Source organism: Streptomyces sp. TRD_SC_5, assembly GCF_056836825.1.
In genome coordinates, this window is the sequence record NZ_JBWZZS010000001.1 from 6195048 (window position 1) to 6425733 (window position 230686).

196 protein-coding genes, 1 tRNA gene and 5 pseudogenes (2 of these 202 only partly in view) are annotated in these 230686 nt (G+C 70.7%); 121 read left to right on the forward strand and 81 right to left on the reverse strand.

Annotated features, from left to right (window positions below; translation table 11 throughout):
- The 11 genes from ligD (AC1P0E_RS28380) to AC1P0E_RS28430 all read left to right on the forward strand — a co-directional run.
- A protein-coding gene (gene ligD, locus AC1P0E_RS28380) for a non-homologous end-joining DNA ligase (protein ID WP_482744948.1) crosses the window boundary here: on the forward strand, window positions 1–528 show its 3' portion. The gene continues 387 nt to the left of window position 1, outside the view; only the last 528 of its 915 coding nucleotides appear in the window; its start codon lies off the left edge, out of view; it ends in the stop codon at window positions 526–528.
- Between the two features lie 153 nt (window positions 529–681).
- Window positions 682–1041 (forward strand): gas vesicle protein GvpO, encoded by a 360-nt coding sequence (locus AC1P0E_RS28385; RefSeq protein ID WP_482744949.1) that lies wholly within the window; start codon window positions 682–684, stop codon window positions 1039–1041.
- A 28-nt stretch (window positions 1042–1069) separates the two neighbouring features.
- The gene (locus AC1P0E_RS28390; RefSeq protein ID WP_482744950.1) at window positions 1070–1501 is read left to right on the forward strand and encodes a gas vesicle structural protein GvpA; all 432 of its coding nucleotides are present in this window, start codon (window positions 1070–1072) and stop codon (window positions 1499–1501) included.
- Window positions 1498–2214, forward strand: coding sequence for a GvpL/GvpF family gas vesicle protein (locus tag AC1P0E_RS28395; protein ID WP_482744951.1), 717 nt, complete (start codon window positions 1498–1500; stop codon window positions 2212–2214). Before AC1P0E_RS28390 ends, AC1P0E_RS28395 begins: the two co-directional genes overlap by 4 nt.
- Before the next feature lie 7 nt (window positions 2215–2221).
- Window positions 2222–2458, forward strand: a complete 237-nt coding sequence (locus AC1P0E_RS28400; RefSeq protein WP_482744952.1) for a gas vesicle protein GvpG — start codon at window positions 2222–2224, stop codon at window positions 2456–2458.
- Entirely contained in the window at window positions 2455–3033 is a 579-nt protein-coding gene (locus AC1P0E_RS28405; RefSeq protein ID WP_482744953.1) for a DNA primase, read from the forward strand. The genes AC1P0E_RS28400 and AC1P0E_RS28405 overlap by 4 nt, the downstream gene beginning before the upstream one ends.
- 79 nt (window positions 3034–3112) lie before the next feature.
- Complete coding sequence (locus AC1P0E_RS28410; RefSeq protein ID WP_482745934.1) at window positions 3113–4057, forward strand: SRPBCC family protein; 945 nt, start codon at window positions 3113–3115, stop codon at window positions 4055–4057.
- Window positions 4057–4395 carry a gas vesicle protein gene (locus AC1P0E_RS28415; RefSeq protein ID WP_482744954.1) on the forward strand — a complete coding sequence of 113 codons (339 nt, stop codon included), beginning with the start codon at window positions 4057–4059 and terminating at the stop codon, window positions 4393–4395. The genes AC1P0E_RS28410 and AC1P0E_RS28415 overlap by 1 nt, the downstream gene beginning before the upstream one ends.
- A complete protein-coding gene (locus AC1P0E_RS28420; RefSeq protein ID WP_482744955.1) occupies window positions 4392–5234 on the forward strand; it encodes a GvpL/GvpF family gas vesicle protein in 843 nt (280 codons plus the stop codon). The genes AC1P0E_RS28415 and AC1P0E_RS28420 overlap by 4 nt, the downstream gene beginning before the upstream one ends.
- Window positions 5231–5452 carry a gas vesicle protein gene (locus AC1P0E_RS28425; RefSeq protein ID WP_482744956.1) on the forward strand — a complete coding sequence of 74 codons (222 nt, stop codon included), beginning with the start codon at window positions 5231–5233 and terminating at the stop codon, window positions 5450–5452. The genes AC1P0E_RS28420 and AC1P0E_RS28425 overlap by 4 nt, the downstream gene beginning before the upstream one ends.
- On the forward strand, window positions 5449–5748 hold the full coding sequence (locus tag AC1P0E_RS28430; RefSeq protein ID WP_482744957.1) for a gas vesicle protein K: 300 nt from the start codon (window positions 5449–5451) through the stop codon (window positions 5746–5748). The genes AC1P0E_RS28425 and AC1P0E_RS28430 overlap by 4 nt, the downstream gene beginning before the upstream one ends.
- Before the next feature lie 72 nt (window positions 5749–5820).
- On the opposite strand, the gene AC1P0E_RS28435 is transcribed toward AC1P0E_RS28430, so the two are convergent.
- Complete coding sequence (locus tag AC1P0E_RS28435; RefSeq protein ID WP_482744958.1) at window positions 5821–5991, reverse strand: hydrophobic protein; 171 nt, start codon at window positions 5989–5991, stop codon at window positions 5821–5823.
- A 67-nt stretch (window positions 5992–6058) separates the two neighbouring features.
- Here AC1P0E_RS28435 and AC1P0E_RS28440 point away from each other — a divergent pair, with 67 nt between their 5' ends.
- Entirely contained in the window at window positions 6059–7006 is a 948-nt protein-coding gene (locus AC1P0E_RS28440; protein WP_482744959.1) for a cation diffusion facilitator family transporter, read from the forward strand.
- Here the strand turns inward: AC1P0E_RS28440 and AC1P0E_RS28445 are convergent.
- The 3 genes from AC1P0E_RS28445 to AC1P0E_RS28455 all read right to left on the reverse strand — a co-directional run bounded on the left by AC1P0E_RS28445 (window position 6978) and on the right by AC1P0E_RS28455 (window position 9365).
- Window positions 6978–8498: a phosphatase PAP2 family protein gene (locus AC1P0E_RS28445; RefSeq protein ID WP_482744960.1), complete on the reverse strand. Its 1521-nt coding sequence runs from the start codon at window positions 8496–8498 to the stop codon at window positions 6978–6980. The two genes, AC1P0E_RS28440 and AC1P0E_RS28445, sit on opposite strands and share 29 nt — an antisense overlap.
- A gap of 175 nt (window positions 8499–8673) precedes the next feature.
- On the reverse strand, window positions 8674–9231 hold the full coding sequence (locus AC1P0E_RS28450; RefSeq protein WP_482745935.1) for a baeRF2 domain-containing protein: 558 nt from the start codon (window positions 9229–9231) through the stop codon (window positions 8674–8676).
- Window positions 9165–9365 carry a hypothetical protein gene (locus tag AC1P0E_RS28455; protein WP_482744961.1) on the reverse strand — a complete coding sequence of 67 codons (201 nt, stop codon included), beginning with the start codon at window positions 9363–9365 and terminating at the stop codon, window positions 9165–9167. The genes AC1P0E_RS28450 and AC1P0E_RS28455 overlap by 67 nt, the downstream gene beginning before the upstream one ends.
- A gap of 55 nt (window positions 9366–9420) precedes the next feature.
- Between AC1P0E_RS28455 and AC1P0E_RS28460 the strand changes: the two genes are divergently transcribed.
- A complete protein-coding gene (locus tag AC1P0E_RS28460; protein WP_482744962.1) occupies window positions 9421–10026 on the forward strand; it encodes a TIGR03086 family metal-binding protein in 606 nt (201 codons plus the stop codon).
- Here the strand turns inward: AC1P0E_RS28460 and AC1P0E_RS28465 are convergent.
- Window positions 10023–10571, reverse strand: coding sequence for a type 1 glutamine amidotransferase domain-containing protein (locus AC1P0E_RS28465; RefSeq protein ID WP_482744963.1), 549 nt, complete (start codon window positions 10569–10571; stop codon window positions 10023–10025). The genes AC1P0E_RS28460 and AC1P0E_RS28465 overlap by 4 nt on opposite strands.
- Window positions 10572–10615: 44 nt before the next feature.
- Window positions 10616–11053, reverse strand: a complete 438-nt coding sequence (locus AC1P0E_RS28470) for a CBS domain-containing protein (protein WP_482744964.1) — start codon at window positions 11051–11053, stop codon at window positions 10616–10618.
- A gap of 292 nt (window positions 11054–11345) precedes the next feature.
- On the opposite strand from AC1P0E_RS28470, the gene AC1P0E_RS28475 reads away from it, so the two are divergent.
- A complete protein-coding gene (locus AC1P0E_RS28475) occupies window positions 11346–11531 on the forward strand; it encodes a hypothetical protein (protein WP_482744965.1) in 186 nt (61 codons plus the stop codon).
- 26 nt (window positions 11532–11557) lie between these two features.
- Here AC1P0E_RS28475 and AC1P0E_RS28480 read toward each other — a convergent pair whose 3' ends face one another.
- Entirely contained in the window at window positions 11558–13363 is a 1806-nt protein-coding gene (locus AC1P0E_RS28480; RefSeq protein ID WP_482744966.1) for a thiamine pyrophosphate-requiring protein, read from the reverse strand.
- Between the two features lie 290 nt (window positions 13364–13653).
- Between AC1P0E_RS28480 and AC1P0E_RS28485 the strand changes: the two genes are divergently transcribed.
- Entirely contained in the window at window positions 13654–14463 is an 810-nt protein-coding gene (locus AC1P0E_RS28485; RefSeq protein WP_482744967.1) for an RNA polymerase sigma factor SigF, read from the forward strand.
- Here the strand turns inward: AC1P0E_RS28485 and AC1P0E_RS28490 are convergent.
- Window positions 14396–15637 (reverse strand): PAS domain-containing protein, encoded by a 1242-nt coding sequence (locus tag AC1P0E_RS28490; RefSeq protein WP_482744968.1) that lies wholly within the window; start codon window positions 15635–15637, stop codon window positions 14396–14398. The genes AC1P0E_RS28485 and AC1P0E_RS28490 overlap by 68 nt on opposite strands.
- A 75-nt stretch (window positions 15638–15712) precedes the next feature.
- Between AC1P0E_RS28490 and AC1P0E_RS28495 the strand changes: the two genes are divergently transcribed.
- The 4 genes from AC1P0E_RS28495 (at window position 15713) to AC1P0E_RS28510 (ending at window position 20596) form a co-directional block, all read left to right on the forward strand.
- The gene (locus AC1P0E_RS28495; protein ID WP_482744969.1) at window positions 15713–16420 is read left to right on the forward strand and encodes an ANTAR domain-containing response regulator; all 708 of its coding nucleotides are present in this window, start codon (window positions 15713–15715) and stop codon (window positions 16418–16420) included.
- Window positions 16421–16460: 40 nt separating this feature from the next.
- A complete protein-coding gene (locus AC1P0E_RS28500) occupies window positions 16461–17711 on the forward strand; it encodes a sulfite oxidase (protein ID WP_482744970.1) in 1251 nt (416 codons plus the stop codon).
- Between the two features lie 582 nt (window positions 17712–18293).
- A complete protein-coding gene (locus AC1P0E_RS28505; RefSeq protein ID WP_482744971.1) occupies window positions 18294–19511 on the forward strand; it encodes an aminotransferase class I/II-fold pyridoxal phosphate-dependent enzyme in 1218 nt (405 codons plus the stop codon).
- A gap of 38 nt (window positions 19512–19549) precedes the next feature.
- A complete protein-coding gene (locus AC1P0E_RS28510) occupies window positions 19550–20596 on the forward strand; it encodes an MBL fold metallo-hydrolase (RefSeq protein ID WP_482744972.1) in 1047 nt (348 codons plus the stop codon).
- A gap of 54 nt (window positions 20597–20650) precedes the next feature.
- Here AC1P0E_RS28510 and AC1P0E_RS28515 read toward each other — a convergent pair whose 3' ends face one another.
- Window positions 20651–21247 carry a DedA family protein gene (locus tag AC1P0E_RS28515; RefSeq protein WP_482745936.1) on the reverse strand — a complete coding sequence of 199 codons (597 nt, stop codon included), beginning with the start codon at window positions 21245–21247 and terminating at the stop codon, window positions 20651–20653.
- Between the two features lie 80 nt (window positions 21248–21327).
- Window positions 21328–22107: an MBL fold metallo-hydrolase gene (locus AC1P0E_RS28520; RefSeq protein ID WP_482744973.1), complete on the reverse strand. Its 780-nt coding sequence runs from the start codon at window positions 22105–22107 to the stop codon at window positions 21328–21330.
- Between the two features lie 195 nt (window positions 22108–22302).
- Here AC1P0E_RS28520 and AC1P0E_RS28525 point away from each other — a divergent pair, with 195 nt between their 5' ends.
- From AC1P0E_RS28525 to AC1P0E_RS28540, 4 genes are all read left to right on the forward strand, one after another.
- On the forward strand, window positions 22303–22707 hold the full coding sequence (locus AC1P0E_RS28525) for a hypothetical protein (RefSeq protein WP_482744974.1): 405 nt from the start codon (window positions 22303–22305) through the stop codon (window positions 22705–22707).
- 124 nt (window positions 22708–22831) lie between these two features.
- Window positions 22832–24964, forward strand: a complete 2133-nt coding sequence (locus AC1P0E_RS28530) for an alkaline phosphatase family protein (RefSeq protein WP_482744975.1) — start codon at window positions 22832–22834, stop codon at window positions 24962–24964.
- A 68-nt stretch (window positions 24965–25032) separates the two neighbouring features.
- Window positions 25033–26430 (forward strand): amino acid permease, encoded by a 1398-nt coding sequence (locus tag AC1P0E_RS28535; protein ID WP_482744976.1) that lies wholly within the window; start codon window positions 25033–25035, stop codon window positions 26428–26430.
- 56 nt (window positions 26431–26486) lie between these two features.
- Window positions 26487–26960: a nucleotide triphosphate diphosphatase NUDT15 gene (locus AC1P0E_RS28540; protein ID WP_482745937.1), complete on the forward strand. Its 474-nt coding sequence runs from the start codon at window positions 26487–26489 to the stop codon at window positions 26958–26960.
- Between the two features lie 34 nt (window positions 26961–26994).
- Here AC1P0E_RS28540 and AC1P0E_RS28545 read toward each other — a convergent pair whose 3' ends face one another.
- The 8 genes from AC1P0E_RS28545 to AC1P0E_RS28580 all read right to left on the reverse strand — a co-directional run bounded on the left by AC1P0E_RS28545 (window position 26995) and on the right by AC1P0E_RS28580 (window position 33159).
- A complete protein-coding gene (locus AC1P0E_RS28545; protein WP_482744977.1) occupies window positions 26995–27786 on the reverse strand; it encodes an amino acid ABC transporter ATP-binding protein in 792 nt (263 codons plus the stop codon).
- A gap of 11 nt (window positions 27787–27797) precedes the next feature.
- The gene (locus AC1P0E_RS28550) at window positions 27798–28628 is read right to left on the reverse strand and encodes an amino acid ABC transporter permease (RefSeq protein WP_482744978.1); all 831 of its coding nucleotides are present in this window, start codon (window positions 28626–28628) and stop codon (window positions 27798–27800) included.
- The gene (locus AC1P0E_RS28555) at window positions 28595–29434 is read right to left on the reverse strand and encodes an ABC transporter substrate-binding protein (protein ID WP_482744979.1); all 840 of its coding nucleotides are present in this window, start codon (window positions 29432–29434) and stop codon (window positions 28595–28597) included. The genes AC1P0E_RS28550 and AC1P0E_RS28555 overlap by 34 nt, the downstream gene beginning before the upstream one ends.
- 141 nt (window positions 29435–29575) lie before the next feature.
- The gene (locus AC1P0E_RS28560) at window positions 29576–29869 is read right to left on the reverse strand and encodes a hypothetical protein (protein ID WP_482744980.1); all 294 of its coding nucleotides are present in this window, start codon (window positions 29867–29869) and stop codon (window positions 29576–29578) included.
- A gap of 45 nt (window positions 29870–29914) precedes the next feature.
- Window positions 29915–31195, reverse strand: a complete 1281-nt coding sequence (locus AC1P0E_RS28565; protein ID WP_482744981.1) for an RNA polymerase sigma factor — start codon at window positions 31193–31195, stop codon at window positions 29915–29917.
- 42 nt (window positions 31196–31237) lie between these two features.
- Window positions 31238–31594, reverse strand: a complete 357-nt coding sequence (locus tag AC1P0E_RS28570) for a YciI family protein (protein ID WP_482744982.1) — start codon at window positions 31592–31594, stop codon at window positions 31238–31240.
- A 139-nt stretch (window positions 31595–31733) separates the two neighbouring features.
- Entirely contained in the window at window positions 31734–32018 is a 285-nt protein-coding gene (locus tag AC1P0E_RS28575) for a hypothetical protein (protein WP_482744983.1), read from the reverse strand.
- Between the two features lie 331 nt (window positions 32019–32349).
- Window positions 32350–33159 carry a helix-turn-helix domain-containing protein gene (locus AC1P0E_RS28580; protein ID WP_482744984.1) on the reverse strand — a complete coding sequence of 270 codons (810 nt, stop codon included), beginning with the start codon at window positions 33157–33159 and terminating at the stop codon, window positions 32350–32352.
- A 137-nt stretch (window positions 33160–33296) separates the two neighbouring features.
- On the opposite strand from AC1P0E_RS28580, the gene AC1P0E_RS28585 reads away from it, so the two are divergent.
- A complete protein-coding gene (locus AC1P0E_RS28585; RefSeq protein WP_482744985.1) occupies window positions 33297–33602 on the forward strand; it encodes a 4a-hydroxytetrahydrobiopterin dehydratase in 306 nt (101 codons plus the stop codon).
- A gap of 84 nt (window positions 33603–33686) precedes the next feature.
- On the opposite strand, the gene AC1P0E_RS28590 is transcribed toward AC1P0E_RS28585, so the two are convergent.
- Complete coding sequence (locus AC1P0E_RS28590) at window positions 33687–34532, reverse strand: Rossmann-fold NAD(P)-binding domain-containing protein (RefSeq protein ID WP_482744986.1); 846 nt, start codon at window positions 34530–34532, stop codon at window positions 33687–33689.
- A gap of 101 nt (window positions 34533–34633) precedes the next feature.
- On the opposite strand from AC1P0E_RS28590, the gene AC1P0E_RS28595 reads away from it, so the two are divergent.
- From AC1P0E_RS28595 to AC1P0E_RS28610, 4 genes are all read left to right on the forward strand, one after another.
- Window positions 34634–35626 (forward strand): AraC family transcriptional regulator, encoded by a 993-nt coding sequence (locus AC1P0E_RS28595; protein WP_482744987.1) that lies wholly within the window; start codon window positions 34634–34636, stop codon window positions 35624–35626.
- The gene (locus tag AC1P0E_RS28600) at window positions 35623–36531 is read left to right on the forward strand and encodes a class I SAM-dependent methyltransferase (protein ID WP_482744988.1); all 909 of its coding nucleotides are present in this window, start codon (window positions 35623–35625) and stop codon (window positions 36529–36531) included. Before AC1P0E_RS28595 ends, AC1P0E_RS28600 begins: the two co-directional genes overlap by 4 nt.
- Before the next feature lie 151 nt (window positions 36532–36682).
- Entirely contained in the window at window positions 36683–37408 is a 726-nt protein-coding gene (locus AC1P0E_RS28605) for an SDR family NAD(P)-dependent oxidoreductase (RefSeq protein ID WP_482744989.1), read from the forward strand.
- Window positions 37312–37530, forward strand: a complete 219-nt coding sequence (locus tag AC1P0E_RS28610; protein ID WP_482745984.1) for a hypothetical protein — start codon at window positions 37312–37314, stop codon at window positions 37528–37530. Before AC1P0E_RS28605 ends, AC1P0E_RS28610 begins: the two co-directional genes overlap by 97 nt.
- Window positions 37531–37591: 61 nt before the next feature.
- On the opposite strand, the gene AC1P0E_RS28615 is transcribed toward AC1P0E_RS28610, so the two are convergent.
- From AC1P0E_RS28615 to AC1P0E_RS28640, 6 genes are all read right to left on the reverse strand, one after another.
- Window positions 37592–38428, reverse strand: a complete 837-nt coding sequence (locus AC1P0E_RS28615) for an aldo/keto reductase (protein ID WP_482744990.1) — start codon at window positions 38426–38428, stop codon at window positions 37592–37594.
- Between the two features lie 47 nt (window positions 38429–38475).
- The gene (locus AC1P0E_RS28620) at window positions 38476–39282 is read right to left on the reverse strand and encodes an ABC transporter ATP-binding protein (RefSeq protein ID WP_482744991.1); all 807 of its coding nucleotides are present in this window, start codon (window positions 39280–39282) and stop codon (window positions 38476–38478) included.
- Window positions 39279–42215 carry an ABC transporter permease subunit gene (locus AC1P0E_RS28625; RefSeq protein WP_482744992.1) on the reverse strand — a complete coding sequence of 979 codons (2937 nt, stop codon included), beginning with the start codon at window positions 42213–42215 and terminating at the stop codon, window positions 39279–39281. Before AC1P0E_RS28625 ends, AC1P0E_RS28620 begins: the two co-directional genes overlap by 4 nt.
- A gap of 15 nt (window positions 42216–42230) precedes the next feature.
- The gene (locus AC1P0E_RS28630; RefSeq protein WP_482744993.1) at window positions 42231–43508 is read right to left on the reverse strand and encodes an ABC transporter substrate-binding protein; all 1278 of its coding nucleotides are present in this window, start codon (window positions 43506–43508) and stop codon (window positions 42231–42233) included.
- Window positions 43509–43619: 111 nt separating this feature from the next.
- On the reverse strand, window positions 43620–45419 hold the full coding sequence (locus AC1P0E_RS28635; RefSeq protein ID WP_482744994.1) for an AMP-dependent synthetase/ligase: 1800 nt from the start codon (window positions 45417–45419) through the stop codon (window positions 43620–43622).
- A 257-nt stretch (window positions 45420–45676) separates the two neighbouring features.
- Window positions 45677–46555, reverse strand: a complete 879-nt coding sequence (locus AC1P0E_RS28640) for a LysR substrate-binding domain-containing protein (protein ID WP_482744995.1) — start codon at window positions 46553–46555, stop codon at window positions 45677–45679.
- 130 nt (window positions 46556–46685) lie between these two features.
- Here AC1P0E_RS28640 and AC1P0E_RS28645 point away from each other — a divergent pair, with 130 nt between their 5' ends.
- Both AC1P0E_RS28645 and AC1P0E_RS28650 read left to right on the forward strand, forming a co-directional pair.
- The gene (locus AC1P0E_RS28645) at window positions 46686–47765 is read left to right on the forward strand and encodes a bile acid:sodium symporter family protein (protein WP_482744996.1); all 1080 of its coding nucleotides are present in this window, start codon (window positions 46686–46688) and stop codon (window positions 47763–47765) included.
- Window positions 47762–48175, forward strand: coding sequence for a (2Fe-2S) ferredoxin domain-containing protein (locus tag AC1P0E_RS28650; RefSeq protein ID WP_482744997.1), 414 nt, complete (start codon window positions 47762–47764; stop codon window positions 48173–48175). The genes AC1P0E_RS28645 and AC1P0E_RS28650 overlap by 4 nt, the downstream gene beginning before the upstream one ends.
- A gap of 85 nt (window positions 48176–48260) precedes the next feature.
- Here the strand turns inward: AC1P0E_RS28650 and fdhD are convergent, their stop codons facing one another.
- From fdhD to AC1P0E_RS28675, 5 genes are read right to left on the reverse strand one after another with little or no spacing between them, the layout of a single operon-like run.
- Window positions 48261–49100, reverse strand: a complete 840-nt coding sequence (gene fdhD / locus AC1P0E_RS28655) for a formate dehydrogenase accessory sulfurtransferase FdhD (protein ID WP_482744998.1) — start codon at window positions 49098–49100, stop codon at window positions 48261–48263.
- 5 nt (window positions 49101–49105) lie between these two features.
- Complete coding sequence (locus AC1P0E_RS28660) at window positions 49106–49966, reverse strand: 2Fe-2S iron-sulfur cluster-binding protein (protein WP_482744999.1); 861 nt, start codon at window positions 49964–49966, stop codon at window positions 49106–49108.
- Window positions 49963–52194, reverse strand: coding sequence for an NAD(P)H-dependent oxidoreductase subunit E (locus AC1P0E_RS28665; protein WP_482745000.1), 2232 nt, complete (start codon window positions 52192–52194; stop codon window positions 49963–49965). The genes AC1P0E_RS28660 and AC1P0E_RS28665 overlap by 4 nt, the downstream gene beginning before the upstream one ends.
- Window positions 52185–54137, reverse strand: coding sequence for a molybdopterin oxidoreductase family protein (locus tag AC1P0E_RS28670; RefSeq protein WP_482745001.1), 1953 nt, complete (start codon window positions 54135–54137; stop codon window positions 52185–52187). The genes AC1P0E_RS28665 and AC1P0E_RS28670 overlap by 10 nt, the downstream gene beginning before the upstream one ends.
- A complete protein-coding gene (locus AC1P0E_RS28675; protein ID WP_482745002.1) occupies window positions 54134–55219 on the reverse strand; it encodes a 2-dehydropantoate 2-reductase in 1086 nt (361 codons plus the stop codon). Before AC1P0E_RS28675 ends, AC1P0E_RS28670 begins: the two co-directional genes overlap by 4 nt.
- A gap of 128 nt (window positions 55220–55347) precedes the next feature.
- On the opposite strand from AC1P0E_RS28675, the gene AC1P0E_RS28680 reads away from it, so the two are divergent.
- The 17 genes from AC1P0E_RS28680 (at window position 55348) to AC1P0E_RS28760 (ending at window position 77344) form a co-directional block, all read left to right on the forward strand.
- The gene (locus tag AC1P0E_RS28680) at window positions 55348–56295 is read left to right on the forward strand and encodes a beta-ketoacyl-ACP synthase III (RefSeq protein WP_482745003.1); all 948 of its coding nucleotides are present in this window, start codon (window positions 55348–55350) and stop codon (window positions 56293–56295) included.
- A 175-nt stretch (window positions 56296–56470) separates the two neighbouring features.
- Entirely contained in the window at window positions 56471–57145 is a 675-nt protein-coding gene (locus AC1P0E_RS28685; protein ID WP_482745004.1) for a GntR family transcriptional regulator, read from the forward strand.
- A gap of 219 nt (window positions 57146–57364) precedes the next feature.
- A complete protein-coding gene (locus tag AC1P0E_RS28690; protein WP_482745938.1) occupies window positions 57365–58546 on the forward strand; it encodes an ROK family transcriptional regulator in 1182 nt (393 codons plus the stop codon).
- A gap of 126 nt (window positions 58547–58672) precedes the next feature.
- The gene (locus AC1P0E_RS28695) at window positions 58673–60220 is read left to right on the forward strand and encodes a sugar ABC transporter ATP-binding protein (protein ID WP_482745005.1); all 1548 of its coding nucleotides are present in this window, start codon (window positions 58673–58675) and stop codon (window positions 60218–60220) included.
- Window positions 60217–61263, forward strand: coding sequence for an ABC transporter permease (locus tag AC1P0E_RS28700; protein WP_482745006.1), 1047 nt, complete (start codon window positions 60217–60219; stop codon window positions 61261–61263). The genes AC1P0E_RS28695 and AC1P0E_RS28700 overlap by 4 nt, the downstream gene beginning before the upstream one ends.
- 59 nt (window positions 61264–61322) lie before the next feature.
- Window positions 61323–62363: a substrate-binding domain-containing protein gene (locus AC1P0E_RS28705; RefSeq protein WP_482745007.1), complete on the forward strand. Its 1041-nt coding sequence runs from the start codon at window positions 61323–61325 to the stop codon at window positions 62361–62363.
- 58 nt (window positions 62364–62421) lie between these two features.
- Window positions 62422–63675 carry a Gfo/Idh/MocA family protein gene (locus tag AC1P0E_RS28710; RefSeq protein ID WP_482745008.1) on the forward strand — a complete coding sequence of 418 codons (1254 nt, stop codon included), beginning with the start codon at window positions 62422–62424 and terminating at the stop codon, window positions 63673–63675.
- A gap of 14 nt (window positions 63676–63689) precedes the next feature.
- Window positions 63690–64694 carry a sugar phosphate isomerase/epimerase family protein gene (locus AC1P0E_RS28715; RefSeq protein ID WP_482745009.1) on the forward strand — a complete coding sequence of 335 codons (1005 nt, stop codon included), beginning with the start codon at window positions 63690–63692 and terminating at the stop codon, window positions 64692–64694.
- A gap of 328 nt (window positions 64695–65022) precedes the next feature.
- The gene (locus tag AC1P0E_RS28720) at window positions 65023–68748 is read left to right on the forward strand and encodes a ThuA domain-containing protein (RefSeq protein ID WP_482745010.1); all 3726 of its coding nucleotides are present in this window, start codon (window positions 65023–65025) and stop codon (window positions 68746–68748) included.
- A gap of 128 nt (window positions 68749–68876) precedes the next feature.
- A complete protein-coding gene (locus tag AC1P0E_RS28725; RefSeq protein ID WP_482745011.1) occupies window positions 68877–70016 on the forward strand; it encodes an inositol-3-phosphate synthase in 1140 nt (379 codons plus the stop codon).
- Window positions 70013–71209 carry an SCO3242 family prenyltransferase gene (locus tag AC1P0E_RS28730; protein ID WP_482745012.1) on the forward strand — a complete coding sequence of 399 codons (1197 nt, stop codon included), beginning with the start codon at window positions 70013–70015 and terminating at the stop codon, window positions 71207–71209. The genes AC1P0E_RS28725 and AC1P0E_RS28730 overlap by 4 nt, the downstream gene beginning before the upstream one ends.
- Window positions 71206–72123, forward strand: a complete 918-nt coding sequence (locus AC1P0E_RS28735) for a sugar phosphate isomerase/epimerase family protein (protein ID WP_482745013.1) — start codon at window positions 71206–71208, stop codon at window positions 72121–72123. The genes AC1P0E_RS28730 and AC1P0E_RS28735 overlap by 4 nt, the downstream gene beginning before the upstream one ends.
- On the forward strand, window positions 72117–72857 hold the full coding sequence (locus AC1P0E_RS28740) for an EboA domain-containing protein (protein WP_482745014.1): 741 nt from the start codon (window positions 72117–72119) through the stop codon (window positions 72855–72857). The genes AC1P0E_RS28735 and AC1P0E_RS28740 overlap by 7 nt, the downstream gene beginning before the upstream one ends.
- Before the next feature lie 6 nt (window positions 72858–72863).
- Complete coding sequence (locus tag AC1P0E_RS28745; protein ID WP_482745015.1) at window positions 72864–73715, forward strand: TatD family hydrolase; 852 nt, start codon at window positions 72864–72866, stop codon at window positions 73713–73715.
- Between the two features lie 17 nt (window positions 73716–73732).
- Window positions 73733–74902, forward strand: a complete 1170-nt coding sequence (gene eboE / locus AC1P0E_RS28750; RefSeq protein WP_482745016.1) for a metabolite traffic protein EboE — start codon at window positions 73733–73735, stop codon at window positions 74900–74902.
- Window positions 74899–76290, forward strand: coding sequence for an alkaline phosphatase family protein (locus tag AC1P0E_RS28755; protein WP_482745017.1), 1392 nt, complete (start codon window positions 74899–74901; stop codon window positions 76288–76290). Before eboE ends, AC1P0E_RS28755 begins: the two co-directional genes overlap by 4 nt.
- A 16-nt stretch (window positions 76291–76306) precedes the next feature.
- Complete coding sequence (locus AC1P0E_RS28760) at window positions 76307–77344, forward strand: sugar phosphate isomerase/epimerase family protein (protein WP_482745018.1); 1038 nt, start codon at window positions 76307–76309, stop codon at window positions 77342–77344.
- 20 nt (window positions 77345–77364) lie between these two features.
- On the opposite strand, the gene AC1P0E_RS28765 is transcribed toward AC1P0E_RS28760, so the two are convergent.
- The 4 genes from AC1P0E_RS28765 to AC1P0E_RS28780 all read right to left on the reverse strand — a co-directional run bounded on the left by AC1P0E_RS28765 (window position 77365) and on the right by AC1P0E_RS28780 (window position 83944).
- Complete coding sequence (locus tag AC1P0E_RS28765; RefSeq protein WP_482745019.1) at window positions 77365–78753, reverse strand: OFA family MFS transporter; 1389 nt, start codon at window positions 78751–78753, stop codon at window positions 77365–77367.
- A gap of 119 nt (window positions 78754–78872) precedes the next feature.
- Window positions 78873–81020 carry an acetate--CoA ligase family protein gene (locus AC1P0E_RS28770; protein ID WP_482745020.1) on the reverse strand — a complete coding sequence of 716 codons (2148 nt, stop codon included), beginning with the start codon at window positions 81018–81020 and terminating at the stop codon, window positions 78873–78875.
- A complete protein-coding gene (frc, locus tag AC1P0E_RS28775) occupies window positions 81020–82249 on the reverse strand; it encodes a formyl-CoA transferase (RefSeq protein WP_482745021.1) in 1230 nt (409 codons plus the stop codon). Before frc ends, AC1P0E_RS28770 begins: the two co-directional genes overlap by 1 nt.
- 12 nt (window positions 82250–82261) lie before the next feature.
- Window positions 82262–83944 carry a thiamine pyrophosphate-binding protein gene (locus tag AC1P0E_RS28780; protein WP_482745022.1) on the reverse strand — a complete coding sequence of 561 codons (1683 nt, stop codon included), beginning with the start codon at window positions 83942–83944 and terminating at the stop codon, window positions 82262–82264.
- Between the two features lie 154 nt (window positions 83945–84098).
- Between AC1P0E_RS28780 and sucC the strand changes: the two genes are divergently transcribed.
- The 3 genes from sucC (at window position 84099) to AC1P0E_RS28795 (ending at window position 88052) form a co-directional block, all read left to right on the forward strand.
- On the forward strand, window positions 84099–85232 hold the full coding sequence (gene sucC, locus AC1P0E_RS28785) for an ADP-forming succinate--CoA ligase subunit beta (protein WP_482745023.1): 1134 nt from the start codon (window positions 84099–84101) through the stop codon (window positions 85230–85232).
- A 17-nt stretch (window positions 85233–85249) separates the two neighbouring features.
- Complete coding sequence (gene sucD / locus AC1P0E_RS28790) at window positions 85250–86128, forward strand: succinate--CoA ligase subunit alpha (RefSeq protein WP_482745024.1); 879 nt, start codon at window positions 85250–85252, stop codon at window positions 86126–86128.
- 379 nt (window positions 86129–86507) lie between these two features.
- Entirely contained in the window at window positions 86508–88052 is a 1545-nt protein-coding gene (locus AC1P0E_RS28795) for an aldehyde dehydrogenase family protein (protein WP_482745025.1), read from the forward strand.
- A gap of 10 nt (window positions 88053–88062) precedes the next feature.
- On the opposite strand, the gene AC1P0E_RS28800 is transcribed toward AC1P0E_RS28795, so the two are convergent.
- On the reverse strand, window positions 88063–89385 hold the full coding sequence (locus tag AC1P0E_RS28800; protein WP_482745939.1) for a DUF2254 domain-containing protein: 1323 nt from the start codon (window positions 89383–89385) through the stop codon (window positions 88063–88065).
- 181 nt (window positions 89386–89566) lie between these two features.
- Between AC1P0E_RS28800 and AC1P0E_RS28805 the strand changes: the two genes are divergently transcribed.
- The 3 genes from AC1P0E_RS28805 (at window position 89567) to AC1P0E_RS28815 (ending at window position 93101) form a co-directional block, all read left to right on the forward strand.
- Window positions 89567–89651: transfer RNA gene (locus tag AC1P0E_RS28805), tRNA-Leu, on the forward strand.
- A 275-nt stretch (window positions 89652–89926) separates the two neighbouring features.
- Window positions 89927–92221: a transthyretin-like family protein gene (locus AC1P0E_RS28810; protein ID WP_482745026.1), complete on the forward strand. Its 2295-nt coding sequence runs from the start codon at window positions 89927–89929 to the stop codon at window positions 92219–92221.
- Window positions 92222–92252: 31 nt separating this feature from the next.
- Complete coding sequence (locus AC1P0E_RS28815) at window positions 92253–93101, forward strand: hypothetical protein (protein ID WP_482745027.1); 849 nt, start codon at window positions 92253–92255, stop codon at window positions 93099–93101.
- Between the two features lie 60 nt (window positions 93102–93161).
- Here the strand turns inward: AC1P0E_RS28815 and AC1P0E_RS28820 are convergent, their stop codons facing one another.
- The 3 genes from AC1P0E_RS28820 to AC1P0E_RS28830 form a co-directional block, all read right to left on the reverse strand.
- Entirely contained in the window at window positions 93162–94526 is a 1365-nt protein-coding gene (locus tag AC1P0E_RS28820) for a pyridoxal phosphate-dependent decarboxylase family protein (RefSeq protein ID WP_482745028.1), read from the reverse strand.
- Window positions 94527–94678: 152 nt separating this feature from the next.
- The gene (locus AC1P0E_RS28825; RefSeq protein ID WP_482745029.1) at window positions 94679–95470 is read right to left on the reverse strand and encodes a FadR/GntR family transcriptional regulator; all 792 of its coding nucleotides are present in this window, start codon (window positions 95468–95470) and stop codon (window positions 94679–94681) included.
- 127 nt (window positions 95471–95597) lie between these two features.
- Window positions 95598–97028 carry an aminopeptidase P family protein gene (locus AC1P0E_RS28830; protein WP_482745030.1) on the reverse strand — a complete coding sequence of 477 codons (1431 nt, stop codon included), beginning with the start codon at window positions 97026–97028 and terminating at the stop codon, window positions 95598–95600.
- A gap of 100 nt (window positions 97029–97128) precedes the next feature.
- Between AC1P0E_RS28830 and AC1P0E_RS28835 the strand changes: the two genes are divergently transcribed.
- From AC1P0E_RS28835 to rbsD, 11 genes are all read left to right on the forward strand, one after another.
- Window positions 97129–98337, forward strand: a complete 1209-nt coding sequence (locus AC1P0E_RS28835; protein WP_482745031.1) for an NAD(P)/FAD-dependent oxidoreductase — start codon at window positions 97129–97131, stop codon at window positions 98335–98337.
- Window positions 98334–98663, forward strand: a complete 330-nt coding sequence (locus AC1P0E_RS28840; protein WP_482745032.1) for a (2Fe-2S)-binding protein — start codon at window positions 98334–98336, stop codon at window positions 98661–98663. Before AC1P0E_RS28835 ends, AC1P0E_RS28840 begins: the two co-directional genes overlap by 4 nt.
- Window positions 98638–100086, forward strand: coding sequence for an FAD/NAD(P)-dependent oxidoreductase (locus tag AC1P0E_RS28845; protein WP_482745033.1), 1449 nt, complete (start codon window positions 98638–98640; stop codon window positions 100084–100086). The genes AC1P0E_RS28840 and AC1P0E_RS28845 overlap by 26 nt, the downstream gene beginning before the upstream one ends.
- A 191-nt stretch (window positions 100087–100277) precedes the next feature.
- The gene (locus AC1P0E_RS28850; protein WP_482745034.1) at window positions 100278–101180 is read left to right on the forward strand and encodes a dihydrodipicolinate synthase family protein; all 903 of its coding nucleotides are present in this window, start codon (window positions 100278–100280) and stop codon (window positions 101178–101180) included.
- A complete protein-coding gene (locus AC1P0E_RS28855; RefSeq protein WP_482745035.1) occupies window positions 101173–102171 on the forward strand; it encodes a proline racemase family protein in 999 nt (332 codons plus the stop codon). The genes AC1P0E_RS28850 and AC1P0E_RS28855 overlap by 8 nt, the downstream gene beginning before the upstream one ends.
- Before the next feature lie 68 nt (window positions 102172–102239).
- Window positions 102240–102929 (forward strand): GntR family transcriptional regulator, encoded by a 690-nt coding sequence (locus AC1P0E_RS28860; protein WP_482745036.1) that lies wholly within the window; start codon window positions 102240–102242, stop codon window positions 102927–102929.
- 136 nt (window positions 102930–103065) lie between these two features.
- Window positions 103066–104082 carry a LacI family DNA-binding transcriptional regulator gene (locus tag AC1P0E_RS28865; RefSeq protein WP_482745037.1) on the forward strand — a complete coding sequence of 339 codons (1017 nt, stop codon included), beginning with the start codon at window positions 103066–103068 and terminating at the stop codon, window positions 104080–104082.
- Window positions 104079–105617, forward strand: a complete 1539-nt coding sequence (locus tag AC1P0E_RS28870; protein WP_482745038.1) for a sugar ABC transporter ATP-binding protein — start codon at window positions 104079–104081, stop codon at window positions 105615–105617. Before AC1P0E_RS28865 ends, AC1P0E_RS28870 begins: the two co-directional genes overlap by 4 nt.
- On the forward strand, window positions 105607–107562 hold the full coding sequence (locus AC1P0E_RS28875) for an ABC transporter permease/substrate-binding protein (RefSeq protein WP_482745039.1): 1956 nt from the start codon (window positions 105607–105609) through the stop codon (window positions 107560–107562). The genes AC1P0E_RS28870 and AC1P0E_RS28875 overlap by 11 nt, the downstream gene beginning before the upstream one ends.
- Window positions 107563–107588: 26 nt before the next feature.
- Window positions 107589–108509, forward strand: a complete 921-nt coding sequence (locus AC1P0E_RS28880; protein ID WP_482745940.1) for a ribokinase — start codon at window positions 107589–107591, stop codon at window positions 108507–108509.
- Window positions 108506–108895: a D-ribose pyranase gene (gene rbsD / locus AC1P0E_RS28885; RefSeq protein ID WP_482745040.1), complete on the forward strand. Its 390-nt coding sequence runs from the start codon at window positions 108506–108508 to the stop codon at window positions 108893–108895. The genes AC1P0E_RS28880 and rbsD overlap by 4 nt, the downstream gene beginning before the upstream one ends.
- Window positions 108896–108961: 66 nt before the next feature.
- On the opposite strand, the gene AC1P0E_RS28890 is transcribed toward rbsD, so the two are convergent.
- The gene (locus tag AC1P0E_RS28890; protein WP_482745041.1) at window positions 108962–109471 is read right to left on the reverse strand and encodes a CHRD domain-containing protein; all 510 of its coding nucleotides are present in this window, start codon (window positions 109469–109471) and stop codon (window positions 108962–108964) included.
- Window positions 109472–109775: 304 nt separating this feature from the next.
- Here AC1P0E_RS28890 and AC1P0E_RS28895 point away from each other — a divergent pair, with 304 nt between their 5' ends.
- The 7 genes from AC1P0E_RS28895 (at window position 109776) to AC1P0E_RS28925 (ending at window position 118405) form a co-directional block, all read left to right on the forward strand.
- On the forward strand, window positions 109776–110561 hold the full coding sequence (locus tag AC1P0E_RS28895) for a peptidoglycan recognition protein family protein (RefSeq protein ID WP_482745042.1): 786 nt from the start codon (window positions 109776–109778) through the stop codon (window positions 110559–110561).
- A 114-nt stretch (window positions 110562–110675) separates the two neighbouring features.
- Window positions 110676–111464, forward strand: a complete 789-nt coding sequence (locus AC1P0E_RS28900; protein WP_482745043.1) for an SAM-dependent methyltransferase — start codon at window positions 110676–110678, stop codon at window positions 111462–111464.
- A gap of 71 nt (window positions 111465–111535) precedes the next feature.
- Window positions 111536–112441 (forward strand): LysR family transcriptional regulator, encoded by a 906-nt coding sequence (locus AC1P0E_RS28905; protein ID WP_482745044.1) that lies wholly within the window; start codon window positions 111536–111538, stop codon window positions 112439–112441.
- Between the two features lie 99 nt (window positions 112442–112540).
- A complete protein-coding gene (locus AC1P0E_RS28910) occupies window positions 112541–113113 on the forward strand; it encodes a cysteine dioxygenase family protein (RefSeq protein WP_482745045.1) in 573 nt (190 codons plus the stop codon).
- A gap of 144 nt (window positions 113114–113257) precedes the next feature.
- A complete protein-coding gene (locus AC1P0E_RS28915; RefSeq protein ID WP_482745046.1) occupies window positions 113258–114583 on the forward strand; it encodes an MFS transporter in 1326 nt (441 codons plus the stop codon).
- A 91-nt stretch (window positions 114584–114674) separates the two neighbouring features.
- A complete protein-coding gene (locus AC1P0E_RS28920; RefSeq protein ID WP_482745047.1) occupies window positions 114675–115427 on the forward strand; it encodes a 4'-phosphopantetheinyl transferase family protein in 753 nt (250 codons plus the stop codon).
- Window positions 115428–115777: 350 nt separating this feature from the next.
- The gene (locus tag AC1P0E_RS28925; protein WP_482745048.1) at window positions 115778–118405 is read left to right on the forward strand and encodes an ATP-binding protein; all 2628 of its coding nucleotides are present in this window, start codon (window positions 115778–115780) and stop codon (window positions 118403–118405) included.
- Window positions 118406–118498: 93 nt separating this feature from the next.
- On the opposite strand, the gene AC1P0E_RS28930 is transcribed toward AC1P0E_RS28925, so the two are convergent.
- The 3 genes from AC1P0E_RS28930 to AC1P0E_RS28940 form a co-directional block, all read right to left on the reverse strand.
- Window positions 118499–119752: an SGNH/GDSL hydrolase family protein gene (locus AC1P0E_RS28930; protein ID WP_482745049.1), complete on the reverse strand. Its 1254-nt coding sequence runs from the start codon at window positions 119750–119752 to the stop codon at window positions 118499–118501.
- A 120-nt stretch (window positions 119753–119872) separates the two neighbouring features.
- On the reverse strand, window positions 119873–120355 hold the full coding sequence (locus AC1P0E_RS28935) for a hypothetical protein (protein WP_482745050.1): 483 nt from the start codon (window positions 120353–120355) through the stop codon (window positions 119873–119875).
- Window positions 120356–120363: 8 nt separating this feature from the next.
- Window positions 120364–120804: an ATP-binding protein gene (locus AC1P0E_RS28940; RefSeq protein ID WP_482745051.1), complete on the reverse strand. Its 441-nt coding sequence runs from the start codon at window positions 120802–120804 to the stop codon at window positions 120364–120366.
- 207 nt (window positions 120805–121011) lie between these two features.
- Here AC1P0E_RS28940 and AC1P0E_RS28945 point away from each other — a divergent pair, with 207 nt between their 5' ends.
- From AC1P0E_RS28945 to AC1P0E_RS28955, 3 genes are all read left to right on the forward strand, one after another.
- Window positions 121012–121881, forward strand: a complete 870-nt coding sequence (locus AC1P0E_RS28945) for a helix-turn-helix domain-containing protein (protein ID WP_482745052.1) — start codon at window positions 121012–121014, stop codon at window positions 121879–121881.
- Between the two features lies 1 nt (window position 121882).
- Window positions 121883–122119, forward strand: coding sequence for a DUF397 domain-containing protein (locus AC1P0E_RS28950; RefSeq protein WP_028815506.1), 237 nt, complete (start codon window positions 121883–121885; stop codon window positions 122117–122119).
- A gap of 91 nt (window positions 122120–122210) precedes the next feature.
- Entirely contained in the window at window positions 122211–123023 is an 813-nt protein-coding gene (locus AC1P0E_RS28955) for an SAM-dependent methyltransferase (RefSeq protein WP_482745053.1), read from the forward strand.
- Window positions 123024–123096: 73 nt separating this feature from the next.
- Here the strand turns inward: AC1P0E_RS28955 and xylB are convergent, their stop codons facing one another.
- Window positions 123097–124575, reverse strand: a complete 1479-nt coding sequence (gene xylB, locus AC1P0E_RS28960) for a xylulokinase (protein ID WP_482745054.1) — start codon at window positions 124573–124575, stop codon at window positions 123097–123099.
- 88 nt (window positions 124576–124663) lie between these two features.
- Here xylB and xylA point away from each other — a divergent pair, with 88 nt between their 5' ends.
- From xylA to helR, 5 genes and pseudogenes are all read left to right on the forward strand, one after another.
- Window positions 124664–125836, forward strand: coding sequence for a xylose isomerase (xylA, locus tag AC1P0E_RS28965; RefSeq protein ID WP_482745055.1), 1173 nt, complete (start codon window positions 124664–124666; stop codon window positions 125834–125836).
- 164 nt (window positions 125837–126000) lie between these two features.
- Window positions 126001–126618 carry a flavodoxin family protein gene (locus AC1P0E_RS28970; protein ID WP_482745056.1) on the forward strand — a complete coding sequence of 206 codons (618 nt, stop codon included), beginning with the start codon at window positions 126001–126003 and terminating at the stop codon, window positions 126616–126618.
- A gap of 201 nt (window positions 126619–126819) precedes the next feature.
- Window positions 126820–126951, forward strand: a pseudogene (locus tag AC1P0E_RS28975) (glycosyltransferase); the annotation flags it as partial.
- A 2-nt stretch (window positions 126952–126953) separates the two neighbouring features.
- Window positions 126954–127169, forward strand: a pseudogene (locus AC1P0E_RS28980) (glycosyltransferase); the annotation flags it as partial.
- 134 nt (window positions 127170–127303) lie between these two features.
- On the forward strand, window positions 127304–129511 hold the full coding sequence (helR, locus tag AC1P0E_RS28985) for an RNA polymerase recycling motor ATPase HelR (protein ID WP_482745057.1): 2208 nt from the start codon (window positions 127304–127306) through the stop codon (window positions 129509–129511).
- A 38-nt stretch (window positions 129512–129549) separates the two neighbouring features.
- On the opposite strand, the gene AC1P0E_RS28990 is transcribed toward helR, so the two are convergent.
- Complete coding sequence (locus AC1P0E_RS28990) at window positions 129550–130773, reverse strand: ROK family transcriptional regulator (RefSeq protein WP_482745058.1); 1224 nt, start codon at window positions 130771–130773, stop codon at window positions 129550–129552.
- A 413-nt stretch (window positions 130774–131186) separates the two neighbouring features.
- Here AC1P0E_RS28990 and AC1P0E_RS28995 point away from each other — a divergent pair, with 413 nt between their 5' ends.
- Window positions 131187–132575: a nucleobase:cation symporter-2 family protein gene (locus AC1P0E_RS28995; RefSeq protein ID WP_482745059.1), complete on the forward strand. Its 1389-nt coding sequence runs from the start codon at window positions 131187–131189 to the stop codon at window positions 132573–132575.
- Window positions 132576–132630: 55 nt separating this feature from the next.
- Here AC1P0E_RS28995 and AC1P0E_RS29000 read toward each other — a convergent pair whose 3' ends face one another.
- Entirely contained in the window at window positions 132631–133353 is a 723-nt protein-coding gene (locus AC1P0E_RS29000) for a transcriptional regulator (RefSeq protein ID WP_482745060.1), read from the reverse strand.
- A 191-nt stretch (window positions 133354–133544) separates the two neighbouring features.
- Between AC1P0E_RS29000 and ligA the strand changes: the two genes are divergently transcribed.
- A complete protein-coding gene (gene ligA, locus AC1P0E_RS29005; RefSeq protein WP_482745061.1) occupies window positions 133545–135623 on the forward strand; it encodes an NAD-dependent DNA ligase LigA in 2079 nt (692 codons plus the stop codon).
- 231 nt (window positions 135624–135854) lie between these two features.
- Here the strand turns inward: ligA and AC1P0E_RS29010 are convergent, their stop codons facing one another.
- The 6 genes from AC1P0E_RS29010 to AC1P0E_RS29035 all read right to left on the reverse strand — a co-directional run bounded on the left by AC1P0E_RS29010 (window position 135855) and on the right by AC1P0E_RS29035 (window position 142886).
- On the reverse strand, window positions 135855–137768 hold the full coding sequence (locus AC1P0E_RS29010) for a M64 family metallopeptidase (protein ID WP_482745062.1): 1914 nt from the start codon (window positions 137766–137768) through the stop codon (window positions 135855–135857).
- A 67-nt stretch (window positions 137769–137835) separates the two neighbouring features.
- Window positions 137836–139071, reverse strand: a complete 1236-nt coding sequence (locus AC1P0E_RS29015) for an anhydro-N-acetylmuramic acid kinase (RefSeq protein WP_482745063.1) — start codon at window positions 139069–139071, stop codon at window positions 137836–137838.
- Window positions 139068–140384, reverse strand: coding sequence for an MFS transporter (locus AC1P0E_RS29020; RefSeq protein ID WP_482745064.1), 1317 nt, complete (start codon window positions 140382–140384; stop codon window positions 139068–139070). Before AC1P0E_RS29020 ends, AC1P0E_RS29015 begins: the two co-directional genes overlap by 4 nt.
- 136 nt (window positions 140385–140520) lie before the next feature.
- Entirely contained in the window at window positions 140521–141318 is a 798-nt protein-coding gene (locus tag AC1P0E_RS29025; RefSeq protein ID WP_482745941.1) for a hypothetical protein, read from the reverse strand.
- A gap of 5 nt (window positions 141319–141323) precedes the next feature.
- Window positions 141324–142616 carry a VWA domain-containing protein gene (locus tag AC1P0E_RS29030; protein WP_482745065.1) on the reverse strand — a complete coding sequence of 431 codons (1293 nt, stop codon included), beginning with the start codon at window positions 142614–142616 and terminating at the stop codon, window positions 141324–141326.
- A 9-nt stretch (window positions 142617–142625) separates the two neighbouring features.
- Complete coding sequence (locus tag AC1P0E_RS29035) at window positions 142626–142886, reverse strand: transposase (protein WP_482745942.1); 261 nt, start codon at window positions 142884–142886, stop codon at window positions 142626–142628.
- 68 nt (window positions 142887–142954) lie between these two features.
- Between AC1P0E_RS29035 and AC1P0E_RS29040 the strand changes: the two are divergent.
- Window positions 142955–143761 (forward strand): annotated as a pseudogene (locus tag AC1P0E_RS29040) (MerR family transcriptional regulator); the annotation flags it as partial.
- A 178-nt stretch (window positions 143762–143939) separates the two neighbouring features.
- Complete coding sequence (locus AC1P0E_RS29045; RefSeq protein WP_482745066.1) at window positions 143940–147278, forward strand: NACHT domain-containing protein; 3339 nt, start codon at window positions 143940–143942, stop codon at window positions 147276–147278.
- Window positions 147279–147281: 3 nt separating this feature from the next.
- Here the strand turns inward: AC1P0E_RS29045 and AC1P0E_RS29050 are convergent, their stop codons facing one another.
- Window positions 147282–149057 carry a hydroxysqualene dehydroxylase gene (locus tag AC1P0E_RS29050; RefSeq protein WP_482745067.1) on the reverse strand — a complete coding sequence of 592 codons (1776 nt, stop codon included), beginning with the start codon at window positions 149055–149057 and terminating at the stop codon, window positions 147282–147284.
- A gap of 195 nt (window positions 149058–149252) precedes the next feature.
- On the opposite strand from AC1P0E_RS29050, the gene AC1P0E_RS29055 reads away from it, so the two are divergent.
- A complete protein-coding gene (locus AC1P0E_RS29055; protein WP_482745068.1) occupies window positions 149253–149705 on the forward strand; it encodes a YchJ family protein in 453 nt (150 codons plus the stop codon).
- On the opposite strand, the gene AC1P0E_RS29060 is transcribed toward AC1P0E_RS29055, so the two are convergent.
- On the reverse strand, window positions 149695–150126 hold the full coding sequence (locus tag AC1P0E_RS29060) for an NAD-dependent epimerase/dehydratase family protein (protein WP_482745069.1): 432 nt from the start codon (window positions 150124–150126) through the stop codon (window positions 149695–149697). The two genes, AC1P0E_RS29055 and AC1P0E_RS29060, sit on opposite strands and share 11 nt — an antisense overlap.
- A 223-nt stretch (window positions 150127–150349) precedes the next feature.
- Between AC1P0E_RS29060 and AC1P0E_RS29065 the strand changes: the two genes are divergently transcribed.
- The 3 genes from AC1P0E_RS29065 to AC1P0E_RS29075 all read left to right on the forward strand — a co-directional run bounded on the left by AC1P0E_RS29065 (window position 150350) and on the right by AC1P0E_RS29075 (window position 153226).
- The gene (locus AC1P0E_RS29065; RefSeq protein WP_482745070.1) at window positions 150350–151408 is read left to right on the forward strand and encodes a PucR family transcriptional regulator; all 1059 of its coding nucleotides are present in this window, start codon (window positions 150350–150352) and stop codon (window positions 151406–151408) included.
- 76 nt (window positions 151409–151484) lie between these two features.
- Window positions 151485–152111, forward strand: a complete 627-nt coding sequence (locus AC1P0E_RS29070) for a DUF5819 family protein (protein WP_482745071.1) — start codon at window positions 151485–151487, stop codon at window positions 152109–152111.
- Complete coding sequence (locus AC1P0E_RS29075; RefSeq protein ID WP_482745072.1) at window positions 152108–153226, forward strand: HTTM domain-containing protein; 1119 nt, start codon at window positions 152108–152110, stop codon at window positions 153224–153226. The genes AC1P0E_RS29070 and AC1P0E_RS29075 overlap by 4 nt, the downstream gene beginning before the upstream one ends.
- Window positions 153227–153243: 17 nt before the next feature.
- Here the strand turns inward: AC1P0E_RS29075 and AC1P0E_RS29080 are convergent, their stop codons facing one another.
- The gene (locus tag AC1P0E_RS29080) at window positions 153244–155334 is read right to left on the reverse strand and encodes an MDR family MFS transporter (protein ID WP_482745073.1); all 2091 of its coding nucleotides are present in this window, start codon (window positions 155332–155334) and stop codon (window positions 153244–153246) included.
- 382 nt (window positions 155335–155716) lie between these two features.
- Between AC1P0E_RS29080 and AC1P0E_RS29085 the strand changes: the two genes are divergently transcribed.
- A complete protein-coding gene (locus AC1P0E_RS29085) occupies window positions 155717–157159 on the forward strand; it encodes an FAD-dependent oxidoreductase (protein ID WP_482745074.1) in 1443 nt (480 codons plus the stop codon).
- Between the two features lie 12 nt (window positions 157160–157171).
- Here the strand turns inward: AC1P0E_RS29085 and AC1P0E_RS29090 are convergent, their stop codons facing one another.
- Window positions 157172–158248: an ATP-dependent DNA ligase gene (locus tag AC1P0E_RS29090; RefSeq protein WP_482745075.1), complete on the reverse strand. Its 1077-nt coding sequence runs from the start codon at window positions 158246–158248 to the stop codon at window positions 157172–157174.
- Window positions 158249–158342: 94 nt separating this feature from the next.
- On the opposite strand from AC1P0E_RS29090, the gene ligD (AC1P0E_RS29095) reads away from it, so the two are divergent.
- Window positions 158343–159356 carry a non-homologous end-joining DNA ligase gene (gene ligD, locus AC1P0E_RS29095; protein ID WP_482745076.1) on the forward strand — a complete coding sequence of 338 codons (1014 nt, stop codon included), beginning with the start codon at window positions 158343–158345 and terminating at the stop codon, window positions 159354–159356.
- 7 nt (window positions 159357–159363) lie between these two features.
- Window positions 159364–160470: an ABC-2 transporter permease gene (locus AC1P0E_RS29100; protein WP_482745077.1), complete on the forward strand. Its 1107-nt coding sequence runs from the start codon at window positions 159364–159366 to the stop codon at window positions 160468–160470.
- 7 nt (window positions 160471–160477) lie between these two features.
- Here the strand turns inward: AC1P0E_RS29100 and AC1P0E_RS29105 are convergent, their stop codons facing one another.
- Together AC1P0E_RS29105 and AC1P0E_RS29110 are read right to left on the reverse strand one after the other, a co-directional pair.
- Entirely contained in the window at window positions 160478–162637 is a 2160-nt protein-coding gene (locus AC1P0E_RS29105) for an OmpL47-type beta-barrel domain-containing protein (protein ID WP_482745943.1), read from the reverse strand.
- Between the two features lie 60 nt (window positions 162638–162697).
- Window positions 162698–165184 carry a ThuA domain-containing protein gene (locus AC1P0E_RS29110; RefSeq protein ID WP_482745078.1) on the reverse strand — a complete coding sequence of 829 codons (2487 nt, stop codon included), beginning with the start codon at window positions 165182–165184 and terminating at the stop codon, window positions 162698–162700.
- 175 nt (window positions 165185–165359) lie between these two features.
- Between AC1P0E_RS29110 and AC1P0E_RS29115 the strand changes: the two genes are divergently transcribed.
- From AC1P0E_RS29115 to AC1P0E_RS29125, 3 genes are all read left to right on the forward strand, one after another.
- Window positions 165360–166334, forward strand: a complete 975-nt coding sequence (locus tag AC1P0E_RS29115; RefSeq protein ID WP_482745079.1) for a multicopper oxidase domain-containing protein — start codon at window positions 165360–165362, stop codon at window positions 166332–166334.
- A 132-nt stretch (window positions 166335–166466) separates the two neighbouring features.
- Window positions 166467–166706 (forward strand): WhiB family transcriptional regulator, encoded by a 240-nt coding sequence (locus AC1P0E_RS29120; protein WP_482745080.1) that lies wholly within the window; start codon window positions 166467–166469, stop codon window positions 166704–166706.
- Between the two features lie 84 nt (window positions 166707–166790).
- Complete coding sequence (locus AC1P0E_RS29125) at window positions 166791–168380, forward strand: GMC family oxidoreductase (RefSeq protein ID WP_482745081.1); 1590 nt, start codon at window positions 166791–166793, stop codon at window positions 168378–168380.
- 96 nt (window positions 168381–168476) lie between these two features.
- On the opposite strand, the gene AC1P0E_RS29130 is transcribed toward AC1P0E_RS29125, so the two are convergent.
- The 3 genes from AC1P0E_RS29130 to ssgD all read right to left on the reverse strand — a co-directional run bounded on the left by AC1P0E_RS29130 (window position 168477) and on the right by ssgD (window position 172014).
- Entirely contained in the window at window positions 168477–169451 is a 975-nt protein-coding gene (locus AC1P0E_RS29130; RefSeq protein WP_482745082.1) for an acyl-ACP desaturase, read from the reverse strand.
- Between the two features lie 184 nt (window positions 169452–169635).
- Window positions 169636–171261, reverse strand: coding sequence for an ABC-F family ATP-binding cassette domain-containing protein (locus AC1P0E_RS29135; protein ID WP_482745083.1), 1626 nt, complete (start codon window positions 171259–171261; stop codon window positions 169636–169638).
- A 336-nt stretch (window positions 171262–171597) separates the two neighbouring features.
- On the reverse strand, window positions 171598–172014 hold the full coding sequence (ssgD, locus tag AC1P0E_RS29140) for a spore wall synthesis regulator SsgD (protein ID WP_482745084.1): 417 nt from the start codon (window positions 172012–172014) through the stop codon (window positions 171598–171600).
- A 208-nt stretch (window positions 172015–172222) separates the two neighbouring features.
- On the opposite strand from ssgD, the gene AC1P0E_RS29145 reads away from it, so the two are divergent.
- A complete protein-coding gene (locus AC1P0E_RS29145; protein ID WP_482745944.1) occupies window positions 172223–173287 on the forward strand; it encodes a WD40/YVTN/BNR-like repeat-containing protein in 1065 nt (354 codons plus the stop codon).
- Between the two features lie 620 nt (window positions 173288–173907).
- On the opposite strand, the gene AC1P0E_RS29150 is transcribed toward AC1P0E_RS29145, so the two are convergent.
- Window positions 173908–174207 carry a YciI family protein gene (locus AC1P0E_RS29150; protein ID WP_482745085.1) on the reverse strand — a complete coding sequence of 100 codons (300 nt, stop codon included), beginning with the start codon at window positions 174205–174207 and terminating at the stop codon, window positions 173908–173910.
- Between the two features lie 33 nt (window positions 174208–174240).
- Between AC1P0E_RS29150 and AC1P0E_RS29155 the strand changes: the two genes are divergently transcribed.
- On the forward strand, window positions 174241–174942 hold the full coding sequence (locus tag AC1P0E_RS29155; protein WP_482745086.1) for an endonuclease V: 702 nt from the start codon (window positions 174241–174243) through the stop codon (window positions 174940–174942).
- Between the two features lie 51 nt (window positions 174943–174993).
- A complete protein-coding gene (mmpA, locus tag AC1P0E_RS29160; protein WP_482745087.1) occupies window positions 174994–175179 on the forward strand; it encodes a morphogenic membrane protein MmpA in 186 nt (61 codons plus the stop codon).
- A gap of 40 nt (window positions 175180–175219) precedes the next feature.
- Here mmpA and AC1P0E_RS29165 read toward each other — a convergent pair whose 3' ends face one another.
- Entirely contained in the window at window positions 175220–176413 is a 1194-nt protein-coding gene (locus tag AC1P0E_RS29165; RefSeq protein ID WP_482745088.1) for a saccharopine dehydrogenase family protein, read from the reverse strand.
- Window positions 176414–176499: 86 nt separating this feature from the next.
- Between AC1P0E_RS29165 and AC1P0E_RS29170 the strand changes: the two genes are divergently transcribed.
- From AC1P0E_RS29170 to AC1P0E_RS29190, 5 genes are all read left to right on the forward strand, one after another.
- A complete protein-coding gene (locus AC1P0E_RS29170) occupies window positions 176500–176883 on the forward strand; it encodes an MmcQ/YjbR family DNA-binding protein (protein ID WP_482745089.1) in 384 nt (127 codons plus the stop codon).
- Window positions 176884–176981: 98 nt separating this feature from the next.
- The gene (locus AC1P0E_RS29175; protein ID WP_482745090.1) at window positions 176982–178115 is read left to right on the forward strand and encodes a CaiB/BaiF CoA transferase family protein; all 1134 of its coding nucleotides are present in this window, start codon (window positions 176982–176984) and stop codon (window positions 178113–178115) included.
- A complete protein-coding gene (locus AC1P0E_RS29180) occupies window positions 178112–179254 on the forward strand; it encodes an acyl-CoA dehydrogenase family protein (protein WP_482745091.1) in 1143 nt (380 codons plus the stop codon). The genes AC1P0E_RS29175 and AC1P0E_RS29180 overlap by 4 nt, the downstream gene beginning before the upstream one ends.
- Before the next feature lie 55 nt (window positions 179255–179309).
- Entirely contained in the window at window positions 179310–180524 is a 1215-nt protein-coding gene (locus tag AC1P0E_RS29185; protein WP_482745092.1) for an acetyl-CoA C-acetyltransferase, read from the forward strand.
- A gap of 34 nt (window positions 180525–180558) precedes the next feature.
- Window positions 180559–182733 (forward strand): 3-hydroxyacyl-CoA dehydrogenase NAD-binding domain-containing protein, encoded by a 2175-nt coding sequence (locus tag AC1P0E_RS29190; protein WP_482745093.1) that lies wholly within the window; start codon window positions 180559–180561, stop codon window positions 182731–182733.
- 126 nt (window positions 182734–182859) lie between these two features.
- On the opposite strand, the gene AC1P0E_RS29195 is transcribed toward AC1P0E_RS29190, so the two are convergent.
- Entirely contained in the window at window positions 182860–183591 is a 732-nt protein-coding gene (locus tag AC1P0E_RS29195) for a MerR family transcriptional regulator (RefSeq protein WP_482745094.1), read from the reverse strand.
- A 131-nt stretch (window positions 183592–183722) separates the two neighbouring features.
- Here AC1P0E_RS29195 and AC1P0E_RS29200 point away from each other — a divergent pair, with 131 nt between their 5' ends.
- The gene (locus tag AC1P0E_RS29200; protein WP_482745095.1) at window positions 183723–185549 is read left to right on the forward strand and encodes an AMP-dependent synthetase/ligase; all 1827 of its coding nucleotides are present in this window, start codon (window positions 183723–183725) and stop codon (window positions 185547–185549) included.
- Window positions 185550–185661: 112 nt separating this feature from the next.
- Here AC1P0E_RS29200 and AC1P0E_RS29205 read toward each other — a convergent pair whose 3' ends face one another.
- From AC1P0E_RS29205 to sph, 5 genes are all read right to left on the reverse strand, one after another.
- Window positions 185662–186549, reverse strand: coding sequence for an MBL fold metallo-hydrolase (locus tag AC1P0E_RS29205; protein ID WP_482745096.1), 888 nt, complete (start codon window positions 186547–186549; stop codon window positions 185662–185664).
- A gap of 277 nt (window positions 186550–186826) precedes the next feature.
- Window positions 186827–188491, reverse strand: a complete 1665-nt coding sequence (locus tag AC1P0E_RS29210; protein ID WP_482745097.1) for an FAD-binding oxidoreductase — start codon at window positions 188489–188491, stop codon at window positions 186827–186829.
- Between the two features lie 128 nt (window positions 188492–188619).
- On the reverse strand, window positions 188620–189630 hold the full coding sequence (locus AC1P0E_RS29215) for a cation diffusion facilitator family transporter (protein WP_482745098.1): 1011 nt from the start codon (window positions 189628–189630) through the stop codon (window positions 188620–188622).
- A 77-nt stretch (window positions 189631–189707) separates the two neighbouring features.
- Window positions 189708–190922: an NAD(P)-binding protein gene (locus AC1P0E_RS29220; protein WP_482745099.1), complete on the reverse strand. Its 1215-nt coding sequence runs from the start codon at window positions 190920–190922 to the stop codon at window positions 189708–189710.
- 119 nt (window positions 190923–191041) lie between these two features.
- Window positions 191042–192046 (reverse strand): sphingomyelin phosphodiesterase, encoded by a 1005-nt coding sequence (gene sph, locus AC1P0E_RS29225; RefSeq protein ID WP_482745100.1) that lies wholly within the window; start codon window positions 192044–192046, stop codon window positions 191042–191044.
- A gap of 170 nt (window positions 192047–192216) precedes the next feature.
- On the opposite strand from sph, the gene AC1P0E_RS29230 reads away from it, so the two are divergent.
- The 3 genes from AC1P0E_RS29230 to AC1P0E_RS29240 all read left to right on the forward strand — a co-directional run bounded on the left by AC1P0E_RS29230 (window position 192217) and on the right by AC1P0E_RS29240 (window position 196613).
- Window positions 192217–192723, forward strand: a complete 507-nt coding sequence (locus tag AC1P0E_RS29230) for a F0F1 ATP synthase subunit B family protein (RefSeq protein ID WP_482745101.1) — start codon at window positions 192217–192219, stop codon at window positions 192721–192723.
- A 40-nt stretch (window positions 192724–192763) separates the two neighbouring features.
- On the forward strand, window positions 192764–193615 hold the full coding sequence (locus AC1P0E_RS29235) for an oxygenase MpaB family protein (protein WP_482745102.1): 852 nt from the start codon (window positions 192764–192766) through the stop codon (window positions 193613–193615).
- Window positions 193616–193829: 214 nt separating this feature from the next.
- On the forward strand, window positions 193830–196613 hold the full coding sequence (locus tag AC1P0E_RS29240; protein ID WP_482745103.1) for a glycosyl hydrolase: 2784 nt from the start codon (window positions 193830–193832) through the stop codon (window positions 196611–196613).
- A gap of 36 nt (window positions 196614–196649) precedes the next feature.
- Here the strand turns inward: AC1P0E_RS29240 and AC1P0E_RS29245 are convergent, their stop codons facing one another.
- Both AC1P0E_RS29245 and AC1P0E_RS29250 read right to left on the reverse strand, forming a co-directional pair.
- Window positions 196650–197678, reverse strand: a complete 1029-nt coding sequence (locus tag AC1P0E_RS29245) for a LacI family DNA-binding transcriptional regulator (protein ID WP_482745104.1) — start codon at window positions 197676–197678, stop codon at window positions 196650–196652.
- A 149-nt stretch (window positions 197679–197827) separates the two neighbouring features.
- Entirely contained in the window at window positions 197828–199339 is a 1512-nt protein-coding gene (locus tag AC1P0E_RS29250) for a M1 family metallopeptidase (protein ID WP_482745105.1), read from the reverse strand.
- Between the two features lie 166 nt (window positions 199340–199505).
- Here AC1P0E_RS29250 and AC1P0E_RS29255 point away from each other — a divergent pair, with 166 nt between their 5' ends.
- The 5 genes from AC1P0E_RS29255 to AC1P0E_RS29275 all read left to right on the forward strand — a co-directional run bounded on the left by AC1P0E_RS29255 (window position 199506) and on the right by AC1P0E_RS29275 (window position 207559).
- The gene (locus AC1P0E_RS29255) at window positions 199506–201476 is read left to right on the forward strand and encodes a Xaa-Pro dipeptidyl-peptidase (RefSeq protein WP_482745106.1); all 1971 of its coding nucleotides are present in this window, start codon (window positions 199506–199508) and stop codon (window positions 201474–201476) included.
- Window positions 201476–202762 (forward strand): M14 family metallopeptidase, encoded by a 1287-nt coding sequence (locus tag AC1P0E_RS29260; protein ID WP_482745107.1) that lies wholly within the window; start codon window positions 201476–201478, stop codon window positions 202760–202762. Before AC1P0E_RS29255 ends, AC1P0E_RS29260 begins: the two co-directional genes overlap by 1 nt.
- A 122-nt stretch (window positions 202763–202884) precedes the next feature.
- A complete protein-coding gene (locus AC1P0E_RS29265) occupies window positions 202885–204576 on the forward strand; it encodes a BCCT family transporter (protein WP_482745945.1) in 1692 nt (563 codons plus the stop codon).
- Window positions 204577–204824: 248 nt separating this feature from the next.
- Window positions 204825–205853, forward strand: coding sequence for an oxidoreductase (locus AC1P0E_RS29270; RefSeq protein ID WP_482745108.1), 1029 nt, complete (start codon window positions 204825–204827; stop codon window positions 205851–205853).
- Between the two features lie 68 nt (window positions 205854–205921).
- Window positions 205922–207559: an ABC-F family ATP-binding cassette domain-containing protein gene (locus tag AC1P0E_RS29275; protein ID WP_482745109.1), complete on the forward strand. Its 1638-nt coding sequence runs from the start codon at window positions 205922–205924 to the stop codon at window positions 207557–207559.
- On the opposite strand, the gene AC1P0E_RS29280 is transcribed toward AC1P0E_RS29275, so the two are convergent.
- Together AC1P0E_RS29280 and AC1P0E_RS29285 are read right to left on the reverse strand one after the other, a co-directional pair.
- Window positions 207531–208496, reverse strand: coding sequence for a serine integrase family protein (locus AC1P0E_RS29280; RefSeq protein WP_482745110.1), 966 nt, complete (start codon window positions 208494–208496; stop codon window positions 207531–207533). The genes AC1P0E_RS29275 and AC1P0E_RS29280 overlap by 29 nt on opposite strands.
- 5 nt (window positions 208497–208501) lie before the next feature.
- Window positions 208502–208663: a hypothetical protein gene (locus tag AC1P0E_RS29285; protein WP_482745111.1), complete on the reverse strand. Its 162-nt coding sequence runs from the start codon at window positions 208661–208663 to the stop codon at window positions 208502–208504.
- Between the two features lie 720 nt (window positions 208664–209383).
- Here AC1P0E_RS29285 and AC1P0E_RS29290 point away from each other — a divergent pair.
- From AC1P0E_RS29290 to AC1P0E_RS29305, 4 genes and pseudogenes are all read left to right on the forward strand, one after another.
- Complete coding sequence (locus AC1P0E_RS29290) at window positions 209384–210475, forward strand: DUF4241 domain-containing protein (RefSeq protein ID WP_482745112.1); 1092 nt, start codon at window positions 209384–209386, stop codon at window positions 210473–210475.
- 56 nt (window positions 210476–210531) lie between these two features.
- Window positions 210532–211134, forward strand: coding sequence for a Tn3 family transposase (locus tag AC1P0E_RS29295; protein ID WP_482745946.1), 603 nt, complete (start codon window positions 210532–210534; stop codon window positions 211132–211134).
- A gap of 244 nt (window positions 211135–211378) precedes the next feature.
- Window positions 211379–212116, forward strand: coding sequence for a dienelactone hydrolase family protein (locus tag AC1P0E_RS29300; protein WP_482745113.1), 738 nt, complete (start codon window positions 211379–211381; stop codon window positions 212114–212116).
- Between the two features lie 149 nt (window positions 212117–212265).
- Window positions 212266–213481 (forward strand): annotated as a pseudogene (locus AC1P0E_RS29305) (DUF4158 domain-containing protein); the annotation flags it as partial.
- Window positions 213482–213622: 141 nt separating this feature from the next.
- Here the strand turns inward: AC1P0E_RS29305 and AC1P0E_RS29310 are convergent.
- Window positions 213623–215023, reverse strand: coding sequence for an MFS transporter (locus AC1P0E_RS29310; RefSeq protein WP_482745114.1), 1401 nt, complete (start codon window positions 215021–215023; stop codon window positions 213623–213625).
- A gap of 597 nt (window positions 215024–215620) precedes the next feature.
- Here AC1P0E_RS29310 and AC1P0E_RS29315 point away from each other — a divergent pair.
- Entirely contained in the window at window positions 215621–216598 is a 978-nt protein-coding gene (locus AC1P0E_RS29315) for a recombinase family protein (RefSeq protein WP_482745115.1), read from the forward strand.
- A gap of 224 nt (window positions 216599–216822) precedes the next feature.
- Here AC1P0E_RS29315 and AC1P0E_RS29320 read toward each other — a convergent pair whose 3' ends face one another.
- The 3 genes from AC1P0E_RS29320 to AC1P0E_RS29330 all read right to left on the reverse strand — a co-directional run bounded on the left by AC1P0E_RS29320 (window position 216823) and on the right by AC1P0E_RS29330 (window position 220445).
- The gene (locus AC1P0E_RS29320) at window positions 216823–219240 is read right to left on the reverse strand and encodes a Tex family protein (RefSeq protein ID WP_482745116.1); all 2418 of its coding nucleotides are present in this window, start codon (window positions 219238–219240) and stop codon (window positions 216823–216825) included.
- A gap of 94 nt (window positions 219241–219334) precedes the next feature.
- A complete protein-coding gene (locus AC1P0E_RS29325) occupies window positions 219335–219481 on the reverse strand; it encodes an LPFR motif small protein (RefSeq protein ID WP_482745117.1) in 147 nt (48 codons plus the stop codon).
- A gap of 103 nt (window positions 219482–219584) precedes the next feature.
- Window positions 219585–220445: an SCO6745 family protein gene (locus AC1P0E_RS29330; protein ID WP_482745118.1), complete on the reverse strand. Its 861-nt coding sequence runs from the start codon at window positions 220443–220445 to the stop codon at window positions 219585–219587.
- A gap of 110 nt (window positions 220446–220555) precedes the next feature.
- Between AC1P0E_RS29330 and AC1P0E_RS29335 the strand changes: the two genes are divergently transcribed.
- The gene (locus tag AC1P0E_RS29335; protein WP_482745119.1) at window positions 220556–221545 is read left to right on the forward strand and encodes a GlxA family transcriptional regulator; all 990 of its coding nucleotides are present in this window, start codon (window positions 220556–220558) and stop codon (window positions 221543–221545) included.
- A 16-nt stretch (window positions 221546–221561) separates the two neighbouring features.
- The gene (locus AC1P0E_RS29340; RefSeq protein ID WP_482745120.1) at window positions 221562–222194 is read left to right on the forward strand and encodes a DJ-1/PfpI family protein; all 633 of its coding nucleotides are present in this window, start codon (window positions 221562–221564) and stop codon (window positions 222192–222194) included.
- A 1-nt stretch (window position 222195) separates the two neighbouring features.
- On the opposite strand, the gene AC1P0E_RS29345 is transcribed toward AC1P0E_RS29340, so the two are convergent.
- Window positions 222196–222948: an enoyl-CoA hydratase/isomerase family protein gene (locus AC1P0E_RS29345; protein WP_482745121.1), complete on the reverse strand. Its 753-nt coding sequence runs from the start codon at window positions 222946–222948 to the stop codon at window positions 222196–222198.
- A 224-nt stretch (window positions 222949–223172) separates the two neighbouring features.
- Here AC1P0E_RS29345 and AC1P0E_RS29350 point away from each other — a divergent pair, with 224 nt between their 5' ends.
- Window positions 223173–223652 carry an ATP-binding protein gene (locus AC1P0E_RS29350; RefSeq protein ID WP_482745122.1) on the forward strand — a complete coding sequence of 160 codons (480 nt, stop codon included), beginning with the start codon at window positions 223173–223175 and terminating at the stop codon, window positions 223650–223652.
- Here AC1P0E_RS29350 and idi read toward each other — a convergent pair.
- From idi to galE, 4 genes and pseudogenes are all read right to left on the reverse strand, one after another.
- Window positions 223618–224223, reverse strand: a complete 606-nt coding sequence (gene idi, locus AC1P0E_RS29355) for an isopentenyl-diphosphate Delta-isomerase (RefSeq protein WP_482745123.1) — start codon at window positions 224221–224223, stop codon at window positions 223618–223620. The genes AC1P0E_RS29350 and idi overlap by 35 nt on opposite strands.
- 140 nt (window positions 224224–224363) lie before the next feature.
- Window positions 224364–225071: pseudogene (locus AC1P0E_RS29360) on the reverse strand (class I SAM-dependent methyltransferase); the annotation flags it as partial.
- Between the two features lie 162 nt (window positions 225072–225233).
- A complete protein-coding gene (locus AC1P0E_RS29365) occupies window positions 225234–226175 on the reverse strand; it encodes a cation diffusion facilitator family transporter (RefSeq protein ID WP_482745124.1) in 942 nt (313 codons plus the stop codon).
- Between the two features lie 145 nt (window positions 226176–226320).
- Window positions 226321–227304, reverse strand: coding sequence for a UDP-glucose 4-epimerase GalE (gene galE, locus AC1P0E_RS29370; protein ID WP_482745125.1), 984 nt, complete (start codon window positions 227302–227304; stop codon window positions 226321–226323).
- Window positions 227305–227563: 259 nt separating this feature from the next.
- On the opposite strand from galE, the gene AC1P0E_RS29375 reads away from it, so the two are divergent.
- The 3 genes in view from AC1P0E_RS29375 to AC1P0E_RS29385 are tightly spaced (each overlapping or abutting the next) and all read left to right on the forward strand, a layout consistent with a single transcriptional unit that may run on beyond the window.
- Window positions 227564–229336: a DUF5941 domain-containing protein gene (locus AC1P0E_RS29375; RefSeq protein ID WP_482745947.1), complete on the forward strand. Its 1773-nt coding sequence runs from the start codon at window positions 227564–227566 to the stop codon at window positions 229334–229336.
- Window positions 229333–230070, forward strand: coding sequence for a phosphocholine cytidylyltransferase family protein (locus AC1P0E_RS29380; RefSeq protein WP_482745126.1), 738 nt, complete (start codon window positions 229333–229335; stop codon window positions 230068–230070). Before AC1P0E_RS29375 ends, AC1P0E_RS29380 begins: the two co-directional genes overlap by 4 nt.
- Window positions 230058–230686, forward strand: partial view of an iron-containing alcohol dehydrogenase family protein gene (locus AC1P0E_RS29385; RefSeq protein ID WP_482745127.1) — the 5' portion only. 433 nt of this gene lie beyond the right edge of the window; the window shows 629 of its 1062 coding nt (coding positions 1–629); its start codon is at window positions 230058–230060; its stop codon lies beyond the right edge, outside the window. Before AC1P0E_RS29380 ends, AC1P0E_RS29385 begins: the two co-directional genes overlap by 13 nt.

Genomic DNA, 230686 nt, shown 5'->3' on the forward strand with positions numbered 1-230686 from the left:
CGGCTGGTGTTCGACCTGGACCCGCCCGGGGACGACTTCCCGGCCGTACGGGAGGCGGCGTACCGGCTCGGCGAACTTCTCGACCAGCTGCGGCTGCCGTCCACGCTCATGACCACGGGCTCCAAGGGCCTCCATGTGATCGTGCCCCTCGACGGGAAAACCACGTTCGACGACTCCCGCGCCTTCGCCGGGGAGGTCGCGGAGATCCTCGCCGGGCGCCACCCGGACGAGCTGACGACGGCCGTACGCAAGCAGGCCCGCGGCGACCGGCTCTTCCTGGACATCGGGCGCAACGCCTACGCCCAGACGGCTGTCGCCCCCTGGTCGGTGCGCCCGAAGGAGGGCGCGCCGGTCGCCGCGCCGATCTCCTGGGAGCAGCTCGACGACAAGGAACTCACGGCGCGCTCTTGGTCGTTGACGGACACCGACGGCGTGCTGGAGCAGGCCCGCGCGAACCCCTGGTCGGGGGTGTCCTCCAGGGGCCGCGCACTGGGCCCGGCGCGCAGGCGCCTGCGCGCCCTGCGCTGACAGAACCCGGTCGAGCCTCGCCGGGATGTGGTGCGAATCACCCCTGTGTCTGTTGATCTCACCACAGGCGGGTACCCGCACAGGATCGAACAACGCTCAGGCGCCAGGGAGTTTGGAACCGGCGCCAGCGGTAACCCGATGTCGGAGGCTGCAATGGCAAATACATCCGGTACATCCGGAAAGTCTGATACGTCGGATGCGTCCGAGAACACACCGAAAAGCAAACAGAATTCACAGGCCAGAACGGAAAGCCTGCCGGGCCCGATGGATGTGCTGCGCGGAGCGAAGGCACAACTGGCGGAACTCACCGGTATGGAAGCCGAGTCGGTCTCTTCCTTCGAACGCACGGAGGACGACGGCTGGATGTTGCGGATCGAGGTCCTGGAACTGTCCAGGGTCCCCGACACCATGAGCCTTCTCGCGTCGTACGAAGTAACCCTCGACGCCTACGGAGCGCTCACCGGCTACCGGCGCGTACGCCGCTACGAGCGCGGCAGGGCAGACCGTTCATAGACACCCACACTAAGGAGGGCCGGTTCGCATGACCGTAGTCCCGGCACAGCAAGGTGGAGGCGGCGGCGGTACCAGCGGCCTCTACGACGTCCTGGAGCTCGTCCTCGACCGGGGGCTCGTCATCGACGCATTCATTCGTGTCTCCCTGGTCGGCATCGAGATCCTCAAGATCGACATCCGGGTCGTGGTCGCGAGCGTCGACACGTACCTGCGCTTCGCCGAGGCCTGTAACCGCCTCGACCTCGAAACCGGTGCCAACAAGAGCCCCGGACTGCCCGAGATCGTCGGTGAGGTCACCGAGTCCGGCGCCAAGGGCAAGTCGAAGGGCGCGCTGTCCGGCGCGGCCGAGACCATCTCGGACGCGTTCCAGCAGGCCCGCAGCGGTGGTGACGAGCAGTCCGAGCCGAAGCCGCGCGCCCGTCGCAGCACCACGTCCCGCCGGAAGGAGGAGCAGGAATGAGTACGTACGTCTACGGCATCGCACGCGGTAACCACCCCGTACTTCCCGAGCCGACGAACGGGGTCGGCGAACCGCCGATGCCCGTACGCGCCCTCAGGGCCGGCGAACTGACCGCGCTGGTGAGTGACGCGCCCGAGGACCTCAGGCCCAAGCGCCGGGACCTGCTGGCGCACCAGACCGTCCTCTCGGAGGCCGGCGCCGTGGGCGCCGTGCTGCCGATGCGCTTCGGGAGCCTGTCGGCCGACGACGAGTCGGTACGGACGGTGCTCGCCGAACGCGAGAAGCACTACCTGGAGCGGCTCGACGCGCTCGACAACCAGGTCGAGTACAACGTGAAGGCCACCCACGACGAGGAGGCCGTCCTCCACCAGGTGCTCGCGGACGACGCCGAACTGCGCACCCTCAACGAGGCCAACCGGGCGGCCGGCGGCGGCACCTACGAGCAGAAGCTGCGGCTCGGCGAACGCGTCGTGGCGGCCGTCCAGCAGCGCGAACAGCGCGACGGCGAACTGGTGCGCCAGGCCCTGGAGGGAGCGGCCGGAGCCGTCAGCCCCGGGCCGGAGAGCAGCGGCTGGCTGGCGAACGTCTCCTTCCTCGTCGACCGCGACCACACCGCGGACTTCGTGGAGACGGTGGACGCCCTGCGCAAGGAGCACCCCCATCTCGTGCTCCAGGTGAACGGTCCGCTGCCGCCCTACAGCTTCGTGGAGTGACGGGGCGATGGGCCTCCTGGGAGAGCTGTTTCTCCTTCCCCTGGCCCCTGTCCGCGGCACCTCATGGGTGCTGCGGCAGGTGGTCACGGAGGCGGAGCGGCAGTACTACGACCCGTCGGCCATCCAGCGCGAACTGTCAGCCCTGGAGCGTCAGCTCGAGGCCGGAGAGATCGACGAGGCCGAATTCGACCGCCGAGAGGACGAGCTCCTCGACCGGCTGGAGAAGAGGAACCCGACGACATGAACAACAGGCTGGCCATGGGCCTCGCGGTAGGCGCGGGATATCTGCTCGGGCGTACGAAGAAGGCGAAGCTCGCCTTCGGCATCGGCACGATGGTGATCGGCAAGAAGCTTCAGCTGAGCCCGCGCGCGCTCGCGGAGTTCGCCTCGTCGCAGTTGCAGAACAACCCGCAGTTCAAGGAGATCGGCGACCAGCTGCGCGAGGACATGCGGGGCGTCGGCAAGGCGGCGACGGGCGCGCTCGTGACGCGGCAGCTCAACGCGGTCGCAGACCGGCTGCACGACCGGACGCTGGGCGTGCAGGACCAGCTCTCGGGCGCGGTCCCCGACGACGTGTCTGACCGGCTGGACGACGAGCAGGACGCGCAGGACGAGCACGACGACGAGCAGGACGACGTGCGCGACGAAGAGCGCGACGACGAGCGGCGCGAACGCCGCAAGAAGACGGCGAGCGCCGCCAGGAAGACCGGCACGGGCGCCACGAAGAAGGCGCCGGCCAAGAAGACGGCTTCCGCGGCCAAGAAGACCGCCGCGAAGAAGACCGCCAGTGCCGCGAAGGGAGGCCGGAGCCGTGGCTGACACCAAGGGGCCCCAGAGCCTGCTGGGCGCGGACAACGAGGCCGCGCAGCGGCTGAAGGAAGAACTCCAGTCGTACCTCATGGCCCAGGCCGTACGGATGCTGACGGGCGCCGGTCGCAAGCTCGGCGAGAGCACCCTCAAGCTCAACGACATCGCGGAGGGCAAGAGCCCCGGATTCGCCAAACTGGCGAAGGAGGGCGGCCGCAAGCTCGCCGAGGGCAAGGGCCCGCTGCGGGGCGCGCTCGAAGTGGGCGCCTCCCACGTCAAGGACAATGTGATGGACGCGGTCAAGGGCCTGGGCGGCAAGGGCAAGAAGGGTGGCGGCGGCAGTAAGCCGGTCGTCATCATGGAGCACATCGACGTGGGCGTCCCGGTCCGTGAGGCGTACGACCAGTGGACCCAGTACCAGGACTTCTCCACCTTCGCGAAGGGCGTCAAGAGCGCCGGCGCCGCCGACGACACGACCTCCGACTGGAAACTCAAGGTCTTCTGGTCGAACCGCAGTTGGAAGGCGCACACCACCGAGCAGGTGCCTGACTCGAGGATCGCCTGGACGTCCGAGGGCGCCAAGGGCACCACGAAGGGCGTCGTCACCTTCCACGAGCTGGGCGAGAACCTCACACGGGTGCTGCTGGTCGTGGAGTACTACCCCAAGGGCCTGTTCGAGAAGACCGGCAACATCTGGCGCGCCCAGGGCCGCCGGACCCGCCTGGACCTGAAGCACTTCGCCCGGCACATCACGCTCAAGGGCGAGGCCGATGACGGCTGGCGAGGCGAGATACAGGACGGCGAGGTCGTGCGCAGCCACGAGGACGCGGTCGCGGAGGAGAGCGAAGAGCCGCAGGAAGAACCCGAGGGCGAGTACGAGGACGAGGAGTACGTCGACGAAGAGGGCGAGCCCGAATCCGAGCCCGAGGAAGACGAATACGTAGCGGAAGACGAAGAAGAGGGCGAAGAAGAGGAAGAGGACCCGGATGCACGCAAGCAGCGTGAATACGCGGACAGCGGAAGCCGGGACCGCTGATGACGACGCCGAACAGACTTCCCGATCCGTACGCCTCAAATGGAAGCGCGAATCTCGCCGACATTCTTGAGCGCGTACTGGACAAGGGAGTCGTCATCGCGGGAGATATCAAGATCAATCTCCTCGACATCGAACTTCTCACCATCAAGCTGCGTCTCATCGTCGCCTCCGTCGACAAGGCGAAGGAAATGGGCATCGACTGGTGGGAGGAGGACCCGTCCCTCTCCTCCGGCGCCCGTCGCCGTGAACTCGCCCAGGAGAACGAGCGGTTGCAGCGGCGCATCGCCGATCTGGAGGCGGCGCCCGCACTCGAAGAGCGCGAGGAAAACCAGGCATGAACGAACTGCGCTACGTCTACGCCGTCACCCGGCCCTTCGGCGGTGTCCTCCCCGAAGGCGTGAACGGCCTCGACGGTGAGCCGCCCCGGCTGCTGCACCACGGCGACCTCGTCGCCGTGGTCAGCCCGGTGCCGGCCGAGGACTTCGCCGAGGCGCCGCTCAAGGAGCACTTGGAGAACCTCGACTGGCTCACCGCCACGGCCCGCAACCACGAGGCCGTCGTCGGTGCCATGACCGCCGTCACCTGTCCCGTGCCGCTGCGCCTGGCCACCGTGTGCGTGGACGACAGCGGCGTACGCAGGCTGCTCGACGCGGGCCACGACCGCTTCGTACAGACACTGGAGCGGCTGGAAGGACGGGTCGAGTGGGGCGTAAAGGTGTACGCCGATCCCGAGCCGGACCCGGCCCCCGCCGCCGGGCCGGAACCGTCCGAGGCAACGCCCGCGCAAGCCGCCGCCCCCGCGACCGGGCGTGACTACTTGCGCCAACGCCTCAGCCGGCGGCAGGCGCGCGAGAGCGTCTGGGAGCGCGCCGACCTGCTGGCACGCGCGTTGCACGCGGAGCTCTGCGGGCGCGCGGAGGCCGCCGCCCTGCACCGCCCGCAGGATTCCCGGCTTTCCGAGGTGCCAGGGCAGAACGTCCTCAACGCGGCGTACCTGGTGTCGCGGGAGGACAGCGAGGATTTCGTGGCGGAGGTCGGCCGGCTCACGCCGGAGGACCGGGGCGTACGGGTGGAACTCACCGGGCCCTGGGCCCCGTACTCCTTCGCAGGGCAGTCGGAGCAGGCGGGGCAGCCAGGGCAGCCAGGGCAGTCAGGGCAAGCGGAGGCAGTCGGATGACGGCGCCGCCCGGCATCTCCGGCAACGGCCCCCTCGCCCAGCGCCAGCTCGCCCTCGTCGACCTGCTGGACCGGCTGCTGGCAGGCGGGGTCGTGATCACGGGCGATCTGACGCTCCGTATCGCGGATGTCGATCTCGTACGTGTCGACCTCAACGCCCTCATCAGCTCCGTCAACGTCAACGTGCCGTCCCCGTTCGAGGAGGAGGAGTTGCTGTGACCACCGAGGCCACCGAAGGACGCCGCCGTGTGGAACTCGACGCCGACACCGTCGAGCGCGATCTCGTCAAGCTCGTCCTGACGGTCGTGGAGCTGCTGCGTCAGCTGATGGAACGTCAGGCGCTGCGCCGGGTGGAGACCGGCGACCTCAGCGAGGAGCAGGAGGAGCGGATCGGTATGACGCTGATGCTCCTGGAGGACCGGATGGACGTGCTGCGCACCCGGTTCGGACTCGAACCCGAGGACCTCAATATCGACCTTGGCCCCTTGGGCCCGCTGCTGCCCAAAGGTGAGTAGAGGAAAAAGGAAACGGGAAAAAGAAAATGGGGCGGCGGCCCGAAGGCCGCCGCCCCTCTTATCTCGTCTTTTCTACCATCGGTACCAACGCGACCTGCCTCCCGAAGCCGAGGTGCTTCGCATCAGGAATCCCAGAAGCCAGATCACCAGCACCGCGATGGCGATCCACCAGAGGATCTTCACCGCGAATCCGGCGCCGAAGAGAATCAGGACGAGAAGAAGTACGAGCAGGATGGGAACCATTATTTATACCTCCTGACCTGCGAGTGCCCGAATTCCGTCCTCGTACACTGAATCACTGAGAGCTGATGTGACCCGAAAGTCCGACCGCAAAACCCGGAATACCGTCCTCGTGGCGCTCGCCGCCAACCTCGTCATCGCCGCCGCCAAGACAGTCGGCGGGCTCGCATCGGGTTCCCCCGCCCTGCTCTCCGAGGCCGCACACTCCGTCGCGGACAGCGTCAACGAAGTCTTCCTGCTCGCGTCCCTGAGCCGCAGCCGCCGCCCGGCGGACGGGAAGCACCCCTTCGGATACGGCAAGGAGCGCTACTTCTGGGCCCTGCTCGCCGCCGTCGGCATCTTCGTCATGGGCGGCTGCTTCTCCTTCTTCCAGGGTTTCGAAGCGCTCGGCGGAGCCAACGGCAAGGAGACGTACACCGGTTACGTCGCCGGGCTCGCCGTCCTGGGTGTCGCCCTCCTCGCCGAGGGCACCTCCCTGGCCCGTGCCCTCTTCCAGGCGCGCCGCCAGCCGGGCGCCGGACTGGGCCAGGACCCGGCCCTGCGCACGGTCGTCGCGGAGGACGGCACCGCAGTCGTCGGCGTGCTCCTCGCGGCGGCCGGCATGGGGCTCCACATGGTGACCGGCAACGGCGTCTACGAGGCCGTCGCGTCGTTCTCCATCGGCCTGCTGCTCGGGTACGTCGCCTACCGGCTCGGCCGGGACGCCAGGGCCCAGCTCATAGGAGAGGCCGCCGACCCCGGGCTGCGCGCGGACATCCGCGCGCTCATCGAGGCCCAGCCGGAGATCGACAACGTCGCCGAGCTGCTGACGATGCAGCTCGGGCTCGACTCGCTCCTGGTGGCGGCCCGCGTCGACCTGATGCCGGGGCTGGACAGCGAGGAGGTGGAACTCGTCTGCGTACGCATCAAAGGCTCCGTGAAAAAGACCTGGCCGCGAGCCGACCAGGTCTTTCTCGACGTCACCGAGGCCCCTTCGAAGGCCCCGGTCTCTACAGGGGAAGCGGACGGTAAACGGTGAGCGCTTCGTCCGCCTTGTCGATGACGAACTCCCTGGGGGCCTGGGCCACTTCGCCGTCGTACGCCAGCAGCGTTCCCGGCTCCAGCCCCGAGATCCACACCCGGCGCAGCCGTTGCGCCGCGTGCACGGGGGAGCGGCTCAGCGGACCCGCGAGAGCCGCTGCCAGAAGCCGCAGGCCGGGCAGCCGCCCGCCGTGCACCACGCGTACGTCGAGGAGCCCGTCGGCCAGGTTGTGACGCCGGCCGGGGGTCGGGCCGAAGCGCTGGTACATGCCGTTGCCCGCGAACAGCATCCACAGCGCGCGCCGACGCCCCTTGTGCTCCCCGATGTCGGCCTCCAGCGGCCGCTCGCCGCGCAGCACTTCCGCCGCCGCCAGCACACCGGCGGGCCAGCCGCCGATGCGCGGGGCCCAGTGTTCCCTGATCCGTACCAGCTCGGGATAGACGCCCAGGCTGAAGGTGTTGAGGAAATGGCCCGGCTCGCCACCGGGGCCCGGACCCGGTGTGAACCGGCCCAGGTCCACCTTGACCGCGTCGCCGGAGGTCAGCGCCCGGCAGGTGTCGGCGACTTCCTCGATGCCCAGGTCGTACGCGAAATGATTGAGCGTGCCGCCGGGGAACACGGCGAGCGGGACCTGATGGCGAGTGGCGACGACCGCGGCCTGGTTGACCGTGCCGTCGCCGCCGCAGATTCCGAGCGCCCGGCCCTGCTGCGCCGCCTTCTCCAGCTCGGCCGACAGTTCGTCGGGCTCGCACTCCACGACCTCGGCGCGCGGCAGCGCGTCCCGTACCAGCGCCACCTTGGCCGCGGCGGAACCCGACTGCTTGTTGACGACGACGATCAGGCCCTGGCCACCGGGCAGCGCCGGCGCTTCGGTGTACGGCCGCCCGGGCGCCGGGATCTGCGCCCGCGTCGGTACGAGCCCGCGCACAGCGAAGGCCGCGCCGACCCCCAGGGCCGCGCCGACCAGTACATCGCTCGGATAGTGCGCGCCCGTATAGATGCGGGAGAAGGCGACCGACGCGGCGACCGGCGCCACGACCGCGCCCCACCCCTTGGACTCCAGCGCCACACCCGTCGCGAAGGCCGCGGCGGAGGCGGAGTGCCCGGAGGGAAAGGAGGTCGTGATCGGCTGGCGCTTGAGCTGCCGGATCAGCGGTACCGCGTCCAGGACGGGCCTGACCCGGCGCACCGAACGCTTCCCCACGGTGTTGACGGCGAGGGAGGCCAGCGCGAGAGAGGCGACCCCGCGCACGGCGGCCCGGCGGGCGCGGGTGCTGCTGCCGAGGGCCGCTATTCCGGCGGCCGTACCGAACCACAGCACACCGTGGTTCGCGCCGTGGCTGAGGCGCGGCAGGACCCGGTCGCCGCCCGGCCAGTGGTGGGTCGCCACACCGTGGAAGAGCGCCCGGTCACGGGCGCTCAACCAGGCGGCGATCCGCCCCGGTGCGCGGGGCGGGACATGCGCATGCGGTGAAAACGCAGAAGACATGGCACGCGAGTACCCGGCGCGAGCCGTTCCGAATCCAGCGGCACGCCGGGACGGCCGCGTCAGGGAACCGGGGCTCCGCCCCGGGGACCCCGGTCCGCAAACGCCGGACGGGCCGGATCCGGGGGCGGCTCCAGGGACGGGACGGCCTGCCCAGACCCGGCCCTTGGACCCCGGGTTACGTTCCGTCCGGTCGTGCCCAGCGCAGCAGCGCGCCCGAGCCACCCGCAGGGCCCGTTCCCGGGGCGCTGTCGCCGTCCGCCGGGACCCGGATCGCCTCGGCGCCGGTCATGGCGGCCGAGCGCAGCAGTGCGTCGTCCGCGCGGGCGGTGCGCGGCTCCTGCTCGCCCGGATAACGCGCGTCCGTACGGCGTACCGCCAGCTGGTCGGGCTCCTCGCCCACCCACACCTCGCGGCCGGCGTCCGGCCCTTCGGGGTCCACCAGCAGTTCCGAGATCCGATGCTCGCGCGCCGCGTCCACGAGCGCCGGCACCCCTTCGGCCGCGGCGACGATCCCGCCGTCCGCCGACGGGTTGCGCGCCGCGCGGAAGCGTTCCAGCTCGGCGGCGGCCCGCCCGCGCGCGTGCTCCTGCCTGGCCCGTTCCACGTCCTCGTCCAGCAGGCGGGAGTCCGCCCCGGCCGACCGGCCGCCGTGGTCCGTCTCGACCGTCATCGGCCGAAGCCGCCGCGGAAGCGCGTCATGTACGGCGCGACGCTCGCGCTCGTCACCGGCCAGTCCTCACCGTGGACCTGTCCGGCGGGACGGCTGCCGAGGGTGGTGTGCAGCTCGAAGTCGGCGCCCTTGCGGTCGATGCCGGATGCCCACGCGCCGGGACGTTCGTACAGTGGGGTGAGGAATGAGAGGTCCATTGCTCCCTCCGGGATGTCTGGTAGGACGTGCACGGCGAGTACCCGAAGGTGAACCATGAACACCATCGACTCGAACCTGAACCCGCTCCTCACGCGCCACAGCGAAGCGCTCGCCCTCTTCGGCGGCCACGTGCACGCCGTACGCGCGAACCAGTGGCAGGCACCGACCCCCTGCACCGACTGGTCGGTGCGCGACCTCGTCAACCATCTGACGGTGGAACAGCTGTGGGTGCCCCCGCTGGTGACCGAGCGGCGCGCGACCGGGGACGGCGCCGACGGCGCCCTCGGCTTCGACCCCGAAGGCGACGTGCTCGGCGACGACCCGGTGGCGGTCTGGGACCGCTCGGCGGCGGCCGCACGTGAGGCGTTCACGGCGCCCGGGGCGCTGGAGCGGACGGTACAGCTGTCGTACGGGGAGACACCGTGCACGGCGTACTGCGCGCAGATGGTGGCCGACCTGGTGGTGCACGCGTGGGACCTGGCGCGGGCGATCGGCGCCGACGAACGGCTGCCCGACGACCTGGTGAACTTCGCGGTGCGTGAAGTGGGGCCGTACTCCGCCGAACTGGAGAAGAGCGGTCTGTTCGCCGCTCCGGTGGAACCGCCCGCCGGAGCCGACGTACAGACCAAGCTGCTCTCTCTGCTCGGGCGCCGCGTCTAGCGCTTGGAGGAGGCCCGCGCGAACTCCTCGGTGAAGGTCGCACAGAACGCCTTGAGGTCGTCCGGCTTGCGGCTGGTGATCAGCGTGGCCGGGGTCGCGTCACAGACCTTCACCTGTTCGTCGACCCAGGTGCCGCCGGCGTTGCGGATGTCCGTACGCAGACTGGGCCACGAGGTCAGGGTCCTGCCGCGCACGGCATCCGCCTCGATCAGCGTCCAGGGGCCGTGACAGATGGACGCGACCGGCTTGCCCGCGTCGAAGAAGGCGCGTACGAACGCCACGGCCTTCTCGTCCATCCGCAGGAAGTCGGGGTTGGCGACGCCGCCGGGGAGTACCAGGCCGCCGTACTCCTCGGCCGACGCGTCGCCGACCACCTGATCGACGGGGAAGGTGTCCGCCTTGTCGAGGTGGTTGAAGGCCTGGATTTCACCCGGCTTCGTGGAGATCAGCCGGGGCGTGTCACCCGTGTCGGTCACCGCCTGCCAGGGCTCGGTGAGTTCGACCTGCTCGACGCCCTCCGGCGCCACGAGAAACGCGATCCGCATTGTGCTCCTTCCCTCGAACTGCGTGTGGTGCTGTCGTGTCGATGTCAGGCGACGGTGCCCGGGCCCGCGCTGGGTGCCGCCCGGCTGATGTCGGCCAGCGCCGACTGCGGGTCCTGGAACTCCGCGAGGTCCCCGATGCTCACCACGCCGAGCGGGCGGCCGTCCTCGACGACCGGGAGCCGCCTGATCGCGTGCTGCCGCATCAGGGCGACCGCCGTCGACACCTCGTCGTCCGGACCGACGCACACCGGCGCCGGCGTGCACACGGACTGGGCGTTGACCGTGAGGGGGTCGACGCCGTCCGCGACCGCGCGCAACGCGATGTCCCGGTCGGTGAGTACACCGATCAGCTGGTTGTCCTGCGCGACCAGCACATCACCGATGTCCTGCGCGCGCATCAGCTGCGCCGCTTCCACGAGCGAGGCGTCGGGCCGTACGGCCGCGACGCCTGCCGTCATCACTTCCCTCACGAACTGGGCCATGGCTGTCCGTCTCATCTCTTACTCGCGCTGTCGGCTACCGGCGCGGGTACCCGTGGCGGGAGTGGCAAACATCAAACATCCGCCGGCCAGTGGCGTTTGGGTCCGGCCGGACGGGGGACCCGGTGCGTGGCTGAGCGGCCACTTGGGAAAAAGGGATGAGTCTCCGGGCGCGTTCCCGCACCGCTTCGAACGGCGGCGGCGCGGGACGCGCCCGGAGTGTTCGGTTTCGGGGGTTTGCGCACCGCCGTGCTGGTGACCCGGCCCACAGGCCGTCCCAAGGAAGGACAAGGCCATGGTGGGCTTAACCGTCCTGATCCCGGTACTCATTCCGGTTCTCATGCTGGGCGTGATCATCGCGCTCGGCCGCTACGAAGAATTCATACTGCCGACGCCGACGGAGGCGAAGGGCAGTCGCCCTCGCAACCGCCATCGCCGGACAGGCTCGCCGGGCTCGGTGGCGAGCCCGTCCGGCGACTGACCGCCCCGGCCAGGGGCGGCGGAGCCTCAGTCGTCCGCGCCCGGCCTGGGGCTGCCCGGCAGGAACTCCTGGAGCTTCGACTTCAGGCCCTGCTTCATCACCGCCGCCCCGTCCGCGTCGCCCTTCAGCAGCGCCGAGGCCATCGACTCGATCTGGTCCCACGTCGCGTGCGGCGGGATCGGCGGCACCGACGGATCGGTGACGAAGTCCAGTACGACAGGGCCATCCGCCGCGAGCGCGGCCCGCCACGCGCCCTCGACCTCCTCGGGCTTCTCCACCCGGATCCCGGTGAGGCCGATCGACTCGGCGAACGCCGCGTACGACACATCGGGAATCGACTGCGACGGCAGGAAGGACGGGGCGCCGCCCATCGCGCGCAGCTCCCAGGTCACCTGGTTCAGGTCCTGGTTGTTCCAGACGGCGACGACCAGCCGCGGGTCCTCCCACAGATGGCGGTACTTCGCGACCGAGATCAGCTCCGCCATGCCGTTCATCTGCATCGCCCCGTCACCGACGAGCGCGATCGCCGGACGGTTCGGGTGCGCGAACTTCGCCCCGATCGCGTACGGCACACCGCACCCCATCGTGGCCAGCGTCCCCGACAGCGACGCCCGCATGTCGCCGCGCAGCCGCACATGGCGCGCGAACCAGTTGGTCGCCGACCCCGAGTCGGCCGTCACCATCGCGTGGTCGGGCAGCAGTGGTGAGAGCTGCGCCGCCACGTACTCCGGGTTGACCGGGTCGGCGGACAGGGCGGCCCGCCGCTCCATGATCTCCGTCCACCGCTCGACGCCCGCACAGATCTCGTCGAACCAGTCCCGCGATTCCTGACGCCGCAGCAACGGGATCAGCTCGCGCAGCGTCGCCCGCGCGTCGCCGACCAGGTTCACCTCGTACGGGTAGCGCATCCCGATCATGTGCGGATCGATGTCGATCTGCACGGCCCGCGCCTTGCCGAACTCGGGCAGGAACTGGGCGTACGGGAAGCTGGAGCCGATCGTCAGGAGCGTGTCGCAGTCCCGCATCATCTCGTACGACGGACGGGTGCCCAGCAGCCCGATGGAGCCCGTGACGTACGGCAGCTCGTCGGACAGCACGTCCTTGCCGAGCAGCGCCTTCGCGACCCCGGCCCCCAGCAGCTCCGCGATCTCCGAGACCTCGGCGCGCGCCCCCGCCGCGCCCTGACCGGCCAGGATCGCCACCTTGTCACCGGCGTTGAGCACATCGGCCGCCCGCCGCAGCGCGTCCGGCGACGGCATCGCCGTCCAGCTGCTGCGGTCCAGGCTGGAGGGGATCATCTTGAAGGCGTGCGGCGGCGGTGTGTACTCCAGCTCCTGCACGTCCGCCGGCACGATGATCGCGGTGGGACAGCGCCGGGCGTACGCCGTACGGATCGCGCGGTCCAGTACGTTCGGCAGCTGCTCCGGCACGGTCACCGTCTCGACGAAGTCGGAGGCGACGTCCTTGAACAGCGAATGCAGATCGACTTCCTGCTGGTACGCGCCGCCCATCGCGCTGCGCGCGGTCTGCCCGACGATGGCCACCACCGGCACATGGTCGAGCTTGGCGTCGTACAGGCCGTTCAGGAGGTGGATCGCGCCGGGCCCGGAGGTCGCGACGCACACGCCGAGCCGGTTGCCGAACTTCGCGTACCCGACCGCCTCGAACGCGGACATCTCCTCGTGCCGGGACTGGATGAAGCGCGGCTGGTCGTCGGCGCGGCCCCAGGCCGCCAGCAGTCCGTTGATGCCGTCACCCGGATAGCCGAAGACGCACTCGACTCCCCACTCGCGCAGGCGCGACAGGATCCGGTCGGCGACGTCGGTGCTCATATGAGGGCCTCCTACAGGGGCGGTGCGTGCGGTGCGTGCGGTGCGTGCGGATGAAAAGCAGCACTCTGCCGAGTACCAGGGACGCGGTCACGGAAACCGGTCGCCCGCGAAACCTGACCCGTTTGCCGTGGACAAGCCGGGGCACGTGCACCATGTGCTTCGGACCGGAGGCACGTCCGTGGGAGCGGCAGTCTTGCGCTCCGGGCGTGTCGCGTCCGGAAGCCCCGGTAGCCCTCCCCGCGGTGACAACCGTCCGAAACGTCTGCACCGTTCAGGGAGTTGCAACGAAGATGCGTACCACCACAGTCCGCAGGACGCACCCGCACCATGACGCCCCCGACACCACCGAGGCCTTCCGCCGCCTGTGCGCCATGCCCGAGGGCGAAGAGCGGGACGCCGTACGTCAGGAGATCGTGAACGCCTGGCTGCCGATGGCCGACCGTCTCGCGGGCCGGTTCCGCAACCGCGGCGAGGCCATCGAGGACCTGCGCCAGGTGGCCGCGCTCGGCCTGGTCAAGGCGGTCGACCGGTACGACCCGGACCACGGCTCGGCCTTCGAGAGCTACGCGGTGCCGACCATCACCGGCGAGATCAAGCGCCACTTCCGCGACCACATGTGGACCCTCCACGTGCCGCGCCGCGTCCAGGACCTCCGTAACCGCGTCCGCGCCGCCAGTCAGGAGCTGTCAGCGACCGTGTCGGGCCCGGCCCCCACGGTCGCGGAGATCGCCGCGAAGGCGGGCATGACCGAGGAGGAGGCCCGCACCGGGCTTGAGGCGCTCGACTCCTTCACCGCGCTGTCTCTCGACGCCCAGCTGCCCGGTACGGGCGACGGATACTCACTCAGCGACGCCCTCGGCGGTCCCGACGGCGCACTCGACGTCGTCGTCGACCGCGAGTCCGTCAAGCCGGCCCTGAACAGGCTCCCCGACCGTGAGAAGAAGATCCTCTACATGCGCTTCTTCCGCGACATGACGCAGAGCAGCATCGCCGAGGACCTCGGTCTCTCGCAGATGCACGTCTCCCGGCTGATCAGCCGCTGCTGTACCCGCCTGCGGGACGAGGCCCTGCGCGACGAGGCACTGCGGGACGCCGCATAGCGAGCGCCGCATGGCGCGACATCAGGTCCATGGCCTGGCCCTCCGCCATGGAGAACGCCCGCCGGGTGCCCGTACGGAACAGGGTCAGCACCCCCTGTACGGGCCCGGTGGACCCGTCGTCGCCCGGCGCTGTCAGGGGCACGCACAGCAGTGAGGTGACATCCGCCCGTACGAGGAACGGATCGCCCGCCGCGTCGTGACCGAAGCCGTCCGTGTCCTCCGGCCGCACCTGGAGGGTCGCGGACCCGCCACGGGCCGCCTCCATCACCAGCGGGCAGTCGGCCGGGTCCTGCCCGGCGAGCGCCTGGACCAGCGCCTCGTCGCCCGTGCCGCCGGGCCCGAGCACCAGGGTGCGCTTGAGCGGCTTGCCGGCGACCGTGTCGGCGACCACCCAGTCGGCGAATCGTTCGTGCAGCACCCGCGCCGCGCCCACCAGGGCGGCCTCCTGGTCCCCGGGCGCGACGGACAGCAGCTCGGTCGTCATCGCGTCGACCAGGTCCAGGCGCTCCGTGTGCCGGGTCGTCTCGACAAGGTCCGGCAGCGCGGGGCGCCGCCGGCCGGCCGCGACGGCCCCCCCGGACCGCGGCTTTCCGTCCGGGGGAGCCGCGTCGGTGGAGACTCCGGGCTGGAAGACGACGAGCACCGCCGGATGCGGTTCGTCCGGCGGGCGCAGCGCGGTCAGGGTGGCCAGCAGCCGTTCGTCCGGCCGCTGCTGGAGGTGGACGGTCAAGCTCCGGTCGCCCTCGCCGCGTGCCACGGCCGCGGCCTGCGAGCGGAACCCGGCCCGGTCCCCGGGGCTCAGGAGCGCCGCCAGCGGGCGCCCCGTCGCATATCCGGCGCGTACGCCGGTGAGTCCCGTCGCGGCGAAGTTCATCCGCCGTACGACGGTCTCCCTGTCCACCAGGGCGACCGGCACCGGCAGCCGCTGGAACAGGGCCTTGAGTAGCTGCCGCTCCTGTCGCTCCTGCCGGTCGGGGGAGGAGGCGTGCGGAGCGGCTGCCTTCAGCTGCTCGTACTGGGGCCACAACGTGTCGGCCACGTGGCGGAGTTCGAAGAGAGCCGCGTCCAGGACGGCGAGGTGCTCGTCCGGCGGCAGCGCGCGCGCTGCTTTCAGCTCACCGACCCGTCTGACGAAATCCGCCAGTTCCGCGCCGAAGTCGTCCGTCTGCGTCATACGAGAAAGCTAACGGGTCCAGCGGTTTTGCGGACCGGGTGGCGGGAAGCCGCAAAAGGAAGGAAGGACGCCGCCATGTTGCCCGAGCAGGAAGTCCAGCGACTGGAGCCCGATTCCGCGGTGCGCAGGCTCTCCGAGCTGGCGCAGCAGTCCGCACGCTGCGCCCCCGCCAGCTGCGGCGCCGTGGCGACGATCGCCGACGGCGGCACGGAGCGGCGCACCACGGCGACCCATCCCGACCTGGCCGCGCTCGCCTCGGTCCAGCTCGCCATGGGGGACGGGCCGATCCCGGCCGCCCTGGACAGTGGCGAGCCCGTGGACGCGGAAGACCTGCTGAACGAGGAGCGATGGCCGCAGTACCGGGCTCTGGCGCTTGATTCCGGCGTACGGGCCAGCGTGACCATCCCGTTCTGCCGGACCGGCATCGAGGTCACCGTCAGCCTTTACAGTTTCCGCCCCGGCTCCCTGGAGCGCGCGGCGTACGGCCCGGTGGGCGTTCTCGGCGAGCAGGCGACGGCGGGCCTGGTCCGTGACCGGCGTTACCGCCAGGCCCTCGCCGAGGTCGACCAGCTGGAGACGGCGCTGCGCTCGCGCGCCGCCATTGACCAGGCCAGCGGCATCGTCATGCATGTGCTGGGCTGCGACAGCGGCGAGGCGTTCGCGGTGCTCCGGCAGATGTCGCAGCGGTCGAACCGCAAGCTGGCGGATGTCGCGGAGGCGGTCGTCGAGGGCAAGGGGAGTGGCCTGGAAAGCACTCTGGCCCGGCTCGCTGCGCACCCCTAGGATCCCCCTCCCTGTCTCCCGACGTGCGAGGAGTTCCGCGATGAGCGCTGCGACGACCTCTGGGCCCCACCGCTCAGGACCGGGCGGGGTGGTCCGCCGCGACCTGCTGAAACTGCTCGCGGCGGCGCCGGTCGGGGTGCAGTGGGCCGCCGCGTCGCCCGCCGCCGCGTCGCCCGGTGGAGCAGCACCCTCCGAGGTCCCTTCCGCTTCGGCTCCGGGCATCGTCAAGCCGCTGCCGCCCGAGTTCTTCGTCATCCGCGGCACCAACGCCGAGACCAACGTCGGCGCCTTCGCCGGGACCGGCCGGCTGACCCCCGCCGACCGTTTCTTCGTACGCAACCACACCTCCACCCCGCGGCTCGGCGAGTCGGCCTGGAGGCTGACCGTGTGGGGCAGCGGGCTGCGCGGCGGCCCGGTCGACTTCACGTACGGGCAACTGCGCTCCCTGCCCTCCGTGACCCGCACCGCCTTCCTCGAATGCGCGGGAAACGGCCGCGACTACTTCGCCACGCAGCAGGGCCGGCCCGTCACCGGCACCCCCTGGACCCTCGGCGCGATCGGTGTCGCGCGCTGGCGCGGGGTGCGGCTCGCCGACGTACTGCGGCGCGCCGGGATCGGTGACCGCGCGGTCGCCGTGATGCCGCGCGGCCTGGACGACGAGTTCGTCGCCGGGGGCGTCGGCCTCGGCAGGCCGCGCAGGCCCCTGCCGGTGGCCAAGGCGATGGACGACGTGATCCTCGCGTACGAGATGAACGGCGAGCCGCTGCCGTACGACCACGGTTTTCCGGTACGCGTCGTCGCGCCGTCCTGGGTCGGGATCGCGTCCATCAAGTGGCTCGGGGACATCGAAGTCAGCGATACGCCGCTGTCGTCGCCGTGGACCACGCAGTTCTACCGGCTGTTCGGCGAGGCGTACCCGCCGCAGGGCAGTGCTCCGCTCACCCGCCAGACGATCAAGAGCACCTTCGAGTTCCCGCCGGGCACCGACTTCGAGGCGGGCCGGACCCATCACCTGACCGGTCGCTCCTGGTCGGCTGCGGCGGCCGTGCGCAAGGTGGAGGTCAGTACGGACGGGGGCGCGCACTGGCGCCCGGCGAAGCTGCGTGACACCCCGCACCGGGACAGCTGGGTGCGCTGGTCGGCCGACTGGCGCCCGCGGCGCGTCGGCCCCGCCGAACTGCTGGCCCGCGCGACGGACACGGCGGGCAACACCCAGCCGGCCACCTCGGCGCACAACACGCAGGGCTACCTCTTCGACGCGGTCGTGCGGCACGGGGTCACCGTGCGGTGAGCGGAGCGGGCCGCGTCCGGCGCCGGGGCACCCTGCGCCTGGGCTGCGCCCCGGACCCTGCGCCCTGGGGCTGAGCCCCCGCGCCCTGCGGCTGCGCTCCTGGCCCCGGACGCCCTTCGGGCATGTCCTCAATCGCCGGACGGGCTGAGTTTTGCCGGCTTGCGCCGGATCTACGGTGCGGGCCGCCTCGGCCGAGACCGCGCCCGCTCGGGCGGAATAGAGCCTGCCCGGCGGTGGGGGACGGGGTGCGAGGCGGATGGTGGCAGGCCGGAGGTCGCTTGCCGGGTGTTGGTCGGGGCGGCGATGTGGGCTCGTCGCGGGTGAAAAGTGTGGCCGGCCGACGTTTGAGGACGGGGGCTGGGGCGGGGGCCCGGGCGGGTCGGCGTAGGGCGGAGGTTGGCTGGGGAGGCCGTTGGTCCCGGCGGCGGGTGTGGGCCTTGTCGTGGGCGGAAACGAGCCCGGCCGGTGATTGAGGGCCGGGGGCCGGGGCAGAGCTTCGGGCGGGGGCCGCCCCACAAGCGCCCCACTGGAACCACCCGTATAACCGTATACAGGGCGAGCGATCGGCGTGGAGGTGACCGCATGCAGCGGACGGTCGAGGAAGGGCGCGGACCCGTCCGGTACGGGCCGGCTGCCCCCGGTCCCGGCCTGCCCGTGCTGCCGGAGCTGACCGCCGTCCTCGCCGCGGCCGCAGGGCGCACCCATGCCGAGCCCCCCGGCGGGGGCCCCGCCCTGCGCGGGGCCGCCGCCGCGTACTGGTGGCGGCGCGGGCTGCAGGCCGAGGCGCGGTGCGTGGCGGTCGCCTCCGGCGCCCAGCCGCTGCTGTTCGCGCTGATGGCCGCCGTCGGCGGCGACGTCCTGCTGCCGCGGCCCTGCCCCGCCTGGTGGGTGCCGCAGGCCACGATGCTCGGCCGCGGCGCCTACCACGTGCCCACGCCGGCCGAGTGTGGGGGTGTGACCGATCCGTTCGCGCTGCTCGAGACCGTGCGACGGGTACGCGACGAGGGCGGCGACCCGCGCCTCCTGCTGCTCTGCGTCCCCGACGACCCGACCGCCACCGTCGCCCCGCCCGAACTCGTCCACGAGGTCTGCGAGGCGGCGGTCTCCGAGGGCCTGCACATCATCAGCGACGAGACCTGGGGCGACACACTCCACCGGCCGCAGGAGACGGTGTTCGTCAGCCCCGCCGAGATGTTCCCTGGCCAGGTGACCGTCCTCGCCGACCTGGCGGGGGCGTACACCCCCGCGAGCTGGCCCGCCGCCGTGGCCCGTTGCCCCCTCACCGCGCCCGGCGCCGCCCTGCACGCCAGGACCCTCGACCTGCTGACCGCGATCGGCGCCGTCGTCGCCGGGCCCGTCGCCGAGGCGGCGACGTACGCGCTCGGCGAGCCCGAGCCGGTCGCCGTCCGGCTCCGCACCGCCGCCGCGCTGCACGCGCGCGTGGCCGCCGCCGCGCACCGCGCGGTCCTCGCCTCCGGCGCGCTCGCCCGCCCGCCGCAGGCCGGCCGTCACCTGTACGCCGACCTCGGACCGCTGCGCGTCGGCCTCGCCGCCCGCGAGGTGACCGACTCCATGGACCTGGAGGAGTACCTGAGCGCACGGCTCGGCGCCCCCGCCCCCGGCGGACACCGGTTCGGCGACGAAATGGGCGCGCTGCGCGTACGGATCGCGACCGCCCCGCTGCTCGGGGCAACCCCGGAGCAGCGTCTGGAGTCCCTCACGTCAGCACAGCCCCTGGAATTGCCGCATGTGGCCCGAGCGTTGAGCACGCTCGCACTGGCCTTCGACGAACTTCGCTGACCCCAAGCCGGCTTACGCCCCCGAACGGAGCGCCCTCGATGACGGAGACGCAAGCGCAGACCGAGCAGCAGACCGAGCAGCAGGCGGAACTCTCCCTCGTCGGCCCCGGCACGCTCTCTCCGCCCCGCCCCCTGGGCGAAATCCGCACCTGGCCCCGGTCGTTCGTCGACCGTCTCACCACCCCGTTGCCCGGCCTCAAGGCTTTTGCCAGGCTTGCCCGCGAGGGCGCCCTGCGCCCGGGGCCCGAAGGGCTGCGGGACATCGCGCTGGTGCCGTACGAGCCGGGCCCGCTGCCCGCCGCCGACGTCTCCACTCTCGCCGTCACCTGGGCGGGCCACGCCAGTTGGGTCGTACGCATAGGCGGGCTCACCGTCCTCACCGACCCCGTCTGGTCGCAGAAGATCCTCGGTACGCCCGCCCGCGTCACGCCGGTCGGCGTCCGCTGGGAGGATCTGCCGCAGATCGACGCCGTGGTCATCAGCCACAACCACTACGACCACCTGGACGCCCCCACCCTCAAGCGGCTCCCACATGACACCCCGCTCTTCGTCCCGGCCGGCCTGGCCCGCTGGTGCCGGCGCCGGGGCTTCACCCGGGTCACCGAGCTCGACTGGTGGGAGGGCGCCGAACTGGGAGGTGTCCGCTTCGACTTCGTCCCCGCCCACCACTGGAGCAAGCGCTCCCTCACCGACACCTGCCGCTCGCTGTGGGGCGGTTGGGTGCTCAGCGACCAACAGGGCGAAGGACAGCGGTTGTACTTCGCGGGCGACACCGGTTACGGCCACTGGTTCAAGGAGATCGGCGCCCGCTTCCCCGGCATCGACCTCGCGCTGCTGCCCATCGGCGCGTACGATCCGCGCTGGTGGCTCAGCGACGTACACGCGGACCCGGAAGAGGCCGTGCAGGCGTGCGAGGACCTCGGCGCGGCGCGCATGGCGCCCATGCACTGGGGCACTTTCGTACTCTCCGCCGAGCCGGTCCTGGAGCCGTTGGCGCGGGTGCGGGAGGCCTGGCAGGCGGCGGGCCGGACACGCGAGCGGCTGTGGGACCTCCCGATCGGCGGCTCGCGCGTCCTGAGCCCGTAGCGGCGGGGCGGCATACCCTGCGGGGTTGCCGCCGCGCGGCGGAGCCGGGCAGCGCTAAGCGCCCCGCACCCGGCGCCACACCGCCGGCGCCCCGCTGATCACCAGCGTCAGCGCCACCGCCGCGACCACTCCCTGCCAGGGCTCGGGAAAGAGCGAGCCGCCGAGGATGCCGATGAGCTGGTACGCCGCCGCCCAGGCCAGACACGCGGGTACGTCGCCCCGGGCGAACCGGCGCATCGGCATCCGCGAGAGCAGGCACGCCAGCATCACCGGAATCCGGCCCGCCGGGACGAGCCGCGAAAGCACCAGGACCTGCGACCTGTGCTCGTGGAGTTTGCGCCGCGCCTGCTCGAGACGGTCCGGTGCTGCCCGGCCGCGCAGCGCCTCCAGCCAGCGCGAGCCGTTCTTCGAGCGGACCCCGCGCAGGCCGAGCCAGTACAGACCCAGGTCGCCCAGGAACGCGGCGGACGCCGCCAGCGCGAAGACGACCAGCAGCGCGAACGGGTCGCTGTGGTGGAAGGCCACCACGGCAGCCGTGCTCACCAGCGCTCCGGTCGGAACCACCGGCACCAGCGAGCCCAGCAGCACCAGCAGGAACAGCGCCGGATAGCCGACCGCCTGCTGGGTCGACTCCGGTGGCACCTGGCCCACCTGGCCCACCGGGCTCGCCTGGCCCACCGGGCCCAGCTGACCCACCACCACCTGCGCCGTCTCGATCAGGGCGGCCCGGATCACCGGCGCGCCTCCGGCCGGACACTCTCGCCGTGTCCGAGCCGGTGCACCACGACCTCCGGCGCGAGCCGCGCCGCGTGCCGTACGAACTCGTCGCCCGGCGAATGGAACTCGTGCGGCCTGATCCCGTCCATCCCGATCGGCCAGTACGTCCCGTAGTGCACCGGCACGGCCGCGCGTGGCGCGATCCGCGCGAGCGCCTGCGCCGCCCGGCGCGCGTCCAGATGCCCGTGCCCCAGGAAGGGCCCCCAGCCGCCGACCGGCAGCAGGGCCACGTCGACGAGCCCCACGACCTCGGCCATGTCGTCGAAGAGCCCGGTGTCCCCGGCGAAGTACGTACGCGCCTCACCGGTGACGACGTAGCCGAGCGCGGGGGCGTGGTGCGGCCCGAACGGCAGCCGCCGCCCGTCGTGCAGCGCCGGAACCGCCCGTACGACCAGATCCCGCACCCGTATCTCGTCGCCCGGCTCCACCTCGGTGACACGCAGCCCCTGCCCGGCGAGCCTGCGCAGGCCGGGCACGGCCCGCACGGCGCCGCGCGGCACGATCAGTACGGTGCCGGGCGCGAGGCGCTCCAGTGACGGCAGATGCAGATGGTCGCTGTGCAGGTGCGAGACCAGCACCGCGTCGGCTTCGGCGGCCTCGGGCGGCGGCAGCGCGCCGCGCCTGCGGCGCAGATGCGCGAGGCGCCGCGCGAAGAGGGGGTCGGTCAGCACCCGGGCCCCCGAGTCCGCGACGGTGCAGGTGGCATGACCCCACCAGGTGATCTCCACCGCCACGAATGGCCTCCTCGTCAGTCACCGCCGGCCCCCGCCAGGGATGTCTTTCCCTTACGAGCGTAGGCGCTACCGGCCCAGCCGATCGGAAATGCGCTTGTGCGTACGTGAAGAGACCGAGACTGCTCCCCCCTGATCCCCGTTACACGAGCGGAGTAGGGTCTGCGCCGACAGCCGGCGCTCGCGGGGGGACTGGTCATGGACGAGGTACGAGTGGCGGTCATCGCCAGCCTGACTCCGCTCGAGGAGCTCGACAGCGATCCGTTCCTGGTGGACACCCGCAGTCAGCAGGCGATGTGCGCGCGCTGGGCCGCCGACAAGGGTTACGTCGTCACACGGCAGTTGCTCTTCTACGGCATGCGCCCGGACCACCGCGCGCTGTGGGCGGACGTCGATGCGGGCACGGTGGACCTCTTCGTCGCGCCCAACGAGCGGGTGCTGGCGCGGGCCCTGACGTCCGTGCGGGAGTTCTCCGCCGAGTGCGAGCGCCGGGGCGTACGCCTGGAGACAGCAGGCCTCGACGAGCCCGCGTACAGCTCCGCGACGAAGGCCGGCGTGCACCGGAGACTGTCGATGCCGACGGCCGGCTATGACGGCTGCTGAGCGTTTCTGACCTTCGCTGTTCGCTGTCGATCATCCGTGCGCGCCGCCTGGGCACCTCGTCCCGCTGTGCCACGCTGGAAGGGAAGCGGGCCCCAGGTGGCCCGGGACGTGAGGTGGGGACGGCGTGGTCCGACGGCGATGGCGCAGCGCGGGCAGCGCCCTGCTGCGCGTGGTGACGGTATGGGCCGTGTCGACGCTCACGATGCTGGCGCTGGCGGGCATCCTGCCGGACTTCCAGCTCAAGGCCGACGACGGCGACAGCATCACCCGGGTCGCGCTCACCGCGGTCTGGGGCGCGGGCGCGTTCGGCCTGCTCGGCGCGTTGGTGTGGCCGTTGGCCGTACGGGCCTTGCTGCTCGTACCGGCACTGGTTCTCGGCGTGCTCGCCTTCTTCCTCAACGGCTCGCTGCTGCTCGTCGCGCTCAGCCTCATCCCCGACGGGCGGGGCGAGGCCGACCCCGAGACGGCGGTGGTGGTCGCCGCCGTCATGTCGGCGGTCGCCTCGGCGACCTCCGGAGCTCTCGCGGTACGCGACGACGATGCGTACCGGCGCAGGCTCTCCCGGCTCGCCCACCGCCGCACCAGGCGGGGCGGCGACGACGGGCGCAACGGGCTGCCCGGCACGCTCTTCCTGCAACTCGACGGCGTCGGCCACGACGTGCTGCTCCAGGCGGTCGCCGACGGGCTGATGCCGACCGTCGCCGACTGGCTGGAGGGTGACGAACCCACGCACCGGCTGACTCCGTGGCGTACCGACTGGTCCAGCCAGACCGGCGCCAGCCAGCTCGGCATACTGCACGGCTCCAACCACGACGTCCCCGCGTTCCGCTGGTACGAGAAGGAGACGCGGGAGGTCGTGGTCTCCAGCCGCCCGGCCAGCGCGGCCCTGATGCAGCGCCGCGCGATCGCCCGTACCGGCGACGGCGGACTGCTCACCTTCGACGGCGCGAGCCGCGGCAACCTCTTCAGCGGCGGCGCCGACCAGCTCGCCCTGGTCCTGTCGATCGCCGCCAGGCGCGGCAGGTCCAACCGGTCCCGGGCCGGCTACTTCGCGTACTTCTCCGACCCGGCCAACGCCGTACGTACCGCCATGTCCTTCGTCGCCGAGGTCGTCCGGGAGATCGGCCAGTCCACGCGCGCGCGGCTGCGGGGGAGCGGTCCGCGGGTGAAGCGGGGCGGGCTCTACCCCTTCATCCGGGCCTTCGCGACCGTCGTCCAGCGGGACATCGTGGTCGCCTCGGTCCTCGGCGACATGCTCGCCGGACGCACCGCCGTCTACGCCGACCTGGTCGCGTACGACGAAGTGGCGCACCACTCCGGGCCGCACAGCACGGACGCGCTGAAGGTCCTGGAGCGGCTCGACCGGTCGCTGGAGCTGATCGCGAAGGTCGCCGAGCACGCCCCGCGCGCGTACCGGATCGTGCTGCTGTCCGACCACGGGCAGAGCCCGGGGGAGACCTTCCAGGCGGCGTACGGACTGACTCTCGCGAACCTCGTCAGAGCCGGCTGCGGGCTGCCCGTCCCCCGCCGCGCGGCACGCACCACCAGCGCCTCGGAGGCGCGCGATGCCGTACGGACCGCTCTGCACCGGCCGGTGCCCGACGCTGAGGAGGAGCCGGACCACCCGGAGCCCGGGACCGATCCGGTCGTACTGGCCTCGGGCAATCTGGGGCTGATCTCCTTCCCCGACGCGGCGGGCCGGGCGACGCGCGAACAGATGGACCGCCACCATCCGGCGCTGCTGACGACGCTGGCGAACCACCCCGGGATCGGCTTCCTGCTCGTACGCAGCGAGGAGCACGGGGCGCTGGTGCTCGGGGCCGGCGGCGCGGAACTGCGGCTGGACGACGACCGTACGGGCGATACGGGGCCGCTCGCGGTGTTCGGCAAGGGCGCTGCCGACGCCGTCCGCCGGACGTCCGGCTTCCCGCACGTCGCCGACATCATGGTCAACTCCTGGCACGACCCGCAGACGGGCGGCGTGCACGCCTTCGAGGAGCAGATCGGCTCGCACGGGGGCCTCGGCGGCGAACAGGCCAGACCGTTCCTCATGTCGCCGTACACCCTCTCCGCACCCGTCACGGACGGGCAGGAGCTGGCCGGTGCCGAGCAGGTGCACCGGGTGCTGCGGCGGTGGCTGCGGGAGTGTCAGGGGCCGCAGGTGCCGCTGGTGGTGGCGGAGGATCCCCGGCCGGAACCGGAAGCGGAAGGACCTTTTCCGGTTGTTGAGGGTGCCGTACAGGATAAATCCGCCTGATTTGATGCCCCGTTCGCCGTACCAGAACATGGTCAGGTTTTGGTACGGAGAGAGGCGCACACCACCCCATGACCACCCTGACCACCCCACACCCCGAGCTCACGGCGGCGAGCGACGCCGACGCCCCTGCCGAGGCCGGCACCCCGAGCAAGCACGCCCGGCGCTTCGGCCTGCCCGTCGCGACGGCCCTGGTCATGGGCAACATCATCGGCGGCGGAATCTTCCTGCTGCCCGCCTCCGTCGCCCCCTTCGGCACCATCAGCCTGGTCGCGTTCGGCGTCCTGACCCTCGGTGCGATCGCGCTCGCGCTGGTCTTCGGCCGCCTCGCCGAGAAGCACCCGCAGACCGGCGGCCCGTACGTCTACGCCCGCGAGGCCTTCGGCGACTTCGCCGGCTTCCTCGCCGCCTGGAGCTACTGGATCACCGGCTGGGTGTCCAACGCGGCGCTCGCGGTGGCCGCCGTCGGCTACCTCGACGTCCTCATACCCGTCCAAGGATCGCTCGCCGCCACGATCACGGCCGCACTGGTGCTCCAGTGGCTGCCCGCGCTCGCGAACCTGGCCGGCACGCGCTATGTCGGCGCGGTCCAGCTGGTCGCGACGGTCCTGAAGTTCGCGCCGCTGCTGCTCGTCGCCGTCGGCGGTCTCTTCTTCTTCGACACGTCGAACCTCGGCCCGTTCCAGGCGAGCGACCAGGGCCCGCTCGGCGCGATCTCCGCCTCGGCCGCCATCCTGCTCTTCAGCTACCTCGGCGTGGAGTCCGCCGCCGTCAGCGCCGGCGAGGTCCGCGACCCACGGCGCAACGTCGGCCGCGCCACGATCCTCGGCACGCTCGGCGCCGCCTTCATCTACCTGCTGGGTACGCTCGCGGTCTTCGGCACCGTCGCCCACGACAAGCTGGTCGGCTCGACCGCGCCCTTCTCCGACGCCGTGAACGCGATGTTCGGCGGCTCGTGGGGCGGCACCGTTGTCGCCTGCGCCGCCCTGGTCTCGATAGTCGGCGCGCTGAACGGCTGGACGCTGCTGAGCGCGCAGACGCCGTACGCGGCGGCGAAGGACGGCCTCTTCCCCGCCGTGTTCGCCACCAAGCGGCGCGGTGTCCCGACGGCCGGTGTCCTCGTCACGGTCGTCCTCGCCTCGCTCCTGACGGTCTACAACTACACGGCGGGCTCCGAGGGCGTCTTCGAGATCCTCGTCCTGGTGACGACCTTCACGGCGACCGTCCCCTACCTTCTGTCGACCGCCGCCCAGATCTACTTCCTGGCCTCGGGCCGCTCCGACCGCGTCAACCGGTCCCGCCTGCTCCGCGACGCGGTACTCGCCGCGCTGGCCTTCGGCTTCTCGATGTGGCTGGTCGCGGGCTCGGGCTACGCGGCGGTGTACCAGGGCGTGCTGTTCCTGTTCGCGGGCGTGCTGGTGTACGCATGGATCGCGGCCCGCAGGGCCAGGGCCGGGGCGGCGGCCTGACAGCTCTCGTGGTCAACTCCTTCGGCGACACCGTTCGAGACCAGGAGGCAGACACCATGGCGGCCACGGCCGAGCGTCCCGAGCGGGCCTTCCCCACGCCGAACGGCCTGACCGGCGTAGGCGTCATCGTCGTCGGCCCCGGCGACCGCGTCCTGCTCGGGCTCGGGCACGACGGCCGCTGGGAGCTGCCCGGCGGCAAGGTCGACGCCGGCGAGAGCTTCGAGGAGGCCGCCGTGCGCGAGCTGGCGGAGGAGACGTCTCTGCGGGCCAATGCCACCGGCGTCCGTATCGTCGCCGTACTGATGGACGGCGCCCGCGGCGTCACCCGCGTCACAGCCGCGGCGGTGCTGGAGGGAGCCACGGGAACGCCCCGCGTCACCGAACCGCACAAGATCGTACGGTGGGAGTGGTTCGGGACGGGCGACGTACCCAAGGACCTCTTCGTACCGTCGGCGTCCGTCCTGCGCGCCTGGCGCCCGGACCTGGACCTTCCGGACGCCCCGGCGCACTGCTACCCGACGGCTCGCTGAACCGCTTCCGGACCCCCGGCCCCGCGCGCGGCGGTCAATCGGCCGCGGGCCGCCCGCCGGCTTCCGGGCCCGGCGCCTCGGCGGCGGACGGGTCCAGGATGCGGTTGAGGAAGTTCCTGGTCCGCTCGTGCCGGGGGTCGCCCACGACCTGCGCCGCCGGGCCCTCCTCGACGATCACCCCGCCGTCCATGAACACGACGCGGTCGGCGACCTCCCGGGCGAAACTCATCTCATGGGTGACGACCATCATCGTCATGCCCTCCGAGGCGAGCACCCGCATGACCGCCAGTACGTCGCCCACCAGCTCCGGGTCCAGCGCGGACGTCGGCTCGTCGAAGAGCATCACCTCGGGCCCCATGGACAGCGCCCGCGCGATGGCCACCCGCTGCTGCTGCCCGCCCGACAACTGCGCCGGGTAGGCGTCGGCCTTGTCGGCCAGCCCGACCCGCTCCAGGTTCTCCCGGGCGACCTTGGCGGCCTCGGCCTTGCCCCGGCGCAGCACGCGCCGCTGGGGGAGGATCAGGTTCTCGGTCACGGTGACGTGCGGGAAGAGGTTGAACTGCTGGAAGACCATGCCGATCCGGCGGCGTACCGCATCGATGTCGACCTCGATGTCGGTGACTTCCGTACCGCCGACGAAGACCTGGCCCGCGCTGGGCTCCTCCAGCAGGTTCACGCAGCGCAGCAGCGTCGACTTGCCGGACCCCGAGGGCCCGATGACGCACACGACATCGCCCCGGGCGACCTCCAGGTCGATGCCGCGCAGGACGTGGTTGTCCCCGAACGACTTGTGCAGGGAGCGGATCTCGATCTCGGGCTGTGGCATCTGGCTCGTCCTCACTTGGCCTTGTCGGCGCGGGCCTCGAGGCGGCGCACCACGAGGCTCAGCGGCACCGTCACGATCAGGTAGCAGAGCCCCGCGACCAGGATCGGGGTGGAGTTGGCGGTCTGGCTGGCCAGGTCCCTGCCGAACTTGGTCAGTTCCCGCTCCTCGAGCGTCACGCCGAGGAACAGCACCAGCGAGGAGTCCTTGAACAGCAGGACGAGTTCGTTCGTGAGCGGCGGGATGACGATGCGGAACGCCTGCGGGATGATCACGGACACCATCGCCCGCGCGTGCGAGAAGCCCAGCGAACGGGCCGCCTCCATCTGCCCCTTGGGCACGGCCTGGATGCCGGCCCTGATGGTCTCGGCCATGTAGGCGGCCGCGACCAGACCGAGCCCGAGGGCGACCTTGCCGTACGTACCGCCGGGAATCTCGGTCCCCGGGAACGCCAGCGGCACCGCCACGCCCACGAAGATGAAGATCAGCAGGGCGGGCAGACCACGGAAGAACTCGATGTAGACACTCGCGACCCACCGGTAGGGAGCCACGGACGACAGCCGCATCAGCGCGACGACCAGGCCCAGTACGAGCCCGAACGCGAAACCGGAGAGCGTGTACACCACCGTGTTGCGCAGGGCGGTGGTGATGATCTCCGGGAAGAGTTCGGCGGCGAGGTCCTTCTGCGCGAACTGGTTCTGCAGCCGGTCCCAGTCGGCCAGCAGACCGACCAGGACCAGGACCGCCACGAAGAGGGCGTACTGGATGCCCTGGGAAATCCGGCGCCGCTGCCGCCTGGAGAGGCGAGAGGTCACGACTGCGCCTTGGGCATCGGGCCGATCCACTCCTCGTAGAGCTTCTTGTACGTGCCGTCGGCCTTGGCGTCGGTGATGGCCTTGTCGATGGCGGCCTTCAGCTTGGTGTTGCCCTTCCTCACCGAGAACCCGTACTCCTCACCGGTCTCGATGTTCTGGCCGAGGACGAACGCGTCGGCGTTCGCCTTGTCCTTGAGCCACCCCTGAACGACGGGGTAGTCGATGACGACGGCGTCGACCTGACCGGTGCGCAGCCCGTTGAGTACGGCGTCGGAACTCTCGAACGCCACCGGGTCGAAGCCCTTGCCGGTGGCGTAGCTCTCGCCGGTCGTCTCCGCCTGCGCCCCGAGCTTCTTCTTGCCGGACTTGACCTCGTCCAGCGTGGTGACGCCGCTCTTCTTCGTCGCGAGCAGTGCCTGGGTGGCGTCGAAGTACGGGACGGAGAAGTCCACGTTCTTCTTGCGCTCGTCGGTGATGGTCATGCCGGCGGCGGCGAGGTCGCACTCACCGGAGTTGAGGAACGCGCCGGTCTTGAAGTTCTCGAACGGCGTGTCGAGCACCTTCTGCTCGACCTTGAGGTTCTTCGCCACCAGGTCGACGAGCGCCACGTCGAAGCCGACGATCTTGCCGTCCTGCTCCGACTGGAAGGGCGGGTACGGCAGGTGGGTGCAGGTGGTCAGCTTGCCCTTCTCGACCACGGGTACGCCGCCGGCTGCCTCGGCGGGTCCTTCGTCGCCCGAGGAACAGCCGGTGGCGAAGAACAGGCCGGCGGCTGCGGCACCGGCGGCGAGGGTACGGATGCGGCGGGCGCGAGGGCCCTTGGCCGTCCTGGACACGGTTGACCTCCATGGGGCGGGGGCGGACGTCGGCAGGGGAACCGAGCCGTCAGCGGTGATCGTAAGCCAGCGACCGCAGAACACAAGGCCCGCCCCGACGGATCGGGGCGGGCGAAGGTGAGCGTGGTGCGGACCGGCGGACTACATGTTGTTCTCGGCGTCGATGAGCTGCTTGATCCTCCGGTCGATCGCCGCGGCCTGGGCGCGGGCACGCTTGGCCGCCTCGCGCTCGCCGAGCCGGTCCAGCTGCTGGGCCTTGTTCTTCAGGTCGGCGGACTGCTGGCGCAGTTCGTTGATGTTCACGGTGAAGCCGCCACCGCGAGCGGCCATGGTCTGCTGGCCGGTGCTCGTGGCGGCGTGCGCCGGCAGAGCTGCGAGAAGAACGCCACCGGTCATCGCGGCGGTCACGGCGATCGTGGAAATACGTCGAAGCATAAAAGCTTCCCCCTGGTGCAGGTCGGTCATTACCTGCGAGTAACTCTACCCGAAGTGATCTTGTGCTCGGGGCTGCACACTCGCCGGGCCGGCGGCGGATGCCCGCCTCAGCAGCAGCTCCCGTTCACGCGCGTTGCGGGTCAGGGAAGCCGCCCGCTCGAACTCCGCGCGCGCCTCCTCTCCCCGCCCCAGGCGCTCCAGCAGGTCGCCCCGGACGCTCGGCAGCAAGTGGTAGCCCTTCAGCGCCGGTTCGTCCGCCAGGGGGTCCACCAGCGCCAGACCGGCTGCCGGTCCCTGCGCCATGGAGACGGCGACCGCGCGGTTCAGCTCCACCACCGGGGACGGAGTCAGTGCCATCAGCCGCCCGTACAGTGCGGCGATCGTCGCCCAGTCCGTGTCCTCGTAGCGGATCGCCTGCGCGTGGCACGCGGCGATCGCGGCCTGGACGGAGTACGGGCCGAGGCCGGCGCGTTGCAGGGCCTCGATGCCACGGCGGATCAGCATGCGGTTCCACCGCGACCGGCTCTGGTCGGCGAGCAGCACCGGCTCCCCGTCGGGGCCCGCACGGGCCGCGATGCGGGAGGCCTGGAACTCCAGGAGCGCCGCCAGACCATGGACTTCGGGCTCCTCGGGCATCAGCCCCGACAGGACGCGCGCCAGCCGCAGCGCGTCCTCGCACAGGGCGGGGCGGCACAGGTCGTCGCCGGCCGTCGCGGAGTACCCCTCGTTGAAGACGAGATAGATGACCTCCAGGACGGACTCGACGCGGGCCGCCCGTTCGGCGCCGTACGGAACCTCGAAGGGAACCCCGGCGTGCGCGAGCGCCCTCTTCGCGCGCACGATCCGCTGCGCCACCGTCGGCTCGGAGGCCAGGAACGCGCGGGCGATCTCCTGCGTCGTCAGCCCGCCCAGCAGCCGCAGCGTGAGCGCGACCCGGGCCTCCGTCGCCAGCACCGGATGGCACGCCGTGAAGATCAGCCGCAGCAGGTCGTCGTCGATGTCCTCGGCGTCCACGGGGTCGGGCGGTGGCACGTCCTCCAGTGTTCGCCCGACCTCCGCCAGCTTGCGCGCGTACGTCTCCTTGCGGCGTACGAGATCGATCGCGCGGTGTTTGGCCGTGGCCGTGAGCCAGGCGCCCGGCCTGTCCGGGACACCCGACTCCGGCCACTGCTCCAGCGCGGCGACCAGAGCGTCCTGCGCCAGTTCCTCGGCGATGCCGACGTCCCGCACGATGCGGGCGACACCGGCGATGATCCGCGCGGACTCGATCCTGAATACCGCTTCGACCGTCTCGGTCACTTCGCTCGCTGCTGCCGTCACGGCCACCCATCAGAGCAGTCGCGCCGGCGCGCGGCAAGCGCGGCCGGGTCAGCCCTCGGCGATCTCACGGACCTCGGCGGAGATGGTCCAGTACTCCTCGTGGGTCTGCAGGAAGCGCTTGGTCCACTCCAGGGCCTCGGACTTGTCCTTGGCCTGGATGATGGAGTAACCGCCGATGACTTCCTTGCTCTCGGTGAAGGGCCCGTCGGTGTAGCTGAGCCTGCCGCCGGACCAGGTGACCCTGGTGCCCTCGGAGGTCGGGGTGAGCCCGGCCGTGTCCAGCATGACCCCCGCCTTGGTGATCTCCTCCAGCAGCGTGCCCATGCGCTCCATGAGCTCGGGGCTGGGGCCCTCGGCGGGGGCGTTCTGCTCGTCGATGCGGATCATCGTCAGGAAGCGCGGCATGGTGACTCCTCGGTGCGGGAGGGCGGGGGCTTTCCCTGCCTCTCACCCATGCGTCGAACGGGAGGCACCCGGATCGACAACCCACCGGAAATTCTTCTGAAGATTTTCCGGGGCGGCCGCCGGAGTTCCCCCGACCGCGCTACACCCCGGGCACCCAGTAGTTGTGCACCTGCGAGGTCTTCGGCATGCCGCCCTGCGGGATGCCGACCTGCTGCGCGACCGGCATGACGATCTCGTTGAACCGCTGCATGGCCTGTTCGGACTCCCACAGGTCGAAGATCTGCAAACCGGAGCCGGTCGGGACGGCGACGTGCGCCAGACAGCCTTCGAAGGGGTTGCCGGAAAGCGACTGAAGCTTGGCATTCAGCTTGTCGTACTGCTCGGTCGTCACGCCTGTCAGTTCCGCCTGCATGAAAATCGCCATCGGGGGTGTCTCCTCCGTGTGAACAGGTCAGGTTCTCCCCCGCCGCCACGCCGACGGCCCGTCCCGGAACCAGCACACCACGCCCACCCCCCGGCGGCATTCCGCCCAGTGCCATACGGGGCAGGGCACCCCGGCATTACCTCCGGGGTAATCGACGCGCTCCCGAGGCCGCGGCATCGTAGCGGTCTCCGGGGCCCGGGCGGCGCACTCCGTCCGGCCCCCGGGTCCCTTCCAGTCCGTACGACCTCGACGGAGGCTGATTCGTCATGTCCGCGACCGTGCTCGCCAACCTCTCCCGGGGCTGTGTGCCCGGGGACGAGTGGGCGCCCGCTCAGCGGGCCGGCGACTGGAGGTACTTGACCGTCGCCGGGTCGGCCGGGAGGAACGTCTCGATGGCCAGCTCGGCGACCGTCACATCCATCGGCGTATTGAAGGTCGAGATCGACGAGACGAACGACAGCACACGGCCGTCGTGCTCGACCTGGAGCGGCAGGGCGAAGTGGGGGTACGGCGGATCCTCCGGGCGCCGCGCGTCGCCCGGCCCGGCCTCCGGCACCGGATAGGCCGACACCTCGTCGTACACCGCACGCAGCGCCTGGGACCTGTCCAGCGCGATCTGACGCTCCATCTGCTCCAGGAGGTGCCCGCGCCACTCCCGCAGATTGCGGATCCGCGGGGCGAGCCCCTCCGGGTGGAGGGTGATGCGCATCGCGTTCAGCGGGGGCGTGAGGAGGTGCTCGGGCAGGCCGTCGAGCAGCATCGTCATCCCGCGGTTCGCGGCGACCACGGTGTACGAACCGTCGACGACGATCGCGGGGTACGGCTCGTACCCCGTCAGCAGCCGCTCGATCCCCTCCCGCAGGGCGCCCAGCGCCGGGTCGTCGAGCGAGGTCTCGGCGTACTGAGGGGCGTAACCCGCCGCCAGCAACAGGGCGTTGCGCTCGCGCACGGGTACGTCGAGGTGTTCGGCCAGTCGCAGCACCATCTCCTGACTCGGGCGCGACCTGCCGGTCTCTATGAAGCTGATGTGCCGGGCGGAGGAATCGGCGCGCAACGCCAGCTCCAGCTGGCTCAGCCGGCGCTGCACACGCCACCCGCGCAGCAGCGCGCCCACACCTTTGTCGACTGCGACGGTTGTCATGGAGCAAGACGGTAACCGAAACGCCGATCACTGCCGAGGAGTAGCCGAGGAGTATTCGTGGCAGCGCCTGAGCGCCGATTGCGACCTGAAGGTGGCAGGCTGATCAGCCACACCATCGTTTTGGAGGGAGCTTCGCCATGGCCACTGAGCCGCTGTCGCAGAAGGAGATCGAGGACCGTCTGCGCGAACTCCCCGGCTGGTCGCTGGACGACAACCGGATCGCCCGTACGTTCCGGCTCGGCACGCACTTCGCCGCCGCCGCGCTGGTCGTGCACGTGGCAGGAATCCAGGACGAGTTGGATCACCACTCCGACCTGACGCTGGGTTACAACACCGTGGTGCTGACCGTGAACACGCACAGCGCGGGAGGTGCCGTCACCGACCTCGACTTCGAGCTCGCACGCCGGGTCGAGGACATCGCCCCGGGACACGGCGCGAGCTGACGGCGGCCGGTCGAGCCGCGCGACCGTCTGCGGGAGACGGCGCGCGAGCTCGGCGCGCTCCGGGGCACTGGCTCCCGCTTCCCCCTACGCCCCGTGGCCGTTCCACACGCCGGCCGCCGCCGCTTGGCGCACGAAGTCGGTGAAGTCCTTGGGGGCGCGGCCCAGGACACGCCGCACCCCGTCCGTGACCGACGCGTTGTGGCCGTCGAGCAGCATCGTGAACAGCCCGGAGAGCCACTCGGCCTCCGGCGCCGGCATCCCGTACTGCCGAAGGAGTTCGGCGTACTGCGGACCGGACACCGGGACGTACCGCACCTCGCGGTCCGTGACCTTCGAGATCTCGGCCGTCACCTCGGCGAACGTCAGCAGCCGGGGGCCGGTCAGCTCGTGCACCAGGCCGGCGTGCCCGTCCTGGGTGAGTGCCGTGACCACGACGTCGGCCAGATCGTCGAGGTGCACCCAAGGCTCCGCCGTCTCGCCTGCGGGGAAGGCGACTTGACCGGCGGCCACTCCCTCGGCCAGAGCGCCCTCGCTGAAGTTCTGCGCGAAGAAAGCGGCACGTATGACGGTCAGTTCGGCGCCCGACTCGCGCAGCGCCTCCTCGGCGACGACCGCCCCGGGCTCGCCGCGCCCCGACAGCAGGACCAGCCGCCGCACTCCGTTATCGCGAGCGATCCGCCCGAACGTCCTTACCACCTCCGCCGCGCCGGGAGCGGCCAGGTCCGGGTAATAGGCCACGTACCCGGCGTCCGCGTCCCGCAGTGCCGGGCCCCATGTCGACTCGTCCTCCCAGTCGAACCTCACCTCTCCCGCGCGCGACCCCGATCTGACGCTCACGCCAAGGGCGGTGAGCCGCTCGACGACCCGGCGGCCGGTCTTGCCCGTGCCGCTCGTCACCAACACCGTTTCCTGCTTCGTGTTTTCTGCCATGCCTCAAGGTTCGCGGCGCACGCCTGGACGGACCATGCTTCAGAGGCTCAACTCCATACGTCTGCGTCCAAGCCGACTTGCGGCCGTCTTACGCTGGCACCATGGACGTACTCGCAGGTCTGCTGGACGGGCCGCGCGCCCGGGGCGCCTTTCTCCTCCGGGCCGTACTGAACCCGCCCTGGGCGGTGCGGATCGAGGACCGGGCGCCGCTCTCGCTGATGTGCATGAGCCGCGGCAACGCCTGGGTGATGCCCGACGGCGGCGACCCGGTGCTGCTGCGCCCCGGTGACGTCGCCATCGCGCGCGGCCCCGGTCCGTACACCTGCGCCGACGATCCGGCGAGTCCGCCGCGCGCCGTGATCGGGCCCGGCGGGGTGTGCGGCACGCTGCGGGGCGAGCCACTGTCCGAGACGATGCATCTCGGTGTACGGACATGGGGCGACAGCCCGGACGGTGCTTCGGCGATGCTGATCGGCACGTACCGGATGGCGGGCGAGGTCAGCGGGCGTCTGCTCGACGCGCTGCCGCCGCTCGTGCATCTGCCCGCCGAGCTGTGGGACTGCCCGCTGATGCCGGTCCTGGACGACGAGATCAGCAGGGACGAGCCGGGCCAGAGCGTGATGCTGGACCGGCTGCTCGACGTGCTGCTGATCGCCACGCTGCGGGCGTGGTTCTCGCGCCCCGAGGCGGCGGCTCCCGCCTGGTACCTGGCGATGGGGGACCCGGTGGTCGGCCGGGCCCTGCGGCTGATGCAGAACGACCCGGCTCACCCCTGGACGGTCGCCGAGGTCGCCGCGAAGGCCGGGGTGTCGCGGGCCGGCCTCGCCCGGCGCTTCACCGAGCTGGTGGGGGAGCCGCCCATGGCGTACCTCACGGGGTGGCGGCTCGCGCTCGCGGCGGACCTGCTGAGGGAGACGGGAGCGACGGTGGGGGCGGTGGCGCGGCAGGTGGGCTACAGCGGGTCGTTCGCGCTGAGCGCGGCTTTCAAGCGGGTGCGCGGGGTGAGTCCGCAGGAGTACCGGAGGGGCGGTGGTTTGCCGGAACGGCAAGAAGGTTCGCCGAAAGAGCGGTCCGGGGAGAAGGTGGACGCATGACGCAGCCCCAGAGCCACAGCCAGGACCACAACCACAACCACAACCACAACCACGCCACCGAATTCGACTGGGAGGCGCTCGCCGCGCACCTGGAGCACGAAGGCGAGGTGAACCGTCCGGTGTACGAGCAGGCCGCGGCCTGGATCGCCGAGCGCTTCCGGGGGCCGCAGGGCGTACGCCGCGTGCTCGACATCGGCAGCGGCCCCGGACTCATCACCTGCATGCTCGCCGAGGCCTTCCCGGAGGCGGAGGTCGTGGCCGTCGACAGTACGCCGGCGCTCCTGGAGCGCGCCCGGGCGCGGGCGGAGCGCTCCGGCCTGGGGGAGCGGGTACGTACCGTCGTGGCCGAAGTCCCGGACGAGCTCGGCTCGTTGGGCGAGGCCGACCTGGTCTGGGCCGCCAACTCTCTGCACCACGTGGGCGACCAGCGCGCGGCCCTCACCGGCTTCGCCGGGCTCCTGCGCCCGGGCGGGGCCGTGGCCCTGTTCGAGGGCGGGCTGTCGCCGCGCCACCTGCCCCGCGACATCGGGATCGGCAGGCCGGGCCTGGAGGCGCGGCTGGAGGTCGCGTGGAGCGAGAGGTTCGCGCAGATGCGGGAGGAGCTGCCCGGTGCGAAGCCCGAGGTGGAGGACTGGAGCGCGCTGCTGGCCGCCGCCGGGCTGACTCCGGGCTCCAGCCGTTCCTTCCTGCTCGACCTGCCGGCGCCGCTGCCGGACGCGGCGCGCGAGCTGGTCGTCGAGACCTTCGCGCGGCAGCGGGAGGTGTTCGCGGACCGCCTGACGGCCGACGACGTCGCGACGCTGGAGCGGCTGCTGGACGCGCGGGACCCGGCCGGTCTGGCGCAGCGCCCCGACGTGTTCATGCTGCGGGCCCGCACGGTGCACATCGCCCACCGCGACGCCTGACGGCCCACGGACCCTAGCGGGGCGCCCCACGGGGCACGCCGCCCCCGGGCCGCCTGCCCGCGGGGCGCCCCGCCGCCGGGGCACCTGCCCATGGGGCACCTGCCCATGGGGCACGCCGCCCATGGGCCTGACGGGCGCGGGGTACCTGCCTATGGGGCACCTGCCACGTGTACGCCGCCCACGGAGCACCTGCCCATGGGGCGCGCTGCCTGCGGGGTACGCCGCCCACGGGCGGGCCAGGCCCCCTGCGCGCGGGGCACACTGCCCGCAGGGCGCCCGCCGACAGGCCACCCACCCACAGGCCAGCCGTCGACAGGCTGCCCACCCACAGGTCACCCGCCTACTGGGGGACGTTGCGACGTACTGCGTGCGCCGCACGCCGCCCCCCGTGAACGCTCCTGGAGGACCCCCGCATGCCCACCACCACCATCGCCGCCGCCGCCGGATCGGGCATCGGCCGGGGCATCGTCTCCGAACTGGTCAGGGCGGGGCGGGCCGTACCGTCTCCCTGCTCGACATCGACCCCTCGGTGGCCGACCTGGCCCGGCTCGTGGACGCGACCCTGGAGAGGTACGGCCGGATCGACTCCGTCGTCAACGGCGCGGGGCACGCCAGGAACGACGAGCTGCTCGCGGTGACGGACCAGGACTGGCACGACGGCCTCGACATGCTGCTGCTGAGCGTGGTCAGGACGGCCCGCCTGGTGACGTCGCACATGGAGGCGGCGGGCGGGGGCGCGTTCGTCAACCTGTCCTCATACACGGCCTTCGAGCCGAGCCGATGGGGTCCATCCCCGTCAACTCCAGCCTGCGGGCGGCCCTCACCAGCTTCCCCAAGCTGTACGCCGACCAGTACGCCGCCCGGGGCATCCGCATGAACAGCCTCATGCCGGGCTACGTCAACAGCTGGCCCGAGGGCCCCGACTTCCTCGCCAGGATCCCGGCGTACATCAACGGGGAGAGCATCCGCATCGACGGCGGGGCGGCGCGCTCGCTCTGACCCCGCACATGGCGAGACGGCGCCAACCGGACCGAACCGGTTGACGCCGTCTTCGTACTCGTCAGGCGCCGACGGCGAAGGTCACCGGGTCGGGGCCGAGTCGCTTGCCCTCGTCGAGCGCGGCGAATGCCGCCAGGTCGTCGGCGTCCAGCTCGAAGTCGAACACGTCGAGGTTCTCCTCGATCCGCGACGGCGTCACGGACTTCGGGATCACGACATTGCCGGTCTGGAGGTGCCAGCGCAGCACCGCCTGGGCAGGGGTCTTGCCATGCTTGCGGGCCACGGCGACGACCGTCGGGACCTCGAGCAGCCCCTTGCCCTGGCCGAGCGGCGACCAGGCCTCGGTCGCGATGCCGTGCTGCGCGTGGAAGGCGCGGGACGCCTCCTGCTGGAGCTGCGGGTGGAGCTCGATCTGGTTGACGACCGGGACGACCGAGGTCTCGCCGATCAGGCGCTCCAGGTGCTCGGGGAGGAAGTTGGAGACGCCGATCGACTTGGCGCGGCCGTCGGCGTAGATCTTCTCGAAGGCCTTGTACGTGTCGACGTACGCGTCCTTGGACGGGAGCGGCCAGTGGATCAGATACAGGTCGACGTAGTCCAGGCCGAGCTTCGCCAGCGAGTCGTCGAAGGCGCGCAGCGTCGAGTCGAAACCCTGCTCGGAATTCCAGAGCTTCGTCGTGACGAACAGCTCGTCGCGGGCGACACCGGAGTCGGCGATGGCCTTGCCCGTGCCGGTCTCGTTCTCGTAGATCGCGGCCGTGTCGATGGACCGGTACCCGGCCCGGATGGCGGTGCCGACGGCCTTCTCGGCCTCGTCGTCAGGCACCTGCCATACGCCGAAGCCGAGCTGGGGCATCTCGACGCCGTTGTTCAGGGTGAGGGAGGGGGCCTTGCTCACGAGCGATCGATCCTTACGTCGTCGGTTGGTACTCCCAGCGTCAACGATCACGGGGCTCCGCGCATTCCCGCCGCCGTGCCGAGATACGCGTCACGGACGGCTGGGTCCTGCCGCACCCGGGCGGCGCTGCCCTCGGCGAGGACCGAGCCGAGGTCGAGGACGACGACGCGGGCGCACAGTTCCATCACGAAGGCGACATTGTGCTCGACAAGCAGCACGGCGCACCTTTCCTGAACCGCCAAGTGCCGTATCACTACAACGAGTTGCTGCCGCTCCTGCGCCGACATGCCGGACGCGGGCTCGTCGAGCAGCAGCACGCGGGGCGGGTCGGCGACGGCGCGGGCCAGTTCGACCATGCGGGCCCGGCCGACGGGGAGCGCCCCGGCGTACGACTCGGCCAGCGCGTCGAGGCCGCACGAGCGCAGGACCGTGGCGGCGCGGTCGCGGCGCGCGGCCTCGCGGGTACGCCGGGTGGGCGCCGCCAGCAGATCGGCGACGAGGCCGCCCCCGCCGCCGCGCCACTCCTGGGCGACGACGAGGTTGTCGGCGACGGTCAGCGGGCCGAAGAGCTGCCGGCGCTGGAAGGTGCGGCGCATGCCGTGGCGGGCGCGCCAGACGGGGGTGCGGCGCGTGATGTCCGTACCGTCGAGAAGGACACGGCCCGTGTCGGGGCGGCGGATGCCGGACAGGACGTCGAACAGGGTCGTCTTTCCGGCTCCGTTGGGGCCGATGAGGCCGCAGACTTCACCGGGGCGGACGGCGATGTGCACGCCTTCCAGAGCGGTGATGCCGCCGAAGCGGACGCCGATCCCGGTCGCCTTCAGAACGTACTCGTCGCTGCTGGGCGCGCTCATGTGGGTGACACCTCCGAAGCGTTCCCGTTACCGTTCCCGATCCCCAAGTACGCCTCGGTGAGCCGGTCGGCGCGTACGTCCCCGCGCGGCCCGCACCAGGTGACGTGGCCCTGCGCGAGGTAGGCCACGGTGTCGGCGATGCCGAGCACCTCGGCGGCCTTCTCCTCCACCAGCAGCAGCGCGGTGCCCGCCTCGCGCAACTCCGTGAGCAGGCCGAACACCTCGTCCACCACACGCGGCGCGAGGCCGAGCGACGGCTCGTCGGCGACGAGTACGGCCGGCGGGAGCTGGAGCAGCGGTGCGAGCGCCAGCATCTGCTGCTCCCCGCCGGACAGCGAACCGGCGGGGACGCCGCGCCGCCGGGCCAGCGCGGGGAAGCGCTCGTACACCGCTTCACGGGCGGACCGGCTAGGGAGCCGGAGGGTGAGGTTCTCCTCGATGGTGAGGGAGGGGAAGATCCCGCGCCCCTCCGGGGCGAGGACGACCCCGGCGCGCGAACGCCGTACCGGGCCGTCGCGGGTGGCGTCGCGGCCGCTGACGAGGATGCTGCCGGCGGTGGGGGCGAGCCGCCCGGCGGCGACGTGACAAGTGGTGGACTTCCCGGCCCCGTTGGGCCCGAGCAAGGCGAGAATCTCCCCAGCCCGTACGGTCAGGTCGACCCCGTAAAGCACACCGGCTCCCCCATACCCGGCACACACGCCCCGCAGCGCGAGCGCGACGGGCCTCGTGTCCGCCGCCTCCACGGTGTTCGTGCCGGGGACCGCTCCCGCCCCGCAGGCCACGGTGCCGGGAGGGGACGTGTCGGGGCGCTCCCCGCAGGGCGTCGAACGCAACACGCCCGAAGAGCGCACCCCGCCGAACGTTCGGCGCCCGAGGAGACGCCCCGGCGCGGCACCGACCCCGAAGCCCCCGCCACCGGACCCCGCCACCGCACCCACCGCGCCCACCGCGCCCACCGCACCCGCCGCAGCTCCCGCACCCACCGCAGCCCCCGCCCCCCGCCCCGCATCAACCGCGCCCGCCCGCGCCGCCCGCCGCCGATACCTCCGCACCGGGATCGCCGCGCAGTAGCCGTCCGGGTCGTTGGCCAGGGCCAGGCCGGCCAGGCCGAAGAGGATGATGGGGAGTTGCGTCGACTCCGTGACGTACTCAGCGAGCAGGTGCGGGACGACCGCGAAGACCAGCCCCGCCACCACCGCGAACTGCGGCCGCCGCACACCCGCCGCGACTACCACCGCCAGCCAGATCAGCCCGGTCATCGCGGTGAAGTCGGTAGCCGTGATGCGGGTGTTGTACGACGCGTACATCACGCCCCCGAACCCCGCGATCCCCGCCGACAGCGTGAACAGCATCAGCTTCGTACGGATCACCGAGACACCCGAGGCCGACGCTGCCGCAGGAGCCGACCGTACCGCCAGCATCGCCCGCCCCGACGCCGAGTTCCGCAGCGCGCTCAGCGACGCCACCGCGCCCGCCACCAGCACGACCAGCGCCACCCCCATCGCCCGGTCGTCGGCCAGATCCACCGGACCGAACACCGGGCGCGGGATCTCCCACCCCGCGTCACCGTTCCTCAGCCACCCCGCCTGGAAAAGGACGTGGTCGGCCAGAAACGCAAGGGCAAGCGTCGCCAGCGCCAGCGAGCGGCCGCCCAGCCGCAGCGCCGGAAGGGCCACCAGCGCCCCCAGCACCGCCGCCACGCAGGTGCCCACCAGCGCCGCCCCGACGAACGGCCAGCCGTGACTCATCAGCAGCCCGGCGACCAGCGCCGCACCCGTCACGAACGTGGCCTGCGCGAGGCTGACCATGGCGCCGAGCCCCGTCACCACCGTGAAGGAGACGAACACCAGCGAAACCGCCAGCCCCTGCGCGAGCATCCCGCTCCAGAACGGCGTAGTGACCGTATAGAAACCCACAGCCATCAGCGCCGCGCCCGCCGCCCACGGCCCCCACTGACGCCCCCAAGACCGCCCGGCCAGATAGTCGACCGGTGGCGAGTCCTCGGCCTCCGTGCCCGCCGCGCGCCGCCGGCGCGTCATGACCAGCAGGCCCGCGAAGAGGATCAGAAAAGGAACGGCCGTACGGAATCCGGTGAGGTCGTCGGCGAACGACGCGTACCCCGCGGTCAGGTTCTGCAGTACACCCAGTCCCAGCCCACCCACGAACGCCAGCGGAATCGAGGCGAACCGCCCCAGCACCGCCGCCGTCGCCGACACGAACAAGAACAAGGTGTAGTCGTGTGCGGACAGGCCCAGCAGCGGCGTAGCCAGTACACCCGCGAGACCCGCCAGCCCCGACGACAGCATCCACGCGATCGACGACAGCCGGTCCGCGCTGATGCCGCGCAGCTCCACCAGCGTGCGGTTGTCGACGGCGGCCCGCAGCCGCAGCCCGAGCCGGGTGTGCCGCATCAGCACCCACAGCCCCACCGCCACCACGGCCGTCGCAAGCCACGTGATCAGCTGATCGGAGTCGACCCCGACACCGTCCGCAAGCTGCCAGGACACGGCCGGGCTCGGCCCGACCCCCGGCAGCCCGAACTGGTTCTCCGCCGGCAGCACCGACGCCCCCGCGTCCGCCAGCAGCTCCACCACCCACAGCCCCGCCGCCGGCAGTGCGACGAGCAGCCCGATCGTCGCCACGATCTGCGCCGTCTCGCCCACCCGCGCGAGCTTGCGGAACATCAGCCGGTCGAGCCCCCAACCGATCCCCGGCGCGACGACGAACACCAGTAGCGCAGCAGCCGGCACGGCGGGCCATCCGAAGCCCGAGTGCAGCTCGTAGAAGGCGAGCGCACACACATACGCCGTAGCGCCGTGCGCGAAGTTGAAAAGACCCGACGCGGAGTACGAGAGCACCAGACCCGTGGCCAGCAGGGCGTACAGCGCACCCGAGACCAGCCCGCTCAGCACAAAACCCAGCAGATCACCCATGACAGGGCAGCACTCCTATCCGAAGGGAATCGGCGGATAGCACTTGAACGGCGACGACACCTCGTACTTCCCGTCCTTCAACCGCACCAGCGCCCCGCAGCCGAAGCTCTCCCGCTGCCCCTTCGGCTCGCTGCGGTCGCCCACCAGCGTCCCGCTGTCCGAGAACGACCCCGCCGCCTTCTGGAAGGAGTCGACGGTCAGGTCCTTGCCCGCCTTCTCGGCGATGGCGAGGAAGAGATCGGCCGACATGTACCCGGTGACCATGTGCATGTTCAGCGGTACGTCCTTGCCGCCCGCCGCCTTCCTGATGTCCTCCTTGAACTGCCTCATCCCCGCACTGTCCGACTCGAACGGCTCGAACTGGACCAGCACATGCACCCCGTCCAGCGCCTGCTTCGTCGCGTCCTTGGCGAGCAGCCCGGGGTCGTAGTCCGTCGGGTCGGACAGCACGCCCTTGAAGCCGCCGCGCTTGAGCGTCGTGAACAGACCGATGTTGTACGGCGTCTGCATCACGGAGATCACCACGTCCGGCGCCTTCCCGCCGTCGCTGCGCATGATCTCCTTGGTGTACGCCGACCAGTCGCTCGGCACCGAAGTCGCCGGCACCACGGCCTTGGCGTACGAGACCTTGTACCCGGCCGCCCTGAAGCCCTGCGTGAAGGTACGGATGCCGAACTTGCCCGCGTCGTTGTCATTGGCGAGCAGCGCCACCGACTTGCCCTTGGTCCCTCCCAGCACCTTGCCCAGCCCCTCCGGCCAGGTCTGATTGAGTGTGCCGCCCGGCATGGGGACGAGGCACCCGTTGAAGCCGTAGATGTGCTGGGGCCCGCAGAACGAAGGCAGCGTGCCCCAGCCGAAAGTCGGCACCTTCTGCTGCTCCAGGAAGTCCGCGCCCGAGAAGGTGACCGAGCTCATCGGGGCGACGGCGAAGACCTTCTCCCGCTGGACGAGCTTTCGCGCCGCGGCGAGGTTCTTCGCGGGGTCCTGTCCGTCGTCCTCCGCGCCCAGGTAGTCGATCTTCCGGCCGTTGACGCCGCCCTCCGCGTTCGCCCGGTCGTAACGGGCCTTCGCGCCGAGGTCGGTGTCCTTCTTGGAGTACCCGCTCGCGGTGGTCATGGAGACGATGCCGCCGACCTTGACCGAGTCGGCGCTCACTCCGCGTACCGAGCCGCTGCCGCCCTTCCCCGCGCCGTCGTTGTCCGGGGCGCCGGTCGATGCGGAGTTGCAGGCGGTGACGGTGGCGAACAGCAGCACTGTGGCAGCTGCGGCGATGGTGCGGATCGGTCGCGACACAGTGGGGTCCCTCCCTTGGGATGCCCGCATTCTGTGGGGGACCTGATGAACCGTCAATAACTGACGCATCGGTAATTGATGACCCGTCAGGTAACCGGTGCGGATGAGGTCCTACCGGTACAGCGCGTCGACCTCCACCGCGTACGCCGCCTCGATCGCCCTGCGCTTGAGCTTGAGCGAGGGGGTCAGCAGTCCGTGCTCCTCGCTGAACTGGTGGGCCAGTATCCGGAACGTACGAATCGACTCGGCCGGCGATACGAGCGTGTTCGCGGCCACCACCGCACGCCGTACCTCCATCTCCAGCTCCGGGTCCCGCACCAGGTCGGCCGGGTTCAGCGGCGGCTTGTCCCGCATCTGGAGCCAGTGGTCCACGGCCTCCTGGTCGAGCGTGACGAGCGCCGCGATGTACGGCCTGTCGTTGCCGACGACGATGCACTGGGCGACCAGCGGATGCGACCGCACCCGCTCCTCCAGTCCGGTCGGCGACACGCTCTTGCCGCTGGAGGTCACCAGGATCTCCTTCTTCCGCCCGGTGATCGTCAGGTAGCCGTCCTCGTCCAGCACCCCGATGTCACCCGTGGCCAGCCAGCCGTCGTGCAGTACGGCGTCGGTGGACTTGGGATCGTTCAGGTACCCGGAGAAGATCTGGCCGCCGCGCAGCCAGATCTCACCGTCGTCGGCGATGTGTACGGTCGTGCCGGGCAGCGGCAGCCCCACCGTGCCGAAGCGGGTGCGCTCGGGCGGGTTGGCGGTCGCGGCCGCCGTCGACTCGGTCAGCCCGTATCCCTCGAAGATCGTCACTCCCGCGCCCGTGAAGAACAGGCCGAGCCGCCGCTCCATCGCCGAACCGCCGGACATCGCGTGCCGCACGCGCCCGCCCATGGCCTCGCGCACCTTCGCGTACACGGCCTTCTCGAAGAACTGGTGCTGTAGCCGCAGCGCGGCGGAAGGCCCGGGGCCGGTGCCGAAGGCGCGGTGCTCCTGGGCCTCGGCGTACCGCACCGCCACCTCGACGGCCTTGTCGAACGGGCCGGCCTTCCCGTCCGCGTCGGCCTTGCGCCGCGCGCCGCTGTAGACCTTCTCGAAGATGTACGGCACGGCCAGGATGAACGTGGGCCGGAAGGCCACCAGGTCCGGCATCAGCGCATGCGCCGCGAGCACGGGCTGGTGCCCGAGCTTGACCCGCCCGCGCACCGCCGCGACCTCGACCATCCGCCCGAAGACGTGCGCGAGCGGCAGGAACAGCAGCGTCGCCGCCTCGTCGCCCGGCTTGGAACGGAACACCGATTCCCAGCGGGCCAGCACGGTGTCGGTCTCGTACATGAAGTTGGCGTGCGTGATCACGCATCCCTTGGGCCGCCCCGTGGTCCCCGACGTATAGATCACGGTCGCCACCGAATCCGGCGTCACCGCACGCCGGTGGCGGTGCACCACGTCGTCGGCGAGGTGCGCGCCCGCCCGGACGAGCTCGGCCTCGGCCCCCGCGTCCAGCTGCCACAGGCGCCCCAGCATCGGCAGCCGGCCGACCACCGAGCCGATGGTCATCGCATGGTCCTCGTGCTCGACCATGCAGGCCGTCACCCCGGCGTCGTGCAGCGTCCAGTAGACCTGATCGGCGGAGGCGGTGGGATAGATCGGTACAGGCTGGGCGCCGACCGTCCACAACGCGAAGTCGAAGAGGGTCCACTCGTAGCGCGTACGCGACATGATCGCGACACGGTCGCCGAACCGCACGCCGTGCGCCAGCAGCCCCTTGGCGACGGCCAGCACCTCGTCACGGAACCGCTCCGCCGTCACGTCGTGCCAGCGCCCGTCGTCGCCCTTGCGTCCGAGTACGACGCGGTGCGGATCGTTCTCGGCGTGATCGAAGACGACGTCCGCCAGTCCGCCGACCTGAGGCGCCGTCGCCATGGGTGGGACAGTGAACTCGCGCAATGACCTGCTCCTTGTGGCGCTCCGCACAGCGCCGTGACGCTACCTCAAGGTTTTGGTACGCGGGAGGGGGTCGCGGAATCCGAATTACTGTGCATATGCACCGCTCAACAGGTGCAATACGGTCACAGGGGGAAGGCCCGGGCGCTCTCCTGACCTTGGAGTAAGTAGGCTGCGCGCGAATCTCCACGGAATCTGTACGCCCGCTTCCCATTCCGTCTTCCCGCCGGGCGGTGTCACGGCCGGCCGGCCGGCGGCCGGTGCAGCCGGTCGCCACCGGCGAGGATGGCCGCCGCCAGCGCGTCGGCGGCGTCCTGGGCGGCGGCCCTCCTGCGGCCGTGCAGCAGGACGAAGTCGACGCCGCCGAGTTCCGGCAGACCCGCCTTCGCCGGTACGGGGGCCAGGCCCGGCGGGATCAGGCCCCGGGTGTGGGGCATGACGCCGAGGCCCGCGTGGGCCGCCGCGACCAGCCCGCTGAGGCTGCCGCTCGTACAGGCGATGCGCCAGGGGCGGCCGTTGTCCTCCAGTACTTCCAGGGCGCGGGCGCGGGTGATTCCCGGTGGTGGGAAGACGATCAGGGGAACGGGGCGGTCGGGGTCGAGGCGCAGCGACGGCGCGCCGATCCAGGTCAGCGTCGACTGCCAGACCAGCTCGCCGTGCGTGTCGCCGGGCCGCCGTTTGGCGAGGACCAGATCGAGCCGGCCTGCTTCGAGCTGCTGGTGCAGGGTGCCGGAGAGCTCGACGGTCAGCTCCAGTTCGACCTCGGGGTGATCGCGGCGGAAGGACTCGAGGATCTCGGGCAGCCGGGTGAGTACGAAGTCCTCGGAGGCGCCGAAGCGCAGCCGCCCGCGCAGCCGGGTCCCCGCGAAGAAGGCCGCCGCCCGCTCATGTGCGCGCAGGATCGTACGGGCGAAACCGAGCATCGCCTCGCCGTCCTCGGTGAGTTCCACGCGGTGGGTGTCGCGCGTGAAAAGCCTGCGCCCGGTCGCTTCCTCCAGCCGGCGCACGTGCTGGCTCACCGTGGACTGACGCAGGCCGAGACGGCGCGCGGCCTGCGTGAAGCTCAGGGTCTGGGCGACGGCGAGGAAGGTGCGGAGCTGGGTGGGGTCGTACATGGGAGTGAGCGTAGCGGCGGTGATCGGAGATCGCGATAACAGTGAGTTCGGCGTACGGGATTCCCGATCGCCGGGATCACGTGGACCATGGAGAGGGCACGTACCGACCGAGAGCGAGCAAGTGGAGCAGATGAGCCGCCGCACGTCGCAGTTTCGGTTCCCGTCCTGGCTGCCGGTCGATCCGTACATCCTGATGCTGATCGGGACAGTCGTCCTCGCGACCCTGCTGCCGGCGTCCGGCGCGGCGGCCGAGGCCGTCGGCGGGCTCTCGACGGGGGCCGTGGCGCTGCTGTTCTTCCTGTACGGCGCGCGGCTCTCCACCCGCGAGGCGCTCGACGGGATGCGCCACTGGAGGCTGCACCTGACGGTCCTCGTCTGTACGTTCGCGATCTTCCCGCTGCTGGGGCTCGCGGCGAAAGGGCTGGTTCCGTACGTCCTCACGCCCGAGCTGTACGGCGGCCTCCTCTTCCTCTGCTTGGTCCCCTCGACCATCCAGTCCTCGATCGCCTTCACCTCGATCGCACGCGGCAACGTCCCGGCGGCGATCTGCGCGGGCTCCTTCTCCAGCCTCATCGGGATCGTCCTGACGCCGCTGCTCGCGGCGCTGCTGATCGGCGGGGGCGCGGGTGGCGCGGGCGGCTTCTCCGCGGACTCGCTGCCGAAGATCGCCCTCCAGCTGCTGGTCCCGTTCATGGCGGGCCAGCTGCTGCGCCGGTGGCTGGGCGGGTTCCTGGTGCGGCACAAGAAAGCGCTGGGTTACGTCGACCGCGGCTCGATCCTGCTCGTCGTCTACACGGCGTTCAGCCACGGCGTGACCGAGGGCATCTGGCACCGGGTGAGCCCCGGCCGGCTCGGGGCGCTGGTGGCGGTGGAGGCGGCGCTGCTCGCGGCGATGCTCACGGTGAGCTGGTACGGCGCGAAGCGGCTCGGTTTCGGCCGGGCGGACCGGATCGCGATCCAGTTCGCCGGGTCGAAGAAGTCGCTGGCGGCGGGGCTGCCGATGGCGAGCGTGCTGTTCGGGGCGGGAGCGGGGATGGCCGTGCTGCCGCTGATGCTGTTCCACCAGATGCAGCTGATGGTGTGCGCGGTGATCGCGAAACGGCGCTCGCTGGATGGGGGTAGGGGAGAGGACAGCGCCGCGGGCAACCCGCACCCCACCACACCCGCACCCGCACGGGAAGCCGTCACACCTGGCAAGATCGTCAAGTGACTTCCGTGATACGCCCCTTCGGGCCCCGCCCGTGCGCCCTCACCGTGTGCCGCGGCTGCTGCTGCGGTGACGCCGGCAAGAACCCCGGTACCGACCACGAAGGCCAGCTCCGCCGCCTGCGCGACGCCGCCGCCGCTTCCGGTGGGCGGCTCCTCGTGCGTACCAGTGACTGTCTCGGCCCGTGCGGACAGGCCAACGTCGTGGTCGTCCAGCCCTCCACCGAGGGGCGGAGGAGAGGCGGGCGCGCCGCCTGGGTCGGCTGGGCACTGGACGACGACTGTACGGACGACATCCTGACCTGGGTCGCGGCAGGCGGCCCCGGCATCGCGACACCACCCGCCACCCTTGAGCTCCAGTTCATCCCGCCCCCGGCGGAGGCCAGGCAGCGAGCCCGGCGCGGGCAGCGCTGAACGGAGGGGCCCGGCACGGAGAGGCCCGGCCGGCGCAGGGGGCGCTCCCCGCCGACCGGGCCCGTATCCCGTGCCGCGGGGCGCGTCAGACCCCGGAATGCAGGGCGATGCGCTCGTCGCCCGCGTACACGTTCATGTTGGGTCCGCGCAGAAAACCGACCAGCGTCAGACCCGTCTCGGCCGCGAGGTCCACCGCCAGGGAGGAAGGGGCCGAGACCGCCGCGAGGACCGGGATCCCGGCCATCACCGCCTTCTGCGCCAGCTCGAAGGACGCCCGCCCGGAGACCAGCAGCACCGCGCGCGACAGCGGCAGTCGCCCGTCCCGCAGGGCCCGCCCCACCAGCTTGTCGACCGCGTTGTGCCGGCCCACGTCCTCCCGTATGTCGAGCAGTTCGCCCGTCTCGGAGAAGAGGGCCGCCGCGTGCAGGCCCCCGGTCCTGTCGAACACCTGCTGCGCCGCCCGCAACCGGTCGGGGAGGCCGGCGAGCAGTTCCGGTGTCAGCCGGACCGGGGGAGTGTCGGCGATCGGGAAGCGGGCGGTGGTGCGTACGGCGTCGAGACTCGCCTTGCCGCACAGCCCGCACGACGACGTCGTATAGACGTTGCGCTCAAGGGTGATGTCGGGGACCGGGACGCCGGGCGCCAGCTTCACGTCCACCACGTTGTACGTGTTCGCGCCGTCCGCTGTCGCCCCCGCGCAGTACACGATCGACTGAACGTCGTCGGCGGCCCCCAGCACCCCCTCGCTCACCAGGAATCCGGCCGCGAGCGCGAAGTCGTCGCCCGGCGTCCGCATCGTGATCGCGAGCGGCTTGCCGTTCAGGCGGATCTCGAGTGGCTCCTCCGCGACCAGCGTGTCCGGCCGGGCGCTCACCACCCCGTCCCTGACGCGGATGACGCGGCGGCGCTCGGTGACCCGTCCCATGGTGATCAGTCCCGACTCTGTACGTGCTGGTAGCCGAAGCGGCCCTTGATGCAGAGGTTGCCGTGGGTCACCGGGTTGTCGTGCGGCGAGGTGACCTTGACGATCTCATTGTCCTGCACGTGCAGGGTGAGATTGCAGCCGACGCCGCAGTACGCGCACACCGTCGTCGTCTCCGTCTGGGACGGCTCGTCCCAGGTCCCGGCGGCGCGCATGTCGAACTCCGACTTGAAGCTGAGCGCGCCGGTCGGGCACACCTCGATGCAGTTTCCGCAGTACACGCACGCCGAGTCCGTCAGCGGGGCGTCCTGCTCGACCGAGATGCGGGCGTCGAAGCCGCGTCCGGCGACGGCGATGGCGAAGGTGTTCTGCCACTGCTCCCCGCACGCGTCGACGCACTTGTAGCAGAGGATGCACTTGTCGTAGTCGCGTACGTAGAGATCGTTGTCGATCTTGGGCTGCTCGTTCAGGCGGGCCGCGTCCGGGCCGAAGCGTTCCGGCTTCGCCTCGTACTCCTTGATCCACTCGGCGGCGCGCGGCGTCGTGGAGAGATCGGTGGAGGAGGCGAGCAGCTCCAGCACGATCTTCCGGCTGTGCCGGGCACGCTCGGTGTCCGTACGTACGATCATGTCGGGCTCGGCGCGGCGCGAGCAGGCCGGGGCGAGCGTACGGGCGCCCTCGACCTCTACGACGCACACGCGGCACGCGTTCTTGGGGGTGAGGGTGTCGCCCTCGCACAGGGTCGGGATGTCCTTGCCTGCGGCCCGGCAGGCGTCGAGGACGGTCGACCCCTCAGGGACGCGGGTCGCGGCGCCGTCCAGAGTGAACTCGACGAGCCTGCGCGGCGGTTGAAGCGGGATCGCGGTCATTCGAAGGCTCCCAGGCGGTCGATGGCGGACTCGACGGCGTTCCACGCGGTTTGTCCCAGACCGCAGATCGAGGCGTCCCGCATGGCCCCGCCGACCTCACGGAGCAGCGCGATGTCACCGGCGGCGGCAGCGCCCGTACGGTTCTTGATCCGGTGCAACGCCTCTTCCTGCCGTACGGTCCCGACGCGGCAGGGCACGCACTGCCCGCACGACTCGTCGCGGAAGAACTCGGCGATGCGCAGCAGGACGGCGGGAAGTTCGACGGTGTCGTCCAGGACCAGGACGACCCCGGAGCCGAGGGTGGCGCCGGCGGCGCGCGTGCCTTCGAAGGTGAGGGGGATGTCGAGTTCGTCGGGGCGTACGAAGCCGCCGGCCGCTCCGCCGAGGAGGATGGCGCGGAGGTTGGGGGGCGGGCCTCCGGCGAGTTCGAGGAGGTCGCGGAGGCGGGCGCCGAAGGGGAGCTCGTAGATTCCGGGCCGGTCGACCTGACCTGACACGCAGAAGAGTTTGGTCCCGGTGGACGACGCGGTGCCGGTACGGGCGTACGCCGCGGCCCCCTCGGTGAGGATCGGCAGGACGTTGACGAGCGTCTCGACGTTGTTGACGGCGGTCGGCTTTCCGAACAGGCCCTTCTCCACCGGGAAGGGGGGCTTGCTGCGGGGTTCGCCGCGCTGCCCCTCGATCGAGTTGAAGATCGCGGTCTCCTCGCCGCAGATGTACGCGCCGGCGCCGCGCCGGATCTCGATGTCGAAGGCGTAGCCGTGGCCGAGGACGTCGGGGCCGAGGAGGCCGCGCAGCCGGGCCCGGGCGATGGCGTGCGTGAGGCGTTCGTACGCGCGCGGGTACTCGCCCCGGAGGTAGAGGTAGCCCTGGTGGGCTCCGGTCGCGTACCCGGCGATGGTCATGGCCTCGACGAGGGCGTACGGATCGCCCTCCATCAGGACGCGGTCCTTGAAGGTGCCCGGTTCGCTCTCGTCGGCGTTGCAGACGAGGTAGTGGGGGTGGTCGGGCCGCTGGGCGGTGGCTTCCCACTTCCGCCCGGTGGGGAACGCGGCGCCGCCGCGCCCGACGAGCCCGGCGTCGAGTACCTCCCGGATGACGCCGGCGGGACCGAGGGCGAAGGCGCGGCGCAGCGCGGTGTAACCGCCGGCGGCGCGGTAGCTGTCGAGGCTGTACGGGTCCACGGTGCCGACCCGGCGCAGGAGTACCAGGCCGGGGTCGCCTGCCTGGGGCACGGCGGCCGCGACGCCGGGCTCCGGGCTCGCGTGCTCCGGGGCGGCGATGGCCGTGAGCACCGCTTCCACGGCGGCCGGCGCGACGACGACGGCGACACGGTGCCGGGCACCGGGGACAAGCGCCCCGACCGATGCCCCGACCACCTGCCCGCCTCTGCCCTCCCCGGCCACGCCGGTTGCGCCGGCGGTCCTGGCGGTACTGGCATCACCGGCGGTACCGGCCGCGCCGGATGTTCCGGCGCCCGCTGCCGGCGCCGGCGCGGAGCTGCCGGGCTTGGGGCCGGGGCCCCGCCCCGGAGCATCGCCCCGCTCCGGGGGTCCGGGGGCTTGCCCCCGGATTCGGGAAGGGGCGGGTATGGGGAAAGTCTCTCGCGCCTTCACCGGAGCCCCTTCCAATGGGGCGCCGCCGGCCAGGGGTCCGGGCCCAGCAGCCGCACCGGGGCCCGCAACAGGCGGCGTAGCCCCCGCCTGCAACAGCAGCGCCGCCGGAGCCCGTTCGCACAGTCCCAGGCACGGGCTCGGCTGCCACACCACACCCCCCGCAGCCGAGCCGTCCGCAGCCGCGCCGCGCGCAAGGCTCACCGCCCCCGCCGCCCCCAACCTCTCCTCCAGCCCCGCGCACACCGCCCCCGACCCCCGCGCCGCGCAGGCGAGGTCCGTGCAGACGTACAGGACCTTCGCCGGGCGTGGCTTCACCGAGAACATCGCGTAGAACGTCGCCACCCCGTACGCCTCCGCCGGCGGCACCGTCAACCGGCGGCAGATGTAGTCCAGCGCCCCCTCGCTCAGCCACCCCACCCGGTCGTTGACCGCGTGCAGTGCCGGGAGGAGGAGGTCGCGGCGCTCTCGTGCCGCTGCCCCGCCGCGCGCCCAGCGCAGGTCGGTTCGCGACCGGTCCGCGCCCTCCCAGCCCGATTCCGGCGGGCCCAACAGATCGTCCACCGCCGCCCGTTCGTCGTCCGACGGCTTCGCGTCCGTGTACCTCAGGTCCATGCCGGCACCAGCTTCTCCACGTTCTCCAGCTTCTCGATCCGTATCGCCGAGGCCTTGAACTCCGCCGTCCCGGCGATCGGACAGTTCGCCTCGATCGTCAGCTGGTTCGTGTCGACCTCGTCGGGGAAGTGCATCGTCATGAAGGCCAGTCCCGGCCGCAGCCCCGGATCGACCCACACCGGCGCGGTCACCGTGCCCCGCCGTGACGAGACCCGGACCTCCTCACCCACCTCGACGCCGTACGCCGCCGCGTCCTCCGGACACAGCTCGATGTACTCGCCGCGCCGCAGCGGGGAAGCGAAACTCCCGCTCTGCACACCGGTGTTGTACGAGTCGAGCCGCCGGCCCGTCGTCAGCCGCAGCGGGTACTCCTCGTCCGTGAGGTCGACGGGCGGGTCGTGTGCGACGAGGCCGAAGGGAGCCGCCGGGCCCCGCCGCTCCGGGTCCGTCTCCCACAAGCGCGCGTGCAGGAAGCTCGACGGAAGCCGGTCCGTGCTGGGGCACGGCCACTGCAGGCCCTGGTGCTCCGCCAGGCGGTCGTACGTCATGCCGTAGTGGTCGGGGGACAACGCCCGCAGTTCGTTCCAGACGGTCTCCGAGTCGGCGAACTTCCAGTCATGGCCCAGTCGTTGCGCCAGCGCGCAGATGATGTCGATGTCCTCCCGGGCCTCGCCGGGCGGCTTCACCGCCGCCCGCACCCGCTGCACCCGCCGCTCGCTGTTGGTCGTCGTCCCGTCCGTCTCCGCCCACGCCGCCGTGGCGGGCAGGACCACGTCCGCCATCTGCGCGGTCTTCGTCAGGAAGATGTCCTGCACCACCAGGTGGTCGAGCGCGGCCAGCCGCCGCATCGCCTGTTCGCTGTCGGCCTCCGACTGGGCCGGGTTCTCGCCGATGCAGTAGACCGCTCGCAGCTCGCGGCTCTCCATCGCCTCGAACATCTCCGTCAGCGTCATGCCGTACCGGGGCGGGATGACGGTCTCCCAGGTACGTTCGAACCTGCCCCGCGCCACCGGGTCGAGAATGTCCTGGAAGCCGGGCAGCCGGTTCGGGATGGCGCCCATGTCGCCGCCGCCCTGGACGTTGTTCTGGCCGCGCAGTGGCTGGACCCCGGCGCCGTACCGGCCGACGTGACCGGTCAGCAGCGACAGGTTGATGAGGGCGCGCACGTTGTCGGTGCCGTTGTGGTGTTCCGTGATGCCCAGCGTCCAGCACAGTTGCGCCCGTTCGGCCGTCGCGTACGCGTGCGCCAGCTCCCGGATCGCGGGCGCCGGGACGCCCGTCACCTTCTCCGCCGCCGAGAGGGTCCACGGCTCGACCAGGTCGGCGTACTCCGCGAAGCCCGTCGTGGCGCGGTCCACGAACGCCCGGTTCACCAGCCCCGCGTGGATGATCTCCCGGCCGATCGCGTGAGCCAGCGGGATGTCCGTCCCGACGTTCAGGCCCAGCCAGCCCTCCGCCCACTCGGCGGTCGAGGTGCGGCGCGGATCGACGGCGTACATCCGCGCGCCGTTCCTGATGCCCTTGAGGACGTGGTGGAAGAAGATCGGGTGGGCGAAGCGCGCGTTGGAGCCCCACATCAGGATCAGGTCGGTGTGTTCGACCTCCTCGTACGACGAGGTACCGCCGCCCGAACCGAAGGCCGCCGACAGACCGGCCACGCTCGGCGCGTGGCACGTCCGGTTGCACGAGTCGACATTGTTGGTGCCGATGACCACCCGGGTGAATTTCTGCGCGACGTAATTCATCTCGTTGGTCGCGCGGGCGCAGGACAGCATGGCGAAGGCGTCCGGGCCGCAGGTGTCCGTCGCCCGCCGGAAACCGGCCGCCGCCCGCTCCAGCGCTTCGTCCCAAGTCGCCTGCCGCAGTGTGCCGTTGGCGTCCCGTACGAGCGGATGAGTCAGCCTCGTGTACTGCTTCGGCTGCCTGTCCTTCTTCTTCTTCACTGTGCGCTCCCAGCTGAGGAGGAGTTGGTGGCCAGCAGGTCCGCCAGCGCGTGCACCGCGCGCAGCGTCGGTACGGACGTGTCCGTCAGGCGGGCCAGTTCGACGACGGCGGCGAGCAGCACGTCGAGTTCGAGCGGCTTGCCCTTCTCCAGGTCCTGGAGGGTGGACGTCTTGTGGTCGCCGACGCGCTCGGCGCCCGCGATGCGCCGCTCCACGGAGATCTCGGGGTGGCAGCCGACGGCGGCCGCGACCTCCAGCGTTTCGCGCATCATCGACTCGACGAGTGCGCGGGTGTCCGGATGGCGGCAGATCTGGCCCATGGTGGCTCTGGCCAGCGCGCTGATCGGGTTGAAGGAGATGTTGCCGAGCAGCTTGATCCAGATGTCGTTGCGCAGGTCGGGTTCGACGGGGCATTTCAGGCCGCCGGCCCGCATGGCCTCGCTGAAGTCCAGGCAGCGGCGCGAGACGTCACGCCCCGGCTCGCCGATCGAGAAGCGGGTGCCTTCCAGGTGGCGTACGACGCCGGGCGCCTCGAGCTCGGTCGCGGCGTACACGACGCACCCGATGGCGCGCGCCGGCGGCAGCGTCGCGCTGACCGCGCCCGCCGGGTCGACGCTCTCGATGCGGCGGCCCGCGTACGGTCCCGGCAGGCCGTGGAAGTACCACCAGGGGATGCCGTTCTGCGCGGCGATCACCGCCGTACGGTCGTGCAGGAGCGGGTGCACGAGAGGGCCCGAGCCCGCGTAGGAGTTGGCCTTGAGGCCGAGGAAGACGTAGTCGACCGGCCCGACCTCGGCCGGGTCGTCCGTCGCGGCGGGCCGCGCGGTGAAGTCGCCGCGCGGGCTGAGGACCCGTACGCCGCTTCGGCGCATGGCCGCGAGGTGCGGGCCCCGGGCGATCAGATGGACCTCGGCGCCCGCGCGGTGGAGCGCGGCCCCGACATACGCGCCGATGGCTCCGGCGCCGACAACTGCGACTTTCACGGGGCTCTCCGATCGGTTGAGGGACCGAGTAAGGGGGAGCGGGTAGGGTCTGGAAGAGTCGACAGAATATTGTCTACAGTATGCCTTTGGGGCGGTCAAGGGTCGCCGTCAGCAAGAAGCTCCAAAGAGTCGGGGGCGAATCCTGTCGGTTCACTTGCCGTCGTACTGGTGAGTCGCAAAGAAGACTGGACCGTTCCGACTGTCCGCAAAGAGGGGTGGAACCGCCAATGACCGGCTCACGAGTCGTCGCGCTCGGGCACTATCAGCCTGCCAAGGTGCTCACGAACGACGATCTGGCGGCCCTGGTCGACACCAGCGACGAGTGGATCACCAGCCGGGTCGGCATCAGGACCCGCCACGTCGCGGGTCCCGACGAGCCCGTCGACGAGCTGGCCGCGCACGCCGGTGCCAAGGCCCTCGCCTCCGCGGGCCTCACCCCCGCCGACATCGACCTCGTGCTGGTCGCCACTTCCACCGCGATCAACCGCTCCCCGAACATGGCCGCCCGCGTCGCCGCCCGCCTCGGCATGACCTCGCCGGCCGTGATGGACCTCAACGTCGTCTGCTCGGGCTTCACCCACGCCCTGGCGACGGCCGACCACGCCGTACGGGCCGGCTCCGCCACCCGCGCCCTGGTCATCGGCGCCGACAAGATGGCCGAGATCGCCGACTGGACCGACCGCACCACCTGCGTCCTGGTCGGTGACGGCGCGGGCGCCGCGGTCGTCGAGGCGTGCGCGGAGAGCGAGGAGCCGGGGATCGGCCCGGTGCTCTGGGGTTCGGTGCCGGAGATGGGCCACGCCGTACGCATCGAGGGCACGCCCCCGCGCTTCGCCCAGGAGGGCCAGTCCGTCTACCGCTGGGCCACCACCCAACTGCCGCCGATCGCGCGCAAGGTGTGCGAGCGGGCCGGTGTGACACCCGAGGAGCTGGCGGCGGTCGTCCTGCACCAGGCGAACCTGCGGATCATCGAGCCCGTCGCGCAGAAGATCGGCGCCGTGAACGCGGTGATCGCCCGCGACGTCGTCGACTCGGGCAACACGTCGGCGGCCAGCATCCCCATGGCCCTGTCCAAGCTGGTCGAGCGCGGCGAGATCGAGTCCGGCGCGCCCGTGCTGCTCTTCGGCTTCGGCGGCAATCTGTCGTACGCCGGGCAGGTCATCCGCTGCCCCTGACGCTCACCGTCCCGTGATTCCCGGGCCTCGGCGCTGTCGCGCCGGGGCCCGCGTCCGTGCCGGGGGCTCATGGTGACGAGGATCTCGGCATGGGAAGGATCGCGCTCGGTAGACTGTAGACGATAGCCAATCACCGTCAGCGCTCGCCGATGTTTGCCCGAAGGGGGACACCGCGATGTTGTCCGCAGGACTGCCGCAAGGGACCGTACCCAAGCTGGAGAGGCCGGGACCGCTCCGCGAGCGCGTGTACGAGGCGCTGCTCGAACTCATCACGACCCGGGCCCTGCGGCCCGGCCAGCACCTCGTCGAGAGCGAGCTCGCCGGGCACCTGGGCGTGTCCAGGCAGCCCGTGCGCGAGGCGTTGCAGCGGCTCAACACCGAGGGGTGGGTCGACCTGCGGCCCGCGCAGGGCGCGTTCGTGCACGAGCCCACCGAGGAGGAGGCCGATCAGCTGCTCTCCGTACGTACGCTCCTCGAGGCCGAGGCGGCCCGGCTCGCCGCCGCTACAGCGGGGTCGGCCGGTATCGACGTGCTCGAAGAGGTGTGCGCGAGGGGCGAGCAGGCCGTCGCGGACGACGACGTGGACCTCGCGGTGTCGCTGAACGCGCAGTTCCACGCCAAGGTCATGGAGCTGGCGGGCAACGTCGTCCTCACCGAACTGGCCGCGCAGGTCGGCCGGCGCGTGCGCTGGTACTACACGCCGGTAGCCCGGCAGCGCGGCAAGCAGTCCTGGATCGAGCACCGCGCGCTGATCGCCGCGATCGCGGACCGCGACGAGCAGCGCGCCACCGAGATCATGCGGGCCCACACGGAGCACACCCGCACGACGTACCACGAGCGCGTGGTTTAGCGGCCCGGTCGACGAAAGGCGTCGCCCCGTCGCCCCGTCGCCGGCCAACTTCCCGCACGCTGTGGTCATTTCGCCGGGGAACCGTCTTTGTCCTCGGTGTGGAGAAAGTTGGAGTGGATTCCTGCGCAACTTCTTCCCACTCCCGGCAGCCGCTGCTACGTTCCCCTCCAAAGCCCGACGGAGAACGGCCTATGAGGCAGGGAGGGGCACGTGAGACGGATGACGGCTCGACCCGCGAACGCGCATCAGGCGCGACTGCTCCGTCTGCTGCGTGACGGCGGACCCAACTCCCGGGCCCAGCTCGGCGATCAGATCGATCTCTCCCGGTCCAAACTCGCCGTCGAGGTCGACCGGCTGCTCGACACCGGTCTGGTCGTCGCCGACGGCCTCGCCGCCTCGCGCGGCGGCCGGCGCTCGCACAACATCCGGCTCGCGCCCGCCCTGCGCTTCCTCGGCATCGACATCGGCGCCACCTCGATCGACGTGGCCGTCACCAACGCGGAACTGGAGGTACTCGGCCACCTCAACCACCCCATGGACGTACGGGAAGGCCCGGTCGCGGTCTTCGAGCAGGCCCTCGCCCTGGCGGCCAAGCTCAAGGCCTCCGGTCTCGCCGAGGGCTTCGACGGGGCGGGCATAGGCGTGCCCGGCCCGGTCCGCTTCCCGGAGGGTGTGCCGGTCGCGCCGCCGATCATGCCGGGCTGGGACGGTTTTCCGGTACGCGAGGCACTCAGCCAGGAGCTTGGCTGCCCCGTCATGGTCGACAACGACGTGAACCTGATGGCGATGGGGGAGCAGCACGCGGGCGTCGCCCGCTCCGTGGGCGACTTCCTCTGCGTCAAGATCGGCACCGGCATCGGCTGCGGCATCGTCGTCGGCGGCGAGGTCTACCGAGGTACGACCGGCAGCGCCGGCGACATCGGCCACATCCAGGTCGAACCGGAAGGCCGCGCCTGCGCCTGCGGCAACAAGGGGTGCCTCGAAGCCCACTTCAGTGGCGCCGCGCTGGCCCGCGACGCCGAGGACGCGGCCCGCTCCGGCCGCTCACCTGAACTGGCCGCGCGTCTCGAAGCGGCGGGACGGCTCACCGCCGCCGACGTCGCCGCGGCGGCCGCCGCCGGCGACGCCACCTCGCTCGGCCTCATCCGCGAGGGCGGCAACCGCGTCGGCCAGGTCATCGCCGGACTCGTCAGCTTCTTCAACCCCGGGCTCGTGGTGATCGGCGGCGGGGTGACCGGCCTCGGTCACACCCTGCTCGCCAGCGTCCGCACCCAGGTCTACCGCCAGTCGCTGCCGCTCGCGACCGGCAACCTGCCCATCGTCCTGGGCGAGCTCGGGCCCGCCGCCGGCGTGATCGGCGCGGCCAGGCTCATCAGCGACCACCTGTTCTCGCCTGCCTGACCCCGGCCGGCGCACGCACGACCCGTACGCGACACAGCACCACAGCACCTGGCTCGGCCCTGCCCTGCCCACCTTCGCCCTGCCCTGCTCGCTCACCGGCCGCCGCACCAGCCGAGGGGAACCGTCATGGCACCACCGCAAGCAGCCCCAACCCCGGCCCCACCCCTACTCCTCACCATGTCCGGCATCACCAAGTCCTTCCCCGGCGTCCGCGCCCTCGACGGCGTGGACCTGGAGGTCCAGGCGGGCGAGGTCCACTGCCTGCTCGGCCAGAACGGCGCCGGCAAGTCCACCCTCATCAAGGTGCTCGCGGGCGTACACCAGCCCGACGGCGGCGAGATCACCTGGCAGGGCGGCACGGTCTCCCTCAAGTCGCCCATCGCCGCCATGCGCCTCGGCATCGCCACCATCTACCAGGAACTCGACCTGGTGGAAGGCCTGTCGGTCGCCGAGAACATCTTCCTCGGCCACGAGCCGACCACCGCCGGCTTTGTCGTACGCGCCAGGGAGGCCCGCGCGTCCGCGACCGCCCTGCTGAAGCGCCTCGGCCACACCGAGATCGACTCCGCCAGCCTGGTCGGCTCGCTGTCCGCCGCCCAGCAGCAGATCGTCTCCATGGCGCGGGCGCTCTCCCACGACGTACGCCTCATCGTGATGGACGAGCCCTCCGCCGCCCTCGACCCCGACGAGGTCGACAACCTCTTCCGCATCGTCGCCGGGCTCACCGCGGACGGCGTCGCCGTCGTCTACATCTCCCACCGGCTCGAAGAGATCCGGCGCATCGGCGACCGCGTGACCGTACTCAAGGACGGACGCGCGGTCGCGGTCGGACTGCCCGCCAAGAGCACCCCGACGCGTGACGTCGTGGCCCTGATGACCGGCCGCGATGTCGAGTACGTCTTCCCCCGGCGGCCCGCAGGCGACGACCCGGCGGTCGCCGGACCCGTCCTCAGGGTCGAAGGACTCGCCAGGGACGGGGAGTTCGCGGCGCTCGACCTCGACATCCGCCCCGGCGAGATCGTCGGCCTCGCCGGGCTCGTCGGCTCCGGGCGGTCCGAAGTACTGGAGACGATCTACGGCGCGCGCAAACCCACCGCGGGGCGCGTACTCGTCGACGGGAAGCTCCTGCGCCCCGGCAGCGTCCGCGCCGCCGTCCGGGCCGGCATCGGGCTCGCACCCGAAGAGCGCAAGGCCCAGGGCCTGCTGATGCTCGAATCCGTCACCCGCAACGTGTCCGTGTCGACCCTGTCCCGCTTCTCGCGCGGCGGCTGGCTCGACCGTACAGCCGAACGCGAAGCCGCCCAGGCCGCCACCCGGGAACTGTCCCTGCGGCCCGACAACCCCGACGCCCGCATCCGCACCCTCTCCGGCGGCAACCAGCAAAAGGCCGTACTCGCCCGCTGGTTGCTGCGCGGCTGCCGCGTCCTGCTGCTCGACGAACCGACGCGCGGCGTCGACGTCGGGGCGCGTGCCGAGCTGTACGCCGTGATCCGCAGGCTGGCCGACGAAGGCCTCGCCGTACTTCTCGTATCCAGCGAAGTCCCGGAAGTCCTGGGGCTCGCCGACCGGGTGCTGGTGCTCAGGGAGGGGCGCGTCGTCCACACGGCGCCCGCCCGGGAGCTCGACGAGCACCGCGTACTCGACCTCGTGATGGAAGGGAGCCCGACGCCATGACGCAGCCTGTCTCGCCGGCGCAGCAACAGCATCAGCAGGACGGTCCGGTCGTCAGCACCACCAAGTCGCCCCCGGAGCAGTCGGCTTGGCGCAAAATCGGGCTGCGCCTCGACGTACGCAATCTGTCGCTGCTCGGCGTACTCGCGGTCCTCGTCGCGGTCGGCGGCTTCACCAAGCCCGAGCAGTTCCTGGACTCCAGCAATCTCCAGCTCGTCCTCACCCAGGCGTCCGTCATCGGTGTCGTCACCGTCGGCATGACCTTCGTCATCACCAGCGGCGGCATCGACCTCTCGGTCGGCGCGATCGTGGCGCTCGCCTCGGTGTGGGCGACGACGCTCGCGACCCAGGAGTACGGCTTCGCGGGCATCCTCTTCACGGCGGTGATCGTCGGCCTCGCCTGCGGACTCGTCAACGGACTGCTCATCGCGTACGGCGGGATGGTGCCCTTCATCGCGACGCTCGCCATGCTGGCGTCGGCCCGCGGACTCGCCCTCCAGATCACCGACGGCAAGACGCAGATCGTCACCGTCGAGTCCGTACTCGACCTCGGCGTTCCGGACTCGTACGTGCTGGGCATACCGCCACTCGTCCTGGTCTTCGCGGTGGTCACCGTCGTCGGCTGGCTGCTGCTCAACCGCACCACCTTCGGGCGGCGTACGGTCGCGGTCGGCGGCAACGCGGAAGCGGCCAGGCTCGCCGGCATCGACGTACGCCGCCAGCGCCTCTACCTCTACCTGCTGTCCGGACTGTGCTGCGGAATCGCCGCCTTCCTGCTGATCATCCTGTCCGGCTCGGGACAGAACACCAACGGGAACCTGTACGAGCTCGACGCCATCGCGGCGGCGATCATCGGCGGGACACTGCTCAGCGGCGGCCGGGGCACCATCGTCGGTTCCGTCCTGGGTGTCCTGGTCTTCACCACGATCACCAACATCTTCGCGCTCAACAACCTGCAGAGCGACGTACAGCAGATCGCCAAGGGCGCGATCATCGTCGCCGCCGTACTGGTCCAGCGCCGCACGGCGCGCGATGGCGAGGCCTGACCTCGTACCGCTTCTCTCCCCTTTCTTCCGTAAGCCTGACCTGAAGGGTTGGAACCGTCATGCCAGAAACCAGTCGCAGAGGACTGCTCTTCGGCACCGCAGCCGTCTCCGCGGGCGCCCTGCTCACCGCGTGCACCAGCAACGAGCCCAAGCAGAAGGCGCCTGCCGCCAACAACGAGCCCGCCGGGCCCGACGACAAGCCCGGCAAGAAGGTCACCATCGGATTCGCGGGCCCGCAGGCCGACCACGGCTGGCTCAACGCAATCAACGAGAACGCCAAGTCGCGCGCCCAGAAGTACTCCGAGGTGACCCTGGAGATCACCGAGGGTTCGAACGACACCGCCGCGCAGATCGGCCAGGTCCAGACGCTGATCAACAAGAAGGTCGACGTACTGGTGATCCTGCCTGCCGACGGCAAGGCCCTCACCCAGGTCGGCCTCCAGGCGATGAAGGCGGGCATCCCCGTCGTCAACCTGGACCGGATCTTCGCCTCGCCGCAGGCCTACCGCTGCTGGATAGGCGGCGACAACTACGGCATGGGCCTCAACGCCGGCAACTACATCGGCGAGCAGCTCAAGGACAAGCCGAACGCCAAGGTGGTGGAGCTGGCGGGGCTCGACAACCTGGAGCTGACCAAGCAGCGCAGCCAGGGCTTCGCGGACGCCCTCAAGAACTACCCCAACGTCAAGCGCGTCGCCCGCCAGGCGGCCGACTTCACCGTCGAGTCCGGCCAGGCCAAGATGGCGCAACTGCTCCAGGCGCAGAAGCAGTTCGACGCGCTGTGGAACCACGACGACGACCAGGGCGTGGGCGCCCTGCGCGCCATCCAGCAGGCCGGGCGCGACGACTTCCTGATGGTCGGCGGGGCGGGCGCCAAGGCCGCGATGGACGCCATCAAGGCCGACAACAGCGTGCTGAAGGCCACCGTTCTCTACCCGCCGACCATGGCCGCGTCCGCCATCGACCTGGCGCGCGCACTCGGGCAGGGCAAGGGCGTCGGCGGGATGGCCGAGCTGGAGATCCCGGCCTCGATCACCCTCTATTCGGCCGTCGTCACCAAGGACAACGTCGACGAGTACCTGCCGACGGGCTTCAGCTGACCGGGCCGTCCGCCCGCCCCCACCGTGCGAGTGACGAGTTCGACGAGGAGGAATCCGTATGGCCCGCAGGGAAGAGTCGCAGACGGAGACAGACGCCGGGACAGGCGCGTCGGGCGGTGCGCCGGCCGGTGCGTCGCCGCCGACGCTCGGTGTCGGCATGGTCGGATACGCGTTCATGGGAGCCGCCCACTCACAGGGCTGGCGCACCGCGGGCCGTGTCTTCGACCTGCCGACGCGGCCGGTCCTCGCGGCCGTCTGCGGCCGCGACGCCGCGGCTGTGCGGGCCGCGGCCGACCAGCACGGATGGGCGGGCACGGAGACCGACTGGCGGGATCTCATCGCCCGTGACGACGTGCAGATCGTCGACATCTGCACGCCGGGGGACAGCCACGCGGAGATAGCCGTCGCCGCGCTCGAGGCGGGCAAGCACGTGCTGTGCGAGAAGCCGCTGGCCAACTCGGTCGCCGAGGCGGAGGCCATGACGGCCGCCGCCGAACGCGCCCGCGCGCGGGGCCAGGTGGCGATGGTCGGCTTCAACTACCGCCGGGTGCCGGCCATGACGTACGCCCGCCGGCTGATCGGGGAGGGGCGGCTCGGGGCGCTCAGGCACGTACGGGTCACCTATCTCCAGGACTGGCTCGTCGACCCGGAGTTCCCCCTGACCTGGCGGCTCCAGCGAGAGCACGCGGGCTCGGGCGCGCTCGGCGACCTGGGCGCGCACATCGTGGACCTCGCGCAGTATCTGGCGGGGGAGCCGGTGGTGGGGGTTTCCGCCATGACCGAGACGTTCGTACGGTCGAGGCCGCTGCCGGCGGGTGCGTCGGCGGGGCTTGCGGCAACCGGGGGGTCCGAACGCGGGGAGGTGACCGTCGACGACTCGGCGCTCTTCACCGGGCGGCTGGCTTCGGGGGCGCTCGCCTCCTTCGAGGCGACCCGGATGGCGGCGGGCCGCAAGAACGCGCTCAGCATCGAACTCAACGGTGAGCGCGGGTCACTGTCCTTCGACCTGGAGCGCCTGAACGAACTGTCCTTCCACGACCACACGGAGCCCGCCGTCTCCTCCGGCTTCCGGCGGATCCTGGTGACCGAGCCGGAGCATCCGTACCTGGAGGCGTGGTGGCCGCCGGGTCACGCCCTGGGCTACGAGCACACCTTCGTCCACCAGGCGCGCGACCTGCTGCACGCCATCGCGACCGGCACCGACCCGCAGCCGTCCTTCGCGGACGGGCTCCAGGTGCAGCGGGTGCTGGCGGCGGTGGAGGAGAGCGCCGAGAAGAACGCGATCTACACGCCCGTACTCCCCGCACTGTAGGAGGGCCGTCAGGCATGCCACGACCATTCACACTCTTCACCGGCCAGTGGGCCGACCTGCCGCTGGAGGAGGTCTGCCGGCTGGCCCGCGACTTCGGTTACGACGGGCTCGAACTCGCTTGCTGGGGGGACCACTTCGAGGTCGACAAGGCGCTGAACGACTCGGCCTACCTGGAGGGCCGACACCAGTTGCTCGACAAGTACGGCCTGAAGTGCTGGGCGATCTCCAACCACCTGGTCGGCCAGGCCGTCTGCGACGCCCCCATCGACGAACGGCACCAGGCGATCCTGCCGTCGCGGATCTGGGGCGACGGCGAGCCCGAGGGTGTACGGCAGCGGGCCGCGGCCGAGATGGCGGATACGGCCAGGGCTGCGGCGGCCTTCGGCGTCCGTACGGTCATCGGTTTCACCGGATCGTCGATCTGGCACCTGGTGGCGATGTTCCCGCCCGTACCGCCGCACATGATCGAGCGTGGTTACGAGGACTTCGCCGAGCGGTGGAACCCGATCCTGGACGTCTTCGACGCGCAGGGGGTGCGCTTCGCCCACGAAGTGCACCCGAGCGAGATCGCGTACGACTACTGGACCACGCAGCGGGCACTGGAGGCGGTCGGGCACCGGCCGGCCTTCGGGCTGAACTTCGACCCGAGCCACTTCGTGTGGCAGGACCTCGATCCGGTCGGCTTCCTCTACGACTTCCGGGACCGGATCTACCACGTGGACTGCAAGGAGGCGCGCAAGCGTCTCGACGGCCGCAACGGCCGGCTCGGCTCGCACCTGCCGTGGGGCGATCCGCGGCGCGGCTGGGACTTCGTGTCGGCGGGGCACGGTGACGTCCCGTGGGAGGACGTGTTCCGGATGCTGCGGTCGATCGAGTACGAGGGGCCGGTGTCGGTGGAGTGGGAGGACGCGGGGATGGACCGCCTGACGGGCGCCCCGGAGGCTCTTGCCACGCTGAAGCGGTACGACTTCGACCCGCCGAGCGCGTCGTTCGACGCGGCGTTCGGCGGCGCGGACTAGGCCGAAGCCGGGGCGCTGCCCCAGTTGCGGGAAGGGGCGGGCAGGGGAAAAAGCCCCGCAGGGCAGCCCGGCGGAACACACCGCCCCGCCGGGCCGGTCCGGGCTGCGCCCAAGCCGCTTTGTCCTGCGGCAGGAGAAAGTTCAACTTACCTGCCACGCAAGGGCTTTCCGTTCAGGACGAACGCGGCTACCGTCCCTGAGGTGTACAGGACATGAGCCGGTACCGGTGTGACGGCGCACTCCGGTTCCGCTTCCCGAAATCAGAGAGCTTCCCCGCCCGGCGTCGGTGCAGGACGAGCACCGCCCGGCCCACTACCGGAGGACACTCGTGCACAGGAAACGGCTCAGAGCCGGATCGGCCCGAAAGGCCCTCGCACTCCTCACCGGCAGCCTCCTGGCCGCCACTTCACTTGCCCTCACACCCGTCATCTCCACCGCCGCCGAGAAGCCCGCGTCGGGCGGCGGCGCCGACCAGGCCCTCGCCGCCGAGGACTTCCAGCAGGTCACCCTCGCCAAGGGCGAGCCCGAGACGGGCGAGCCCATGTCGCTCGCCGTGCTCCCCGACCGCAGCGTCCTGCACACCTCGCGCGACGGCGAGCTGCGGATGACCGACGCCGCCGGCAACACCCGTGTCGTCGGCACCATCCCGGTCTACTCGCACGACGAAGAGGGTCTCCAGGGCATCGGCATCGACCCGGAGTTCAGCGAGAACCGGCGGATCTACCTCTACTACGCACCCCCGATGGACACCCCGCCGGGCGACGCCCCCAACGAGGGCTCCGCGGCCGACTTCGCCAAGTTCGACGGCGTCAACCGGCTCTCGCGCTTCGTACTCAAGGCCGACGGCACCCTCGACAACGCCAGTGAGAAGAAGATCCTCGACGTACCCGCCACCCGTGGCATCTGCTGCCACGTCGGCGGCGACATCGACTTCGACGCGCAGGGCAACCTCTACCTGTCGACCGGCGACGACTCCAACCCCTTTGCCTCCGACGGATTCACCCCCATCGACGAACGTCCGGACCGCAACCCGGCGTACGACGCACGCCGCACCTCCGGCAACACGAACGACCTGCGCGGGAAGATCCTCCGTATCAAGGTGAACGAGGACGCGTCCTACACGGTTCCCGAAGGCAACCTCTTCGCCCCCGGCACCGACAAGACGCGCCCCGAGATCTACGCCATGGGCTTCCGCAACCCCTTCCGCTTCAGCGTCGACAAGCCCACCGGCGTGCTGTACGTCGGCGACTACGGCCCCGACGCCGGCGCCGCCGACCCCGAGCGCGGCCCGGCCGGACAGGTCGAGTTCGCCCGCGTCACCAAGCCCGGCAACTTCGGCTGGCCCTTCTGCACCGGCAAGAACGACGCGTACGTCGACTACGACTTCGCGACGAAGGAGTCCGGCGCCAAATTCGACTGCGCCGCGCCGAAGAACACGTCGCCGCACAACACCGGCCTCACCGACCTGCCGCCCTCCGAGGAGGCCTGGATCCCGTACGACGGCGGATCGCTCCCCGAGTTCGGCACCGGCTCCGAGTCCCCGATGGGCGGACCCGTCTACCGGTACGACAAGGACCTCGACTCCCCGGTGAAGTTCCCGGAGGCGTACGACGGCGACTTCTTCGCGGGCGAGTTCGGCCGGCGCTGGATCAAGCGCATCGAGCAGGACGCGAACGGCGCCGTGCAGTCCATCAACCCCGTGCCGTGGACCGGCACCCAGGTCATGGACTCGGCCTTCGGCCCCGACGGCGCGCTGTACGTCCTCGACTACGGCACCGCCTGGTTCGGAGGCAACGAGAACTCCGGTCTCTACCGCATCGAGAACGCCACCAGCGGCCACTCGCCCGTCGCGGAAGCCGCGGCCGACAAGACGTCCGGCCAGGCCCCACTGCGCGTGAAGTTCTCCTCCGCCGGGACGACCGACTCCGACGGCGACGCCCTGAAGTACTCCTGGACCTTCGGCGACGGTGGTACGTCGACGGCGGCCAACCCCACGTACACGTACAAGAAGAACGGCACGTACACCGCGACCGTCACCGCCAAGGACACCACCGGGCGGACCGGTTCGGCGAGCGTACAGATCGTCGTCGGCAACACCGCGCCCAAGGTGACACTCGAACTGCCCGGTGATGGCCAGCTGTTCAACTTCGGCGACGACGTGCCCTTCAAGGTGAAGGTCACCGACCCCGAGGACGGCACGATCGACTGCGCCAAGGTCAAGGTGACGTACATCCTCGGCCACGACAGCCACGGCCACCCGATCACCTCCGCCAACGGCTGCACCGGCACCATCAAGACCCCCGCCGACAGCAGCCACGACCCCAACGCCAACATCTTCGCGGTCTTCGACGCCGAGTACACGGACGGCGGAGGCGGCGGCCAGGAGCCGCTGACGACCCACGACCAGAAGGTGCTCCAGCCCAAGCAGCGCCAGGCCGAGCACTACTCCAGCCAGAGCGGCGTCGCCCCGCAGACCAAGCCCACCGCGCACGGCGGCAAGACCGTCGGTGACATCGGCAACGGTGACTGGATCGCCTTCAGGCCCTACCGGGTCGGCGACGCCACCTCCCTCACCGCACGCGTGTCGTCGGGCGGAGCGGGCGGCACCCTCGAAGTCCGTACCGGATCGCCCGACGGCAGGCTCATCGGCTCCACCGTCGTCCCCGTGACCGGCGGCTGGGACGTCTTCCAGGACGTCACCACCACCATCAAGCGGCCCCCGGCCGGGACCACCACCCTCTACCTCGTCTTCAAGGGCGGCGCCGGAGCCCTCTACGACATCGACGACTTCACCTTCTCCACGGCGAAGGGCGACGCCACCCCCAAGAAGCGGGTCCTGGTCTTCTCCAAGACCGCCGGCTTCCGCCACGACTCCATCGCGGCGGGCATCACGGCCCTCAAGGAACTCGGCGCGCAGCGCGGCCTCGCCGTCGACGCGACGGAGGAAGCGAAGCAGTTCACACCCGAGAACCTCGCCCGCTACGACGCGGTGGCTTTCCTCTCGACGACCGGTGACGTCCTGAACGCCAACCAGCAGACCGTCTTCGAGCAGTACGTCGCAGACGGCGGCGGCTACATGGGCATCCATGCCGCCGCCGACACCGAGTACGACTGGAAGTTCTACGGCGGACTCGTCGGCGCGTACTTCGACTCGCACCCGCAGATCCAGCCCGCCACCGTACGCGTCGAGGACCACGACCACCCCGCCACCGCGCACCTGGACTCCACCTGGCAGCGCACCGACGAGTGGTACAACTACCGCACCAACCCCCGTGAGCAGGCGCGTGTCCTGGCCACCCTCGACGAGACCAGCTACACCGGCGGGAACATGAAGGGCGACCACCCGATCGCCTGGTGCCAGCCGTACGAGGGCGGACGCTCCTTCTACACCGGCGGCGGCCACACCAAGGAGTCGTACGCCGAACCGGCCTTCCGTAAGCACCTGTTGGGCGGAATGCTGTACGCCACCGGGATCGCCAAGGCCGACTGCAAGCCCTCCAAGGGTTACCGGTCGATCTTCAACGGCGAGTCCCTGGACGGGTGGAAGCAGGCGGGCCCCGGCTCCTTCGAGGTCAAGGACCGCACGCTGAACTCCGTCGGCGGCATGGGACTCCTCTGGCACCAGGCCAAGGAGCTGCGGTCGTACTCCCTGAAGCTCGACTGGAAGATGTCCGGTGACGACAACTCCGGCATCTTCGTGGGCTTCCCTGCCTCGGACGACCCGTGGTCGGCCGTCAACAAGGGGTACGAGATCCAGATCGACGCGACGGACGCCCCCGACCGCACCACCGGGTCCGTGTACGGCTTCAAGGCGGCGAACATCGCCGCACGGGACGCCGCGCTCAACCCGCCGGGGGAGTGGAACTCGTACGAGATCCGGGTACAGGGGGAACGGCTCCGCGTCTTCCTCAACGGCGTGAAGATCAACGACTTCACCAACACCGATCCCGCACGCAGCCTGGCCCAGGGCCACATCGGCATCCAGAACCACGGCGCCGGCGACCAGGTCTCCTTCCGCAACATCAAGGTCAAGGAGCTGCCCGCAGGCTCCTGACGTCCCCCAGGACCGGCGGCGGGCGGGAGCACGCCGAGCCCCCGCCCGCCGCCTTCTGGCCGTCTCCAACTCCCATTTCTTCTTTTTTCTCCATCTCTTTCTCCATCTCTCTGGCAGGGAGGCAGCCCGTGACCACCCCATCCGAAGGCACAACGGCGCACACGGCACGGACCGGAGTGTGGTTCGTCGGAGCACGCGGTTCCGTGGCCACGACCGCCGTCGCGGGCTGCGCGGCGCTCAGCGCGGGGCTCCACGCGGCGGACGGCATGGTCACCGAGACCCCGCCGTTCGCCGGGAGCGGCCTGGCGCCGCTCGCCTCGCTCGTCTTCGGTGGGCACGACACCGTGAGCTGCCCCCTGCCCAAACGCGCCGAGGAGCTGGAGGCGGGCGGCGTGCTGCCGCACGGTCTGTCCTCGGCCGTACGCAGCGAACTCGCGGCGGCGGACGGGGAGATACGTACCGGAGGCCCTCTGCCCGGCGACACGCGCGGCGAGGAGGAACTCGTCGCCGCATTCGCCGCGCACCTGCTGGACTTCGCGCACCGGCAGCGTCTCGACCGGGTGGTGGTCGTGAACGTCGCCTCGACGGAACCGGCCCCCGCCGACTCCCAGTCCCCGCTCCCGCCCAGCTCCCTCTACGCGGCCGCCGCGCTGCGGGCCGGCTGCCCGTACGTCAACTTCACCCCCTCCACCGGGCTGCGCGCGCCGGCCCTCCAGGACGCCGTCGCGGCCAGCGGCCTTCCCCACGCGGGACGCGACGGCAAGACGGGCCAGACGCTGCTCCGTTCCGTACTCGCCCCGATGTTCGTGCAGCGCGCCCTGTCCGTACGGGCATGGTCCGGCACGAATCTGCTCGGCGGCGGGGACGGGGCAGCGCTGGCCGACCCGGCCGCGGCGGCTGCGAAGAACGCGGGCAAGAACCGCGTCCTGACCGACACGCTGGGCGCGCTGCCACAAGGCGACGTGCACATTGACGACGTACCGGCGCTGGGTGACTGGAAGACGGCCTGGGACCACATCGCCTTCGACGGTTTCCTCGGCTCGCGGATGACGCTCCAGACGACGTGGCAGGGCTGCGACTCCGCGCTCGCGGCGCCGCTGGTCCTCGATCTGGCCCGGCTGCTGGCCCGCGCCCACGAGGTGGGCATCTCGGGCCCGTTGCCGGAACTGGGCTTCTACTTCAAGGACCCGGACGGCGGCCCGGCGGCGCTGGCGGAACAGTACGAGGCACTGCTGGCTTTCGGGGCGCGGCTGAGGGAGGCCCGATGACGTCCGCCCGGCTCGGCGCCTGGGCGGAACTGCTGCGCATATCCGCGCTGTTCACCGTTCCGGGTGACGCGGTGGCGGGCGCGGCGTCCATCGGCGTACGCCCCGGCCGGGGCACGGCGCTGGCCGTCGGAGCCTCCCTGTGCCTGTACGAGGCGGGCATGGCCCTGAACGACTGGGCGGACCGCGCCGAGGACGCGGTGGACCGCCCGCACCGCCCGATCCCGTCGGGCCGCATCACTCCACGGGCGGCCCTGGCGGCGTCGGGCGCCCTGACGGCGGCGGGCCTCGCCCTTGCCGCCGGGGCGGGCCGCCCGGCGCTGGCGGTGGCCACGGGCCTGGCCGCCACGATCTGGGCGTACGACCTGCACCTGAAGCACACCCCGGCGGCCCCCGCGGCGATGGCCACGGCCCGGGCGCTGGACCTGCTTCTGGGCGCGACGGCGACGGTGGGCGGCTCCACCGCGTGCCCCGGCGCGGCTCGATGCGAGCCGCGCCGGGGAAACGAGCCGCACCTGGAGAAGCAACCGCTGTCAGGAAATCCAGCCCGCCCGCCGTTTGAGGACCGGAAAGAGCTCCGCAGGACACGCCCTGACGCCGGTGTACGGGACGCACTGGCCGCCGCAGCGATGCTCGGCGCGCATACCTACGCCGTCACAGCGGTCTCGCGCCGCGAAACCCAGGGCGGCTCAACGGCCGCGCCACTCGCGGCCCTGGCGGCGGCCGCCGTACTGGCAACCCTGGCCGCCCGCGAACGGACCAAGGGCCCCGGGACGGCAACTTCCCCCGTGTGGCGCAGCCGCAGGCGGCCGCACCCCGGTTCGTCCGCCGCCGGAGAGGGCGGCCTGGGAGGGCGCACCGACACGCCCCGCCACAGCAGCGACCGGTCCCTCCCCGCAGCCACTGGCGTGCCCGCGCCCACCCGCCACAAAGCGATCCGCGTCGCCACGCGCCTCGCGACCCCCGCCACCCTCGCGGCCGCCGCCTACTTCAGCACCGCCGCCAAGCCCCTCTTCCACGCCACGCTCAATCCCTCCCCGCCCCTCACCCAGCGCGCCGTCGGCGGCGGGATCCGAGCCATGATCCCGCTGCAGGCCGCGCTCGCCGCGCGCAGCGGCGCGGCCGGGGCCGGGGTGGCGCTCATCGGGCTCGTACCGATCGCCCGGAAGCTGTCGCGAAAGGTGAGCCCCACATGACCGACGCTCCTCCGCCCACCCGCACCGGCGCCCGCACCCCCATCCGCTTCGGCTACGGCACCAACGGCCTCACCGACCTCCGTCTGGACGACGCCCTCACCCTCCTCGCCGACCTCGGCTACGACGGCGTCGGCCTCACCCTCGACCACATGCACCTCGACCCCCTCGCGCCCGAGCTCGCCACCCGCACCCGCCAAGTCGGCCGCAGGCTGTCGCAGCTCGGCCTGGGGGTGACCATCGAGACCGGCGCACGGTACGTCCTCGACCCGCGCCGCAAGCACGGCCCGTCCTTGCTCGACCCGGACCCGGCAGCCCGTGCCGCCCGCGCCGAGCTGCTCGTCACAGCCGTACGCGTCGCCGCCGACCTCGGCGCCCACGCCGTGCACTGCTTCAGCGGCATCACCCCGGCCGGCACCCCGCCCGACACCGCCTGGCAACGGCTGACGGAGTCACTGGCCCCCGTCATCGACGCCGCCGCCGGCGCCGGCGTACCGCTCGCCGTCGAGCCCGAACCCGGTCACCTCCTCGCCACCCTCGCCGACTTCCACCACCTGCGCCGCGCCCTCGGCGACCCGTCCCCCCTCGGCCTCACCCTCGACATCGGCCACTGCCAGTGCCTGGAACCGTCCTCGCCCGCCGACTGCGTACGCGAGGCAGCCCCCTGGCTGCGGCACGTGCAGATCGAGGACATGCGTCGCGGTGTGCACGAGCATCTGCCGTTCGGTGACGGCGAGATCGACTTCCCGCCCGTCCTGGAGGCACTCGCAGCCACCGGCTACCAGGGCCTGACGGTCGTCGAACTACCCCGCCACTCGCACGCCGGCCCCGACCTGGCCGCACAGTCTCTCGACTTTCTCCGCAAGGCACTGCCCACTGAACCGCTCCTCCCGGCAGGAGGCGACGCACGATGCTGAGCGAGCTGACCAACGGCGCACCGCCCTCCGCCCTCCAAGCCGCACTCGAAGAACACCTGGCGGGCGCGGACCGCGCCTGGCTCCACGAGGCCCTGGCCGAGGCGGAAGCAGACGCGAAAGCAGAGGCGAAAGCGGGGACGGAAGCGGGTCCCAAGCCGCCGCAGGCTGTGGACCGCCCCCAGTGGACCCTGCCCCCCTGGGAAATCCGTTTCGCCGAAGCAGGACGCCACTGCCATCCGGCCCAAGGCACCCAGGCCGCCCAGACCACCCCGCACCCCCGGGACCTCGCCGACGCCGCCCGCGTCCTCCTCCTGCACGCGGTACGAGCCGGCCACGACACCGTCACCCGCCTCTACCACCACGGCACCGCCGCCGAACGCCGCGCGGTACTGCTCGCCCTGCCGCACCTCAGCGCCACGCCCGCCGGCTCCGCGCTCCCGCTCGTCGAAGACGCCCTGCGCACCAACGACACACGCCTCGTCGCCGCCGCGGTCGGTCCGTACGCCGCCGAGCACCTCGACCAGCAGGCCTGGCGGCACGCCGTGCTCAAGTGCCTGTTCACCGGCGTACCGGTCGACGCCGTCGACGGCCTGTCCGTTCGCGCCCGGGCCGACGCCGAACTCGCCCGGATGCTCCGCGACTACGCCGCCGAACGCACCGCCGCAGGCCGCCCCGTCCCCGACGATCTCCACCGCGTCCTAGCCCTCACGGCCGCCCCCACAGAGGAGTCCTGAGTTCTGATGCGCATCTTCGACCCCCACATCCACATGACCTCCCGCACCACGGACGACTACGAGGCGATGTACGCCGCCGGAGTGCGCGCCGTGGTCGAGCCCTCTTTCTGGCTGGGCCAGCCCCGCACCTCGCCCGCCAGCTTCTTCGACCACTTCGACGCCCTCCTCGGCTGGGAGCCCTTCCGCGCCTCCCAGTACGGCATCGCGCACCACTGCACGCTCGCCCTCAACCCCAAGGAGGCGAACGACCCCCGCTGCACCCCCGTTCTCGACGCGCTTCCCCGTTACCTCCTCAAGGACTCCGTCGTCGCCGTCGGCGAGATCGGCTACGACTCCATGACCCCCGCCGAGGACACCGCCCTCGCCGCACAGCTCCAGCTCGCCGCCGACCACGGGCTGCCCGCCCTCGTCCACACCCCGCACCGAGACAAGCTCGCCGGTCTCCACCGCACCGTCGACGTCATCCGCGAATCGAACCTCCCCCCGGAGCGCGTCCTCCTCGATCACCTCAATGAGACAACCGTAAAGGCCGCCACTGACAGTGGCTGCTGGCTCGGCTTCTCCATCTACCCCGACACCAAGATGGACGAGGACCGCATGGTCGCGGTCATCAAGGACCACGGCACGGAAAAGGTACTGGTCAACTCCGCCGCCGACTGGGGAAAGAGCGATCCGCTCAAGACCCGCAAGGTCGGCGACGCCCTGCTCGCCGCAGGGTTCACCGAGGACGACGTCGACCAGGTCCTGTGGCGCAACCCCGTCGCCTTCTACGGCCTCAGCGGCCGACTCCAGCTCGACCTGCCCGACGCCCCGGAGCCCCTCCACGAGGGCAACTCCATCCTCCGCGGCGGGGAATGAGGGGGAGGACAGCCACCATGCGCTTCCGCCACCCCGACGGCTCCACCGTCCACCTCGCGTACTGCACCAACGTCCACCCCGCCGAGACCCTCGACGGCGTACTCGCCCAGCTCCGCGACCACTGCGAGCCCGTGCGCAGACGCCTCGGCCGGGACCGCCTCGGCATCGGCCTGTGGCTCGCCAAGGACGCCGCGCACGCGCTCATCACCGACCCGGCGGCATTGCGCGGTCTGCGCGCCGAACTGGACCGGCGCGGCCTCGAAGTCGTCACCCTCAACGGCTTCCCCTACGAGGGGTTCGGCGCCGAAGAGGTCAAGTACCGCGTGTACCGCCCCGACTGGACCGAGGCCGCCCGTCTCGACCACACCACTGACCTCGCCCACCTCCTCGCGGCCCTCCTCCCCGACGACGTGGCCGAAGGCACCATCTCCACCCTCCCCATCGCCTGGCGCACCCCCTTCGACGCGGCCGGCGCCGAGGCCGCCCGCGCGGCCCTCGCCACGCTCGCCGAACGCCTGGACGTACTGGAGGAACTCACCGGCAAGTCCATCCGCATCGGCCTCGAACCCGAGCCGGGCTGCACCGTCGAAACCACCGCCGACGCCATCGGCCCCCTCACCGCCCTGGGCGCCCCGCGCATCGGCGTCTGCGTCGACACCTGCCACCTCGCCACCTCCTTCGAGGACCCGGCGACCGCCCTTGCCGCGCTCACCGCCGCCGGCGTCACCATCCCCAAGGCGCAGCTCTCCGCCGCCCTGCACGCCGAAGACCCGCACCTCCCCGAGGTACGCGAGGCCCTCGCCGCCTTCGCCGAACCCCGCTTCCTTCATCAGACCCGTACGAGAACCAGCGCGGGCCTGCGCGGCACCGACGACCTCGACGAGGCCCTCACCGGCGCGGTGCTCCCCGACGGTGCCCCCTGGCGCGCCCACTTCCACGTCCCCCTTCACGCCCCGCCCGCCGCGCCGCTCACCTCGACCCTCCCGGTACTCCAGGACGCCCTCGCCCGCCTCGTCGGCGGTCCGGCGCCGCTCACCCGCCACCTGGAGATCGAGACGTACACCTGGCAGGCGCTCCCACCCGAGCTGCGCCCTCGCAACCGCACCCAGCTCGCCCACGGAATCGCCGCCGAACTCACCCTCGCCCGCGACCTCCTGGTCGACCTCGGCCTCAAGGAGCTGCCGTGACCGAGTCAGCAACCCCTCCGGTTCCCCTCCTCGTTCTGGACGTCGTAGGACTCACCCCCCAGCTCCTCGCCCACATGCCGAACCTCGAGCGGCTCGCCCGGTCCGGCTCCCAGGCGCCCCTCGGCACCGTCCTGCCCGCCGTCACCTGCGCCGCCCAGTCGACCTTCCTCACCGGCACCACCCCCGCCGAGCACGGCATCGTCGGCAACGGCTGGTACTTCCGCGAGCTCGGCGAAGTCCTCCTCTGGCGCCAGCACAACGGCCTCGTCTCCGGCGACAAGATCTGGGACGCCGCCCGCCGCGCGCACCCCGGCTACACCGTCGCCAACATCTGCTGGTGGTACGCGATGGGCGCCGACACCGACTTCACCGTCACTCCCCGCCCCGTCTATTACGCCGACGGCCGCAAGGAACCCGACTGCTACACCCGGCCCCCGTCCCTCCACGACGAACTCACCGACAAATTCGGTACGTTCCCCCTCTTCCACTTCTGGGGACCGGGCGCCGACCTCGTGTCCTCCCAGTGGATCATCGACGCCACCCGCCACATCCTGCGCACGCGCCACCCCGACCTGGCCCTGTGCTATCTCCCGCACCTCGACTACGACCTCCAGCGCTACGGCCCCGACGACCCCCGCGCGCACCGCGCCGCCGCAGACCTCGACGCCGCCGTAGCGCCGCTGCTCGACGACGCTAGAGCCGAGGGACGTACCGTCGTCGCGCTCTCCGAGTACGGCATCACGCGGGTCTCGCGCGCCGTCGACATCAACCGGGCCCTGCGCCGCGCCGGCCTCGTCGAGGTACACACCCAGGACGGCATGGAGTACCTCGACCCCATGACCTCACGCGCGTTCGCCGTCGCCGACCACCAGCTCGCGCATGTCTACGTACGCCGTCCGGAGGACCTGGCAGCCACCCGCGCCGCGCTCGCGGATATCGAAGGCATCGCCGAGCTCCTCGACGACGAGGGCAAGAAGAGCCACGGCCTCGACCACCCCCGCTCCGGCGAACTGGTCGCCGTGGCCGAACCCGACGCCTGGTTCACCTACTACTACTGGCTGGACGACGCCAAGGCCCCCGACTTCGCCCAGCTCGTGGAGATCCACCGCAAGCCCGGCTACGACCCCGTCGAGCTCTTCATGGACCCCCTCGACCCGTACGTACGCGTCAAAGCCGCCAAGGCCCTCGCCCGCAAGAAGCTCGGCATGCGCTACCGCATGGCGGTCGTGCCTCTCGACCCGTCACCTGTTCGCGGCAGCCACGGCCGCCTCCCCGAGCGCGACGAAGAAGGTCCGCTCATCCTGTGCTCCACCCCCCGCGCTGTCGGCGGCCGTGTCGCGGCCACCGATGTGAAAGCCCTGCTCCTTCATCTTGCCGGACTGCACTGACAAAGGGAGTTCCCGCATGAGCCGCAAGGCCACCACCACCGACCCCGAGCTCACCCACAAGCTCTCCAGACGAGGCATGCTCGGCGTAGCCGCCGGCGCCACCGCGGCCGCCCTCCTCGGCGCCACGGCGCCCACTGCCACCGCGGCACAGACCGCTCCGGGCCGCGGCCGTCCCGTCCTGCCCCCCGGCCGCCTCGGCATCCAGCTCTATTCCCTGCGCGACAAGGTCTCGACCCTCGGCTTCGCCAAGGTCTTCGCCGAGCTGGAGCGCTTCGGTTACGACGAGGTCGAGTACGCCGGCTACACCCAGGGCTCCGCGGGCCCCATCACCCTCGCCCAGCTCCGGAAACTCACCCGTGACCACGGCCTGCGCGGCATAGGCAGCCACGTCAACTACTACGACGACAGGAACCCGGGCGCCTACAGCTTCGCCCAGAACCTCACCAAGGTCCTCGACGACGCCCAGGCCCTCGGCCTCAAGCACATCGGCACGGCGTCCGGCCCCTGGCGCTACGGCGCGACCGTCGACGGCTGGAAGCGCGCCGCGCAGGACTTCAACACCTACGGCGCGGCGGCCAAGGCGCGCGGCATGAAGTTCTACCAGCACAACCACGCCGAGGAGTTCTCCTTCGCGACCGACAAGCCCGACGTCCGCCTCTACGACGTGCTCCTCGCCGAGACCGACCCCGGCCTCGTCTATCTGGAGATGGACATCTACTGGGCGTACGCCGCCCAGTTCCGCTTCGGCAAGCGCGTCGACGGCACACCCGCCCCCTTCGAGCCCCTCGACTACGTACTGAAGCAGCCCGACCGTTACCCGCTCTTCCATGTCAAGGACGGCGAACACGACGCGTCCGCCCGCGACGGCTACCGGATGGCGGACGTCGGGGACGGAGACATCGACTACAAGCGGTTCATCTCGGCGGTCTCGAAGACCCGCGGCGGGCGTCGTGACCACCACTGGCAGGCGGAACACGACAACCCGGTCGAGTCGTTCGCCTTCGCCCGCAAGTCCAGCGCGCACCTGCACTCACTGCGCGAGAAGGACTGCTGACAGCCGGCAGCCAGTAACAGCTAGACCGCGTCGCGGCTGATCGGCTGCGGGTTCGGCTTGATGTGCCGGGCCCGCGGCCGACCCGGCGGGTGCAGGAAGATCGCTATGAAGCCGGCGAAGAGAGAGATCGACCCCGCCAGCACGAACGCCCCGCCGTAACCCCAGGCGCCCACTATCACGGCTCCCATGCCCGACCCGAGCAGCCCGGACACCAGCTTGGAGCTGTAGACGAGCCCGTAGTTGGAGGCGTTGTTGTTCTCCCCGAAGTAGTCCGCGGTCATCGCCGCGAACATCGGGAAGATCGCGCCGCCGCCGAACCCGGAGATGCTGGAGAACAGCAGGAACAGCGGCAGACTGCCGATGTTCCCCGAGAACAGAATCCCGTACTGGGAAAGCCCCAGCACCACGCAGACGAAGATCAGGCACTGCTTGCGGCCGTACCGGTCGGAGAGCCAGCCGATCACTCCGCGCCCGGTCCCGTTCACGATCGCCTTCAGGGACATCGCCGTGGCCACGATGCCGCCCGCGAACCCCGCCTCGTTACCGAACGGCACCTGGAAGGCGATGCCGAATATGTTCACACCCGACGTACACAGCAGGCAGAACCACATCAGACCCACGCGCCCCGTCTGCCACGCCTCCCTCGGTGTGTACTGCTTCACGGCCGGCGGGTTCTTCTCCAGCGCGCGCCGCGCCCGCGGGTCGTCCGGCTTGCGCAGCGGGTCGATCTCGGCGGGCCACCAGTTCTTCGGAGGGTCCTTGAAGAAGTACCCCGCGAAGGCCACCACACCGGCGAGGAAGACACCGACGGCGACCAGCACCCACCGGAAGTTCGTCAGGTCCATGTAGCCGGTGAAGATGAACACGAACGGCACGGACCCGTAGGCGAACCCGCCGTTGACGAAACCGGTCTTGCCGCCCTTGCGCTCCGGATACCACTTGCCGACCATGTTCACGCAGGTCGCGTAGACCATGCCGGCGCCCATACCACTGAACATGCCGAAGCCGACGTACGCCACGATCACGTGCGGCGCGAACGCCAGCGACAGATAGCCGAGCAGGGTGCCCACCGCGCCGAGCATCATCGCCCAGCGGGCCGGCAGCTTCCCGCTTTCCCGCAGTTTTCCGGCCGGGAAGGCGACCGCCGCCTGGAAGAACACCCACACGCCGAGCATCCAGAAGATGTGATGGCTGCCCCAGCCGTGGGCCGTGTGCAGGGTTTCCTCGGCGGACGCGAACGCGTACTCCGCCGAGCTGATGCCCATCATTCCCACCCAGGGCAGGATGACCATCCACTTGCGTGGCCGGCCCATGATGTCCACATCGGTTTCGCCCAGCCGGTACATCCGGCCGTTGGCGTCCGTCACCTCCCTGTACGGGACGGACGATGAGATGTCTGTTGTCGCCATGTCGATCGAACCCCTTGCGTCGAAGAAGCCTGGGCAGCGCCCCCTGTCCGTTCTCTTCGTGCCGGGGCCGCGCGGCGAGCGGACGCCGCCGGCCCCGGTGCTCCGAGCCGCTGCTCAGCTCATCGACCGCCTCCCAACAACCCCGCCGCGCGTGCCCACTTGTACTTCGCGCCGAGCACCTCCACCGGCCTCTCCGTCGTGTACGGATACGCGACGACGCCCCGCTCGTAGAGGTACGCGCAGGCCTCCTCGACCTCCACATCGCCGGCCAGCGACGCGACCACCGGCTTCTCGATGCCGCGCGCCCGGAACTCCTCCACGACCCGCGCCGTCAGCTCCGCGAAGACCATCGGCGGCGTGACGATCGTGTGCCAGTAGCCGAGCACCAGCGCGTGAATCCGCGGGTCCTCCATGCCCAGCCGGATGGTCGCCTCGTACGTCGAAGGGGGCTCGCCACCCGTGATGTCGATCGGGTTGCCGGCTGCCCCGAAGGGAGGGATGAAGGCCTTGAACGCCGCGTCCAGATCGTCCGGGATCTCCATCAGGGACATCCCGTTGTCGACGATCGCGTCCGACAGCAGCACACCGGAGCCACCCGCCCCCGTGATGATCACGACGTTGTCGCCCTGTGGCGTCGGCAGCACCGGCAAGGCCCGCGCGTACTCCAGCATCTCGTTCAGGCCCGGCGCCCTGATCACCCCCGCCTGCCGCAGGATGTCCTCGTACACCGCGTCGTCACCCGCGAGGGCCCCCGTGTGCGATCCGGCCGCCTTCGCGCCCGCGCTCGTACGGCCCGCCTTCAGCACCACGATCGGCTTCTTCCGTACGGTCGCCCGAGCCGCGTCGACGAAGGCCCGCCCGTCCTTCAGGTCCTCCAAGTGCATGGCGATGCACGTCGTGTTGGGGTCCTCACCGAACCAGGTCAGCAGGTCGTCCTCGTCGAGGTCCGACTTGTTGCCGAGCCCGACGATCGCCGAGACACCGGTCTTCGTCGTACGGGCGAACCCGAGGATCGCCATCCCGATGCCGCCGGACTGAGAGGTCAGCGCCACCCCGCCCTTGACGTCGTACGGCGTGCAGAAGGTCGCGCAGAGGTCCTGCCAGGTCGAGTAGTAGCCGTAGATGTTCGGCCCGAGCAGGCGTACGCCGTGCCGCTCGGCGATGGCCACGATCTCCGCCTGGAGCGCGTGCTCGCCCGTCTCCGCGAAGCCGGACGGAATGAGCACGGCATTGGGAATCCCCTTGCGCCCCACTTCCTCCAGTGCCGCCGCAACGAACTTGGCGGGGATCGCGAAGACCGCCACATCCACCTCACCCGGGACATCCGTCACACTCTTGTACGCCTTGCGGCCCAAGATGTCATCGGCCCGGGGGTTCACCGGATGGATCTCGCCGGGAAAGCCGCCGTCGACGAGGTTGCGCATCACCGAATTGCCGATTTTGCCCTGCTCGTTGGAGGCGCCGACGACCGCCACCGACCTCGGCTGCATCAGCCGCCGCATCGAGGTGAGGATCTCGTCCCGGCTGTACTGGCGACGGGGCGCGGGAGAGGGGCCGCCGAGCAGGACGCGTACGTCGGCCGCCATCACCCCGTCCGCCGTGGCGAACACGGGGTTGAGGTCGATCTCCGCGATCTCGGGAAAGTCCGCGGCCAGTTGCGACACCCGCACGATGAGGGCCGCCAGCGCCGTACGGTCAACGGTCGCCCCGCCTCGCACACCGCGCAGTATCTCGGCCGCCCGGATCGAGTCGAGCATGGAGAGCGCGTCGGCCTCGGAGGCCGGGGCGAGCCGGAAGGTGATGTCCTTCAGGACCTCCACCAGCACCCCGCCGAGCCCGAACGCCACGATCTTCCCGAAGGTCGGATCGGTGACGGCCCCGACGATGACCTCCTGCCCCGCCGGCACCATCTGCTGGACCTGGACACCCCGGATACGCGCCTTCGGATCGTACGCACGGGCATTGGCCACGATCTCCGTGAACGCCGTCCGCACCTCGCTCGGCGACTTCAGCCCGGTCCGCACCCCGCCCGCGTCCGTCTTGTGCACGATCTCGGGCGAGACGATCTTGAGCACTACGGGGAAACCGATCCGGGCGGCGAACGCGACGGCGTCGTCCACGGTCTCGGCCAGCGCCTCCGCCGGCACGGGTATGCCGTAGGCGTCTGCTATCAGCTTCGCCTCCGGGGCTGTCAGCGCCCGACGGCCCTCGCTGCTCGCCGCGTCCAGTACGGCCCGTACGGCTGAGGCATCGCGTCGCGCGGTCATCAGATCACCCCGTTCGTCTTGAGCAGGCGCAGCTCCTCGTCGCCGAGCCCGAGCTCGCCGACGTACACCTCCGCGTTGTGTTCACCGAGCAGCGGTGACGTGACCACCTCGAAGGGGGAGTCGGACAGCTTGATGGGGTTGCCGACGGTGGTGAAGGTGCCGCGTTCGGGATGCTCGACCTCGACGACCATCTCGTTCGCGGCGAGCGACGCGTCCTCGAAGATCTCCTTGGTGGAGAGGATCGGCCCGCAGGGGATGTTGTGTGCGTTGAGCTGCTCCAGCACCTGCCACTTGGGGAGGGTCGAGGACCACTCCTCGATCAGCTGGAACATCTTGCCGAGCTTGGGCAGCCGGTCCGCAGGAGTCGCCCACTCGGGGTCGTCGGCCAGCTCCGGCCGGCCGATCAGCCCGGACAGCGGCCGCCAGCCGACGGGCTGGACGATGACGTACACGTAGTCGTTGGGCCCGCCCGGCGCACACTTGACCGCCCAGCCCGGCTGCCCCCCGCCGCTCGCGTTGCCGCTGCGCGGCACCTCGTCGCCGAAGTCCTCGTTCGGATACTCGGCGAGCGGACCGTGGGTGAGGCGCTGCTGGTCGCGCAGCTTCACGCGGCACAGGTTCAGCACGGCGTGCTGCATGGCGACGTTGACGCGCTGGCCGCGCCCGGTGTTCTCGCGCTGGAAGAGCGCGGCGAGGATGCCGGCGACGGCATGGATTCCGGTCCCGGAGTCGCCGATCTGCGCCCCGGTGGCGAGCGGCGGGCCGTCCTCGAAGCCGGTGGTGGACATCGACCCGCCCATGGCCTGGGCGACGACTTCGTACGCCTTGAAGTTGGTGTACGGGCCGTCGCCGAAACCCTTGATCGAGGCGTAGATGATCCGCGGGTTGATCTCCTGGATGCGCTCCCAGGTGAAGCCCATCCGGTCGACGGCGCCGGGCCCGAAGTTCTCCACCATCACGTCGGAGCGCCTGATGAGCTCGGTCAGGATCTCCTTCCCGCGCTCGGTCTTGGTGTTGAGGGTGATGCTCCGCTTGTTGCAGTTGAGCATCGTGAAGTAGAGGGAGTCGACGTCCGGCAGGTCGCGCAGCTGCCCCCGGGTGATGTCGCCGCTCGGCGCCTCCAGCTTGACGACGTCGGCGCCGAGCCAGCCGAGGAGCTGGGTGGCGGAGGGGCCGGACTGTACGTGGGTCATGTCGAGGACGCGCACGCCCTCAAGAGCCTTGGTCATGGGAGCCCTCCCCTACTTGTACATGGTCTGGTTCATGGTTCCGGGGGCGTACACATCCGGGTCGAGCCACACATTGATGAGCGACGGCAGCCCCGACTCCCGGGCGCGGCGCAGGGCGGGCGCGATGTCGCCTGGGTCGCGGACCTCTTCGCCGTAACCGCCCAGCATCTGCGCGAACTTGTCGTAGTGGACGTCGCCGAGGGTGTTGCCGACCCGCTCGCGCTCGTCGCCGTACTTCGCCTTCTGGCCGTAACGAATCTGGTTCATCGAGGAGTTGTTGCCGACGATCCCGACGAAGGGCAGGTCGTAGCGGACGAGTGTCTCGAAGTCCCACCCGGTCAGGGAGAACGCGCCGTCCCCGAAGAGCGCCACGACCTCCTTGTCGGGCCGTGCCTGCTTCGCCGCGAGTACGAAGGGCACTCCGACGCCGAGCGTGCCGAGCGGTCCCGGGTCCATCCAGTGGCCGGGGGCCTTGGGCTGGACGACCTGCCCGGAGAAGGTGACGATGTCGCCGCCGTCCCCGATGTAGATCGAGTCCTCCGTCAGGAAGTCGTTGATCTCGTCGACCAGCCGGTACGGCTGGATGGGCGAGGCATCGGACTTCAGCTGCGGCAGGCGCTTCTCGATGGCCGTCTGCTCGGCGGTACGCAGTTCCTCCAGCCAGGCTTTCCGTTTGACGGAACCGCCGTTCAGCCGGCCCGACGCGGCTTCGGTCACGGACTTCAGGATCAGCCCGGCGTCGCCCACGATCCCCAGGCCGATGTCCCTGTTCTTCCCCACGGTCCGGTAGTCGAGGTCGATCTGCACGACGGTCGCGGTCGGCGAGAGCCGCTTTCCGTATCCCATCCGGAAGTCGAAGGGCGTACCGACGATGATGATGAGGTCGGCGTTGGCGAACGCGTAGCGCCGCGAGAGCTGGAAGTGGTGCGGGTCGCCGGGCGGCAGCGTTCCGCGCCCCGCGCCGTTCATGTACGCGGGCACGTTCAGCGTCCGTACGAGCTCGGTCGCCGCGTCCGTCGCGCGCGTCGTCCAGACCTGGCTGCCGAGCAGGATCGACGGCTTCTCGGCGTGTACGAGCAGATCGGCCAGCTTCTCGATCGCCTCGGGATCACCGGCGGCGCGTGTCGACGCGCGGTACTGCCCGGCCCGCGGCACGCGTGCCTTGTCGACGGGCACCTTGGCGTCGAGTACGTCGCGCGGGATCTCCAGGAAGGAAGGCCCGGGGGCGCCGTGGTAGCACTCGCGGAACGCCATGGACACCATGTCGGCGGCCCGCGCCGTGTCCGGCACGGTCGCGGCGAACTTGGTGATCGGCGTCATCATGTCGACGTGCGGCAGGTCCTGGAGGGACCCCATCTTGTGCTGGGTGTGCGCGCCCTGGCCGCCGATCAGCAGCATGGGCGACTCGGCGCGGAAGGCGTTGGCGACACCGGTGACGGCGTCGGTCGTACCGGGGCCGGCGGTGACGACGGCGCATCCCGGCTTTCCGGTGATGCGGGAGTAGCCGTCGGCGGCGTGGGCGGCGACCTGCTCGTGGCGTACGTCGATGACGTCGATGCCCTCGTCGACGCAGCCGTCGTAGATGTCGATGATGTGGCCGCCGCAGAGGGTGTAGATGCGGTCGACCCCTTCTGCTTTGAGCGCCTTGGCGACCAAATGCCCACCGGAGATGAGTTCCTGGCTGTCGTCGGGCATGGCGATGTCCGTTCCCTTCGTAGGGGTACTGGAGCGATGACGCGGTAGATTGCATACAGTCGACGAATACTGTATGAAGCTTGTTATCCCGCATCCGGTGGGTGGTGTCCAGGGGGCGTGCGGCACTTTCCGACGAGGATTGAGGAAGCCGGTTATGGACCTGTACGAGCACCAGGCAAGGGAACTCTTCGCGCGGTACGGCGTCTTGGTGCCGGCCGCCGAGGTGGCGCACACACCCCGCGAGGCACGGCGCGCCGCGGAGCGCCTCGGCGGCCGCGTCGTCGTCAAGGCGCAGGTGAAGACCGGGGGCCGCGGCAAGGCGGGCGGGGTGAAACTCGCAGCCGACCCGGCGGCGGCTGAACTGACCACACGTCAGATGCTCGGCATGGACATCAAGGGCCACACCGTCCGCGAGGTCATGCTTGCCCAACCGGTCGACATCGAAGAGGAGTTCTACGTCTCGTACGTCCTCGATCGCACCGCCGGCCGCTTCCTGGCCATCGCGTCGGCCGAGGGCGGCATGGACATCGAGGAGGTCGCGGCGACCCGCCCGGAGGCGGTGGCCCGCATCCCGGTCGACCCGGACGAGGGCGTCACCCCGTCCAAGGCCGCCGAAATCGCCGCGACGGCGGGGCTTTTGCCGCAGGTGGCGCCCGTACTCGAGCACCTGTGGCAGGTCCTGACCCAGGAGGACGCCCTCCTGGTGGAGGTCAACCCGCTCGTACGGACCACGGACGGACGGATCCTCGCCCTCGACGGAAAGGTGACGGTCGACGACAACGCCCGTTTCCGTCAGGCGCAGTGGGGGACGCAGTCCCACGACCCGCAGACGGACCCGCTCGAAGCGGCGGCGACGGCCAAGGGCCTCAACTACGTCAAGCTCGACGGCGAGGTCGGCATCATCGGCAACGGCGCAGGCCTCGTCATGTCGACCCTCGACGTGGTCGCCGGCTGCGGAGCCCGCCCCGCCAACTTCCTGGACATCGGGGGAGGGGCATCGGCCCAGGTCATGGCCGACGGCCTGTCCGTCATCCTCTCCGACCCGGCGGTGAAGTCGGTCCTCGTCAACGTCTTCGGCGGCATCACGGCGTGCGACACCGTCGCCGACGGCATCGTCCAGGCCCTGGAATCAGTCCGGTTGACCCGCCCCCTCGTCGTACGCCTCGACGGCAACGCCGCCGCCCGGGGCCGCGCCATCCTCGACGACCGCGCCCACCCGCTCGTCCGCCAGGCCACGACTATGGACGGCGCCGCCCGCCAAGCCGCTCAACTAGCCACCACCACCTGACCCGGGGAGAGACCGACATGGCGATCTACCTCACCAAGGAGAGCAAGGTCCTCGTCCAGGGCATGACCGGGGCCGAGGGCATGAAGCACACCCGCCGCATGCTCGCCGCGGGCACCGACGTCGTGGGCGGCGTCAACCCGCGCAAGGCGGGCCGCGTCGTCGACTTCGACCACCGTACGGTCCCGGTCTTCGCCGCGGTGTCCGAAGCGATGGCCGCCACAGCCGCCGACGTCACGGTCGTCTTCGTCCCCCCGCCCTTCGCCAAGGCGGCGGTCGTCGAGGCGGCGGACGCCGGCATCGGCCTGGCGGTTGTGATCACGGAAGGCATCCCCGTCCACGACGCCGTCGCCTTCCACGCGTACGCCAAGGCACGCGGCACCCGTGTCATCGGCCCCAACTGCCCCGGCCTGATCAGCCCCGGCCAGTCCAACGCCGGAATCATCCCGGCGGACATCGCCACCAAGCCCGGCCGCATCGGACTGGTGTCAAAGTCCGGCACGCTCACCTACCAGCTGATGTACGAACTGCGCGAGACGGGATTCACGACCGCCGTCGGCATCGGCGGCGACCCGGTGATCGGAACCACCCACATCGACTGCCTCGCCGCCTTCGAGGACGACCCGGACACCGAACTCATCATCCTGATAGGCGAGATCGGCGGCGACGCGGAAGAACGAGCGGCGGCGTACATCTCGTCCCACATCACCAAGCCCGTCATCGGCTACATCGCCGGATTCACCGCCCCGGAGGGCAGGACGATGGGCCACGCGGGCGCGATCGTCTCGGGCTCGTCGGGCACGGCGGAGGCGAAGAAACGTGCGCTGGAAGCAGCGGGTGTACGGGTCGGCGCGACCCCCTCCGAGACGGCGTCGCTTGCACTTTCCCAACTGGCGTGACATCGCGCACAGTTGAGCCGCCGGTGATACCTCGGGTCGGCTGACGTCGCTACGGTCCAAGCAGGACCGCCCTGAGGGCGTGCCGGCAGAGTGCCCTTTCCCCGACCCGCCCCTTCCCGCTGTGACAATGTGCGGCTCCGCCGCGTGGGGGTTGCCGCGTGCTGAGAGTCCAGCACGGCAACATCCAGCCCGTCCGGCGTTTGAGGACACGCCCGGAGGGCGTCCGGAGGTCTGGGGGCTTGCCCCCCACGCGGCGGAGCCGCAAAGTGTCGCAGCGGGAAGGGGCGGGGTGGGGAAACGCTCCGCCGGACACGTCCTGCCGCACCGACGCTCGCGCCACTCAGTCCCGCCCCGCCCCCTTCATGAGCGGAGAGAACAGATGGCACCCACCCTCACTCTCAAGCCCGGAACAGCCTGGTCCGACGCCTGGCAGCGCTGCCTCGCCGTTGCCCCCGAGGCCTTCCAGGACGACCGCGTACTCAATCACTGGGCCTCCGCCTGGAAGCCCGACGGCCGCGCCTTCGCCGCCACTTCGCCCGTCGACGGCAGCCCCATCGCCGGGCCGCCGCGCCTCGACTCCGCCACCGCCGCACAGGCGGTACGCGCGTCACTGGACCAGCACCGTGCCTGGCGCCACGTCCCGCTGCCCGAGCGCCGAGCCCGCGTAGCGGCAACGCTCGACGCCCTCACCGAACACCGCGAACTCCTCGCCCTCCTCCTCGTCTGGGAGATAGGCAAGCCGTGGCGCCTGGCCCAGGCCGACGTCGACCGCGCGATCGCCGGCGTGCGCTGGTACGTCGACGGCATCGAGCCCATGCTCGCCGACCGCACCCCACTCGCGGGCCCGGTCTCGAACATCGCCAGCTGGAACTACCCGATGTCCGTCCTGGTCCACGCCATGCTGGTGCAGGCCCTGGCCGGCAACGCCGTCATCGCCAAGGCCCCGACCGACGGCGGCGTGGCCTGTCTGACCCTCGCCTCGGCCCTGGCGGCCCGCGAAGGCATCCCCGTAACCCTCCTCAGCGGCAGCGGCAGCGAACTCTCCGAGTCCCTGGTCCGCTCACCGGAGATCGGCTGCGTCTCCTTCGTGGGAGGCCGCGACACGGGTGCCCGTATCGCCACCGCCGTGGCCGACCTCGGCAAGCGCCACATCCTCGAACAGGAGGGCTTGAACACCTGGGGCATCTGGAACTACTCGGACTGGCCCACCCTGACCTCCCTCATCCCCAAACTCTTCGACTACGGCAAGCAGCGCTGCACCGCCTACCCGCGCTTCGTCGTCCAGCGGACACTGTTCGACGAGTTCCTGGCGGCGTACCTCCCCGCCGTGCGCTCCATCCGCACCGGCCACCCCCTAGCCGTCGAGAACCCCGAAGACCCGCTCCCCACCCTGGACTTCGGCCCGCTCATCAACGCGGCCAAGGCAAAGGAACTGGCCGACCAGGTCACCGAGGCCATAGACCGAGGCGCGGTCCCGCTCCACCGCGGCTCACTCACCGACGCCCGCTTCGTCCCCGGCCAGGACACCAGCGCCTACCTGCCGCCCGTCACTCTCCTGAACCCGCCCCCATCGTCCCCCCTCCACCACGCGGAGCCGTTCGGCCCGGTGGACACGATCGTCCTGGTCGATACGGAGGCGGAACTCCTCGCCGCGATGAACGCCTCCAACGGAGCCTTGGTGGCGACGCTTTCCACCGACGACCCCTCGACGTACGAACGCCTGGCACCCCAGGTCCGTTCCTTCAAGGTCGGCCACGGAAAGCCCCGCTCGCGAGGCGACCGCGACGAGCTCTTCGGCGGCTTCGGCGCGTCGTGGCGAGGCGCGTTCGTGGGCGGGGAACTCCTCATCCGCTCAGTGACCGAGGGCCCGCGGCCCGACGAACGCCTCCCGGGCAACTTCCCCGACTACCACCTGATGCCCTGACCCGGAGGCTTTAGCCAATGCCCTGATGATCGGGGAGCAGGGCGAACGCCCGCTCGGCCGCCTCCGGCACCGTACGCTCCACGGCCTGGACGAGGAGCGTACGGTGCCGCAACAGCGGCTCCCGCCTCTCCTCCGGCGCCAGCAGCAACAGATCGTCGATCCCGGCGAGCAGCCGCCGTGACACCTGCGGACTGCCGACCGCGCACCCCCTGATCTCGGCGAACCCGAGATCCACCAGATCGGCCCACCCCGGCACGTCCTGCACCAACCGCACCGCGCCCCGGCCGTCCCGGTGATGCACGGCCCCGAGCGGCCGCTCCACCACCGCGGCGAGAAACTGAACAATCCGGTCCAGGCACTGCACGGCGGTGGTCGGGTCATTGACGGCCGACGAAAGCGCCCGCAGCGCGATGTCGGACAGCTGCCGCAGCCCGAACCCGAGATCCTGGTGCGACGTGCGATCGACCCCGACGGACACGGTGTACTGGAGCGACCGCCGCGACGGCGTGCCGTCACCGTGAACGGACAGCACCGGCGTCCCGGGCACGACGAAATCCCCGATCCGGGGAATGAGCCGCAAGACCACCCCCTCCCGCCTGGCGGCCCGTACCAGCCGCGCCACGTTCACATCCCGCAGCACACCGGCCCGCCCGCGATGCGCGACCCGCCCGCTCTCGGCCACAAGCGGCTCCGGCCCCGGTTCCCCGCCGGCCTGCCTGGCCAGCACGCGGAACGAATCCCGCGCGATACGTTCGACGACGGGCCCGACCTGCATCAGCCGCAGCGTGGCCGACACGTATGCGATGAACAACAACAAACTCAGCAAGACCATGAGCATCACCACGATGCTCTGCACGAGCGGCACGGTGGTCACCAGCCGCGGATCGGCCTTGCTGTCGTACTGGGTCAGCACCAGCAGCGAGAACAGGAACGTCGCAAGAAACACGGTCAGCGTGAGCTTGGTGATCCTGCTCCGTACGAAGATCCGCACGACCCGGGGCGTGAAACCCCCGCTCGCCATCTGCACCGCCACCAGCGAGATGCTGAAGACCACACCGATGAAGGTCATCATCGCCGAGCTGATCGTGGTGACGATCGTCTTGGCGTCGTCGGCGATCGAGATCAGATCGCTGACCGCGTCGTACGCCTTCTCGCCCTGCAGATACTCGACGATCTCCGCATCCAGCGCCGACGCCGCCCGCCACACCGCGAACGCGCACACCAGCCCCAAGCTCGGCGCGAACCAGAAGGTGTCCCGAAGATGCTCCCGCAACGGCGACAGCGCCCGCGGCCGACGGTAGCCACGTCGGCCGGATCCGTATCCGTAACTCACCGCGCGAACGCTACGCGTACACGGACGGCAACACACGGTGCACACGGCGGCGGAGCGGCGTCGAGATCGCGCCGAGCAACGCCGCCACAAGCCACTGACCACGGGATACGCAGGTGAAAGCCACCCCGAACCCCTGGTATTGTTTTCCATGTCGCCGCGGGAAACCGGGGCCGACCACCTGGTCCGGGTGGCGGAATGGCAGACGCGCTAGCTTGAGGTGCTAGTGCCCTTTATCGGGCGTGGGGGTTCAAGTCCCCCCTCGGACACTCTTTGTATATGCGTATTGAGAGGGTTGTGACTCAGTCACGATCCTCTTTTTCGTGTTGCCGCTCGGAGTCGGTCCGCGGGCCTCGTGCAGCGGGTGCCGGGGGGCGGAATCGGCCATTTCTGAGACCGACGAGCGTTTCTGGGTCAGGTGTGAACAGTCCTGCCATCATCGGATGCATGTCCGTCGGTTGACGGAGTACGTTCAAAGATGGGGGCTCTCTTGAAACGGAAGTTGCGCGCCGCGTTACTCACCGTGGCGCTCTTGGGTGGCGGAATGGCCGCTGTGCCGGCGTCGGCCGAGGAGATACCGGACGGTGCTGCCCGTACCGCTGCCTGTAAGGCCCAGCCCGACCGGGGTGTGCGCTGTGTGGGCGTCACCGCCAAGTTCAATCACAAGATCTCCCGGAGTCGTTCGGCCAACCTCTCGGTGAAGCTGGACCCCCGTATTGACATACGCGGCGTCCGTCTGGAGATCGACCTTCCCGCAGCCCTGCGCTTCGCCGGGCAGCCCGACGGCTTCGAGGTCGCGCGCCACGTCTCCGCGTTACCGGACAACGGCGGCTCGGTCACCACGGCCATACGCACCGTCGATCTGAAGGGGGGCCGCAAGGCGGCCTACTCCCTGCCGGTCGAGGCCGTGAATGTCGGTGAACTGGCTGTACGAGTAAAGGTATTGCCGCCCGCGGGGCATGGTGTGGCCATCGAGGAGCCCGTCCTCGCCACAGTCGGCGAGGACCAGGCGTCCTCCCGGCTCGGCCTCGGCAAGGGTCCGTTCGCGGCATCGGCCGTCCCCAAGGACGCCAAGCCCACCGCGCCCACCCAGCTGTCCGCCGAAGGACTCGGCAGCGAAGGCCTGGCCGAGCCGCACTCCGACGACCGTCCGGCCGAAGAACCGGGCACCGGCGCACCGGCCGCACTGGCACTGACCTGCGTACGCGGCTCCTTCGGCTACCAGGACGCCGGCGGCGCCTGGCGCACCTCTGCCAACCTCCAGGTCCAGGTCTGGGACGAGGACCCCGGCAACAGTGACGACCTGCTGACCGTCGGCCTCACCGACGACAACGGCGCCTACCGGCTGTGCTTCGACAACAGCACCGACGCACGTGGCGGCCAGGACGTCTACCTGGTGTTCGTCACCCAGAACGGCCAGTGGGGCGTCGAGCGTGACGACGACGACGAGTACAGGTTCCGCAGCGGACAGCGCGACAACCTCGGCGACGGCACCACAACCGACTTCGGCGTGCTGCGCCCCACCGACGCCCGGCTCCACGGCTCCCTGCGCGCGTACAGCTGGGCCAATGCCGCCTCGGCGTGGACGCCCGGCGACTGCTGGGACTCCAAGGACACCGACTGCCGGCGCATCGACATCAACTGGCACCCGGACGACGACCCGGGCGGCTCCTTCTACCGCCCTGGCGAGGACGAGATCTACCTGGTGCCGCAGGACGCCGACGACCGTAACGTGGTCGCCCATGAAATCGGCCACGCGGTGATGGACGACGTCTACGACGACAACAACTTCGACACCCAGTGCCCGTCCCCGCACCTCATCACCCGGACCTCCAGTCGGCCGTGCGCGTGGTCGGAAGGGTTCGGCGACTGGTACGGGGTGGCGGTCTTCAACGATCCGGTGTACGTCGACGGGGGCGCGGCGCCCTTCACCGTCGACTTCGACAACCACACCTGGGGAACGGCCGGCTGGGACAACGGCGACGCCGTGGAAGGACGGGTGGCCGGCGCCCTGTGGGACCTGGTCGACGGGGACGGCGAGGCGCCCTGGGACCAGTACGGGGAGGGCCTGACCAACGTCTGGAAGACCTTCCTCGATCACAGGGACACAAACTTCCAGGAGTACTGGAACCACCGGGCCGAGGACGGCTTCGAGGTGGGGGACGGGGCTCTCGGCAGCCTCTTCCAGAACACCATCGACTACGGCTTCCGCAACCCGCTCACCAACCAGGTCCCGCTGGAACGCCCCACTCCCGAACCGGCCCACAACTACCGCTTCGACACCGTGAAGCGCTTCTGGTCCGTCGTCGCGATGCGCCCGCCGGCCGCCGCGGACTACGACCTGTCGCTCTATGACGACCGTGCCCAGAGTCAGCTTCTGGGCTTCAGCGGCCAGTTGGCCGGGGTCACCGACTTCGTCGCGGTGAACTCCAACCGCCGCGAGGCGGGCGACTACTTCCCGCGGGTCAACGTCGTCAGCGGCAACGGTGACTACCGGATCGAGGCGGACGAGACCGAAGGCATCTTCAGCGGCTCCCCGTCCGTCACTCTCGGCGCGGGCCGCCTCGCAGCCGTCTGGGACATCTGCCTGACCGCCGGTGAGGAGGCGACGTACACCGTGACCCCGTCCGATCCGGGACAGGACGCGGAGCTCTTCGTCTTCGACGCGGACCGGGCCGGGGCCGACCATGTCGACTCCCGCGCCGGGGCGGCCGAGAGCGGCACGGCCAACGGGCCCGGCGGGCCGGAGTCGGTCACAGTCACCCTGCCGTCGGGTTGCCACGGTCTGGTGGTCGTCAACAAGGCCGGCAGCGGCACGTACACGCTGACCAAGTCCTGACTCCGTACTCCACCCAGGGAAGGCGCGGCACATGAAGAAGCGGACGGGCGTACGGAACCGGAAGGTCCCGTACGCCCGTCCCCTCCACATGCGTACCGTCCGGACCGCCCCGGCTCTGCTGATCACCTTCGTCACACTCGGCACATCCTGCGCCGCCCCCCAGGCCCCCGCTGCTCCGAAGCCGCCCTCTGCCGGTCCCACCGCGCTCCTGGTCGGTGTACGGGCGGTCCCGGGTACTCCGTCGCCGCAGATCCTGCGCACTCTGCCCCGGCTGTCGCTCTACGGAGACGGCCGGATGATCGCGCCGTCCGGCCGCACGGGCGCCCTGCAAACGGCCACGATCCGCCGCCTGTCCGACGCGCGGGCGCGCGAGCTGTACGGGGACGCGTACACGACGGCCCGTACTTCCGTCCCCTCGCCGGAGGTGGTGGACGGGGGCGTGCTCGCGCTCACGGTCGCGGAGGCGGGCCGCACCGGAGCCGACCTGCCCGCGCCGGTCGAACTGCCACTCCAAGCGGACGAGATCGCGGCTTTCTACAAGCGGTCGGACTCGGAGAAGTGGCCTGGCGAGGCGTTCCGGAGCGAACCGCGCTCCTACACACCGGCCCTGCTTGCCGTCTTCGCGACGCCGGCCGCGCCCGCCCGCACGGAGCCGGCCGCCTGGCCGTACGGCGACCCCGGCCGCACGGGGACGCCCACCCGCGAGGGCCAGTGCACGGTCCTCGCCGCGGAACCCGGCCGCGCCGCGCAACGCCTGGCTCGCGCCGCCACGCCGGTCACCGTCTGGCGCGTGCCGGGCGGCCGGACGTACCGCCTCGACTTCCGTCCGCTGCTGCCGCACGAACGCGGCTGTGGAGACTTGGGCGACCTGGGCGCCTGACTGCCCGGGGCGACTGGAGCAAGCCCTTCGAGGGTGGCGCGGAAGTCGCCTGCGGGTGGCTCAAGGACGGAGGGAAGCGAGGATTTCGCGGACCGTTTTCTCTGTGATGTCCGGGTGGAGGAAGGCGAGGCGGGCTACCGTTTCGCCCTCCCACACCGTTGGGGTGATGAAGGCCGTGCCCGCCGCCAGGAGCTTCTTCGACCAGGTGTAGTAGTCCGAGGGCAGCCAGCCCGTTCGGCGGATCAGGACCACCGTCAGTTCGGGCTCGCGGAGTAGTTCCAGGCCTTCCGTGTCGTCTACCAGGCGGGCCGTGCGGTGGGCCATCGCTGCTCCCTTGGCCACCGCGTCGCGGTAGGCGTCCGTGCCGTGTACGGCCAGGGAGAACCACAGCGGCAGGCCTCGCGGGCGGCGCGTCAGGTGGTACGCGTAGTCGCTCGGGTTCCACGGCTCGGTGGCGTCGTCGGCTCCGTGGATGGCGTCCAGGTACGAGGCGTCCTGCGTGTGTACGGCGCGGGCCAGCTTCGGGTCGCGGTAGAGGAGGGCGCCGCAGTCGAACGGCGCGAACATCCACTTGTGCGGGTCGACCACCAGCGAGTCCGCGTGCTCGATGCCGCGCAGGCGCTCCCGCAGCTCGGGGACGAAGAGCGCTCCGCCGCCGTACGCCGCGTCGATGTGCAGCCACAGGTCGCGGGCGCGGGTCTGGTCGGCCACACCCGCGAGGTCGTCGATGATGCCGGCGTTTGTGGTGCCCGCTGTTGCGACAGCGGCTACTACCGGTGCGCCGCCGTCCTGCTCCGAGGCGTCCAGGGCTGAGCGGAGGGCCTCGCCGGTGAGGCGGTGGTCCGTGGTCGGGACGACCAATGCCTCTACACCGAGGATGCGCAGCGTATTGCCGACCGAGGAATGGACCTGGTCGCTCACCGCGATCCGGACCGGGGCGCGCTCGTCCAGGCCCAGCCGGTGGCGGCCGGTGTCGCGCGCGACGACCAGGGCCGACAGGTTGCCCGCCGAGCCGCCGCTCACGAAGCAGCCGCCGGCGGAGGGAGGCAGGCCCGCCAGGTCCGCGAACAGGCGCAGCACCTGGTTCTCGGCGGCCACCGCGCCCGACGCCTCCAGCCAGGAGACGCCGTGCAGGGAGGACGCGGACAGCACCATGTCGAACAGGGCCGCGGCTTTGGTCGGGGCGCCGGGTATGAAGGCCAGGAACGCCGGGTGGTCGCAGGAGACGACGGTGGGTTCCAGTGCGCCGGTGTACGTCCGGAGTACGTCGGCGGCGGGCTGCGGCGCCGGGCCGATCGCGTCCTTCAGGGCGAGCGCGAGCTCCTCGTGGTCGCCCAGGCGGCCGAGTGGCGGCGGGTCCAGCCTGAGCCGGTGCAGGAGGTGGTCCATGACCTGCTGGGTGAGGTCCTCGTCGTAAGAGTGCACGAGGCTCTCTCCTGTCGGCCGGTCAGGCGGTCGGTCGGGTGGCGGGCTGCGTCAGGCTGGTGCGCCGATGGGGGTTTCCTCAATGGGTTCCTGCTGGACCCTTTCCTGGAGGGTAGGCGGCCTCGGGGGCGGACGTCAATCGCGCCGGGTCCTCAGTCCTGGGTGGCGAACTGGTCCAGCAGCGTCAGGAACTGGCGGTGCGAATCGCGCAGGTGCTCCCGCATCCGGGCCTCCGCCGCCTCCCCGTCGCCCGACAGCACCGCGAGTGCGATCGCCTCGTGCTCCTCCCGGAAAGCGAAGCCGAAGTCCCGGTCCGGCGGGTAGACCCGGCTCCAGTCCGAGCCCAGCCACAGGGCGTTGCTCCCCACGAACATCTCCGTGCGGGCCCGCGTCACCGCCTCCGCCAGCACCTCATTGCCGCCGGCGGCCGCGATGCCCAGGTGGAAGGCGGTGTCGACGCGGTGGTACTCGCCGAGATCCGCGACCTTGGTGTCGAGCAGCGATACGAGTTGCCTGCGGGCCGCGCCCGCACCGCGCTCGGCCGCCAGCCGCGCCGCGAACGGCTCGATCGCCTGCCGGTACTCCATGTAGTCCCGCAGCGAAGCCCGGATGCCGGCGGTGATCGTGGCCCGCGCGCCGCTGCGGCCGGGCCGTGCCGGTGCCACCCGGGTGCCGCCCGAGCGGCCCAGGGTCGTCATGACCAGGCCTTCCTCGGCCAGCTCGCGCAGTGCCTGCCGCACGGTGTTGCGGCCCACGCCGAAGGTGGCGGCCAGCTCCCGCTCGGTCGGCAGCCGGTCGCCCGGCTCGAAACCGCCGAGCGCGATGCGCTGGCGCAGAGCCTCTGCCACCACGGCGTGCGACGCCGCGTGCCGGATGCTGTTCGTCTGCGGCGGCGGGGGCGTCGGGGGGGATGTCGGCTCGCCACCGCTTTTGCTGCCGCTCACGAGTGCTCTCCCCCGATCGTGGCCACGCGCCTGCCGTCGTGGCCCTGGTCCCTATGTTATTGGATTCTGGCTGGACCCTATTGGTGGCCCTGATGGGCGGCGTCGCCGCACGTACACACGCTTGCGCTCAGCGCGGCGCTGTGAGGTCCCGCATCCAGGTCTCGACCTCGGCGGAAGTGCGGGGCAGGCCGGCCGACAGGTTCTCGTTGCCGTCGGCCGTGACGAGGATGTCGTCCTCGATACGTACGCCGATGCCCCGGTACTCGGCCGGCACGGTCAGGTCGTCCGGCTGGAAGTACAGGCCCGGCTCGACGGTCAGTACCATGCCGGGTTCCAGGATTCCGTCGACGTACGACTCCGTGCGCGCCGTGGCACAGTCGTGTACGTCGAGTCCCAGCATGTGGCCGGTGCCGGCCATGGTGAAGCGGCGTTGCAGGGCGAGGTCGTAGACCCGCTCGGCGGGGCCCTCCAGCAGGCCCCACTCGACGAGCCGTTCCGCCAGGTACCGCTGCGCCGCCTCGTGGAAGTCCCGGTAGCGCGCACCCGGCCGCACGGCGTCGATGCCGGCCTGCTGCGCCTCGTACACCGCGTCGTAGATCCGCCGCTGGAGAGGGGTGAAGGTGCCGTCGATGGGGAGCGTGCGGGTGACGTCGGCGGTGTAGAGGGTACGGGTCTCCACGCCCGCGTCGAGCAGGAGCAGCTCGCCGGGGCGCACCTCGCCGTCATTGCGCACCCAGTGCATGATCGTGGCGTGATCGCCCGCGGCGCAGATGGAGCCGTAACCGACGTCGTTGCCCTCCAGTCGGGCCCGGCGGAAGAAGGTGCCCTCGATCCAGCGCTCGGAGGTGGCCACGGCGGTTGCCAACTCCCGTACGACATCGGTGAAGCCGCGGACCGTGGAGTCACAGGCCTTTCGCAGCTCGCCGATCTCCCACTCGTCCTTGACCAGGCGCATCTCGGCCAGGGCGGCTTTGAGGTCGTTGTCGCGTTCGTCGTCAGTGTTCTGGTTCTCGACGGCGGCCTCGAGGGCGGCGTCGTAACCGCGCACGATCCGGGTGGGTGCCGCGGGGGCTGCGCGCAGTTCGTCGGCTGCCCTGCGTACGTCCCGGCAGGGCAGGCCCAGCATCATCGAGGCCTCGGCGAGGCTGTTCCTGCGGCCCACCCACAACTCGCCCTTGGCGGCGCCCTGCCAGAACTCGCCGCTCTCGCGGTCGGAGCGGGGGAGGAGGTACGCGGTCGCCTCGTGACCGCCGTCCGCCAGCGGTTCGAGGACCAGCACTGCGTCCTCGGTCTGGTCGCCGGTGAGGTGGACGTAGTCACTGGAGGGGCGGAAGGGGTAGTGGCTGTCGTTGGCGCGCACCTTGAGGTTCCCGGCCGGGATCACCAGGCGCTCGCCGGGGAAGCGGGCGGAAAGCGCGGCGCGGCGCTTGGCCGCGTACGGGGTCTGCTCGGCCGGTTCGAGGTCGCGGCGCTCGGTGTCCGCCCAACCCGTCTTCATCAGCTCGGCCAGTTCGTCGGAGACGGTCGGATAAAGGCTGTTCTTACGGCCTTTGGACACGTGAGGCCTCTCTCTGCTTGGTCGCCTGCTCTTGCTCCCGGTGAGGAAACCCAGCGTAGAGACCCTTGGCGCGAAAGGGAACATGTGACATTGTACTGGCGTGAGAAACCGACTGACCTGCGACGTTGTGGTGGTTGGGGCCGGAATCGTGGGTGCTGCCTGCGCCCTCTACGCGGCCCGGGCGGGCTTGCGCACCGTTCTCGTCGACCGTGGGCCGGTGGGCGGCGGGACAACCGGCGCGGGTGAGGGAAATCTGCTGGTCTCCGACAAGGAGCCGGGGCCGGAGCTCGAACTCGCCCTGCTCTCCGGGCGGTTGTGGCGGGAGCTTGTTGATGCTGAACCCGGGTTGCGTGCCAGTGTCGAGTACGAGGCCAAAGGGGGAGTCGTGGTTGCCTCCCGACCCGAGGGGCTCACCGCTTTGCAGGACTTCGCCGCGCGCCAACGGGCGGCCGGTGTCGAGGCGGTGGGTGTTGGTGCGGATGAACTCTGTGCGCTTGAGCCGCATTTGGTGCGTGGGCTCGCGGGTGGTGTCCACTATCCGCAGGACTGTCAGGTGATGCCGGCCCTTGCCGCTGCTCATTTCGTACGGGCGGCCCGGTCGGCCGGAGCGGAGTTGCGTACCGGTACGGCTGTGACTGCTGTGCTGCGGACGGGTGCTGGTAGTGGGCGCGTGCTCGGCGTGCGTACCGGCCACGGGGACATTCATGCGCCGGCCGTCGTCAACGCGGCCGGGACGTGGGGCGGTGAAGTCGCCGCGCTGGCCGGTGTGCACCTGCCTGTGCTTCCCCGGCGCGGCTTCGTCCTGGTGACGGAGCCGCTGCCGCCGAGGACCATCCGGCACAAGGTGTACGCCGCGGATTACGTCGCCGACGTGGCCAGCGACTCCGCCGCATTGCAGACCTCGGCGGTCGTCGAGGGGACGGCCGCCGGGCCCGTACTGATCGGTGCCAGCCGGGAGCGGGTCGGCTTCGACCGGACGTTCTCGCTGCCCGTGGTACGGCGGCTCGCCGCGCGTGCGACCGCGCTCTTTCCGGTACTGGGGCGGGTCAGCGCCCTGCGCGGATACCTCGGTTTCCGGCCGTACCTGCCGGACCACCTGCCGGCTGTCGGTCCGGATGCGCGGGTGCCGGGTCTCTACCACGCGTGCGGGCACGAGGGGGCGGGGGTCGGGCTTGCCACGGGTACGGGGTACTTGATCGCCCAGGTCCTCAGGGGGGAGGCGCCGGGGCTGGACCTCTCGGCTTTCCGGCCTGAACGTTTTCCGGTTCCGGTTTCGGTTTCGGCTCCTGATTCTGAGGTGGCTCGGTGAGGCTTCGTCGTACTACGCCGCTGAAGCTTGTACGCGCCCGGCCCGGGCCAGGGTTCGCGGTCACTCTCGACGGGCGGCGCGTCGACGCGCTGCCCGGCCAGACCGTCGCTGCCGTGCTGTGGTCGGCGGGCATCACCGCGTGGCGCACGACGCGCGACGGCGGGCAGCCGCGCGGTGTCTTCTGCGGCATCGGGGTTTGCTTCGACTGTCTGGTTACGGTCAATGACCGCCCGAACCAGCGGGCTTGCCTGGTGACGGTGTCGCCGGGCGACGCGATCCGTACGCAGGGAGGAACCGGTCATGGTGCCGATGCCTGTGCTGAGTGAGGTTCGGGCCGAGCTCGCCGTCGTCGGCGCGGGTCCTGCCGGGCTTGCCGCCGCCGTCGTCGCCGCGGATCTCGGCGTACGCGTCGCCCTCGTCGACTCCGCCGCGCAGGCGGGCGGGCAGTTCTACCGGCAGCCCGACGCGCGGCTGGGCGCGCGGCGGCCTCAGGCGTTGCATCACGCGTGGGGGACCTGGAAGCGCCTGAGGTCCCGGCTGGACGCCCACGTCGGTGCCGGCCTCGTCACGCACCTCGCCGACCTCCATGTGTGGTTCGTGGAGCGGCTCGACGGGGGTGCGTTCGCCGTGCACGCGCTCGTCGGCCCCGAGCAGGTGGAGTCCCGGTCGGTGCGGGCCGACGCCGTTCTCCTTGCGACCGGTGGGTACGAGAAGGTGCTGCCGTTCCCCGGCTGGACGCTGCCGGGGGTGGTCACGGCGGGTGGCGCGCAGGCCATGCTCAAGGGCGGTCTCGTGCTGCCCGGCCGTGCCGTCGTGGTTGCCGGGACCGGGCCACTGCTGATGCCGGTGGCTGTGGGGCTCGCGGCGGCCGGGGCGAGGGTGGCGGCGCTGATCGAGTCGGCTGATCCCAAGTCGCTTGTGCGGCAAGGGCCGAGGCTTCTCGCGCAGCCGGGCAAGCTGGCCGAGGGGGCGCTGTACGCTGCCGGGCTGCTTCGGCACAGGGTTGACGTCCTGACCCGCCATACGGTCGTTGCCGCGCATGGCGTGGGCAAGCTGGAAGCCGTGACCGTGGCGGCGCTGGACGCCGACGGGCGGGTACGGCCCGGCACGGGGCGGCGGATCGTCTGCGACACCCTTGCGGTGGGTCACGGCATGCTGCCGCACACCGACCTCGCCGGGGGGCTCGGCTGCCGCCTCGAAGGTACTGGCGACGGTGGCTCGGGGGTGGCTGTGGACGATGAGCAGCGGACCGATGTGCCGGGTGTCTGGGCGGCGGGTGAGGCCACTGGTATTGGGGGAGCGGCGCTCTCCCTGGCCGAGGGAGAGATTGCCGGGCGCTCGATCGCGGCCCGGCTCCGGGGGCGTGAGCCCGACCGGCGGGAGTGGAGGGCGGCGGCCAAGTCCCGTGGTCGGCTGCGGGAGTTCTTCGAGGCGATCGACTCTGTATTCGCGCCGCCTGTGCATTGGGTGGAGCAGGTCAGCGACAGCACGATCGTCTGCCGCTGCGAGGAGGTCCCGGCTTCCGCCGTCCGCGAGGCGGTGACGGAACTGGGCGCCACCGATCTGCGCACCGTCAAACTGCTGACCCGCGCCGGAATGGGCTGGTGCCAGGGGCGCGTGTGCGCGCCCGGGGTCGCGGGGGTGGCCGGCTGCCCACCGGGGGCGGGCCTGCGGCCGTTCGCGCGGCCGGTTCCGCTGGCGGTGCTGGCGGGGGAGGGGAGCTTGGACGGGGTGGGGGAGCCGCCGTGATCCGGGGCGGTGGGGTCGGTGCCGCGCCGGGGCGTCTCCTCGGGCGTCGAACGTTCGGGTACGTCGGTTTTCGTTGGGGTGGTTGCGTTCGACGCCCTGCGGGGAGCGCCCCGACACGTCCCCTCCCGGCATCGTGCATTGCTGGGCCCCCCGGGCCGACCGCGTACGTCACATCGATGGAAAGAGGCTTCATGGATCTGAACGTCACTCCTTGGCGCGGTGTCCTGGTCGCCACCGCGCTGCCCCTGCGTCAGGACCTCAGTGTTGATTACGACGCCTTCGGCGAGCACTGCGCCTGGCTCGTCGACAACGGTTGCGACGGCGTCGTGCCGAACGGCTCGCTCGGCGAGTACCAGGTTCTTACGCCGCAGGAGCGCGCCAAGGTCGTCGAGACCGCCGTCGCCGCCGTCGGTGGGCAGCGTGTGATGCCGGGCGTCGCCGCCTACGGATCCGCCGAGGCGCGCCGCTGGGCCGAGCAGGCCCGGGACGCCGGCTGTGCCTCGGTCATGCTGCTTCCGCCGAATGCCTACCGCGCCGACGAGCGTTCCGTACTCGCCCATTACGAGGAGGTCGCGCTGGCGGGTGTCCCGGTCGTCGCGTACAACAACCCGCACGACACCAAGGTCGACCTGACGCCGGCGTTGCTTGCGACTCTGCACGCGGCCGGACACATTCAGGCGGTCAAGGAGTTCTCCGGAGACGTCCGGCGGATTTATGAGATTGCTGAACTCGCGCCCGGACTCGATGTGTTGGCCGGTGCTGACGACGTTCTTCTGGAGTTGGCCGTCGGGGGTGCCAAGGGGTGGGTGTCCGGGTGTCCCAATGCCCTTCCCGAGGTGTCTGTGGAGCTTTTCCGCTCGGTGATGGGTGGGGATCTCGCCACCGCGGTTCCCCTCTACCGAGAGCTTCATGCGCTGCACCGCTGGGACTCCAAGACCGAGTTCGTTCAGGCGATCAAGCTCGCCATGGACGTTGTCGGCCGTCATGGGGGGCCGTGCCGCCCGCCGCGTGTCCCTCTTCTGCCCGAGCAGGCGGCAGCCGTCCGCGCCGCCACGGAGAGGGCTGCTGCCGCCGGGAGCCCCAGCCATGCGTAGCAAACTCGTTCTGCACGCGGTCGATTCACACACCGAGGGCATGCCCACCCGGGTGATCACCGGCGGCGTGGGCACGATACCCGGCGCGACCATGTCCGAGCGCCGTGCCTACTTCCTCGAACACCTCGACCATCTGCGCACCCTGCTGATGTACGAGCCGCGCGGCCATGCGGCGATGAGTGGCGCGATCCTCCAGCCGCCCACCCGGCCGGACGCGGACTTCGGCGTGCTGTTCGTTGAGGTATCGGGCTGTCTCCCGATGTGCGGGCACGGCACCATCGGGGTGGCGACCGTACTCGTCGAGACGGGGATGGTTCCCGTTCGCGAGCCTGTCACCGTCATCCGGCTCGACACCCCCGCAGGGCTGGTCACTGCCGAGGTGGCAGTGACGGATGGTGCTGCCGCCGCTGTCACGCTGCGCAATGTGCCGTCGTTCTGTGTGGGGCTCGATCGCAAGGCGACGCCGGCTGACGGGCGGACCGTCACTTACGACCTCGCGTACGGCGGGAACTTCTACGCGATCCTGCCGCTGGAGCAGTTCGGTCTGCCCTTCGACCGGGGGCGCAAGGACGAGATCCTCGCGGCGGGTCTCTCCCTCATGGACGCGATCAATGCAGAGCCTCCTGTTCACCCCGAGGACTCGACCATCAGTGGCTGCCATCATGTGCAGTTGCTGGCTCCCGGCTCCACGGCCGAGCACTCCCGCCACGCCATGGTCATCCACCCCGGCTGGTTCGACCGCTCACCCTGCGGTACGGGCACCAGCGCGCGGATGGCGCAGCTGTATGCGCGGGGGGAGTTGGGGTTGTCTCAGGACTTCGTCAACGATTCCTTTGTCGGTACGTCGTTCACCGGGCGGCTTTTGGGGACGGCCGAGGTCGGTGGGGTGCCGGCTGTACTGCCCGCCATTACCGGTCGCGCTTGGATCACCGCCACTGCCCAGTACCTGCTCGATCCGACCGATCCCTTTCCCGCCGGCTTTCTGCTTTAGCTCCGGTGTGGTGCCGCGTGACATAGCACTAAGATCGGTCGACGCGTACCAGATCCAGGAGGACTCCCATGGCCGCTGAGCGGAACCAGGTCGCGGCCCGGTCGGCAGGGCCGGATCTGCCGTCGCTCGGCGGTCGCGAGAGTTACCGCGAGCGCGTCGCCGACGCCCTGCGTGCGGCCCTGATCGCCGGTGAACTGCGCCCGGGCGATGTCTACTCGGCGCCCAGCCTCGCCGCCCGCTTCGGGGTCTCGGCGACGCCCGTACGCGAGGCGATGCTGGACCTCGCCAAGGAGGGGCTGGTCGACACCGTTCCCAACAAGGGGTTCAGAGTCACCGCCGTCTCCGATCAGCAGCTGGACGAGTACAAACAGATTCGGTCATTGATCGAGATTCCTACGGTCGCGGGGCTCGCCACCAGCGCGGACCCCGGTGACCTGGAAGCCCTCCGGCCGGTCGCCCGGGCCATCGTCACCTCCGCCGCCGCGGGCGACCTCATCGCGTACGTCGAAGCCGACCGCCGGTTCCACCTGGGCCTGCTCGCGCTGGCAGGCAACGACCACCTGGTCGAGGTGGTCGGTGACCTGCGCAAGCGTTCCCGGCTGTACGGCCTTACGGCCCTGGTCGAGCGCGGGTTGCTGGAGGCGTCGGCGGAGGAACACCTCGAACTCCTCGACGCGCTGCTGGCCCGTGACACCGAACAGGCCCGCGCCATCATGAGCCGCCACCTTGGCCATGTACGCGATAAGTGGGCCGGCTGACCGACCTCTTGCGCTGAGCCCTGCCGCGTCACGATTGGGTCTCGCTGTGGGGGTGGGGTCTTGTTTCTGTGGCATGTAATCGATTCCAATCGTGCGTGTAATCGATTCCACGGAGCCCACAAGGAGGTGGTCCGGCGTGGCGAGCATCAAAGACGTCGCCGCTGAGGCAGGCGTGTCCGTTGCCACGGTCTCGCGTGTCCTCAACAGCCATCCGTCCGTCAGCCCCGACGCGCGCACCCGCGTCCTCGCCGCCGTCGACGCGCTCGGCTACCGGCCCAACGCCGTGGCCCGGTCGCTGCGCACCGACCAGACGCGCACCCTCGGGCTGGTCATCAGCGACGTACTCAATCCGTACTTCACCGCGCTGGCCCGGTCCGTCGAGGAAGCGGCACGCGCGCTCGGTTACAGCGTCATCATCGGGAACGCCGATGAGCGGCCCGACCTGCAGGACCACCACGTCCGTACGCTCCTCGACCGCCGGATCGACGGGCTTCTCGTGTCGCCTGCGGACGGGGGATCGCCGCAGCTGCGCGACGCCGCGCGCGGGGGCACCCCCATGGTCTTCGTGGACCGCTGGATTCCGGGGGTGGACGTGCCGGTCGTGCGCGCCGACGGGTGCCCTGCCGTACGGGATCTGGTGGCCCATCTGTACCGCCTGGGGCACCGCAAGCTCGCCATCATCGCGGGACCCGCGGCCACCACCACCGGCAGCGAACGCGTCGAAGCCTTCCGCGAGGCGCTGAGTGAGCACGGGCTGCCGCTGCCCGACGTCTACATCGGGCAGGGCGACTTCCAGGCCGACAGCGGACGGCGTGCCACCGAGGGGTTCCTCGCCCTGCCCGAGCCGCCCGAAGTCGTCTTCGCCGCCGACAACCTGATGGCGCTCGGCGCGCTGGACGCGATCCGCGCGCGCGGCATGCGCGTGCCGCAGGACATCGGGCTCGCCGCCTTCGACGACATTCCGTGGTTCGTCCACACCGATCCGCCGATCACGGCCATCGCCCAGCCCACCGGCGAGCTCGGCCGGGCCGCCGTACGAGCGCTGGTCGACCTCATCGAAGGCCGGCCCCCGCAGTCGGTCACCCTCCCCGCCCGTCTCGTCGTACGCCGGTCCTGCGGCGAGGGCGAGGAAAGTCCAAGGAGCGATCTGTGAGCGGTCAGGACGAGTTGCTGCGCATCGAAGGCATACGCAAGACCTTCCCCGGCGTCGTCGCGCTCGACTCCGTCGACTTCGATCTGCGGCGCGGCGAAGTGCATGTGCTGCTCGGTGAGAACGGCGCCGGAAAGAGCACGCTGATCAAGATGCTGTCCGGTGCGTACCGGCCCGACAGCGGCCGGATTCTCGTCGACGGGAACGAGGTCCGGGTGCAGGGTGCGCAGGACGCCGAGCGGCTCGGCATCGCCACCATCTACCAGGAGTTCAACCTGGTGCCCGAACTGACCGTCGCCGAGAACATCTTCCTCGGCCGCCAGCCCCGGCGCTTCGGGATGATCGACCGCAAGCGGATGGAGGCCGAAGCCGAAGAGCTGCTGAAGCGGGTCGGAGTGCGGGTCCCGGCGAAGACCAAGGTGCGCGAACTGGGCATCGCCCGGCTCCAGATGGTCGAGATCGCGAAGGCGCTGAGTCTTGACGCGCGCGTCCTCATCATGGACGAGCCGACCGCCGTACTGACCAGCGAGGAAGTGGAAAAGCTCTTCCGGATCGTGCGGCAGCTGCGCGAGGACGGGGTGGGCATCGTCTTCATCACCCATCATCTTGAGGAAATCGCGGCGCTCGGCGACCGCGTCACTGTTCTGCGGGACGGGCGCAGCATCGAGCAGGTGCCCGCCTCTACGCCCGAGGACGAGCTCGTACGGCTGATGGTCGGGCGCTCCATCGAGCAGCAGTACCCGCGTGAACGCCCAAAGGAGTCGGGTGACGCGCTGCTGTGCGTGCGGGGGCTGACGCGCGGTGGTGTCTTCCACGACGTCAGCTTCGAGGTGCGCGCGGGTGAGGTCGTCGGGCTCGCCGGTCTCGTCGGCGCCGGACGCACCGAGGTCGTACGCGCCGTCTTCGGCGCCGACCCCTACGACGCCGGGTCTGTCGAGGTGCGCGGTGAGCGGCTGGGGAAGGGGGACGTGAATGCCGCCATGGGCGCCGGAATCGGGCTCGTACCCGAGGACCGCAAGGGGCAGGGGCTGGTGCTCGACGCCTCCGTGCAGGAGAACCTCGGGCTGGTCACGCTGCGTTCGGCCACCCGTGGCGGACTCGTGGACCGCAAGGGGCAGCGGGTGGCCGCCGCCCGGATCGCCGAGCAGCTGGGTGTACGGATGGCAGGCCTCGGCCAGCACGTCCGTACCCTCTCCGGCGGCAACCAGCAGAAGGTCGTCATAGGGAAGTGGCTGCTCGCCGACACCGAAGTGCTGATCCTCGACGAGCCGACGCGTGGCATCGACGTCGGTGCCAAGGTCGAGATCTATCAGTTGATCAATGAGCTGACCGCTTCCGGGCACGCCGTACTGATGATCTCCAGCGACCTGCCCGAAGTCCTCGGTATGAGCGACCGGGTGCTGGTCATGGCCCAGGGCCGGATCGCCGGTGAACTCCTCGCGCACGAAGCGACCCAGGACGCGGTGATGGCGCTTGCCGTCAGCGCCCCGGACCTGGGCGCAACCAAGAACGAAGTGGAGGGCCCCCGTGGCCACTGACACGCTCAAGAGCAACACGGGCGCGAGTGGCGCCGCGAGTACGGTCCGCCGCATCCTGCTCGACAACGGCGCGCTCAGCGCCCTGGTCGTCCTGGTGGTGGCGATGTCGCTGCTCTCCGGCGACTTCCTGACCACGCAGAATCTGCTGAACGTGGGTGTGCAGGCCGCCGTCACCGCGATCCTCGCGTTCGGCGTCACCTTCGTCATCGTCTCGGCGGGCATCGACCTGTCGGTCGGGTCGGTGGCCGCGCTCTCGGCGACCGTCCTCGCCTGGATGGCCACGTCCGAGGGCGTCCCGGTGTGGATCGCCGTGATCCTCGCCGTCGGTACGGGCATCGCCTGCGGCCTCGTCAACGGGGCCCTCGTCTCGTACGGGAAACTCCCGCCGTTCATCGCCACGCTGGCCATGCTCTCGATCGGCCGCGGCCTGTCCCTGGTCATCTCGCAGGGCAGCCCGATCCCGTTCCCCGAGTCGGTTTCGGTGCTCGGCGACACGCTCGGCGGCCGGCTGCCGGTTCCGGTGCTCGTGATGATCGTGATGGGGCTCGTGACCGCGCTCATTCTCGGGCGTACGTACATCGGACGCTCGATGTACGCCATCGGCGGCAACGAGGAAGCGGCCAGGCTCTCGGGGCTGCGCGTCAAGCGGCAGAAGCTCGTCATCTACGCGCTGTCCGGCCTCTTCGCCGCCGTCGCGGGCATCGTCCTCGCGTCCCGGCTCGCCTCCGCTCAGCCGCAGGCCGCGCAGGGGTACGAACTCGACGCCATCGCCGCGGTCGTCATCGGCGGCGCCAGCCTGGCCGGCGGCGTCGGCAAGGCGTCCGGCACCCTGATCGGCGCGCTCATACTCGCCGTACTCCGCAACGGTCTGAACCTGCTGTCCGTTTCGGCCTTCTGGCAGCAGGTCGTCATCGGCGTCGTCATCGCGCTCGCCGTACTGCTGGACACGCTGCGGCGGCGGGCAGGGGGCGGGGCGGCTTCCTCGGCGTCCTCCGCGGGCGCGTCCGGGAACGGTCGAAAGGGTGCGGCGAAACTCGCGGCAGGCGCGGTGTGCGTGGCGGCCGTTGTCGGAGGGGTGTCGTACTTCAACTTTGGGTCCACCGGTACGGCCACCAAGGTCGGCATGTCGCTCTCCACGCTCAACAACCCCTTCTTCGTACAGATGAAGGCGGGTGCTCAGGCGGAGGCCGAGGACGCGGGTATCGACCTCACGGTGACGGATGCCCAGAACGACGCGTCCCAGCAGGCCAACCAGCTCCAGAACTTCACCGGCGAAGGCGTGAAGTCGATCATCGTCAACCCGGTGGACTCGGACGCGGTCGGTCCTGCCGTACGGGCCGCCAACAAGGCCGGCATCCCGGTGGTCGCCGCCGACCGTGGCGTCAACAAGGCGGACACAGCCACGCTCGTCGCCTCGGACAATGTCGCCGGCGGCAGGCTCGCCGCGAAGTCGCTGGCCGAGAAGCTCGGCGGCAAGGGCGAGATCATCGTGCTGCAGGGCACCGCGGGCACCTCCGCCAGCCGCGAGCGCGGCAAGGGCTTCGGGGAGGGGCTGAAGGCGTATCCGGGGATCAAGGTCGTCGCCAGCCAGCCGGCGGACTTCGACCGCACCAAGGGGCTGGATGTGATGACCAACCTGCTCCAGTCCAACCCCGGGATCACCGGTGTCTTCGCCGAGAACGACGAGATGGCGCTCGGCGCGGTCAAGGCGCTCGGCAGCAAGGCCGGCAAGTCGGTCGCAGTCGTCGGCTTCGACGGGACGCCGGACGGCCTCAAGGCGGTCGAGGCGGGCACGCTGTACGCGTCCGTGGCCCAGCAGCCGAAGGAACTCGGGAAGATCGCGGTCCGGAACGCGGTCAGGGCGGCGCAGGGCAAGGAGGTCGACAGCATGGTAAAGGTGCCGGTCAAGGTCGTGACGAAGAAGAACGTCGCCGACTTCTCGTGACCGCGAACAGCGAAGGCAGGACAGGCATGTACGACTTCGACCTGCTCGTCGTGGGATCGGCCAACGCCGACCTGGTGATCGGCGTCGAGCGCCGCCCCGCGCCCGGCGAGACCGTTCTCGGCTCCGACCTGGCCGTCCACCCGGGCGGCAAGGGCGCCAACCAGGCCGTCGCCGCCGCCCGCCTCGGCGCCAGGACGGCGCTGCTGGCCCGCGTCGGCGACGACGCCCACGGGCGGCTGCTGCTGGAATCGCAGCGCGCGGCCGGTGTGGACACCGGTGGTGTACGGGTCGGCGGAGCGCCCACCGGGGTCGCGCTGATCACCGTGGACCCCTCGGGCGACAACAGCATCGTCGTCTCGCCCGGGGCCAACGCCCGGCTGACCCCACAGGACGTCCGCGACGCCGCCGGCCTCTTCGCGGGCGCCCGGGTCGTCTCGGCGCAGCTGGAGATCCCCCTGGAGACAGTGGCCGAAGTGGTACGTGCGCGGGCGGCCGGGACACGGTTCGTACTGAACCCGTCGCCGCCGGCGCCGCTGCCCCCCGAAGTGCTCGCGGCCTGCGACCCGCTGGTCCTCAACGAGCACGAGGCCGTGTTCATGCTCGGTGACGATCCGGATGCGCGAGACGGTGCGGGCCCGGAGGACCGGGCGCGGGCGCTGCTCGCGCTCGGCGCGCGGTCGGTGGTCGTCACGCTGGGCGCGCAGGGCGCACTGGTCGCCGAAAGCGGGAGGGACGCCACCGCTGTACGGGTTCCGAGCCCCCGGGTCGGCGCCGTCGACACCACGGGCGCGGGTGACGCCTTCACCGCGGCCCTGGCCTGGCGGCTCGGCCTGGGCGAGGACTTGGCGACGGCTGCGGCCTTCGCGGTACGGGTGGGCGCGGCCGCCGTCACCAAGGAGGGGGCGCAGGCGTCCTTCCCGACCGCCGCGGAGGTCGCGGCGCTGTGAAGAAGGCCGGAATTCTGAACAGTCGTCTGGCCGGGGCGCTGGCCGGTCTCGGCCATGGCGACGGAGTCCTGGTCTGCGACGTGGGCATGCCGGTACCGGCCGGCCCGCAGGTCGTGGATCTGGCCTTCCGAGCCGGAATACCGTCCTTCGCCGACGTACTCGAAGGGCTGCTCGCCGAGCTGGTGGTCGAGGGCGCGACGGCCGCCCAGGAGGTACGGGAGGCGAATCCGGCGGCGGCCCGGCTGCTGGAGGCATGCCTTCCGGGGCTGGAACTGGTGCCGCACGACCGGCTCAAGGCGCTGTTGGCCGGGGCCCGGCTGGTGGTACGGACGGGGGAGGCACGTCCGTACGCGAACGTACTGCTGCGCTGCGGCGTCTTCTTCTGACGGAAGCCGGGGCAGACGTCGCCGGACGGGCTCGCGCCGAGCCCGTCCGGCGATCGGCCGACGTACCTAGCGGCGGTGGAGCTGCCCGCGAATCGCCCCGTCGGGGTACGGACGGTTGTGGACGTTCGCGTAGAACTTGCCGGGCTTGCCGACGATCTGCTTGAGCTCGTGGTACGTCAGGACCTTGGCGGCGTTTCTCTCGTTCTCGTGCCGCTGCGCCTTGATGCAGCCCTTCGACGACCCGTACTTGGGCGTCTTGAGCGTGACGGCGACGGGCCCGGACGTACCCCGCTTGCCCCGGTGGATGTGCGCGGCGGTGGGCTTTGCGATCTTGCGTACGTTCAGCGAGTAGCACAGGGTGCCGTGCTTGATCTCGTACCAGAACTCGCCGCTGCCGTCACGGTCGCCCGGGCCGGGCACTTCCTGGCGGCCGGTGAGGTCGGCCCGGCCGTGGGTGACCCTGTCACCGCGGTCGTCGGCGGGGCCGGGACTCGCCGCGACGGCCGGAGAGGCCAGGACGGCGAGGGTGGCCGCGCAGGAAACGGCCGAGACCATCAGGGTGGTCGGAACGCGCATGGACGTCTCATCTCTGTGTCGGGCGATCGGAGCAGCGCGGAGCCCGGTGGCTCGCACTGATGTGGGATCGCTCGTCCCAGAGAAGAACAGCCATGACCATCCCTCAACATTTGTACGGCTGGATGGGGGCGCCGGCGGTGGATGACTGGCCCGAGCCCGGCCATGACGGCGGCGCGAGTCGGGGGCCGTCCCACTCCCCGGCCTGTGCTTGCCGCGAGCCTCGCTCGGCTGTTTCCCCCTCTGGCGGACCTCGTCTGGCGGACCTCGTATGGCGGGCGGTTCCGGCCCGGCGGAGAGTCTGACCATGCGCGTCCTCCGTGTGGCGCTGTGCTGTGTGCCCGGAGCCACGGTCATCGGGCTCATGCTGCTGTGGGCCACGGCCGTCGACCCGGCCGCGTCCTCCGTACGGGCCGATCCGTATCAGCACCGGTCCGTCATGCCCGCGGCCGCCGCGCCAGTACGCCGGGCGTCCTCGGCGCACCTCGCCCCGCCGCCGCGCATCGTGCCCCGGGAGGAGTGGCTGCGGGGTGCGAAGTACCGTCGCCCGCCCGCCCGCTACGCCCACCCGGTCGAGGCGGTCGTCGTCCACCACACCAACTCCCCGAACGGCTACGACTGCGCCGACGTCCCGCGCATCATCCGCGAGGTGTACAAGGCGCAGGCGGGTGCCAGGCACTGGGACGACATCGGGTACAACTTCCTCGTCGACCGGTGCGGCGCGATCTACGAGGGCCGCGCGGGCGGCACCGGCCGGCCCGTCGTCGGAGCGCACGCCCAGGGCTTCAACCATCACACGGCGGGTATCGCCGCCATCGGCGTCTTCACGGCAGGTGTGCCGGTCCCGAAGCCCATGACCGATGCCATCGCGGCGCTCGTCGCCTGGAAGCTCGGCATGTCGGACGTCGATCCGCGCTCGATGGTGCGGTTGGTGTCCACGAACAGCCTGAGCAAGTACCCGAAGGGGACGAACGCGCTGCTGAGCGCCGTATCGGGCCACAACGACGGCTATTCAACGCAATGCCCCGGCGCCGCCCTGGCGGCCGAGCTCCCCGCGATCAGGAGGACGGCCGCCCGCCTCCAGGGCCGCTAGCGGCACCTCCGTCAGTCAAGTAGGCGCGGGGCGGCCGGTGTTGGGTCGCGTGAGGCAAAAGGTTAGGTTGGTGGCTGATCGTACGTTCGGATGATGTCCTGTAGGAGGCAAGTCATGGCCGGGATCGACATCGACACCGGGAAGCCGCACTCCGCCCGTTTCTGGAACTACTTTGTCGGAGGCAAGGACAACTACGAGGTGGACCGTCGGATCGGTGACGAGATCAAGGCGATATTCCCGGGTCTTGTGGATGTCGCCCTGACCAGCCGCCACTTCCTCGGCCGCGCGGTGCGCACGCTCGTCGCCGAGCAGGGCGTCCGGCAGTTCCTCGACATCGGTACGGGCCTGCCGACCGCCGACAACACGCACGAGGTCGCCCAGCGGGCCGCCCCCGAATCCCGGATCGTGTACGTCGACAACGACCCGCTGGTGCTCACGCACGCCCGCGCCCTGCTGGTCAGCGCACCGGAAGGCGTCACGGACTACCTGGACGCGAACCTGTACGAGCCGGACGCCGTGCTGGCCGGGGCGGCGCGCACGCTCGACTTCGACCGGCCCGTGGGGCTGATGCTGCTCAACGTGCTCGGGCATGTCGCCGACTACGAGGAGGCCCGGGCGTTGGTGTCCCGTTTCGTCGCCGCACTGCCGTCGGGCAGCTACCTGGTGATCAGCGACTGCACCGCCACCAGCGAGGGCATGATCGCCGCTTCGAAGGCGTACAACTCCAGCGGCGCGGTCCCGTATCACGTGCGCAGCGTCGAAGAGGTCGCCGGATACTTCGACGGGCTGGAGTTCCTCGACCCCGGGTTCGTACAGGTCACGCGGTGGCGGCCGCAGGAGGGGGACGCGGTGGGACCGGGCCCCTCTGTCGACGCCTATGCGGGAGTGGCGCGCAAGCCGTAAACCCGTGAGGTGATCCATCACGGCTGAATGTGTGATGTTGGTGCGACCCAAACTCTGCTTATGCTTCACGGGTGTTCGACACGCGGCACATCAGGACCTTCCACGAAGTGGTCAGGACCGGCTCGTACTCCGCCGCTGCCCGCGCCCTCGGATACACGCAGCCCGCGATCACGCAGCAGATGAAGGCTCTCGAACGCGACGTCGGTACGCCCCTGTTCACCCGTGCCGGCCGTGGTCTGCGGCTCACCGAGGCCGGGGAGACCCTGTCGCGGCACGCGGCCGTCATCCTGGACAACATGTCTGCCGCGCGGCAGCAGATGAACTCCCTCACCCGGCTGCGCGCGGGGCGGGTGCGTGTCTGCGCCTTCCCCAGCGCGAACGCCACCCTCGTCCCCGAGGCCATGGCCCTGCTGGCCGCCGGCCGCCCGGGGGTGGGAGTGGAGCTCCTGGAGGACGAGCCGCCCGAGTCGCTGCGGCGGCTCGTGCGCGGGGAATGCGACATCACACTCGCCTTCACCTATCCGGGGCTGCACGAGGACGTGCCGGACGAGGTGATGGAAGTACCGCTGATGGAAGACCAGTTGCTCGTCCTGCTTCCCGCCGGTCACCCGCTGGCGCGGCGCCGCGCCGTGCGGTTGGCCGACCTCGCGGGGGAGCGCTGGATCGCGGGCTGCCCGCGCTGTCGCGTCCACTTCCTCCACGAGTGCGCGGAACAGGGCTTCCCGCCCGACATCGCCTTCACCACCGACGACAACCTTGTGGTGCAGAGTCTCGTCGCGGAGGGCCTCGGCGTGGCGATGATGCCGGGGCTGGTGCTCAGCTTCCTGCACCACCCGAAGGTGGCGGGGCGCGCGCTGCAGCCTGCGTCTCGGCGGCAGGTTTCGGCGTACGTCCTGCGGGAGCATCTGCGGATTCCGGCCACGGCGCTGGTGCTCCGGGAACTCAGGACGGTCGCGGCGGGCAAGGTCGGTTGCTGATCGCTGCGCTGCAGGAGTGTCAACTCATAAGTATCGCTTGCGCGATGGCGTACAAATCCTTCTTGGACGTCGCCAGCCGGGCGGCGCGAAGCTGCCCGTATGACCACTTCGAGCACAGCCACGGCCGGGCTGACGACCGCGCGTCTCGCCGTATTGATCTGCGAAGTCCGCGAGGCCGTCGGGCTCGGCCTGCCGCCCGACCCGACGGCGTACCTCGTCGGCGAACGGCTCGCGCCGCACCTCAGCGCCGACGACCTGCTCACCGCCGGGCAGCGGGCGAGCGATGCCGAGCGCTACCGCCAGCATCTGCTGCACGCGGAGCGCGACGGGAGCTTCTCGGTCGTGGCGCTCGTCTGGCTGCCGGGACAGCGCACCTGCGTGCACGACCATGTGGCGTGGTGCACGACCGGCGTCCACGCGGGCGCCGAACACGAGCGGCGTTACCGGCTCGTCCCGTACTGCGACGGTACGGCGGCGCGGCTGGTCGCCACGGAGGACATCGTCAACCCGCAGGGGACGGTGTGCGGGTTCGCGCCGCCCGGTGACATCCACCAGGTCTGGAACGCGGGAACGGACGTGGCGATCTCGCTGCACGTGTACGGCGCGGACCTGTCGCGCCTCGGTACGAGCGTCCGCCGGTCCTACGAGTTGAGCGCTGAGCTTGAGCGCTGAGTCTTGCGTACCGACCCATTGACACGGGCGGAGGGCGGGCGGAAACTGCGGGCGCGCCCGATCACGAACTTAAGTTCACTGGGCGAACCGCCCCTCCTGGAGGGGGGAACGCTCACTCGTCCCCGTCGACCCGAAGGTTCCCCCGTGCCCCAGAGATCCCTTCGCCCCGTGGCGCTCGTCCTCGGCCTGTGCTGGCTGGTCGTCTTCTTCGACGGCATGGACGTCAACATCTACGGCGCGGTCATGCCGCACATGCTCGACGACGAGGGTCTGGGGCTCACCCCCTCCAGTGCCGGCACCATCGGCAGCTGGACCACCTTCGGCATGCTCCTGGGTGCGCTGGCCGCCGGAAACCTCACCGACTGGCTGGGGCGGCGGCCCGTCGTGATCTGGTCCGTGATCCTCTTCTCGCTCGGTTCCGCGCTCTGCGCGCTCGCCGAAGGGCCCGCGTTCTTCGGCGCGGGGCGTTTCGTCGCCGGCCTCGGTCTCGGCGGGCTGATGCCCACCTGCCTGGCCATGGTCATGGAGTTCGCCCCGCGAGGCCGCGTCGCCCTCGCGACCGGGCTGCTGATGACCTCGTACCACGCGGGTGGCATGGTGGCCACCGGCCTCGGCCTGTCGCTGGCCCCGGCGTTCGGCTGGCGCTGGGTGTTCTGGGCCGGTGTCGCCCCCGCGATCGTCGCCGTACCGCTCATCGTCCGCTATCTGCCGGAGTCACCCGGTGTGCTGCTCGCGCGCGGCCGCCGCGCCGAGGCCGACGCGATCGCCGTACGGTACGGACTGGAGCGCCCCGAGCCCGCCGAGGCGCCGGCCGCGGGCGCGAAGGGCCGCTGGGACTCGGTGCTCGCGCTGTTCGCCCCCGGGTGCCGCTGGGCGACCCCGCTGCTGTGGGTCGCGTCCTTCTGCGGGCTGCTTCTCGTGTACGGAGTGAGCACCTGGCTCCCGCAGTTGATGCGCGCGTCTGGCTACGGCCTCACCTCCTCCATCAGCTTCCTGATGGTGATCAACGCGGGCGGCATCGTCGGCATGCTGATCGCCGGGCGCACCGCCGACCGCTTCGGCGCGGTGCGTGTTTCCGCGCTGTGGTTCGTACTCACCGCCGTCGGCGCGCTGTTGATGGGACAGGAGCTCGAACTGGCGCTGATGTACGGCGTCGTGTTCATCACCGGCGTCTGGCTGTTCAGTGCCCAGGTGATGGTCTACGCCGCCACCAACACCGTCTACGCGCCCGGCCAGCGCGCCACCGGCCTCGGCTGGGTCACCGGCGTGGGCAGGCTCGGCGCTGTCGTCGGTCCCTCGCTGGGCGGCGCCCTGGTGGCGAACGGCATGCAGGACTGGGGATTCACCGCCTTCGCGGTGGCCGGACTCTGCGGAGCCGCGGCGATTTCACTGGTGCCGCTGTCGGCGCGCCGGGGCAAGCGCGGTGCCGGCGCCGGCAGTAAGGAATCCGCGGCGACGTCCGCGGCCTGACAGCCGGAATTCGGCGGGGAATTCCTCGGGAGTTCCTCCTCGGCGGTGGAATTCCCCGAGGCATCCCCTGCGTACTGCCTATGCTCGGCCGGTGAACGGAACCGTGATGTACGTGCCCATGACTCCGGTTCTCGGAGAGCCCGCTTCCATCGGGTGCGGGCCGGAGTCGTCGAAGGACGGCGGCGCGGCGCCCGCGCTGTGGAGTGTGGATGCCGACCGGCAGGGGGATGTCGCGGCGCGGCTCGCCGTCGGCGTACTCGACGACGGTGAGAAGGAGCGCGCGGCGTCGTTCGTCCGCGAGGCCGACCGCAGGTGTTACGTCACGGCCCATGTGGCGCTCAGGTCGGTGCTGGGCGCCTGCCTGGGAATCGAACCGGCCGCCGTACGTCTCCACCGTGAGCCGTGCGTGTCCTGCGGCGGCCCGCACGGGCGGCCCGCTACGGCGGACGGTCCGGTGCACTTCTCGCTTTCGCACAGCGGCAGCGTGGCGCTGATCGCCTGCGCCGCGGTGCCCGTGGGGGTGGACGTGGAGGCGGTCCCGGGGCCCGGCGTGGTGCGGGAGGTCGCGGGGGAGCTGCATCCGCGGGAGACCGCCGAGCTTTCTGCCATGGCCGAGGCCGGGAGGGCCGCCGCCTTCGCGCGTGTGTGGGCGCGCAAGGAGGCTTACCTCAAGGGGCTCGGGATCGGCATCGCGCGCGGCCTCTCGCTCGACTATCTCGGCGCCGGTCCGACGGTGGTGAACCATCCGGCGGGGTGGCTGGTCAGTGATGTGGCGGCGCCGGACGGATTCGCGGCCGCCGTCGCGGTTCAGTCCGCATCCGCATCCGATTCCGAACAGGCATGAACGCTCAGGCATGAACGCTCAGGCATGGACCGCTGTACTGCACCCCGCGACGGCACCGCCCGGGGGCGCGTCGTGGCGTTCCCGCACGTGGGCGCCGGCCCCAACGCCCTGCTGCCAGTGCTGAACTCGCTGCCCTCCACCACCGTTCCGCCTGTCTCCCTCCGCCGGTTGTATACGACCCCGACCGCCCGCGCGTTGACCGGAACCCCGAAATCCGGGGCCCGGGCGGACCAGTGGGGCGGTCACCGGGTAACGCTCGTTCACTCGTACCGGACCAAAGTGCGCGCAACGATTCCACCCGCAGCGCCGGCGGGCTACGCTCGAGGTCCGACACGGTTTGGGGAGGGATGATGGTGTCCGGCCCGGAGCACCCGGTCACTGTCCCGCTGCTGGAGCGCGAGACGGAACTCGCCGCCGCCGCACACGCCGTCGAAGCGCTTTGCGCCGACGTTCCTGCCGGCGGAGTTCTCGTTTGCAGCGGCGAGGCCGGCCTCGGCAAGACAGCCCTGCTGTCCGAGATCCGGCGACTCGCCGCCGGACGTTGCACAGCGTGGACCGTGCGTGGTGGTGAGACCGTCACCTCCGTCCCCTTCCACGTCGTACGGCAACTCCTGCAGCCCGCGCTCGCGCTGCCCGGCCCGGTGGACGCCAGGGAGCTGCTCGGCGACGGGTACGAGATCATCGGCCCCGCGCTCGGAGTGGCGCCGCCCGGCGGGCGGGCCGACCCGCAGGGCGTCCGCGACGGCCTGGACGCGCTGCTCCTACGCCTGGCAGCCGTGCACCGGCCGCTCGTCCTGATCGTCGACGACGCGCACTGGTGCGACCTGGAGACGCTCGGCTGGCTGGCGTCCTTCGTCCAGCGCGAGGACCTTCCCGTGCTCGTCGTCATCGCGTACCGCACCGAGGAACCGACCGGCGACACCGCGGAGTTCATCCGGGCGATGGAGGCAGCCGCCGGGCAGTGCGTGTCCCTGCGGGCGCTCACTCCCGACGCCGTGGCGAGCCTCGCACGGACCGCACTGGGCGAGCACGCCGACGCTCCGTTCTGCCGGGAGGTGTGGGCGGTCACCGGCGGCAACCTCTACGAGACCGTGGAGCTCGTCGCCAAAGTGCGCGACGAACGCCTGGACCCCGTGGAGGGTTCCGCGGGTGCCCTGCGCGCCCTCGGCGCGTCGGCGCGCGGCACCGGCCTGATCGCCAGGCTCGAAAAACTGGGCACCGACACCACCAGGTTCGCCTGGGCGGCGGCCATCCTCGGCACGGAGATCTCGCTGGACCTGGCCGCATCGCTCGCCGGGCTGGGCCGCGCCCATGCCGCCGACTGCGCCGAACGGCTGCGCGCGGCCCGCATCCTCGAGGGCCTGGACCCGATGGAGTTCGTCCACCCGCTCATCGCGGGCGCCGTATACCGCGCCATCGCGCCGGCCACCCGCACCGCCATGCACGGCCAGGCCGCCTGGGCCGTCACGCAGGCGGGCAGAGGCGCGGCGGCCGCCGCCAGGCACCTCCTCGAAGTCCACCCGGACGACGACCCGAAGCTGGTCGCCCAGCTGCGCGAGGCCGCGTCACAGCACCTCGCCGTCGGCGCTCCGGACGCCGCCAGGCGCTGTCTGGAGCGCGCCGTCCAGGAGCCCCCGCTGCCGGAAGAGCATGCCTCGGTGCTGTACGAACTGGGCTGCGCCACCCTCCTGACCTCGCCCGCCACCACCGTTGGCCATCTGCGGGCCGCCCTCGGCATGCCGGGCCTGGACGCGGGACAGCGCGTCGACGCGGTCTTCCGGCTGTCGCAGGCACTCACCCACAACAACCAGACGCGGGAAGCGGCGCAGGTCGTGGCCGCCGAGGTCGCCAGGACCGCCCCCGGGCCCACGAGGTTGCGGCTCCAGGCCGTGCACTTCCTCTGGGAGGGCGTGCAGGCGTCCGAGGACGACGGCCTCGGACGTTCCCGGCGGCTCGCCGAGATGACCGACGGTCTGCAGGGCCGCGACAATTCCGAACGAGTCCTGCTCATACTGAGGGCCTTCGACGGCACCGCACGCGGGGAGAACGCGGAGGAGATCGTCCAGATCTGCGACCGCGCCCTGCTCGACGGCACGCTCGCGCCGGGCCTCGGCTGGACCAACACCGCCTGGGGCTTCGAGCCGCCGGCGCTGCTCGGCCTCACGTACGCCTTCGCGGACCGGCTCGACCGGGCCGAGAGCCTCTTCGACGAGGCGCTGTGCGCCTTCGAGATCTCCGGCTGGAGCGGCGGCCATCTGGCCTTCGCCCACGCCCTCGTCGGCTACCTCCAGCGCCGGCGCGGAAGGCTCGACCGGGCCGAGATGTACCTGCGCGAGAGTCTGCGCCTCGCCGAGCGCGTCGGGAACGGTCTGCCGATGCACTGGGACGCCGCCTGCATGCTCATCGACACGCTGCTCGCGCGCGGCAGGATCGACGCAGCCCAGGAGGCGGCCGACCGGCATGCGTTCGCGCCGCCGTACCCGTCGTCGATCGTCATTCCCGACGCCCAGTGCGTCCGCGGAAGGCTGCTGCTCGCCCAGGGACGCACCAAGGAGGCCGTCGTCGAACTCGAAGCGGCGGGTGTGGCGTTGACCGCTCGCGGCCGGCACAACGGTGTCATGGCCCCCTGGGCGAGTGATCTTGTCCGCGCGGTGGCCGCCGACGACCCCGCTCGTGCGGCCGCCCTCGCCGCGTACGTACGGGACCGGGCGGAGCGCTTCGGTACGGACACCGCCATCGGGGAGTCACTGCGCTGTGCGGCCGCCCTGGAGGAGGGCGAACAGGCAGTGGAGCTGCTGGCCAAGGCGGTCGCGTTCCTCGAAGGGTCTCCCTGTGCGTACGAGCACGCTCTGGCCCGCGTCGACTACGGCGTCGCGGCACGGTCCGAGGGTGAGCTGACCCGCGGCCTGGCCCTCGCCGAGAAGTGCAGCGCCGACGGCCTGGTGAAGCGTGCCCGGGAGGCGCTGCGTTCGCTCTGAGGACCGAAGCCGACTCCGGCGGCGCGGACCCACGCGGGGAAGAGTCCGCACGTCATGACCCTCCCCCGCGTGAACGCCCCAATCACCAGTGGTCTAACGCCGGGAACAGCGCAGGCTCTTCAGGTCGACGGTGTCTGCCATCGTCCGCATCCCGAGGTCGTTGGGGTGGAGATGATCGCCGCTGTTGTACGCCGGAAGAATCCGGGACGGCGCGCCCGGATCCATGACCGCCTTGTCGAAGTCCACGACCGCGTCGAACGCGCCGCTCTCACGGATGAACGCGTTGACCTCCTGCCGCACGGCTTCGCCTGCCGGCGTCCACTCCCGCCAGCCTTCGTACGGCATGACGGTCGCCCCGACGACGCACACGCCGGCGGCGTGCGACCTGTCGACGAGCTGACGGTAACCGGCGATCAGTTCGGAGGCTGTCGGCGCGGGAACGCCCTTGATGTCGTTGACCCCTTCGAGCAGCACCATGGTGCGCACGCCGTGCTGCGAGAGCACGTCCCGGTCGAGGCGCTTGAGGGCGCTCTCACCGGAGCCGTCCTTGAGGACCTTGTTGCCCGAGATCCCCTCGTTGGCGACGCCCTTGATGCGTGAGCCGGGGTCGGCTTCCAGCCGACGGGCCAGGAAGTCCGGCCAGCGGCGGTTGGTGTCACGGGTGGAGATGGCGCCGTCGGTGATCGAGTCGCCGAGCGTGGCCACGGCCCCCGTGCCGCGCCGGGCGCCCACGGTCACGGCGTCGAGGTAGAACCACGAGGTGATCTTCTGGGTGTAGGGCGTGGCGGAGTCGTCAGCCGCGTGATTGCCGACGGGTGCGATGTACGACGTCTGCAGGGCCATCTTGTGACCGGTGGCGGCGCCGCCCGCACTCCGTACGTACAGGCTGACGGCCAGGTCGGACTGCGGCCGCACCGTGCCGGGCAGTGGGTCGCTGTAGACGGAGCCGCCGGGCGGGACGGTCACCGACGGCGATCCGGCGAAGGACAGTGGCCGGTTGGTGCCCGGCACCAGCGCGGCGCCTGTGGCCCGCAGTCCGGCGTACGCGCGGCCGAAGGTCACCGGCTGGGTGCCGAAGGCGTTGGAGAGCCGGATCCGCAACCCGCTGCCGCCGGCGCTGGTGTGCACGACGAGCCGGTACGTACGCTCGGGGCCGGCACCGGCGGTGGACAGCCTGTCCGTGCCGGCGGCCCACGTGACGACGGGCGTTCGGCCCGCCTCGGCGGCCTGCGGCGGGGGCGTGGGCTCGGCGGTGGAGGGCGTTCCGGCGGCGAGGACCGTTCCGACCGCCACGGCGACGGCGGTCAGGGCGTGCGGTGCGTGCCTGCGTAACGTGGATCTGTTCATGGCGCGGACATTCCTCCCCTGGGCATGGGCATGCGAGAACTGGCACTCAGGGAATTGACTCGCGGCACGGCACGGGCTGTCCAGGGTGCGGAACCGGAACAGTCGCTCGCACGGGGGTGGTCAGGACCCCTGATGCGGCACATTGGACCACGCCGGATCGGTGCCCGCGACCCGGCAGACCATCAGGTAGAGCGGAATCGGCGGCGTGTACGGCGCGCTGCCCTCCGGCACGTGGATCAGACGCGGACGCGTCGCGGGTACGTACGCCCCGGGGACGTAGCGGGCGGGCTGCGGCCAGACGAGCCCGAGGTCCGACTCCGCAGGCACGATCCACCACCACCAGTCGGCGTCGGCGAAGACGCATCCGGGCCGGGACAGATGCGCCATCATCCGGAATCCGTGCCGCGCGGGAAGCCCCACGGCGTCGCAGCCGAGCGGTGTGGACAGGTTGCGCGGTACGGGCAGGCTGATGCGTCCGCCGCCCCGCTCGCTGTGCTGTGCGCCGTTCTGCGGAGCGTTCTGCAAGCCGCCCCGCGAGCCGTTCTGTACGCCGCTCCCGGTGCGGCGCCCGCGCGAGAGGCGGCCGGCCGGCAGGCTGGTCATCACGGACCTCAGCAAGGAAGCTCCGCCCAGACGATGCGTCCCGGACCGTCCGCGGCATCGCGCGTTCCCCAGAAGCTGCTCAGGGTGTCGACGAGCTGCAGCCCCCGCCCGTGCTCCTCGTCGCCGGCCTGCCGCAGCTGCGGCCCGGTGGGGCGCCGCCCCTGGTCCTTCACGGCGACACGCAAGCGGCCGTCACTGTCGCGCAGTTCGCACACGATCTGCGCGCTCGCGGTGTGCAGTACGGCATTGGTGAACAGTTCGGTGACGATCAGTGCCGCCGTGTCGCAGAGGTCCTCGCCGACGCACCACTGCGCCAGCTGTTGCCGGGTCAGGCGCCGGGCGCAGGAAACGAACTCGGCGCGTGCCGGCAACTCGAACCCGTACCGGCGTATGGCCGTCCCCCGGCAGCGGTCCATGAGCTGGGGGACGAGCGCAGTGCCTGGTGCCACGAGCGTTTCCTCACGGTGTGGGGGCAGCGCCGGAGAGCTGCTTCCCCTCGGTGGGCAGCGCGCGGCATCCGCGTGAACTGGTTCACAGTGCAACTCTCCCTCTGAACGCGACACTTGGCAAGGGCCACTATGAAAATTACAGAGTGTCGTTTCTTTGGTCGCGGCTGCGTGGCACACTGCTCGCAACAGCCCACGGGGAGGTCTGAAGTGAGTGAACCGAGGCCCGCCCCGACGGTGGGTCAGGTCGTTCTCGGGAAGCGCCTGATGGACCTTCGCGAGAGGGCCGGCCTGAGCCGCGAGGAGGCCGCCAAGGTGCTCCGCGTCACCCCGGCCACCATCAGGAGGATGGAGACGGCCGAGGTCGCGCTCAAGATTCCCTACGCACAGCTCCTGCTGCAGGCGTACGGCCGTTCCCCGGAAGACATCGAATCCTTCGTCGAGCTGGCCGAGGAGGCGAACAGGCCCGGCTGGTGGCAGCGGTTCCACGGCATCCTGCCCGACTGGTTCAGCATGTACGTGAGCCTGGAGGGCGCCGCGTCGCTCATCAGGGCGTACGAGCCCCAGTTCGTGCCGGGCCTCCTGCAGACGGAGAGCTACGCCCGCGCCATCATGCGCAGCGGAGCCGTCGGCCGGGCCGGCTCCGATGCCGCCAACGACATCGAGCGGCATGTGGCACTGCGCATGGAGCGCCAGAGCCTCCTCACCCGCCCCGGCGCTCCGAAGTTCTGGGTCGTCATGGACGAGACGGTCCTGCGCCGGCCGGTCGGCAGTCCGGATGTGCTGGGGGAGCAGATCGACCGCCTCCTGGAGGCCGTCGAGATGCCGAACGTCACCCTGCAGATCGCCGAGTTCACTACCGGGCACCACCCCGGTACGTACGGCCCGTTCGTCCTTTTCCGCTTCGCCGTGCCGGAACTCCCGGACATGGTCTACAGCGAGTACCTGACCGGCGCCGTCTATCTCGACGCGCGCCCCGAGGTGGCAGCCCACCTCGAAGTCATGGACCGCATGGCGGCTCAGGCCGCGACTGCACAACGCACAAAGGAGATCCTCAAGAATCTCCGCGAGGAGCTGTGAGATGGACCGGATATACAACGGCATGCCCGCGAACGACCTGCCCGCGGAGGGCTGGTACAAGCCGTGGAGCGGCGGCAACGGCGGCAACTGCATCGAGGCCATGAAGCTGGCGGACGGCAGGGTCGCCGTGCGCCAGTCTGCCGATCCCGAGGGTCCCGCGCTGATCTACACGCCCGGTGAGATCGCCGCGTTCATCCAGGGAGCGAAGGCGGGCCAGGCGGACTTCCTGCTGACCTGAACGCCCTGACCTCCCGCTGCCCCACCCTTTTCGCTTTCACCGTCACCGTCACTGTCACCGTCACCGTTCACCCGCGACCATGGAGCGCCGTATGACTGGGCAAGAAGACCGCACCCCCGTCGAGATCGACACCAGCAAGCCGCACCCGGCGCGCATGTACGACTGGTTCCTGGGCGGCAAGGACAACTACCCGGTCGACGAGGAGATGGCGCGCCAGCTCCTCACCCTCGACTCGCGGGGGCGCGACATGGCGCGGGTCAACCGGGCGTTCATGCACCGCGCCACGCGCTGGCTCGCCGAGAACGGCGTACGCCAGTTCCTCGACATCGGTACGGGCATACCGACCGAGCCGAACCTTCACCAGATCGCCCAGCAGACCGCCCCCGACGCGCGCATCGTGTACTGCGACAACGACCCGATCGTGCTCGCCCACGCGGAGGCGCTGCTGCGCTCCACTCCGGAAGGCGCCACCGAGTACATCCAGGCGGACGCCCGTGAACCCGACGTCATCCTGGAGCGTGCGGGCAAGACCCTCGACTTCACGAAGCCGGTCGCGCTGTCCCTTGTCGCGCTGTTGCACTTCGTGGGCGACGAGGACGGTGCGCTCGCGCTGGTGAACCGGCTCATGGAGCGGTTGCCGTCCGGCAGCTATCTGGTCCTGTCCCACGTCACCGGGGACTTCGACCCGGAGGGCGCGGCGAAGGCGTCGGCGCTGTACTCCGCCAAGGGCCTCACCCTGCGGCCGCGCTCGCGCGAGGAGTTCGCCGAGTTCTTCACCGGCTTCGAGCTCGTCGACCCCGGGGTCTCGCTGGCCGCGGACTGGCGGCCGGAGCTGGGCGAAGTGGTGTCGGTCGCGGGCGACGACCCGATCCCGGGCTACACGGGCGTGGCCCGCAAGGCCTGAGCCGGGCCGTGCCGGACGAGCTGAGCTTTTCGGCGGTACGGATTGCTGGCAAGCCCCGCAGGGTTCGCCCGCCTCAGCCGGGGGATCTGCCGGCCGTGAGGCCGTCGAGCACCGACGTGACCCGGTTCCACGTCGCCAAGTCACGTTCCACGGACGGCACTTCCGTACCGCCACCCGCACCCCACTCACCCGCGACAGCCACCGCGTCCCGCCCGCGCGCCGCCCCCGCGGCGAGCGCCGCCGCGCCCAGTGCGACCAGTTCCCCCGCGTCGGGGATCAGCAGCGGGCGGCCGGAGAGGCGGCGTACCGTCTCCACCCACGTACGCCCCCGCGCCCCGCCTCCCACCAGACGCAGCGGACGCGACGCGACCCCCGGATCGGCGGGGTCGAGGCCGCACGCGCGCAGTACCTCGTCGAGGGCCCGCAGCACCGTCACCGCCGCGCCCTCGTACGCCGCGCCCAGGAGTTGCCGCGCGGTGGTGTCGTGGCGCAGGCCGGTGAGGAGGCCGGAGGCGGTGGGGAGGTCCGGGGTGCGCTCGCCGTCGAGGTACGGCAGGAGCACCGCCTCGCCGCCCGGCGCCGCGTCGTCGCGGTCCAGGCCGAGGAGGGCGGCGACCTTGTCGACGGCGAGGGTGCAGTTCAAGGTGCAGGCAAGCGGCAGATACGTACCGTCGGCGGCGGCGAAACCGGACAGTGCGGGCGAGCCCGGCCGAGTGCGGGTCGCCGCGAACACCGTGCCGGAGGTGCCAAGGCTGAGCACCGGATGGTCCAGCAGCCCCGCGCCGCCCAGCCCGAGCCCCACCGCCGCCGCCATGTTGTCGCCCGTACCCGCCGCGACGGCGATCCCGGCGGGCAGGCCGAGCCGCGCGGCCGCCGCGTGCGTGAGGGAGCCGATGCGGGTGGCGCCGGTGGGGGCCACGGGTGGCAGCAGTTTCTCGTCCAGGCCGACCAGGCCGAGGAGCTGCGCGTCGTACGCGCCGGTGGCGGTGGAGTACCAGCAAGTGCCCGACGCGTCGCCCGGATCGGTCGCGGCCACCCCGGCCAGCCGCTCGGTGAGGAAGTCGTGGGGGAGGCGTACGGCGGCGGCGGACTCGGCGGCGTACGGCTCGTTCTCGCGCAGCCATTGCCACTTGGCGGCCGTCATGGAAGCGACAGGGACCGATCCCGTACGGGCCGTCCACGCGGCCGGGCCCCCGAGCGCGGCGGTGAGAGCGGCGGCCTGCGGGGCCGAGCGGGTGTCGTTCCAGAGCATCGCGGGCCGCAGCGGCTGCCCCGCGCCGCCCAGGACGACCAAGCCGTGCTGCTGGCCCGCGACAGCGATGCCGGCGACGGCGGAGGCCCGTACCCCTGATTCCCGCAGCCCGGCGGTGACGGCCTCGCACAGCGCCCGCCACCACCCCTCCGGGTCGCTCTCGCGCGCACCCGCCTCGCCGGTGACCCGGTGCGGCGCGCGCCCCACCGCCAGCAGTTGGCCGGTGGTGGCATCGGCGAACACCGCCTTCGTGGACTGCGTGGAACTGTCCACCCCGATGACGACCGTGCTCGGCGGCATGGGATCCCTCGTTTCGTCGCTGCGCTGTTGTGGAACAGGTTGGTCGTGGAGTATTAGTCATGTCAACAAACAAATGGAGGTCGGTCACATGCCGGAGCGCTTCACCCCCACCCCCGACGACAAGTTCACCTTCGGCCTGTGGACTGTCGGCTGGCAGGGCGTCGACCCCTTCGGTACGGCGACCCGCCCGGCCCTCGACCCGGTCGAGTCCGTCCAGCGCCTGGCCGAGCTGGGCGCGCACGGCGTCACCTTCCACGACGACGACCTCATCCCCTTCGGCTCCTCGGACACCGAGCGGGAGGCGCACGTCAAGCGGTTCCGCCAGGCACTGGACGCCACCGGCATGAAGGTGCCGATGGCCACCACCAACCTTTTCACCCACCCCGTCTTCAAGGACGGCGCGTTCACCGCGAACGACCGGGACGTACGCCGCTACGCCCTGCGCAAGACGATCCGCAACATCGATCTCGCCGTCGAACTGGGAGCCACCACCTACGTCGCCTGGGGCGGCCGCGAGGGCGCGGAGTCCGGGGCCGCGAAGGACGTGCGCGTCGCCCTCGACCGTATGAAGGAAGCCTTCGACCTGCTCGGTGAGTACGTCACCGAACAGGGTTACGACCTGCGCTTCGCCATCGAACCCAAGCCCAACGAGCCGCGCGGCGACATCCTCCTCCCCACCATCGGCCACGCCCTCGCCTTCATCGAGCGCCTGGAACGCCCCGAACTGGTCGGCGTGAACCCCGAGACCGGCCACGAGCAGATGGCCGGGCTCAACTTCCCGCACGGCATCGCCCAGGCCCTGTGGGCGGGCAAGCTCTTCCACATCGACCTCAACGGCCAGACCGGCATCAAGTACGACCAGGACTTCCGCTTCGGCGCCGGCGATCTGCGCCAGGCCTTCTGGCTCGTCGACCTGCTGGAGACGGCCGGTTACGAGGGCCCCCGCCACTTCGACTTCAAACCGGTGCGCACAGACGGCATCGACGGGGTGTGGGCCTCGGCCGCCGCCTGCATGCGCAATTACCTGATCCTGAAGGAGCGGGCCGCGGCTTTCCGCGCCGACCCGGCGGTCCAGGACGCCCTGCGCGCCTCCCGGCTCGACGACCTCGCCCGCCCGACCGCCGAGGACGGTCTGGCGGCGCTGCTCGCCGACCGTGGCGCGTACGAGGAGTTCGACGTTACGACGGCCGCCGGGCGGAGCATGTCCTTCGAGGTACTGGACCAGCTGGCCCTGGACCACCTCCTGGGCGTACGCCAGTAAAAATGGGGCTTGCCCGAAACTGACCAGCGCCCCCGGTGGGCCGCGTCGGAATATCACCTGGGGGCGAGGGAGTTGGAAGCGAGGAACTCACCGATTCCCCCCGGGCGACGGTCGGCGTCATGACGCTCGGCGCCCGCGCCCGGGGGGCCGAGACCGGAGCAGACATGACCACCGACACGCCCCGTGGCGCGGACCGCTCGTTCCTCTTCGTCCTTGGCAGCTCCCGGCCCGACGGCAACACCGAGATTCTCGCTCGGGCCGCCGCCGAGCAGTTGCCCGTCGGCACCCCGCAGCGGTGGGTGGACCTGGCCCGGCTGCCGTTGCCCGATTTCCAGGACGGCAGGCACGAGACCGATGGCTGGCCCGTGGGGGAGAACGAGGAGGCGCTGCGGCAGGCCACTCTGGAGGCCACCGACATAGTCATCGCCTCACCCCTGTACTGGTACACCCTCTCCGCGCACGCCAAGCGCTACCTCGACTACTGGTCGGGCTGGCTGACGGTGCCCGGCTCGGACTTCAAGGAGCGGATGGCGGGCAGGACCCTGTGGGGGGTGACGGTGATGTCGGACCACGACGAGGTCGTCGGCGACGGACTGGTGACCACCCTCAACCACACGGCGGCGTACCTGCGGATGGGATTCGGCGGCGTGCTGTTCGGCAACGGTTCCCGGCCCGGCCAGGTGCGGAACGACGAGCGGGCGGCGATCCGCGCCAAGACGTTCTTCCAGGGTGAGGCCCCGCCGGCCCGCTTCCCCTACGAGGAGGGGGCGGGGGAGCGATAGCGGGCGATTCCCGCCGGGCCCGGCTTCTCGTTCCGCGGCTGCATCCGCGCGCCTGGCGGCGGGCGATAAAGGGAGACAAGAAGGCGTACACACTCCTTGCCACTCTCAACTTATAGCGCACCAGGGGGCTTGCGGCAAGGCCCCGGTCGTACCGCAGAATCATCGGCCGAAGCCAGAATCTGCGGAAAAGAGAGCCACGGAATGCGTGTGTTGTTGTCGACGTACGGTTCGCGCGGGGACGTCGAACCGTTGGTGGGACTCGCGGTGCGGTTGCGGGCACTCGGCGCCGGCGTGCGGGTGTGCGCGCCGCCGGACAAGGAGTTCGCGGAGCGACGGCCGCCCGGGTGGCCGGCCTGGGCATCGGCGCGGCACACGACGGTCCGACTCCGACCTTCGACTCCCTGTCGGCCGCGCTCAGGACGGCCCTGACCTCCGAGACCCGCGTACGAGCGGCCGCCGTGGCCGGGGCGGTCGGCACCGACGGGGCGACGGTGGCTGCGGAGCTGCTGCTCGACACGGTCAGCCGGGAAAGGCCGCCCCTGTCCGCGTGAACCACGCGGAATCGTCGAGCCAGGACCCCAGTACACGAGAACCGGCGAACCCTGGCGCACCAGGTGCGTCACGCCGGTCCGGACGCCTTGTCGCGCGCAATGGTCGCAAGCGACACCACGTAGGAGCTGATGCCTTGAACCCCCTGACCACCAGCGCGTTCGACCTTCCCGACCGACTCTCCTCCAAGGCCGACCCCACGCTGGTCGCCGGCGACGAGCAGCACTTCACGGCCATCGCGGAGTGCCTCGAGCAGACGATCGCCGACCTGTCCGAGCGCCTTGCCGCCGAGCGCAAGGCGCCCGGCGGCATCGGCCAGCAGGCGATGGAGCGGGACATGGAGATCCACCGGCTGACCGGTCGTCTGCGCGCCTTGCGTCGCTTCGGCCTGGATCTGTGCCTCGGACACATGGTCGACGCAGACGCAGACGCAGACGCAGACGCAGACAGCCCGGAGCCCGTGTACGTCGGAAGACTTGGCCTCACCGACAGCGCGGGCCGTCGGCTGCTGCTCGACTGGCGTTCTCCAGCGGCTGAGCCGTTCTTCGGAGCCACCCACGCCAACCCGATGGGCCTGGCAAGCCGCCGCAGGTACCGCTGGACCCGCGGCCGGATCAGCGACTACTGGGACGAGGTGTTCACCTCGGACGGGTTCGCCGGGCACGCCGCGCTCGACGACCAGTCCGCCTTCATCGCCAGCCTGGGCAGCGACCGGTCGCCCCGGATGCGAGACGTGCTCGGCACCATCCAGGCGGACCAGGACGCCGTCATCCGCGCGGGATCCCGCGGCGCTCTCGTCGTCGACGGCGGTCCGGGTACGGGCAAGACCGTCGTCGCTCTGCACCGCTCCGCCTACCTCCTCTACTCCGACCCCCGCCTCGGCCACCGTCGGGGCGGCGTACTGTTCGTCGGTCCGCACCGGCCCTACCTGGACTACGTCGCCGACGTTCTGCCCAGCCTCGGAGAAGAGGGCGTGCAGACCTGCACCCTGCGGGACCTCGTCGCCGAGGGAGCCACAGCAGCGATCGAGGCCGACCCGGACGTGGCCCTCCTGAAGCAGTCCGCGGACATGGTGAAGGCGATCGAGACGGCCGTCAGGTTCTACGAAAGCCCGCCTGCCGAGGGGATGACGGTCACGACCGACTGGGCCGACGTCCGGCTGAGCGCCGGCGACTGGGCCGAGGCGTTCAGAGCACCGGCATCCGGTACTCCGCACAACGAAGCGCGCGACCAGATCTGGGAGGAGCTGGTCACGATCCTGCTGGACAAGCACGACGGCGACATCCCGCCCGACCTGTTCCGGCGGTCGCTGCTGCACGACGAAGAGCTGACCGGGACCCTCGACCGCGCGTGGCCGCTGCTGGAAGCGGCCGACCTCGTAGGTGACCTGTGGTCGGTACCCGCCTACCTGCGGCTGTGCGCTCCCTGGCTCAACCCCGATGAGGTCCGGAAGCTGCAACGCGCGGACGCCCAGGCCTGGACGGTGTCCGACCTGCCGCTCCTGGACGCCGCCCGCCAGCGGCTCGGCGACCCGGAGGCGGCCAGGCGAAAGCGCCGGCACGCGGCTGTCCTCGCTGCCCAGCGCGAGCGCATGGCGCAGGTTGTCGACAACCTGATCGAGGCCGCGTTGGACTTCGGCGCCGACGGTGACGACGGCGAAGGCCTGGTGACGATGCTGCGCGGCCAGGACGCCCAGGTCAGCCTGGTCGACGAGTCCGAACTGCCCACCACCGACCCGGACGTGCTCGCCGGCCCGTTCGCGCACATCGTCGTGGACGAGGCTCAGGAACTGACCGACGCGCAGTGGCAGATGTTGCTGCTCCGGTGCCCGTCCCGGAGCTTCACCATTGTGGGGGATCGTGCCCAGGCCAGGCACGGGTTCACGGAGTCGTGGCAGGAACGGCTCGAGCGGATCGGTCTCGACCGGATCAGCCTGGCCTCCCTGAGCATCAACTACCGCACGCCGGAAGAGATCATGGCGGAAGCCGAGCCGGTCATCCGGGCCGCGCTCCCGGACGCCAACGTGCCGACCTCCGTCCGCAGCAGCGACGTCCCTGTCGTACACGGATCTGCTGCGGATCTGAACTCGATCCTCGACACCTGGCTCACCGCACATGCCGACGGGATCGCCTGCGTCATCGGCGCCGGCGACACCGAAGAGGGCACATTCCGGACGACGTCCCGTGTCCGCTCGCTGACCCCGGAGCTGTCGAAGGGGCTCGAGTTCGACCTGGTCGTCCTTGTCGACCCGGAGGCGTTCGGCACGGGCGTCGAAGGAGCGGTCGACCGCTATGTCGCGATGACCCGGGCGACCCGGCAACTCGTCATCCTCACGAGCTCCTGACGTCGGCCGGACGAACGCCCGCTCCCGGCCGGCTCGGCCTACGCGTACGCCGCCGGGTCCGCCAGTACGTCCCGTACCACCAGCGCCGCCGCGCCGCGCGCCGCGTCGCCCTTCAGCGACGAGGCGCGCAGCCGGCCGCTGTCGCCCGACCACAGGCCCGAGACCACCCGGCGGCTCATCTCCCGGTCGGCGGGCGGCGACAGCCATGGCATCAGCGTCCGGTAGATCCCGCCGAGCACCACCGCGTCGGGGTCGAAGAGATTCACCGCGCCCGACAGTACGAGCCCCAGCATCGCCCCGGCCTGCCGGATCGCCGCGACGGCCCGCGCGTCGTCCGCGCGCGCCCGGGATTCGAGCTCCGCCACGCCCGGCAGCCCGGCGTTCTCGTCGATGCCCGCCGCTCGCAGCACCGCCCGCTGGCCGGCGTACTGCTCCAGACAGCCACGCGACCCGCAGCGGCACTCGGGCCCGTCCGCGTCCACCACCACATGCCCGATCTCACCGGCGAAACCGTGCGCGCCGCGCAGCAGTTCACCGCCCAGCACGAGCGCGCCGCCGACGCCGATCTCCCCGCTCAGGTAGAGGAACGTACGCTCCCGTCCGAGGTCGCCGAACCACATCTCGGCCAGCGCCGCCAGGTTCGCCTCGTTGTCCGAACCGACCGGCAGCGTCCGCCGGCCCGGCAGCAGTTCCGCCAGTGCCTTCGCGAAGAGCTCCTCGGCCGCGACTTTGTTCCAGCCCAGGTTGGGTGCCTGGCGGACCGTGCCGCCGGACACCAGACCGGGCAGCGCCAGCTGTACGCCGACGGGCCGCAGGTCGAGCTCGGCCGCCGACTCCAGCGCCCGTGACGCGATCGCGGCGGCGCCGGCCAGGACTTCGGCGGGCCGGGCCCCGCGATGGTCGGTGTGCTCAGTGAGCCGTACCCGGTCGTCGCCCGACAGGTCGGTCACGCACACCGACACATAGTCGATGTTGACCTCGACACCCAGGCCGGCCACGCCCGTACGCGCCACCTTCAAGGCGGTGCCGGGGCGCCCCGCCTGCCCGCTGAACGTCTTCCCCGACTCGGTGACGAACCCGCTGTCCAGCAGCTGTTCCACCAGGGACGAAACGGCGGCCCGCGTCAGGCCCACCCGGGCCGCCACCCCGGCTCGCGTCGCCTCGCCGCCGTCGTGGACAGCGCGCAGCACCAGGCTCAGGTTGTGCCTGCGTACGGTGTCCTTGTCGGCCTTGGGTTCCAGGCGCGGCGGGTTGCTCCTCATGGCACCGAGAGCCTAAGCGACGCCGTTCGGCGGCCGGTCGTCCGGCTGGAGCGCCGGTTACTCGCGAGGAACGACGAGGTTGCTCTAAGGTGAGCGCTCCGATCGACACCACCTGCGGATCCCATGGGTGAACCGGGCTTTGCTGTGTCAATCGAAGGAAGTCCTGTCAATCCAGGACGCAATGTGTAGTGCAGGCGACGTGGTGTCGGCAACTCCGCCAGACGTCGGCTTCCGTACGAGCCGATCCGCCCTCCCTCCCGCCATCCGGGACTCGACGGCGGCGGTCCTCTCTCATTCACCTACCTCGCGAAGGCAAGGCAGAGATGGCACGAGTCTCCCGACAGTCCACCCGGCAGGAGTCCCGGCAGTCCGCCCGGAACCTCACCCGGCAGCAGACGCATCCCGTCGACCATATGCTCCCGCTACCCAAGCTCACCCTCTACGGCTTCCAGCACGTCCTCGCGTTCTACGCGGCAGCCGTGATCGTCCCGATCCTCCTCGGAAACGCCATGGGCCTGAGCGAGGAGGAGCTGGTCTACCTGATCAACGCGGACCTGCTGACCTGCGGTGTCGCCTCGATCATCCAGGCCCTCGGCGTCTGGAAGATCGGAGCCAGACTGCCCCTGGTCCAGGGCGTTACCTTCACCGCCGTCTCACCCATGATCGCCATCGGTCTGGGAGCGGGCGGCGGAACCGCCGGGCTGCTCGTCGTCTACGGCGCGGTGATCACGGCGGGCATAGCGACGTTCCTCTTCGCGCCGTTCTTCAGCAAGCTGGTGAAGTACTTCCCGCCGGTCGTCATCGGCACGATCCTCACCATCATCGGCCTCACGCTCATCCCGGTGGGCCTGCAGGACGCGGCCGGAGGTGCGCACCTGATCGGCGAGTCCACGTACGGCGATCCGAAGAACCTCGCGTACGCCCTCGGCACGCTCCTGTTCATCCTCGCTCTGGTCCGGGTCGGCAAGCCGTTCCTGAGCAGCCTCGCCGTACTGCTCGGACTGGTCGCCGGTACGGCCGTCGCCTGGCTCCTCGGCGACGCGCACTTCGGCGCGGTCACGCAGGCCGACTGGTTCGGGGTCAGCACACCGTTCCACTACGGCATGCCGAAGTTCGAGCTGCTTCCGATCATCGCCATGACCGTCGTCATGCTGATCACGATGGTGGAGACCACCGGCGACGTCTACGCCATCGGGGAGATCACCCGTAAGAACGTCGACGGCGACACCGTTGCCAGGGCCCTGCGGGCCGATGGCGTCGCGACCGTTCTCGGGGGCGTTCTCAACTCGTTCCCGTACGTGGCCTTCGCGGAGAACATCGGCCTGGTGCGGATGTCCAAAGTCATGAGCCGGTACGTCGTGGTCGCGGCCGGCGTCTTCATGATTGTCCTGGGGCTGCTGCCGAAGGCCGGCAGTCTGGTCGCCGCGATTCCGCACCCGGTGCTCGGTGGCGCGGCGATCTCGATGTTCGGCATGGTGGCCGCCGTCGGCATCCAGATTCTGGGGAAGGTCGACCTGCGGGAGGAGCGCAACGCGCTGATCCTGGCCGTCAGCCTCGGTGCCGCCCTGCTGCCCACCACGGTCCCGACGTTCTTCGACCGGTTGCCGGAAGACGTACAGGCGGTCCTCGACAGCGGGATCACGCTGGGCGGCCTCACCGCCATCACGCTGAACCTGTTCTTCAACGTCTTCACGCGCCGCAAGGCCATGGAGATCGACTGGGACGACATGGAAGAGACGCACGGGACCGACGGGAACGACGGCTCGGCGGGCCGGCCCTACCTCGGCGCCACCACCCGCTGAGGTGGCGCGCTGAGGTGGCGCGCTGAGCCGTGCGCCGCCGCTGTGCGGCGCCGGCTCAGCGGCCCACCGCGTTGAACGGCGGCACGTCGCCCGCCTCGCCGATCAGCTCCCAGAAATGGTCGACCAGCCGGCGCAGATACGCGGCACGCTCGGCCGCTATCTCCTTGAGCCGGGCGTCGTCGTTGCGTGCCACCAGGTGCCCCATGTAGCGCTCCGAGAACGCGGCGAACTCCGCGTGCATCGCGCGCAGCGCGTCGCCCACCAGAGTCTCGTCGACGCAGACGATCTCCGCCACGGGCGCCACATGCGCCTTCCACCGCCCGTCGATGGCCGACCGCAGATGCTCGGCCAGCTCGTCGACCCGTCCCATGATCCCGATCAGCTTCCGCAGGGAGAGCCCCAGTGCGTCCACCAGAGCCCTGGTCTGGCGCGGGTCCCCGTCCCAGCGCTGCGCCGCTTCGGCGGCCCGGTAGTCGGCCGCGTCCATGCCGATTCTGTACGCGAGCCGCTCCACGCTCAGCAACCGGGCCAGCCGGTGCTCGGCCAGCGTCCGGGGCTCGATGCCCATCAGCGCGGTCGAGGTGCACCACAGGACGTCGGCCAGCGCGAAGAGCTGCGGCTCGGACGGCACATGAGTGCCCTGTTCCCAGCCGGCGATCAGATCGGGGTGGGCCGGGGCGCCGCATGCCGCCATGGAATGGGCGACCTGAGTCGTGGTCAGTCCCATCCGGGCACGCGCGGCTCTGGCCTCGGCGGGGGAAAACGGAGTGCTGTACACGGGCGAGACACCTCGCTGCACCCGGCGGGCGTTGGGCGCTTGGTGAGACGGACGGGTGGACGAACATCCAGGAGCGGGCAGATTAACAGAACATCCAGTGGTACGAACCGCCGACTGCCCTTCGATACGAAGGCTCGGTCGCTCGGCCGTCACTGCGGCGATCAGGGGCGTTGTCAGTGGTGGGAGGCAGGATGAACGGCATGACGAACACATCTGCCGTTCTCGCAAATGCCGCCGCATACGCCGAGGCGGTCGAGACCGCGACCCGTGCGGCCGCCGCCTATTACGCCCAGGGCGACAGCGCTCTGGACGACGACGCGTACGACCGGCTGGTGCGGGCGATCGAGGCGTACGAGCAGGCGCACCCGGACGAAGTGCTGCCGGACTCCCCGACCGGGAAGGTGGCCGGCGGCGCCGCGATCGGGGACGTGCCGCACACCGTGGCGATGCTGTCGCTGGACAATGTGTTCTCCGCCGAGCAGTTCGCCACCTGGACGGCCTCCCTGGAGCGCAGACTCGGCCGGCCGGTGGAGCAGTGGAGCGTCGAGCCCAAACTCGACGGCCTCGCCATCGCCGCCCGCTACCGGCACGGCAAGCTCGTCCAGCTCATCACGCGCGGGGACGGCACGGCGGGCGAGGACGTGTCGCACGCGATGGGCACCGTCGTGGGCCTGCCCGGCGAGCTCACCGAGCCGGTCACCTTCGAGGTGCGCGGCGAAGTCCTCATGACGACCGAGCAGTTCGAGAAGGCGAACGCGGTGCGCACGGAACACGGCGGCGAGCCGTTCGCCAACCCGCGCAACGGCGCGGCCGGCACGCTGCGGGCCAAGGACCGCCCGTACACCGTGGAGATGACGTTCTTCGCGTACGGCGCGCTGCCGCTGCCCGGGTCCGGCGAACTCGGCGAAGGGCTGGGTCAGTGGCCGCACAGCGAGATCCTGCGGCGCGTCACCGCGCTCGGTGTGCACAGCGCGGCGGACACCGCCGTTCCGCCGCGCACGGCGGCGACGGCCGAGGAGGCGCAGGCCCGGGTCGAGGAGATCGCCGCCCTGCGGGCGGAGCTGCCGTTCGGGATCGACGGAATCGTCATCAAGGCCGACTTCGCCGCGGACCAGCGGGAGGCGGGGGCCGGTTCGCGGGCGCCGCGTTGGGCCATCGCGTACAAGCTGCCCGCCGTGGAGAAGGTCACCCGGCTCGTCGCCGTGGAGTGGAACGTCGGGCGTACGGGGGTCATCGCGCCGCGCGCCGTGCTCGAACCGGTGGAGATCGACGGGACCACAGTCACGTACGCCACGCTGCACAACCCGGCCGACATCACCCGGCGCGATCTGCGCCTCGGCGACCAGGTGATGGTCTACAAAGCCGGCGACATCATTCCGCGCATCGAGGCGCCGGTGGCACATCTGCGCACCGGCGAGGAACAGCCGATCGTCTTCCCCGAGACGTGCCCGCAATGCGGCTCGGAGATCGACGCGAGCGAGCAGCGCTGGCGCTGTGTGCGTGGCCGGAACTGCCGCGTGGTGGCGAGCATCGCGTACGCCGTCGGGCGCGACCAGCTCGACATCGAGGGCCTCGGTACGACGCGCGTCGTCCAGCTCGTCGACGCGGGCCTGGTGACGGACTTCGCCGACTTGTTCGTCCTCACCCGCGAGCAGCTTCTGACGCTGGAGCGGATGGGGGAGACCAGCGCGGACAATCTGCTGGCCGGCATCGAGCAGGCCAGGACCCGGCCGCTGTCGCGCGTCTTGGCGGCGCTCGGTGTCCGGGGCACGGGCCGCTCCATGTCCCGCCGCATCGCCAGGCACTTCGCGACGATGGACCACCTGCGGGCCGCGGACGCGGAAGCGGTGCAGCGAGTGGAGGGCATCGGGGTGGAGAAGGCGCCGGTGATCGTGGCGGAGCTGGCTGAACTCGGCCCGCTGATCGGCAAGCTGATGGCCGCGGGCGTGAACATGACGGAGCCGGGGGCGACGCCGCCGGTGGAGGAGGACGCGGGGGAGGCCCTGCCCTCGGGGCCGCTCGACGGCATGACCGTAGTCGTCACCGGTGCGATGACCGGGCCACTGGAGAAGCTGAGCCGCAACCAGATGAACGAGGTCATCGAGCGCGCGGGCGGCAAGGCGTCGTCGAGCGTCTCGAAGCGCACGGCGCTGGTGGTGGCGGGCGAGAACGCGGGCTCGAAGCGCGCTAAGGCGGAGGATCTGGGCGTACGTATCGCCACGCCCGACGAGTTCGCGACGATGCTGGCGGATGTGCTGCCGGCGGACTAGGGCGGGCGCGGCGGGGTGGCGCGGGTGGCGCCTGCGGCGGGCTTCCCCGACCCGCCCCTTCCGGAACTGGGGCTCCGCCCCAGACCCCGCTCCTCAAGCGCCGGAGGGGCTGGAGGGTGCGGGGGTATCCAGCCCGTCCGGGGCCTAAGGTTTGCCCCAGTTCGGGAAGGGGCGGGGTGGGGAAGGAGCCCGCCGCAGGCGCCCGCCCTACGGCCCGTCGCTCCCCACCCGCTACTGCCCCGGAGGAATCAGCGTCGCGCGGAACGCCTTCGCAGCACCGACGTTGCCCGCCGAATCGATCGTGCGGTACTCGACCGTGTGCGAGCCGTACTCCGGTGTCGCGTCGTCCCACGGCACGACCCGCGGCGTGCCGAGCTTGCCGTAGACCAGGTCGTCGACGACCGTGCCGCCCGGGGTGAACCGGAACGGCGCGTTCGCGTCCGTCGGCCAGCCGAAGTACGTGTACCAGCCGTCACCGTCGACCCGGAACTGCGTGACCACGTAGCCGTCCTGATCGTCGCGCGCGGTCAGTTGCATCGTGAACGGACCGTCGTAGACGTACTCCACCGGCTTCCCCGGCCGCCGCACCGTGCGCAGCGGGTCGGACAGTTCGTACGCCGCCTTCGCGGGCGTCGCGTCGACGGCCCACGTCAGCGTCCGGTCCGTACCGGCGATGCGGGCCTTCAGGGTGTGGCTGCCGCCGCGCAGCGGCAGCGCGCCCAGGTCGAGGTCGCGGTCGTTGCCGGGGTTGTGGACCGGCCGCCCGTCCAGCGTCCACCGCACCCGCGGGGCGGGGCCGTTGGTGGGATGAGTCGTGTCGGCGTACACCACCGATTCGGCGCCCACCGGGGCCTCCGTACCGGTGTGCCCGGTGAACTTGGGCGTGGCTGCGGGCGGTTCGGTCGCCGTCGCGAGAGACGGGTCCACCGTCCAGGTGACCGTGCGCGTCAGGGCCGCCGAAGCGCGGATCTTCGGGTCCCGTACGAACCGGGTCGGATCCAAGACGGTCGCCGAGACCTCGTGGCTGCGCCCCTCATCGAGACCCAGGCGCCGAAGGTCCAGGCTGCGCCCGCCCGCCGCGGCGTCGACCTCCCGGCCGTCCAGCCGCCATACGGTGTCGAGTTCCCCGCCCACCGGGTGCAGGGTGTCGACCCACACCGTCCGGTCGTCGCCGATCGCCGCGTCGTTCGGGGTGTGGCCCTGAACCAGGTTCACCTTGGCGGAGATCGCCTGCGTCATGATCTCCCGCTCCACCTGGTCGAAGGCGTAACCAAGGGTCTTCATCATCGAGTGCTTGCTCGGCCGCCAGACCCCCTTCGTCTGGTACATGCCGCCCTCGTGGCGCCCGATGACGCCACCGGAGTCGCTGCGCTCGCCCAGCCAGCGCCACCACTTCTGCTGCTTCGCGCGCATCTCCTCCTCGGTGAGGAGCGTGTGGTGCGCGGAGCCGGGCTCGCCGCCCTCGTACGTACCGCCGGGGACGCCGCGCGCGTAGTAGTCGTACTCGTCCTGGAGCTTGCCGAGCGAGTGGCCGATCTCGTGCGGGGTGATGAGCGAGGACAGCGCGTTGCCCCCGGACGCGGTCGCGAAGGCGCCGCCCGCACCGCCGTACGTCGCACTGTTGGCGAGGCCGACGATCTGCCGGTTGGAGCTCTTCGAACCGGGAACCAAGTCCGCCAGGGCCGTCGCCGCCGTCGAGTCGATCGACAGGAGCCGCTGCACACTGGCCGGATTGCAGCCGCCCCAGAAGCCCATGTTCAGCGGAGTGTCACGGCGCGGCGCGTCCAGGCCGGGATCGCAGTCGACGCCCGACTCGGCGGACGGCGCCTCCACCGCCCAGACGTTGATGTACGAACGGTAGGAGGCGAACGGCTCCATGCTCCACAGCACATTGATGTGCTTGTCGACATCGGCACGGAAGCCCGGCATGTCGCCCGCCGTGTAGCCGTCGCCGAGGAGGACGAGATTGAAGCGTTTGTCGGCCGGGCCGGTCTGCTGGACGGGCACCACCCTGGCGTTCTCGGTCACGGGGTGGGGCGACGCGGTGGGGGTGGTCGCCGAAGCCGTCGGTGTGGTCCCCACGGCGCAGGCGGTGACGAGCGCGGCCGCCACCGCCAGAAGCGCGGGTCTGTTCAGAAGCCTCATGGTGGTGCACCCTCCGTCTGCCGTACGGGACTGGTGATCACGCGGTGGCGGGAGCGTACGGGCGCGATCAACGTCCGGTAAAGGGCACGGAGTTGTCCGTGGCGCAAACAGCGAGCCGGGTGGGCACCGTCGCCACCGGCTCCGGCAGGCGCAGACCGGGCCCGCCGGGCGTGAGCGAGCCGAGGACGCTCGGGCGGCCGGCGCCGGTGCACGAAGGGACCGTGCCGGGCAGGCCGTGCGCGGTCAGCCACCCCAGCACGGCGAAGGCGTACGCCTCCTTCGCGGCCGACGGCAGCCCGAGCTCGTCCGACGTCCGCAGCGGTACGCCGCCTTCGCCGGTTCCCCCGCCCAGCTCCTCGCGCAGCCACTCCATCAGCACCGGGTTGCGCGTACCCCCGCCCGACGCGATCACCTCGGTCGCTCCGAAGGGCCGGACGGCGTCCGCGACCGTCCGCGCCGTGAGCCGCGTCAGCGTGGCGACGACGTCCTCGGCGGGCAGTGGCCCGAACCCTGCCAGCGCGGTGCGCAGATAGGGGAGATGGAACAGCTCCTTGCCCGTCGTTTTCGGCGCCGGCCTGGCGTAGTACGGCTCCTCCAGCAGCCGTCGCAGCAGCCGCGGACGGACAGTGCCGCGAGCGGCGAGCGCGCCCTCCGCGTCATAGGCGGCAGCGCCGCCCGCCAGCTCCCGCACCGCCGCGTCGATCAGCGCGTTGGCGGGCCCGGTGTCGAAGGCCAGCGGTTCACAGCCGCCACCGTCCCCGGCCACCGTGACGTTCCCGATCCCGCCGAGGTTCAGCGCGACGGGCACGCCCGGCCGCCCGCGCAGCCACATGACGTCGACGATGCTCACCAGCGGCGCGCCCTGGCCCCCGGCGGCCACATCGCGCGGACGGAAGCCCGAGACGACGGGTCGGCCCGTGGCCTCCGCGATCCAGGCGGGCTCGCCGATCTGGAGGGTGCCGTGCACCCGGCCGCCCTCGGCCCAGTGGTAGACCGTCTGCCCGTGCGAGGCGATCAAGTCGGTCCGCCCGCCGCACAGTTCGCGGTCGGCGCGGAGCGCGGCGGCGGCGAAGGCCTGCCCGATCCGCGTGTCGAGCCGGCACACGGCGGCGAGCGTCGTCCCGGCGGGTGGCAGGGCCTCGGCCAGCGCCGCCCGCAGCTCGTCGTCGTACACCTCGCTGATCATGCCGAGCGGCGTGAGCACCAACGTGTCCCCGTCGAGCGCGAGGTCGGCGGCCGCGGCGTCGATGGCGTCGTACGACGTGCCGGACATCAGCCCGACCACCCGCGTGCTGCCGCTCACCGCAGTGCCCGCTTGTGGTCGTCGCCGCGCAGCGTCAGCAGCGCCAGGACACTGACCGCGCAGGTCACCGCCGCGTAATAGGCGGGGATGTCCACGTCACCCGTGCGCTTGACGACCTCGGTGATGATGAGCCCCGCGCAGCCCGAGAACACAGCGTTGGAGAGGGAGTACGCCAGGCCCAGTCCGGTATAGCGCACCCTCGTCGGGAACATCTCGGCCAGCATCGCGGGCCCCGGCCCCGCCATCAGCCCGACGGCGGCCCCCGCGCCGAAGAGCGCGGCCCCCTTCGCGTACGTCGACACGTCCGGATCCTGCACGAGATTCAGCAGCGGCAGCGCGAGCACGGCGACCAGCAGCGCCCCGGTCAGCATCACCGTCCGCCGCCCGATCCGGTCGCTGGCCATGCCCGCCGGCAGGATCGACGCCGCGAACCCGAGGTTGGCCAGGACGGTGGCGACGAGCGCCTGCTGGAACGTCGCGTTCAGAGTGCTCTGAAGGTACGAGGGCAGTACGACGAGGAAGGTGTAGCCGGCGGCCGACCAGCCCATCAGCCGCCCGGCACCCAGCGCGATCGCCCGCACCGTCTCGCCGACGACGGGCGGCGGCCGCACAGGCTCAGTCTTGCCGCCGACGGCCGACGCGAAGGCAGGCGTCTCGTCCAGGCGCAGCCGCAGCCACAGCGCGACGAGCCCGAGCGGCAGCGTCAGCAGGAAGGGGACGCGCCAGCCCCACCCGTTCAGCTGCGACTCGGTCAGTACGGTCGCCAGCAGCGCCGCCATCCCGGCGCCCGCGAGCAGCCCCAGCGCCACCGTGAACGACTGCCACGCCCCGTACCGTCCCCGACGCCCCGGGGGCGCGAACTCCGTCATGATCGAGACCGCTCCGCCGAACTCTCCTCCCGCCGACAGCCCTTGCAGGATCCGCAGCAGCGTCAGCAGCCACGGCGCGGCCGCGCCGATGGAGGCGTACGTCGGCAGCACACCGATCAGCGTGGTGGCTCCGGTCATGAGACAGATCACCAGGATGAGCGTCGGCCGCCGGCCGATCCGGTCACCGAGGCGCCCGAACACCGCGGCCCCGACGGGCCGGAAGAAGAACGCGAGGGCGAAGGAGGCGTACGTCTTGATGAGTCCTTCTACGTCGCTGCCGCCCTCGGGGGTGAAGAAGTGCGCGGCGATGACGGTGGCGAAGTAGCCGTAGACGCCGAACTCGTACCACTCGATGAAGTTGCCGACGGACCCCGCCACGAGCGCCCGGCGCGAGCGGACCGGCCGGGCGGTCGTGGGGGCCGGACCATGGACGGGGGTGGTCATGACGCAAGCGTGCGGACCGCACAGCCGCACCACAAGTCCCATGCTCCACCTGCCGTACGTCACACCCTTGTGCGGCAGCCGGCCCCGCCCCGCGACGGCGGGACAGGGCCGGCTGTTCGACGCGACGCGCGAGTGCTCAGGCGCCCGGCGGGACCCGCGAGGGCCGCCCCGGCCCACGGGTCGTGTTGTACCCCGCGATGGCCGCGACCGCCGCCAGGACGCCTCCGCCCACGGTCCAGAGCCAGCGTGAGGACCACCAGCCCGACGAGAACGCCTCGTCGGCGGCCTCCGCCACGTCCGCGTCGGACGCGCCCGGCACCAGCGGCACCGACAGCGCACCGTCCACCGCCCGCGAACCGCCCGCGTCCTTCGCCGACGCCAGGACCTCCGCGCCCACCGGCAGGCCGAGGTCCTCCTGGGGCAGGCCGGCGACCGTCAGCCGTACGTAGTAACTCCCCGGCAGCGGGTCATCGGCCCACGGCTCCGCCCACGCCCTGACCGTACGCAGGGTGCAGGACACAGTGACCGAGGCGGCTTCCTTCGGCGCCGTCTTCGCCTGGCTGCCGTGGACGCAGGCCTGGCGCCGGCGCAGTCCGTCGTAGACGTCGAGCTGCCAGGTGGCCGCGCCGTGGCGGGCGGCGGCGTCCGGCAGCTTCACCGTGGCCTTCACGGTGGCCGTACTCCCCGCGTCGGCGTCGAAGAGCCAGTAGAGGTAGTCACCGGTGGACGCGTCGGCCGTGGCCCGCTGGTCCTGCCGGATCCTCGTCGCCGTACGGAAGGTGGTGCCCGCCTCGGTCGGCGCGGCCTCCTCGTCCCCGTCCTGGCTCGCACCAGGCGAGGGGGTCGAGTCCGCGAGGGCGGGAGCGGCGGCCGCACCGAAGAGCGCGGCACCCGCCAGCACGACGCCGCTCAGTACACGTGTCGTCGTACGCATACGCATCAGTTGGTCCTCCATACGGCGAAGCGCCAGCGCGAGATCCAGCCCCACAGGAGACCGGCGAGCAGGCCGGTCAGCGCGAGCGCGCCGAGCAGCCACCAGCCGTGCCCGAGACCGAAGGACGCGACGTCCGACGGCTCGTCGGGACCGTCCACCAGGTCGATGGCCAACTCGACGGGCAGGCCGGGCGTCGTCTTGACGGACGGAGGGGCGGAGAAGGAGTTGCCGACCTGGAGGCATACGGTCTCCGCGGCCGGCTTCACCTCGTCGGCCGTGTCGTCGTCCAACGGGGCCTTCGGATAGCGCAGCCCGGTCGAGATCACGTCCGTACGGCCGTCACCCGCCTCCGAGCCCCGCACGATCTCTCTGCCGCGCGTGGTCACCGCCCGCAGCAGTACGCCGTAGTCGCGGTCGACGGCGCGGTCGGCGCCGATGCTGACCGAGGCCCGCAGTTCCTGGCCGGGCAGTACGTCGACCCGGTACCAGCGGTGCTCGGAGAACTTCTCGCGGTCGGTGTAGAGACCGGCCTCCAACCGAGGCGCGTCCACGCACCGGTCCGCGCCCTCGGTCGCCACCGGATTGACGACGGGGTCGGCGGCGCGGTCCACCAACTGCTTGACGCGGCCGGAGAGTTCGTCCGTGCGCTGTACGGCGGTGTACGTGCCGCCGGTGGCCTCCGCGATGCACGTCAGCTGCTGGCGGATCTTCGCGTTCGGGACCAGGCCGAGCGTATCGACGACCAGATGGGTGCCCTTCGCGGCGATCTCACGTGCGACCTCGCACGGGTCGAGGGGACCGCAGGTGTCCTCGCCGTCGGTGATGAGCACGATCCTGCGGGTGCCGTCACCGCCTTCGAGGTCGTCGGCCGCGCCGAGGAGGGCGGGGCCGATCGGCGTCCAGCCGGTGGGGGCGAGCGTGGCGACGGCGGCCTTGGCCTCGGTCCGGTCCAGCGGGCCGACCGGGTACAGCTGCCGGGTGTCCTTGCAGCCGGTCTTGCGGTCGTCGCCGGGGTAGTCGGCGCCGAGGGTGCGTATGCCGAGCCGCACCTCGTCCGGTACCGCGTCCAGTACGTCGTTGAACGCCTGCTTGGCGGCGGCCATCCTGGACTGGCCGTCGATGTCCTTGGCCCGCATCGAACCGCTGACGTCGAGGACCAGTTCGACCTTGGGGGCCGGCCGCGAGTCCGGTTCGTCGGCGGCAGCGGCGGCTGCGGCGGGGCCGGCGGGGAGGAACCCGGTGGCCAGGGCGACAAGCAGGCCGAACGCCCCGGCCGCCAGCCGTTTTCTTGTGATCATCGCCGGATCCTATTGAAGATCGGCTCCGGCCCCCAACACGCGGGTCTTTTCCTTCCCCACCCCCTGGATCGTCCCAGCCGGTGTGCGGTAGGTCCGGACGGGGCCGAAGACCGGCGGCACCTGTCGCCACGCGCAACCCGTCGTGGCCACGAACGCGATCACCGCCGGCACCTGCCGGTCGCCATGCCGACGCCGGCCCACACCCTGCGGACGCACCGGCGCGGACGGCACCACCCGCTGGAACGGCTCCCCCAACCCGTCCGGGACCAGACGGCTCTACCATCGCCATCACGGTTCTTGACCCTCACACCGTGTCAGGCGGTCAACTCGGAGACATCATGTTCACCATCGGAGACTTCGCCCGGCACGGCCGCGTATCGGTCCGGATGCTGCGTCACTACGACGCTACCGGCCTGTTGCGCCCGGCCCACGTCGACCCGGCCACCGGCTACCGCTACTACACGGCCGCCCAGCTGGCCCGCCTCAACCGCGTCATCGCGCTCAAGGACCTTGGGTTCACCCTTCAGCAGGTCCAGGAGATCCTCGGCGAGAAGATCACCACCGAGGAACTCCGCGCCATGCTCCGGCTGCGGCGCGCGGAGCTGGAGGCCGCGATGACGGCCGCGGCGGCCCGGCTGGTTCAGGTCGAGGCGAGGCTCCGCTCGATCGAGAGTGAGGGGCGGATGCCCAGTAACGATGTCGTACTGAAGAGCCTGCCGAGCGTACGGGTGGCCGAACTGACCGGGGTGTCGAACGATTTCGGCACCATCGGGCCGGTCGTCCAGCCGCTGTACGAAGAGCTGTTCCGGCGTCTGGAGGCGGCGGGCATCGCCCCCTCCGGGCCCGGCATCGCGTACTACGAGGACGCTCCGGACGGCGGGGTCCTCATCCACGCGGGCGTCGAGGTCTCCGTGTCCCTCAGGGAGGATGACGGGCTGCGCATCGTGGACCTGCCACCCGTCGAGCAGGCGGCGACCGTCATGCACCGCGGCCCGATGGAGACCGTCCTGCCCGCCGTCCAGACCCTGGGCCGTTGGATCGACGCCAACGGCTACCGCTCGACCGGCTACCCACGGGAGATCAACCTGGAGTGCCCCGAGAACCATGACGAGTGGGTGACCGAGCTCCAGGAACCGGTGGCCAAGGCCTGGCGGGAGAGGGGCCAGCCAGTACCCTGGCTGACCCCGGCAGGATCACCAGAACGACGCCCGCCCGAGCAGCACGTACACCTGGCGCCGGGAGATTCCGGGCTCCCCAGCGCTTCCTGCGGCGGATTGTCGAAGCCGGACGCCTCTGGCCCGCTTGTGGTGATAGACCAGAACGGTGACGGTACGGGGGCGACGACTTCTCAGTTACGGCGACGCGGTAGCGATTCTCGGCGGCGACAGCGCGGCACTGGCGGCGGCCGACCAGGCGCTGGGCGGTGCGCTGTCGATGGCGACGGGCGGGGCGAGCGATGTGGTGCTCAACCTGTTCGAGGCGCGGGGAGGGGTGCTCCGGCTCGGGCGTGATCTGACGGCGGGGCTGAGAGAGCGGCTGGGGTCTTCGGAGCGGGCCGAGCGTACGGAACGGATCGCGGCGGCGCACGCGGTGCTGGTGGTCACGGCGTACTTCGAGGCCCTCGGCGAGCTGGAACTCCCCTTCGAGTTCCCAGAGCTGGGCCTGACGCGAAGCGAGCAGATCAGCCTCGCGGGCGGGGCGGACACCGGTGGCAGCTTCACGCGCGCCCTGGTCGCGACCGCCGTTCCGCAACCCGCCCCGCATCTGCCGTACGAGCGAGTCCTGGTCGAACTCCAATACTGGTACACAGGCCTGACCGATCGGCTGCACCGCTTCATCACCGGGCTCGCCGTATGGGACCGACTGAACGAGAGGCAACGGCGCGCGGCCATGGAGGCGCTGGCCGGCGAGCTGAGTCTGGCCGCGCTCGAGCGGTATCAGGACCTGTACGCCCAACTCGCGCTCGAAGTACCGGAGTTCGGCTTCTGGTCCGGCCAGGTCGAGCACCAGGCCACCCGCGCCGGCATCCGCCAGGCGCTCAGCGGCATCGAGACCGCCCTTGCGGGCCTGACTCCGGTACGCCCGTTCACCCACGCCGCCGCGGCCCTCGCCACCGGCTACCGGGCGGCCCTGCCCCGCCCGATCCTGGCCGAGGGCGACGCCCCGACGGGCGTGTGCCTGCCCACCCTCGGCGAGGGTTACGTCGACCCCGACTTCCGCGTCCGGGCCGTCACCGAAGGGCCCCACGGGCCCGCCGAAGAGGAGTGGTGGGAGACCGCGCCCGTACGGTCCGACCTCACGGAGTACCTCGCGGGCGCCCTCACCTCGGTCGCATCCACCACCGCACCCCTCGTCGTCCTCGGCCAGCCCGGCGCCGGGAAGTCCGTACTGACCAAGATCCTCGCGGCCCGGCTGCCCGAGGCGGGCTTCCTGCCCGTCCGGGTCGTCCTGCGCGAAGTGCCGGCCGACGCCGACGTACAGGACCAGGTCGAGCACGCCGTACGGGCCACGACCGGCGAGCGGGTGTCCTGGCCGGACCTGGTCCGGGCGGCGGAAGGGGCTGTACCCGTCCTCCTCTTCGACGGCTTCGACGAGCTGCTCCAGGCCACCGGTGTCAGCCAGTCCGACTACCTGGTACGGGTGGCCCGCTTCCAGCAGCGCGAGGCGGACCAGGGCAGGCCCGTCCTCGTGCTCGTCACCAGCCGCACCGCCGTCGCGGACCGTGCGACCTACCCGGAGGGCGCGGTGGCACTGCGTCTCGAACCCTTCAGGGAGCAGCAGGTCGAGCGCTGGCTGAGCCTGTGGAACCGCCTCAACGAGACGTACCTCACCGCGAAGGGGCTGCGCCCCCTGTCCGCTGCCGTCGCCGCACGGCACCAGGCTCTCGCCTCCCAGCCGCTGCTCCTGCTGATGCTCGCCCTGTACGACGCCACGGGGAACGCGCTGCAATGCGGAGCCGCGGACGACGAGCCCCTGGACGAGGCCGAACTGTACGAGGAGCTGCTGGCGTCCTTCGCCGTCCGGGAGGTGGGCAAGTCCGCCACCGCGCTGACGGAACAGCAACTGGCCGACCGCGTCGAGCAGGAGCTCCAGCGGCTCTCCCTGATCTCCTTCGGCATGCTGAACCGGCACCGCCAGTGGATCACCACGGCCGAGCTGGAGCAGGACCTGGCGGCGCTTCTCGGCCGCCCCCAGTCACGCCAGGCCGCTGGATTTCGCGCGCCACTCGATCAGGCGGAGATCGCACTCGGCCGGTTCTTCTTCGTCCAGCGGGCGCAGGCGCTCCGCGACGTCCAGCGTTTGGCGACGTACGAGTTCCTGCACGCCACCTTCGGCGAATACCTCGCCGCGCGTCTCGCAGTACAACTCCTCAGCGGGCTGCTCGACCAGCGCCCGGCGCTCTCCCTCGGCAGGGCGGGAGTGGACGACGATCTGCTGTACGTCCTGCTGTCCTACGGGCCGCTCTCCTCCCGCCAGATGCTCCGCTTCGTCGGTGCCCGAATCGGCCTCATCCCGCCGGAGGACCGGGAGCGGCTCGGTGAGCTCCTCGTCACCGTGATGGCCGATCACCGCAACCGCACCGAGCACCGGTTCGCCGAATACCGGCCGACCGTTCGCGCGACCTCATCGCGGCACGGTCTGTACGGCGCGAACCTGATGATGCTGACGGTGCTGGTCAGGGACGGCGTCAAGGCGAGCGAAGTGTTCCCCGGCGACGTCAATCCGGCCGGCACCTGGCACCGGTACGTACTGCTGTGGCGGTCGGCCTTCACCGAACCGGAGTGGACGGACTTCGCGATCGCCCTCGACCTCCGCCACATATGGAACGCCGACCGGCGGGACCTGGACATCCGGCCGGCGGAAGGCACCCTCGTCCCGGAACCGGTCGACGCCTACTGGCTCTACGGCCGTCCACCGGGGCACGGGGACCGCACCAGCCGGGTCTACTGGTCCCGCCCCTACCCGGACCAGATCCGGCACAAAATGGCGGTGTCCGGCGGGACCAACGACGCGGTCGTCCTGCACGCCGTCGACCCCCTCTTCCGGTGGCTTGGATCGGCCGTCACCACGTTCGTCGGTACGCCGGACGGAACCGGCGCTTCGGTCGCGCACAGCTTGACGGACTTGTGGCTGGCGAGCCGCCTCGACGCCTCGGACCGACACCTGGCTGTCCGGTACGAGCGCTTCGGCACGTTCCTCCAGCCCTACAGTGAGCTCGACTACCCCACCTGGAACCGCGCTACCCAGCTCGTCCTGGCACAACTGGTCGAAGACGCCGCACGGCTGCCCGCGTCGGTGGTGGCGAGTGTGCTGAGCACGGTGTCTCCGGCGGTTCGCGACTCTCAGGTATGGGAACTGCTGGCGCGAGCCGCGATGGCGGCACTGGAGTCGGGTGCCGCCGGGGAGCACCGCACCGAGCTCCGGAACTCCTGGGAGTCGGCCGTGGACTCCCTCCTGGGGGCGGACGCCTTCGGCCGCGTGCTGGCCCTTTGGGCCGGGACCGGGGAATCGGAGTGGGCGAGCGGCTGGTTCGGCGACGCCGCCCGTGACGTGCTGGCCCGGATGACCGATGACCGGCTGAGCGACGTCCCGCCGGAGACCCTGGCCCGGGTGCGCGGCCTGGTGGCCGCGCACGTCCCGGGCGGGACCGGTCAGCCCTGACGATCACCCCACATCGAGCGCGTTCCGCAGCCCCAGCCGGTACCGCGTACGGTCGTGCCGCTTCAGGAACTCGATCTCCGGCGGCCGGAACAACGGCGTCACCGTGCAGCGTGCCGCTGTCGAACCGGCCCGGTCGAGCAGCGCGTTGACCGCCGCCCGCGCCGACGCGTTCGCGCCCTCCATGGTCGCCAGGTCGATGTCGACGGACACGTAGTCGCCCGCCAGGAAGAAGTTGGGGATCTTCGTCGCCGCCGCCGGACGGTTGTGGAGCGTACCCACGGGATGGATCAGCAGCTCGTCCTCGTTCGTCGGGTTCGGCGTGCCGATGCCGTCCACGCCCGGGTCGAGGAACCAGGAGTGGAGCGCGCTGTCACGCAGTACGGTCTTGCCGGTGTCGTTGAGTGCGGCCTTGAGCTGCGCCCACACCTCGCGCGCGACCTCTTCGCGGGTGCACTGCTTGGCCGTCTTCCCGTACAGAACCCCGGGTTTGTCCCACTCGGAGATGTCGACCGACAGGCAGTCCGCCGCCGTGCCGTCGCCGTAATCGGCCGGGAAGTCGCGGTCCGGCCAGTGCTGGGCCTGGGCGATGGCGGTCAGGGACCAGGGCGAGTCGATGAGGTTCACGTGGCCGTGCAGGATCGGCGTACGCTCCGTCAGATAGAACTGGATACCCGTCATCCAGTCCGTCCTGAGCCGGTCGCACCGCGCCAGCTGCGGGTCGGCGGCGCGCATCGCGGCGTTCCAGGTGGGCCGCGCGTGCTCCACCGGGAGGGCGCAGACGTAGTACCCGGCGGTCACGGTCCGGCGTACGCCGTCCGGGTCCTCGACCATCGCGGCCGAGATCTTCCCGTCGGCGTACTTCATCTCCCGTACGGTCCAGCCGATCCGGAAGTCGACGCCCAGTCCCCGCAGATGGTCCACCCACGGGTCGATCCACGCCTCGTTGGTGGGGGCGTTGAGGATGCGGTCCGGCGGGCCGTCGGCGCCCCGGCCGAGCGCGTTGAGTACGAAGGCCTCACCGAGCGTGCCGACCGTACGGGTGCTGGCCTCCTCGGCCTTGGTCGCGACGATGTTGCGGGTGACGCCGATGGCGAGGATGCGCTGGTAGTCCTTGGACATGCGCTCGGCCCGTACGAAGTCCCACCAGGGCGTGCGCTCCCAGGTGTTGTCGCGCCGCTCGTCGCAGCTGGTCAGGAAGACGAGCGCGCGGTTCACGAAGTACGCGCTCTCGTGGGCCGGGAGGTTGGCGGCCGTTTCGAGGAGCCCGGTCAGTGCTCGGCGCAGGTCGTCGAGGGTGAGCTCGGCGGGCTGGTGGCCGGGCCAGGGAATCGGCATCCGGAGGTCCTCGCGGCCCGTGCGCGCGAACATCATCTCGCGCGGTGCGACGAGGTTGTCGTGGACGCCGTTGGCGTTGCCGGGGAACGGGATGCGGCGCATCGTGTCCGGCAGGTTGTGGTAGATGCCGGGGATGAAGCGGAAGCCGTGCTCGGCGGGCAGCGGCCTGCGGCCGCCCTTCGCGCTCTTCGGTACGTCCATGCTGCGGGCCTTGCCGCCGAGCGCCCTCCTCTCGTACACCGTGACGGCGAAACCGCGCTCGGCGAGCTCGTGCGCGGCCGTGAGGCCCGCGACTCCGCCGCCCAGTACGGCGACGGACTCCTGAGCGGTGAGCCGGCCGCCGGCCGCCGCGGCGGGCGCCGCTCCGAGCGCCATCGGCCCGCCCGCCGCCGCGGCTGCCGCAGCCGCGGCCCCTGCCACGAAGGTGCGTCTGGAACTGGTCATGCCCCATCCCCCTGTTGTCCTTACCGGCGGTAACTGCCGCGTCAGGCACAGGAGAATACGGGCGGCTCCCGGGACCCGGAAGGCACGTGCGGGCCCAGCCGCACATTGGCGCGAAAGGGCCCCACCGGTCGCAGGCGCGGGCGAAGGCACAGTCGCAGGCGCGGGCGAAGGCACAGTCGCAGGCACAATGGGGACATGTCCCGACGCAGTTCACGCGGTACGAGCCGCCGCCCCCAGAGCCGGTCCGTTCCCGCGCCTCTCCCCGCCGCATCGCCCTGCCCCTGCGGCCTCCCCGCCGCCTATGGCGACTGCTGCGGCCGCTACCACTCCGGGGCGGCCGCCGCTCCCACCGCCGAACTGCTCATGCGCTCCCGCTACAGCGCGTTCGCCGTCCAGGACACGGCATACCTGCTGCGCTCCTGGCACCCCGACACCAGGCCGCAGACCCTCGACCTCGACACGGACATGCGCTGGCAGGGCCTGGAAATCCTCGCGGCCACCGACGGAAGTGCCTTCCACACCACGGGAACGGTCACCTTCCGCGCCCACTACACGCACCGGGGCGAGCCCGGCGAACTCCACGAGCAGAGCCGCTTCGCGCGCCACGACGGCGCCTGGGTCTATCTGGACGCGGTCTTTACGCGCTAGGTGTGCGGCTGACGGAGACCGGCGCTCTCCCCTCGGCGTCCACGAGCGGCAGCAGCCGGCGTACCGCCCACCCGACGAGAACGGCTGCCACGGCGACCGTGTACGCCGTCGTACCCACCACATCCGGTCCGCCGAACGCGCGTGAGGTGACGTACGCCGCCACGCCCGCCACCGCGCGCCGAGCCACTCCCAGCGGCCGTCCAGGGCGATCAGGAGCACCCACCATCGCGGCCTGGTGACAGACCGCGTCGACGCCGCGCAGCGCCCGCTCCACGACGGCCGCGTCCCGTACGTCGCCGGGTGCTCCTTCCGCGTCAGGTCTCCGCACATCCAGTACGACCGGTTCATGGCCGCCCGAAGCGAGAGCGGTGACGATGTGCGAGCCGATGAAGCCCGCGCCTCCTGTGACAAGTAGGCGCATGCCGACGACGCTACGGGCCGCCGCGCCTCTCGCAGGCTCCGCGCGGCACGACGTCACAGGCCCGTGAGAGTCCGACCCGCCCGGAGCCGGCGACCCCTGTACGCAGCTCCGGCGCCCCATCGATTCGGAGAGGCAACTCCCGGTGTATTTCCGGTTTCCGGCAATCTTTATGCTCTCCTCATACCGAAGGGCTTCAGGAAGCATCAGGGATCCGGGGAAGCGCATGGCAGAGGCCGAAATATCCGAGGAGTATCTGGCCGACTACGGCCGGATCCTGGCGGACGTCTCCGCCACCGGCCGTCGTCTCACCAGGGACGAGCTGGAATCACGCCGCGCCCTGGGCGAACAGGCCGCCGAAGCGGGCCACGGCCTGCGCGCTCTCGTCGGCCGGCACCTGGCCGCCACCCGCGCCGCCTGGCCCGGCGCGTCCGCGGCGCCGGACCGGGTGCTGGCAGCGGTGGAGCAGGTCGTCGACGCCTTCGCCGAGGGATACGAACGGGCCCAGCGACTGGCCGTACGCCAGGAAGAGGCGGCCCGCCGCGAGTTCATCGACGACCTCCTGCACGGGCGCAGCGACCTCGGCCGGCTCGCCGCCCGCGCCGAACGCTTCGGCCTGCGCCTCTCCCAGGCCCACGCCGTCGCCGTCGCCGAAGGCGCCGAGGCGTACGAGGACACCGACCACGTCACCCGCCGGGTCGACCACGAACTCATCGGCCGCTTCGGCGACCGCCGGATCCTGCTCGCCACCAAGGACGGCAGGCTCATCTGCATCGTGCCCGGCGACGAGGCCGAGGTGCTCACCCACTTCGCCAAACAGGCCCACGCCGCCACAGACGGCGGCCGCGTGGCGATCGGCCGCGCGCACCCCGGCGCGGGCGGCGTGGTCCAGTCGTACGAAGAGGCCCTGAGCGCCCTCGAACTGGCCGACCGCATGGGACTGAGCAGTCCCGTCCTGCGCGCCGCCGACCTGCTGGTCTTCCCGGTCCTCACCCGAGACCGGCAGGCGATGGCGGACCTCGTGCTCAGCGCGCTGGGCCCGCTGCGGCAGGCCCGCGGCGGCGCCGAGCCGCTGCTGGAGACGCTGAGCGTGTACTTCGACGCCGGCTGCGTGTCGGCCGAGGCGGCGCGGCGGCTCAGCCTGAGCGTACGGGCGCTGACCTACCGGCTGGAGCGCATCCACCAGCTCACGGGGTCCGACCCGGCCGACCCGATGCACCGCTACACCCTCCAGACGGCGGTGATCGGCGCACGGCTGCTGGAATGGCCCGCCAAGGAGATCTGACGCCGTGGGCGGATGCGGGGATGGATACCCTGGGCGCCGTTGTGATTCGTGGGCACCCATGAGGAGAAGAACCAGCGTGGCCGAGTCCGTCATACCGCCGCCCGACCCACTCGCTCCCACAGGCGCGCCGCTCGGGGCGTCGGGGCGCGGGATCGTCCGGTGGTTCGCGGCCTTTGTCGCGTTCGTCGCCCTGGTTCACTCCAGCATGCTGCTGCTGTACGTCGCTACGGACTTCCCGCTCTCCAAGACCTACACGAAGCAGGTCAACGGGTGGATGCGGCCGCTGTTCCCGCAGGACTGGAGCATCTTCGCCCCGGAACCCTCCAAGTTCAATCAGCACCTCGAAGTGCGCGCCAACGTGGACGGGAAGTTCGGCCCGTGGACCGACCTCACCGCGCACGACAACGCGGCGTACCGAGGTGAGCTGCTCCCCAGCATCGAGGACCAGCTCGTACTGCGCCGGGCCATGTCCCAGTACCGGACCAACGCGGCGCGCCCCAACGCCACCAAGGCCACCGGCCGTTCGGCGCGCTATCTGCTCAACGTGGTCCTGGTGCGGCTCGAGGACATGGGCATGAAGCCGGGGCAGGCCGTACAGCTGCGCCTGAAGAGCACCCGCATACCGCCACCCGGCACCGAGCCGGGCGCCCCCGTCGCGCGTCCGCAGTATCAGACCCTCGGATACTGGAAGGTCCGCTCATGACCGTACGCGCAGCACTCGCCCTGGGGGCGGACTCGGCCGCAGGTCTCGGCCGCCAAGTCAGGGCGACGGCCCGGAAGCTGACCCTCCAGCCGCTCGCGCCCTACAGTGCGGCCGCGATACGCATCGGCCTGGGCGGCCTGTACCTGATCCACCTGCTCCGCGAATCGGTACGCGCCGACCGCCTGTGGGGGCCGGGCTCCCCGTTCACGGCCGACCTCTTCGACCAGACCCTGAAGGCCCGCGGCTGGGACGGCGTCTTCTCCTGGTGGTACTCGCTCCTCGTCACCGACAGCGCGCTCGTCTTCTGGGCCTGGTACGGGCTGGCCGTCGTGCTCAGCGCGCTGCTGATGCTCGGCTGGCGCACCCGCGCCGTGACCGTGCTCTTCTGGTTCCTGGTGGTGGCCTTCTACATCCGCGGGTCCATGGCCAACAGCGGGTGGGCGCTGCTGAGCCTGCTGTTCGCCAACTACCTGCTCTTCGTCGCGTCCGGCCGCCACTGGTCGCTGGACGCCCGCCGCCGCGCCCGCAGGGCGAAGGCTGGGAACACCGCTGTGTCGAAGTTCGTCTTCTGGGGCGCCGAGACGGAGGAACTGCGCCGGCGCCTGGTCACGGTCCTGCACAACGGCGGCATGGCGATGATCGCGCTCCAGGTCATGGTGATCTACGGCTCCGCGGCCATGTACAAGATCCAGGGCGAGTCGTGGCGCAACGGCACGGCTCTCTACTACTCGATGATGTACGACGACTTCTCGACCTTCCCCGAACTCTCGGCCTGGGTCGCGAGCCACGGCACGTTCGCGGCCCTCATGGCGTACGTCACCGTCTTCTCGCAGATGCTGTTCCCGGCGCTGGTGTTCAACCGGCGCCTCAAGTACTGCATCCTCGTCATCATGCTCACCACGCACATCGGCATCGGCCTGCTGATGGCGCTGCCGATGTTCTCCGCCATCACGATCGTCGGCGACCTGGTGTTCCTGCCGACCACCTTCTGGCTCGCCGCGTCGCGGCTGGTGCGGACGGCGCGGGCGGCTCCAAAGGCTCCGCAGGAGAAACCGGAGGCATCTGTCGCGCCACCCCGGAAGGCGGCGGACGCCGAGGTCGGTTCATCGGCGTAACCCCGGAGCGAGCCGGCTCAGCGCCGGCCGGCCGCCGGCAGGAGCTCGCCCTGTGCAAGGTCCTCGGCGAGCAGCCGCTTGGCGATGGCGTCGACGGCGACCAGCAGCTCCTCGCTGCCCGGCCGCCCCCCGTCGTCCATCTCCAACTGGTCGCCGATCCACCGTGACCAGGCCGCGCCGATCACCTCGGCCTCCCGCTCGCCCGCCGGGGTGTGCGAGAGCAGGTTGCCGTCGCGGGTGAGGTAGCCCTCGTCGACCATCCGGTCGAAGACCGGCAGCAACACCTCCGGCGGGACGTTGCGGCGGGTGGCGATCAGGCCGAGGCTGGCATGTCCGACGATGCGGGTCATCAGTGCGACCTGCATGACCGCCCAGGCGCCCGCGATGTCGAGCCGGGTGTCGGAGCCGCTGACGATCCACCGCGCCGTGTCGGGCCCCTTGGTGTGCAGGATCTGCGCGACGGACAACTCCAGCAGCTTGGCGGAATCGCCCGAACTGGGGGACGCGAACCCCTCGCCCATGTCGGTCGAGCCGGCGCGGGCGGTGTCGCGCAGTTTGACCTGCTTGAGGAACAGCGACACGACGAAGCCGAAGACCGCGACGGGGACGGTCCACAGGAACACCGTGTGCAGCGAGTCGGCGTACGCCTGGATGATCGGCTCCGCCTGCGCGGGCGGCAGCGCGTGCAGGCCGTCGGGGCTCTGCGCCGCCTGGGCGAGGGCCGCGGGATCCGCCCCGCTGGTGAGGGCCGCCTCGCGGACTCCCTCCGTGAGGTTGGGCCGCAGGGAGTTGGCGTAGATGGTGCCGAAGACGGCGGTGCCGAACGACATGCCGAGCGTACGGAAGAAGGTGACGCCGGAGGTGGCCGTGCCGAGGTCCGTGTACGCCACGGTGTTCTGCACGACGATCGTCAGGACCTGCATGGACAGGCCGATGCCGAAGCCGAGCACGAACATGTAGAGCGACTCCAGCCAGGTGCCGGAGCCCGTGCCCATCAGGGACAGCAGGAACAGGCCGATGCCCATCACCAGTGAGCCGACGATCGGGAAGATCCGGTACGTGCCCGTCTTGCTGACGACGTTGCCGCTGAAGACGGACGCGATGAGGAGGCCGACGATCATGGGAAGGGTACGGACGCCGGAGACCGTCGCGGAGTCCCCGTCGACGTACTGGAGATACGTCGGCAGGAAGATCATCGCGCCGAGCATCGCGAAGCCGACGACGAAGCTGAGGATCGAGCAGACGGTGAAGACGGCATTCGAGAACAGCCGCATGGGCAGCATGGGCTCGGCGGCACGCGTCTCGGCGTAACAGAACAGCGCGAGCGCGATCAGGCCGCCCGCGAAGAGGCCGATGATGACGCTCGACCCCCAGGCGTACTCGTTGCCGCCCCAACTGGTCGCCAGAATCAGCGCGCTCGCGCCGATCGCGACGAGCGCGATGCCGAGGTAGTCGATGACGGGGCGGGTCGCCGAGCGTACGGACGGGATGTTGCGGGCGGCGGCGATGACCACGAGGATCGCGAGCGGTACGTTGACGTAGAAGGCCCAGCGCCAGGTGAGGTGATCGGTGAAGAGCCCGCCCAGGAGCGGGCCGATGACGGTGGCGACGCCGAAGACCGCGCCGATGGCGCCCTGGTACTTGCCGCGCTCGCGCAGCGGGATGACATCGGCGATCAGCGCCATCGAGGTGACCATCAGGCCGCCCGCGCCGATGCCCTGGAGGGCGCGCCAGGCGATCAGCAGGGTCATGTTGCCCGAGAGGCCGCACAGGAACGAGCCGGTGATGAAGACGACCGCCGAGACCTGGAAGATGAGCTTGCGGCCGAAGAGGTCACCGAACTTGCCGACGAGGACGGTGGCGACGGTCTCGGCCAGCAGGTAGGCGGTGACCACCCACGACATGTGCTCGGCGCCGCCGAGTTCGGCGACGATGGTCGGCAGGGCGGTGCCGACGATCGTCTGGTCGAGGGCCGCCAGCAGCATGCCGAGCATGATCGTCCCGAAGACGATGTTGCGCTGCCGCCGGTCGAGCACGGGCGGCGCGGAGGCAGCCGCCGGCGGCGGTACCGGGGCCTTGGCCGGGCTGGTCTCGCGGGTGGTGGTCACCCTTGCACCCTCACACCGGGGCGGGCGGGGCGCATGCGGTGACGGCCGTACGCCGTAGGGGTGCGGGGCCGTGGGGTGCGGGGCCCTGCGGTGCGGTGCCGTGGGGTGCGGAGCCCTGCGGGGCTGTGTTCCCCTACCCGCCCCTTCCCGGCTGTGACATTTTGCGGCTCCGCCGCGTGGGGGCGCTGCCCCAGACCCCGCTCCTCAAACGCCGGAAGGGCTGGGTGGTGCGGCCGAATCCAGCCCGTCCGGGGGTCTGGGGGCTTTGCCCCCAGTTCGGGAAGGGGCGGGCAGGGGAAAGGCCCCGCCAGGGCTTCCCCCGGGTCGGGCCGTCCCGTACTGGGCAGGCTTCAGCGAGGGTAATCCGGGCGAGGGGGACGGCATGGCGGACTTCGCGGTGATCGGCGGCGGCATCGGCGGACTGGCAACCGCGCTCTTCGCCACCAGACGCGGCCACCGCGTGACGGTCTTCGAACGCGACGCCCGCGCCCCCGGCGGCAGCGGGTCCACCCTGGACGAGGACTTTTTCGGCTGGCGGCGCCCCGGCGTACCGCAGGCCGCCCAGCCCCACCTCATGCTCGGCGCCGCCCGCGCCGTGCTCCGCGCCGAAGCACCCGACGTCTACGACACGATCATGCGGCTCGGCGCCCGCGAACGGCACGAGCTGGACTGGTTCGACGAACGCCCGCCCGCCCGGCCCGGCGACGAGAACCTGGTGACGGTCCAGGCACGGCGCATCGTCGTCGAGACGGCGCTCACCGCCGCGCTGCGCGCCGAGCCGCGAGCCGCCCTGCGCTACGGCGAGCCCGCCACCGGCCTGCTCGTCGACCCGTCGTCCGCCCCGCCGCGCGTCCGCGGCGTACGGACGGAACTCGGGGCGTACGAAGCCGAGCTCGTGATCGACGCCGGCGGCCGCCGGTGCGCCGCGGGGGAGTGGCTGACCGGGGCCGGCTGCCGCCCCCCGGTGGTGGAGCGCCACCGTACCGGCATCGCGTACTTCTGCCGCTGGTACCGACTGCCGGACGGGCGCGCCCAGGGCCCCACCCGGCCCTGGGCCGTGGCCGGCGGAACCTTCGCCGGGTGCGCGGTCTCCCCCGCCGACAACGGGCTGTTCGCCGTAACCCTCTTCGTCCACACCGAGGACCCGACGCGTGGAGCGCTCCGCGACCCCGCCGTCTTCGAGGCGGCGGCCCGCACCTTCCCGCCGGGGGAGGCGTGGCTGGAGCTGGGGGCGCGGCCGCTGTCACCGGTGCTGGCGACCGCCGGACTCGACAACCGCTGGAGTGCCCTCGTCGACGAACAGGGGCCCGTCGCCACAGGCATGGTCGGCGTCGGCGACTCCCTCACCCACACCAACCCGACCATCGGACAGGGAATGTCGCTCGCGCTGTGGGCAGCCCGCCGGGTCGCCCGGGAGACGGACCCGCGCGCGGGGCGCGACCGGAGCCAGGGCCAGGACCCGCGCCACGCCCCCGGCTCTCCGGACTTCGTCGCGGAGCACTACGCCTGGGCGGCCCGCACCCTCAAGCCCTGGTTCGACTTCCAGGTCATGACCGACCGCGCGATCGGCGAGCGCTTCGCCGAGAGGGAGTTCGGGGCCGGACCGGCCCGGCAGATGGCGGTGCTCTTCGCGTGCGCCCTGGAGGACCCGGAAGTGATGCGGGCACGCGCCGGAGTGCGGCACCTTTTCGTGCCGCCCGCCGAGGCGTACGGAGCCCCGGAGGTCAGGGCGCGGGTCGCGGCCTGGCTCGAGGCCCACCCCGACTACGTACGGAACACGGTCGGTCCCGACCGCCGGGAGTGGGACAAGATCACGGCGCCGTGAGACGACCCCGGATCACCGCGGCTTGAGCACGTCCGAGAGGTCGTAACTCACCGGCTCCTCCAACTGGGCGTACGTACAGCCCTCCGGCGTACGGTCCTCACGCCAGCGGCGGAACCTGGCCGTGTGCCGGAAGCGGTCGCCCTCCATGTGGTCGTACGCCACCTCGCACACCGCCTCGGGGCGCAACGCCACCCACGACAGATCCTTCTTGCCGGACCAGCGGCTCGGCGCGCCGGGCATCCGGGTGCTCTCGTGGGCGGCGTCGTCCGTCCAGGCCGCCCACGGGTGCCCCTCGGCCTCGGGCGACTCCATGCGCAGCGGCCCCAGCTCGTCGATCAGCTCCTGGCGGCGGCGCATCGGGAACGCCGCGCACACTCCGACGTGCTGGAGCGCGCCCGCCTCGTCGTAGAGGCCGAGGAGCAGCGAGCCGACGACGGCGCCCGTCTTGTGGAACCGGTAACCGGCGACGACACAGTCCGCCGTGCGCTCGTGCTTGATCTTGTACATCAGACGGGTGTCCGGGCGGTACGGCATGGACTCCGGCTTGGCCAGCACACCGTCGAGCCCCGCGCCCTCGAAGTGCTCGAACCACTGCCGGGCCACCTCGATGTCGTTCGTCGCGGGCGCCAGGTAGACCGGCGGCGGGGCGCCCTCGAGCGCCCCGGCAAGCGCGCTGCGCCGGTACACGAACGGGGCGTCCAGCAGGGCCTCGTCGTCCAGGGCCAGCAGGTCGAACGCGACGAAGCTCGCCGGTGTCCGCTCGGCGAGCGTCCGCACCCGGGACTCCGCCGGATGGATGCGCTCGCTGAGGCGGTCGAAGTCGAGCCGGCCGTCGTGGACGACGACGATCTCGCCGTCCACGACGCAGCGGGGCGGCAGCGCGGCGCGCAGCGACTCGACCAGCTCGGGGAAGTAACGGGTCAGCGACTTGCCCGTCCTGCTGCCGATCTCGATCTCGTCGCCGTCCCGGTGGACGATCGCGCGGAACCCGTCCCATTTGGCCTCGTACTGCATGCCGGGCCCCGGCGGGATGGTGGCCACGGCCTTGGCCAGCATCGGTTTCACGGGCGGCATCACCGGCAGATCCATGGCTCGATTCTGCGGCCTTGTGGGCCTGATCGCTCGATGTGACGCGATGTGTCCCGGTGTGCGACGAAAGCCCGACCGGCTTAGCGTGGCGGACATGGGTGAAGCGGTGGAGCTGCATGCCGGAGAGCGGACCGTACGACTGTCCAGTCCGGACAAGATCTACTTTCCCGAGCCCGGCTACACCAAGTGGGACGTGGCTCAGTACTACCTGGCCGTGGGCGACGGCATCACCCGCGCCCTGCGCGACCGCCCGACCACACTCGAACGCTTCCCCGACGGCGTCGGGGGCGAGTCGTTCTTCCAGAAGCGCGTCCCCAAGAACCTGCCCGACTGGATCCCCACCGCCCGCATCGCCTTCCCCAGCGGGCGCACGGCGGACGAGATGTGCCCCACCGAGCCCGCCGCCGTGCTCTGGGCCGCGAACCTGGGCTGTCTGACCTTCCATCCGTGGCCGGTACGCCGCGACCGCCCCGAGCACCCCGACGAGCTGCGCATCGACCTGGACCCGCAGCCCGGTACGGACTTCGGGGACGCGGTCAGAACCGCCCACGAACTCCACGCACTGCTCGACGAACACGGCCTGCGCGGCTGGCCCAAGACCTCCGGCGGCCGCGGGCTGCATGTGTACGTGCCGATCGAGCCCCGCTGGACGTTCACGGAGGTACGCCGCTGCGCCATCGCCGTCGGCCGCGAACTCCAGCGGCGCATGCCCGACCGGGTCACCACCGCGTGGTGGAAGGAGGAGCGGGGCGAGAAGATCTTCGTCGACTACAACCAGACGGCGCGCGACCGCACGATCGCCTCCGCCTACTCCGTACGGCCGCGTCCGCACGCCCCCGTTTCCGCGCCGCTGACCTGGGACGAACTCGACGAAGCAGATCCCCGCGAGTTCGACATCGCCACCATGCCGGTGCGGTTCGCCGAACTCGGCGACGTACACGCGGACATGGACGACCACGCGTTCGGTCTGGAAAGCCTGTTGGAGCTGGCCGAACGTGACGAACACCACCACGGCCTGGGCGACATGCCGTACCCGCCGGACTACCCCAAGATGCCGGGCGAGCCGAAGCGGGTCGCGCCGAGCAGGGCGAAGCACGAGGACGCGTGAGCGCCGTATGACCGAGGGAAGGCACGACGCGGACGGAAGCGACGCGTCGCACGGCGCGCACGGCAGGCCGCCTACGCGGTCCGAGAAGTGGGCGGCCTTCAAGGAGTCCCCGTTCCTGCCCGCCCTCGTGCTGGTCTTCATCCTCGCCCTGGCCGCCGGGCTCTTCGCCGGCTCCTACACGTACACGATGGCCAGCCCGACCCCGCACCGCGTCCCCACCGCGGTGGTCGGCGACACGGAGGCACCCCACGGCCGGGCGTTCGTCACCGGCATGGAGAAGGCACTCAACGCCTCGCTCGTCCTCACGCGTTACGACACGGACGCCGAGGCGCGCGAGGCCGTGGAGGAGCAGGAGGAGTTCGCGATTCTGCGGACGAGAGATCCTGGTGTCGGTGTCGGTGTCGGTGTCGAGCTCGATGTGGCGGGTGCGTCCGGAGCCTCCGTCGCGCAGGTGCTCGCCGAGACGGGTGCGAAGGTCGGTGAACAGACCGGTGTACCGGTGGTGATCAGGGACATCAAGCCGCTGCAGGAGGGCGATCCGCGCGGACTCGCCCTCTTCTACATCTCGCTCGCCGCCGTCATCATCGGCTTCGTCGGCGCGATTCAGCTGAGCGTTCATGCCCGTGCGCTGAACCCCGCCGAGCGGATCGGCTTCACCGTCGCCTACTCCCTCCTCGGCGCGTTCGCGATCGCCGCCGTCGTGGACTGGGTGCTCGGGGCGCTCGACCTGCCGTTCGTCGAGTCGTGGCTGATTCTGGCGCTGACGATGTTCACGTCCGGGATGGTCTTCACGATGTTCAACACCCTGCTGGGGCGGTGGGCGATGCTCCCCACGTGGGGGCTGATGGTGCTCCTCGGCAACCCGTCGTCGGGCGGCGCGGTGTCCTGGCCGCTGCTGCCGTCCGTACTCGGCCACATCGGTCAGTGGCTGCCGCCGGGCGCGTCGGTCAATGCCCAGCACACGGCCGTGTACTTCCAGGGTCACCAGCACCTCTTCCCCTTCCTGGTGCTGGGTGTCTGGGCGCTGGTCTCCTCCACGGTCTTCTGGGTGTACCGGCACCGGCACCCCGGCGGGCGCGACCGCGCGCCTGCGCACGCGGCCGCCGGGGCTTAGCACTTGGTCAGAGCTGCTTGATGCGGATGTCGCGGTACGAGATCACGTCGGTGGTCCCGTGCACCTGGAGACCGATGTAACCGGAGGCGTACCGCCGGCCGTCAGTGCCCGGGTCGTCGCCGCGCGGCGGGTAGAAGTCCTGCCCGCCGTTGTTGTCGAACTCGTTGATCAGGACACCGTTGCGGAAGACCGAGTAGTGCTGGCCCTCCACCCGGATCTCGTAGTCGTTCCAGGTGCCCTTGGGCGTGACGCCCGCACCGCCCAGACCCACGCGGTCGAAGCCGTAGACCGAGCCGGTTTTGTACATGTCGCCGTCAGGACGGTCCAGGACCTGCACTTCGTGCCCGTACTTGATGGCGACCCACTCCGGACGCGGCTCCTCCGGGTGGTCGTGGACCTGCGGGAAGCGCACGAAGACGCCGGAGTTGGCATTGCCCGTGCCCGGTGCGTCGTCGCGCCAGCGCAGCTTGAGGGAGAAGTCCTCGTACTTGCGCTCCGGGAACCACAGCATGCCCAGGCCCGGCTTCGTGGTGCCGCTGGTCATCGAGCCGTCCGCGTTCAGGGCGAACGAACCGCCGCCCACCTGCTGCCACTTGGTGAATGCGGACTGCGTACCGTCGAACAGATCGCGGTAGCCGGCGGTCTGGCCCGGCTTGCCGATGCCGGACTGCTTGGCGGCGCGATAGATCTTGCGGTGCTCGCGCTCGTCGATGACACCGTCGTACAGCAGCTTGTCGATGACCTTGTCGACGTGCTTGAGGAAGAGCGCCTGGGAGGTCCACTCCCTCTCGTCCTCGATCAGCTCGTTTATCGTGCAGCGGTTGCGGGTGATGCGGTTGGGGACGCCCGTGTCGACCGTGCCGACGATGACCGTCAGCCGCTCGTCGTGCTCGGGGCAGTTCGGCGCGGGTACGCCCCCGCCCTCCGCGATCGTGAACGCCACCTGCTTGGCGGCGGACGTGTTGCCCGCCTTGTCGGTCGCCCGGTGGTCGACGGTGTGCCGGCCGACGCGGTCGACGATCACTGGTGCCGTGTACGCGAGGTACGGGCCGCCGTCGAGCGAGTACTCGACCTTGTCGACGCCCGAGCCGCCCGCGTCCGTCGCGGCGAGCGTCACCTTGGCGCTGGTGATGTACGCGCCGTCGGCGTTCTTGTCGCCGGTCACCGTCGCCGTGGTCTCGGGCGGCGCCTTGTCCTCGGTCGGCGGTGCGACGACCGTGAAGTCGACCGACTTCTCGGCGGCCGCGTTGCCCGCCCGGTCGGTCGCCCGGTAGCGGACCTTGTGCGCGCCCGTCTCATGGACCATGACCGGGCCGTTGTACGCCGTCCAGGCGCCGGACGCACCGAGCGCGTACTCGATGGTGTTGACGCCCGAGCCGGTGTCGGAGGCCGTCACCGTGACCGTCGCCATGCCGAGGTACTGGCCTTCGGCGTTCTTCTCACCGCTGACGGTCGCCGAGGTCTCGGGGGGTGTCTTGTCGTCGGTGGGTGGTGCGACGACCGTGAAGTCGACGGCCTTCTCGGCGGCGGTGTTGCCCGCCTTGTCGGTGGCCCGGTAGCGGATCTTGTGCGTACCGGTCTCGTGGACCATGACCGGCGCGGTGTACGGCTGCCAGGCACCGGCCGCTCCGACGGCGTACTCGATCCTGTCCACGCCCGAACCGGCGTCGGTGGCCGCGACGGTCACCGTGGCGTGCCCGATGTACGCGCCGTCGGCGTTCTTCTCGCCGCTGACGGTCGCCGAGATCTCCGGCGCGGTGGTGTCGTCGCTGCCTCCCTCGGTGACGGTGAGGATGCCCTGCATCGAGCCGTGGCCGGGGATGGTGCAGTGGTAGAAGTACCGGCCGGGCGTCAGGGTGACGGTGGCGGTGTGCCGGCCGCCCTCGGCGTCACTCGGGTTGGCGAGGATGTTCAGCTGTACGTCGTTGTTGTACTCGGGGTCGGACACGTCGAACGTCAGCGTGTGCGGCATCCCGGTCGTGTTGCCGGTCGCCGCGCTGTTCTCGAAGACGATCGTCGTCTCGCCCGCCACCGCTGTCCTGGGGAAGGTGAGATAGCGGTCGATCGGGTCGCCCGCCGTCCAGGTGAGGGTCTGGGCGGCGGCGGTCCGGGCTGCCGCGTCGTCGTCGCGGCCGTACGCCGTTGTCGAGGTCAGGCCGAGGACCATCAGCAGCGCCGCTGCCAGGGCCACCCAGAGCCGAGGAGCTCTTCGTTTCAGCTTCACTGCCTACTCCGCCTTCCTGGCCAGGTCCGTGGCGGCGGGTGTCGGCTCGCCGCCCTTGTACGTCACGCGCCACAGCGCCGACTTGGCGTCCGAGGTGAAGAACCCGCGCCCGTAGTCGAGGACATAGAGCGAGCCGTCCGGCGCGAACTTCCAGTCCATGAGGTTGCGGATGCCGTCCGCGCCCACCGGGATGATCTTCTTGAGCGACTCGGCGTGCGTGGGCAGCCCGCCGTTGCCGACGGTCTTGGGGTCGGTCAGCACCGCGTGGCGTGGCTGGTCGCCGTCGTAGAAGTCGCCTACGAACCACTTGCCGTCCCAGTACGCGGGCCACTTGTCCGGGCTGGGGCTCGTTTCGTCGTGGCGGTAGACCGGGCCGTTCATCGTCGCCTGGCCGCCGCCCTTGAGCCACGGCAGGAGGATTTTCTGCTCCTCCTGCTTGTAGCTCGGCACACCGTTGGCGTCACGCGGGTAGTCCACGCCGCCGCCCTGGGGCGAGTACCAGATGGTGTTGGGGGTGACGGGCGGGAGGTTGACCAGGCCGTCGTTGTTCGGCGACTCGTTCTTGGGCTTGGCGCAGTCGTACCAGCCGAGCGGCTTGCTCGGGTCCGGCAGATTGCGGTCGCGGTACGGCTGGTTGTTGCCCATGCAGTACGGCCAGCCGTGGTTGCCCGGCTTCGTGATCGCGGCGAAGGTGTCGTACTTCGCCGGGCCCCAGGTGGTGCTGGGCGCCCCCGCGTCCGGGCCGACCCATCCCGCGTACAGGATGTCGGTCTTCGGATCGACCGCGATACGGGCCGGATTGCGCACGCCCATCACGTAGATCTCGCCGCGTGTCTTGCCGCCGCCCTCGTCCGGCTCCTTGCCGGTGAAGAGATTGCCTTCGGGGAGCGTGTACGTACCGTCGTCCTCGGGGTGGATCCGCAGGATCTTGCCGTTGAGGTTGTTGGTGTTGCCGGCGGTACGGCGGGCGTCGGCGAAGGACACGCCCTTGAAGTTCGGCTCCGGGTTGTTGCCGGAGTAACCGTCGCTGAAGCGCGATGAGTTGTTGTCACCCGTCGCGATGTAGAGGTTCTGCTTGGAGTCCCAGGCCAGGCCGCCGCCCGAGTGGCAGCAACTGTGGATCTGGACAGGCCACTTGAGCAGGACCTTCTCGGAGGCGAGGTCCAGTTTGTTGGTGGTGAGGTCGAGCGTGAAGCGGGAGACTCGGCGCTCGGCCATGCGGGTGTCGCGGTCGATCTGTGAGTGGGGTGTGTAGTGCAGATACACCCAGCCGTTGGTGAGGAAGCCGGGGTCGGTCTCGACGCCGAGCAGGCCCTCCTCGTTCTTGACCAGTTCGTCGCCGCCGCCCTTGTTGCCGAAGACGGTGAGCGCGCCCGCGAAGGTCACCTTCTTGGTCTTCGGGTCGTAGACGTGGACCTGGCCCTGGCCCTTGCCGACGTCCGGGTTGTTCCAGTCGGTCACGACCGGCGCGTTGTTGTCGCCGCCGCCCCGGCCGATGTAGATGACCCGGCCGTCCCTGGCGGTCACCAGGCCGTGCGGCTCGCCGATCTGGTCGGACTGGCCCGGCTGGTTGGGCGCGGTGAGGCGCTCGGCCTTGTAGTTGGCGTTGATGCTCGCCTTGCAGTCGGCGAGGGCGATGCGCGTCGTCCACTGGAGGGCGCCGCGCAGGTGGTCGCGGAAGTCCGTCTCCTGGAAGGACTCGGCCGTACCGCCCATGCCGGTGTAGAAGGACCGGCCGCCGTCGTAGTCGCGGCACCACGAAATGGGGTGGTCCCAGCCGTTGGCGCTGGTTCCTGGTTTGTACGTCGCCTCACGGACGCGCGCCACGGTGTGGACGTCGCCGGACGGGTTCTTCGTCCAGTTCAGCCATTTGTCGGGGCGCTTCCACTGGAGTGGCAGGTTGACGGTCGCGGGGTGCTGCCGGTCGCCCACCTCCACGGTCGCTCGCTGTACGTTCGTGGGGCCGCCGGCGGCCGGCCGTGCGCCGATGAGGCCGCCGAACCAGTCGGAATACGGCTCGGTGCGCGCCGCGTCGTGGATGCCGAGGAAGCCGCCGCCGGCCTCCATGTACGCCTCCAGGCCCGCTTCCTGCTCCGGGTCGAGCACGTCGCCGCCGCCGGTCAGGAACACCACCGCGTTGAATCTGCCGAGCTTGGCGGTGGTGAAGACTGTCGCGTCGTCCGTGGCCTCGACGCGGAAGCGTTGGGCGGCCGGGCCGGATTGGCCGATCTTCTCCATGGCCTCGATGCCCGCGTTGACCGTGGGCGACTCGTCGGCGCCTGCCGAGCCGTGGAAGACCAGCACGCGGACGTTCGCGCCGCCGGGGGGAGACGGCAGGGCGGGGAGCGACAACGTTGTCGTAGGCGGTTCTGGGTACGGCTTGGCGGACGCCGCGGTGCCGCCGAGCAGGCCGGATGCGACAACTCCGGCCGTCAGTACGGTTGTCAGGCCGCGTCGGCGTCTTGACCGGTGATGTGGTGCGCGCTGCATGTGTTCACCCATCCCTCAGTGGTCACAGGAACAGCCGATGAAGCTAGACCTCTTTTCGCGACGCGCCAAGAGGTATGACCGGAATAGCGCCAACTTTGTCCTTGGTGTGGATGAACAGAGCTCCTCCCGCTACGGTGTGCCCGTCAATCTCCGGACGTTGGTGGGGAGTTGCGCAATGGACAGACGAGCCTTCAACCGGCGGCTGCTGGCGGGCGGGGCGGTCGCGGCGACCGGGGTGACATCGTTGTCACTCGCGGAGTCCGCAAGCTCCGCGGCGGCGGAGGGCCCGCCGAGGACGGCGCCGGCCGGCGGTCAGGTCCACCGGCTGAAGATGTACGCCGAGAAGCTGCCCGACGGGCAGTTGGGGTACGGCTTCGAGAAGGGCAAGGCGTCGGTGCCGGGGCCGCTGATCGAGCTCGTCGAGGGCGACACCGTGCACATCGAGTTCGAGAACACGCTCGATGTGCCGGCGAGTCTTCATGTGCACGGCGTCGACTACGACATCGCGAGTGACGGCACGAAGCTGAGCAAGAGCCATGTGGAGCCCGGCGGGAGCAGAACGTACACCTGGCGCACGCACGTCCCGGGGCGGCGCAAGGACGGGACCTGGCGGGCCGGGAGCGCGGGGTACTGGCACTACCACGACCATGTCGTGGGGACGGACCACGGGACCGGCGGCATCCGCAAGGGGCTCTACGGCGGGGTGATCGTGCGGCGGAAGGGCGACATCCTGCCGGACAAGACCTTCACCATCGTCTTCAACGACATGACCATCAACAACCGGCCGGGACACCGGAGTCCGGACTTCGAGGCGACTGTGGGCGACCGGGTGGAGGTCGTCATGATCACGCACGGTGAGTTCTACCATACGTTCCACATGCACGGTCATCGGTGGGCGGACAACCGGACCGGGCTGCTGACGGGGCCTGATGATCCGAGTCGCGTCGTCGACAACAAGATCACTGGGCCGGCGGATTCGTTCGGGTTCCAGATCGTCGCGGGGGAGCATGTCGGCGCGGGGGCCTGGATGTACCACTGCCATGTGCAGAGCCACTCCGACATGGGGATGGCCGGGCTCTTTCTCGTGGCCAAGCCCGACGGGACGATCCCGGGGTACGAGCCGCACCATCCGCAGGAGCACGCCCACTAGGAGCGGGGGTTACCCGCTCGCGCGCTGGGGTCGGTGCCGCGCCGGGGCGTCTCCTCGGGGTCGGTCCCGTTCGCCGGAGGCGTTGATCGGACGTTGAGGGGATGTTGATCCGGTGGGGGGAGGGTCTTGCGTATGTTGAACGACATCGCCAGCGAACTCTCCTGGCAGGAGACCGCATTGTGTGCCCAGGCCGGGGCCGAGTTCTTCTTCCCGGCCCCCGGCAGCTCCACCCGCGAGGCCAAGCAGCTCTGCGGCGCCTGCGAAGGGCGGGAGGCCTGCCTGGAGTACGCGCTCACCCATGACGAACGGTTCGGCGTCTGGGGCGGGCTTTCCGAGAAGGAGAGACTGCGCCTCAGGCGGGGAACGCTCTGATGCCTGACTGCCCTCTGGCACGGGGGCTGCGAGCGGTACATGCTGAGGTCCGGACCGTTCGAAGTACCGGCCGGGGGAGACGCGTTGAGCAGGAGTGTGTACGACTACGTTGTGGTGGGAGCGGGGTCGGCGGGCTGTGTGCTCGCCGCTCGGCTGTCCGAGGACCCCACGGTGCGCGTCGCGCTCGTCGAGTCGGGCGGGAAGGACCGTAAGACAGAGATACGGATCCCCGCCGCTTTCCCGAAGCTCTTCAAGTCGCCGTACGACTGGGACTTCAGCACCTCCAAGCAGGGCGAGCTGGGTGGCCGTGAGTTGTACTGGCCGCGTGGCCATGTGGTCGGCGGCTGTTCGTCGGTCAACGCGATGATGTGGGTGCGGGGGCACCGCGACGACTACGACGCCTGGGGCGAGGCGGCGGGGGCCGAGTGGTCGTACGACGCGATCGTGCCCTACTTCCGGCGGGCGGAGCGATGGACCGGCGGTGCGTCTGATGCCGCGGGTTCGGTGTACGGGACGGTGGGGCCGATGGTCGTATCGCCGCCGCGTGAGGTGAACGCGACCACCGCTGCCTTTCTGGACGCCTGTCGGGGGGCGGGCCTGGCGGAGCTTTCGGAACTCAATGTCCCTGAACCCAACGGGTTTTCGCTGACGCCGGTCAATCAGCGTGCCGGGCGGCGCTGGAGTACCGCCGACGGCTACCTCAAGCCGGCCGCGCGCCGGCGGAATCTTGACGTCATCACGGGCGTCCGGGTGCGGAGGCTGGCCTTCGAAGGTACGCGTGTGACGGGCGTGGTGGCGGATGGGAACGTGCTGCGTGCCCGTCGGGAGGTGATCCTCAGCGCGGGTGCCATCGGCTCCCCGCAACTGCTGATGCTGTCCGGTGTCGGAGATCCGGAGCACCTGCGTGAGGCCGGTATCGAGCCGCGTGTGGCGTCACCCGACGTCGGCCGGCACTTGCAGGACCATCTGTCCACGGCGGTCGCCATGCGCTGTCCCCTCCCGGTCACGCTGACCGGGGCGGACACCCTCGCCAACGTGGGCCGCTTCCTGCTGTACGGGCGCGGACCCCTTACGTCCAACGTGGGCGAGGCAGTCGCCTTTGTCCGCAGTACGCCGGAACTGGCGGCGCCCGACATCGAGTTGATCTACGCTCCGGTGCCCTTCGTCGGGCACGGACTTACGCCGCCGACCGAGCACGGGGTCACGATCGGCGTGATCCTGCTCCAGCCCGCGAGCGAGGGCCGCATCAGCCTGAGGGACTCCGACGTCTCGACAGCGCCGCGCATCGACCCCGCCTACCTGACGGACGAGTCCGACCTCCGCCGCTTGATGGCGGGCGTCCGCCACGCCGAAGCTCTCTTCACGGACGCCGCGTTCGCGCCGTACACAACGGGCCCGATGGCGCCGTACCCGGGGATCGTCGACGACGCGGCTCTGGCGCGGTCGATCCGTGACTCCTGCGAAACGCTCTACCACCCGGTGGGCACCTGCCGCATGGGCACCGACGCGGCGTCCGTGACCGACCCGCGGCTGCGGGTGAGGGGGGTCGAGGGGCTTCGGGTGGTGGACGCTTCGGTGATGCCCCGGATCACGCGGGGGCATACGCAGGCGCCCACGGTGGCTGTCGCGGAGAAGGCGGCGGAACTGATCCGCGCCGACGCGCGGGCCGCCTAGTCGCAGCCGGCCGCGACGGACGAACAACCGCGCCGCCACCCGGCACGGGGCGCTGGTGATGCGGCCTGTGCCGGGTGGCGGCGTACAGCCGGCAGGTCAGGAGGCGGCGCGGGCAGCCATCCGGGCCTTGCGCGCGGCCAGCTTCTCGTCGAACTTGCTCGCCTCGGAGTCCAGCCCGTTCATGTACAGGCCGAGCTCCTCCTGCGCCTTGAGACCCTCCGGGCCGAGCCCGTCGATCTCCAGCACCTTGAGGTAGCGCAGGACGGGCTGCAGCACGTCGTCGTGGTGGATGCGCATGTTGTAGATCTCGCCGATCGCCATCTGGGCGGCGGCGCGCTCGAAGCCCGGCATGCCGTGTCCGGGCATCCGGAAGTCGACGACGACGTCGCGCACCGACTGCATGGTGAGGTCCGGGGCGATCTCGAAGGCCGCGCCCAGCAGGTTGCGGTAGAAGACCATGTGCAGGTTCTCGTCGGTCGCGATGCGCGCCAGCATGCGGTCGCAGACGGGGTCGCCCGACTGGTGGCCGGTGTTGCGGTGCGAGACGCGCGTCGCGAGCTCCTGGAAGGCGACGTACGCCACCGAGTGCAGCATCGAGTGCCGGTTGTCGGACTCGAAGCCCTCCGACATGTGCTGCATACGGAACGCTTCGAGCTTGTCGGGGTCGACGGCACGCGAGGTGAGCAGGTAGTCACGCATCACGATGCCGTGCCGGCCCTCTTCGGCCGTCCAGCGGTGCACCCAGGTGCCCCAGGCGCCGTCGCGGCCGAAGAGGGAGGCGATCTCGTGGTGGTAGCTGGGGAGGTTGTCCTCGGTCAGCAGGTTCACGACGAGCGCGATCTTGCCGATGTCGGTGACCTTCGACTGCTCAGGCTCCCAGGCCTGGCCGTCGTCGAAGATGCCGGGGAAGTTCCGGCCGTCGGAGAACGGCACGTACTCGTGCGGCATCCAGTCCTTGGCGACCTTGAGATGGCGGTTGAGTTCCTTCTCCACCACCTCTTCCAGCGCGTACAGCAGTCGGGCGTCGGTCCACGCGTCCGAACTGCCGAGTTGGGGAGAGGCGATCGTCACGGGTGCTCCTGGGGACGGGGGCGGGGGCATAATTACCTACGGCTTCGTAGGTTACGTGACCGTAGGTTAAGGGGGTCGTAAGAGCTGAGCCAAGTCTCCGTTTGTAATGTCCCGTTACGGTCAGTTATGGGTACAGGTCGGACGGACATACGAGAGCCATGTCACGTCGTCTTCGTCCCCGCGACTACCCCCTATCAGCCTGAACAGGCCCCTCTTCCTCCTCTCGTCCCAGTTCCAGCCGCCGCGTGATCCCGATCGACTCCAGGAACGGCTCGTCGTGGCTCGCCACGATCAGTGCGCCCTCGTACGACTCCAGCGCCTGGACCAGCCTGCGCGCACTCGCCATGTCCAGGTTGTTCGTCGGCTCGTCCAGCAGCAGCAACTGCGGCGCCGGCTCGGCCAGCAGCAGCGCCGCCAGTGTCGCCCGGAACCGCTCCCCGCCCGACAGCGTCCCGGCCGCCTGATCCGCCCGTGACCCCTTGAACAGGAAGCGCGCCAGCCGCGCCCTGATGGCGTTGTTGGTCGCCGAGGGCGCGAACCGCGCCACGTTCTCGGCCACGGTCAGCCCGTCGTCCAGTACGTCGAGCCGCTGGGGCAGAAAGCGCAGCGGCACATGCGCGGTCGCCTCGCCCGAGACCGGCTCCAGCTCCCCGGTGACCGTGCGCAGCAGAGTCGTCTTGCCCGCCCCGTTCCGCCCCACCAGCGCGATCCGCTCGGGCCCGCGCACCTCGAATTCGCCGGCGACCCCGGCCCCGTACCGCAACTCCAGGTCACGCAGTGTCAACACTGTGCGCCCCGGATGCACGGTCGTGTGCGGCAGTACGACGCTGATCTCGTCGTCGTCGCGCACCGCGTCCACCGCTCCGCTCAGCCGCTCCTTCGCCTCCGCCAGCTTCTCGGTGTGCATGATCCGGTGCTTGCCCGCCGACTCCTGCGCGGCGCGCTTGCGGAGCTTCATGACGGCCCGGGGCTCGCGCTTGGTGTCGTACATCTTCTGCCCGTACCGCTTGCGGCGGGCCAGCTTCACATGGGCGTCGGCCAGCTCCTTCTTCTGCCGGTGTACGTCGGCCTCCGCGACCCGCACCATGCGTTCGGCGGCCTCCTGCTCGACGGCCAGCGCCTCCTCGTACGCCGAATGGTTTCCGCCGTACCAGCGCACCTCGCCCTCCCGCAGCTCGGCGATCTGGTCGACGCGCTCGAGGAGTTCACGGTCGTGGCTGACCACGATCATCACGCCGGACCAGGCCTCGACCGCGGCGTAAAGCCGCTCACGCGCACGGCGGTCCAGGTTGTTCGTCGGTTCGTCGAGGAGGAGTACGCCGGGGCGGCGAAGCAGCAGCGCGGCCAGCCGCAGCAGCACCGACTCGCCGCCCGACACCTCGCCGATGGTCCGGTCGAGGCCGATCCGGGCCAGCCCGAGCTGGTCGAGGGTGGCGCGGGCGCGCTCCTCGACGTCCCAGTCGTCGCCGACGGCCGTGAAGTTCTCCTCCGTCGCGTCGCCCGCCTCGATCGCGTGCAGGGCGGCGCGGGCGTCGGCGATGCCCAGGGCCTCGTCGACGCGCAGGGTGGTGTCGAGTACGAGATCCTGCGGGAGGTAGCCGACCTCGCCCGCGATTTGGATCTTTCCGGCGGTGGGCGCGAGTTCACCGGCGGCGAGCCGCAACAGGGTTGACTTCCCTGAGCCGTTGAGGCCGATGAGCCCGGTTCTGCCGGGGCCCACGGCCAGCTGGAAGCCGTCGAATACGGGCGTTCCGTCGGGCCAGCCGAAGGAGAGCGCGGAACAGGTGAGATGGGTGGGGAAGGTTGACAAGGCTGCCTCCCGGTTGCTGGGAATGATCAAGGGCAACGGGTGGAGACACCGGGGGCGTGGCGACGTACGGCCGGGGAGGGGTGACAGTCCTTCGCCGGGGGCCGTGACCGGCCGGGGCAGCGAGATGGCCCCGGTCCGGGGGTGGACGGCTCAAGTGCCGAGGTCGCACGCGGAGCCGCACAGACAGAAACTGTGCGACACGGTGTCTCAGGACCTCAGACGAGCAACGTCCACTCCGATCGACGACAACAGGGCCACGACCAAAGTACGCCGCGGCCCCGGGGGTGCCAACCGATTATTCGTGTGTTCGCGGGCGGACCTGACCGGCCCGCCCCGTCACAGCGCGTCGCGCAGCAGTTCGGCCAGGTCGTGGTCGACGTCGAGGTGCACATGCTCGCTGCCGACGGGAACGAGCTCGTGCGTGCGTTTGAGGAAGCCGCGCAGGTCGGCGGTGCGGATGTGGACCATGGCGGTGCCCTCCGCGGCATGGAATTCCAGCACGGTGCGTCCGTACCCGTACGGCCGCACCTGTACGTCGCCGAGGCCTGCGCGCGATTCGATGCCCGCCGCCAGCAGATCGCGGGCGAACGCCCAGGCCACCTCGATGCCCTCCAGGGTGGCGGCGGCCGGGAAGGCCATGCGTACGGCGAACGGGTCCGCGCGGTCGTACCGCAAGGTCGCGGCGACCGTCTCCATCCGGGGTGTGGACGAGACCAGTCGGGCCTGCACGGCTTGCTCAATCAGGGGAGACAAGGCCTGCTCCCTCTCACGGTTCGGTTGATGCGTCCTGTCACAAGGACAGACGTAAGAACAAGGGGATCCGTGCATGCGGCGGTGATGTGACCTGCGTCACCGTGGCGCTCAGTCGTGCGGCCCCGGGCGGGCATCGCACCCTGGACGGCGCTCCTGCCGTGGACTAGCTTCCAGCGCCATGAGGGGCATGGGGAAGACGAGACGAACGATGTCGCTGGGCCTGTGCGGGGCGGCGCTGGCCGCCGCCCTGGCCGCGCCGGCGCAGGCGAACGTACAGACCCACTCGAAGTCGCCGCAGAGCGGTCCCGGCTGGCAGCTGAAGGAGACCGGCAAGGACGTACGGTTCCGGGGCCTGGCGGCGGTCAGCAGGAAGACCGCGTGGGTGGCGGGCTCCAAGGGCACGGTGCTGCGTACGGCCGACGCGGGGCGTAGCTGGCGGGACGTCTCGCCGCCGGGCGCGGGCGAGTTGGAGTTCCGCGACATCGAGGCGTTCGACGGCCGGCGCGCGGTGGTGCTGGCGATCGGTGAGGGCGAGGCGTCGAGGATCTTCCGGACGCAGGACGGCGGAGCGACGTGGACGGAGAGCTTCCGCAATAGTGATCCGCGGGCGTTCTACGACTGCGTCACCTTCTTCGACAGCCGCAACGGCCTGGCGATGAGCGACCCGGTCGACGGCAAGTACCGCATCCTGTCCACCGCCGACGGCGGCAAGTCCTGGAAGGTCCTGCCGAACGAGGGCATGCCCGCCGCGCAGAGCGGCGAGGCCGGCTTCGCGGCGAGCGGCCAGTGCCTGGTCAGCGCCGGGCCGCGGGACGTCTGGCTCGCCACCGGCGGCGGCCCGGCCGGCCGGGTGCTGCACTCCGCGGACCGTGGCCTGACCTGGACCGCCACCGACTCCACCATCCCGGCGGGCGACCCGGCGCGCGGCGTCTTCGGCCTCGCCTTCCGCGACCGCGACCACGGCATCGCGGTCGGCGGCGACTACCGCGCGGGCCAGGCGTCACCGAAGGCGTCGGCGCTGACCGACGACGGCGGCGCCGGCTGGCACCAGTCGAAGACCCCACCGCCCGCGTACCGCTCGGGCGTGACCTGGCTGCCCCACACCAAGTCCGGCGCCCTGGCGGTCGGCCCCACGGGCACGGACCTCACCCTGGACGGCGGCCGCAACTGGCGGACGATCGACGCGGGTTCGTACGACACGGTGGACTGTGCACGGGACTTCGGCTGCTGGGCGTCGGGCGAGAAGGGCCGAGTCGCACGCCTGGAGCTCTGACGCGGGGCGCGGCGCCGGGCCCCGGCGGGGGCGTCCCGGGCTTCGTCCGGCGGGGGGCGGGGGCGTTGGGGTCGGTGCCGCGCCGGGGCGACCGCTTCTGGACGCCGCTCTCGCGCCGCTCTGCCCTTGGGGGCATCGCGGGCTTCGTGCGGCTGCGCCGGACTCCGTCCGCCGGGGGGCGGGGGCGTTGGGGTCGGTGCCGCGCCGGGGCGACCGCTTCTGGACGCCGCTCTCGCGCCGCTCTGCCCTTGGGGGCATCGCGGGCTTCGTGCGGCTGCGCCGGGCTTCGTCCGGCGGGGGGCGGGGGTGTTGGGGTCGGTGCCGCGCCGGGGCGACCGCTTCTGGACGCCGCTCTCGCGCCGCTCTGCCCTTGGGGGCATCGCGGGCTTCGTGCGGCTGCGCCGGACTCCGTCCGCCGGGGGCAGTGGCTTTGGGGTCGGTGCCGCGCCGGGGCGTCTCCTCGGGCGTCGAACGTTCGGGTACGTCGGGTTTCGTTGGGGTGGTTGCGTTCAACGCCCTGCGGGGAGCGCCCCGACACGTCCCCTCCCGGCACCGCGATCCGTGCGGCCGGGTCTGGGGCGGAGCCGCACAGTGTCACATCGGGAGGGGGCCGGCCGTCCCTATGCCGGCAATTGCTGCCGGTACGGGGCCAGCGCCGGCGCCGTCTTCGTCGCCACGAACTCCGTGATCCGGTACGCGCAAACCCCCGCCACCGTGAACGGATCGGCCGCGGCGATCTCCTCGATCCGCGCCCGGTCGTCCGCGACGGCCAGGATCACCCCGCCGTCACGCGGCTGCTTACGTCCCGAGGCGATGAAAACCCCCGCCTCGTACTGCGCGTCCAGCCACGCCACATGCGCTTCCATCAACTCGTCGACGCGCTCGACGGGCGCGGTGTAGGTCAACTCCAGTACGAACATGATCGCCAGGCTACCCGTACCCTTCTGATCACTATGAAGAGCCTGCGTTCCCCCGCCGACGAAGCCGAAGCCCGAGCGATCCAGGACGAGCTGCGCGCCCGCGTAGTGCTCGACGAGCCCGGCCCGCCCCCCGGCACGGGGCTGATCACCGGCGTGGACGTGGCGTACGACGACGGGCGTGACGTAGTGGCCGCGGCGGCCGTCGTCCTCGACGCCGCGACGCTCACCGTCGTCGAGGAGGCCACCGCGGTCGGCCGCGTAGCCTTCCCGTACGTCCCCGGCCTCCTCGCGTTCCGCGAGCTCCCGACGGTGCTCGCCGCCCTCGAGTCCCTGTCGGCGGACCCGGGCCTGGTGGTCTGCGACGGATACGGGCAGGCCCACCCCCGCCGCTTCGGCCTCGCCAGTCACCTCGGCGTCGTGACGGGCCTCGCGACCATCGGGGTGGCCAAGAACCCCTTCACCTTCACGTACGAGCAGCCGGGTCCTCGCCGCGGCGCCGAGTCCCCCCTCCTCGACGAGGCCGGCGAAGAAGTGGGCCGCGCACTGCGCACCCAGGACGGCGTGAAGCCGGTCTTCGTCTCCGTCGGCCACCGCGTGAGCCTGGAGAACGCCTGCGCGCACACCCTGCGCCTCGCGCCCGGCTTCCGCATCCCGGAGTCGACGCGCGCGGCGGACACCCTCTGTCGCCGTGCCCTGCGCGATGCGATTGGTGCCGGTTTCGGAACAACCGCGTAACTGAGTATCTGTACGGATGTTTGAATTGCCGTAATCGGACAGAGTGATCGTATGACCGCATACACGCACCCCGATCACCCCACGCACCCCGGCCCTCCCAGGACGGCTGCCGAAGCCGTGACCGTCCACCGCGCAGGCCGCCGTATGAACATGGTCATCCTGGCCGGCGGCCTGGCCGCGCTGGGCTGGACCGGCGGGATGATCTACACCATCGCGGGCTGGATCTCCGGCAGCTGACCCACGGGCCACTCGCGGCACAGGGCACCGCGCATACGCGTCACTCCCGCACGGCCGCAACCCGGAACCTCAGCCCCGCCGACACAAGCCGCTCCAGCAGCGCGTCTCCCATCGCCACCGCCGTCGTCACCTGCCCCGACGTCACGGGCAGCTTGTCGAAGGCCAGGCACAGCACCGACTCGGCCAGGATCTTCGCCGTCTCGTCGTAGCCGGGGTCGCCCCCGGACACCTCGGTGAACACCCGGCGCCCGCCGCCTTCGCCGACGAACCGCACCGTGAACCAGCTGCGGCCCCTGCGCTCCTCGTCGGGTCCCGAACCGGCCGCGTACCGGCTCATCAGCCACGTCCGTGCCGCCGGGAACTGCGCCAGCGCGAACACCGCTCCCACCGCCGCCACCCCGCCGGCCGCCACCGGCAGCCACTTCACCGCCGCGTAGTGCCGGTAGCGGAAGTCGGGCCCGTACCGCTCCAGCGCGGCCGCCGAACGCGCCACCATCTGCGGGTCGATGGTCGCCAGCGGCAGCGCCCACGTCCCCGTCTCACGGCTGCGCCGAGGCGCACCGATCGGCGCCCGGGCCCGCCGCCCCACGAGCCTCGGCTCGGACAGCCGGCGCTCCTTCGCGGCCCGCAGCATCTGCCGCCCGCGCCCGAACGCGGTGATGGCGGAGGCGAAGGTGCCGCCCGAGAACATCGCGTTGGAGCGGACAAAACCATCGATACGCAGAGGTGTGTCCTCGGGGAGCTGCTTCACCGTGAAGTACACGCCCAGGTCGTGCGGGACCGAGTCGAAGCCGCACGCGTGCACGATCCGGGCCCCCGTCTCCCGCGCCCGAGCGTCGTACGCCAGATACATACGGTCGGCGAACTCCGGCTCGCCCGACAGGTCCGCGTAGTCCGTGCCCGCCTCGGCGCAGGCCGCGACGAGCTCTTCGCCGTACCAGATGTAGGGCCCGACGGTCGTCGCCACCACCCGGGTACGCGCGGCGAGTTCGCGCAGCGAGGCGGGGTCGGCCGCGTCGGCGTGCAGGATGGGGAGGGTCGCGCAGACCGGATTGAGCGCTACGAGCCGCTCGCGCAGCTTCTCCAGCTTTGCCTGATTGCGTCCGGCGATCGCCCAGCGGCAGTCGGCGGGTGCGTGCGCGGCGAGGTACTCCGCGGTCAGTTCCCCGACGAAGCCCGTCGCTCCGAAAAGCACGATGTCGTACGGGCGCTGTGCCCCGTTGTCCCGGCTCATTGAGCCCTCCCTCGTTGGTTGCGCGGCGTTGTCGGTGGCCGAGGCTAGCGTGGGAACAGGAGAAGTGGGCGACCAGGGAGGCAGGCATGGTTGCGGTACCGAAGGACGTCCTGAAAAAGCGGGAAAAGGTGAGGGAGTTCGCCCTCACTCTGCCGGGTGCGGTGGAGGAGTTCCCCTGGGGCGAGACCGTCATCAAGGCCAACAAGAAGATCTTCGCGTTTCTCGGGGTCGCCGACGGCAGTTATCCGCCCGGAGTGACCGTCAAACTCAAGGACGAGACGGTCCACGCGCACGCCATGATGTCGCCCGGCGCGGAGCCCGCCGGCTACGGGCTCGGCAAGGCCGGGTGGGTGCAGGTGCCTCTGGACCGGAAGGGAGCGCCGTCCGCCCAGCTGCTGTGCGAGTGGGTGGAGGAGAGCTACCGCGTCATCGCGACCAGGAAGCTGGTCGCCGAGCTCGACGAGCACTGAAATCTAAGCGCTTGCTCGGTCCAGGGTCTTGTGCGGAGTGGAACACGTTCTTACCATCGCTGGTGTTACATCAGTTGTGTCACAGCGCTGGGGGCTTGATGGCAGCGACAGGGAACGGCCCGCTCTGCGGAGTGCGCGTGGTGGAACTGGCGGGAATCGGCCCCGGCCCGTTCGCCGCCATGCTCCTCGCCGACCTCGGCGCCGACGTGGTGCGCGTGGACCGCCCCGGCGGCGCGGGGCTGGGCATCGACCCGGCGTACGACCTCACCAACCGCAACAAACGCTCGGTGATCGTCGACCTCAAATCGGCGGACGGCCCGGCCCAGGTCCTCGACCTCGTCGAGCGCGCCGATGTACTCGTCGAGGGCTACCGGCCCGGAGTCGCCGAGCGCCTCGGCGTCGGCCCCGATGCCTGCCTGGCCCGTAATCCGCAGCTTGTGTACGGGCGGATGACGGGCTGGGGCCAGGAAGGCCCGCTCGCGCAGCGCGCCGGACACGACATCGCGTACATCGCCCTCACCGGCACCCTCGGCATGTTCGGCAAACCGGACGAACCGCCCACCATTCCAGCGAACCTCGTCGGCGACTACGCGGGTGGCTCGCTCTACCTCGTCATCGGCGTCCTCGCCGCGCTCCAGCACGCCCGTACCGAAGGCGGCACCGGCCAGGTCGTCGACGCCGCGATCGTGGACGGCGCGGCCCATCTCGCCACGATGATTCACGGGATGATGGCGGCCGGCGGCTGGCAGGACCGGCGGGAGGCGAACCTTCTCGACGGCGGCTGCCCCTTCTACGGCAATTACGAGACCTCCGACGGCCAGTACATGGCGGTGGGCGCGCTGGAACAGCAGTTCTACGCCGAGTTCACCGGCCTGCTCGGCATCGAGGAGGCCGAGGCGGAAGCCCGCGCCGACATGGCCCGCTGGGGTGAGCTGCGCGACGCGATCGCCGCCCGCTTCCGGACGAGGACCCGCGACGAGTGGACCGCCGTTTTCGAGGGCTCGGACGCCTGTGTCGCGCCCGTCCTCTCCCTGCGCGAGGCCCCCTCCCACCCGCACCTCGCCGCCCGCTCCACCTTCACCACCCACGGCGGCATCACCCAGCCCGCCCCCGCCCCGCGCTTCTCGGCCACGCCGGGGGCTGTGCACAGCGGCCCCGCCCAGCCAGGTGCGGACACCGCGGAAGTGGCCCGCGACTGGGACGTACCGAGCATCGAGAAGAGGCAGAGTTGAAGCGTCAGATCTTCACCGCGGAGCACGAGGCCTTCCGGGAGACCGTGCGCACCTTCCTGGCGAAGGAGGTGACGCCGTACTACGAACAGTGGGAGAAGGACGGCATCGTAAGCCGGGAGGCGTGGCTGGCGGCAGGGAAGCAGGGGCTGCTCGGTCTCGCCGTACCGGAGGAGTACGGGGGCGGCGGGAACGCCGACTTCCGCTACAGCGCCGTACTCGCCGAGGAGTTCACCCGCGCGGGCGCCGCCGGGCTCGCGCTCGGCCTGCACAACGACATCATCGGCCCGTACCTCACCGGCCTGGGCACCGACGAGCAGAAGCGGCGCTGGCTGCCCGGCTTCTGCTCCGGTGAGACGATCACCGCCGTCGCGATGACGGAACCGGGGGCGGGCTCGGACCTCCAGGGCATCCGTACGACCGCCGAGGACCGGGGCGACCACTGGCTGCTCAACGGATCGAAGACCTTCATCTCCAACGGCATCCTGGCCGACCTGGTGATCGTCGTCGCCAAGACGTCACCCGAGGGCGGCGCGAAGGGGCTGTCCCTGCTCGTCGTGGAGCGCGGCGCGGAAGGCTTCGAGCGGGGCCGCAACCTCGACAAGATCGGCCAGAAGTCCCAGGACACCGCCGAGCTGTTCTTCAACGACGTACGCGTCCCCAAGGAGAACCTGCTCGGCGAGCTGAACGGCGCCTTCATCCACCTGATGACCAACCTCGCCCAGGAGCGCATGGGCATCGCGGTCGCCGGGATCGCCGCCGCCGAGTACCTCCTGGAGATCACCACGACGTACGTCAAGGAGCGCGAGGCGTTCGGGCGGCCGCTGTCCAAGCTCCAGCACATCCGCTTCGAGATCGCGGAGATGGCCACCGAGTGCGCCGTCACCCGTACGTTCCTCGACCGCTGCATCGTCGATCACTCGAACGGGGAACTCGACGCCGTCCACGCGTCGATGGCCAAGTGGTGGGCCACCGAACTCCAGAAGCGCGTCGCCGACCGCTGCCTGCAACTGCACGGCGGCTACGGCTACATGACCGAGTACCGCGTCGCCAAGGCCTTCACCGACGGCCGTATCCAGACGATCTACGGCGGCACGACCGAGATCATGAAGGAAATCATCGGCCGCTCGCTCCTCGCCTGATCCTCCGGCCCTCCTTCTCTTGCTCTTGTTACGTACCCCTCGAAAGGCTGCTGTCTTGAGTACCGAAGCGTTTGTGTACGACGCGATCCGCACCCCGCGCGGACGCGGCAAGGCCAACGGCGCCCTGCACGGCACCAAGCCGATCGACCTCGTCGTCGGCCTCATCCACGAGATCCGCCGCCGCTTCCCCGACCTCGACCCGGCTGCCGTCGACGACATCGTCCTCGGCGTCGTCAGCCCGCTCGGTGACCAGGGCTCGGACATCGCGCGCACCGCCGCCGTGGCCGCCGGGCTGCCGGACACCGTCGCCGGCGTACAGGAGAACCGCTTCTGTGCGTCGGGTCTCGAAGCCGTCAACATGGCGGCGGCGAAGGTCCGTTCGGGGTGGGAGGACCTGGTTCTCGCGGGTGGCGTCGAGTCGATGTCGCGCGTCCCCATGGGCTCGGACGGCGGCGCCTGGGCCATGGACCCGATGACGAGCTGGGACACCGGCTTCGCGCCCCAGGGCATCGGCGCCGACCTCATCGCCACCATCGAGGGCTTCACCCGCCACGACGTCGACTCGTACGCCGCCCTGTCGCAGGAGCGGGCCGCCGAGGCGTGGAAGGACGGCCGCTTCAAGCGCTCGGTCGTCCCGGTCCTTGACCGCAACGGCCTGGTCGTCCTCGACCACGACGAGCACATGCGGCCCGGTACGACGGCCGAGTCGCTCGGCGCGCTCAAGCCGTCCTTCGCGATGATCGGAGAGCACGGCGGCTTCGACGCCGTCGCCCTGCAGAAGTACCACTGGGTCGAACAGATCGACCACGTCCACCACGCGGGCAACTCCTCCGGCATCGTCGACGGCGCGGCTCTCGTCGCCATCGGCTCGCAGGCGGTCGGCGAGCGCTACGGCCTGACGCCGCGCGCCCGCATCATCTCGGCCGCCGTGTCCGGCTCCGAGCCGACGATCATGCTGACCGGCCCCGCGCCCGCCACCCGCAAGGCGCTCGCCAAGGCCGGCCTGACCATCGACGACATCGACCTGGTCGAAATCAACGAGGCCTTCGCGGGCGTCGTACTGCGCTTCGTCAAGGACATGGGCATCTCCCTCGACAAGGTCAACGTCAACGGCGGCGCCATCGCCATGGGCCACCCGCTGGGCGCCACCGGCGCGATGATCCTCGGCACGCTCATCGACGAGCTGGAGCGCCGCGACCAGCGGTACGGCCTGGCCACGCTGTGCGTCGGCGGCGGCATGGGCATCGCCACCGTCATCGAGCGTCTCTGACCGTCCCGTCCCACCCTCACGGAGAAGAAAACTCATGAGCGAGAGCACCACCATCCGCTGGGAACAGGACGAGACCGGTGTCGTCACCCTCGTCCTCGACGACCCGAACCAGTCCGCGAACACCATGAACGCGGCCTTCAAATCCTCCATCGCGGCCATCGCCGACCGCGCGGAGGCCGAGAAGGAGTCCATCCGCGGCATCATCTTCACCTCCGCCAAGAAGACCTTCTTCGCGGGCGGCGACCTCAAGGACATGATCAAGGTCGGCCCGGAGAACGCCCAGCAGGCCTTCGACACCGGTACGGCGATCAAGGCATCCCTGCGCCGCATCGAGACCCTCGGCAAGCCCGTCGTCGCCGCCATCAACGGCGCGGCCCTCGGCGGCGGTTACGAGATCGCCCTCGCCTGCCACCACCGCGTCGCCCTCGACGCGCCCGGCTCCAAGATCGGCCTGCCCGAGGTCACGCTGGGTCTGCTCCCGGCGGGCGGCGGAGTCACCCGTACGGTACGCCTGATGGGCATCGCGGACGCGCTCCTCAAGGTCCTGCTCCAGGGCACCCAGTACAACCCGCAGCGCGCTCTGGAGAACGGCCTGGTCCACGAACTCGCCGCCACACCCGACGAGATGCTCGCCAAGGCGCGCGCCTTCATCGACGCGAACCCGGAGTCCCAGCAGCCCTGGGACGTAAAGGGCTACAAGATCCCCGGCGGCACCCCGTCCAGCCCGCGCTTCGCCGCGAACCTCCCCGCCTTCCCCGCCAACTTGAAGAAGCAGACGGCGGGCGCCCCCTACCCCGCCCCGCGCAACATCCTCGCGGCGGCCGTCGAGGGCTCGCAGGTCGACTTCGAGACCGCGCTGACCATCGAGGCGCGGTACTTCACGGAACTCGTCACGGGTCAGATCGCCAAGAACATGATCCAGGCGTTCTTCTTCGACCTCCAGGCCGTCAACTCCGGTGCCAACCGCCCCAAGGGCATCGAACCCCGCCCCGTACGCAAGGTCGCCGTCCTCGGCGCCGGCATGATGGGCGCGGGCATCGCGTACTCCTGCGCCCGCGCCGGCATCGAGGTCGTCCTCAAGGACGTCACGGCGGAGGCCGCCGCCAAGGGCAAGGCGTACTCGGAAAAACTGCTCGCGAAGGCGCTCTCGCGTGGCCGTACGACCGAGGCCAAGCGGGACGCGCTCCTGGCCCTCATCACACCGACCGCCGACCCGGCGGACCTGGCGGGCTGCGACGCCGTCATCGAGGCGGTGTTCGAGGACACCTCGCTCAAGCACAAGGTGTTCCAGGAGATCCAGGACATCGTCGAGCCGGACGCGCTGCTCTGCTCCAACACCTCCACGCTTCCCATCACCGGCCTGGCGGAAGGGGTTTTCCGGCCCGTCGACTTCATCGGCCTGCACTTCTTCTCGCCCGTCGACAAGATGCCGCTCGTCGAGATCATCAAGGGGGAGCGGACGGGTGACGAGGCGCTGGCGCGCGCGTTCGACCTCGTACGCCAGATCAAGAAGACGCCGATCGTCGTGAACGACTCGCGCGGCTTCTTCACCTCGCGCGTCATCGGCCAGTTCATCAACGAGGGCGTCGCGATGGTCGGCGAGGGCATCGAGCCCGCGTCCATCGAGCAGGCGGCGGCGCAGGCCGGCTACCCGGCGAAGGTCCTGTCCCTGATGGACGAGCTGACCCTCACCCTCCCGCGCAAGATCCGCAACGAGACGAAGCGGGCGGTCGAGGAGGCGGGCGGCACCTGGCCCGGGCACCCGTCGGACGCGGTCATCGACCGCATGGTCGACGAGTTCGGGCGTACGGGCCGAAGTGGCGGGGCGGGCTTCTACGAGTACGGCGAGGACGGCAAGCGCACGCGCCTGTGGCCGGGCCTGCGTGAGCACTTCACGAAGCCGGGGGCCGAGATTCCCTTCACCGACATGAAGGAGCGGATGCTCTTCTCCGAGGCGCTGGACACGGTCCGCTGCTTCGAGGAGGGCGTACTGACGTCGGTCGCCGACGCCAACATCGGCTCGATCATGGGCATCGGCTTCCCGGCCTGGACGGGCGGCGCGATCCAGTACATCAACGGTTACGAGGGCGGCCTGCCCGGCTTCGTGGCCCGCGCCCGCGAGCTGGCGGCGACCTACGGCGAGCGCTTCACGCCGCCGGCGCTGCTGGTGGAGAAGGCGGAGCGGGGGGAAAAGTTCAGCGACGCGTGATCCCACTGCGGACGCCGGGGCCCCTGCTCGCCGGGGCCCCGGCGCTGGGCAGGCGGGTGCCGCTGCGCGATTCTTCCCCTGCCCGCCGCCCCTTCCCGCTGTAACTCGGCCCCCGCACCCGCCCACTCACTCCGCACTGAACGCCGCCCGCAACTCCTCCTTCAGCGACCGCTGGAACGCCGTGACCAGCGCCTGCACCACCATCGGCTGCATATGCGCCGACAGCGACTTCATCGCCCTCACATGCTCAGGATCCGACTCGCGCTCCCGGTACGGCCCCCACACCTCGTCCTTGAAAAGATTCGTCAGCGCGTGCGCCGCCGACCGGGTGTGCTCCAGCAGAATCGTTCGGGCCGCGAGGATCGTCTCGTGGGCTATGGGAACACCGAGGAGCTGGATGCCGAGGCCCAGCAGCCCGGGGTCGACGCGAAAGGCGTCGGGGGAGTCGGCGCGCTCGAGGACCTCCATCGCGGTGAGCCGGTCGATGTCCTCCTCCGACAGGGGCCGCCCCGCCCGGCGATCGAGCTCCGCACGGGTCGCGTCCTCCGCCGAGTCCGGCGACGCCCAGCTCGCGACCAGCGCACGGTGGATCGCCAGATCGTGCGCGCTCAGGTCGGCCGGCAACTGCTCCACGTAGCGCTCGATCGCGGCGAGCGTCATGCCATGGTGCTGAAGCTCCTCGATGAGCGCGAGTCGCGACAGGTGGGCGGGACCGTAGTGACCCACGCGGCGCGGACCGATCACGGGCGGCGGCAGCAACCCACGCGTGCTGTAGAAGCGCACCGTACGCACCGTGACCCCGGCCCGTGCGGCCAGCTCGTCTACCGTGAGCGTCGGCTCCTCGGTGTCCGTCGTCATGTCTGCGCCTCGCTTCCCGCTGCTGTGAACCGACCAACCGCTACCGCTGTGCTGCAATTCAGTGCAACAGTATTGCTGTCTCACCACTGTTGTGAAAGCGTCCGGCCATTCCATGGCGACAGGAGGCGGTCATGACCACGATCCTGCGACTTCCCGGGGAGCCCGCGGAACTCACGCTCCCCGCTCTGCTCCTGCGCAACGCCGAGGACCACGGCGACTTGCCCGCCCTCTCCTGGAGAGCCGGCAGCGGTACGGGGTGGACCACCCTCACCTGGAGCGAGGTTCGGCGGAAGGCCGCCGTGCTGGCCGCCGGGTACGCGGCGCTGGGAGTGGAGCGCGGCGAGCACGTACTGCTGATGATGGGCAACAGGCCCGAACACTGGCTCACCGACCTGGCCCTCACCCACCTCGGCGCCGTACCCGTGACGGTGTACGGGACGGCCGCGCCGGAGCAGATCACGCACATCGCCCGGCACAGCCGTGCCCGCTTCGCCGTCGTCGAGGCCGCGCGGGAGCTGGAGCGCTGGGAGCCGCTGCTGGCGGACACCGGGACTCCGCTGGAAAAGCTGGTGGTCGTGGAGGCCGCCGACGCCGGACCCCACCGTACGTACGGCTCACTGCACGCCACCGGCGCCCGCCTCCACCGCCCCGACGCCTTCGAGAAGGGCTGGTACGAGACCCGGCCCGAGGACACGCTGACCGTCCTCTACACCTCGGGAACCACCGGCGACCCGAAGGCCGTACCGATCACGCACCGCATGGTCGTCGCGAACGCGCTGGCGCTCGACCGGGCCGTCGAGCTGCCCGACCACGTCGAGCACCTCTGCTACCTGCCCTTCGCGCACATCGCGGAGCGGATGCTCGGCATGTACCTGCCCGTTTTCCGCGCCTCGCACGTCTACCTCTGTGCGGACCCGGCCACGGTCGCGGCGACGGCGCGCGAGCTGCACCCGGCGCAGTTCTTCGGCGTACCGAGGGTGTGGGAGAAGCTCGCCGCGTCCGTACGGGCCGCACTCGCCGCACTGCCGGCGGAGCAGCGGGCGGCGGTCGAGGCGGCGGGGGAGACAGCGCGCGAGCACGTGGGGTACCGGGAGCGGGGGTCGGAACCGCCGGCCGAGCTGGAGGCGGCGTACCGGCGGGCGAAGGAGCGGATCATCGACCCGCTGCTCGCGAAAGCCGGCTTCGACCGCCTGGCGTGGACGGCGAGCGCGTCAGCGCCGATGCCGCTCGATGTGGTCAGGTTCTGGGCGGGGTTCGGCATCGTGATCATGGACGCGTGGGGCCTGACGGAGACCGTGGGGGTCTGCACGTCCAACAGCCCGGCCGCCTTCCGGCTCGGCTCGGTGGGCCGGCCGCTCGACGGAATCGAGCTGCGGATCGCGGAGGACGGCGAGATATTGGTCCGTGGGGAGACCGTCTTCGCGGGCTATCTGCTGGCGGACGGGTCAGTGGACGGCGCGTCGCACGCAGCCGACGAGTGGTTCGCGACGGGCGACGTCGGCCGCGTCGACGAGGACGGCTTCCTCTGGCTGACCGACCGCAAGAAGGAAATGATCGTCACGTCGACCGGCAAGAACGTCTCACCGGCGCTCGTCGAGAACGCGTTGAAAGAACACCCCTTGATAGGCCAGGCCCTGGTCCACGGCGACGGCCACTCCTACCTGGTCGCCCTGCTGGTCCTCGACGCGGAGATGGCACCTGCGTGGGCGGCCGGGCAGGGCATCGAGGGAGACCTGGCGGCTTTGACGGAGCACCCTGCCGTACGGGACGAAATCGCGCGGGCGGTCGAGACGGCCAACGCACGCCTCAACCGCACGGAACAGATCAAGCGCTACAGGCTGCTCACGCATGAATGGGCCCCGGAAACAGGCGAGCTGACGCCTTCGCTGAAGCTGCGCCGCCGGATGATCCGTGACAAGTACGCGAACGAGATCGACGCCCTGTACGCCGAGTCCTGACCGTCAGTGGCGGCGCCGCCGGCCCGAGCCGGCGGCGGCGTACCGCCGTCGGCACGGGGAGCGGGCCGCCAACGACTTCGCCCTGGGCGCGGCCGGGGCGCACCCTCCGCTCCTACAGGGGCAGCGTGTGCAAGTGCCGCGGCTCCAGTACCTCGGCGCCATAGGCGCTGACCGTGGAGCGCAGAGCGGTGACGGCGTCCTTCCTCACGCTGGAATCCAGCTCGGGCGAGAGCAGCGATGTGAGCATGTCGTCATGGTGGCTCGGCACGACGATGGACGGCTTGCCGAGCACCTCCATGGCCCGTTCCACGTAACGGTGGACAGCGGCCTGCCCGCTGATACCGAGCACAAGCACGTCGGGGCGGGCGCCCTGGAGCTCACGTTCGGAGAGGTTCGCAGTACCGCTGAGAAACATCACCCGCAACTCGTCGCCCACGGTGACCTGGTAAGCCAGTGTCCCGCCTTCCCTCATGTCCCCCAACGTGCGGACCTGGGAGGGCGGATCAGTCAGTGTGCCCGGCGCAAAGAAGCCGTGATTCCCGTACTGACTGTGCAGGCTGCGGAACACCTCCACTGTGTAGGCGGGCGGTTCAGCGGTCGGACCTGCCGGGAACCGCAACAGCTCGCCACCACTCACCACGATGCATTCGTCCACGCGTTTCTGCCGCGCGCCCATGGCATGCAGCAGGTGTCGGCTCGTCTCCCCGCACAGCGTGCGGATCGAATCGTCGCGCCATTGTCTGCGGTTGAGCAGGTGCGGGACATCGAGCAGATGGTCGAAGTGTCCGTGCGTGACGAGGATGAGCTCCGGAGGTTCGGGCAGATGGCGGCGTACGATCGTCTCGACGGTCTCACTGTCGGGCTTCAGGGCTCTGTCCGGGTCGATGGCGCTGCCGCCCGGTACGCGATATTCCTGACGCGAGAGGTACGGATCAACCAGGATCCGGTGCTCTCCGAAAGCCAGCTCCCAGCCCGCCACTCCGAGCCAGCGCAGGGACACCGCACCGCCGGTGCCTCGGCGCCGCCTTCGCTCGTCCGCTGCGGCGGAAGCCGTGCCCGTACCCACTCCGAGAGCTACGCCGGCAGCAGTTCCCGCCACCGCTCCCCGGAGTAACCCACGCCGCCCGACTCCCGCGCCATTTACCGCGCTGCCGCTGCCGCCGCCGATGTCACCTGTCTCGCATGCGCCACACATGAAGCAATCCCCAGTTCCTTGACCGTAAGAAGGTGTGATCAAGGACGCAACCCCCGAACCTGTGGTTGCAGGTGGGCTTGCCCTATGTGGTCGGGGGCACGGAGACGGACTGGGCGTGGCGGAAGATGTCGTGCGGGTCCCACGACTTCTTGGCTTGTTGCAGGCGTTTGTAGTTGCTCTTGTAGTACAGCTGGTGCCAGGACTGGCCCGAGGTGTTGAGGTTGGTCGTGTCCGAGAGGTCGACGTCGGGGTAGTTGATGTAGCAGCCGTCCGTGTTCGACGTCCTGGTCGCGGGGAGAGCCGGATCGACCACCGCCGGTACTCCGCCGGTGGGCCGGTAGACGTCCTGGTAGAAGTTCCTGATCCAGCGCAGGTGCGGGCCGGCGATCTCCGGGTCCTGCTCGGCGTCCCGGTAGTCGTAGACCCCGTTCTTGTCGGCGTCCTTCCCCCAGGTCCAGTAGGCCTGGTACTGGAGTTTCAGGACCGAGGAGCGCTGCGGAACGGCCGTGTCCCCGGCTCCCACGTCGTTGATCGCCCCGCCGTAGGAGTCGACCTGAACCAGGGCGTCGGGATTGCTGTAGCCGGAGTCGGTGAGGTGGCGGTGGATCGCGTCGATCTGGTGATCGGTGAAGCCCTTCGTCATGTACGCCGACTTGTACTTGCCGCAGCGGTTGGGGCCCGAGTCGTTGATGCTCTGCGTGGCGGTCAGCCACGGGAGCCGGGTGGGGATGAACAGCGCTCCCTGCGCCGGATGCTCGCCGATCGCCTGGTCCAGTGGTGTCTCGGCGATCTGGTATGTGCCGTCCTTCTTCTTGAAATCCTTGGTGATCCAGTCGAGGAAGGCGGCGAGGCGGTCCGCCGCGTGCGGTTCGGTGCCGTCGAGTTGGATCGTCAGACCGACCTTTCCGCTGCTCATGTGGGTGAGCTTCAGCAGGGTGAACATGTCTCGGTACGTATAGGTGCCGAAGGAGGCGGCCGGGAGCGTTCCGTTCTGCTCGTACTCGAAGAACTGCCCGTAGCGGCGGACGAGCGACTTGAAGAGCTCAGGGTGTTCGCGGAAGTCCTTCCACTGCCAGGCGACGGACCTGGCCAGCACCTGGGCGGGAGGACTCGGCAGACCTCGGAACCAATAGCGTGTGATGACGCCGTAGTTGCCGCCGCCTCCACCGGTGTGCGCCCACCACAGGTCGCGCAGCGACGCGTCGGTCGAGTCCTTGCAGGCCACCGTCTTCCTGGGATTCTTGCCGTCGGCGACGGTGACCACCTCGACGGCGTACAGGTAGTCCACCGTCAGGCCGAACTGCCTGGAGAGCAGGCCGTAGCCGCCGCCCGAGACGTGGCCGCCGAGCCCGACCGAGTAGCAGGAGCCACCGGGCAGAGCCAGGCCGGTCGACCGGTAGAGCTGCGTGGTGCTGTGCCAGTTCGTCGCACCCGCCTCGATGCAGTACGCCTTCATCTCCTGGTCGTAATGGACGCGGTTCATCTGGCTCATGTCGATGGTGACGCCGACATCCCCCGACGAGACGAAGTTCTCGTAGCAGTGACCGCCGGAGCGCACGGTGATCCGGCGTTTGCGTCGAAGGTTGGCAGGGTCGCCGACGAACTTGGCGAGCGCCGCCACCACGTCGTCCGCCGTCGTGGCCACCACGACATAGTCCGGATGGGCGATCCAGCGCTGGTTGAACCCCCGGCGCAAAGCGTCATAGCGCGCGTCATCGGGGCCCACTTCGATCGGATTCGCAGCCATGGCGTCCCCCCAGGCAGATCAGACATCCTCGAACTCACTCTAAGTTACCAGCGATGTGCGGTGCGTCACCGCACTCGTTCGGGTGAATGCCACCTCTGCCGTCACCGGCGCGGTCGAAGGGCAACGCGTCAGGAGAAGTGGTGAGCCAGCGGCGCGTGCGGGTCCGGGGCCGCCGGCTGCGGTGCGTGGTCCACGTGCACCGTGGCGCCGGTCAGGCGGTCGACCGCGTGCAGCAGAGCGTGCTCGGCCGCCACCGCCACCGCGTGTGCCTGGACCACCGTCAGGCCGGGGTCGACCACCACGGACGTCTCGGCGCGCAGGCTGTGCCCGAGCCACCGCATGCGGACGGCGCCCACGGCCCGTACGCCCGCGACATGCGAGAGCGCGTGCTCGGCCTCGTCCACGAGCGCCGGATCCACCGCGTCCATCAGCCGGTGCCAGACCTCACGCGCCGCGCCGCGCAGCACCAGCACGATCGCGGCCGTGATCAGCAGCCCGATCAGGGGGTCGGCGTAACGCCAGCCGAGTGCAGAACCGCCCGCTCCCAGCAGCACGGCGAGGGAGGTGAAGCCGTCGGTGCGGGCGTGCAGCCCGTCGGCGACCAGCGCGGCCGAGCCGATCTTCCTGCCGGTACGGATACGGGCCCGCGCCACCCACTCGTTCCCCGCGAAGCCGATCAGGCCCGCCGCGGCGACGGCCGGGAGATGGCTGACCTCCTGCGGATCGAGAAGGCGCCGCGTCGCCTCGTACCCGGCGAACACCGCGGAGGCGGCGATCACCAGCACCACGAACACGCCTGCCAGATCCTCGGCCCGCCCGAAGCCGTAGGTGTAGCGGCGGGTCGCCGCGCGCCGCCCCAGCAGGAAGGCGACGGCGAGGGGCAGGGCGGTCAGGGCGTCGGTGGCGTTGTGGACGGTGTCGCCGAGCAGCGCGACCGAGCCGGACATCGCGGCTACCACGGCCTGGGCGGCGGTGGTGGCCGCGAGGACGGCGAAGGAGAACCAGAGGGTCCGCAGCCCTGCCGCCGACGCTTCGAGCGCGGGGTCGATCCGGTCCTGATGGCCATGGTGATGACGGCGCCCGTGTCCGTGGCCGTGTCCGCCGTGCCCATGTCCGTGCCCGTCTCCGTGACCCGCCATGCAGTCACAGTGGCACAGCAACTCCCTTGCAGCCACTGCCGAAAAACAGCCCGCGACCAGGTGCGAACCGCTCGCGATTACGGCGCGGAAGAGCGCTCCGAGCGCTCCGAGCGTGCCTCAAGTACTTCACGCGCCCCACGGGCTCCCCGTACCTCCCGTACCGCACCCTCCGCAGCCCGGATCCCGCTGAAGATCGCGATCTCCCCCCGCATGCCGGGCGCGGCCACCATGTCCCCCGCCAGGTACACCCCGTCGCCCCGCTCGATCGCCGGACGGTCCCGCCACGTCGTCCCCGGCAGGTCGAGCGCCCCGGTCCGGCCCTTCGCCGTGGCCGTGCGCTGCCAGGTCGTCCGCTCCCGCCACCCCGGCACCGTCAGTTCGGTCAGCGCGTCGAGCCGCTCCCGCGCCTCGCCGACGCTCTCGCCCGCCCGTACCGGCATGTCCTGCTGGAACAGGGACTCCCCACGCGGCGCGATCGTCGCGTCCTGCATCGAGTACGCCTCGTGGAAGCCACCCGCGTCGAGGTCGATCGCGAGGAAGCGGTCCCGCCGGTCGCTGCGCACCGCCAGATCGCGCATCACGCAGTGCCCGCTCTCCCAGCGCAGCGAGTCGTCGCCCAGCAGCCCGCGCGCCGAGGACAATTCCGTCGCCACGATCACCGGCCTGCCGCTCGGCAGCTCCGTCAGCCGCGTCCCGGTATGGACCCGTACGCCGAGCTGCCTCGCCCGGGCCTCCATGCGGTCGATCACGCCCTGCCAGCCGCCCGCCACCCACCGCACGGTCGGCACAGTCGGCGCGTACACCCGTCGGAACAGTTCCCACACGAAGGCGGCCGACAGCCGTCCCGTGTCGGCGTCGTACGTCACCACACCGAGCGCGTTGGCCGCGGCCCGCGAAGCCCTCTCCCCGTAGCGCCGGGCGGCCCAGTCGTGGAAGGTCTCGTCGACCGGCGCGGTACGCGGACGGCCCGGCAGCACCATCCGCCCCAGCCCTGCGGGTGGCAGGAGCCGCAGGCGCCCGTCGCGCACGAAACCGGCCTTGGCCTGTCGCAGGGGCGGCAGGCCGGACGGGCCGGTCAGCCCGCGCTCGGTGAGCCACCTCCAGTGCGGCAGATCGCTGTAGAAAACGTGCGGGCCCTCATGCGCGACGTACGGCGCGGACGTGGCCCTCCCTCGTCCTCCGAGCGAGCCGTGCGCCTCGTACAGGTCCACGCGTACGTCGGCCTCCGCGCACGCGATCGCGGAAACCAGACCCGCGATTCCGCCGCCGACCACAGTCACATACCCAGGCATGTCCTTCTCCTTCGGCCCGTCCGTTCCGGTCTTCTGCTCACCAGGACGGACGGGCCGGCGCGGAATGTGACATCAGCCCGCAGACTTCAGTCCGCAGACATCAGCCCCCACTCATGCGGTCAGCGACCGCTCGCCACCACCGGGTAGTGGTCGCTCAGATTCGTGTACGTGTACTGCTTTCCCCAGCTGGAGACGGTCCAGGGCGCGCTCTGCTCCTTGATCACCTCGTTCGTCCAGCCTTCCGGCTTGACGTGCCCGGCGCGATGCAGGACGTAGTCCAGGTCCTCGCGCGGGTCGTCCGGGTAGCGCTCGGAGGCGATCGAGTTGTCGGCGGTGTCGAAGGAGTAGGGGTGGCCGGTGCGCGCGTCGTCGCCGGTCAGGCCGCCGTCGGCGAGCATCGTGCCGTACTCCGGGCTGTGCGAGTCGACATTGAAGTCACCCGCGACGATCACCTGCTCGGAGGCCGGGATGTTCTTGCCGTCGAGGAAGGCGTCGATCGCCTTGAACTGCCGGCTGCGCATCTGGGCCGCCTCGCCCGCGCCGCAGCCCGGGTCGGTGGACTGGGCGTGCGTGCCGACCACGTGGACCTTGGCGCCGTTCACGTCCAGTACGGCGTACACGAAGCCCTTGTTGGAGTACCAGTCGGCGCCGCACGCGTCCTTGTAGACGTACTGCTCCTTGCGCACGACGGGCCACTTGCTGAGAATCGCGACCCCGCCGTCCTCGGGAGTCGTCGAGGAGTACGAGCCGCCGGTCGCGTCCCAGCCGGTCTTGCTGCGGCCCAACACCGGCGTCTGGTGGGGGTACTGCGCCGCGGCGTTGCTCTTCAGCGCGTCGGAGGCGCCGTTGTCGAAGGCCTCCTGGACGACGACGAGGTCGTTGCCCTGGAAGAACGAGGCCGCGGGTATGGCCTTCGCGCGGTGGTCCTGGCCCCAGTTCGGATAGAGGTTCTTGCTGAACAGGAAGGCGTTGTACGACAGCACCTTCAGCGAAGGCACGGCAGCCGCGGCGGCCGGGGCCACCGGGGCCGCGGAGGCGGACGGGGCGGTCGCGGCAAGTGTGGCGGCTGCCAGTACGGTGGCCAGGGCTGCGCCAGGGGTACGGCGGAGCGCGGAGTGCGGCACTGGAACTCCCGTTGGGGTGGGGGGTGATGGTCGGGCGCGGCATATCCAACCAGCCGGAGTTACCTTCCGGTAGCCATTGGGCGGCGTACGTCTTGCAGGACGCACATGATCTCCCCAACTCGTGTTACTGGTGGGGTTGGCGCAGGTGTGCGAATGGGTAGGTCCCGGGCATGAACTCGCAATTACTGCCCATGAACATAGGCCCGCTCAATCCGGGCGTTCCCGAACTCGTCGTCAGCCTCGTGCTCTTCGCCGCCGTGTTCTGGCTCTTCTCCCGAGTCCTCCTGCCCCGTGTCACGAAGGTCCTGGCGCAGCGCGAGGCGAGCACCACCGGACGTGAGGCGGAGGCCGAGGAACTGCGCGCCGAGGCCGCCCAGGTCCGCGCCCTGTACGAGTCAGCGCTCGCCGACGCCCGGCACGCCGCCGCCAGGACCCGCCAGCGGGCGCACGAAGAGGGCGTCGCCCTGATCGCCGCCGCCCGCGCGGACGGTATGCGCGTACGCGAGCGGATACTCATCGACGGGGCCGCCGTCATAGCCGCCGAACGGGCCGCCGCCGAGGCCGTGCTCCGCCCGCACGCCGACGGCCTGGCTCGGGAACTGGCCGGCCGGATCCTCGGCGAGCCCGTCCCGGCACCGGCCGCGGACCACCGGCCGGCCGCCGGCCACCGGCCGTAGCGAGTCCCCGGGCCGGAGACCCGAATCGCATACTGGAGGCATGAAGATCAGTGGGCAGGACCCCGTCCCGCCTCCGCCCGGCGGCGTCCTGTGGTCGGTCGCCGGTGACGTGCGCGCGGTGCTCATGCTGCCGGCCGCACTCACCCTGCAGGTCGCGCGCCCGGCCGTCGGCGCGGGCGTCGACCAGCACTCCGTCTTCCGGACGGACCCCTGGGGACGCGGCGAGCGGTCGCTGCGCTCCGTGCAGCTGTGGGTGTACGGGGGAGAGGCGGGAGTCGAGGAGGGCCGCCGGCTGCGGCAGCTGCACAAGAGCATCCAGGGCGCCGACGCGCACGGCCGTCCCTATCACGCGCTCGACCCGGCCCACTACTCCTGGGTCCACGCCACCGGCTTCCCCTGCTACCAGCACGCCCTGCGCTATCTCTTCCGGCCGCTGACCGAGGCGCAGGAGCGGCAGCTGTACGCCGAGTGGCTGCGGGTCGGCCGCATCCTGGGCATCAACGACCGGGACATGCCGCAGACCATCGAGGAGTTCTGGCCGTACTACCGCAAGGTGCTCGCGGAGGAGCTGGAAGCGACCGTCGTGGTGCGGGAACTGATCGCCACCGACAGTCCGGTGCCCGCCCCGGACCGGGGACCGCTGCCGGTACGTCTCGTGCTGCGCGCCCTGTGGCCCGTTCTGTTGCCGCCGCTGGCCCGCTTCAGGGCGTTCGTCACCGTCGGCTACCTGCCGCCGGACGCGCGCGAGGCGCTCGGGCTGGAGTGGAGCGACGCGCAGGAGCGCAGGCTGCGCCGGTTCAGCCGCGTCGTACGCACCCTGGTCCCGCTGCTGCCGGAGCGGCTGCGTTATCTGCCGCTGGCCCGCCAGGCCAGGGCAAGGCGCCGGAAGTAGTTCGCCCACAGCAGCCGAGAGCGCTCTCTCCTCTCCACTCGGAGCATGCTCCCGTCCGCCCGTCGCGTCAACACTTGAACGCGCGGCGGACTACCACGCCCTCAACTGCCGTCTGTGTCACATGTATTGACACTTGTATTTCAGAAGTTTTACGTTCCCTGCTATCTGAGAGCGCTCTCGGACGCCCTTCCCCCACGATTTCGAGGTGCCGTCCATGCCAGCTCCTCCCTTCAGAACCGCGTCCGCGCTGATCCTCGTCTCCGCCTTGGCCGCCCTCGGCCTCGGATCCGCCGCTGCCCCGGCGGCCGCCGCCACCATCCCCGTCGGGTCCGGCAGTTACTCCGACGTACGCCCCGCCGGAACGTCCGGGCCCACCACCAACACCGGCACGCCCGTCACCCCCAAGCTCACCCCGGCCGCGAAGGACAAGCCGCTCCCCACCAACGACTGGTGGTCCTCCCTCGCCTTCCAGCGGTACGGCGACAATCCGCACTCCACACCCATGTACGGCCACCCGCTCACCTACCAGGCCACCGCCGCCGGCCTGGAAGTCGGCTACCCGACCACCCCCGCCGTCGTCGGCGACGGGCGCCAGTACGAGTACGCCCACAAGCGTGACCTCACGCTCGGGCTGACCGGCCTCAACTCCCCGGACACCAAGGCCGACGACTGGTCCGACTGGACCGTCACCCCCTACTGGTCCGACGGCGCCCGCACCCTGCGCACCACCATCGGCCACGGCCTGCCCTTCGTATACGCCAAGGGCTCTGGCGGCAGCGCCCAGATCACCACCGCCGGGGCCCCCGCCGTCTTCTCCGACCAGGGCAACGTCCTCGGCATCACCGTCGCCGGCCACCACTACGCGCTCTTCGCACCGACCGGCAGCGACTGGAACATCGCCGGATCCACGCTCACCGCGGGCCTCGGCGCGAAGGACTACTTCTCGCTCGCCGTACTGCCCTCCACCGACGCCCTCGCGACGTACAAGAAGTACGCGTACAGCTTCGTCACCGGCTCCAGGGCGAGCTGGGACACCACGGGCGGCACGGTGAAGGCGACGTACACCCTCACCACCGAGGCGAAGGAGGGCACTCAGACGGGCACGCTCCAGGCTCTCTACCGCCACCAGTGGCTGCACACGACCGACCCGCTCACCCCGTACACCTACATCTCGCCGCGCGGCACGATGAAGGTCCGCGAAAGCACCTCCTTCACCACCAGCCAGCGGGCCTCCGGCGTGCTGCCCGCACTGCCGCAGTCGAGCGGCGTCGACAAAGCCAGACTCAGGGGCTACCTGACCGAGGCCGCGAACGCCGCCGACCCGTTCTCCGGCGCCACCGACACCTACTGGACCGGCAAGGCGCTGGGCCGCCTGGCCCAGCTCGTACCGGTCGCCGACCAGATCGGTGAGACCGCCGTCCGCGACAAGCTCCTCGGTCTGATGAAGGGACGCCTCCAGGACTGGTTCACGGCCGGCGGCGCCAACGAGTTCTCGTACGACAAGACCTGGAAGACGCTGACCGGCTATCCGGCGTCGTACGGCAGCGACACCGAGCTCAACGACCACCACTTCCACTACAGCTACTACGTCTACGCCGCCGCGATCGTCGCCCAGTACGACCAGGCCTGGGCCGCCGACTCCGCGTGGGGCGGCATGGTGAAGACGCTCGTACGGGACGCCGCCAACCCCAGCCGCACGGACACCGCGTTCCCCTTCCTGCGCGGTTTCGACGTGTACGCCGGGCACAGCTGGGCGTCGGGCCACCAGGGCTTCGCGGCCGGCAACAACCAGGAGTCGTCCTCCGAGTCGACCAACCTCAGCGCCGGACTCGTCCTGTGGGGCGCGGCGACCGGCGACACGGCCCTGCGCGACCTCGGAACGTACCTCCTGACCACCGAGTCCGAGGCGATCGCGCAGTACTGGTTCGACGCCGACGAGCAGGTCTTCCCCTCCGCCTTCGGCCACGACACGGTCGGCATGGTGTGGGGGAGCGGCGGGGCGTACGCCACCTGGTGGACGGCCAACCCGGAGGAGATCCACGGCATCAACGTCCTCCCGGTGACCGGCGGTTCACTGCACCTGGGCGGCGAGAAGACCGCCATCCGGCGCAACCTCGCCGAGATGGAACGCGAGAACGGCGGGCCCGCCGTCGAATGGCGCGACATCCTCTGGGAATTCCAGTCGCTGGCCGACCCGGCCGCCGCCAAGGCCAAGTGGGACGCGGGGCACGCCGCCTACACGCCCGAGCAGGGCGAGTCCAAGGCGCACACCTACCACTGGATCAGCACCCTCGACACGCTCGGCGCGCCCGACGCGACGGTGAGCGGTGACATCCCGACGTCCGCCGTCTTCACCAAGGGGACGGTACGGACGTACGCCGCCCACAACCACACCTCCACCGCCCGCACCGTGACCTTCACGGACGGCGGGAAGCTCACCGTCCCCGCCCGCTCGACCGCGACGGGCACCGGCACGGGTGGCACGGACCCGGACCCGGATCCCGATCCCGAACCGCCCACCGGCAACACCTTCCAACTGCGCACCGGAGGCGCCCTCACCACCACTCCGGGCACCACGGCCGCCACCGACACCATCGCCTCGGCCGGCGGTGCCAACCACGACGGCACCCCGCACCAGCCCCTGACGTACACGGCCAAGGGAGTAAACGGCACGCTCAAGTCCGGTACGCCGACGGCCTTCCGCCTCCAGCTCGACGCCGGCACGACGGTCGGCCTCGGCCAGCAGGCGCGCGTCAGCTACGACTTGACGGGCGACGGAACCTACGACCGGACGGAGACCTACAACTACTTCGCGACCGACCCGGTGGCGGGCTGGGAGGAGTACACCCAGGCACGCGGTCTCAAGTCGGCGACCGGCACCCTCGGCGACCTCAAGGGTGGCACCGTGCGCCTCGAAGTGTGGAGCGCCATCGGCAACGGAACGGCGAAACTCCGCACCGGAACGGGCGATTCGGTCCTGGTGGTCCCCTTCCAGTAACCGGAACACACCCCCCACGCGGCGGGCCCCGGCCGCTCAGGCCGAGGCCCGCCGCACCAGCTCGGTCGGCATGATCACCGAGGCCGGCGCGCGCCCGTCACCGCCGCCCTCGCTCAGCACCCGCATCAGCAGCCTGACCATCAGCCGCCCCATGCCCTCGATGTCCTGGCGGACCGTGGTCAGCGGGGGATCGGCCACCTCCGCGACGCCCGCCACATCGTCGAACCCGACGAGCGCGACCTCCTGAGGCACCCGCCGCCCCCACTCCCGCAGGGTCCGCAGAGCGCCCGCCGCCATCAGGTCGTTCGCGGCGAAGACGGCATCCAGATCCGGCCGGCGCTCCAGCAGTTCCGCCATCGCGCGCGCACCGCTGTCCACGGTGAAGTCGCCCTGAGCGGTCAGCGCGGGATCGGCGTCGAAGAGTACGTCGCGGTAGCCGTCGGCGCGGTCGATGGCGGAAGTCTGGTCGCGGGGGCCCGCGATGTGCGCGACGCGTTCCCGGCCCAGCCCGACGAGGTGGCGTACGGCACTGCGGGCGCCGCCCCGGTTGTCGCAGTCGACGTACGGTACGGCGGCCGCACCGGAGCCGGGGCGGCCGCCGAAGACGGTCGGGACCTTGGCACGGCGGATGAGGGCGGGCAGCCCGTCGTCGTCGTGCAGCGAGAAGGCGAGCGCGCCGTCGACGTGGCCGCCCCCGAGGTAGCGGGCGATGCGGTCGTAGTCGCCCGGCCCTTCCACCCACAGCAGTACCAACTGCGAGTCGTTCGCCGTCAGTTCCCGGCTGATCCCGCGTACCTGCTGCTCGAAGAAGGGGTCCGAGAAGATCCTGAACTCGGGCTCGGCGATGATCACGGCGATCGCGCCGCTCTGCCGGGTGACGAGGGACCTGGCCGCGTGATTCGGGACGTACCCCAGCTCCTCGACCGCCTCCCGCACCTTGTCCGCCAGTGGCCGCCGCACGCCCGCCCCGCCGTTGACGACACGGGAGGCCGTGGCCCGGGAGACCCCGGCACGGGCGGCGACGGCTTCCAGCGTGGGGCGGGACCCAGCGGACTGCTCGGGCAAGACGGGCGCTCCTCGGCGGCTCGGGGAGAGGGCTGCTGGGGCGAGGATATCCGCAGCCAGGACATGGTGAGAGCGCTTTCAGCCCACTCGTACGCACACACCGCCGCCCCCCACCCGAAGGGACGGCGGCGTGGCGTACTGCTGCTCACTCAGTGATGGTCGTGCTCGTGGACCGTGTTCGTCGCGGCGATCTTCTTCCACGACTTGGGCTGCGCGGGCTTCGCGCCTTCACCGGCGTCCGAGCGCGCGATCCGGTACTCGGCCGCCGCCGGGGCACCCGGCTTCGACGGCTGGTACAGCCAGGTGTCGAAGAGTCCGGCGAGCGGCTTGCCCGAGACGTTCTCGGCGTACTTCACGAAGTCACCGACGCTCGCGTTGCCGTGGGCGAACTTGGCCGGCCACCCCTTGAGAATCCTGAAGAAGTCCTCGTCACCGACCTCGTTGCGCAGCGCCTGCACCGCCAGCGCGCCCCGGTCGTACACGGCGATGTGGAACTGGTTGTCCGGCCCCGGGTCGCCCGGCTCGACCGTCCAGAAGGGATCATCGGCCGCCCGCGTCTCGTACACGTAATCGGCCAGCTCCTGCGTCGTGCCCTCACCCTCCTTCTCGGACCAGAGCCACTGGCTGTAACGGGCGAAGCCCTCGTTGATCCAGATGTCCTTCCAGCCCTTGACGGCCACGCTGTCGCCGTACCACTGGTGCGCCAGCTCATGGACGACGACCGAGACGTTGGCGCCGTTGGCGAACTGCCGAGGGCTGTAGAACGGCCGGGTCTGAGTCTCCAGCGCATAACCACTCGCCACGTTCGGGACGTAACCGCCGAGCGCGTTGAAGGGGTAGGGGCCGAAGACCTCGGTCAGGTACTCGGCGACCTCGGTGGTCCGCTCGATGCTGGCGCGCGCCGCCCCGGCGTTGTCGCCGAGGTCCTTGCTGTAGGCGTTGAGCACGGGCAGCCCGTCCGCCGTCTTGTCCGTCGTGATGTCGAACTTGCCGACCGCGAGCGTGGCGAGGTAGCTCGCCTGCGGCTTGTTCGAGCGCCAGTTGTAGCGGGTCCACCCCAGCTTCGAGCTCTGCGACTGGAGTACGCCGTTGCTGATGGCCTGCGTGCCGTCCGGCACCAGGACGGAGACGTCGTACGTCGCCTTGTCCAGCGGGTGGTCGTTGCTCGGGAACCACCACACGGCCGAGTCGGGCTCCTGGGCGGCGACGCCGCCGTCCGGGGTGCGGTGCCAGGCGGTGTAGCCACCGATCTTCAGCTCGGACGGCTTCCCGGCGTACCGGACGACGAGGGAGACGGCCCGGCCCTTCTCCAGGGGGGCCGCGGGAGTGACGACAAGCTCCTGGTCTCCCTCCTTGACGAACTTGGCCTTCTTCCCGTTGACCCGCACTTCGCTCACGCCCAGACCGAAGTCGAGGTTGAAGCGCGAGAGGTTCTGCGTGGTGGTGGCGAGGATGGTCGCCGTACCCTCCAGCAGGTCCGTCGTGGGCCGGTACTTCAGGCGGAGGTCGTAGTGCGACACGTCGTATCCGCCGTTGCCGCTGGCCGGGTAGTAGGTGTCGCCGATGCCCGGAGCGCCCGGGCCGAAAGTTGCGGCCGATGCCGGGATCGCCAGCAGAAGTGAGGCCGCCAGTACGCCAGGGACGAGAATTCTGCGGTGCACGGATACTCCAAGTGGTCAGTCCGAAGGATCTGTTCGCACCCTATTCAGCCCACGCGCCACCAGTCATGTCCATGGTCGCTCCTGTCACACAACTGCCATCTGGCCGACACCGGCCCCACTCCTGCCCTCTTTTGCACAGCAGTTGACCGGAGTACCTTCCAGGCCCATGCCGATATCTGCGCGGGGATCCCGCTCGAAGTGGCGAAGGCTCATACCGGCGGCCACGGCTGCCCTGATGGCGGTCGCGCTGACCCCGGCGGGCGCCCAGGGCGCCGCGCCCAAGGAGAGCAGACCGGTCTACTCCTACGACAACGCGATCCGCGAAGCCGTATGGGTGGACACGCGCATGGACGGCGACGCCGACGGGAAGACCGACCGGGTCGCCGTAGACATCGTCCGCCCCGGGGAACCCGCCCAACAGGGCCGGAAAATCCCCGTCATCATGGACGCCAGCCCGTACTACTCCTGCTGCGGGCGCGGCAACGAGAGCCAGAAGAAGACGTACGACGCGGACGGCGACCCCGTCCAGTTCCCGCTCTACTACGACAACTACTTCGTGCCCCGCGGCTACGCCTTCGTCGCCGTCGACCTCGCCGGAACGAACCGCTCCGACGGCTGCGTGGACGTGGGCGGCCACTCCGACATCCAGTCCGCCAAGGCGGTCGTCGACTGGCTGAACGGCCGCGGCAAGGCGTACACGACCCGCACCGGCTCCGAGCGCACCAAGGCCCGCTGGTCCACCGGAAACACCGGAATGATCGGCAAGAGTTACGACGGCACCATAGCCAACGGCGTAGCGGCGACCGGCGTAGAGGGTCTCAAGACGATCGTCCCGATCGGCGCGATCTCCTCCTGGTACGACTACTACTTCGCCCAGGGCGCCCCCCTCTACGACAGCGGCCCCGACTGGCTGTCCGACTACGTCGAGAGCCCCGACGCCCGCACCCGCTGTCAGGCAGTCCAGAAGCGCCTGGTCGACGAGGCCCCGCGCAACGGCGACTTCACCAGCCTCTGGGCCGAGCGCGACTACGTACCCGACGCGGACAAGGTCGACGCCAGCGTCTTCCTGATCCACGGCATGCAGGACCTCAACGTCCGCGCCAAGCACTTCGGCCAGTGGTGGGACACCCTCGCCGACGCAGGCGTCGACCGCAAGATCTGGCTCTCCCAGACCGGCCACGTCGACCCCTTCGACTTCCGCCGCGCCGACTGGGCCAAGACCCTGCACCGCTGGTTCGACCACGAACTCCTCGGCTACGACAACGGCATCGACCGCGAACCGATGGCCGACATCGAGCGCGCCCCCGACCAGTGGTCCACGGACAAGGTCTGGCCGCCCCGCTCCACGGACGCCACCACCCTGCGCCCCGCCAAGGGCGTCGAGCCCGGCGTCGGCACCCTCTCCCTGAAGCCCGCGGGCCCTCGCGCCACGGAAACCTTCACGGACGACCCCAAGCTCAGCGAGAGCGACTGGGCGGCGCAGATCGACACATCGACCACATCCAAAGCAGGCTTCACCACCAAGCCGCTCACTCGCGACCTGCGCCTGTCCGGCTCCTCCAAGGTGACGATCACCGCGACGCCTTCCACCTCGACCGCGCACCTCTCCGCAGTCCTGGTCGACCTCGGCCCCGACACGATCCGCGACTACACCGCCTCGGGCGAAGGCATCACCACCCTCCCCGCCCGCACCTGCTGGGGACCGAGCACCACAGGTGACAGCTCCTGCTTCAAGGAAACGAAGGCCCGTACCGCCAATGTCGACCACACCGTCTTCAGCCGCGGCTGGGCCGATCTCGGCACCTACGCCGACGCCGGCAAGGGCCGCCCGCTCACCCCGGGGAAGCGGTACACGATCACCCTGGACCTCCACGCGAGCGACCACGTCGTGCCCGCCGGACACCGTCTCGCTCTGATCGTCGGCGGCACGGACGCGGGCCTCATCGACCCGCCCTCGACCACCCCGACCCTCGGCATCGACCTGTCCCGTACGGCCGCGGAACTGCCTGTCGTCGGCGGCGCCAAGGCATTCGCCCGCGCCACCGCCGGCTCGCGCGCCTGGACCGCGTCGGGCGCCCGGCTCGACGGAGTGGCCGAGCCGCGCTCCATCCGCCCGATCCCGGGAGGCACCCGCTGATGTACACGCGTATCCGCGCCATCGCACTCGGCGCCGCCGCAGCGGCCCTCGCCGCATCCTTCACCACGACCACCGCCGCCCAGGCGTCCCCGGCCCCACCCCGTACGGGCTTCGAGGAGACCAACGGCGCCCGCTGGACGACCCAGCCGGAGGAACAGGACTTCCTGACCGAGGTCGACCGGGCCACCAACCGCGTCACGATGTCCACCATCGGTACGACCAATCAGCAGCGCCCCCTCCAACTCGTCCGCATCGCGGCCCAGCGGCACACCAGTACCACCGTCCTCCTGATCTGCTCCCAGCACGGCGACGAACCGTCAGGACGCGAGGCGTGCCTGTCAACCGTCCGGGACCTCGCGTACGCCAAGGACAAGAAGACCCTCGACTTCCTCGCCCGCACCACGGTCCTCGTCGTCCCCACGGCCAACCCCGACGGCCGTGCCGCCGGCACCCGTACCAACTCCGACAACATCGACATCAACCGCGACCACATCGCCCTCAAGAGCGCCGAGGCCCGGGCGACAGCCGCCGTCATCCGCGACCACAAACCCGAAATCGTCTACGACCTGCACGAGTACGGCGCCACCCCGCCGTACTACGACAAGGACCTCCTGGCGCTCTGGCCCCGCAACCTCAACACCCACAACGAGGTGCACGCCGAGGCGCACACCCTCTCCGAGTCCTATGTACGCCCCCACGCCGAGGACGCCGGCTTCAGCAGCGGCATCTACGGCATCTGGACGGACCCGGTGACAAACGAGCCGATCAAGCAGGTGGCGGGCGACGGCCAGGAGCGCATCCTGCGCAACACGGCCGGCATCAAGCACGCAGTGGGCCTTCTGGTGGAAACCCGAGTGGACCCACTGACGCCCGAAGAGCAGAAGAACCCCGCCCTCAACAACAAGCGCCGAGTGGACACCCAACTAAAGGCCCTCAGCGGCGCGTTCACTTTCACGCACGAGCGGCGCGGAAGCATCAAAGCCGCCACCGTTCGCGCACGCGCGCAGGGCTTCGCGGACCGCGGCCCCGTCTACCTCGGCGGCGCGGACAACGACCCGGCCGAACCCACCGAGACGATCCAGAATCCGCCCTGCGGCTACCACCTCTCCCCGGCTCAGTACGCACAAGTGGGAGACGAGCTGGCCCTCCACGGCATCGTCACTCACCCCCATGCCAAGGGCGCGTACGTACCGCTCCGTCAGTCCGGGCGAAACCTGGCCGTCCTCCTGCTCGACGACCGTGCGGCGTACCACCTCACACCCGGTAGGCCCGACACCACCTGTTAGACAGTTGAGACGTGCAACACATGTGGTAGGGGGTACGGGAGAGCGAAACCGAGCTCAGTGATTCCCGAAAGGTGCCGCCTGTGTCGCACGAACAGAAACCGGCTCAACGGCTTCGGCTGCCGGTGAGGGCGGCTCTCCCGGGCCGCCACCCGCACGAGGACGAGACGCCCCGGACCGACCGGGTGGTGTTCGGCGTGACGGCCGTGCTCACCCTGGCCTTCGTGCTCTGGGGCTCCGTCTTCACCAAGGCGCTGGAGAGCGTCTCCGACAAGATGCTGAGCGGCCTGATGCACAACGGCGGCTGGGCCTTCGTCCTGGCCGCCTCCGGGTTCGTCGTCTTCGCTCTCTGGCTGGCCATCAGCCGTTACGGCAGAATCCCGCTCGGCCAGGAGCACGAGGGGCCCGAGTTCCGCACCGTGTCCTGGGTCGCGATGATGTTCAGCGCCGGCATGGGCATCGGCCTGATGTTCTACGGCGTCAGCGAGCCGCTCGCGCACTACATCACCCCGCCGCCCGGCACCGATCCCGCCGACTCGGCGGACGCCATGCAGACGGCCCTGGCCACCACACTCTTCCACTGGACCCTCCACCCCTGGGCGATCTACGCGGTGGTCGGCCTCGCCATCGCGTACAGCACCTTCCGGCGCCGCAGGCGGCAGACCATCAGCGCCGTCTTCGAGCCGCTGATCGGCAAGAAGCGCGCCGACGGCACCCCCGGCCGGGTGATCGACATCCTCGCGATCTTCGCCACCCTCTTCGGCTCCGCAACCTCCCTCGGCCTGGGCGCCCTGCAGATCGGCAGCGGATTCCGTGAACTGGGCTGGATGGAGAAAGCAGGCACCGGACTCCTGATCTCCATCATCGGAGTCCTCACAGCCGCGTTCGTCTTCTCAGCCGTTTCCGGCGTGGAGAAGGGCATCCAGTGGCTGTCCAACACCAACATGGTCCTGGCCATCATCCTGGCGGCCTTCGTCTTCATCGCGGGCCCGACCATCCTGATCCTCGACCTCCTCCCCACCTCCCTCGCCGCCTACATCGACCAAATCCCACAACTGGCAGGCCGTACCGAGGCGGCGACGGGCGGCGGCGAAGTTTCCGACTGGCTGAGCAGCTGGACGGTCTTCTACTGGGCGTGGTGGATCTCCTGGACGCCGTTCGTCGGCATGTTCATCGCGCGCATCAGCCGCGGCCGGACGATCCGTCAGTTCGTCGGTGGCGTCATCCTCGTTCCCAGCACCGTCAGCCTGGTCTGGTTCGCCATCTTCGGCGGTACGGCGATGAAGCTCCAGGAGCGCAACCAGGTCGGTGACGAGTCGACGCCCGAGGGCCAGCTCTTCGGCGTACTCCAGCAGTACCCCATCGCCAGCGTGATGAGCCTCCTGGTCATGATCCTGGTCGCCATCTTCTTCGTCTCCGGGGCGGACGCCGCCTCGATCGTCATGGGCACGCTCTCCCAGCGCGGCACCTTCGAACCGGCCAGGTTCGTAGTCATCTTCTGGGGCGTGGTCACCGGCGCCGTGGCCGCGGTGATGCTGCTCGTCGGCGACGGAAAGGGTGACGTGCTGGCCGGCCTCCAGAACCTCACCATCCTGGTCGCGGCTCCCTTCGTCCTCGTCATGGTGGGCATGTGCCTCGCGCTCATGCGCGACCTGCGCCAGGACCCGCTGATCGTCCGCGGTGAGATCGCCGAGGAGGCCGTGGAGAGCGCGGTGATCGCGGGCCACGAGAAGTACGCCGGCGAATTCGAGATCCGCATCGGCCCGGGCCCGGAGGCCACCCCCGGTGAGGGAGACGAGCGCAAGAAAAACCCCTGACGCCCCGCCGACCCCTGCCAGAACGCGCCCCCCTGCGACTCACGGTGCCGGGAGGGGACGTGCCGGGGCGCTCCCCGCAGGGTGTCGAACGCAACCACCCCGACGAAACCCCAGTACCCGAACGTTCGGCACCCGAGGAGACGCCCCGGCGCGGCACCGACCCCGCGCCGGGCCCCCACGCCGGCCCTCCCGCCAACCGATCCGCGCTGCCGTGCTCACATCACGTCGTAGCTGGGGATACTCAGGACATGTCTGCCGACTACGCGACTTTCGGGCTGGCCCCGGCCATGCGGGCCGGTGGTGTCCTCGTCAACGGGGACTACCAAGTGCACCGCGACTTCATGGACTTCCTCATCGACGGCCGCCCGCTGCTGCACCAGCTCTCCGACCTGGACGCGGTGTCACCTCTGGCCGCCGACGTACCGCCCGCCATTTTCACGGCCCAGGTACGCAGCCTGCTCCTGGAAGCGGACGCGCCCCTCCCGGAGAGCCGGTACGTCATCTACGGCTGCCCCGAGTGCGAAAGCCTGGAGTGCGGCGCGGTCACCGCCGTGATCGAGCGGGCGGGGGACGACTTCGTCTGGCGGGACTTCGCCTGGCAGACGTCCGAGACCGCCGACCTGGACCTGAACGGCTACCAAGGGATAGGCCCGTTCCGCTTCAGAGGCCCCCAGTACCGCACGGCACTGGAGCAACTGCTGGCAGCCGACGACGAGGAAGCACCACCCCGCCGCCGAGTCCTCCTCATCGGCGCGCGCGTCGACGTACTGGCGAAACTGGCCGCCGCCCTGCGCACGATCAACATCGGCGCGGACATCACCGGCGACGCGGCGGACGTACCGTCCGAAGAGCTGCGGGCGTACGGAGCCGTGGCCTACGGCAGGGCGGTGGACGAGCGTGTGCGCGCCGCCACGCAGGCCGCTTTCGAGCGGGCGGGCGCCGATGTGGCCTACGTGGACGGCCTGGCCCCGGTCATTCCTCTGCTCGTAGCTCAAATAGAGGCCGCCCTGGACCGCAGCCCACCGGAGCAGCGCCGCCTCACGCAGCTGGTGGCGGTGGAGGGCGAAGCGGGAGTGGAGGTGACGTCCACCTGCCGGGTACAGCTGATCGCGTACCGCCTGGACCGGCTGTACCGGACGCACACCCACGAGGTCTTCGACGGCGTACTGGAACCGGGGAAGCACCGGATCCCGCTGGACGCCCGGGCGACGAAGGGCCAGTCCTTCATCGTGGCACGCACGGTAGGGGCGGTACTGGTGACCCCGATGATCCGCTGACCGCACACCCACGCCCCACACAGCTGCCGCTCACCCCGCCGCGGGCGCTCGGTAGGATTCGTGTCCTGATGACTGCAACTCTCGTCGCCAAAGATCTCGCCGCAGGCCACGGCGACCGCTCCCTCTTCTCCGGGCTCGACCTCGTGGTCGCTCCCGGCGACGTGATCGGCCTCGTCGGCGTGAACGGCGCGGGCAAGTCCACGCTGCTGCGCCTGCTCGCCGGACTCGACACCCCCGAGGAGGGCGAGCTGCGGCTCTCGCCGCCCACCGCGACCGTCGGCCACCTCCCGCAGGAGCCGGAGCGCCGCGAAGGCGAGACGGTACGGGCCTTCCTGGCCCGGCGTACCGGAGTGGCCGCCGCCCAGACCGCCCTCGACGAGGCCACGCAGGCGCTCGTCGACGGGACCCCGGGCGCGGACGACGCGTACTCGAACAGCCTCGACCGCTGGCTCGACCTGGGCGGCGCGGACCTCGACGAGCGCGCAGAGGAGGTCGCGGCGTCCCTGGGCCTCACCGTCGGCCTCGACCAGCCGATGACAGCCCTCTCCGGCGGCCAGGCCGCCCGCGCCGGCCTCGCCTCGCTCCTCCTGTCCCGGTACGACGTCTTCCTCCTGGACGAGCCCACGAACGACCTGGACATGGACGGCCTGGAGCGCCTGGAGCGCTTCGTCTCCGGCCTCCGCTCAGGCACCGTCGTCATCAGCCACGACCGCGAGTTCCTCACCCGCACGGTCACCAAGGTCCTGGAGCTGGACCTCGCCCAGCAGCAGATCAAGCTGTACGGCGGCGGCTACGCGGCGTACCTGGAGGAGCGCGAGACCGCGCGCCGCCATGCCCGTGAGGACTTCGACGAGTACGCCGACAAGAAGTCCGCACTCGAAGGCCGCGCCCAGATGCAGCGCGGCTGGATGGACAAGGGCGTCAGGAACGCCCGCCGCAAGTCCACCGACAGCGACAAGCTCGGCCGCAACCTCCGCAGCGAGGCGAGCGAGAAGCAGGCGGCCAAGGCACGCCAGACGCAGCGCATGATCGAGCGCCTCGACGTCGTCGACGAGCCCCGCAAGGAGTGGGAGCTGCGCATGGAGATCGCGACGGCCCCGCGCTCCGGGGCGGTAGTGGCCACACTGCGCGACGCAACGGTCCGACGCGGCGACTTCGGCTTCGGCCCGGCGACGCTCCAGATCGACTGGGCCGACCGCGTGGCGATCACCGGGGCCAACGGCGCGGGCAAGTCCACGCTGCTCGCCGCCCTCCTCGGCCGCCTCCCGCTGGACGGGGGCCACGCGGCGCTCGGCCCGGGTGTGGTCGTCGGCGAGGTCGACCAGGCGCGGGGCCTGTTCTACGGCTCCGAGTCGCTCCTCGATGCCTTCTGCGCGGCGGTCCCCGACACGGAACCGGCGGAAGTACGCACGCTCCTGGCCAAGTTCGGCCTGCGCGCCGAGCACGTACTGCGCCCCGCCACCACGCTCTCACCGGGGGAGCGGACCCGCGCCGCGCTCGCGCTGCTCCAGGGCAGGGGCGTAAACCTGCTGGTCCTCGACGAGCCGACGAACCACCTGGACCTGACGGCGATCGAGCAGCTGGAGTCGGCACTGGACTCGTACGAGGGCACACTGCTGCTGGTCACCCACGACCGCCGCATGCTGGACGCGGTCCGTACGACCCGCCGCATCGAGGTCACGGACGGCAAGGTAACCGAACTCTGACGCACCCGGGCCGGCCGCACCCGACGTGGCCCGGGCAAGCCGCGCCTGAGGCGGCGCGGGCAAGCAGCGGCTCTGACGCCGGCCGCCCAAGCCACGGCTCTGACAACGTCCCCGGGCGCCGGCCACCGGCTCCCGGGGCGCTCTTCGGCCGTGTTCTCGTATAGCTGCCGCCACCCGTCATGTAGCGGAGCGTGACTGACTTCCGAGATCTGTAGTGGGGGCATGCAGGTTGACGCGGTTCTCGTACTCGTGGCGGGCCTTGCGCTGGTGCCGGGACCGCCGCAGCGCCGCTGAGGGCCTGGCAGAGGTCGAGGAGTCGGCGGTGGATCGCGGGCACAGCGGTGATGCGCAAGGTGTAGCCCTGGCCGCGCCGTACGGTCACGCCCTGGTCGAGCACGGTGCGCTCGGCGGGCGCCAGATCAGTGGCGCGGAGGAAGTCGGCGACCTTGCCCGGCATGTCGAGGACCACCGACAGCTCCGGGGTCGGGGCGCCCGTGTCGCCGACTGTGTACTCGGGCAGCAGGTCCGCGACGGCGGTGCGGATGGCGCCGCGGCTGACGTTGTGATCGCGAGCGAGGGCGGCGATGGACCCTCCTTCCAGGTACGCGGCGCGCACGGCGTCGGCCTTCCCGGCCGAGACGGCCGGGCGGCGCCCGCCCTTGTTCCCCTTCGCCTCGGCAGCCCGTAGTCCGTCGTACGTCAGCTCGCGCTGGAGTTCGCCGGCAGCAGCGAGGGTCTGCACCATGAACTTCACGGTGGACAACAACTCTCCGGTGCGCGGGTGGCGGGCGGTGAGGTCCATGGCGGAGAACGCGCCGTCGTGGATGCGCAGGGCGAGGCGGCCCTGGTGCAGGACGTCGAGCACGTCGAGGATGTGCTGGGTGCCGCGTACGAGGCGGAACATCTCGGAGATGTGCACGGTGTCGCCCGGCCGCACGTACGTCAGCAGGTCGCCGGGCGCTCCAGCGGATGAAGGCGGCTGGAGGTGCCGCCCTCTTCCTCAAAGACCACCGGCTCCTCGATGTCGGCCTCGTCCAGGACGAGGTTCTGACGGTCGGTCGACTGCTGGGCGGTCGACACCCGCTTGTAAACCAGGTTGACCACTCTCTTCCTCGTTCTGTCGGCACATCGGACCCGAGGTGTCATCAAACCCTGTCGCCAGCCGTCATCGGATCTGATTGGATCCGCGCCTTCGTGAGGCCCCGGAATGTACGGGTTCATTGGACACCTGCGGCACCTGTCGTCATTCGTACGTTTGCGAGTCGGTGGCGGCTGCGGTAGGCCATGGGGTTCAGGATTTCATCGCGGGTGATTTGTAGACGGTGGGGACGCGGAAGCCTGCGAGCCAGCCGGTCAGTCGCTCCGTCTCTGTGGGCAACCGACGGAATTCGTTGACCAGTCGTAACGTGGCTTCCGCCGGGTTGGATTCCCGCGCAGGAGTGCCCACGTTCCCGCCCCTGAGCGTCGGCGCTGACGCGAACGCACGCATCACCGATGAGGCACGCCGAACCGACTGTTGTTTCGTCACCTGGGGCGGCCCATTTCGTCGGTAACCCCAGGTGGCGGGCCTCCCACAATCCTATGTGTCACACCTCAGTGGCAGACTGCGGCACAACGAAGCTTCGGAAGGGCAGGGCGTTGCGGCAGGGGTCACCCGTCGAGCGCCACTGCTCGGGGGTGGCTGGTGCCACGGGGGGGAGATGGGCGGCTGTGATCTTCGACAGTCTTGATGTGTCGTACGGCGACATGTGGGGTTCCTATCGGGGAATGACCCATCCGGACCCGATGTCGCGCGCGGTCGCGGCACGCAGACATGCTGCCGGGATGGATTACGCGGTTCTGCTGTCCGCGCGGGAGCGACCGCTGGCACTGGTCGAATACTGGCCGCGGCGGATGTGGCGTGTGTATCTGTTCGACGACAGGTCCTGGCGCATGCAGATGATCGACCTCAAGCCGCACAGCACGGGGATGTTGTTGGCTCACCGGAACACCCGATGGCAGTTCTCCAACGAGCAGGAGTACTCGTCCTCGAAGTGGGATGTGCAGGAGACCACGACCGTCTCGGCCGACGGGCAGGTCGAGGTGAGGTCCGAGTTCGCCGGGCCGAGAGGAGCGTCGACGGAGCCACTGCACGCTCGAGCATCCGGCCCGTCGAGCGTCCCCGTGCGGCGGTTCCCGGCGCCCGTCGAAAGCTTCCTCTGCCCCGTACCGGAATTCGGCGACTGGCAGGTGTTCGCGCCGTTCCTCGCCCAGCAGTGCCACGAGCCCGCCACGACCGTCGTCCTGAGCGACGTGTCGGTGGACGAAGGAGCGGGACCGCTGCGCGCCACCGGAATTGAGCAAATGTTCAGTCCGGGCGCGTGCGACACTCCGGATGGGCCGGCCGTCGTCGAGCCCGTTGACGCCGGCCTGCTGCGGATCACGTCAGGGCAGCTGGCGGTCTCGGACCCCGGCTGGATCGGAGAGACCCCGCGGACCGTCGCTGTGCCACCGGGCGAGTTCCCGGTCACGCTGTCGCTTTTGCGCACGACCCGCGGGGCCGGTGTCGCCGCGGCCAGGGTGACGTTCCTGGACATCCCGCCCCGCGAGTGGGAAATGGCCCTCCGGCCCGACGAGGACCTCGGGCTGCTCGGCGAGGGCCAGTTCTACGGGGTTGGCGTGGATACCGGCACAGCGGCATTCATGGATGTGACTCGGACGGTGATCGAAGACCAGCTGGACGAGGACCTGTTCATACCCCTCGACAGCCATTTCACCGTCGAACTGCCCAGCACGGAGCCCGAGCCGAACCTCATCGCCTTCCGTGCCGGCCAGGGCGACGGGGCCTACCCCGTCTGGATCGGCCGCACCGATGACGGACAGGTTGGTAGCGTCGTCGTCGACTTCCAGCTCCATTCCGCCGACGGGGGAGAGTAAGGAGCCGCCGACCATCGGCGCGAGGCCGCACTGCCCGAGAGCCGGGCAAGCACGTCATCGACTTCGACCTGATCGAGTCCCAGTTCCGCCACCTGATGCGCGTGGCCGTCTCCGTACGCGAGGGCACCATCTCCTCCTCCACACTGCTCAAGCGCCTGCGCTCCGGGTCGCGAAAGTACGCCACCTACGCCGCCTTCCGCGAGGTCGGCCGGGTGATCCGCACCGTGCAGCTGCTGCGCTACCTCTCCGACGCGCCGCTTCGCCGGCGGGTGACGGCGGCGACCAACAAGGTGGAGTCGTTCAACCGGTTCTCCCAGTGGATTGGCTTCGGCAACCGCGGCGTCATCGCCGACAACGACCCCATCGAGCAGGAGAAGGCGATGAAGTTCAACGCGCTGCTCACGAACGCGGTGATCTTCCACAACGCCCTGGACATCGCGGAGATCGTGCGGCAGCTGCTGGAGGAGGGCTGGGAGATCGACCCGGAGGACCTGGCGCACATCTCGCCGTACCTGACCCAACACATCAACCGGTTCGGCGAGTACAGCACCCACGAACTCGGCATCCAGCCCGAGGCGTACGACCCGAAACTCGACGTCGACTTCACCCCGCTGCGCGAGCAGGACCTGACCCCCGTCGGCCTCGGCCAGGCCGCTTGAACCGTGAGGTGAACTAGCTGGTGACACCCTTCACGGGAGCGGGCCGGTATACCCCAGAATCCTGCTGAGAGGGTCAGCCTCCAACACCGTGGCCTGGGCAGGTGATCCGATAGCGCTGCCGTGGGGACGGGGTTTGTGACGGTTCTCGTGAGCCCTCGCCGTATTTCAGAGGGATACCCGCGCTGTTCTGCCAGCGGCAGAACACCAGCCGGACCGGGCCCGACGATCACTACAGTCCAGTCTCATGACGACGATTACGACGCGTACGGTCGAGTATCCGGCCGACGGTTTGACGATGATCGGGCACCTCGCGCTCCCAGCCGGTGTCGACCGCCGGCCCGCGGTGCTGCTCGGACCAGAGGGCATGGGGCTCAGCGACGTCGAGCGCCACCGGGCCGATGCTCTCGCCGAACTGGGATATATAGCGCTGGCCTTCGACCTTCACGGCGGGCGCTATTTGGGCGACCCCGAGGAGATGCTGGCCCGTTGCCTGCCGCTGCTCGCTGATCCCGACCGGATGCGGGGCATCGGCCATGCGGCGCTCGACGTGTTGCACACCGAACCGCGGACAGACCCCGACCGGATCGCCGCCGTCGGCTACGGCACCGGGGGCGCCGTCGGGCTGGAACTCGGGCGCGGCGGCGTCAGCCTGCGCGCGATCGGGACAGTCAACGCACTGACCACGGGCCGACCGGGTGAGGCGGCGCGCATTCGTTGCCCGGTGTGGGCCGGGGTCGGGTCGGAAGACCCGATCATGCCGCCCGCGCAACGGAACGCGTTCACCGCTGAGATGCAGGCCGCGGGCGTCGACTGGCGCCTCGCGGTCTACGGCGGCGCCTTGCACGCCTTCCACCACCCGCCGGTCGGCCACCCTGTGGTCCCCGGCGTCGGCTACCACCCACGGCACGCGCAGCGAGCCTGGCGCGACGTCGTCGACCTGCTCGCCGAGTGCCTGCCCATGACGGAGGACCTTGGGGCATGACCCAGGTAAGCATGCTCGGGTGTGAGTAGTTGCGGTACAGAAAGTGCCGTTGAGATCGATCATGGTCGGCTAGCACAGGGGGTGCGGGTGCCGTTGGGGTTCGTGGAAAGGTCACCGGGCGGCTGTTGGCGCTGGCTACGGTCCGCCTCGTGCCGGTGGAATTTCTGACTGACGAGCAGGCCGAGGCGTACGGGACGTTCACCCAGGTGCCCACGCGCCCGGAGCTGGAGCGGTTCTTCTTCCTCGATGACGACGACCGTGACCTGATCGCGCTGCGGCGCACGGACGCCCACCGGCTGGGCATGGCGGTGCAGATCTGCACCGTCCGCTACATCGGCCGGTTTCTGGCCGATGATCCGCTGGCGGTGCCGTGGGAGGTCGTGGAGTACCTGGCCGGGCAGCTCGGCATCGAGGACGCGTCGTGCGTGAAGCGGTATCCCGAGCGGCGCAGGACGCCGTACGAGCACGCGGAGGAGATTCAGGAGCGGTTCAGGTACCGCGACTTCGCCGACCGGCGGTGGGGGCGGGAGTTCCGCGGGTTCCTGTACGGGCGGGCGTGGACACACGCGGAAGGTCCGGTGGCCCTCTTCAATCATGCGGTGACATGGTTGCGGAAGAACCGGGTGCTGCTGCCGGGGGTGTCGGTGCTGGCCCGGCAGGTGTCGGAGGCCGTACGGCGGCCGAGCGGCGGCTGTACGAGGCGGTGGCGCGTGCCGCGCACCGGGCCGATCCCGCGCTCGCGCCGGCGCTGGCCCAGCTGCTGGCAGTGCCGGAGGGCAAGCGGGTCTCGGAGCTGGAGCGGCTGCGCACGCCGCCGGTGAAGTCGACGGGCACCGCGATGGTCCGCGCGATGGAGCGGGTGGAGGAGATCTCCGCGTTCGCGCTGGGCCGGGTGAATCTGTTCCGGGTGCCGGTGAACCGGTTGTCCACGCTGGCCCGGTACGGGCAGCTGAGCAAGGCGCAGACGATCGAGCGGGCACCGGAGCCGCGGCGCACGGCGCTGTTGACGGCGGTGGTGCGGCAGCTGGAGGCGCAGGCGGTCGACGACGCGCTGGATCTGTTCGCGGTGCTGATGGCGAACCGGCTGATCAGCCCCGCGCGTCGGGCCTCGGAGCGCGAGCGCCTGGCAATGCTGCCGCAGATGGAGAAGGCCGCGCGCATCCTGGCGAAGGCTTCGAAGATCCTCGCCGAGGAACTGGACCTGCTTGCCGAGCATGACGCGGTCCTGGACGTCGCGGCGCTGTGGGGGCGGCGGTGGAGGAGGCTGTGCCGCGTACGGCGGTGGCCGGCGCGGTCGCGACGGTGGAGGCTCTGGTGCCCGAGGACGACGGGACGGCCGAGGCGGCGATGCGCGAGACCTGGGCCGCTACCTGTCAACATCACGACCAGCGGACCGGGCCGGGCCTGCGCCCCTTCCGGGACCCCGATGCCGCCGAGGACGGGGAGGCCGGGGAGGGCTGAGGGCCCAGGTCCCGGCCGACGTGCCGGCCGGGACCTGGGGGTGGCTCAGTCGGCCTGGTTGTCGGCCTGCTTGGGCAGGCAGAACATCAGGGCCCACATCAGGGCGAGGAGGCCGCCGACCCACCACAGCACGGTGACGAACGCGTCGCGGTTGACCGCGCCGTCGGGAGAGCCGCCGGTGATGGCGAAGAACACCACGGCGGTGAGCGCGGTGCCCAGCGCGATGCCCAGGTGAATGGCGGTGTTGAACAAGCCCGAGGCCGAGCCTGCGTCCTCGTGCGGGACCCTGGCGAGCGACAAATCGGCGAGCGGGCCGGAGACCATGCCCAGGCCGAAGCCGATCAGCACCACCGGAGCGGTCATCGCCAGCAGGGTCAGGTCGGCCTGGTGGCTGCCGATCTGGAGCCCGTAGGTGACCATCGCAGCGGTCGCGATGAGGGCTCCGGCCTGCGGCAGACGGCGGGCGAAACGTCCGGCGGTCTTCGCCGCGATCGTCGCGCCGCCCAGTTCTCCCACGGAGAGCAGCACGAAGGCCACGGCCGCCTCAAGCGGGCTCAAGCCCAGCCCGCGCTGCAGGTACAGCGTCCAGGTCATGAAGAACAGGCCGCACAGCAGGCCGTGCAGCAGGTCCGCGGCCATGCCCCCGGAGAACTGCCTGACCCGGAAGAGGGACAGGGTCACCAGCGGGGCGTTGTCCTGCCTGCGCCGCTGGTGGCGCAGGAAGACACCAAGGACCAGGACGCCGGCGGCGAGCATGACGAAGCACCACAGCGGCCATCCGTGGGCGTGGCCCTCGGTGAGCGGGAAGAGGATCAGGACGATGGCCAGGCCGGACAGCAGCATGCCGACCAGGTCGAGCCGGTCGGCTTTGCGGACGGTCGATTCGGGGATGAATGTGGGTCCGAGGAGGAGTACGGCCAGCCCGACGGGCACGTTGACCAGGAAGATCGGCCGCCAGGACAGCCCGAACAGGTCGGCCTGGGTGAGCACGCCGCCCAGGACCGGGCCCAGGACGTTGGCGATGGCCAGGACGGCCCCGTACAGGCCGAATGCCTTGCTGCGGTTCTGGCCTTCGAAGGTGACGTGCATGGTCGCCAGGACCTGCGGGATCATCACGGCCACGCCGACGCCCTGGAGCAGACGGGCGACGATCAGCACGCCCGGGCCGGTGGCCAGACCGCACAGCAGCGAGGCGGCGGTGAACACGACGGTGCCGATGAGCAGGATCCTGCGGCGGCCGTAGATGTCACCGAGCCGTCCGCCGGTGATCAGCCCGACGGCGACGGGCAGGGAATACGCGGTGGTCAGCCACTGCACCGCGACCGGTCCGGCGCCGGTCGACTCCTGGATCGCGGGCAGGGCGGTCAGGACGACCGACTGGTCGAGCATGTTCATCAGCTCGGCGGTCAGCAGCACCAGGAGGGCGATCCAGACCCCCATGGCCATTTTCGAGGGTCCAGGTGATGGGTGGGTCGGGGTCTGGGTGGTGGTGTGCCCTGGCTCGTTGCCGAGCGCGGAGGAAGACAAAACGGGAACTCCTGATCCAAAGGAATCGGGGAGCCCTGCCGACAGCCGCACCGGGGCCGGAAAACACGGAACCCGGGGCAGACGGCAGAGTTGCACCCGGGAAGGAAAACTGCGGGGATGGGTGACGCAACTCAGGCCAGCGCGACGTCCGCCCCCGGACACGTGCGACACAACAGCACGCGGGGAACACGGACGACTACATGGCCTGGTTAATAAGACGTCACCCCAAGATCGACACAGAAGGAACAGGAAGTCCGGTCACTGCCACCGAAACCTCGGCACAGGAACTCGAACACACTACAACACCCCCATGCCACGCCGCACACCAGAACGGACCCGCCCCCTGCCCGGCCGCAACGCTCAGCCTCCACTGTCAGAAGCGGTCCTCTGCCCGAGCAAGATCAAAAAGAGTCGGGCAAAGGCCATCAAGAAGCGGATCGACTCTCAGAACCCGTTCGCACGCAAAGGTGTCAGGAGGAGGGTTCTGAGACTTGCGTTGTGCGAGAATCCGGGTCCATGACGGCCCCTCAAGAACCTTCCACCGGACCTGAGTCCGAAGCCGATCTCATCGAGCGCCATCCGTGCCCGAAGTGCAAGGCCGCCCCCGGCTCACCGTGCCGCTCGCGCAGCGGGGCAGTCACGAGCGCCTACCACACCGGCCGCTTCACCAAGGTGCCGAAGCTGGCGAAGGAACTGCGGGTGCCGACCCCGGTCAACCGAGGGCCGGGGCAGCCCTGGCGGCCCGGCAAGTCGGTGCCCGCCGCCGTCGATCCCAGTCTGCCGAGCGCGGACATCCGCATCGGCTACGCCCGTTGCTCGCACCTCAGCCAGGAGCTCGACTCACAGCTGGACGCGCTCGCCAAGCACGGCATCAGCAGGGACAAGATTTTCAGCGAGAAGATCAGCACCCGGATCAAGGTCCGCCCGCAGTTCGAGGAAGCGCTGAGGACCGCCCGGGAGGTCAAGGCGCATGCCCCGCACTGCCGGGTCATCTTCACCGTGTTCGAGATGAAGAGACTCGGACGGGACGCGGCAGAGCTCACCGCCCTCGCGGACCATCTGACCGAGCACGGCCTGGTGCTGGAGATGCTCGCCGGGCCGCTGCCCGGCATCTACGACCCCACCGGCCCCGGCAAGCTGCTGTTCGGCTTCTTCGCCGCTATGGCGGAGACGGAGCGGGAGAACATCCGCGAATCGACGCTGGAAGGGCTGGAGACCGCGGCCCGCAAGGGCAAGTACGGCGGCCGGCCCCCGGTCATCACCGACGACATGCTGCACACCGTGCTGCGGCGCAAGGCGCTCGGCGAGTCCGTCGAGCAGATCCAGCCCGACCTGATCATCCCCACCGGCAAGCGCAAGGGACAGAACCCCTCGGTCGCGAGCATCTACCGGGCGCTCGCCGAGCACGAGAAGACCCAGGCGTATCCGGAGGCAGTCGAGTCGGCACACGCCGACTTCGCCGCCCTTCAGCAGCGTGGCCGCAGCCCCGCGTAGTTACTCAGCGCTACATGACGGGTGGCGGCAGCTATACGAGAACACGGCCTCTTCGGGCGTGTCCTCCCTAGTCGTACGGGCGCACATTCGCCTCCCCGGCCAACCCCAGCCCGTCCGGCGTTTGAGGACCGGGGCCCGGGGTGGAGCCCCGGTTGCGGGAAGGGGCGGGCAGGGGAAAGCCCCGCGCAGCGGAACCCGCCCCGTACCCGCCCGCACCGACCCCGTCAGCCCCGCTTCGGGTCCGTAAGCCCCGCCCGCCGCAACGCATCCGCCATCGCACTGTTGGCCGGCGCAGGCGCCTGCCGAGAAGCACCGCCGCCACGACGCTCGCCGCCACCGCCGCCACGACGCTCGCCGGCAGCACCGCCACCGCCACCACGACGCTCGCCGCCACCCTGCCGCTGCGCAGGCGCACGGCCGCCCGAGCCCCCGCCCCGCTCCCGCTTCCCCTCGCCGGGAGGCGACACCGCCTCGTCATCCAGCCGCAGCGTCAACGAGATCCGCTTACGCGGAATGTCGACGTCCATGACCTTGACCTTCACCACGTCACCCGGCTTCACCACGTCCCGCGGGTCCTTGACGAACGTCTTCGACAGCGCCGACACATGCACGAGCCCGTCCTGATGGACACCCACGTCCACGAACGCCCCGAACGCGGCGACGTTCGTCACCACGCCCTCCAGGACCATCCCCGCCGCCAGGTCCCCGATCTTCTCGACGCCTTCCTTGAAGGTGGCTGTCTTAAAAGCGGGCCGGGGATCGCGCCCCGGCTTCTCCAGCTCCCTCAGAATGTCCGACACCGTCGGCAGCCCGAACTTCTCGTTCACGAAGTCACCGGCCCGCAGCGACCGCAGCACAGCCGTGTTCCCGATGAGCGTCCCGACCCCGCTCCCCGCCGTCTTCACCATCGCCCGCACCACCGGATACGCCTCGGGGTGCACACTCGACGCGTCCAGCGGATCCTCGCCGCCCTGGATACGAAGGAAGCCCGCACACTGCTCGTACGCCTTCGGACCGAGCCGCGCCACATCCTTCAGCCCCTTCCGGGACCGGAACGGACCATTCGCATCCCGGTGCGCGACGATGTTTTCGGCGAGCCCGGATCCAATACCCGACACCCGCGAAAGCAGCGGCGCGGAAGCGGTGTTGACGTCGACGCCCACACCATTGACACAGTCCTCGACCACCGCGTCCAGCGAGCGCGAGAGCTTCACTTCCGCCAGATCGTGCTGGTACTGCCCGACCCCGATCGACTTCGGATCGATCTTTACCAGCTCCGCGAGCGGGTCCTGGAGCCGCCGCGCGATCGACACCGCGCCGCGCAGCGACACATCCATGTCCGGAAGCTCCTGGGAAGCGAAAGCGGAGGCCGAGTACACGGACGCACCCGCCTCGGAGACCATCACCTTCGTCAGCTTCAGCTCGGGATGCTTGTCGCACAGCTCACCGGCGAGCTTGTCGGTCTCGCGGGACGCCGTGCCGTTGCCAATGGCGATGAGCTCGACATCGTGCTCCTTGGCGAGCCGCGCCAGCGTCGCCAGCGACTCGTCCCACTTGTTCCGGGGCACATGGGGGTAGATCACATCGGTCGCGACGACCTTGCCGGTCGCGTCCACCACAGCGACCTTCACGCCCGTACGGAAACCGGGGTCGAGCCCGAGTGTCGCCCGCGTCCCGGCCGGCGCGGCAAGCAGCAGATCGCGCAGGTTGGCGGCGAAGACGCGTACCGCCTCGTCCTCCGCCCCGGTGCGCAGCCGCAGCCGCAGATCGATCCCGAGGTGCACGAGAATCCTGGTCCGCCAAGCCCAGCGCACCGTGTCGCCCAGCCACTTGTCACCGGGGCGGCCCTGCTGGGAGATCCCGAACCGACGGGCGACCATGCTCTCGTACGAAGAAGGCCCGGCCGCCTCCGAAGCCTCCTCCGGCTCCAGCACCAGATCCAGTACGTCTTCCTTCTCGCCCCGCAGCATGGCGAGCACCCGGTGCGAGGGAAGCGCGGTGAAGGCCTCGGCGAAATCGAAGTAGTCGGCGAACTTCGCGCCGGCCTCCTCCTTCCCTTCCCGTACCTTCGCGACGAGCCGCCCGCGGGACCACATGCGCTCGCGCAGCTCACCGATCAGATCGGCGTCCTCCGAGAAGCTCTCGGTCAGGATCGACCGCGCACCGTCCAGAGCGGCCTGGGCATCGCCCACCCCCTTCTCCGCGTCCACGAACGCGGCGGCGGCCGCGAGCGGCTCCACCGAAGGGTCGGCCAGCAGCCCCTGGGCCAGCGGTTCGAGTCCCGCCTCGCGCGCGATCTGCGCCTTCGTGCGGCGCTTGGGCTTGAACGGCAGGTAGATGTCTTCCAGCCGGGCCTTGGTGTCGGCGGCCCGGATCCGCGCCTCAAGGGCGTCGTCCAGCTTGCCCTGTTCGCGTACGGACTCCAGGATCGCGGTCCGCCGCTCCTCCAGCTCGCGCAGATACCGCAGCCGCTCCTCGAGCGTGCGCAGCTGCGCGTCGTCGAGCATCTCGGTCGCTTCCTTGCGGTAGCGAGCGATGAACGGCACGGTCGAGCCGCCGTCGAGCAATTCGACGGCGGCTCGGACCTGCCGTTCCTTTACGCCGAGCTCCTCGGCGATCCTGCCTTCGATGGACGTCGTCACGATGTTCCCGACTCGCCTTCTCCTGCGGGCTGTGCTTGAGCCTGCATTGTGCAGGGTCGTCGGGTCCCGTGTCGCGCGCGCCCCGGCCGGTCCCTCAGGCGCGGCGCGTGCGTCCACCGCCGCGGGACGCGGTGCTGGACGCGCCTCCGAAGAGCTTGGCGACCAGCCGGAAGGGAAGGGTCACCACTGTCGCGATGGCCGAGCCGATCATCCGGAGTCCATCTGCAATCGCACGCAACACGTTGTACCTCCTGCTGTCTCGGTGCCCGACACACATCTCGTTGTCCGACACAGCTCGGGTGTCCGTCATCGCGCGGCGCAAACGCCCTGCGTGGCGAGCAATGTCACTTGCCGGTGAGATCGGCGGGGAACGCACCGGCCCCCAGCGCGGCCCCGAGGAAGCCGCGGCCGAGCTCGGTGAGCCGCTCGGTGCCCTGCGCGCCCAGGTGCTCGTACGGCGCCGCGTCGAGCCGGTCGGTCGCCTCCTCCAGCTCGGCGCGCAGCGCGGTGCCCGCCTCGGTCAACTCGCCCTCGGCGGTCAGGAGCCCGCGCTCCCGCAGCCGGGCCGAGGCCGCCTCCCAGTCCGTACGGCGCCAGCCGCGCGTCACCAGCGTCCAGCGCGGCGACATGCCCCTGCCGGTCGCCGTGTGGCTGACCAGCGCCTCCAGCGGGTCGAGCCCGGCGCCGAGCAGCGCGGTCAGGTGGCCGTCGCCGCGGTGCTCGCGCAGCAGCGTCGCGGCGTGCCAGTACGCGAGGTGGGGCGGCTCGGGCACGGGCAGGTCGGCGTGGGCGGCGTACAGCGGGCGCGCGTGGCGGGTGCACGCCTCCGCGGCGCGCAGAGCGAGCCCGGCCGCCTCCGCCATCTCGTCGGAGGCGACGGCCTCGTCACCGAGCAGCCGGCGCAGGGTGGTGTCGACGGCGCGCAGCCGCGCTTCGAGCGCGACGGCGGGCGACGCGGTACGCCACACCTCGGGGACGTGACGTGCGACGAGCTCGTGGTTGAAGTTGTAGAAGGCGGCGGTGATCACGCCCGCACCGACCGCCCCCATGGCGGCGCCGCGGCCCGCGAAGTAGGCGGCGTCGCTGTCCTCGATGCCCACCTCCGCCAGCTCCTTCGTGAAGTCCGGGGAGAAGTACACGGTCGAGTGCAGCGGATTGAGGGCGTTGTGGCAGCGGCGGCCGGCGCGCGCGGGCAGAGAGGTCATGTCCGTACGCTACCGACTGGTCAGTATGCCGGGAAGTGCCGGGGCCCCATGGCAGTAAAGGTGGGGTATTCGTCATTGCGGACCATCACAGCGCCCCGAAGGATGGGCGCATGACGCAGCGATCCGTACTGGTCGTCCTCTTCGACGACGTGCAGAGCCTCGACGTGACCGGCCCGGTGGAGGTCTTCACCGGCGCGGCCCGGCAGGCCGGCGGAGGCCGGGGCGACGCGAGCGCGGACGGCGCGTACCGGATCCGCACCGCCTCGCTCGACGGCGCTCCCGTCCGCACGTCCAGCGGCCTCACGCTCGTCCCCGACGCCGCACTCACCGACGAACCCGCGCCCCACACCCTCCTCGTCCCCGGCGGCCAGGGCACCCGCAGCCCCGACCCGCGCCTGATCGACTGGCTGCGCGAGAACGCCCCGGGCGCCGAGCGCCTCGTCAGTGTCTGTACGGGAGCGCTGCTGCTCGCCGCGGCCGGGCTCCTCGACGGCCGCAGGGCCACCACGCACTGGGTGGTCAGCGACCACCTGGCCCGCACCTACCCGGCCGTCGACGTCGACCCGGACCCCATCTACGTACGCGACGGGAACGTGGCGACCTCGGCCGGCGTCACCGCGGGCATCGACCTGGCTTTGGCCCTCGTCGAGGAGGACCTGGGCAGGGACATCGCCCTCACCATGGCCCGTCTCCTCGTGGTCTTCCTCCGTCGCCCCGGGAACCAGGCCCAGTTCAGCGCGCAGCTCGCCGCCCAGACCGCGCAGCGCGAACCCCTTCGCGAGGTCCAGCAGTGGATCACCGAGCATCCCGGAGGCGACCTGTCGGTCGAGTCCCTGGCCGGCCGTGCCCGCCTCTCGCCCCGCCACTTCGCCCGCGCCTTCCAGGTGGAGACGGGCACGACCCCCGGCCGCTACGTCGAACGCGTACGCCTCGAACACGCCAGGCGTCTCCTCGAGGAGACCCGCGACGGCGTCCACGAGATCGCCCGCGCGTCCGGCTACGGCACGCCGGAGGCCATGCGCCGCGCCTTCGCCAAGGCGCTGGGAACGCCGCCCGCCGAATACCGGCGACGGTTCCACATCCCGACGCACACCCACTGAAAGGACACCTGCCTCCATGCAGATCGCCATCCTTCTTTACAAGGGCTTCACCAGCCTCGACGCCGTCGGCCCGTTCGAACTGATCAGCCACATGCCCGGCGCCGAGACGGCGTTCGTCGCCAGGGAGGCCGGCCCGGTCCGCAACGACCGGGGGAACCTGGCCCTCGTCGCCGACCGCACCTTCGAAGAGGTACCGAGCCCGGACATCCTGCTCATCCCCGGCGGCCCCGACTCCCGGCAGGCGATGCTCGACGAGAAGCTGCTCGACTGGGTCCGCTCGGTGGACGCCACGACCACCTGGACCACCTCGGTGTGCACCGGCTCGCTGATCCTGGGCGGGGCGGGGCTCCTCAAGGGCCGCCGTGCCACGACTCACTGGCTCGCGATGGACGAGCTGAAGGCCCACGGCGCCGAGGTCACCGGCGAGCGCGTCGTCTTCGACGGCAAGTACGTCACGGCCGCCGGGGTCTCGTCCGGCATTGACATGGCCCTGCACCTCATCGGCCGGATCGCGGGCGACGAGGTCGCCCAGACGATTCAGCTGATGACCGAGTACGACCCGCAGCCCCCGTACGACGCGGGATCGCCGGACAAGGCACCTGCCTCGATCGTCGCCCACTGGCGTGAGGCCGGGGTTCCGGCCGAATGACTCACCCGGTGCCCGGGACCACGTAGGTGAAGCGCGGAGCCCGGCGCTCCAGGAAGGCGGCGACCCCCTCGGCGGTGTCGCCGCTGCCGCGTGCCTGCCCGGCCCAGTGCGCGTCCCGGTCGTCGCGGCCGTTGGCGAACTCCTTCGCCGCGCCCTGGGTAAGCTGCGAGCGCGACACCAGTACCCGGGCGAACTCGGCCACCCGCTCGGCCAGTTCGCCCTGCGGCAGCACCTCGTCCACCAGGCCGGTGCGAAGCGCCCGCTCCGTACCGATCAACTCGCCCGAGAACAGGAGGTACTTGGCGGCGGAAGGTCCCACCAGTGCGACGAGCCGACGCGTCGACGACGCCGGGTAGACGATCCCGAGCTTCGCGGGCGTGACGCCGAAGGACGCGCCCTCCTCCGCGAACCGCAGGTCGCAGGCGGCGGCCAACTGGCTCCCGCCGCCGACGCAGTAGCCCCGGACGGCCGCCAGTGTCGGCTTCGGGAACGCCGCGAGCGCCTCCTCGGCCCGCACGGCGAGCCCCTGCGGCGCGTCGCCCTCACGCAGCGAGGAGATGTCGGCGCCCGCGCAGAACGTGTCGCCCGCCCCGGTCAGCACCAGCGCCCGCACGCCCCGGTCGCCGGCCAGCCCCTCCAGCAGGCCCGGCAGCGCGGCCCACATTCCGGCGGTCATGGCATTGCGCTTGGCGGGGTTGCTGATGACGACGGTGGCGACCCCGTCCGCGACGGCGTGCTCAAGCTGCGGCTCCATGCGCCGGATGCTATCCGGACCGTACGAACCTATGATCATGAAGGGGCCGAGGAGCGGACGCTGCCGCGCTAAGGAGTCGCTCATGGCCTCGGCGACGTCACCGGAGGATCAGGAAGAGACGCACAACTGACACTGTCATAGGCAAAACGGCCAGAAGCTGTCGATTCCAGCTGACTTGTGTTCAGTGGCCCGGTCCGGACCATCGTGTTCTCAACACTCGATGCGTGGTGACGAGAGAAGACGCACCGGCAGGGTACGAAGGTGTCTGGCGCTTCACCGCCCCAGCCGCAGACGCCTCCGTACCGGAGGCCAGGCACGCCGTCCGCGACCTGCTGAACCGGCAGGGCGTACCGGCCCACGACGATCTGGTGCAGGGGCTGCTGCTCATTGTCTCCGAGCTGGTCACCAATGCCGTACGCCATGCCGCGCTGCTCTCTCCGCAGCTGGCCGTCGAGGTGGCGATCGGCACGGAGTGGATCAGGGTCGCCGTCGAGGACAACCACCCCTACCGGCCCAAGGCCCTGGAGCGGGACTACGCGCAGACCGGCGGGCGCGGCCTGCTGCTCGTGCGGGAGATCACCGCCGAGGCCGGAGGGGTGTGCGACATCGAGCACACCGCGAGCGGCGGCAAGATCATCTGGGTCGCCCTGCCGCTGGCGGGAGCGGCGGTCACCAGCCCGCGGCCGGGCCGGTCAGCTCTCTGATCGCCGGACGCGCCGCGTCCAGCACCGTCATGAACCACGCCGAGAACGGCGCCTTCGCATGCCGCTCGGCCAGCTCGTCCGACGTCACGAAGGACGTCTCGCCGACCTCTTCCGGGTCGGGCCGCAGCGCGCTCTGCGCCATCCCGACGAAGAGGTGGTTGTACTCCTGCTCCACCAGGCCCGAGTCCGGGTCCGGGTGGTTGTAGCGGACGGTGCCGGCCTCGGCGAGCAGCGACGGGGAGATCCCCAGCTCCTCGTGCGTACGACGGGCGGCCGCGGCGAACGGCGACTCCCCGGGGTAGGGGTGCCCGCAGCAGGTGTTGGACCAGACGCCGGGGGAGTGGTACTTGCCGAGCGCGCGGCGCTGGAGCAGCAGCCGCCCGGACTCGTCGAAGAGGAACACCGAGAAGGCGCGGTGCAGGCGGCCGGGAGCCTGATGCGCGGAGAGCTTCTCCGCGGTGCCGATGGTATTGCCGTCCTCGTCGACCAGCTCGAGCAGGATCTCTTCCGCTGTGCTGTTCGACGAGCCGTTCGACGAGCTGTTCGCGGCGGTGACTGGTGTGCTCGGCATGACCATCCTTCGCTTCGGTTCCCGGCGTCCAAGTCTGCCGTACAAAAGCGTCTTGTCCGTACTTCGCGGAACCAACCGCATGTCCGCCCCCGCCGCGCGGAGCGGCGAGGGCGGACGGCCCGTCAGCTCAGGACGGCGGTGGGCCGCAGTACATAGCCGGTGTAGCCGTACTCCGTGCCGTACTCGGCGCGCACCGCGATCTCCTCACGGGTGGCGGCGAGCGCTTGCTCCATTCCGGGCGTGGCGGGGTCGGCCGCGTCGGCGCGCGCGCCGAGCGGGACGTAGTACTCGTCCCAGTCGCTCTCGGGCTGTCCGTACACCCCGAGGACCGCGTAGCCGGCCGCGACGGCCGCGGCTGTGTTCCCGGACCGGTCGCGCATCGCCGGATAGTTCGCGTCCCAGAACGCGCGTGCGCCGAGTGACGGCTCGTCGGACGTCCACTCGCACTCGGTGACGACGAGCGCGCCACCGGGTGCGACGAGGCGCCGCCACTTGCTCAGCGCGGTGTCGAAGCCGATGCCGTAGGCGGAACTCTCCGCCCAGACGAGGTCGAACGATCCGTCGGGGAAGGGGAGTTCGCCCATGTCGCCCTCGACGGTACGGATCGAACCGCTGAGCCCGCGCTCCTCGGCGGTGCTTCGCAGCTCGGCGAGGAACGGCGCGTACAGATCCACGGCCGTCACGTCGGCGCCGCACTCCGCCGCGAGCAGCAGCGACGCCCGCCCGGGTCCGCAGCCCAGGTCGAGCACGCGCGGACGGGACGGCAGGGGTCCGGCGAGGGAGAGCAGGTGGCGGGTGGTGCGGTCGGAGCCGGGGCCCTGGCGGGGAAGCCCGCGGTGCAGGGTCATGAAAGCTGCGAAACTGGCGTTGTCGGTCAACGTGGGAAACCCTTTGATGTGAGGGCCTCGGCCGACGCGCGCGAAGGTTCGCGAAGAAGGGTCGGCCGAGAGCCCGGGAGCCGAGGACGAACCGGACACTGCTCGCAGCAGCATCGACCATGGCGGAACGGATCAGTGGCAGAGTCTCGCCTCGTGCTCCGCGTGACCACCGGGCTCCAGCTGGAACGTGCAGTGCTCGACGTCGAAGTGGTCACCGAGGCAGCCCTGGAGGGCGTGCAGCATCTTCTCGTGCCCGACCGAGTCGAGGAAGTCCTGGCTGACCACGACGTGCGCGGACAGGACCGGCATGCCCGAGGTGATCGTCCAGGCATGCAGATCGTGTACGTCGTCGACGCCGGGCAGATCGAGTATGTGCTCCCGTACCTGCGCCATGTCCACGCCCTTGGGCGCGATCTCCAGCAGCACGCTCAGCGTCTCCCGCAGCAGCTTCCAGGTGCGCGGCACGATCATGAGGCCGATCACGAGCGACGCGATGGGGTCGGCGGCCTGCCAGCCGGTCGCCATGATGATGCCGGCCGAGATCAGGACGGTGACCGAGCCGAGGGTGTCCGCCAGGACCTCCAGGAAGGCTCCGCGCACATTGAGGCTGTCCTTCTGGCCCTTCATCAGCAGGGACAGCGAGATCATGTTCGCGACGAGACCGACCAGCGCGAAGACGATCGCCGTACCGCTCTTGGTCTCGGCCGGCGTGATGAACCGGTCGACGGCCTCGAAGAGCAGGAAGCCGCCGACACCGAGCAGCAGCAGACAGTTGGCGAGCGCGGCGAGGATCTCCGCCCTGGCGTATCCGAAAGTGGCCTTCGTGGTGGCCGGACGATTGGCGAAGTGGATCGCCAGCAGCGCCATCGCGAGGCCGAGGGCGTCCGTCGCCATGTGGGCCGCGTCCGCGATCAGCGCCAGCGAATTGGCGAGCAGACCGCCGACGATCTCGACCGTCATGACGGTCAGGGTGATGCCGAGCGCGATACGCAGCCGCCCCTTGTACGCGGCGGCTGCCGTGCCGGTGGGCGGCGGCCCGCCGTGCGTATGCCCGTGATCGTGCCCAGCCCCCATGAAGGACGCCTCCCCGGTGGTGTGATGGTCGGTCTGCCGGGTGCCAGTGAACTACGGGCGGGGGGTATGTGCAACACGGGACTGAACACCGTTGTCATGTGCTCTGACCTGCGGAAATGAACGCAGGTCAGAGCGCTCCCCAAGATCAGTTCCGGGCGGCCTGCGGATGCCGGAGAAGCCAGCCCTCCCACGCCGACGCGACCATCTCGCGCACCCCGCGCCCGGCCGTCCAGCCGAGCTCCTTGGCGATCAGATCGGACGAGGCGACGGCCTTCGCGGCGTCGCCGGGGCGGCGCGGCTCGACCACCGGGACGAGCGCGGAACCGGTGATCTCAGCCACCAGATCGGCGAGCTCGCGCACCGAGACACCCTCACCGCGGCCGATGTTGAAGGTCATGTCCGCCGGCTCGTCCCGGGCGGCCAGCGCCCGCGCGACCGACAGATGGGCGTCGGCGAGATCGGCGACGTGAATGTAGTCACGGACGCAGGTGCCGTCGGGCGTCGGATAGTCGTCCCCGAAGATCCGCGGGGCCTCGCCGCGCGTGATCCGGTCGAAGAACATCGGGATGATGTTGAACACTCCCGTGTCGGCGAGCTCCGGCTTCGCCGCACCCGCCACATTGAAGTAGCGCAGGCACGCGGTCGAGAAGCCGTGCGCCCGGCCCGCCGCCCGCACGAGCCACTCGCCGGCCAGCTTGGTCTCGCCGTACGGATTGATCGGAACGCAGGGGGCGTCCTCCGAGATGAGCTCCGCCTCGGGAATCCCGTACACGGCGGCGGAGGAGGAGAAGAGGAACCGCCGCACTCCGGCCGCCGCCACGGCCTCCAGGAGCACTGTGAGTCCGTACACATTCTCCCGGTAGTAGAGCAGCGGCTTCTCGACCGACTCCCCGACCTGCTTCCTCGCCGCGAGATGCACCACACCTGTGACGCCGTGTCCGGCGAGCGTACGGTCGAGCAGCTCCCGGTCCAGTACCGAGCCGCGTACGACCGTGATGTCCGCCGGCAGCCGCTCGGGGATCCCGGACGAGACGTCGTCCAGGACGACCACCCGCTCACCCGCCGCCGCCATGGTCCGCGCCACATGCGCGCCGATGTAACCCGCCCCACCCGTGATCAGCCATGTCATAACGGCCACCCTAGGGCGTGTCCGGGCCCCCTGTGGTCGCGGTTTGTGGGGCGGGGCGTTGATCGACCAAGATGATCTCGGCGGGTTGCCCGCGTCCCGGTTCGTCTTATCGGGGCGTTAACGGGCCGTGAACTCGCGCTTCCGTACATCCGATAGCCTCTGCCGACATGCCGCCGCGCCCGTGCCGGGCCGGAATCCCGCATGCCATTGACATTGCCGTGCACGGCCGGCCATGCCCAGCGCCAAGGAGTGAGTTCGTCTGTCGATCGCCATCCTCACCGGTCCGCCGGTACCCGGATCGCCGCTCGAGGGCGATCTGCGGTCGCTGGGATTCGACGTACGGTCCGCGGCCGATGTGGACGAGACCGCCGAGCTGCTCGACGCGGCGCCCGCCGGTGAGCGGGTCGCACTCGTCGACCCGCGCTTCGTCGGCCACGTCCACTCCCTGCGCCTCGCGCTGACCGACCCCCGCTTCCCGGCCGCCGCGGCCCCCGGCGCGCTCACCGCGCAGCCCGAGGCCCGCGCCGCGCTGGCCCGTGCCGTGCGCAGCGCCCCGGCCGGGCCGGACGCCGTCGCCGCCGCTCTCGACACGGACGGCGCCGACGTACGGAGGCCGGAGCTCGGCTCGCTGGTCGCCGTCGTCGCCACCGGCGAGGACGAGCGCGAGCAGGCCCGCGCCGCCGTCGCCGCCGTCGACGAGGAGGCCGTACGGCTGCGTACGGCCGTGAAGTCCCGCGACGGCTTCTTCACCACTTTCTGCGTCAGCCCGTACTCGCGCTACCTCGCGCGCTGGTGCGCCCGCCGGGGCTTCACCCCCAACCAGGTCACCACCGCCTCGCTGATCACCGCGCTGATCGCGGCCGGCTGCGCGGCGACCGGCACCCGGGGCGGGTACATCGCGGCCGGCGTGCTGCTGCTCTTCTCCTTCGTCCTGGACTGCACCGACGGTCAGCTGGCCCGCTACTCGCTCCAGTACTCGACGATGGGCGCCTGGCTCGACGCGACCTTCGACCGCGCCAAGGAGTACGCGTACTACGCCGGCCTCGCGCTCGGAGCCGCCCGGGGCGGCGACGACGTGTGGGCGCTGGCGCTCGGCGCGATGGTGCTCCAGACCTGCCGCCACGTCGTGGACTTCTCCTTCAACGAGGCGAACCACGACGCGGAGTCAAACACGAGCCCCACGGCCGCGCTCTCCGACAAGCTCGACAGCGTCGGCTGGACGGTCTGGGTGCGCCGGATGATCGTCCTGCCGATCGGCGAACGATGGGCGATGATCGCGGTCCTGACCGCCGTCACCACCCCGCGGATCGTCTTCTACGCCCTGCTCGTCGGCTGCGCGCTCGCCGCCCTCTACACCACGGCGGGCCGCGTCCTCCGCTCGCTGACCCGTAAGGCCCGGCGTACCGACCGGGCAGCCCAGGCGCTCGCGGACCTCGCGGACAGCGGGCCGCTCGCGCAGCTGGTGGCGGCCCGGGGGCCGCGCCTCAAGGGCGCGTGGACCGCACCGGTCGTCGCCACCGTCGGCGCTGTCGCGCTGGTCACCACGGCGCTCACGCAGCCCGTCGGCAGCCGCCAGTTGATCATCGCGGCGCTCTTCTACGCCGTGCTTTCCGGCACAGCGGTCGCGCGCCCCCTCAAGGGCGCCCTCGACTGGCTCGTCCCCCCCGTCCTCCGGGCGGCCGAGTACGGCACGATCCTGATCCTCGCCGCCCGCTCCGAAGTGAACGGAGCGCTGCCTGCGGCCTTCGGACTGGTGTCGGCGGTCGCCTACCATCACTACGACACGGTCTACCGCATCCGGGGCGGCACGGGCGCGCCGCCCCAGTGGCTGGTGCGGACGATCGGCGGGCACGAAGGCCGGACGCTGGCGGTGGTGGTACTCACCACCCTCCTGGCGGCGCGGAACACAGACCTCACCTTGGCGCTCACGGCCCTCGCTGTGGCCGTGGCGCTGGTGGTGCTCACGGAGTCCATCCGCTTCTGGGTGTCCTCCGGAGCACCCGCAGTACATGACGAAGGAGAACCCGCATGATCGGCCTCGTACTGGCTGCCGGCGCCGGACGGCGTCTGCGTCCCTACACGGACACCCTCCCGAAGGCACTGGTGCCCGTGGACGGAGAGACGACAGTCCTCGACCTGACGCTGGGCAACTTCGCCGAGGTCGGCCTGACCGAGGTCGCGATCGTCGTCGGCTACCGCAAGGAAGCCGTCTACGCCCGCAAGGAGGCCCTCGAGGCGAAGTACGGCCTCAAGATCACGCTCGTCGACAACGACAAGGCCGAGGAGTGGAACAACGCCTACTCCCTGTGGTGCGCGCGTGAGGTCCTCAAGCAGGGCGTCATCCTCGCCAACGGCGACACCGTTCACCCGGTCTCCGTCGAGAAGACGCTGCTCGCCGCCCGCGGCAAGGGACAGAAGATAATCCTCGCCCTCGACACGGTGAAGAACCTCGCCGACGAGGAGATGAAGGTCATCACGCAGGACGGCAAGGGCGTCCGGCGGATCACCAAGCTGATGGACCCGGCCACCGCCACCGGCGAGTACATCGGTGTCACGCTCATCGAGCCCGAGGCAGCCGAAGAGCTCGCCGACGCGCTGAAGACGACGTTCGAGCGCGACCCCGACCTCTACTACGAGGACGGCTACCAGGAGCTGGTCAACCGCGGCTTCACCGTCGACGTGGCCCCCATCGGCGAAGTGACGTGGGTCGAGATCGACAACCACGAAGACCTCGCGAGGGGCCGGGAGATCGCGTGCCTGTACTGACCCGGCTCATCCCGTCCCCGGTCGTCGTCGACATCAGCTGCGGCGCCATGGACGACCTGGCCGGCCTGCTGGCCGACCAGCGGATCTCCGCGTCCGGCAAGCTGGCGATCGCGACCAGCCCCGGCTCGGGCCTGGCGCTGCGCGACAGGCTCGCGCCGGTGCTGCCCGGAGCCGACTGGTACGCCGTCGCCGACGGCACCATCGACTCGGCGGTCAAGCTCGCCGACGACATCAAGGGCAAGCGGTACGACGCCGTGGTCGGCCTCGGCGGCGGCAAGATCATCGACGTGACGAAGTACGCGGCGGCGCGGGTCGGCCTGCCGATGGTCGCCGTCGCGACGAACCTCTCGCACGACGGTCTGTGCTCGCCGGTGTCCATCCTGGACAACGACAACGGCCGCGGCTCCTACGGCGTACCGACTCCCATCGCCATGGTCATCGACCTCGACGTGATCCGGGACGCACCGGTCCGCTTCATCCGGTCCGGCATCGGCGACGCGATCTCCAACATCTCGGCCATCGCCGACTGGGAGTTGTCGCACCGCATCAACGGCGAGCCGATCGACGGACTGGCCGCCGCGATGGCCCGTACGGCGGGAGAAGCCGTACTCCGCCA

What these genes read in the sequence shown, in the direction of transcription:
- AC1P0E_RS28585 (WP_482744985.1), top strand. Translation starts at nt 33,297, where the DNA reads ATGGCCACTGAGCCGCTGTCGCAGAAGGAGATCGAGGACCGTCTGCGC.
- AC1P0E_RS28970 (WP_482745056.1), top strand. Translation starts at nt 126,001, where the DNA reads ATGACCACCGACACGCCCCGTGGCGCGGACCGCTCGTTCCTCTTCGTC.
- AC1P0E_RS28445 (WP_482744960.1), bottom strand. Translation starts at nt 8,498, where the DNA reads ATGTCTTCTGCGTTTTCACCGCATGCGCATGTCCCGCCCCGCGCACCG.
- fdhD (WP_482744998.1), bottom strand. Translation starts at nt 49,100, where the DNA reads ATGGGACGGGTCACCGAGCGCCGCCGCGTCATCCGCGTCAGGGACGGG.
- AC1P0E_RS29380 (WP_482745126.1), top strand. Translation starts at nt 229,333, where the DNA reads ATGATCGGCCTCGTACTGGCTGCCGGCGCCGGACGGCGTCTGCGTCCC.
- AC1P0E_RS28635 (WP_482744994.1), bottom strand. Translation starts at nt 45,419, where the DNA reads ATGGCGACGGCGCCTCAGGTCGGCGGACTGGCGGACGTCGTCTTCGAT.
- AC1P0E_RS29120 (WP_482745080.1), top strand. Translation starts at nt 166,467, where the DNA reads ATGTTGAACGACATCGCCAGCGAACTCTCCTGGCAGGAGACCGCATTG.
- AC1P0E_RS29170 (WP_482745089.1), top strand. Translation starts at nt 176,500, where the DNA reads ATGGTTGCGGTACCGAAGGACGTCCTGAAAAAGCGGGAAAAGGTGAGG.
- AC1P0E_RS28545 (WP_482744977.1), bottom strand. Translation starts at nt 27,786, where the DNA reads ATGCCACAGCCCGAGATCGAGATCCGCTCCCTGCACAAGTCGTTCGGG.
- AC1P0E_RS28425 (WP_482744956.1), top strand. Translation starts at nt 5,231, where the DNA reads ATGACGGCGCCGCCCGGCATCTCCGGCAACGGCCCCCTCGCCCAGCGC.
- xylB (WP_482745054.1), bottom strand. Translation starts at nt 124,575, where the DNA reads ATGCCGCCGAGCACGGTCGTCATCGGGGTGGACAGTTCCACGCAGTCC.
- AC1P0E_RS28910 (WP_482745045.1), top strand. Translation starts at nt 112,541, where the DNA reads ATGACCACTTCGAGCACAGCCACGGCCGGGCTGACGACCGCGCGTCTC.
- AC1P0E_RS28955 (WP_482745053.1), top strand. Translation starts at nt 122,211, where the DNA reads ATGACTGGGCAAGAAGACCGCACCCCCGTCGAGATCGACACCAGCAAG.
- AC1P0E_RS28625 (WP_482744992.1), bottom strand. Translation starts at nt 42,215, where the DNA reads ATGGGTGATCTGCTGGGTTTTGTGCTGAGCGGGCTGGTCTCGGGTGCG.
- AC1P0E_RS28525 (WP_482744974.1), top strand. Translation starts at nt 22,303, where the DNA reads ATGGACGAGGTACGAGTGGCGGTCATCGCCAGCCTGACTCCGCTCGAG.
- AC1P0E_RS28925 (WP_482745048.1), top strand. Translation starts at nt 115,778, where the DNA reads ATGGTGTCCGGCCCGGAGCACCCGGTCACTGTCCCGCTGCTGGAGCGC.
- AC1P0E_RS28455 (WP_482744961.1), bottom strand. Translation starts at nt 9,365, where the DNA reads ATGGACCTCTCATTCCTCACCCCACTGTACGAACGTCCCGGCGCGTGG.
- AC1P0E_RS28695 (WP_482745005.1), top strand. Translation starts at nt 58,673, where the DNA reads ATGGCACCACCGCAAGCAGCCCCAACCCCGGCCCCACCCCTACTCCTC.
- AC1P0E_RS28390 (WP_482744950.1), top strand. Translation starts at nt 1,070, where the DNA reads ATGACCGTAGTCCCGGCACAGCAAGGTGGAGGCGGCGGCGGTACCAGC.
- AC1P0E_RS28570 (WP_482744982.1), bottom strand. Translation starts at nt 31,594, where the DNA reads ATGCCGCGCTTCCTGACGATGATCCGCATCGACGAGCAGAACGCCCCC.
- AC1P0E_RS28400 (WP_482744952.1), top strand. Translation starts at nt 2,222, where the DNA reads ATGGGCCTCCTGGGAGAGCTGTTTCTCCTTCCCCTGGCCCCTGTCCGC.
- AC1P0E_RS28770 (WP_482745020.1), bottom strand. Translation starts at nt 81,020, where the DNA reads ATGACCGCGCGACGCGATGCCTCAGCCGTACGGGCCGTACTGGACGCG.
- AC1P0E_RS29055 (WP_482745068.1), top strand. Translation starts at nt 149,253, where the DNA reads ATGTCCCGACGCAGTTCACGCGGTACGAGCCGCCGCCCCCAGAGCCGG.
- AC1P0E_RS28460 (WP_482744962.1), top strand. Translation starts at nt 9,421, where the DNA reads ATGAACACCATCGACTCGAACCTGAACCCGCTCCTCACGCGCCACAGC.
- AC1P0E_RS28395 (WP_482744951.1), top strand. Translation starts at nt 1,498, where the DNA reads ATGAGTACGTACGTCTACGGCATCGCACGCGGTAACCACCCCGTACTT.
- AC1P0E_RS28680 (WP_482745003.1), top strand. Translation starts at nt 55,348, where the DNA reads ATGACCGGCTCACGAGTCGTCGCGCTCGGGCACTATCAGCCTGCCAAG.
- AC1P0E_RS28660 (WP_482744999.1), bottom strand. Translation starts at nt 49,966, where the DNA reads ATGACCGCGATCCCGCTTCAACCGCCGCGCAGGCTCGTCGAGTTCACT.
- AC1P0E_RS29195 (WP_482745094.1), bottom strand. Translation starts at nt 183,591, where the DNA reads ATGACGACGGACACCGAGGAGCCGACGCTCACGGTAGACGAGCTGGCC.
- AC1P0E_RS28990 (WP_482745058.1), bottom strand. Translation starts at nt 130,773, where the DNA reads ATGAGGAGCAACCCGCCGCGCCTGGAACCCAAGGCCGACAAGGACACC.
- AC1P0E_RS29110 (WP_482745078.1), bottom strand. Translation starts at nt 165,184, where the DNA reads ATGCAGCGCGCACCACATCACCGGTCAAGACGCCGACGCGGCCTGACA.
- AC1P0E_RS28815 (WP_482745027.1), top strand. Translation starts at nt 92,253, where the DNA reads ATGAAGAAGCGGACGGGCGTACGGAACCGGAAGGTCCCGTACGCCCGT.
- AC1P0E_RS28780 (WP_482745022.1), bottom strand. Translation starts at nt 83,944, where the DNA reads ATGCCCGACGACAGCCAGGAACTCATCTCCGGTGGGCATTTGGTCGCC.
- AC1P0E_RS28405 (WP_482744953.1), top strand. Translation starts at nt 2,455, where the DNA reads ATGAACAACAGGCTGGCCATGGGCCTCGCGGTAGGCGCGGGATATCTG.
- AC1P0E_RS28810 (WP_482745026.1), top strand. Translation starts at nt 89,927, where the DNA reads ATGGCCGCTGTGCCGGCGTCGGCCGAGGAGATACCGGACGGTGCTGCC.
- AC1P0E_RS29275 (WP_482745109.1), top strand. Translation starts at nt 205,922, where the DNA reads ATGACTGCAACTCTCGTCGCCAAAGATCTCGCCGCAGGCCACGGCGAC.
- AC1P0E_RS29240 (WP_482745103.1), top strand. Translation starts at nt 193,830, where the DNA reads ATGCCAGCTCCTCCCTTCAGAACCGCGTCCGCGCTGATCCTCGTCTCC.
- AC1P0E_RS28685 (WP_482745004.1), top strand. Translation starts at nt 56,471, where the DNA reads ATGTTGTCCGCAGGACTGCCGCAAGGGACCGTACCCAAGCTGGAGAGG.
- AC1P0E_RS29050 (WP_482745067.1), bottom strand. Translation starts at nt 149,057, where the DNA reads ATGACCAGTTCCAGACGCACCTTCGTGGCAGGGGCCGCGGCTGCGGCA.
- AC1P0E_RS29300 (WP_482745113.1), top strand. Translation starts at nt 211,379, where the DNA reads ATGACGACGATTACGACGCGTACGGTCGAGTATCCGGCCGACGGTTTG.
- AC1P0E_RS29310 (WP_482745114.1), bottom strand. Translation starts at nt 215,023, where the DNA reads ATGGCCATGGGGGTCTGGATCGCCCTCCTGGTGCTGCTGACCGCCGAG.
- AC1P0E_RS28610 (WP_482745984.1), top strand. Translation starts at nt 37,312, where the DNA reads ATGGGGTCCATCCCCGTCAACTCCAGCCTGCGGGCGGCCCTCACCAGC.
- AC1P0E_RS28705 (WP_482745007.1), top strand. Translation starts at nt 61,323, where the DNA reads ATGCCAGAAACCAGTCGCAGAGGACTGCTCTTCGGCACCGCAGCCGTC.
- AC1P0E_RS28420 (WP_482744955.1), top strand. Translation starts at nt 4,392, where the DNA reads ATGAACGAACTGCGCTACGTCTACGCCGTCACCCGGCCCTTCGGCGGT.
- AC1P0E_RS28575 (WP_482744983.1), bottom strand. Translation starts at nt 32,018, where the DNA reads ATGGCGATTTTCATGCAGGCGGAACTGACAGGCGTGACGACCGAGCAG.
- AC1P0E_RS29290 (WP_482745112.1), top strand. Translation starts at nt 209,384, where the DNA reads ATGGATTACGCGGTTCTGCTGTCCGCGCGGGAGCGACCGCTGGCACTG.
- AC1P0E_RS28710 (WP_482745008.1), top strand. Translation starts at nt 62,422, where the DNA reads ATGGCCCGCAGGGAAGAGTCGCAGACGGAGACAGACGCCGGGACAGGC.
- AC1P0E_RS28950 (WP_028815506.1), top strand. Translation starts at nt 121,883, where the DNA reads ATGGACCGGATATACAACGGCATGCCCGCGAACGACCTGCCCGCGGAG.
- AC1P0E_RS29025 (WP_482745941.1), bottom strand. Translation starts at nt 141,318, where the DNA reads ATGCGTACGACGACACGTGTACTGAGCGGCGTCGTGCTGGCGGGTGCC.
- sucD (WP_482745024.1), top strand. Translation starts at nt 85,250, where the DNA reads ATGGCGATCTACCTCACCAAGGAGAGCAAGGTCCTCGTCCAGGGCATG.
- AC1P0E_RS29075 (WP_482745072.1), top strand. Translation starts at nt 152,108, where the DNA reads ATGACCGTACGCGCAGCACTCGCCCTGGGGGCGGACTCGGCCGCAGGT.
- ligA (WP_482745061.1), top strand. Translation starts at nt 133,545, where the DNA reads ATGAACGGCATGACGAACACATCTGCCGTTCTCGCAAATGCCGCCGCA.
- AC1P0E_RS28485 (WP_482744967.1), top strand. Translation starts at nt 13,654, where the DNA reads ATGCGTACCACCACAGTCCGCAGGACGCACCCGCACCATGACGCCCCC.
- AC1P0E_RS29155 (WP_482745086.1), top strand. Translation starts at nt 174,241, where the DNA reads ATGAAGAGCCTGCGTTCCCCCGCCGACGAAGCCGAAGCCCGAGCGATC.
- AC1P0E_RS28740 (WP_482745014.1), top strand. Translation starts at nt 72,117, where the DNA reads ATGCTGAGCGAGCTGACCAACGGCGCACCGCCCTCCGCCCTCCAAGCC.
- AC1P0E_RS29105 (WP_482745943.1), bottom strand. Translation starts at nt 162,637, where the DNA reads ATGGTCCTCGGCCTGACCTCGACAACGGCGTACGGCCGCGACGACGAC.
- AC1P0E_RS29235 (WP_482745102.1), top strand. Translation starts at nt 192,764, where the DNA reads ATGAAGATCAGTGGGCAGGACCCCGTCCCGCCTCCGCCCGGCGGCGTC.
- AC1P0E_RS29215 (WP_482745098.1), bottom strand. Translation starts at nt 189,630, where the DNA reads ATGGCGGGTCACGGAGACGGGCACGGACATGGGCACGGCGGACACGGC.
- AC1P0E_RS28595 (WP_482744987.1), top strand. Translation starts at nt 34,634, where the DNA reads ATGGACGTACTCGCAGGTCTGCTGGACGGGCCGCGCGCCCGGGGCGCC.
- AC1P0E_RS29020 (WP_482745064.1), bottom strand. Translation starts at nt 140,384, where the DNA reads ATGACCACCCCCGTCCATGGTCCGGCCCCCACGACCGCCCGGCCGGTC.
- AC1P0E_RS29115 (WP_482745079.1), top strand. Translation starts at nt 165,360, where the DNA reads ATGGACAGACGAGCCTTCAACCGGCGGCTGCTGGCGGGCGGGGCGGTC.
- mmpA (WP_482745087.1), top strand. Translation starts at nt 174,994, where the DNA reads ATGACCGCATACACGCACCCCGATCACCCCACGCACCCCGGCCCTCCC.
- AC1P0E_RS29090 (WP_482745075.1), bottom strand. Translation starts at nt 158,248, where the DNA reads ATGGATCTGCCGGTGATGCCGCCCGTGAAACCGATGCTGGCCAAGGCC.
- AC1P0E_RS28860 (WP_482745036.1), top strand. Translation starts at nt 102,240, where the DNA reads ATGGCCGCTGAGCGGAACCAGGTCGCGGCCCGGTCGGCAGGGCCGGAT.
- AC1P0E_RS29330 (WP_482745118.1), bottom strand. Translation starts at nt 220,445, where the DNA reads ATGACCTCTCTGCCCGCGCGCGCCGGCCGCCGCTGCCACAACGCCCTC.
- AC1P0E_RS28535 (WP_482744976.1), top strand. Translation starts at nt 25,033, where the DNA reads ATGACCACCCTGACCACCCCACACCCCGAGCTCACGGCGGCGAGCGAC.
- AC1P0E_RS29255 (WP_482745106.1), top strand. Translation starts at nt 199,506, where the DNA reads ATGCCGATATCTGCGCGGGGATCCCGCTCGAAGTGGCGAAGGCTCATA.
- AC1P0E_RS29200 (WP_482745095.1), top strand. Translation starts at nt 183,723, where the DNA reads ATGACCACGATCCTGCGACTTCCCGGGGAGCCCGCGGAACTCACGCTC.
- AC1P0E_RS28735 (WP_482745013.1), top strand. Translation starts at nt 71,206, where the DNA reads ATGACCGACGCTCCTCCGCCCACCCGCACCGGCGCCCGCACCCCCATC.
- AC1P0E_RS29270 (WP_482745108.1), top strand. Translation starts at nt 204,825, where the DNA reads ATGTCTGCCGACTACGCGACTTTCGGGCTGGCCCCGGCCATGCGGGCC.
- eboE (WP_482745016.1), top strand. Translation starts at nt 73,733, where the DNA reads ATGCGCTTCCGCCACCCCGACGGCTCCACCGTCCACCTCGCGTACTGC.
- AC1P0E_RS28665 (WP_482745000.1), bottom strand. Translation starts at nt 52,194, where the DNA reads ATGGACCTGAGGTACACGGACGCGAAGCCGTCGGACGACGAACGGGCG.
- AC1P0E_RS28480 (WP_482744966.1), bottom strand. Translation starts at nt 13,363, where the DNA reads ATGAGCACCGACGTCGCCGACCGGATCCTGTCGCGCCTGCGCGAGTGG.
- AC1P0E_RS29230 (WP_482745101.1), top strand. Translation starts at nt 192,217, where the DNA reads ATGAACTCGCAATTACTGCCCATGAACATAGGCCCGCTCAATCCGGGC.
- AC1P0E_RS28730 (WP_482745012.1), top strand. Translation starts at nt 70,013, where the DNA reads ATGACGTCCGCCCGGCTCGGCGCCTGGGCGGAACTGCTGCGCATATCC.
- AC1P0E_RS29260 (WP_482745107.1), top strand. Translation starts at nt 201,476, where the DNA reads ATGTACACGCGTATCCGCGCCATCGCACTCGGCGCCGCCGCAGCGGCC.
- AC1P0E_RS28500 (WP_482744970.1), top strand. Translation starts at nt 16,461, where the DNA reads ATGAGCGCTGCGACGACCTCTGGGCCCCACCGCTCAGGACCGGGCGGG.
- AC1P0E_RS28435 (WP_482744958.1), bottom strand. Translation starts at nt 5,991, where the DNA reads ATGGTTCCCATCCTGCTCGTACTTCTTCTCGTCCTGATTCTCTTCGGC.
- AC1P0E_RS28700 (WP_482745006.1), top strand. Translation starts at nt 60,217, where the DNA reads ATGACGCAGCCTGTCTCGCCGGCGCAGCAACAGCATCAGCAGGACGGT.
- AC1P0E_RS28495 (WP_482744969.1), top strand. Translation starts at nt 15,713, where the DNA reads ATGTTGCCCGAGCAGGAAGTCCAGCGACTGGAGCCCGATTCCGCGGTG.
- AC1P0E_RS28510 (WP_482744972.1), top strand. Translation starts at nt 19,550, where the DNA reads ATGACGGAGACGCAAGCGCAGACCGAGCAGCAGACCGAGCAGCAGGCG.
- AC1P0E_RS28415 (WP_482744954.1), top strand. Translation starts at nt 4,057, where the DNA reads ATGACGACGCCGAACAGACTTCCCGATCCGTACGCCTCAAATGGAAGC.
- AC1P0E_RS29100 (WP_482745077.1), top strand. Translation starts at nt 159,364, where the DNA reads ATGACCGAGGGAAGGCACGACGCGGACGGAAGCGACGCGTCGCACGGC.
- AC1P0E_RS29190 (WP_482745093.1), top strand. Translation starts at nt 180,559, where the DNA reads ATGAGCGAGAGCACCACCATCCGCTGGGAACAGGACGAGACCGGTGTC.
- AC1P0E_RS28410 (WP_482745934.1), top strand. Translation starts at nt 3,113, where the DNA reads ATGGCCCAGGCCGTACGGATGCTGACGGGCGCCGGTCGCAAGCTCGGC.
- AC1P0E_RS28995 (WP_482745059.1), top strand. Translation starts at nt 131,187, where the DNA reads ATGCTCCCGCTACCCAAGCTCACCCTCTACGGCTTCCAGCACGTCCTC.
- AC1P0E_RS28560 (WP_482744980.1), bottom strand. Translation starts at nt 29,869, where the DNA reads ATGCTTCGACGTATTTCCACGATCGCCGTGACCGCCGCGATGACCGGT.
- AC1P0E_RS29315 (WP_482745115.1), top strand. Translation starts at nt 215,621, where the DNA reads ATGACGGCCCCTCAAGAACCTTCCACCGGACCTGAGTCCGAAGCCGAT.
- AC1P0E_RS28855 (WP_482745035.1), top strand. Translation starts at nt 101,173, where the DNA reads ATGCGTAGCAAACTCGTTCTGCACGCGGTCGATTCACACACCGAGGGC.
- idi (WP_482745123.1), bottom strand. Translation starts at nt 224,223, where the DNA reads ATGCCGAGCACACCAGTCACCGCCGCGAACAGCTCGTCGAACGGCTCG.
- AC1P0E_RS28475 (WP_482744965.1), top strand. Translation starts at nt 11,346, where the DNA reads ATGGTGGGCTTAACCGTCCTGATCCCGGTACTCATTCCGGTTCTCATG.
- AC1P0E_RS28465 (WP_482744963.1), bottom strand. Translation starts at nt 10,571, where the DNA reads ATGCGGATCGCGTTTCTCGTGGCGCCGGAGGGCGTCGAGCAGGTCGAA.
- sucC (WP_482745023.1), top strand. Translation starts at nt 84,099, where the DNA reads ATGGACCTGTACGAGCACCAGGCAAGGGAACTCTTCGCGCGGTACGGC.
- AC1P0E_RS28895 (WP_482745042.1), top strand. Translation starts at nt 109,776, where the DNA reads ATGCGCGTCCTCCGTGTGGCGCTGTGCTGTGTGCCCGGAGCCACGGTC.
- AC1P0E_RS28850 (WP_482745034.1), top strand. Translation starts at nt 100,278, where the DNA reads ATGGATCTGAACGTCACTCCTTGGCGCGGTGTCCTGGTCGCCACCGCG.
- AC1P0E_RS29345 (WP_482745121.1), bottom strand. Translation starts at nt 222,948, where the DNA reads ATGGAGCCGCAGCTTGAGCACGCCGTCGCGGACGGGGTCGCCACCGTC.
- AC1P0E_RS29030 (WP_482745065.1), bottom strand. Translation starts at nt 142,616, where the DNA reads ATGATCACAAGAAAACGGCTGGCGGCCGGGGCGTTCGGCCTGCTTGTC.
- AC1P0E_RS29085 (WP_482745074.1), top strand. Translation starts at nt 155,717, where the DNA reads ATGGCGGACTTCGCGGTGATCGGCGGCGGCATCGGCGGACTGGCAACC.
- AC1P0E_RS28890 (WP_482745041.1), bottom strand. Translation starts at nt 109,471, where the DNA reads ATGCGCGTTCCGACCACCCTGATGGTCTCGGCCGTTTCCTGCGCGGCC.
- AC1P0E_RS29365 (WP_482745124.1), bottom strand. Translation starts at nt 226,175, where the DNA reads ATGGGGGCTGGGCACGATCACGGGCATACGCACGGCGGGCCGCCGCCC.
- AC1P0E_RS28760 (WP_482745018.1), top strand. Translation starts at nt 76,307, where the DNA reads ATGAGCCGCAAGGCCACCACCACCGACCCCGAGCTCACCCACAAGCTC.
- AC1P0E_RS29340 (WP_482745120.1), top strand. Translation starts at nt 221,562, where the DNA reads ATGCAGATCGCCATCCTTCTTTACAAGGGCTTCACCAGCCTCGACGCC.
- galE (WP_482745125.1), bottom strand. Translation starts at nt 227,304, where the DNA reads ATGACATGGCTGATCACGGGTGGGGCGGGTTACATCGGCGCGCATGTG.
- AC1P0E_RS29065 (WP_482745070.1), top strand. Translation starts at nt 150,350, where the DNA reads ATGGCAGAGGCCGAAATATCCGAGGAGTATCTGGCCGACTACGGCCGG.
- AC1P0E_RS28490 (WP_482744968.1), bottom strand. Translation starts at nt 15,637, where the DNA reads ATGACGCAGACGGACGACTTCGGCGCGGAACTGGCGGATTTCGTCAGA.
- AC1P0E_RS28900 (WP_482745043.1), top strand. Translation starts at nt 110,676, where the DNA reads ATGGCCGGGATCGACATCGACACCGGGAAGCCGCACTCCGCCCGTTTC.
- AC1P0E_RS28690 (WP_482745938.1), top strand. Translation starts at nt 57,365, where the DNA reads ATGACGGCTCGACCCGCGAACGCGCATCAGGCGCGACTGCTCCGTCTG.
- AC1P0E_RS28765 (WP_482745019.1), bottom strand. Translation starts at nt 78,753, where the DNA reads ATGGCGACAACAGACATCTCATCGTCCGTCCCGTACAGGGAGGTGACG.
- xylA (WP_482745055.1), top strand. Translation starts at nt 124,664, where the DNA reads ATGCCGGAGCGCTTCACCCCCACCCCCGACGACAAGTTCACCTTCGGC.
- AC1P0E_RS29165 (WP_482745088.1), bottom strand. Translation starts at nt 176,413, where the DNA reads ATGAGCCGGGACAACGGGGCACAGCGCCCGTACGACATCGTGCTTTTC.
- AC1P0E_RS29335 (WP_482745119.1), top strand. Translation starts at nt 220,556, where the DNA reads ATGACGCAGCGATCCGTACTGGTCGTCCTCTTCGACGACGTGCAGAGC.
- AC1P0E_RS28845 (WP_482745033.1), top strand. Translation starts at nt 98,638, where the DNA reads ATGGTGCCGATGCCTGTGCTGAGTGAGGTTCGGGCCGAGCTCGCCGTC.
- AC1P0E_RS28935 (WP_482745050.1), bottom strand. Translation starts at nt 120,355, where the DNA reads ATGACCAGCCTGCCGGCCGGCCGCCTCTCGCGCGGGCGCCGCACCGGG.
- AC1P0E_RS28620 (WP_482744991.1), bottom strand. Translation starts at nt 39,282, where the DNA reads ATGAGCGCGCCCAGCAGCGACGAGTACGTTCTGAAGGCGACCGGGATC.
- AC1P0E_RS29210 (WP_482745097.1), bottom strand. Translation starts at nt 188,491, where the DNA reads ATGGCTGCGAATCCGATCGAAGTGGGCCCCGATGACGCGCGCTATGAC.
- AC1P0E_RS28590 (WP_482744986.1), bottom strand. Translation starts at nt 34,532, where the DNA reads ATGGCAGAAAACACGAAGCAGGAAACGGTGTTGGTGACGAGCGGCACG.
- AC1P0E_RS29145 (WP_482745944.1), top strand. Translation starts at nt 172,223, where the DNA reads ATGTCGCTGGGCCTGTGCGGGGCGGCGCTGGCCGCCGCCCTGGCCGCG.
- AC1P0E_RS28715 (WP_482745009.1), top strand. Translation starts at nt 63,690, where the DNA reads ATGCCACGACCATTCACACTCTTCACCGGCCAGTGGGCCGACCTGCCG.
- AC1P0E_RS28880 (WP_482745940.1), top strand. Translation starts at nt 107,589, where the DNA reads ATGTACGACTTCGACCTGCTCGTCGTGGGATCGGCCAACGCCGACCTG.
- AC1P0E_RS28540 (WP_482745937.1), top strand. Translation starts at nt 26,487, where the DNA reads ATGGCGGCCACGGCCGAGCGTCCCGAGCGGGCCTTCCCCACGCCGAAC.
- ligD (WP_482745076.1), top strand. Translation starts at nt 158,343, where the DNA reads ATGGGTGAAGCGGTGGAGCTGCATGCCGGAGAGCGGACCGTACGACTG.
- AC1P0E_RS28600 (WP_482744988.1), top strand. Translation starts at nt 35,623, where the DNA reads ATGACGCAGCCCCAGAGCCACAGCCAGGACCACAACCACAACCACAAC.
- AC1P0E_RS29150 (WP_482745085.1), bottom strand. Translation starts at nt 174,207, where the DNA reads ATGTTCGTACTGGAGTTGACCTACACCGCGCCCGTCGAGCGCGTCGAC.
- AC1P0E_RS29220 (WP_482745099.1), bottom strand. Translation starts at nt 190,922, where the DNA reads ATGCCTGGGTATGTGACTGTGGTCGGCGGCGGAATCGCGGGTCTGGTT.
- frc (WP_482745021.1), bottom strand. Translation starts at nt 82,249, where the DNA reads ATGACCAAGGCTCTTGAGGGCGTGCGCGTCCTCGACATGACCCACGTA.
- AC1P0E_RS28930 (WP_482745049.1), bottom strand. Translation starts at nt 119,752, where the DNA reads ATGAACAGATCCACGTTACGCAGGCACGCACCGCACGCCCTGACCGCC.
- AC1P0E_RS28605 (WP_482744989.1), top strand. Translation starts at nt 36,683, where the DNA reads ATGGGGCACCTGCCACGTGTACGCCGCCCACGGAGCACCTGCCCATGG.
- AC1P0E_RS28645 (WP_482744996.1), top strand. Translation starts at nt 46,686, where the DNA reads ATGAGCCGCCGCACGTCGCAGTTTCGGTTCCCGTCCTGGCTGCCGGTC.
- AC1P0E_RS28505 (WP_482744971.1), top strand. Translation starts at nt 18,294, where the DNA reads ATGCAGCGGACGGTCGAGGAAGGGCGCGGACCCGTCCGGTACGGGCCG.
- AC1P0E_RS29175 (WP_482745090.1), top strand. Translation starts at nt 176,982, where the DNA reads ATGGCAGCGACAGGGAACGGCCCGCTCTGCGGAGTGCGCGTGGTGGAA.
- AC1P0E_RS29010 (WP_482745062.1), bottom strand. Translation starts at nt 137,768, where the DNA reads ATGAGGCTTCTGAACAGACCCGCGCTTCTGGCGGTGGCGGCCGCGCTC.
- AC1P0E_RS28640 (WP_482744995.1), bottom strand. Translation starts at nt 46,555, where the DNA reads ATGTACGACCCCACCCAGCTCCGCACCTTCCTCGCCGTCGCCCAGACC.
- AC1P0E_RS28745 (WP_482745015.1), top strand. Translation starts at nt 72,864, where the DNA reads ATGCGCATCTTCGACCCCCACATCCACATGACCTCCCGCACCACGGAC.
- AC1P0E_RS29060 (WP_482745069.1), bottom strand. Translation starts at nt 150,126, where the DNA reads ATGCGCCTACTTGTCACAGGAGGCGCGGGCTTCATCGGCTCGCACATC.
- AC1P0E_RS28580 (WP_482744984.1), bottom strand. Translation starts at nt 33,159, where the DNA reads ATGACAACCGTCGCAGTCGACAAAGGTGTGGGCGCGCTGCTGCGCGGG.
- AC1P0E_RS28795 (WP_482745025.1), top strand. Translation starts at nt 86,508, where the DNA reads ATGGCACCCACCCTCACTCTCAAGCCCGGAACAGCCTGGTCCGACGCC.
- AC1P0E_RS28470 (WP_482744964.1), bottom strand. Translation starts at nt 11,053, where the DNA reads ATGGCCCAGTTCGTGAGGGAAGTGATGACGGCAGGCGTCGCGGCCGTA.
- AC1P0E_RS28385 (WP_482744949.1), top strand. Translation starts at nt 682, where the DNA reads ATGGCAAATACATCCGGTACATCCGGAAAGTCTGATACGTCGGATGCG.